This is a genomic window from Streptomyces cavernicola (assembly GCF_029968035.1).
Taxonomy (GTDB): Bacteria; Actinomycetota; Actinomycetes; order Streptomycetales; family Streptomycetaceae; genus Streptomyces; species Streptomyces cavernicola.
Window position 1 is genome coordinate 1 of record NZ_JASCIQ010000011.1, and the last position, 203,825, is coordinate 203,825.

Consider the following 203,825-nt stretch of genomic DNA (forward strand, 5'->3'; position numbering starts at 1 on the left):
GAGACCATTCCCGCGCCTTGCGATCGCACGCACCGGACGCCGCGGGGCCCGCCCTTCGGGCGGACGACGGGAGAATGAAGACAGGGCCTAGGCGTCCGGGTCAACGAGCGGTTCGGCTGTCCGCTGACGCCGGTACATCGGCCCGCACGGTCGGTGCTCCGCCAGGCGCGGCCATGGTCAGCACCGGTGCGCCGAGCACCCAGAAGGTGGTGCGACCCGGCCCCGGCCCGCCGTGCCGACCGCGGCCGGCCGGCTCGGCATGGCAGGCAGCCTGGGGGAAGCGCACTGCACCGCATCGTGCCGTGCGACCGGTCACGATCACCTCGATGTCCGTGAGGTTGGCGTGGGCTGTTTCAAGAGCCGCGAACTGCATGCCCGGCAGGGGGAACGTGAACTCCAGCGCCACCTGGGAGGAGCCGCCCGCCACGCGCTCCGACGCCTGCCGTTCGAGAAGTTTCCGCACCTCGTCGGAGCGCCCCAGTACGTACCCGGCTTCGGCCGGCTCGTCGAGGCCGGCTCCTTGGCTTCGACGCACCGTGCACCGGACCACCTCGAACCAGGTGTCGCGCAGGTTCGCGGTCTGCGCCGCGAGCCATCGTTCCTCGTAGCTACGCTGCTGCTTCTCGGCCCAGCCGAGTGCGTACACCCGGGCCAGCAGCCAGAGCATCAGTGCCACACAGGACCAGTCGAGGTAGGGCCGGACAGCGGGCACCATCGCGAACTTTCCTGCCCACAGAGCCAGTAGGACGAGAAAGCCTCGCCGATTCACCCGCTGGGCCTCGGCGAAGCGCGGAGTGCGCAGCCGGACGAGCGTGGACCTGACGAACGATGCGGGCCAGGAGCCCGCCGGATACAGCGGCACGTGCAGATCGGGATGGCCCGCCACGAAGTAGCCTGGCAAGTCGGCTGTTCCGGCTGAAGTGTCCACTTCCCCCGCCCATCCCGGCCCGGTTGCTTCCCTCTGAGAACGTACCCGCAAGGCGAGCGGTGTCACTCCCGCCGACTCGATCCGACCAATGCGCGGTTCGTACATCCGTCTGTTCATGGACTATGCGTGTCGCATCGCGGTAAGCCTTTTCGTCATGGGGGACACCGGGCACGACGCGCTGCGCGCGGCCACCGCCGTCGTGCGTTGTGCTCTGTCGGCCAGCGGCTGGGGTTCCGTCCTGAGATTCGTGCGGACCGAGCATCGACAGGTCGTGCGGGCTTTCGAGGAAGTCGTCCTTCCCCTCGTCGAACAAGCGGTGCCGGAGAGCGATGTGCAGCGCACGGTCCACACCTCGCTTCTGGCCACCAGCATGAAGGTGGGACTCGCGATGTGGGGGTACGCCTCCATGGCCCGTGTGCCTTTCGACGCCGAACTGGCCGTTCTCGGAAGTTCGTTCACACGGCTTTATGACGACCTCATCGACAACTTCGAGCGGGAGAACCTCGGCTCTGACTTGCTGGCTCTCCTCACCGGTGAACCATTCCGCCCGTGTGGCCAGCTCGAAGAGCTCCTAGCCCTTCTGTACAAGGCCATCGTGGTGCGGCTCCCGCACGAGCCCGGCGACCCGATCTACGGGGTCCTGCGCGAGTTGCACGACTTCCAGCTGACTTCCCGGCTGCAACAGGGCTCCGGGCTGTCTGTGGCAGAGGTGCTCGACATCACCAGAGGGAAGGGCGGGCTGGCCATGATCGCTCTGTTCGCCCTGCTCCGCCCAGTGATGCCTGCGGAAGAGCGGGACATCCTCATGGATCTGGGGGACGTCTTTCAACTGCTCGACGATTTCCATGACCTTGCTCTGGACGAGGCTGCACACGTCACCACCAGTGTGACACTCGGCGTGACCTCCGTCGTCGAACTCGTTGGCCGCATCAGCCGTCTGCGGTCGCGCTTCATCGGCTATTACGGAACAGCCGGGCCACTGTCCGCGCAGGTTGCCCTGACCTTGATCGGTGTGCCCTTCGCGGGCCGCCGCGGACGGCGTGCAGGACGCGGCTTGGGCCCCGATGCCGCAGCTGTGCGTCTGCTCTTCTCTCGGGCAGAGAACATCCGACCTTGATATGCACCGATGCCTACGTCCATGCCCGTGCCCGAGCCGGAAAGCGGCAACCGGAACAGGCACAGATCTCGTCCTGCGGTGCGAATGCAGGTGAACGGATGGGAACGCAGGGTGGCGCACGCGGAAGACGATGGGACGGCGGAGAGAGTACGGCCGCAGTGGGGCAGACGGCAGGGGCAGATATGCGCCGCCTGCGCTGCGGTAGTGGGTGTGTTGCTGGTGTGCCACGGTGCGGTGCCCAACTCCGGTATGCGGTTGGGCAGTCTGATCGAGTCGTTCCTGCCGTGGCTCGGTGTGGTGGTCGTGGTGCTGCTCGGCTTGGCGCTGCTGCGGCGGTCCGGCGTGGCGCTGGTGGCCGTGGCGGCGCCGGTGGTGGCGTGGGTGTGCCTCTTCGGCGGGCTGCTGCTGCCCGAGGCTCAGGCGGGGCCGCGCGAGCTGGTCGTCGTGCAGCACAACGTCAGCGACGAGAACAGGGACCCGGCGGGCACGGCCCGTGCGCTGGCTCGTCCCGAGGCCGGGCGTCGGCCTGATCTGATCGCGCTGCAGGAGCTGGTGCCCTCGGCCTTGCCCGCGTACGAGAAGACGCTCGCCGCGCACTACCCGCACCATGCGGTCCGGGGAACGGTCGGGCTCTGGTCGAGGTACCCGCTGTCCGGGGCGCGCGCGGTGGACGTCAAACCCCGTGGGATCACGGAGAGTTGGCGTCGCGCGCTGCGGGCCGTGGTGCGGACGCCGCACGGTGACGTCGCCGCGTACGTCGCGCACCTGCCGTCCGTCCGTGTCCGGGCGAGCGGTCTCGCGTCCGCGTGGCGTGACGAGAGCGCCGGGCTCCTCGGCGAGGCGGTCGGCGCGGAGCGGCTGCGGAGGGCAGTGCTCCTCGGCGACCTCAACGGCACCGTCGACGACCGTGGCCTGGCCCCGCTGACCTCGCGGCTGAACGTGCCGGAACGGGGCTTCGCCTTCAGCTTTCCCGCCGCGTTCCCGGTGGCCCGGATCGACCAGGTCATGGCCCGCTCGGCGACCGTCGCCCACGTCCGCACCCTGCCCGCGACCGGCAGCGACCATCTGCCCCTCGCCGCGCGGATCGCCCTGCACTGAGGGGGAGTTGGGCCTGCGCCCACGGTTCTCCGCCGCGCGGGGGAGACGGCTGCGACCTGAGGACGATGTCCGGGACATCGAGGCCCCCGAGGATCGAGGCGTACGACAACGCCGCGGGCACCGTGCAGGCCGCACGGGCCGCCTCGAGATCGGAGCTCTCCATGTTGCTGCAGCCGAGTTTGAAGTCGAAGTCGAAGTCGCTGTTGCGGGCCGTCGCGGTCCTCGCCGTCGTGGCCGCGCTCGCGGTCCCCGTCGCCGTCCCCGCGCTCGACGGCACGCCCGTGGCCCGTACCGCCGTGGTCGTGGGTCCGGGCAACGGCGTTGTCAGTGGCGCCGATTAGGCTCCGACGGCATGGCTACCCGGAATCTCTGTGCTGTCGCACCAGCTCCGCGCACTCCCGCCGAGGACGTCGACGGGCTGCCCGAGGGCGGTGCCGCCGCCGCGCGTGCGGCCGTCGAGCGGCTCTTCCCCGGGCGGTACGCGCCCGTGGACGGCCCGCACGGAGACGTGTGCGTATGGGTGGGGACATACGGGGAGACGGTGCTGGTCGTCGGGGATGCCGTGGGGGCGGGTGAGGCGCGCGTGCCGGAGGGCTGGGGGGTGTACCGGTACGGGTTCCAGACGGTGGCGCTCGCGGCGTCCTTCGAGGTCGAGGTTGCCGGGCGGCGGCGTCTGGTGGCGCTGTCGCCCGAGTCCGTCGACCACGAGGAGGGGGCGTCGTTGCCGTTCGAGGCGGCGTTCCGGGGCGCGGTGGGGGTGGTCGACGCGGACGGGCTGTGCGTGGCGGCGCAGCAGTGGATGTTCGGTGCGCGGGCCGACGCACCGGACCCGGCGGCCTGGGCCGGCCCCGTGGCCCCGCACGCCTTCCGTCCCGCCGGGGCGGTGGCCGGGGCGGGCGGGTCCGGGACCGAGGCGGCCGTGCCCGCCCGGAACGGCAACCAGCCCGGCCGGGCCGGTCGGCCCGGCCGTTTCAGCCGATTCAGACGCCGTCTGGGCTACGGGAGTTGAGGCTCAGCGGGGCGTGTTGCGGGAGGCGTCGAGCGTCGCGCGGAGCTTGATCGCGAAAACCTCCGGTTGGCCCGGGTAGCCCGAGCTCTCGTCCGTGAAACCGCCGTGGTGGCTGGGGAAGACCGTCGCCTCCTGGCCGAGCAGTGCGGCCGCCGCGCGGGTCGTACGGCCGGTGAGGGTGTCGCCGGACTCCTCGGCCACGCCGAGCACGATCCGGGTCGGAGCGGCGGTGAGCGCCGCCACGTCCGGGCGGAGGTCGGTGACCGGCCAGGAGCGGTCGGTGAGCAGCGGGTCCTCGCGCTTGCCGTCGTCCTCGGCGGGCAGGCCGAACGCCGCCGGGTCGGGTGCGGGCTGAGCGAAGTACGCGTCGGTGAACTCGCCCTCCCAGGACGTCCATGCGACGAACGCGGCGAGGCCCGCGCCCCAGCCGCTCTTCTCGTACAGCTCGGTGACGCCCGCGCGGGCGCGGACCGCGGCGTCGGCGTCCGGGAGCAGCGTGAGCAGCGGCGGCTCGTGCGCGACGAGCGTCCTCACGTCGTCCGGGTGGGCGGCCACCAGGGCGAGTGCGGTGATCGCGCCGCCGCTGCTGCCGAACAGCTCCACCGGGCCGGCGCCGAGCGCCCCGATCAGCGCGTGCAGATCGTCGGCCTGCACGGCCGGATCGTGGTCGACGCGGCCGTCCGCACGTCTGCTGCGCCCGATCCCGCGCGGGTCGTACGTGACCACGGTCCGGTCCGGGAAGTACGAGGCCAGGGCCGCGAAGCCGGAGGCGTCCATGGGCTGGCCGACCATGAGCAGCGGCGGAAGGCCGTCGGCGGGAGGCAGCGGCCCGCGCACGTCGTAGACGAGGCGCGCCCCGGCATGCTGCAGCTCGTGCGTGGTGGCGGTGACGGTGGTGGCGGTGGAGGCGTTGTTGTCGGTCATGTACGTAGAGACTGCGGGCGGCGCGAGAACTCATCGCCGAGAACTCATCGCAGTCCGGGCCCGGACTCAGGTGCCGAGGGGGCGGCGGGGGAGCGGGGAGGAGTAGACGACGCTCGTGGTGACCGAGCCGAGCGCGCCGACGCGGCCCGAGACCTCTTCCAGGTGCCGCATGGATCGGGCCGAGACCTTGAGGACGAAGCAGTCGTCGCCCGTGACGTGGTGTGCCTCCAGGATCTCCGGCGTCGCCTCGACCAGGTCGTGGAACGGCTTGTAGTTGCCGTGCGGGTAGCGCAGCCGTACGAACGCCAGGATCGGCAGGCCGAGCCGCTCGGGGTCGACCACGGCCGCGTACCCCTGGATCACCCCGGCCTCTTCCAGGCGCCGCACGCGTTCGGTGACGGCGCTCGGCGACATGGCCACGGCGCGCGCCAACTCCGCGTAGCTGGCCCGGCCTTCACGCTGCAGGACGTCGAGGATGCGGCGGTCGGTGGCGTCCGGGGAGTACGGGGTGTGCGGGGGATTCGCGGTCATGAGCGAGAACTAGCAGGGGAATCCACGGCAGTTCAAGGGAGTCGCCGGGGATCGTCTCTTCACCGTGATCTTCGGCGACCGTAGATTTCAGGCATGAACACACAGGCCGGCTCGATCGCCTCTCCTTCCGCTCCCGGCAACCCCGTGCTGCGGGTCCCGCCCGCCGCGCCCGCGGCGGCTGTCGCCCACTTCGCGGCCTCGCTCGCCTTCCACACCGACGTGTCGGACGTCGCCGCGGCCCTTGCCGCGGAGGGCGATCCGGGTTTCGTCCTCGTCGATGTCCGCTCCACCGAGTCCTGGGACCAGGGCCATGTGCCGGGGGCCGTGCATCTGCCGACCGACCAGATCGCGGACCGGGCGAGGGAGTTGCTCGACCCGTCGACGCCTGTCGTCACGTACTGCTGGAGCCCCGGCTGTAACGGCGCCACCCGCGCGGCCCTCGCCTTCGCTCAACTCGGCTACCAGGTCAAGGAGATGCTCGGCGGGTTCGAGTACTGGGTGCGGGAGGGCTTCCGCTACGAGACCTGGGAAGGACCGGCGCGGCAAGCCGCCGACCCGCTGACCGTGCCGGTCGAGGCGGCGGACTGCGGCTGCTGAGACCTGGATGGTCCGGAGGGTTCGGAGGTTCCGGACGGCGCGGACGGTCCGGGCGGTCTGGGTGGTCCGGGCGGTCTGGGTGGTCCGGACGGTTTGGGTAGTCCGGGCGGTCCGGTGGGGCCCGAGCCCGGTTGGGGGCCCGGGAATTCCGGTGGCAGCCGGGGTGTACGGCCGTCATCATGTGCTGCCATGCCTCACCTCCCGCACCCCACGCCCGAACAGCTCCGCCGTGACCCGCTGCCGCTGCGTGGCCGTACCGCACTCGTCACGGGCGCCAGCCGGTGCGGCGGCATCGGGCACGCCGTGGCCCGTCGGCTCGTCGCGTACGGCGCGAGCGTCTATCTGCACCATCACGTCCCGCACGACGCCGCGATGCCGTGGGGTGCCGACCGGCCCGAGGACGTCGTGGCGTCCGTCCGGGGCGCGGCCCCCGATCCGCAGCAGGCCCAAGTCCTGCACGGGCCAGGCGACTTGACCGAACCGGAGGGCCCGGCGCGGCTGCTCGCCGAGGCCGCGGATGCGCTCGGCGGCCGGGTCGACGTGCTCGTCGCCAACCATGCCCTCAGCGGCGACGACGGCCCGCTCGACGCGATCGACCAGCAGATGCTCGACCGGCACTGGGCCGTCGACACCCGCTCCGTGATCCTGCTCGTGCAGGCCTACGCCCGGCTGCGGGCTGAGCTGCCGCCCCGCACGCCGGGCGGGCGCGTCGTGATGATGACGTCCGGTCAGGACATGGCGGGCGGCATGCCCGGCGAGGTGGCGTACGCGCTGCAGAAGGGCGCCCTTGCCTCCGCCACTCGCACCCTCGCCACCTCGCTCGCGGACCTCGCGGTGACCGTGAACACCGTCAACCCCGGCCCGGTGGACACGGATTACCTCACCGGTGAGGCGTACGACACGGTCGCCTCGATGTTCCCCGGCGGCCGCTGGGGCATGCCCGACGACCCGGCCCGCCTGATCGCCTGGCTGGCCACCGACGAGGCCGAGTGGATCACCGGCAACGTCATCGACTCGGAGGGCGGCTTCCGGCGGTAGCCGGGTAGGGGGCGGCCCCTTGAACGGCCCGCTCAACGGCCGCCCGCCCCCCAACTCGCCTCACAGCTTGGACAGTTCGTCCACCAGGTCGTCCAGGCCGAGGGAGCCCTGCGACAGCGCCGCCATGTGCCAGGCCTTGGCGTCGAAGGCCTCGCCGTGGGCCTTGCGGGCGTTGTCGCGGCCGAGGAGCCAGGCGCGCTCACCCAGCTTGTACCCGATGGCCTGGCCCGGCATCGAGAGGTAGCGGGTCAGCTCGGACTCCACGAAGTCGGCGGGCCGGCCGCTGTGCATGCCGAAGAACTCCTGCGCGAGCTCGGGCGTCCAGCGCTCGCCGGGGTGGAACGGCGAGTGCTCCGGGATCTCCAGGCCCAGGTGCATGCCGATGTCCACGATGACCCGCGCCGCGCGCATCATCTGCGCGTCCAGGTAGCCGAGCCGCCGCTCCGGGTCGGTGAGGAAGCCCAGCTCGTCCATGAGCCGCTCCGCGTACAGCGCCCAGCCCTCGGCGTTGGCGCTGACCATGCCGACCGAGGCCTGGTAGCGGGAGAGGCTCTCGCGGACGTGCACCCACTGCGCGAGCTGCAGATGGTGGCCGGGCACACCCTCGTGGTACCAGGTCGACACCAGGTCGTACACGGGGAAGCGGGTCTCGCCCATCGTCGGCAGCCACGTACAGCCGGGGCGGGAGAAGTCCTCCGACGGCGGTGTGTAGTACGGGGCGGCCGCGCTGCCGGGCGGGGCGATCCGGGACTCCACCTTCCGCACCGGCGCGGCCAGTTCGAAGTGCGTGCCGTCCAGGGCGTCCATGGCCTCGTCCATCAGGCCCTGCAGCCAGCGCTGCACCTCGTCCACGCCCTCGATGTGCGTACCGTGCTCGTCCAGGTGCTTGAGCGCCTCCCACGGGGTGGCCGCGCCGGGCAGCACCTTCTCGGCCTCGACGCGCATCTCGCCGAGGATGCGGTGGTACTCGGACCAGCCGTACGCGTACGCCTCGTCCAGGTCCAGGTCCGTGCCGTTGAAGTAGCGGGACCAGCGGGCGTACCGCTCGCGGCCCACCGTGTCGTCGGCGTCGGCCTCCGTCAGCGCCGGTTCGTACACCTCACGCATCCAGTCCCGCAGCTCCGCCACCGCGCGGGTCGCGGCCGCCGCCGCCGCGTCGAGCTCCTCGCGCAGCGAGTCGGGGCCGGACGCCGCGAACTGCTCGAACCAGCCCTTGCCGCCCGCCTCCCCGGACCACTCGGCGAGCTGGCCGATGAACGTGCGGGTGGCGCGCGGGCCGCCGTACAGCTTGCGGTCCAGGCCCAGGGCGAGGCACTCGCGGTACCCGGCGAGCGCGGTGGGCACCGCGCGCAGCCGCTCCGCGACCGCCGCCCAGTCCTCCTCGGAGTCGACCGGGGTCACCGTGAACACCTGGCGCACCGAGTGCACCGGCGAGCTCAGGTTGCTGACCGCGCGCAGGTGTTCGTCCGCCTCGTGCACGGCCAGCTCCGCGCTGAGGCGTTCGCGCAGGAGGCGGGCGCAGCGCCGCTCCACGTCGCTGTCGCCGCCCGGCGCGCGCTCGGCCTCCGCGAGCCGGTCCAGGGTGGCGCGGGCGAGGTCCGCGAGCGCCTGCGCGCCCGCGGGGGTGAGGTCGGGCAGCGCGTTCGAGCTCTCCCGCACCCCAAGGAAGGTGCCGGTGATCGGGTCGAGGGCGATGAGGTCATCGACGTACGCGTCGGCGACCTGGCGGGGCAGTGGGGTGCGCGTCGTGTCTGGCATGCGGCCATCCTCGTACGGCGGACCGCTTCGCGTCATTCGATTCTGCTGTGCGCATGCCCTGTCTGCTCTCGGCTATTTTTCCGTGACTTCGCCGGGATCGTCGGGTAGGGCGCCGGTTTTCGCTCCCGCCGCTGCCGGGGTTCCGGGCGCTCCCAGTGCCCCTGGCGCCCCTGGTGTCCCGGGTGGCAGGACCGGGCCGCAGTCCCAGCGCTGGAAGATCAGCCGGGTCTCGACCCTGGCCACCTCGCGCCGGGACGTGAACTCGTCGAGCACGAGCCGCTGCAGATCGGCGGTGTCGGCGACGGCGACATGTACCAAGTAGTCGTCGGGACCGGCCAGATGGAACACCGCGAGGGACTCGGGCAGCGCCCTGACCCGCTCCACGAACGGGCCGACTATCTCCCTGCGGTGCGGCCGCAGCTGCACCGAGAGCAGCGCCTGCAGACCCCGACCGAGGCGTGCCGGGTCGAGCCGCAGCTGATGGCCGAGGATCACGCCCGCGCGCCGCAGCCGGGCCACCCGGTCGAGGCAGGTGGAAGCGGCCACTCCGACCTGCGCGGCCAGATCGCGGTACGTGGTCCGTGCGTCGTTCTGCAGCAGCCGCAGAATGTGCAGGTCCACCGGGTCCAGTACGACGGAATCGCCCATCGGCCGAACGTAGCACGGGAGTTCACCACCTGACCCCGGTCGGTGTTCAGGCTCTGCGCATGGACTCCACCAGGGACACAGACGCCTTCGGCCACCGCGACACCCCCGCGGGCCACCGCCCCGGCACGACCTTCCGGGCCCTGACCACGGAGGCCGTGCACGCCGGCCGCGAGGACCTCGCCGGGCTCGGCCTGCACGCCCCGCCGCTCGACCTGTCCACCACCTACCCCTCGTACGACAGCCGCGCGGAGGCCGAGCGCATCGACGCGTTCGCCGCGACCGGGGTGCTCGACGAGGGCCCGCCCGTGTACGCGCGGCTCGGCAACCCGACCGTCGGCCGGTTCGAGACGGGGCTCGCGCGGCTGGAAGGGGCCGAGAGCGCCGTCGCGTTCGCCAGCGGCATGGCCGCCCTGACGGCGGTGCTGATGGTGCGGATCGCGGCGGGCCTGCGGCACGTGGTCGCCGTACGACCGCTGTACGGCTGCAGCGACCACCTGCTGACGGCAGGGCTGCTCGGCTCCGAGGTGACCTGGGTCGATCATGGGGGTACCCCCTGCTCGAACGGAGTTGAGAGCTTGGGGGAGGGTATAGCCGAGGCCATCCGCCCCGACACCGGTCTCGTCATGGTCGAGTCGCCCGCCAACCCGACGCTCGCGGAGCTGGACCTGCGGGCCGTGGCGCACGCCTGCGGGACGGTGCCGCTCCTGGTCGACAACACCTTCGCCACGCCCGTGCTGCAGCGGCCGTTGGAGCACGGCGCGCGGATCGTGCTGCACAGCGCGACCAAGTACCTCGGCGGCCACGGCGACGTCCTCGGCGGGGTCGTGGCCTGCGACGAGGAGTTCGCGCGCTCGCTGCGGCAGGTGCGGTTCGCGACCGGCGGTGTACTGCACCCGCTCGCCGGCTATCTGCTGCACCGGGGCCTCGCGACGCTGCCCGTACGGATGCGGGCCGCCGCCGCGACCGCCGCCGAGCTGGCTCGACGCCTTGCCGCACACCCGGGGGTGAGCCGGGTGCACTATCCGCGGATCGGCGGGGCGATGGTGTCGTTCGAGGTGGTGGGCGAGGCGCACGAAGTGATCGCCGGGGTACGGCTGATCACTCCTGCGGTCAGCCTCGGCAGCGTCGACACCCTGATCCAGCATCCGGCGTCGATCAGTCACCGGGTGGTGGCGGAGGGGGACCGGCGGGCTGCGGGGGTGGGGGAGAAGTTGCTGCGGATGTCGGTGGGGTTGGAGGACGTGGAGGATCTCTGGGGGGATCTGGAGGCTGCGCTCGGCGGGGGAGCGGGGCGGGTGGGCTCGGCCCGTACGGCGGCTGCGGGCTGAGTTCTTCTCCTACCCCCGAGCCCCGAAAGGGGCGCGGGGAACGGCGCGACCAGCCACGACGGCGCAGCAGCCGAAAGACAGCGCCGCAGGCTTTCGGGAAGGGGCGGGGTGGGGGAAGAAAGCCTCGGCTACGACGAAGCCGCACCCTGGCCCGCCCCCCACCGGCGAGGTGCTCCGCTCCGGACCCTGTGTCGCGCTGAGGCGCTCGCCCTCGATCGCCGGACGGGCTGAATGATGCGGGCGAGGCCGCAAAATCCAACCCGTCCGGCGTGTGGGATGGGGGAGCGGGGGTCCGGGGGCGGAGCGGGGTTGCCTACGACGACGCCGTACCTCGGTCTGCGCTCACCGGGGCCGACTGGAGGCGGGCCGTCACGACCAGGGTGCCCTCCTCGATCTGATAGTCCAGCGGCAGCCCCAACCCCCGCATCGCCGCGACCATCGCGGTGTTGGACGACTGCGTGACCGCGTAGACGGACTCGCAGCCCGCCTCGACCGCCAACCCGACCAGCCTGCCGAGGAGTTCGGAGCCGATGCCGCGGCGCTGCCAGTCGTCCTCGACGAGCAGCGCCACCTCGGTCTCGTCGCCGTCCCACAGCAGGTGGCCGAGCGCGACCAGGCGGCCGGAGGGCGTCTGGACGGTGAGGGTGCGGCCGAAGCGCGGGCTGAGCAGGTGGTTGAGGTAGCGGTCCGAGTCGCCGACGGGGCCGTGGTAGCGCATGCTCAGGGTCCGCTTGGAGCAGCGCGCGTGCATGGCCTTGGCGGCCTCCAGGTCGTCGATGTCCGCGCGTCGCACCGTGATGTCCGGGCCCTCGGGCAGCGTGAGAACGTCCTGCCCGCGAGGGACGCGCGGCCCGAGCCGGGAGTCCAGCTCGACGAGGGCGCGGGCCCGCGCGAACTCGGTGGGCGTGAACGGCAGATACGCCCGCTCGGCGGTGATCAGTCCGCCGGACTGGTCGCGCAGCCGCATCAGCGTGCCGTCGAGGACGCCCTCCACGGGTACGTCCGTCGCCTGACCGGACTGCGCGGCGGACTCGGCCGGGATGGAGCGGATGGTGCAGCGGCCGAGCAACTGGCGCAGGGCGAGCGGGAGTTCGGCCGCGTCGAGGGCGGTGCGGGTGGCGAGGTTCAGCATCCGGGTCGGCGCGTCCACCAGGTCGTGGGCGTCGGCGCGCTCGATCCAGGTGCCGGAGCCGCCCGCCGCCGCGACGGCCCGGGTCAGCTCGGCGGCGGTGCGCTCGTCGGGGGCGCGCAGCAGGAACTCGTCGACGGTGCCGGTGGCGAGCGGGTGGGTCTGCAGGCTGAGGATGTCGACCCGCTGCTCGGCGAGCGCAGTGCACAGCGCGGCGAGCGAGCCCGGCTCGTCCCGCACGGTGGTGCGCATCCGCCACAGCGCGGTCGGGCTGCCGGCCTCGGTGGTCCCCGCCGCGTCGTCGGACCCGGCGGCGTCATCGGTCCCCGCCGCGAGCGGGGTGCCGGTATCGCCTCCGGAATCCGTCCTCGGGGGAGCGTGTACCTGGCGCCGCGACCACCATGTGTGCAGACCGGCGGTGACGAGGAGCGCCACCGCCGAGAAGATCAGGGCGATGGGCCCCTCGGGGCCGTGCACGACGGTCTTGGCGATGGTGTCGGCGACGGCCACCGCCGTGAACAGGGCGGCGAGTTCGACGACGTCCCGCCGCCAGTGGTGCTGGGTGCGGCGGGCGCGCTTCGCGGAATTCGGATCAGTCATGTCTGCACTCTGGACCACCGGTGTTGCGTGATCACAAACGCCTTGTGACTGATCGGTTAAGAGGGCTTCTGTCCGGTTTGCCGTCGTTCTGGCGGTCCGCCCTCCGTACGGAGCCGGCTACTGCCCGACAAGGCCCGGCTGCAGCACCTTCGTGAACAGCACCTCGCCGCCCTCCTGTCGCAGCCGCACCGTCAACTCCCCGCTGTCGCCGTCGATTTCGACCTCCCCGTAGTACGGCGGCACCTCCGCGGGGGAGACGTTCGCGCGGGTCGGCGCCTTGATGAACTCCTGCCGCGGCCCGAACGTCCCGTCGAGCTTCAGCGCCGGGAAGCCGCCCGCGGCGAGCGGCCCCGAGACGAACTCCCAGAACGGCGCGAAGTCCTTGAACGCCGCCCGCTCCGGGTCGTAACTCTGCGCCGAGGTGTAGTGCACGTCCGTCGTCAGCCATACGGTGCCGGTGATCCGCCGCTGCTTGATGTGCCGCAGGAGCTCCGCGAGCTGCAGTTCACGGCCGAGCGGCGCGCCCGGGTCGCCCTGCGCGACGGCCTCGAAGTTCGTCTTGCCGTCCGGTACGACGAGCCCGAGCGGCATGTCCGACGCGATCACCTTCCACACCGCCCGCGAGCGCTCCAACTCCCGCTTGAGCCAGTCGAGTTGCTCGGCCCCGAGGATGCCGACCGGGTCCTCGACCTGCCGGCCGGGCGAGTTGGCGTTGCGGTACGTGCGCATGTCGAGCACGAACACGTCGAGCAGCGGGCCGTGCCGTACGACGCGGTGCACCCGGCCCTCCCGGTCCCCGGTCTGCAGCGTCGACACCGGGAAGTACTCGCCGAAGGCCCGCAGGGAGCGTGCGGCGAGCACGTCGACGTCCTTCTCGGTGTACCGCTCGTCGTCCAGGATCTGGCCCGGGTACCAGTTGTTGCGCACCTCGTGGTCGTCCCACTGCACGATCGACGGCACCTGCGCGTTGAAGCGGCGCAGGTTCTCGTCGAGCAGGTTGTAGCGGAAGTTGCCGCGGAACTCGGCCAGGGTCTCGGCGACCTTGGACTTCTCCTCCGTCGTGACGTTCCGCCACACGCGGCCGTCGGGGAGCGTGACGCTCGACTGGATCGGCCCGTCGGCGTAGACGGTGTCGCCGCTGCACAGGAAGAAGTCCGGGTTCAGGCGGCGCATCTCCTCGAAGACGCGGTAGCCGCCGCGCTCCGGGTTGATGCCCCAGCCCTGCCCAGCGATGTCCCCGGACCACAGGAACCGCACCCCGTCGGACCGCCGTGCGGGCGCGGTGCGGAACGTGCCGGTCACGGGCTCGCTGCTGCGCCGCGGGTCGTCCGGGTCGGCGAGCGTCACCCGGTAGTGCACCTGCTCGCCGGGCGGCAGTCCGCGCAGCCGCGTCGTACCGGTGAAGTCGCTGCCCGGCCCGAGCAGCGGGCCCTGCCGGCGGACGGGGTCGCGGAACGACTCGGTGGCCGAGGTCTCCACGAGCATCCGCGCGGGCCGGTCGGAGCGCACCCAGACGAGCCCCGAGTCCGCGCTCACGTCACCGGCCTGCACGCCCCACTCGGCGCGCGGCCGCCCGGACAGCGAGAGCGCGGGCGCGGCCCCGCCGAGCGCGGGCAGCGAGAGCGCGGCCGAGGCGGCGATCGAACCACGGAGTACGGCACGACGGCCGGGGGAGTTGCTCGGCAGACCTTGCGACATCGATGCGCCTCCTGTGACGGCTACGACGATCCAGGCAAGGGGCGGCCGACGCCGGCCGGGCGCCCCCAGGTGCCCGCACGGTACTAGCTGGAGGGCCGCAGGTCTGCGGTCATGGATGACGAGAGGTTGAACCGAGGGTCACAAGATCGTGCCGCGCTGTGCCCGCGCACGGGCGCCGGAGCGCCGCGAAGGGCGTTGCGCGCGGTCGGCGGCGGCGCGTGCGTTCCGGCGTGTGAAGCAGTGCGCGAGGATCGCCGCGACCAGGACGCCGGTGCCCGCGGATGCCCAGGCGACCAGGGCGATCCGGGCCGTCGCGGGCTCGGCGGAGCTGTCCACGCGGATCACGGCGACGAGCCCGAGCGCGCCGAGAAGCCCGAGCACGGACGGCTGCGCGAGCCGCGGCCGGACCCGGCGTGGCGGGCCGAACACGGAGCGGAGCGGGGAGGGGGTACGGAGAGCGCGCATGAGGTGCGCCCGCCTCAGGCGGCGCGGCGCTGCTCGCCGCGCACGGCGGCAGCCCACTCGACGACGAGCCGGTCATAGGCCACCCGCTCATCGGCGGACAGCCGTCCGCGGGCGCGCGCCCACAGCGCACGGATGTCCGCGTTCACCGACGCGGCCGAGCGCGGCGTTCTGCGGTACTTGGGGAAACTGGCCATGTCCGCCAGAGTACGGAACACCCGTGTCAGGCCGACGTAAGCCGGAAGCCCCGGGGTGAAGGCCTCAACTCGGGCACGGCGCCATGGAGTTGGAGCCGTGAACGGCCCATCGGGGCCTGCCCCCACGGCCCTCGGGTGAGCCGACTCACAACTCCCGCCGCCCCGTGCCCGTCCGCCCCGTGCCCGCCGCCGCGACGCCGCTCGCCGCGTCAGTACGGGCCTGTCGGCGGGGTCGGCGGCCGGCCCGGCCGTCAGCGGCTCGTGTCGAGGATCACTCGGGCCACCAGGGCCGGGTCGTCGTTCATCGGCACGTGCCCGCAGCCGGGCAGCCGGACAAGGCGCGCATCCGGCATCGCGTACTTCGCGCGCACGCCCTGGCGGCGAAGGAGCAGCCGGTCCTTGGTGCCCCACGCCACCGTGACCGGCAGGCCCTGCACGTCGTCGCGGAACACCACGTCGCGGCCGGCGGTCAGGGTCTGCTCGAAGCCCGTCGCGTCCCGCAGCGCGAGCGTCTCCGCGACGACCGCCTCCGGCGAACGGCGCCACGGGCGCGCGTAGATGGTGCTCGTCAGGGCCAGGCGCCCCGCCGCCGTACGGGAGAGCCGTTCGATCGCGGGCAGTGGAAGCAGCCGCGCGCCCTGCCGCATGCCGAGCAGCACACCGAAGGCGTACCGCCGCTCCGCCTCGCTCCAGAACCCGCCGGGGGAGAGCGCCGTCACCGAGCGCGCCAGCTTCTCGCGGCCCAACTCCAGGGCCAGCAGGCCGCCCAGTGAGTTCCCGGCGACGTGCGGCACGCCCACGCCGAGCTCGGCGCAGAGCCCGCGCAGCGCGGCGACCACCGTCGGCAGGTCGTACGGCGCCCCGTCGGGCAGCGCGGGGGAGGCGCCGAAGCCCGGCAGGTCCACGGCGATCACGTCGCGCTCGGCGGCCAGGATCTCGAACACCGGGTCCCAGGCCTGCAGATGGTGCCCGATGCCGTGCAGCAGAAGCAGCGGCTCGCCCGCACCCGCCCGCTTGTACGCGACGGTCACGGGGCGCGGTCCGTGCGGGGTGTCGATGCCGAAGGAGGCCGAGGAGACGGTGGACACGGAGTGCGCGGAGGACGCGGTGGCGGTCATGCTGCTCCCAGTTTCGTAGACAGCTTGTCAGCAACAATTACCGCCGGGTAGCCCGGAGTTCAAGCCCCCGCCCGCCGTCCGCGGTGCGACCTGCGACACCCCTGGCGGAACCGCCTGGACAGCGTACCTGAGACGGCCTTGGATGGGGCACGTGGCCACCGACACCGCGACCGTCGTCTTCGAAGAACACCGCCCGGTCCTCACCGGCGTCGCCTACCGCATGCTCGGCCGCGTCGCCGACGCCGAGGACGTGGTCCAGGACGCCTGGCTGCGCTGGTCCACCGCCCGGCACGACGAGATCCGCGAACCCCGCGCCTACCTGGTGCGGATCACCACCCGCCTCGCCATCGACCGGCTGCGCCACGTTCAGTCCCGGCGCGAGGCGTACGTCGGCCCCTGGCTGCCCGAGCCGCTCGCCACCGACTTCGGCGCCACCGTGCCGGACACCGCCGAGCGGGCCGTGCTCGCCGAGTCGGTCTCCCTCGCGGTCCTCGTGGTCCTGGAGTCGCTCTCGCCGCTCGAACGTGCGGTGTTCGTGCTCCGCGAGGCCTTCGGCTTCCCCTTCGCGCAGATCGCCGCGACCCTGGAGCGCTCCGAGGCCGCCGTACGCCAACTCGCGGGCCGCGCCCGGAAACACGTCGAGGAGCGCAGGCCCCGCTTCGACGTCGACCCCGCCGAGCGCCGCGACCTCACCGAGCGCTTCCTCACCGCCGCGACCGACGGCGACCTGGACGGCCTGATGCGGCTGCTCGCGCCCGACGCCCGCCTCGTCGGCGACAGCGGCGGCAAGTCCAAGGCGCCGCTGCGGGTCCTGGAGAGCGCCGAGAAGGTCGGCCGGTTCATGGCGAGCGTCGCTCCGCAGGGCGTGCCGAACCCCGAGGTCCGCGTGCTCGAACTCAACGGCGGCCCGGCCCTGTTGGTCCTCTCCGACGGCAAGCCCGACAGCGTCCTCCAGGTCGACGTGGTCGACGGCCGCATCCAGTGCGTCTACATCATGCGCAACCCGGACAAACTGGCCTCGCTCGCGGACTGATCTCTCGTACGGGCCCTGCTGGAGCGCCTCGGAGCCCTCGCCTCTTCAGGCGGGGGCTCCGTTCCGTTGTTCGCTTCCCTTCGCCCGGATTGCGTGCGCGTGTACCGCCGCGAACAGCGTATGAACACTCAGCGGAAGCGGGCGAGTTCGCTCTGTAACAGCTTGAGGATTGGTCTTGACCAAGGGTGGGGCCAGGCCTATGGTCGCGGAGATAGTGCAGGAACCTTTAATAAACAAAGGCGCGTAATGAGCCGCCGGGGCACGGCGATTGCGGAGGACAGGGTGGGGACCACGCAGCTGGAGACGGCGCCGGAGCCGAAGTACTGGCACCTGAAGACCGTGCTCGCCGAAGCGCTCGACTCCGAGTTCGCCGTCGGCGAGATCCTGCCGAACGAACGTGAGCTGGCGGCCCGCTTCGGCGTCGCCCGCGCGACCCTGCGCCAGGCTCTGGAACAGCTCGAACTCGAAGGCCGGCTGCAGCGCCGCCGCGGCGTCGGCACCACCGTCGCACCGCCCCGCATGGGCGTCTCCGTCGGCTCCGCGCAGCAGGGCTGGCCCGGCGCGAGCGGGGACGACTGGGAGGCGGCCGACAGCACCCCGGCCGTGCCGCCCGCCGCCGTCGCCCGCCTCCTCGGCACCGAGGCCGACGAGAGCGTGCACATCGTCCGCCGCTCCCGCGTGACCGGCGGCCAGCCCGTCGCCGCCGAGCTGCTCTACGTACCCACCGCGTCCGTGCCCGGACTCTCCGCCGTCGACCTGCCCGCGGGCCCCGCACGCGCGCGTGCCGTCCTGCGCGAGCTGCAGAGCCTCGGCCTCGACGGCGAGGAGCAGGCCGTCGAGCTGGGCTCGGCCCGCGCCGACGACGCGAAGCAGCTGGACCGGCTGCCCGGCGCCCCCGTCCTCGTCGTCACCACCCGCTACTTCGCGCAGGGCCGCACGGCCGCGGTCGCCGTGGCCACCTACCGCGCGGACACCTGCCGCCTGACCTTCGGCGACTCCGGCGACATGGAGATCCGGCACCAGGAGCGCCGCGCTTCCTGAAGCCGCCGACTCCCTTGCCGTACGGGCCCGTTGCCTCTTCGAGGCGGCGGGCCGTCCTGCGTGCGGGTACCGGTCGGGGTCGGAGAGCAGTTCGAGGAGTATCGCCTCTCCCCCGGCCACGGATGGCCGCGCTGTGCGATGCGTGTACGCGTACCCGCGCGTGTGCTGGTCCGGTGGTACGGCGGCGCCTCAACGGCGGGCGGTGACCGTGCCCTCGATCGCGAACAGTTCCTCCTCGACGTGGTCGAGGGCCAGGCGCAGGGCGCCCGTGGCGATGGCGGCCTCGCCGAGGGCGGAGAGCGTCACGCGCGGCGGGCGCAGACAGTAGCGGGCCAACTCGTGGCGCAGCGGCTCCAGTACGCCGTCCAGTCCGGCCGCCCAGCCGCCGATCACGACCACCTCCGGGTCGAGGGCGAGGACCAGCGCCGCCACGTCGTGCACCAGACGCCGGATGAAGCGCTCCACAGCCGCCGCGGCCTGCTCGTCGCCCCGCCTGGCGTGCGCGAACACCTCCGTCACGGCCTGCTCGTCGAGCGGGTGCAGCGGCTCGCCCGTCGTGGAGAGCAGCGACTCGGGCGTGACCTCGCGGCCCAGGAGGTGCAGCGCGCCGATCTCGCCCGCCGCGCCGCCGAAGCCGCGGTGCAGCCGCCCGCCGATCAGGGAACCCGCGCCCGGACTCAGGCCCGCGAGCACGAAGACCAGGTCGTCGGAGTCGGTGGCCGCGCCCTTCCAATGCTCGCCCACCGCCGCCGTGTTGGCGTCGTTCTCCACCAGTACCGGGCACTTGAAGGAGCGCCGCAACCGGTCCCCGAGCGGGAGCCCGGTCCAGCCGGGCAGAGCCGTGCCGAGCCGCACCGTCCCGTCGGCCTCCACGATGCCGGGAGTGGCCGCGCCCACGGCACGCAGCGAGTCACGGGCGATCCCGGCCCGGCTCAACAGATCGGCGACGGTCAGACGCAGCCGCTCCAGACGTTCGTCGGCGCACGCCGTCTCGTCGACCTCGCGCTCCGTGGCGCCGAGGACCTGTCCGTCCAGGTCCGCGAGTACGGCGGCGACCCGGTGCGGGCCGATCTCCAGGCCCAGGAGGTGGCCGGCCTCGGCGCGGAAGCGGAAGCGGCGGGCGGGTCTGCCCTGGCGCCTGGCCACGCCCTCCTCGGCGGCGACCTCCACGACCAGGCCCGCGGCCATCAAGCCCTCCACGACGCCTTCCACGGTGGGCCGGGAGAGGCCGGTGACCCGGGTGACCTCGGTGAGGGTCGCGAACTCCACGCCGCGCAGGGCGTGCAGGACCACTGCGGAGTTGATCCGCCGCAACAGCGAGGGATCCCCGCCGGTCAGCCGCCCCACGGTCGTCCTCCCAGGTCGCGAGCGCGTTCGCCGGATCGTACTCGTTGCGGTTGCAGCGGGCGAGAGGCGGTCGGGGGCGGGGCGCGCCTGGGCAGCCCCGGGCAAGGGGGCGGTAGCCCCCGAGGTGGAGGTCCGGGGGTGGCGCCCCCGGAGCCGTCGGCTGAGGACTTCGGGAAGGGGCGGGGAGGGGAAAACTCAGCCGGGCGCAACGAACCCCGACTCATAAGCCGCAATAACCGCCTGAGTCCGATCCCGAGCCCCCAACTTCCCCAGAACCGCACTCACATGACTCTTCACCGTCTCCGTACCGACCACCAACTCAGCAGCGATCTCCGCGTTGGACAGCCCCCGTGTCATCAACCGCAGCACCGCCCCCTCCCGCTCGGTGAGCGCCGCCCGGTCGAGCGCTTCGCGGGCCTCCGGGTTGCCGTACTGCGCGGCGAGCGAGCGTACCGCCGCCGGGAACAGCAGCGACGAGCCCTCGGCGACGAGCCGGACCGCGTGCACGATCTCCGCAGGCCGGGACCGCTTGAGCAGGAACCCGTCGGCCCCGGCGCGCAGCGCCTCGTACACGTACTCGTCGTTCTCGAAGGTCGTGATCACGACGATCTTCGGCGGGTCCTGCACGGTCCGCAGCACCGCCCGTGTGGCCTCGATCCCGTCGAGCAGCGGCATCCGTACGTCCATCGCGACGACGTCCGGGCGCAGCTGCCGCACCAGCGGGATGACGGCGGCGCCGTCGGCGGCCTCGCCCACGACCGTGATGTCGGGCTGTGTCTCCAGGACGGCGCGCAGGCCCGCCCGTACGAGGGGTTCGTCGTCTACGAGAAGAACGGTGAGCGGCACTTCGTCAGCCTAGTGGAGCGGGTCTCGGAGGCTTTCCGGAGCTGAGGTGCGAGTCCATGCGCGTACGAGCCAATGCGCCTACGAGCAGGCCCAGTTGGGCCGTCAGCGCAGTGGCAGGTCCACGTGTACGCGCCATTCCTCGGACTCCGGGCCCGTCCGCGCCGTGCCGCCGAGGAGGGCGACGCGCTCGCGGATGCCGCGCAGGCCGCTGCCCGAGCCCGAGGGACGGGCGGCGGAGGCTGCCCAGGCTGCCCGGTCGAAGGGATTGCGCACGTCCAGGGTGAGGCGGCGGTCCGTGGCGGCGATCCGGACCCGTACCGTCGCGGTCGACGGGGCCCCCGCGTGGCGCAGCACGTTCGTCAGGCACTCCTGCAGGATGCGGTAGCCCTCGCGGGAGACGGGGCCGGGCAGCCGGTCGAGGGGGCCGGTCACCTCGGCATCGATCTGTGCGCCCGAGGCGCGGGCCGAGTCCAGGAGGCGGTCCGCCTCGGTGAGCGCCGGGCTGCTGCCGGCCGGGCGCTCCGGCTCGCGCAGCACCTTCAGGACCCGGTCCAGGTCCTCCAGCGCCGCCCGCCCGGTCTCCTCGATCGCGTCCAGGGCACGGTCGGTGAACTCCGGGCTGCCCGCCGCCCGTGCCGCCCCCGCCTGCACCACGGCGACAGTCAGCGCGTGCCCGATGGAGTCGTGCAGTTCGCGGGCGATCCGGGTGCGTTCGAGGAGCTGTTCCGTACGCGCTTCGAGGGCCGCGAGACGCTCCGCGGCCGAGGGTCCGAGCAGCCGCACCGCGAGCTCCGTCATCAGCCGCCCGAACAGCACGACCGAGCCGAGCAGCACGAGCAGCGGCAGCGGTGCGAGGAGTGCGTACCACCAGTGGTGACCCGGCAGCGGCAGCGGCGAGCCGGTCGCCGTGCCGCCCGCCGCGGCCCGCACCAGGTCGACGGCGAGCACCAGGCACTCCATCGCGAACAGCGAGGAGACGAGGCCGAGCGTCAGGCGAAGCAGCATCCACAGCGAGGTCCGGCCGCGGTCCGCCCACGTCACGGAGGGACCGGTCGCGATCGGCGCCGACCCGTCGGGCGTGAGCAGCAGCCGCGCCTGCACGCCCTCCGCGACCCGCACCCACGGCACGAGCCCCGCGAGCGCCACGCACAGGAACGGCACCCAGTTCGTGTGCGTGGACACGAACTGCCAGATCCCGAAGGCCACACCGCCGACGAAGAGATGCACCCAGCGCGTGTATGTCACGGGGTGGGCGAGCGCTCGCAGCGCACGCTTCGTACGGGGCACGCCGGTCAAGCCGGTCACGCCAGTCTCGCTGGTCACGCCGGTCGGGCTCGGGGTGCGGGGCATGCCGCCATCGTGCCAGCGCCGCGCCCGCGCGGGCTCCCCCGCGCGGGGGAGGCGCCCGCCACCCGCGGGGGAGGCGCGGGCCCGGCCCGCCCCGTGAGGCTCGAACCATGACAAGGATCGACGTGCACGAACTCACCAAGGAATACGGCGCCACGCGCGCGGTGGACCGGCTCACCTTCGCCGTGGAGCCCGGCCGGGTCACCGGGTTCCTCGGCCCGAACGGCGCCGGCAAGTCCACGACCATGCGCCTCGTCCTCGGCCTCGACCGGCCCACCTCCGGCACGGCCACGGTCGGCGGCCGCGCCTACACCGCCCTCGACGCACCGCTGCGGCAGGTCGGCGCGCTGCTCGACCCGCAGGCCGCGCACGGCTCCAGGACCGCCCGCGCCCACCTCCTCGCGCTCGCCGCGAGCAACCGCATCCCGGCCCGCCGGGTCGACGAGGTGCTCGACGAGGCCGGCCTGAGCGCGGTGGCGGGGCGCCGCGTGAAGTCGTACTCGCTCGGCATGCGCCAGAGGCTCGGCGTCGCGGCCGCGCTGCTCGGCGACCCGGCGGTCCTGATGCTCGACGAGCCGTCCAACGGGCTCGACCCCGAAAGCATCATCTGGGTCCGGGAGTTGATGCGGCGCCTGGCCCGCGAGGGCCGTACCGTCCTCGTCTCCAGCCACCTCATGAACGAGACCGCCTCGTTCGCCGACCACCTTGTGGTGCTCGGCCGGGGGCGGCTGCTCGCGGACCTGCCGCTGCAGGAGTTCATCGACACGCAGGTGCAGCCGCGGGTGCGCGTCCGCAGTTCCGACGACAGCGCCCTCGCGGCCCTCCTGGAAGGGCACGGCTACCGGCCCGTCCGCGAACCCGACTCGGGGCCCTTGACCGTCGCCGACGCGCGCGTGGCGGACATCGGCCGGATCGCCGCACGCGCGGGTGTGCCGATTCTCGAACTCGCCGCCCAGGAAGGCACATTGGAGGAGGCGTACCTCGCCCTGACCGCGGACGCCGTCGAGTACACGTCCGCGCGTACGGCGGACAGCGCGTCGGCCGTCCGAGAGAGCCAGGAGGCCCGTCGATGAGCTTCACCGCCGTGCTCCACTCCGAGTGGATCAAGATCAAGTCCCTGCGCGGACCGGCCGGTTCACTGCTCGCCGTCCTCCTCGTCACCCTCGGCGTCACCGCCCTCGCCTTCGCCACGATCGGCCAGGCGGAGGCCGACAACCCGGGCGCGGAACCGCTCTACGACGCCTTCTACGCCCTCAACTTCGGCCAGGTCGCCGCCCTCGCCTTCGGCGCGACCGCCATCTCCTCCGAGTATCTGAACGGCGCGCTGCGCGTCTCGCTCGCCGCCGTACCGCGCCGCACCCATTTCTACGCCGCGAAGATCGCGGTGATCGGCGGACTCGCCCTGGCCACGGGCCTCGTCACGGCCTTCGCCGCGTTCCTGCTCGGCCAGTCCTTCATGGGCTCGTACGCGATCGGGCTCGACCATCCAGGCGCGGTGCGCGCCTGCGTCGGCGCGGGCGTCTACCTGGCGCTGCTGGCGCTGCTCGCGGCAGGCCTGGCGACCGTGCTGCGCAGCGGCGTCGCCGTGCTCAGCATCCTCATTCCGTTCGTGCTCATCGTGCCGTTCGTGATCGGCGACGTGGCCGGAAGCGTCGCGGAGTTCCTGCCAGACCGGGCCGGGCAGCAGGTCCTGCACGCCGCCCCGGCGGGGCACCTCGGCCCCTGGAGCGGCCTCGCGGTCTGCGCGGCCTGGTCGGCGGCGGCCGTGCTCGCCGGCCTGTGGACCCTGCGCCGCCGGGACGCCTGACACCTCCCGGCGGGCGAACACCCCAGCTCAGGGCGGCCGTTGACCCACGGCCGCCTCCGTTGTCAGTGGTCGCCGCTTTACTTGAGGCATGAGTTCGGCCCGGCATCTGCACGCCATAGACCAGCTGCGCGCCCGCACCCTGCGCGGCGGCCACAGCCACCTCACGGAACTGCGGCGCACGGACTTCGACGAGACGGACCCGGGGGAGTACGAGGAGAGACGCGAGCAGTACGAGGCGGAGCTTGCGGCCCTGCAAGCGCCGTTGGGGGAGAAGTGGGCGGCGTACGGCCCGTTCGGGCTGCAGGGCGTGCTGCTGCGCGGAGGAGAGGGGGAGGAGATACCCGAGCCGTGGTGCGGGTTGAGCTGGGCGGCGAGCAGCGTCGAGCTGTGGCACACCGGGGACCGCTGGCTGGCCCTGGCTGTCACCGACCGCGAGCGGCCCCGGCTGCTGCGGTTACTCGCGGTGTCCACGGACGTCGACCCGCCGTGACCTCGTCCGACGGCATGGCAGCGGCGAACAACCGTGCCACCATGGCCTCTTGAGGATCATGCACGTCGGGACCACGCGTGTCGGGACACGCACGTCGTGACCGTGGACGGCAGAAGGAGAGCGGAGCGGATGACGGAGCACAGCGGGCAGGTCGCGCACAACGCCCGGGTCTGGAACTACTGGCTCGGCGGCAAGGACCACTACACGGTGGACAAGGAGGTCGGCGACCAGGTCACCGGGATGTACCCGAGCATCGGCCAAGTCGCCCGCGCCGACCGGGAGTTCCTCGGCCGCGCCGTGCAGTACCTCGCGGGCGAGGCGGGCGTCCGCCAGTTCCTCGACATCGGCACGGGCCTGCCCACCGCGGAGAACACCCACGAGGTCGCCCAGCGCATCGCCCCCGACTCCCGCATCGTCTACGTCGACAACGACCCCACCGTCCTCGCCCACGCCCGTGCCCTGCTGACCAGCACCCCGGAGGGCGCCACGAGCTACGTCGACGCGGACGCGCACGACCCGGACGCCATCCTGCGGGCCGCCGCCGACACCCTCGACCTGGACCGCCCGGTCGCGGTGATACTGCTCGGCCTCCTCAACTTCATCCTCGACACCGAGAAGGCCACGGACATCGTGCGGCGCCTCGTGGCCGCGGTGCCCTCCGGCAGCTACCTGGTGATCACCCACCCGACCCTGGAGCTGGGCGGCGCGGGCAACGCGGAGGCGATGGCCTTCTGGAACGAGAACGCCAAGCCCCCGATCACCGCCCGCACCGGACAGGAGGTCGCCGCGTTCTTCGACGGCCTCGAACTGCTCCCGCCCGGCCTCGTCTCCTGCTCCCGCTGGCGCGCGGAGCCGGACACGGAGCAGGTCGCGCAGTACGGGGCGGTGGCCCGTAAGCCGTGACCGTGCAGGTCGAGACCTGACCGTACGGATCAAGACCTGACCGTACGCGTCACGTGGCGGCTTCGCAGCCGCGCGTACTCCTCCGCCATCGCCTCCACCGTCCAACGCGCGTTCAGCCCGCTGGGGTTGGGCAGCACCCACACCGGGCTGCCGCCGACCGTCCGCTCCTGCGGGCCGATCCGCGCCTTGCGTTCGCCGAAGGCCGCGCGGTAGGCGGTGATCCCGACGACCGCGAGGCACCCGGGCCGCAGCCGCGCCACCTTCTCCTCCAGGAGCCGCCCGCCCTCGACGTACTCCTCCGGGGAGAGCTCGTCGGCGCGGGCGGTCGCGCGGGCCACCACATTGGTGATGCCGAGCCCGTACGAGAGCAACTCCCGCTGCTCACAAGGGTGCAGCAGACGCGGAGTGAAACCGGAGCGGTGCAGGACCGGCCAGAAGCGGTTGCCGGGGCGGGCGAAGTGGTGGCCCGTCACCGCCGTCATCAGCGACGGATTGATCCCGCAGAACAGCACATCAAGACCGCCCGCCCGTCTCCCACCGCCGCCCTCAACCGAGGCGCTGCGCGCCACCCCCGCCTCTGCGACCACATCGGGAACGATGCGGTTGCGGGCGGCTTCGAGTTCGTCCCGGCCGGGGAGTGTCAGAGGATCGCTCCCGGCGTGTACCCGGCGGCCTCCGGGTGCTGCTTGACGATCTCCTCGACGCGGGCCACGACCTGCGCGACCTGACCGGCGGCAGCGCCCGTGAAGGACAGCTTGTCCGCCATCAGCTCGTCGAGCTGCGCACGGTCGAGCGGGATACGGGAGTCGGCGGCCAGCTTGTCGAGCAGCTCGTTGCGCTCCGCGCCCTGCTCGCGCATCGCCAGGGCGGACGCCACGGCGTTCTCCTTGATCGCCTCGTGCGCCTCCTCGCGGCCCACGCCCGCACGCACCGACGCCATCAGCACCTTGGTGGTGGCGAGGAACGGCAGGTAGCGGTCCAGCTCACGGGCGACGACGGCCGGGAACGCGCCGAACTCGTCGAGCACCGTCAGAAACGTCTCCAGGAGACCGTCGAGCGCGAAGAACGCGTCCGGGAGCGCGACGCGGCGCACCACGGAGCAGGACACGTCGCCCTCGTTCCACTGGTCGCCGGCCAGCTCGCCGGTCATCGACGCGTATCCGCGCAGGATCACCATCAGGCCGTTGACGCGCTCGCAGGAGCGGGTGTTCATCTTGTGCGGCATCGCAGACGAGCCGACCTGGCCCGGCTTGAAGCCCTCGGTGACCAGCTCGTGCCCGGCCATCAGGCGGATCGTCTTCGCGAGGGAGGAGGGCGCGGCGGCCAGCTGGACGAGCGAGGTCACGACCTCGTAGTCGAGCGAGCGCGGGTAGACCTGGCCGACCGAGGTGAAGGCCTGCGCGAAGCCCAGGTGCCCGGCGATGCGCTGCTCCAGGTCGGCCAGCTTGTCGGCGTCGCCGCCGAGCAGGTCCAGCATGTCCTGCGCCGTGCCGACCGGGCCCTTGATGCCGCGCAGCGGATAGCGGTTCAGGAGCTCCTCGATCCGGCCGTACGCGACGAGCAGCTCGTCCGTGGCCGTCGCGAAGCGCTTGCCGAGGGTGGTGGCCTGGGCGGCGACGTTGTGCGAGCGGCCGGCCATGACCAGCTCGCCGTACTCGCCGGACAGCTTGCCGAGGCGGGCCAGGACGGCGACCGTGCGGTCCCGCACCAGCTCCAGGGAGAGCCGGACCTGCAGCTGCTCGACGTTCTCCGTCAGGTCGCGGGACGTCATGCCCTTGTGGACCTGCTCGTGCCCGGCGAGGGCGTTGAACTCCTCGATACGGGCCTTCACGTCATGCCGCGTGATCTTCTCGCGCTCGGCGATCGAGGCCAGGTCGACCTGGTCGAGGACCCGCTCGTAGTCGTCGAGGGCGGTCTGCGGCACCTCGATCCCGAGGTCCTTCTGGGCACGCAGCACGGCCAGCCACAGCTGGCGCTCAAGCTTCACCTTCTGCTCGGGGGACCACAGCGCGGCGAGCTCGACGGAGGCGTAGCGGCCGGCCAGGACGTTGGGGATGCGGGGCTTTGCAGTCACAGTCGGCCAGTTTACTGACACTTTCGGACAGGCCGACGCCCCGGTCCCGTTTGTCGGAAGCTACGAGAGAAGCCACGAGAGATCCGGGGCGGCCACGAGCGGCGACCGGCGGGGCCGTCGCGCCTCACTCACGCCGGATCGGCGGCTCCACGTACGGGAACGACGCCAGCCACTGTTCGTCCGGCGCAGGGTGGTCCGGTTCGAGGCGGAGGCGGCGGACCCGCTCGACGGGCAGGATCCCGGCCAGCCGCGCCGGGTCGAGCTGGCTCTTCACGTGCAGATGGGCGCGGCCGCCCAGATCGGCGAGGGCGCGGGCCTCGTCCAGGTCGGAGACGGGGAAGTAGAGCCCGCCGTGCTCGTCGAGGTGGGCGATGATCTCCCGCGCGTACCGGGCGGTGTCGTACCGCGGCCAGGCGTTCGCCAGCTGTACGCGGATGTCCATGCGCTCGCGCTCGCGCAGGCCCGCGAGGTAGTCGATGGCCATGTCGTCGGCGACGGAGGACGCGGTGATCGCCAGGATGTACGCCCGGTCGTCGGAGACCGTGCGCGGGTCGGGCAGCATCTCCAGGACGATCGGGCCGATCCAGCCCAGCGCGCGGGCCCCCGCCGGATGCGCCGGGTTCACCATCTGCTGCGTGGCCCGCTGCACCAACTGCCGTACCTCCGGGTCGATTTCACTCACGTGCTCCAGACAGGCCGCGGCGAGCAGCTTGCTGTGCCGGGCGTGCGCGGTACGCAGCCCGGGGCGGCGGGAGACCATGCCGCGCAGCAGCTCCCCGACCTCGTTCGGCCGGGACAGGGAGACCGCCATGCGCACCACGTCCTCCCACTCCGTGAGGTGGGAGTGGTCGAGCAGCAGCCCGAAGTCGTGCTGCTGCACCATCGAGTCGGCGGCGAGATAGTCCTGGAACGTGCGGTGGATGAAGTCCACCGAGCCCGCGGTGGGTTCGCGGAGCAGGCCGGTCCGGTTGAGCAGGTGGCGGTAGATCGTCTCGGCGTCGCCCTGCTTCGCCGCGGCGGGCACCGCGGGCAGATGGCGCCGCAGGATGTCGACGGCGATGTCCCGGTCCATCTCGGACTTGCCGTTGATCAGCATCCAGTGCGCCAGCTTCTGCAGGAGCTGGATCTTCGGCTGCCGGCTGAGCGCGATCCCGTCGTCCGGCACGACCCGCTGGCGGTCCCGCAGTTCGAGCAGCATCGACATGGCCGCGTCGTACAACTCCTTGCGGCCGCTGGGGAGATAGCCGCGCAGATGCCGGTGCAGGGCGCAGAGCAGACCGCACATCAGCGGGTTGGTGGCGAGCCGGCCCAGGTCGCGGGTGAGGCGCAGGGCGTCCATCAGCGTCTGCTCGTACCGGGCGAGGACCGCGGGGTCGGCGCCGGGTTCCTGGCGGGCCGCCGCGTGCCAGCGCTCGATGAACGCGCCCACCTCGTCCCGGCTCATCGGGGCCAGCTGCACCTCGTCGAAATCCTCGGCGGCCAGCCAGTCATCGGGTACGGCGGAGGGGCGGGTGGTGACCATCCAGACGTTGCCCGGGTAGAGCGCCGTCCAGTCGCGCAGCGTGTGGCGCAGCCGTTCGCGGGCCGGCTCCGGGGCCTCGTCCACGCCGTCGATGAGCAGCAGCCCGCGGCCCTGTCTGAGCACCCGGTCCGCCCAGCCGGGCGGCTGCGCGTCAGCGCCCGGGTAGCCGTTCACGGCAAGGAACTCGCCCGGCACGGGCGGCGCTTCGCGGCTGAAACGGCGCACCGGAAGCACGAACGGCACCCGGTCCCGCAACCCCGCCAGCTGCGCCGGCAGCTCGCCCTTGGCGGTGGCGACGGCGAGCCACTGCAACAGCGTCGTCTTCCCGGACCCGGCCACTCCGCGTACGAGCAAGCGGCTGCGCCCGGCGAGCGCGCGGGACACCGGCACCGGCGTCGCCGAGCCCATCGGACCGCCGCCGGGTTCGCAGCGCAGACCCAGATACGTGGAGTCGAGCGGCCAGGTGTCGGGGGCGCTGGCGAGGTCTATGCCGAAGATCGTCAGACGGTTGTGCAGGACCGCCGTGTCCCGCGCGAAGCGCTCCTCGAAGGCCGTGTCGGCGGCGCCCTGCGAGGGCACGCGCGCCTCCAACCGCTCGTACCGCTTGCAGAGTTCGGCGAGGAAGCCGCTGTGCTCGACGAGGGTGTGGGGTACGACATCGGACCGGCTGGTGAAGAACTCCAGGATGTGCCGGGCGGTCACCTCCAGGAGCAGGGCGTGCAACAGCGCGCCCTCCTCGGACAGCTCGCGGGTGGCGTCGGGGACGAGCGAGCCGAGGTGCTGCGCGAATCCTTCGGCCTGCAGCGCCACGGCCTGCGCGTCGCTCATCTCGACCTGGCCCAGCGCGCCCAGGGTGCGGGCGAGCGCGTCCGCGACGGCCCGGTCCTCGTCGGGCCGCACCGGCCGCTCGCCGGGTCCGCCGACCGCCTGCCGCACGAGCTTCGCGCCGAGTGCGTGCAGGTCGAGCTTTTCGCTGCGCGGGCTGGTGAGGAGGGGCTGCACGAGTGCGGTGAGGAAGGGATGGGTGAGACGGCTGAGGACGAGTGCGGGATCCACCTGCGTACCCCCGACAACTGGTGTTCCGGTGAAGGCTGTTGGGTGGCAGACGGTAGAGCGCGACGGAAAGTTCCCGCCACCCCTGCATCGGCACGAATCCTTCGCAGGGCGGGGAGGGGATCAAATCGGCGCAGCCGACTGTGTCCTACAGCCGGTGCCAACCCGTCACCGGGCCCGGGGATGTGCCCTCCTCGGGGGTGATCCAGAAGGCCGTGCCGGTGGACGGGTCGAACTGGGCCCCGGCGAGGCCGTCGCCCGAGGAGCGCCCGGTCAGGCGGCGACCTATCCACGGCACCAGGTGCTCCCGCGCGAACTGGGCGTCGGCGACGCGGCGCTGCGCCCAGCGCGGGCGGACGGGGGCGGGCAGCGGGGCGCGCCAGTCCTCCTCCGCCGCGTACCCGAGGGTCTGCCACACGGCCTCGGCGACGCGGTGATGGCCCTCGGCGGTGAGGTGCAGCCGGTCCACGTCCCACAGCCGCTGGTCGCCGAGGACGGGGGCGCCGTACAGGTCGACGACGAGGGCGCCGTGGCGTTCGGCGAGGCCGTCGATGTGCTCGAACAGCTCCTCCATGCGCGGCCGGAACCGTTCGAGGACCGGGCCCTGCCGGCCGGGGCTGCGCATCAGCACGAGCTGCTTGCAGGCGGGCGCCAGCTTCTCCACGGCCTCGTCGAGCAGCGCCCGCACCCGGCCCATGTCGCACTTGGGGCGCAGGGTGTCGTTGAGACCGCCCACCAGGGTCACCACGTCCGGCTTCAGCGCGGCGGCGGCGTCGGCCTGCTCGGCGGCGATCTGACCGATGAGCTTGCCGCGTACGGCGAGGTTCGCGTACCGGAATCCGGGCTGTACGGAGGCCATCCGCGCCGCGAGAAGGTCGGCCCAGCCGCGGTACGAGCCGTCGGGGAGGCGGTCCGACATGCCCTCGGTGAAGGAGTCGCCTACCGCGACGAGACTGGTGTACGTGGCATTCATCTGCATGGCGACAGCGATGCTAACGCCGCAACGGCGGCTGCCGCCCCCGACCCTCGCCTTCGGGGCTCCGCCCCGACCCCGCTCCTCAAGCGCCGGAGGGGCTGGTTTTTAAGGGGCTGGTTTTTAAGGGGCGCGGGGAACTGCGCGACCAGCCACGACGGCGCGTCAGCCGAACGACGGCCTCGTCAGGCCCCGGAGGGGCAGCCGTCCGCTGAGGACTTCAGGAAGGGGCCGGGTGGGGTCCCGCCTCCGCCCCCGCCTCGGGGGCCAGCCCCCGGAACCCCCGCTCCTCAAACGCCGGAGGGGCTGAATTTTGCGGGCTGGGGCTGGATTCACGTGCCCCGTCAGGGGCGCGAGGAACTGCGCGACCAGCCACGACGGCGCAGCACTCGAACGACGGCCTCGTCAGGCCCCGGAGGGGCAGCCGTCCGCTGAGGACTTCGGGAAGGGGCGGGGTGGGGAAGAGAACGCCTGCCTCAGCCGAGGTCCCACTCCCCCCGAACCCTCCCACCCACCACCTCCACCCGATGCCCCACGAACGCCCCCCGCAGGCGGCGGTCGTGGGAGACGACCACGAGCGTGCCGGCGTACGACGCGAGCGCCTCGTCGAGGTCTTCCGCGAGGGCGGGGGAGAGGTGGTTGGTGGGCTCGTCGAGGAGCAGCAGGTCGGCGGGGCGGGTGACCAGGCGGGCCAGGGCGAGCCGACGCCGCTGGCCGACCGAGAGATCACGTACCGGAACAGAGAGGTCCGCCTCGCGGAACAGGCCGAGGGCGAGGAGCCGGTCCGCGTACTCCTCGGGCGGACCGTCGAGCCCCGCGGCGAACGCGGCGAGCAGCGACCGCCCCGCACCCACCCCGTCCCCGTACGGAACGGCCGCCTCGCCCGCCCCCTCCCCGCACGAACCTTCTCCGTACGAACTCTCCTCGCGCCGCACCCCCACGTACGGCACCTCCTGCCCCAAGTGGCCCACCCGGACCGGTCGTTGGACCTCGCCGTGGTCCGGTATGACCGTGCCCGCGAGGACGCCGAGGAGGGTCGACTTGCCCGCGCCGTTCGGGCCGGTGACAAGGAGGCGGGTGCCGGGGGCGAGGCGGAGGCGGTCCACCGTCAGGCGCTGTCCCACCGCGATGTCGGTCAGCTCGACCGGCAGCAGGAACGGATGGTCCCCGCCCTCCGGCTCGGCCGTGAACCGCAGCGGTTCCGGCGGCCGCGGCACCGGCTCGGCCCGCAGCCGGCGCAGCCGCTCCCGCGCGGCCCGGACCACGCCCGACACCTGGCCCTCCACCGACCGCTGATGCTTGGAGAACTTCGCGAAGGTGCTGCTGTCCCGCAGCCGCCGGCCCGCGGAGAGCCGGTCGGCGGCGCCCTCGGCGATCTTCTCCTGGCGTTCCAGCTCGTCGCGCCATGCGCGGTAGCGCTGCTCCCAGCCGAGGCGGGCCGCGGTGCGCTGGGCGAGATAGCCGGGCCAGCCGCCGCCGTACCGCTCGACGCTCCGCCGGTCGCCGTCGACCTCGACGATCGCGTCCGCGACCCGGTCGAGGAAGACCCGGTCGTGGGTGACGGCGATGACCGTGCCGCGATGGGCGCGCAGCCGCTCCTCCAGCCAGTCGAGGGCGGAGGCGTCCAGGTGGTTGGTGGGCTCGTCGAGGAGCAGCAGCTCGGGTGCGGCCGCCAGTACGCAGGCGAGCGCGAGCCGGGCCGCCTCCCCGCCGGACAGCGAGCCGAGCGTCCGCGCGCGCCCGAGGTGCGGGACGCCGAGCCCGTGCTGGGCCGCTTCGAGGCGGGCGTCGGCCCGGTAGCCGTCGCGGGCCTCGAAGGCGGCCACCAGGTCGCCGTAGGCGGCGAGCTCGGCCGGGCCCGCCGAGCCGAGGGACTCCTCGGCGAGCCGGATGCGTCGCTCCAGGTCCCGCAGCTCGGCGAGCGCCTCGTCCACGGCGTCCTGGACCGTGGCGTGCGGGGGCAGTTCGGGGGTCTGTGCGAGGTAGCCCGTGCCGCCCTCGGCCACCACCCGCACCTCGCCGTCGGCGGCCGCGCTACGCCCCGCGATCAGGCGCAGCAGCGTCGACTTGCCGGAGCCGTTCTCGCCGATGACGCAGACGTGCTCGCCGGGCCGCACCGACACTGAGACCCGCTCCAGGACCGGCCGGTCCGGGTAGCCGAACGACACGTCCCGCAGGACCAGTTGACTCACCTGGACCCCTTCCCGTAGGTGTACGGCAGCGGTACGTCCGCCCGGCTCGGGTTTCCGTACGCCCGTCGGCACGCCCGTCGGCACGCCCGTCGGCTCAGGCGGGCTGGCCGAACAGCTCCTGCAGCACGTCCTCCATGGTGACGAGGCCCGCGAGCCGTCCGTCCTCGCCGAGCACCGCCGCCACGTGGGTGCGGCTGCGGCGCATCGCGGTGAGGACGTCGTCGAGCGGGGTGTTCTCCCGTACGCGAGCGATCGGGCGCATGTCCCGGACCTGGAACGGGAGGTCGCGCGGGGACGCGTCCAGGGCGTCCTTGACGTGCAGGTAGCCCACGATGCGGCGGCTCTGGTCGACCACAGGGAAGCGGGAGAACCCGGAGCTCGCCGACAGCTGCTCCAGCTGCTCGGGGGTGACGCCGATCTCCGCGTACACCACCTGCTCCAGCGGGAGCACCACGTCACGGACCGGGCGGCGGCCCAGTTCGAGTGCGTCGTGCAGGCGCTCCTGCGCGCGGTCGTCGATCAGGCCCGCGTCCCCGGAGTCCTTGACGAGCCGGGCCAGCTGGTCGTCCGAGAACGTGGCCTCCACCTCGTCCTTGGGCTCGACCCTGAGCAGCTTCAGCAGGGCGTTCGCGAAGGCGTTGATCGCGAAGATCACCGGGCGCAGGGCCCGTGTGAGCGCCACAAGCGGCGGGCCGAGCAGCAGCGCGCTGCGCACCGGCTCGGCGAGCGCGATGTTCTTCGGGATCATCTCGCCGGTCAGCATGTGCAGATAGGTGGCCACGGCCAGCGCGATCACGAACGACACCGGGTGGATCAGGCCGTGCGGCACGCCGGCCGCGTCGAAGACCGGCTCCAGGAGGTGCGCGATGGCGGGCTCGGCGACGATGCCGAGGACCAGGGTGCACAGCGTGATGCCGAGCTGGGCGGCGGCCATCAGGTGCGAGACGTGCTGCAGGCCCCACATGACGCTGCGGGCCCGCCGGTCGCCCTCGTCGGCGTGCGGTTCGATCTGGCTGCGGCGCACCGAGATCAGCGCGAACTCGGCGCCCACGAAGAAGGCGTTGACCACGAGGGTGGCCAGGCCGATGAGTAGCTGGATCGCGGTCATCGCGCACCCTCCCCGTTCACGGGCGTGCCCTTCGCGTCGCTCGAGTCACTCTTGTCGTTACGGCCGATTGGACTGCCTGCGCCACCCGGACCCGTGGGGCCCGTCGGCACCCCGGGCGCACCGCCGCGACCCGGCAGGTCCAGCGGTGCGTGCAGCAGAAGTCGCGCGGCGCGGTGGCCGCTGGCGTCGAGGACGTCGAGCCGCCAGCCGTCGACCTCGACCACGTCACCCGCGGCCGGGATGCGGCCGAGCTCGGTGGCGACCAGGCCGGCGAGCGTCTCGAACGGGCCGTCCGGCGCGCGCAGGCCGATCTTCGCGAGCTGGTCGGTGCGGGCCGCGCCGTCGGCGGAGTACAGCCTGCGGCCGTGCTCGTCGGCGCCGGCCGGGGCCAGGTCGGACGTCTCGTGCGGGTCGTGCTCGTCGCGGACCTCGCCGACGACCTCCTCGACGATGTCCTCCAGGGTGGCGACACCCGCGGTGCCGCCGTACTCGTCGATGACGACGGCCATGGTGCGCTTGCCGGAGATCCGGTCGAGCAGGCGGTCCACGGTCAGCGTCTCGGGGACGAACAGCGGCTCGCGCAGCACCTCGGCGACGGGGAAGCGGGGCCTGCGCTCGGCGGGTATGGCGAGCACGTCCTTGATGTGCGCGACGCCGACGACGGAGTCGAGGTTGCCGCGGTAGACGGGGAAGCGGGACAGGCCGGTGGCGCGGGTCGCGGTGGCCACGTCCTCGGCGGTGGCCTGGATGTCCAGGGCCATCACCTGCACGCGCGGCGTCATCACGTTCTCCGCGGTGAGGTCCGCGAGGTTCAGCGTACGGACGAACAGCTCGGCCGTGTCCGCCTCCAGGGCGCCCTCCTTCGCCGAGTGGCGGGCGAGGGCGACCAGCTCCTGCGGGCCGCGCGCGGACGCCAGCTCCTCGGCGGGCTCCAGGCCCATGCGGCGCACGGAGCGGTTCGCGGTGTTGTTGAGGTGCGTGATCAGCGGCTTGAAGGCGGCGCTGAACCAGCGCTGCGCGGTGGCCACGCGCTTGGCGACGCCGAGCGGATTGGAGATCGCCCAGTTCTTCGGGACGAGCTCGCCGACGACCATCAGGACGATCGTGGAGAGCACCGTGCCGAGGGTCAGGGCGACGCCGTCGGCGGTGGCCTTCGTCAGGCCGATGGCGTCGAGCGGCCCGGCGAGCAGCGTGCCGATCGACGGCTTGGCGAGCATGCCGATGACGAGGCCGGTCACGGTGATGCCGAGCTGCGCGCCGGACAGCTGGAAGGTGAGGCTGCGGACGGCCTTGAGGGCGCTGTCCGCACCGCGCTCACCGTCGGCGACGGCGCGCTCCAGGCTGCTGCGCTCGACGGTGGTGAGGGAGAACTCGGCGGCGACGAACACACCGCAGGCCAGTGTGAGCAGCAGGGCCACGCCGAGCAGGAGCAGTTCGGTCATCGGGTCACCTCCGTCCCATGATCGGGCAGGGGAGGGACGGCCGCGCGGTGTCGGCGGAATGTGCTACTGGGAGGCTCGCCCATCGGCGGACGCTCACACCTTTCCTTCGGGTACGGGCGCTCCGCTCGTACTGGATCTCGTACTGAGTCCCCTGTCTGGAACTGACGAGTGCTGAGCGGAGTGCGGAGTATCCAGAGTAAAGGATCAGCAAAAGAACCGGCCGGGGCGGCCGTCAGGGGCGCTCCGTGAGCGGCTTCACCCAGCGCCGCCAGTGGTCCTCGCGGTGGTAGCCGGCGGCGGCCCACGCCTGCTGCGCGCGCTCGTTGGCCTCCAGGACCATGGCGTCCCCGCGCCGCCCGCCGAGCGCCGTGAACCGTTCCTCGGCGGCCGCGAGCAGCGCCGTCGCGATGCCCCGCCTGCGGTGCGAGGGCAGCACGGCGAGGCGGTAGAGGCTGCAGCGCCACCCGTCGTATCCCGCGATCACGGAGCCGACGAGCTGCCCGTCGGCCTCCGCGAGAAGCAGGGCGCCGGGGTCGCGCGCGACGAGCCCGGTGACCCCGGCCTCGTCGTCGCTGACGCTGGTTCCCTCGGCGGCCTCCTTCCAGAAGGCGAGCACGGCGGCGGCGTCGGCGGCTTCGGCGGTACGGATCTTCGGATCGCCGGTGATCGGATCGCCGGGGTTCGGATCGCTCAGGGTCTGGTGGCTCATGATCGGCAGCGAAGCACGGCACGGACCGCGGCCGCGGGGAATTTCACGGACCGAGACGACCGCCCCCGCAGAGTGCGCCGAGGACGCTGAACCCGCCCGCCGTACCGGCCCGTACGCCGGTTCGTATCATGTCCACTCCAACGAACGGGGAGGCGTACGCGGATGGAACAGCTGGCTCCTGACGAGCCCAGGGAGATCGCCGGTTACCGCCTCCAAGGGCGCCTCGGCCAGGGCGGCATGGGCGTGGTCTACCTGTCGCACACGCGCGGCGGCCAGCCCGTCGCGCTGAAGGTGGTGCGCCGCGAGTACGCCCAGGACCCCTTGTTCAAGGAGCGGTTCAGCCAGGAGGTCGCGGCCGCCCGGCGCGTGCAGGGCCCGTACACCGCGCCCGTTCTGGACAGTCGCACCGAGGACGGCGAACTCTGGCTCGCCACCGCGTACGTCCCCGGGCCGCCGCTCTCCGAGGCCGTGAGCCGGCACGGGGCCCTTCCGCTGCGCACCGTCCTGCAGTTGGCGGGCGGGGTGGCCGAGGCGCTGCAGACCATCCACGGCGCGGGCATCGTGCACCGCGACCTGAAGCCGTCCAACGTGCTGCTCGGCGCGGACGGGCCGCGCGTCATCGACTTCGGCATCGCGCGCGCCGCCGACACCGCCGCCCTCACCGGTACGAACGTCGCGCTCGGCACGCCCGCCTACATGGCGCCCGAGCAGGCCACCGGCGGTGACATCACCCCGGCCCTCGACGTGTTCGCGCTCGGCCTCGTCCTGCACTACGCGGTCACCGGCACGCACGCCTACGGCGAAGGCCCCTCGCAGGCGATCCTGCACCGCATCGTCGCGAACGAGCCCCAACTCGACGGCTGCCCGCAGGAGTTGCGCGGCCTCGTGGAGAGCTGCCTGAGCCGGGACCCGGCGGCCCGGCCGACTCCGGCGGAGATCGTCGAGCACTGTCACGCCGCAGCGGGCGCCGCCGGACTCGACCGGTCCGAGGGCTGGTGGCTGCCGCCGGGCCTGGCGCAGGCCGTCGAGCAGCAGGAGCACACGATGCGGATCGCCGCGTCGACTCCACAGCCCCCGCAGCACGCCCCGCAGCCGGGCCCGGTCGCGGACTTGCCGACGCAGCCGCCCAACTCACCGCCGCAGCAGCCGAGTTACCCGCAGGCACCGAGCACGCCCCCGCCCCCGCCGTCCGCACCCCAGCAGTACGCGACCCCCGTGCCGCAGCAGCAGACCGCCGCCGACACGGCGCCGCGCCGCCGCCGGACCGGGCTGATCGTGGCGGGCGCGGTCGTCGCCGTGGTGGCCGTCGGCGCGGGCTCGGTCCTCGGCTACAAGATGCTGGCCGAGGACGACACGCTGCCCTCGACGGAGGCCGGCGGACAGACCACGGGCGGACCGGACCAGAACGCCGGCGGTTCGCAGCAGCCGACCGGCGACGGGAGCGCAGCCGACTCCGGCGGCGGGGAAGGGAGTTCGGGCGGCGAGCAGCAGCCCGCCCCCGGCGGCGCGAAGACCGAGGCGGGCTGGCGCCTGACCGTGCAGGACAAGACGGTCACGATCGCCGGGCCCAAGCCGGAGAAGGCCACCAACGTGTCCAAGTGCGACACCGTGCACGTCGACGTCGACAACGACTTCCGGGTGACCCGCCCCGGCAACATCGACGCCGCCGACTACCTCGGCGCCCTCGCGTACCACGCTTGCGCCGAACCCGAGGAGGAGGAAGGCCTGCAGGCGACCGACGGCAGCATCATGAACACCGTCACCGCCGAGTTCCCCACCCCCAGCGCCTGCCTCAAGGCCGCCCGCGACAGCTCCCTGCCCAACCCGATCCCGCTCGACGAGCTGCGTGACGACTCGTTCCTGAAGAAGGGCGTCGGGATCTGCGTGGAGACCGCCGACAAGGCGGTGGCCCACCTCTGGATCCGCAAGGTCAACCGGGACACCCCGGACAGCCTGCCGACGTATCTGACGACGGCCACCCTCTGGGAGCCGGAGAAGTAACTCCCGTAAGCGTGAAGGGGGTTGGAGCCGCGCCCGGCGTCCGTGCGGGCGCGGCTCACTCATACGGATCGCGGATGCTCACTCGTGCGCGATCGCCGCAAGCACGTTCATCCGCGACGCCCTGAGCGCCGGTACGAGCGCCGCCGCCAGGCCCACCACCACCGAGCCGAGCACCACCGCGACGACCGTGCCCCACGGGATCGCCAGCTCCGTCAGGCCCTCCAGGGCGAGCACCTGCTGCATCGCGAGCCCCCACACCAGGCCGAGGCCGAGCCCGAGTACCGCGCCGAACACGGCGATCACCACCGATTCCAGGCGGATCATCCGCCGCAACTGCCGCCGCGAGAGGCCGATCGCGCGCAGCAGCCCGATCTCCCGCGTGCGCTCCACGACCGACAGGGCGAGGGTATTGACCACGCCGAGCACCGCGATCACGATCGCCAGGCCGAGCAGCGCGTACACCAGATACAGGAGTACGGCCAGCTGCTCGCGCACCAGCTCCTTGTAGTCGGCCTGGTCCCGGACCTGCACCTGCGGATACGGGTCGAGCGCCGTGTCCAGGGCGGTGCGCAGCGCGGCCGGGTCCGTGCCGTCGGCCGCGTTCACGAACAGCACCGCGTCCTGCCCGCCCGGCACGTACCGGTCCGCCGTGCCCATGCCGACGAAGAGGTTGCCCTCGGCGACGGGCGAGCCGGGACCGCCCAGGTCGGTGAGCGCCCCGACGGTCAGCTCGGCCCTCCGGTCGCCGGGGAACTCCACGCGCACCTTGTCGCCGACCCGCACCCGGTGCTCGTCGGCGAACTCCTGGTCCATGCCGATGTGTTGCGGCGCGAGCGCGTCCGCGGGGCCGCCCGCCGTGTACGGCACGCGGACCACCCGGTCGAACCCCGGGCCGTACGCGGCGGCCGCCGTCTCGACGCGTCTCCCGTCCGGCAGCGACAGCGCGAGCGGCACGAACCGCTGCCGTACGACGAGCCCCGCGCCCGCCACGCCCTCGACGCGCGCGGTGATCTCGTGCGGGAACGGCCGGAAGTTGCGCGCCTGCACCAGGAAGTCGGCGCCGAGCGTCCGGTCGATCTCCTTGTCGAACGACGCCGTCATCGACGCGCTCGCCACCGAGAGCCCGCCGACCAGCGCGAGCCCCACCATCAGGGCCGCCGCGGTGGCCCCGGTGCGGCGCGGGTTGCGCAGCGCGTTGCGCTGGCTCATCCGGCCCACCGAGCCGAACAGCGCGGGGAACGCCCCGCCCAGGACCCGGATCACCGGGCGCACCAGGAGCGGGCCCGCGATCACCGTCGCGACCAGGGTGAGCACCACGCCGAGGCCGAGCAGCCAGGCCGACGTCGAGGTGTCGGCGCTCACCGCGCAGCCGACGAGCGCCCCGGCCCCGGCCGCCCCCGCCACCGCGCCGACCACGGCACGCACCGTCAACGGCCGCCCCACACCGGCGACTTCGGCGTCCACCAGCGCCGCCATCGGCGAGACCCGCGCCGCCCGCCCGGCCGGCAGATACGCGGCGACGAACGTGACGCCGACGCCCACCGCGTACGCCGCGATCGGGGTGGCCGGGCCGATCACCATCTCCGTGGCCGTCAGGTTCATGCCGAAGAGCCCCATCAGCTCGATCAGCCCGGAGGCGAGCCCGATGCCGACGGCGAGTCCGAGCGTCGAACCGACCAGGCCGAGCAGCAGCGCCTCCACGAGCACCGAGCGCCGCACCTGCGCCCGGTCCGCCCCGAGGGCGCGCAGGAGGCCCAGCTCGCGGGTGCGTTGGGCGATCAGCATCGAGAAGGTGTTGACGATCAGGAACACCCCGACGAGCACGGCAACCCCGGCGAAGCCGAGCATCACGTACTTGATCACGTCCAGGAATCCGCCCAGTTCGGCCGCGGCGGACTTCGCCTGCTCGTCCGCGGTGCGCAGCTCGTACCCGCCGCCGAGCTCCGCCCCGACCCGCCGCTTCAGGGTGTCGTCGGCCACGCCGGGCGCGGCCGTCACCGACAGCGAGGTGGCCGCGCCGGGGTCCCCGAGGAGCTTCCGCTGCGCGGTCGGGGTGTCGAGGAAGACGAGCGCGGCGCCCGGGTTGGTGGTGGTGAACGTGGCGATGCCGACGACCCGTACGGGGAACGAGCCGGGCGGTGCGAGCACGGTCAGGGCGTCGCCGATCCCGAGGCGCCTCCGCTCGGCGGTGTCCGCGTCGAGCAGCGCCTGACCGGGTTCGCGCGGCGCGTGCCCGGAGGTCAGCTCCACCGGACTGCGGTCGGAGACATGCCAGTTGGTGACGATGGTGGGCGGTCCGGTCGTCGGTCCTACGGGCTTTCTGCGGGCGTCGACGACGGTGACGTTCTCCACGGCCGCGTCGACCTGGACGTGCGCGACCCCGTCCACCGCCCGTACGCGCTCGGCCAGTTGGGCCGGGACGGTCGGCACGGTCCCCGACGGGCCTGGCCCGACGCGCTCCCTCGGCGCGACCGTCACGTCCGCCGCCGTGGACGCGAAGAGCCGGTCGAACGTACGGGTCACGGTGTCGGAGAAGATCAGGCTGCCCGCGACGAACGCCACGGAGAGGACGACGGCGAGCGCGGAGAGGACCAGCCGGCCCTTGTGGGCGAAGAAGCTGCGCAGCGTCGCCTTCAGCACGGCCGCCTCACCCCTTGAGACGTTCGAGCACGGCCTCGGCGCTCGGCTTCGCCATCGTGTCCACGATCCGCCCGTCGCCGAGGAAGAGCACCAGATCGGCGTGGGCGGCGGCGCCCGGGTCGTGGGTCACCATGACGACGGTCTGGTTGAGCCGGTCCACGGCCTCGCGCAGGAAGCCGAGCACTTCGAGCCCCGCGCGCGAGTCCAGGTTGCCGGTCGGCTCGTCCGCGAAGATCAGCTCGGGCCGGGAGACGAGGGCCCGCGCGCACGCCACCCGCTGCTGCTGGCCGCCGGAGAGCTGCGCCGGCCGGTGGCCGAGCCGGTCCCGCAGCCGGAGCGTGTCCACGACCCGCTCCACCCACGCCGGGTCCGGCCGGCGGCCCGCGATGTCCAGGGGCAGCGTGATGTTCTCGGCGGCGGTCAGCGTCGGCAGCAGGTTGAAGGACTGGAACATGAACCCGACCCGGTCCCGCCGCAGCCGCGTCAGCTCCCGGTCCTTGAGCCCCGTGATCTCCGTCCCGCCCAGCCAGACGCGGCCCGCCGTCACCGAGTCGAGCCCGGCCAGGCAGTGCATCAACGTGGACTTCCCGGAGCCCGAAGGACCCATCACCGCCGTGAACCGGCCGCGCGCGATGTCCACGTCGACCGCGTCGAGCGCACGGACGGCTGTCTCCCCGGTGCCGTACGCCTTGGTGAGACCGCGGGCGCGGGCCGCGACCGGATCGGACTCCGCATCCGCCGCGGCGTCCACTGCGGCAGTTCTGGCCAAGGCAGCCTCCTCCGGGCCGACCACGTGAGCCGAGTCACCGAACAAGACCACGGTAATCCGCCGTACGGGAGGCCGGGACTCGCCTTGTCGTTGCTAGCGTTTCGGCGCTAGCGTGAAGGGGTGGCCAAGACACAGCTGAACGTACGCGTGGACGAGAACACCGCTCGGGCCGCCCGCGAGCGCGCCCTGGCCCGCGGCATGAGCGTGAACCGCTACATCGAGGAGCTGGTCCGCCAGGACGTCGGCGAGGTCGGCCAGACCTTCGTGGACGCCGCGGCCGACTTCATGAAGCAGTACGAGTCGGTGTTCGCCCAGGAGTTCGCGGTCGCCGACGCCCCCGCCCCGAAGCGGTCCGAGGGCAGCCGTTGAGCCTGCGGATCGACCTCGCCTGGCTGTTGATGATCGCCGAGGAAAAGACCCCCTCCGACCCGCAGGTCGCCGACTGGGGCTCCCTGGTCGCCGCCGTCGCCCGGCACGAGGCGGAGATCTTCGGCGTGCCCGTCTACGACGACCCGCACACCCGGGCCGCCGCCCTGCTGCAGCAGCTTCTGCACATCCCCGCCCTGGAGCGGGCCAACGCGATGTTCGCCTCGGCCGTCGCGTACGCCTATCTCGTCGCCGACGGCCAGAAGGTCGTCACCTCGCCCGAGCAGGTCCGCGACCTGGCCCGCCTCGTCAAGGACGGCACGGCCGACGTGCACGCGATCGCCGACGAGCTACGGCAGTGGAGCGACTGAGCCGGCCCGCTCACGCGTCCCCGACCGGCCGCCGCGCGGTCCCGAGCACACAGAACGAGGTGGGCAGCTTCGGCCCCCGCGCGGGCACGAGCAGACGGCGGTACGAGCTGACCTCGAAGCCGGCCGTACGGATCGAGTCGAGCGGAGCGCGCCCCACATGGCAGCCGCCGAACAGCCGCGGCCACACCGTACGGTCGAGCCCCTTCTGCACGGCCCGCATCGCCCGGCCGTCCGGGTCCTGCCCGTGCTCGAAGAACCGCAGCTCACCGCCGGGCCGCAGCACCCGGCGCAGCTCGCCGAGCGCCCGCGGCACGTCCCGCACGCTGCACAGCACGAGCGACAGGACGGCCGCGTCGAAGGCCTCGCTCTTCACCGGCAGCGCCTCGGCCGCGCCCGGCACCACGTCCACGGGCACCTCCGCCCGCAGCGCCGCCTCCACGGCGAGCCGGCGCAGCACGCTCTCCGGTTCGATCGCCACTACCTCGGAGACAGTGCTCGGATAGTGCGCGAAGTTCAGCCCGTTGCCCGCGCCGATCTCGATCACCCGCCCGGACAGCCCGGCGAGCAACTCCTCCCGGTGCGGCCCGACGACGGACTCGGCGGCTTTGCTCTGCCAGGCGTAGAACCGGGCGAAGAGCGGGTGGTGAACGGTGTCTTTCGCGGTACGCGTGGGCCGCAACGGCATGAGAGACCTCCCGGGTCGGGTCACACTCCGCATTCTCCCCTCCCCACCCCTTCCCGAAAGCCTGCGGCGCTTCGGGGGCCAGCCCCCGGCCCCCGCTCCTCAAACGCCGGAGGGGCTGAATTTGCCGGGCCCCGTCAGGGGCGCGGGGAACTGCGCGACCGGCCACGACGGCGCGGGAGTCGAATGACGGCCGGGGCGCGGGGGCTGGGGCGGAGCCCCGGGGCTGTCCGCAGGCCACGCGGCGGCAGCTGCAAATCCGGCTCAGCAGGGAAGGGGCGGGGAGGGGGAGAACCAGCCCGGCGCCGCCGCACGGAACTCCGCCGGCGAAAGAGCCCCCGCCCCCTCCGGGATCAACCCCAACAACGGCGCCCCCGCCGCAACGGGCAGATCCGACACATTGCACTGCTCCGCAAGCCCCGGCGCAGCCGGCCAGGAACCGACCACCACCCCCGCCTGCACAAGCCCTCGCCCCCGCAACGCCTCCCCCGTCAACGCCACCGCGTTCAACGTCCCGAGCCCCGCCGCCGCGACGACCACCACCGGCGCCCCGAGCAGCAGCGCCACGTCCGCAAGCGTGCCGCCCTCGGCGTCGAACCGTACGAGCAGACCGCCCGCGCCCTCGACGAGGACCAGGTCGTGCGAGGCGGCCAACTTCCGCGCCGCCTCGGCGACCTCGTCCGGCCGCACCGGATCCATCCCCGCCCGGCGCGCGGCCGTGTCGGGGGCCAACGGCTCGGGGTAGCGGGCGAGTTCGAGCGCCGTCACGGGGCCCGCGAGCCGCGCCACCTCGTCCACGTCGCCCGGCTCGCCCGGCGCGACCCCGGTCTGTGCGGGCTTGAGGACGGCCACCGAGAGGCCCTCGGCGAGCGCGGCGGCGGCGAGCGCCGCTGTCGTCACGGTCTTGCCGACCTCGGTCCCGGTCCCGCTGACCACCAGAATCGTCACCTCACGCACCCATCCAAGTTCACGCACCCATCCCGGCTCACGCAGCCCTCGCCGCCGCGCCGACCGCTCGGCAGATGCGGGCCACGTCCGCGTCACCGGTGACGAAGGGCGGCATCGTGTAGATCAGGTCGCGGAACGGCCGCAGCCACACACCTTCCGCGACCGCGGCCCGGGTCGCCGCGGCCATGTCGACCTCGTGGTCGAGCTGGACCACGCCGATCGCGCCGAGCACCCGTACGTCCCGCACACCGGCCGTACCCCTCAACGCGCCGAGCCCGTCCGCGAGTCCGGTCTCGATCCGTTTGACCTCGGCCCGCCAGTCCTGCGCGAGCAGCAGCTCGATGGAGGCGCAGGCCACAGCGGCGGCCAGCGGGTTGCCCATGAACGTCGGCCCGTGCGCGAGCACCGGTACCTCGCCGCGCGAGATCCCGTCCGCGACGCGCGCCGTGCACAGCGTCGCCGCGAGCGTCAGGTAACCGCCCGTCAGGGCCTTGCCCACGCACATCACATCGGGCGTGACGGCCGCGTGGTCGGCGGCGAACAGTGTGCCCGTACGGCCGAAGCCGGTGGCGATCTCGTCGAAGACGAGCAGTACGCCGTGCTCGTCGCACGCCTCCCGCAGCACCCGCAGATACGCGGGGGAGTGGAAGCGCATCCCGCCCGCGCCCTGCACCAGGGGCTCCACGATCACCGCGGCCACCTCGTGCGCGTGCGCGGCGATCGCGTCCCGCAACTGCTGCGCGTACGACTCCTCGTACGCGGCGGGCGGCGGGTCGGCGAAGATCTGCCGGGGGAGCGCGCCCGACCACAGCTCGTGCATGCCGCCCTCGGGGTCGCACACCGACATCGGCTGCCAGGTGTCCCCGTGGTAACCCCCGCGCCAGGTCAGGAGCTTGTGCTTCTCGGGGCGGCCGAGCGAGCGCCAGTACTGCAGGCACATCTTCACGGCCACCTCGACCGACACGGAGCCCGAGTCGGCGAGGAAGACGTGCTCCAGGCCCTCGGGCGACATGTCGACGAGGTGCTTCGCCAGCCGTACGGCGGGCTCGTGCGTGAGCCCGCCGAACATCACATGGCTCATCCGGTCCAGCTGACCGCGCGCCGCGTCGTTGAGCACCGGGTGGTTGTAGCCGTGGATCGCCGACCACCAGGAGGACATGCCGTCCACCAACTCGCCGCCGCCGTCCGCGAGTCGGAGCCGCACCCCGGACGCGGACTCGACGACCAGCGGCTCCCGGCGGCCGGGCATCGGACCGTACGGGTGCCAGACGTGGCGGCGGTCGAGGTCGAGCAGTTCGTGCGTGGAGAGGCCAGGCTCAGGCATTGGGCGCCAGGTCCGTGCCCGCACCGCGGCGGCGCACCGCCACCAGGTCCGTACGCGCCTCGTCCGCGGGCGCAGCCTCGGCAGGCTGCTCCTCGGCGGCGGAACCGCAGGGTCCGCAACCCCCGCCCTCAGCATGCGAACCGCACCCCGACTCCGCGTGCGACCCGCACCCCGAGCCCGACTCCGCGTGCGAACCGCAGCCCGAAGCGCCCGCCGCGCGCCGGTGCTCGGGCAGCGTCACCTTGTCCGCGCCCTCCACCTCGAACCCGGCGTCCGCGATCATGTCCAGGTCGGCCTTGCCGGCCTGGCCCTCACTGGTCAGGTAGTCGCCGAGGAAGATCGAGTTGGCCAGGTGCAGCGCGAGCGGCTGCAGCGAGCGCAGATGCACCTCGCGCCCGCCCGCGAGCCGTACCTCCACGTCCGGGCAGACGAACCGCACCATCGCGAGGATGCGCAGCGCCCGCTGCGGCGTCAGGTTCCACTCCTTGGCGAGCGGCGTGCCCTCGAACGGGATCAGGAAGTTCACCGGCACCGAGTCCGGGTCCAGCTCGCGCAGCGAGTACACGACGTCGACCAGGTCCTCGTCGCTCTCGCCCATGCCCGCGATCAGGCCCGAGCACGCGGAGAGCCCGGCGGCCTGCGCCTGCTGCACGGTGTCCACCCGGTCCTGGTACGTGTGCGTGGTGGTGATCTCGCCGTACGTCGACTCGGAGGTGTTGAGGTTGTGGTTGTACGCGTCGGCGCCCGCGGCCCGCAGCCGGTCGGCCTGGCCTTCGGAGAGCAGGCCGAGGCAGGCGCAGACCTCGACGTCCTCGTTCTGTTCCTTGATCGCCTCGATGGTCTTCGAGACCCGGTCCACGTCCTTGTCGGTCGGACCGCGGCCGCTCGCCACCAGGCAGACCCGCTTCGCGCCGCCCGCGACACCGGCGGCCGCCGCCTCGGAGGCCTGGTCGGGCTTCAGCCAGGTGTACTTGAGGATGTCCGCCTTCGAGCCGAGCCGCTGTGAACAGTACGAGCAGTCCTCGGGGCACAGGCCGGACTTGAGGTTGACCAGATAGTTGAGTTTCACCCGCCGCCCGAACCACCGGCGGCGCACCTTGCCCGCCGCGGCCACCACGTCCAGGAGTTCGTCGTCGGTCGTCGCCAGGACGGCGAGAGCCTCTTCACGGGTCGGCAGTTCGCGCCTGAGTCCCTTGTCCACCAGCGTGTTCAGCAGGTCCATGAGGTGTGATCCTCGCTTACGGCAGGGTCCGCGGCCAAGTAGGAACCTCACAATAGGTCGGCCACGGGGTGTGGGTATTGCCACACCCTGACCGGGCCTTTCGGCAACTAGTGTCTGTTGACTGCAGACAAAGCGACCGGGACGATCAAGGCGCGCGGAACCGGGCGGTCCACGCCCTCCCGTACGCCGTGCGAGGGATGGCCGATGCACCGCAAGGAGACCCACAGCCGACGCGCCGGCGACCCCTTCGGCTGGCTGGACGAGCAGTCCGAACGCCGCCGCGCCGCCGGTCTCGTACGCACCCTCAGGCCCCGCTCGGCCGACAGCGAGCTCCTCGATCTGGCGAGCAACGACTACCTCGGTCTCGCCCTGCACCCGGAGGTCACCGAGGGCGCGGCGGCCGCGGCGCGGCGCTGGGGCGGCGGCGCCACCGGCTCCCGCCTCGTCACCGGCACCACGGCCCTGCACACCGAACTGGAGCGTGAGCTGGCCGAGTTCTGCGGCTTCGAGGCCGCGCTCGTGCTGTCCTCCGGGTACGCCGCGAACCTCGCAGCCGTGACCGCGCTCGCCCCGCACAGCGGCCTGATCGTCTCCGACGCCGGCAACCACGCCTCGCTCATCGACGGCTGCCGCCTCGCCCGCGCCACCACCTCGGTCGTCGCACACGCCGACCAGGACGCGGCCCGCAAGGCCCTCGACGGCCACCAGGGCCCGGCGGTCGCGGTCACCGACGCGGTGTTCTCGGTCGACGGCGACGCCGCCCCGTTGCCCCAACTGGCCGAGGTCTGCGGGGAGTTCGGCGCCGCACTGCTCCTCGACGACGCACACGGGCTCGGCGTGCTCGGCGACGGCGGCCGGGGCTCGGCGCACGCCGCGGGACTCGCGGGCGCGCCGGACGTGGTCGCCACGCTCACCCTGTCCAAGTCGCTCGGCAGTCAGGGCGGTGCGGTCCTCGGCCCGGCCAAGGTGATCGAGCACCTGGTCAACACGGCCCGTACGTTCATCTTCGACACCGGCCTCGCCCCGGCCGCCACCGGCGCCGCGCTCGCCGCGCTGCGCCTGCTCCGCCGCGAACCCGAACGCGCGGCCCGCGCCCGCGAGGTGGCGAGCGCCCTGCACACGCAGTTGACGGCGGCAGGGCTGACGACGGTCCGCCCGGACGCCGCGGTGGTCTCGGTGCACGCACCCACCCCGGACGAGGCGGTCGCCTGGGCGGCGGACTGCCGCACGGCCGGTCTGGTCGTGGGCTGCTTCCGCCCGCCGTCCGTCCCCGACGGCATCTCACGCCTTCGCCTCACGGCTCGCGCCGACCTGACGGACGCTCAAGTGACGGACGCGGTACGCACGATCGTGCGCACCGCGCCCGCAGGAGCCCTCAAGGGCTGATCCTTCAGAGCCCGCTCCCGGACGCCTCACCTCGGACGGCGGCGAGGAAGGAGTCCCAGGCGGCGGCGGTGAACAACAGGGCCGGGCCGCGGGTGCGCTTCGAGTCGCGCACGGCGAGCCGCTCGGCCAGCGGGCCCCGCCTGATCGGCGCGGTCTCCACACAGTTGTTCATCCCGGTGCTGCGGCTGCTGCGCCGCCAACGGGCGTCGTGCGGTGCGCTGTTCAACGTGGTGCTGGTGGGTACGTACCGAGGCAGAGCTGACATGGTGCCTCCTTACGTGCCATCACCGATCCCGGCGATGAATTCCAGGCTGTCATCGGGCGGAAGCGCGTGTTCTCCCAGCGAGTCGAAGGCCTCGCTGTAGGCCTGGAGGTCTTCTTTCCGTTCGAGATAGAGGCTACTCACCAAGTGGTCGAGGACAACCACGTCCAGATCGGCGATGTTCGGAAACGAGAACATGACGAAAGGACCCGTAAGCCCGACGTGCGCCCCGGCCGCGAACGGCAGCACCTGAAGCCGTACGTGCGGCAGCTCCCTGCCCACCTCCACGAGATGTCTCAACTGCCGTGCCATCACGCCGTATCCGCCGATGGGGCGGCGCAGGACCGCCTCGTCGAGCACCGCGCTCAGCTCCAAAGGCGGGTCCCCGCGCAGCACGTCCTGCCGGGCGAGCCGGATCTCGACGAGCGTGTCCACCTGGTCCTCGGGCAGCCCGTCGAGGGAGGCGCGGGTGACCGCGCGTGCGTAGTCCGGCGTCTGCAGCAGACCGGGCACCACCGAGGTCTCCAACGTACGAAGGTGGCAGGCCTGCGACTCCAGGCTGATGAAGTCGCGGTACGCGGGCGGCAGTAGGCCCTTGTAGGCGTGCCACCACTGCTGCCGCGCACCCCGCTCGCCCTCCGCGCCGCCCGCCAACGCCTCCAGGAGAGCGCGGAGTTGGGCGTCCCGCACCTCGTACGCGTCGAGCAGCAGCGTGACGTCCGCGGCCTTGGCGCTGCTGCGGCCGGTCTCGATGCGGCTGACCTTGGACTGGTGCCAGCCGACCCGCAGCGCGGCCTGGCCGCTCGTGAGCCCCGCACGGTCCCGCAGCGCTCGCAGCTCCGCGCCCAGCTTGCGGCGCCGCACGGCAGGTCCGTACTGCATGGCCGACTCCTCTCCGGCGACTCCGGGCGACCGCGGTGGCGTCACGGCGCAGCCGACCGGAATGCCGACGCACCTCGATGGGCCAGTCTGCCGCCCAAATACGTTCTGCCGTAGCCAAGTTCACCGCTTCGAGCGACAGATATATGCATATCTCGGGGGATCGGCACGTCGCGCGGCTCCGGGGTGGCAGTCTGGCGCGGAGCACCAGTCCGGGTCCGTCGGTCATCCGGTGATTCACAGGTCATCGACCGCGTGCCGGATACCGGCCCCGGTGGGAAAGGGACAGCGTCGACATGGCAGATCACAAGGAAGCGTCCGTCACTCTGCCGAGCGATCCCGCCTCGGTCTCCAGGGCACGGAAATACGTGACGGAAGTGCTCGCCGACTGGGGCCTGCCGGACGACGCGGAGATCGGGGACACGGTCCGCCTGATCGTCTCCGAGCTGGCGACCAACGCGGTGCAGCACACCCTCGGGCAGTCGCCCACCTTCACCGTCGACCTGGACCTCGAACGCGACGAGCGGCTGCGCATCGGCGTCACCGACAGCCACCCGCGCCTGCCCAAACGCCTCCCGGCGGCGGTGCAGCAGGACAACGGCCGCGGCATGGTGATCATCCGCTGGCTCGCGGCGGAGTGCGGCGGACGCCTCTCCGTGAAGCCCACCCCGGAGGGCGGCAAGACGGTGTGGATCGCCCTGCCGTGGACGGCCCCGGTGCAGCGCTGAGCGCTCCTTCCGGGGCGCCGCTCACCGGTCGTTCGGCGCGTCCGGGCCCGATTCCTTCGGGCTCGCGGGCCGGTCCGCCGCGTCGCGTCCGCTCACGCCCGCGGTCTTGATCAGCCGCGGCAGTACGCCCCAGAGCCCGACGCACATCAGGAACGTCCCCACGCCCGAGGCCACCCCGGCGGCACGGCCCGCCGCGACGTCCACGACGAGCAGCACCGACCCGGTCAGGGCCAGTACGAGCACGCCCATGCCGATCGCCGCGAGCCGCGAGGACACCTGCACGATCTGCGGCTTGGCGTGCCGCTGGAACAGCACGCGATGCACGGCCGCAGGCGCCGTGAACAGCGCCGCGGCCGCGACGGCGAGCAGCAGGGTGGCGACGTACGTGCCGCGCTGCACGGAGTCCAGGGACGGGAAGCGCGGCGTGAACGCCAGGGTCAGCAGGAACGCGAAGAGGATCTGCACGCCGGTCTGCGTGACCCGCAACTCCTGCAGAAGCTCACCGAAGTTCCGGTCGGCGCGCTCGAACGGCGTCTCGCGGCGGGCGTGGTACCGGGGAGTGTCGTCCCTGGATACGTCGTCCCTGGTTGCGTCGTCCCTGGATTCATCGGCCATGGCCGACGAGTATCCCGGCCGAACGCCCGCAAGCCGCGGAGGCGGGGCCCTTCCGGAACCGAACCGAACCGGCCCGAGCCGCCGAAACAGAGCCGGTCGGGCGGCGGTTACCGCACCCGCCCGTACGACACGCTGCTGCTCCAGATCTTCTGCAGCCGCACTACGTCACCGGTCTTGGGGGCGTGCCAGATGCGTCCCTCACCGGCGTAGATGCCGACGTGGTAGACGTTCCGGCCGGAGTGGAAGAAGACCAGGTCGCCGCGCTTGCGCCGGTCCGCGGCGACGCGACGGGTGCCGTTGTACTGCTGCGCCGCGGTGCGCGGCAGCCTCTTGCCGGCCTTCTTGTACGAGTACAGGGTCAGGCCCGAGCAGTCGAAGCGGCGTGGGCCCGTGGCGCCCCAGCGGTAGGGCGAGCCCTGCTTGGCGGCCGCGACGTGCAGGGCCCGCGCCGAGGCGGAGGCGGCCTCGGCCTCGGTCGCGGCGCCGGGGGCCAGGGTGGTGCCGCCCACTGCGGCGAGGGTGAGGGCCGATGCGGCGCCGGCCCGGGAGAGCAGGGAGGGGATCCGAATTCGCGCGGTCATGCGCAACCCTTCGTCAGCCGCCTGTGAAGGATGACCTGTCGGATTCGGGCCAACGAAGAACGCCCGGCCGCGACTTGCGCCGCGGCTTCACCCCAAGGGGGCCCGGCCGGAGAGTTAGGCCTGACGCCCCGTCGTGCTCGGGTCCTCCACTCCTGCCGATCCACTGTCGTCGACCTGGCATCCGGACGGCGGCAGGACTCGGCGTCCGCCCGGACCGCCCCGCCGCTGCGGCGGGGGCTTGTCGTCGCAGGGATCCTCACGCACAGAACGTGTCAAATCCGTGCATACCCGGCCGGGTGTGATGCTCGTCACATTTGCACTGTTCGGGTTGGTGCGGGGTGTTCGCCGAGGGCGCGAAAAGGCACCTCTGAGGCTCGTACCAGCGACGGAGGAGATCATCGCGCCGCGGCCGCCCCGCGAAGATCGCAACTGCGCGGGTACGACGGCGAGATCGGCCCGTAGGCCATCCGTGCGAGCCCAACTGATAGCGGTATGAGGCCGAACGAAGGACCCGCGGGCCGACGCCCCGTCAACTCGTGGACGTGGGCGGCACCGTGACCCGCCCCGCGCGCCGCTCCCCGTCCAGTACGCGCAGGGCGCGCGCGAGGGTCGCCGCGTGCACCTCGCTCTCGCCCCGCTGGTGCATCACGCTCAGCGCGTCCCGCAGTGCCGTCGCCTTGATGACCAGGGCCTGCGCGGCACGCAGTCCGCCGTACGTGTGTTGGGCGCGCGCCGGGTTGATCCGGCCGAGCAGGTCGACGACTTCGAGGTAGCGGTCGATCAACTCGCCCTCGGCGCGCGTCAGGGCGGGCAGCTCCGGCAACTCCGGTGGCAGCATCGCGGTCCCCTCTCAGTCGTCGCCGGGCGCGAGCAGGGTGGACCTGCGGCTGTCGATGATCCGGTCCACCAGGCCGTACTCCCGTGCCTGTACGGCGTCGAGGATCGTGTCGCGCTCGATGTCGGCGGAGATCCGCTCCCGGCTCTGCCCCGTGTGCCGCGCGAGCATCTCCTCCAAGAGGTCCCTGGTGCGCTGCAGTTCGGCCGCCTGGATCGCCAGGTCGCTGGTCTGGCCGTGCACCGGCTCGCTGAACTCCGGCTGGTGGATGAGGACTCGGGCCCCCGGCAGCATCGAACGCTTCCCCGGCGTCCCCGCCGCGAGCAGCACGGCCGCCGCCGACGCGGCCTGCCCCATGCAGACGGTCTCCACGTCGCAACTCACGTACCGGACGGTGTCGTAGACGGCCGTCATCGCGCTGAACGAGCCGCCGGGCGAATTGATGTAGAGCGAGATGTCCTGGTCGGGCGCGCTGTGCTCCAGATGCATGAACTGCGCCATCACGTCGTTGGCCGACGTGTCGTCGATGGGCGTCCCGAGGAAGACGATCCGCTCCTCGAGCAGCTTCGAGTACGGATCCCGGGTGCGCGTCCCCGAACTCGTGCGCTCGGTGAACTCCGGCAGGACATGGCGTGCGTACGGACGGATCATGGCGGGCTCCTCCGGGCGGCGACTGCACTTCTGTAAAAAATGTACAGGACGTACGTCACGTTATGATGGGCACATGGCCTACGAGATTCCGGTGACGCAAGCACGCGCAGAGCTCGCCGACCTGATCAACCGCGTGGTGTACGGCGGCGAGCGCGTGGTCGTCACCCGGCACGGCAAGCCGCTCGTGGCCCTGGTCTCGGCGGAGGATCTGCGCCGCCTGGAGGAGCTGTCCTCGGACGCCGGCGGCGGCGAGGCCCCGGAGGAGCAGGTCATCAGCTCCGTCTCGACGATCGCCCCGAACCCGGGCTCGGCCGAACCTCAACGCTTCGGCATCGCCGCGGAGCATCGGGGGGCTACGGGGGTGTAGGGCACCGCCCTTCGACCCGCACCGTCGACTCGGGTGCCCCGGCCGGTTCTGCGTCTGCTGCGCCGCCGTGGCTGATCGCGCAGTTCCCCGCGCCCCTAAAGATCAGCCCCTCCCCGCCCCTTCCCGAAAGTCCTGCCGGACAGGCCTCCTCAATCGCCGGAGGGGCTCATTTTGAGCCCCTCCGGCGATTGAGGAGATTCGGGAAGGGGCGGGGAGGGGAAGATTCAGGCGGCTGCCTACGCCCGCCCTCCGGACTGCCGACCCCGCAGCACCCCGCCCAGCAGCACCAGCAGCAACCCCGCCCCCGCCCAAGCGGCCAGCGTCAGCGCGGGGCCGGACGCCGCCGCGGCGTCGAAGAACGAGACCGAGCGCAGCAGCGTCCCGCCCGCGCCCGGCGGCAGCCACTGGCCGATCGCGCCCGCAGGCTCCGGAAGCAGCTGAGGCGCCGAGGCGACACCGGAGAACGGGTTGCCGATCAGGACCACCGTCAGCGCGCCCAGCCCGAGCCCGGCGCGGCCGAGGATCGCCGCAAGCCCGGCCACGGCCGCGCTCGCCGCGAGCGTCGACAGGGCGAGGACGCCGGCTTCCGTCCACCAGTCACCGGTCAGCGCCCCGAGCCAGCTGTGCGTCACGGCCGCTGCCACGATGCCCACCAGCGCGGCCGCGCCCACGAGGGCGACGGCGGCCCGCAGCCCGCGCAGCCCGAGCAGCGTCACCACCGCGCCCGCCGCGACCCCGGCGAGCGCCATCGGCAGCACGCTCGCGCTGAGCGCCGCCCCGCGCGGGTCGCCGGGTGGTGCCGCCACCACGTCCTCGACCTGGACCGGAGCGCCCTTCGGGGCCTGAGCCGTGACCGCCTGCTGCAGCAGCTGCGCGACGACGGGGCTCGCGGCGGAGGCGGTGAGCAGCCGGGGCCCGTGCTCGGTGGCGACGATCGCCCCGTACACGTCCCGGTCCTCGATCGCGGTGCGCGCGGCGGCCTCGTCCTCGTACCGATGCACGTCGAACGCGCCCTCCTCGCGCTGGAGTTGACGCTCGACGCCGGCCGCCGCCGCGGGCGCGCCGGCGACCGCGATCGGCAGGTCGCGGGGCGCCGTGCGGGCGGCGGGCCAGGCGAAGGCCCACAGGGCGAGGGCGACGAGCGTCGGGACGAGCACGAGCACGGCGATCACATGCCGGGACCCCGCGGGCGGCGGGGCCGGTGCGGCCGTGGATGTCGTGCCGGGCGTGGTGGTGGCGGAAGACATGGTGGGCTCCGCTTCTATAGAGAATGATCGTTCGTTTTCCTTCGTGTCGCCACTGTCTCGCCGGGGCCGCGTCTTGTCAAGAATGAATGTTCGTTTTAACTTGGGGGCATGGCTCGCGTATCCCAGGAACACCTAGACGCCCGGCGCCGGCAGATCATCGACGGCGCCATCCGCTGCTTCACGCGCAACGGATTCCACGCCACGTCGATGCAGGACGTGCTGCGCGAGGTCGGGCTCTCCGCGGGGGCCGTCTACCGGTACTTCAGCGGCAAGGAGGAGCTGATCGGCGCGATCGTCGGTGAGGCCTTCGGCACCATAAGGGGCGCCTTCGAGGACGCCGCGAAACAGGACCCGCCGCCGCTGCCGGACAAGCTCCTCGCCCACGTGCTCGACACGGTCCTGAACGGCCGGGTCGGCGGCGGCAGCATCGAGTTCCCGCGCCTCGTCCTCCAGGTGTGGGCGGAGACGCTGCGCAACGAGGGCCTCGCGACGCCCCTTCGGGAGGGCTTCGCGGACATGCGGGTCGCATGGGGCAAGCTGGTCGACGCCTATCGCGAGGCCGGGCTGATGCCGGACGACGTGGACGCCGACGCCGTCGCCCGCACGATGATGGCCCTCGCCCAGGGCTTCATCGCCCAGCAGGCCCTCTTCGGGGACGCGAAGGTCGAGCAGCTGGAGGCCGGCCTCCGGGCGCTGATGCGTATGGAAGTGCCCAAGGTCAGTTAACGCGCAGGAAAAACTTCGGCATTAGCGTGCAATGTCTTCCGGCGGGACGACCAAGCCCAGGTCAACAAGATGTTGAAAGCAACTAGTCTCCGCCTGCGTCCTGGCGGAGGCATGCGCCCCAGCAGCCTCCTCGGCCCGGACGATGCCGGTCCCGCCTGCCCGCACCCAGGCGGACCATGACGGACTGTGAGGTGGCACGCGTGCAACTGACCCCGCACGAGCAGGAGCGACTGCTCATCCATGTGGCCGCGGACGTGGCGGAGAAGCGAAGGGCACGCGGGCTGCGCCTCAACCACCCCGAGGCGGTCGCCCTGATCACCTCGCACGTGCTCGAAGGCGCGCGCGACGGCCGCACCGTCACCGAACTCATGTCCTCCGGGCGGAAGTTGCTCAGCCGCGACGACGTCATGGACGGCATCCCGGAGCTGCTCCACGACGTCCAGGTCGAGGCGAGCTTCCCCGACGGGACGAAGCTCGTCACCGTCCACGAGCCGATCGCCTGACGGGGGAGTCCTGCCGATGCCTCTCGCGCCACCCGCCGAACACGCGTCCTCCGCCGTCTCTCTCCGCCCCCTGGTCCCCGGCGAGATCCTGTACGCCGACGACCCGGTGGTCCTCAACGAGGGCCTGCCCGTCACCCGGCTCACCGTCCTCAACACCGCCGACCGGCCCGTCCAGGTCGGCTCGCACTACCACTTCGCCGAGGCCAACCCGGGCCTGGACTTCGACCGTTCCGCCGCGCGCGGACTGCGTCTGAACATCGCCGCGGGCACCGCCGTCCGCTTCGAACCCGGCATCCCCGTCGACGTCGAACTCGTACCCCTCGCCGGGCTGCGCCGCGTACCCGGGCTGCGCGGGGAGACCGGAGGCACCCTCGATGGCTGAGCTGACCCGCGCCGCGTACGCCGATCTGTTCGGCCCCACGACCGGTGACCGGATCCGGCTCGCCGACACCGATCTGCTGATCGAGATCGAGGAGGACCGCAGCGGCGGGCCCGGACGCTCCGGCGACGAGGCCGTGTTCGGCGGCGGCAAGGTGATCCGCGAGTCCATGGGGCAGTCGTGCGTCACCCGTGCCGAGGGCGCCCCCGACACCGTGATCACCGGGGCCGTCGTCGTCGACCACTGGGGGATCGTCAAGGCCGACATCGGCATCCGGGACGGGCGGATCACCGGCATCGGCAAGGCCGGCAACCCCGACACGATGGACGGGGTGCACCCGGACCTGGTGATCGGGCCGGAGACCGAGGTCATCGCGGGCAACGGCCGGATCGTCACCGCGGGCGCGATCGACGCTCACGTCCACTTCATCTCGCCGACGATCGTCGACACCGCGCTCGCCGGCGGCATCACCACCCTCGTCGGCGGCGGCACCGGACCCGCCGAGGGCAGCAAGGCCACCACCATCACGCCGGGCTCCTGGCATCTGGCCCGGATGTTCGCCGCGCTCGACTCGACGCCGCTCAACATCGGCCTGCTCGGCAAGGGCAACACGATGTCCGGCGACGCCATGCACGCCCAACTCCGCGGCGGCGCACTCGGGTTCAAGATCCACGAGGACTGGGGTGCGACTCCGGCCGTGATCGACGCCTGCCTGAACGTGTGCGAGGCGTCCGGGGCCCAACTCGCCATCCACACGGACACGTTGAACGAGGCCGGGTTCGTCGCCGACACCCTCGCCGCGATCGCCGGGCGCTCCATCCACGCGTACCACACCGAGGGCGCGGGCGGCGGGCACGCGCCGGACATCATCACCGTGGTGTCCGAGCCCAACGTGCTGCCCAGCTCCACCAATCCGACCCGGCCGCACACCGTCAACACCGTCGAGGAGCACCTCGACATGCTGATGGTCTGCCACCACCTCAACCCGGCCGTCCCCGAGGACCTGGCCTTCGCCGAGTCCCGCATCCGGCCGTCCACCATCGCCGCCGAGGACGTCCTGCACGACCTGGGCGCGATCTCCATCATCTCCTCGGACTCGCAGGCCATGGGCCGCATCGGCGAGGTCGTCCTGCGCACCTGGCAGACCGCGCACGTGATGAAGAAGCGCCGCGGCCACCTGCCGGGCGACATCCGCGCGGACAACCGTCGCGTACGCCGTTACGTCGCCAAGTACACGATCAACCCGGCCGTCGCCCAGGGCCTCGACCACGAGATCGGCTCGGTGGAGTCCGGCAAGCTCGCCGACCTCGTCCTCTGGGACCCGGCGTTCTTCGGCGTCAAGCCGCTGCTCGTGCTGAAGGGCGGGCAGATCGCGTACGCGCAGATGGGCGACGCCAACGCGTCCATCCCCACGCCCCAACCGGTCCTGCCGCGGCGGATGTTCGGCGCCCTCGGCTCCGCCCCGGCCGGGAACTCCCTGAACTTCGTCACGCGGTCCGCCCTCGACGACGGGCTGCCCGATCGCCTCGACAGCCTCGGCGTCGGCAAGGGGTTCGCGCCCATCAACAGCACACGCGGGGTGACCAAGGCCGACATGCGGGAGAACGACGCGATGCCGCGGGTGCACGTCGACCCGGACAGCTTCGCCGTCACCGTCGACGGCGAGCTGATCGAGTCCGCGCCCGCCGTGGAACTGCCCATGGCCCAGCGGTACTTCCTCTTCTGAGCGCCGTCGCCATGAGCAGAGCCACACTCCTGGTCCTGGCCGACGGCCGCTTTCCCGCCGGCGGGCACGCGCACTCCGGCGGGGCCGAGGCCGCCGTCGCCGCAGGCCGGATCAAGGACGCCGCCGACCTCGCGGAGTTCTGCCGTGGCCGGCTGCACACCAGCGGCCTGGTCGCGGCCGCCCTCGCCGCGGCGGCCGCGCTCGGCGTCGACCCGCTGCTGCTCGACGAGGCCGCGGACGCCCGCACCCCGTCGGCCGCGCTGCGCACCGCCGCGCGGAAGCTGGGCCGCCAGATGATGCGGGCGGCCCGCGCCACCTGGCCCTCCGCGGAGCTCGACGCGCTGGCCGCCGTACGGCCGAAGGGCGCGCACCAGCCCGTCGTGCTCGGGCTCGCCGCGCGCTCGGCCGGGCTCGGGCCCGAGGACGCGGCGTACGTCGCGGCGTACGAGGCGGTCAGCGGCCCCGCCTCGGCCGTCGTACGGCTCCTGAGCCTCGACCCCTTCGACGCGACCGGCGTCCTGGCGCGGCTCGCCCCCGAGCTCGACCGGGTCGCGGCGGACGCGGGTGCGGCCGCGCGGCGGGTGCCGGACGAGGGGGTCGACGCCCTGCCCGCGTCCTCCGCGCCGCTCCTGGACATCGGCGCGGAGGCCCACGCGGCTTGGGCGGTACGGCTGTTCGCGTCGTAGCGGTTCGATGTTCTCTCCCCACCCCGCCCCTTCCCGAAAACCTGCGGCGCCCCGGGGGCTCCGCCCCCGAACCCCCGCTCCTCAATCGCCGGAGGGGCTGAAAATTCAGCCCCTCCGGCGATTGAGGAGGCCCGTCCGGCAGGACTTTCGGGAAAGGGCGGGGAGGGGAAAGACCACCGTCTGAGCCCAACGCCCGCCGCCCCCTGAACCCCACAACCCTGGAGAACCCCATGCACCTCGACCACTCCGACCCCCACTCCCACTCCCACGACGGCCCCGCCGCAGTAAGCGCTGACGCCGTACGGCCCGACGGGCGACGCCGTGCGCTGCGGATCGGCCTCGGCGGACCCGTCGGCTCCGGGAAGACCGCGACCGTGGCCGCGCTCTGCCGGGCGCTGCGCGACGAGCTGTCCCTCGCCGTCGTCACCAACGACATCTACACGCGCGAGGACGCCGCGTTCCTGCTGCGCGAGGCCGTGCTGCCGCCCGAGCGGATCACCGCCGTCGAGACCGGGGCCTGCCCGCACACCGCCATCCGCGACGACATCTCCGCCAACCTGGAGGCCGTCGAGGACCTGGAGGACGAAGTGGGGCCGCTCGACCTGGTGCTCGTCGAGTCGGGCGGCGACAACCTCACGGCCACGTTCTCCCGCGGCCTGGTCGACGCCCAGCTGTTCGTCATCGACGTGGCGGGCGGTGACGACATCCCCCGCAAGGGCGGCCCGGGGGTGACCACGGCCGACCTGCTCGTCGTCAACAAGACCGACCTCGCCCCGTACGTGGGCTCCGATCTGCAGCGGATGGCACGGGACGCGAAGGAGCAGCGGGCCGAACTCCCCGTCGTCTTCCAGTCGTTGCGGTCCGAGGAGGGCGTGTCCGAGGTCGCCGCCTGGGTGCGGCAGCGGCTCGCCGACTGGACCGCCGCGTGACGGTCGGGGGCGCCCTGGCGGGCGGCGGACTTCGGGCGGCCGCCCGCATCCGGGCCGAGGCGGACGCCCGGGGGATCAGCCGGCTCCCGGTCCTCGACGGTGAGGGGCCGCTCGCCGTACGCCGGATCCGCAGCGCGGGACCGGAGGCGCGCGTCGCCCTCGTCGGCGCGATGAGCGCCCCGTTGGGCGGCGACCGGCTGACCGTGGCGGCCGAGGCGGGCCCGGGTGCGCGGCTCGACGTGACCTCGACGGCCGCCACCATCGCCCTGCCGGGCCAGACGAAGGAGCCCGCCCACTACGACGTACGCCTGAGCGTCGAGGAGGACGCCGAACTGCGCTGGCTGCCGGAACAGCTGATCTCGGCCCACGGCAGCGCCCTGCAGGTGACGACCCGGGCCGAAGTGGCCCCCGGTGCCCGCCTGTTGCTGCGCGAGGAGCAGGTCCTGGGGCGTACGGGCGAGCCCCCGGGCAACCTCACGAGCCGCCTCACGGTCCGCTGCGCGGGCCGACTCCTCCTCGACCAGGAACTGGCCTGCGGCCCCGCCGCGCCGTCCGGCTGGGACGGCCCGGCGGCCCTCGCCGGACACCGCGCGCTCGGCCAACTCGTCGTCGTACGCCCAGAGTTGGCGGAGGCCCCGGCGCGGCCGCAGCTGCTCGGGGAGCTCGCCGCCCTGACCCCACTGGCCGGCCCGGGGCTGCTGGTGACGGCGGTGGCACCGGACGCGCTGCGGCTGCGCCGGGCGCTGGACGAGGCGGTGCGGGTGGTGGGGTAGGCAGTGAGGGTGCCGGGGGGCGTGAGCGGGGCGTGAACTCTCCTGCCGTGGGCGACCGGTGAGCGGAGCAGGGGCCACCGGTTATCGGATCGGTAAAGAACATGTGTCCGACCTGTTGTCAGGTACCCCACAGGCGCAAAGATCCCCCGAAGAACGCGTGACGACCTGAGAACGCGTGACGACGATCTGATCGAAACGATCTGGGGGAGGTATCACTTGAGACGCACCGCAGTGCTCGGCTCGGCCGGCACTCTGATCGCGGGGACTCTCATAGCCGGTGCGATGGCGGCTCCAGCGGCCAGCGCCGACAGCGGCCCGCGCACCGCGTCCGAGGCGCGGGGCGTGGCCATCGCGGCCGCGCGCGCGGCGAAGACGGGGGTCGACTGGAAGGACTGCCCGGCGGACTGGGGGCTCGCGAAGCCCGTCCAGTGCGGCTGGGTCAGCGTCCCGCTCGACTACTCCAAGCCGAACGGCAAGCAGATCAAGCTCGCCGTGGACCGGGCCAAGAGCACCGGCACCGCGGACGAGCGGCAGGGCTCCCTGGTCTACAACCCGGGCGGGCCCGGCGGCTCCGGGATGCGCTTCCCGCTGCGCATCACCAACAAGGCCCCGCTGTGGGAGAAGACCGCCAAGGCGTACGACTTCGTGGGCTTCGACCCGCGCGGCGTCGGCCACTCGGCGCCCATCTCCTGCGTCGACCCGCAGGAGTTCGTGAAGGCCCCGAAGCTCGACCCGGTGCCGGACTCCGAGGCCGACAAGCTCGCGCAGCGCAAGCTCGCCGCCGAGTACGCGGACGGCTGCAAGGAGCGCAGCGGCGAGATGCTGCCGCACATGACCACCCCGAACACCGCGCGCGACCTGGACGTGATCCGCGCCGCGCTCGGCGACCGGAAGCTCAACTTCCTCGGGGTGTCCTACGGCACGTACCTCGGCGCCGTGTACGCCACGCTCTTCCCGGACCACGTGCGGCGCATGCTCGTCGACAGCGTCGTGAACCCCTCGCGGGAGAAGATCTGGTACCAGGCCAACCTGGACCAGGACGTCGCCTTCCAGACCCGCTGGGACGACTGGAAGGAGTGGGTCGCGAAGAACGACGCCACCTTCCACATCGGCGACACCCCCGAGAAGGTCGAGGAGCAGTGGCTGAAGCTGCGCGCCGAGGCCAAGAAGGAGCCCATCGGCGGCGTCGTCGGCCCGGCCGAGCTCATCGGGTTCTTCCAGGGCGCGCCGTACTACGACTCCGCGTGGGTGCCGACCGCCGAGGTGTGGAGCAAGTACCTCGCCGGTGACGAGAAGGCGCTCGTCGAGGCCGCCGGACCGGACCTGTCCGACACCGCGGGCAACATCGCGGCGGAGAACGGCAACGCCGTCTACACCGCCGTGGAGTGCACCGACGCCAAGTGGCCCACGGACTGGGCGACTTGGGACCGCGACAACACGGAGCTCCACAAGGACCACCCGTTCATGACGTGGGCCAACGCGTGGATGAACCTGCCGTGCGCCACCTGGGGCGTGGAGCAGCAGACCCCGGTCGACGTGAAGTCCGGCAAGGGCCTGCCGCCGGTCCTCATCGTGCAGGCCGAGCGGGACGCGGCGACGCCGTACGAGGGCGGGGTCGAGCTGCACAAGCGGCTTGAGGGCTCCCGTCTGATCACCGAGAAGAACGCCGGCTCGCACGGCGTGACCAACCTGGTCAACCCCTGCATCAACGAGCGGGTCGACACCTACCTGCTCTCCGGGAAGACCGACAGCCGCGACGTGACGTGCGAACCGCACGCCACGCCCAAGCCGTAGGCCGGGAAACGCGGTCGAGGGGCGGCCGGAGTCGACTGACTCCGGCCGCCCCTCGGCGTGCCGGCCCCGCTGGGGGCACCTCCGCAACTCCGCTGCTACGACCCGGACTTGTCGTCCTTGGCCGCCGCCCGCCGCTCCTTCTCGGCCGCCTTCTCCGCCTGCTTGGCGGCCTGCTTCTCCGCCTGCTTCTCCGCCTGTTCCTCGGCCTTCACGACGGCCGCGTAGCGGTCCACGTACTCCTGGTCCGAGAGCCCCAGGATCGCGTACATGATCTCGTCCGTGACCGCCCGCAGGACCGCCTTCTCGCCGTCCATGCCCTCGTAGCGGGAGAAGTCGAGGGGCGCTCCGAAACGGATCGTCACCTGCCGGAACCGCGGCAGCTTCTGGCCGGGCGGCTGCGCCTCGAACGTGCCGATCATCGCGCACGGGATCACCGGGACCTGCGCCTTGAGCGCCATCGCGGCGACGCCGACCTTGCCCTTGTAGAGCCGCCCGTCGTGCGAGCGCGTGCCCTCCGGGTAGATGCCGAGCAACTCGCCCTTGCCGAGCACCCCGAGACCCTCGCGGATCGCCGCCTGGCCGGCCTCCTTGCCCGAGCGGTCCACCGGGATCTGGCCCGCGCTGTGGAAGAACGCGGCGGTCAGCCGGCCCTTCACACCGGGGCCCGTGAAGTACTCGGCCTTCGCCAGGAACGTGATCCGCCGCTTGATGATGGCCGGCATCAGGAAGTGGTCGGCGAACGACAGGTGGTTGCCCGCGACGATCGCGGCGCCGTCTTCGGGAATGTGCTCCAGGCCCTCGATCTTCGGTCGGAAGATCAGCCGGAGCAAGGGCCCCAACAGCACATACTTGAGCACGTAATAGAACACGGGGTCCCCTCGTTTTCCCGGGGCCGCTCAGCGGCGGTGTTACTGCAGGTCATCTGTGGTGTGAGGGTGAGAAGTGTATGTGCGGACGCCGCCGGGTGTAACCACTTCCGGCTCTACTGGCGGGTAGGGCGCGGGCGTTGCAGCACTGCGGCCGCGCGGGCGGGTGCCCGGCGCGGCCGCAGCGTGGTGGCACCGTCGTCAGCAGGTGCTGCACTGCTCGGGGAGGGTGTCCCAGAAAGAGGTGTCGGCCCGGTCGACGGAGCCGTCGGCGATCGACCGGATGGTGGCCTCCATGGTGAGGACCGACTGCCGGATCAGGTAGCCGTTGGACTTCTGCCCGAGGACGTACGGCTCGTACTCGTGGTCGCTCATGCCGCGCATCTCGAAGAGGAGCGTGGCGATGCCGTACTCGGCCGCGATGCCGTTGCGGCCGATGGTGTTGGCCGTGCCGCCCGCGTAGCGGCCGATGTGGCCCCAGCCGGTGCTGTCGACGTTCTCGTACACGACGGAGCCGAGCCGCTTGGACCGCTCGACCAGCTCGGGCGAGACGTCCGGCGTCGTCGGGTGCAGGATCGAGCCGGACACCAGGTCCCCGTTCACGCGGGACTGGGTGCCCTGGTGGTGCAGGTCGATCGCGTAGTCGATGTCGTAGGCGCGCAGCACGTTCTGGTGCAGGGCCTTGGTCTCGGGCTGCTCCTTGGCCACGTGATCGCGGTTGAGGTCGACCTCGTTGGCGTTGTAGCGGGTCAGATGGCGTTCGCCCTTGGCGAGGTAGCCGTCGAGCGGGAAGTTCACGTCGCCCATCGCGCCGTCGGCGTTGAACATCGGGATGAACAGGACGTTCACGTCGTCGAGCAGCGCGGCGTTGTGCTTCGAGGCGAGGGACTTGATGGTGTGCAGCATGGCCTCGGTGGTCAGCTGCTCGTTGCCGTGCTGCTGCGCCAGGTACAGGATCGTCGGGTTGTCCGGATCGCTCATGTACTTGGCCAGGTGGATGTCGCGGCCCTTGACGGTCTGCCCGATGACCTCGAGCTCCATGGCGTCCTGCTTGGCGTCCTGGTCCTTCAGGAAGCCGGCCACGTCGTCGTACGTGGACAGGATCGAGGTGTTGACCGTCTCGTTGCCCTGGTAGTCGGGGCCTTCCCCGACCGCGGCGGCGTTGCCCGCGAACAGCGTCCCGGTCAGCAGCAGCGCGCCGGTGAGGGCCGCGGTGGTCCTGCGGGCGGAGCGAGGAAAGCCACTGGATCTGCGCATGTGTGTTCGTCCCTGGTGTCTCGGGCGGGGGGCGGCCAGTGGGGGGCAGCGGAGCGGCGAGCTTAATGATCAACATGAAAGCCCGTCAATGCCCTTGTATGTCGACGAAGTTGCCGCAGAGGGCGGCGAGTTGCAGGAAAAATCCCGAAAGTACGTGGTCGCTGCAGGTAGAACGGCTGCCGCGGCCCGGACCGGGGGCGCGACAGGAGCAAGACCCCGTTCACAGATGACGGGCGGCTGCTTAGAGTGGCGCTCGCCACCCCTCGGACGTGCATGACGACACCTGAGGAGCAGTCAATTGTCCGCTCGAAGATGGATTGCCACGCTGGCGAGCACGGCCCTGATCGCGGGTCTCTCCACCGCGGCCGCCCACGCCGGCGACGGCGCGATCCCGCCCTGGGCCCACTGCGGCACCGAGGCCTCCGGATCCGGCAGCGAAGGCTTCGTCGACCATGCCCAACTCACCTCCGCCCTCAAGCAGTTGGAGGCAAGCACCGGCGGCCTCGTGGACGTGGAGGTGGCCGGCTACTCGCAGCAGGGGCGCGCCATCCACACCGCGCGCGTCGGCGAGGGTGACAAGGTCGTCTACGTGCAGACGCAGATCCACGGCAACGAGATGCACGGCACCGAGGCGGCCCTGGAGCTGCTCAAGCGGTGGGGCTCCGACAGCCCGGCCGCCCAGGAGCTGCGGAAGAACGTCACCGTGGTGGTCGTCCCCCGCCTCAACGCCGACGGGGGCGAACTCGACCGGCGGCAGAACGACATGAGCTGGGGCGAGGTCGTCGCCGACTTCCCGCAGCTCGCGGACGCGTCCCCGGCGTGGAACTACAACGCCCGCGTCGGCGGCTTCGACGTCAACCGCGACTTCAACCCCAACCTGGACTACGTGCCGGCCGCCGCGGACTTCCCGGGCAGCAGCGCCGACACCGGCTGGTACATCACGCCCGAGGCGCAGACCTCACGCGACGTCTACCGGTCCCTGGAGCGGGAGTTCGGCACCGTCGACTTCTTCGTCGACCTGCACAACCAGTGGTCCTGCTACGCGACCGACGACATGGAGAGCATGTCCCCGCTGTCGATCTCCGCGAAGTTCATCGACGACCCGGCCGCGTTCGGCGACTGGCCCAAGTTCGACATGGTGGCCTCCAAGCGCGCCAACGTCGCCGTCTACCAGGCGCTCCAGGAGCAGGGTGACTCCTCCTTCGGCGACCTGACCCTCTACCCGCAGTCCACCAACCTGCCGGGCACCGCGCTCGGTTCGTACCAGTTGCGGGGTTCTGCAGCGATTCTCTTCGAGACGTCCTCGCAGACCCAGTACGACGGCATGAAGCGCAACGGCATGCTCACGCAGATGGTCGAGACCGGCCTCGGCGGCCTGGTCGACGCGGTCGCGGACGGCTCGGTGGACTCCCTCGACGCGGGTGTCTACGACTCCATCCCGGAGCGGGTCACGCTGCCTTCCGACGGGCCGGGGGTCTGACAGACCCGGCACCGGACCAAAGGCGGACCTGGCACCGGACCTCAGGGGTACCTCCGAGGTAGCACTGGCTCGACGCCGGTCTCGGGGTACCCCTGAGGCAACCCTGAATGTCCCTCATCCTTCCCTGACAACTGCCAGAAATCTTTGACCTGTTCACCGGGCGACTGCACCGTGGTGTGAGGCGGGCCGCCGAGCGGCAACTCGACGGCCCGTGCACGACCGAGCCGACTCGCGCGGTCATCAGCCACGACCCGCGCGGGCCTTTCCCCCTGCGTAGAAAGCGGGTTCGTCATGCCCAGTCCTGCACCGTCCACTGTAGTCGCGGCCTCCAGCAGCTACGCCGTCGCGATCGCCGACACCGACGATCAGATCCGCGCCGCCCAGCGCCTGCGCCACCAGGTCTTCGCGCGCGAGATGGGCGCCCGCCTGCACACCCCGCTGCCGGGGCACGACGTGGACGACTTCGACGCCGTGGCGGACCACCTCGTCGTCACCGACACCGGCACCGGCGACGTCGTCGGGACGTACCGCCTGATCCCGCCCGGCCGTACCCGACGCCTGTACTCCGACGGCGAGTTCGACCTCACCGACCTGGCCGGCATCCGCTCCCAGCTGGTCGAGACGGGTCGCTCCTGCGTCCACCCCGACCACCGCAACGGCGCGGTCATCAACCTTCTCTGGGCGGCCCTCGCCCGCTATCTGCTGCTCTCCGGGCATCAGTACCTCGGCGGCTGCGCCTCCGTCCCCCTCGCCGACGGCGGGCGGGCCGCGAGCAGTGCCTGGCTCCTCGGCAACGGCAAGCACGCCTCACCGCCCGAGCTCCGCGTCCACCCGCACCGCCCCTGGCACCCCTCGGGCCCGATCGACGGTCCGGCACGCCCCGCCGACCTGCCGCCGCTGCTCCGCGGCTATCTGCGGCTCGGCGCGTGGATGTGCGGCGCGCCCGCCCACGACCCGGAGTTCGACGTCGCGGACTTCTACGTCCTGCTGCCGATGGACCGCATCAACGACCGCTATCGCCGGTACTTCCTGGGGGAGGAGCAGTGAACGGACCGGTCGCAGCGACCGCCTCCACCCCCGTCACCCCGCCCGGCGCCTCCCTTGCCCGGCCCGGCGCCTCCCTCGCGCCGCCCCTGCCGCAGAGCCCCTGGTTCCCGGTCTCGCCCTGCACGCCCCGCTGCGCCCGCCCGGCCGCCCCGCCCGTGTCCCCGCTGCACACGGCCCGGCGGTACGCGGCGTTCGGGCAGGTCGTCGCGGGCGCCCTCGCCTCGCCGTCCGCGACCCGCGACGGCCTGGCGGTACGCGAGCGGGCCCGCGCCCTCCTCGCCGCACTCGGCGTGCGCCTGGACGTGGGCGACACCCCGCTCGCCGTCCCCGGCACCGGCGCCCTCGTGGTGGCCGACCACATCTCCTGGCTCGACATCGTGGCCCTCCTCGCCTGCGAGCCGGTCACGCTCGTCGCCAAGCGCGAGGTGGGCCGCTGGCCGGTGGTCGGCCCGCTCGCCCGCCGCGTCGACACCTGCTTCATCGACCGCGGCTCCCTGCGCGCCCTGCCCCGAGCGGTCGATCGCGTACGGGAGTCCCTCGCCGCGGGCCGCACCGTCGCGGTCTTCCCACAGGGCACCACGTGGTGCTCGGCCGCGGGCGGGGGCTTCCGGAGGGCCATGTTCCAGGCCGCGATCGACGCGCGCGTGCCCGTCCGCCCGGCCACCCTGAGCTATCTGCAGCACGGCAGGCCGAGCACGGTCGCCGGGTTCCTCGGCGACGAGGGCTTCGTGCCGTCCCTGCACCGGGTGGCGCAGGCGGACGGGCTCGCCGTGCGCGTCCGCGCCCACCCGCCCCTGCCCGCAGGGCCCGGCACCGGCGCGGGCGAAGACCGGCGGACGCTCGCCGCGGCCGCGCAGGAGTCGGTGTTCCGGGACCAGCCGAGGCGCCATGGCTGACTGGCTCGACCCCTATGTGGCGTTTCTGCAGGGCCTGTTGGACTCGCCCTGGCTCTGGCTCGTCATCTTCGGCACAGCGGCTCTGGACGCCCTCCTGCCGTTCATGCCCAGCGAGACCACCGTCGTCGCCGCCGCCGTCCTGATCGGCGCGGACCCGGGCCGCCTCGCCCTGCTCACGCTCCTCGCCACGGCGGGCGCGGTCGCGGGCGACCTCGGCGGGTACGGGGTGGGGCGCAGGGCGGGCCGCCGCCTGACCCGTCTGCTGCTGCGCGGCGAGAAGGGCGAGCGCCGCCTCGCCGCCGCGCACTCCCTGGTCGCGCGGCACGGCGCGCTCCTGATCGTGGCCGGACGGTACGCCCCCGGCGGGCGGGTGGTCACCGGCCTCAGCACGGGAGGCGCCCGCTATCCCGTGCACCGCTTCCTCCTGTTCGACGCGCTCGGCGCGAGCCTCTGGGCCGTCCTCAGCGTGGCCGTCGGCGCCCTCGGCGGCACGGCCTTCGCCGACCGTCCCGTGTACGGGCTGCTGCTGTCCTTCGGCACGGTCGCCGTGCTGACGCTCGTGGGGGAGTGCGTCCGCAGGCGGGGCCGCCGGAGACGGGCATTGCGCAACCCGACTGATGAGTCAGTCATCATCACAACACCACCGGATCGCCCTCTGAAAGCCCAGTAAGAGCCTGCCAAGTAGTGGAGCCGCGGCGAAGAAGTCTGGTCGAACTTGTTGCGGTTATCTCAACACACGGGTACGGTCGTCGACCATGCAGAAGGAAGCGGGAATCCACAGGGGCGACAGCGCGGCGGAGCGCGTCGGCGACACGGGCGGAGAAGTCGCCGACCGGGTCCGCCAGGTCATCGCGGCCGTCGGCGTCAGCCAGCGCGAGTTCGCACGCCGCATCGTCATGGACCCGTCCAAGCTGTCCCGCTCCCTGAGCGGAGCCCGCCGCTTCACCGTCGCCGAGCTGGCCCGCGTCGCGGACACCGGCGATGTCGACGCGGCGTGGCTGCTCGGCTCCGGCGCCCAGGCCGACCCGGTCCCCACGGGCCGGCCCGCGACGCGGACGCGCCGTACGGCCGGGGCGGCGCCCGCGGACGGCGGGCGGCCGCTGCAGATCGTGCGCGAGACGGTCCGGCTCATCGCCGAGCGTGGCTTCCACGCGGTCCGCGTCGCCGACATCGCCGAGGCCTGCGCCACCAGCACCGCCGGCATCCACTACCACTTCCCGGGCCGGGACGACCTGCTCGAAGCGGCCGTCCGCTGGTGCATGGACGAGGACACCGCCCGCCGCGCCGCACACATCGCGGAAGCGGCCGATGTGGCGGGCGAGCTGCGGCAGTTGATCGAGCTGCAGACCCCGTACACCCGCCAGCAGCGCCGCCAGTGGAGCGTCTGGCTCGACCTGTGGGCGGAGGCCGCCCGCTCCACCGTGGTCGGCCGGCTGCACGTCGAGTACTACCGGCAGTGGCGCGAGACCGTCGCCGACGTCATCCGGCGCGGCGTCGCCCAGGGCGCCTTCCGCCCCGTGGATCCCGAGATCGCCGCGCTCACCCTGACCGCCCTGATCGACGGCCTCGCCTCCCAGGTCCTCGCCACCACCCCGGGCGAACCCGGCACCAGCGCGGACGACATGCAGCGCGCCCTGCTCGCCCACGTGGACACGGCACTGATCGCCCGCTGATCGCCGACTCGCCGACCGAGCGGCGCCGCCCTCCGCGTACCGCCTCCGGCGCGCGGCCGAAGCAGCCGCACGCACAAGCCTCGTAACACACCGTCATATCCCCTGTAAGGAAAAGGAGTTCGGCATGCCCATGAACCAGGACGTCATCATCACCGCGGCCCTCACCGGCGCCGGCGACACCGTCCGCAAGAGCCCGCACGTGCCCGTCACGCCCGAGCAGATCGCCAAGTCCGCCGTCGAGGCCGCCGAGGCCGGCGCCGCCGCCGTGCACATCCACGTACGCGACCCCGAGACCGGCGCCCCCTCGCGCGACCCGAAGCTGTACCGCGAGACGGTCGAGCGGATCAAGGAGACCGGCACCGACGTCATCATCAACCTCACCGCCGGCATGGGCGGCGACCTCGTCGTCGATCCCGTCCAGCCCCTCGACAAGCTCGGCGAGCTGCCCGGCACCGACCTCGTCGGCGGCCTCGACCGGCTCCCGCACGTCGACGAGCTGCTCCCCGACATCTGCACCCTCGACTGCGGCTCCCTGAACTTCGGCGACAACCTCTACGTCTCCACCCCGGAGATGCTCCGCCAGGGCGCCAAGCGCATCCAGGAGCTCGGCGTACGGCCCGAGTTGGAGATCTTCGACACCGGTCACCTGTGGTTCGCCAAGCAGCTCCGCGAAGAGGGCCTGCTCGACGACCCGACCGTCTTCCAGCTGTGCATGGGCATCCCGTGGGGCGCGCCCGCCGACCCGGGCGTCCTGCAGTCCATGGTCAACATGCTGCCGGAGAACGCCCAGTGGGCCAGCTTCGCCATCGGCCGCATGCAGATGCCGTGGGTCGCCCAGTCCATCCTGCTCGGCGGGCACGTCCGCGTCGGCCTGGAGGACAACCTCTACCTGGGCAAGGGCAACAAGGCCACCAACGCCCAACTCGTCGAGCGCGCCGTGCAGATCACCGAGTCCATCGGCGCCCGCGTCGTCTCCCCGGACGAGGCCCGCGTCAAGCTCGGCCTCAAGCCCCGCGCCTGACCGGCCTGACCCCCGTACCGCCGAAAAGCCCGCACACCCCCGCTGAGGACCCCTCATGACTGCTGTCACCACCCCCGCCGCCCCCTGCGCCCCCGAGGACGTCACCCGCGTCGCCTGCATCGGCGCCGGCGTGATCGGCGGCGGCTGGGTCGCCCACTTCCTGGCCCGCGGCTACGACGTCACCGCCTGGGACCCGGCCCCCGACGCCGAGCTCAAGCTGCGCCGCCTCGTCGACGCCGCCTGGCCCGCGCTCACCCAGCTCGGCCTCGCCGACGGCGCGTCCCGTGACCGGCTCACCGTCGCCGCCACCCTCGAAGAGGCCGTCGCCGACGCCCAGTTCGTGCAGGAGAGCGCCCCCGAGAAGCTGGAGCTCAAGCGCGACCTGCTCGCCCAGCTCGACGCCGCCGCCCCCGCCGGCACCGTCATCGCCTCGTCGACCTCCGGCTACCCGATGACCGACATGCAGACCACCGCCGCCGACCCGGGCCGCCTGGTCGTCGGCCACCCGTTCAACCCGCCGTACCTCATCCCGCTCGTCGAGGTCGTCGGCGGCGAGCAGACCGCCGAGCACGTCGTGACCTGGGCCTCCCGCTTCTACGACGTGGCCGGCAAGTCCGTGATCACCATGAAGAGCGAGGTGCCCGGCTTCATCGCCAACCGCCTCCAGGAGGCCCTCTGGCGCGAGGCCCTGCACATGGTCGCCAACGGCGAGGCCACCGTGCAGGAGATCGACGACTCCATCACCGAGGGCCCCGGCCTGCGTTGGGCGTTCATGGGCCCGATGCTGACCTTCGCGCTCGCGGGCGGCGAGGGTGGAATGGCTCACATGCTGGACCACTTCGGACCCTCCCTGAAGTCCCCGTGGACCCGACTTGAGGCCCCTGAGCTGGACAAGAAGCTGTACGACGCCGTCGTCGAGGGTTGCGACGAGGAGGCCGCAGGACGCACCATCGCGGACCTGGTGGCCGAACGCGACCAGGGCGTCATCGACGTCCTGCGCGCGACCGGCCGCCTGCCGCAGCAGCGCGCCCAGAGCGCCGATCAGCACCAGGAGATCGCATGACCACTACGACCGAGCAGACCCTGCCCCTGCTGCACCGCACGGTCAGGCCGGAGTGGATCGACTACAACGGCCACATGAGCGAGGCGTTCTACGTCCTCGTCTTCGGCCACGCCACCGACGCGATGATGATCGAGGCAGGCCTGCACTCCGCGTACCGCGAGTCCAGCGGCTGTTCCCTCTACACGGTCGAGTCGCACATCCGGTACCTCAACGACGTCCCGGAGGGGGCCCACCTCGCGGTGCGCACCCGGATCCTCGGCGCCGCGGCGAAGAAGGCGCACTTCGTGCACGAGCTCTTCGTCGTGGCCGAGGCCGAGGGCGCCGTCCCGGACGACGCCGAGCCGGTGGCCACCACCGAGCTGCTCGCCCTGCACGTCGACCAGGCGGCCGGCCGCACCACGCCGTTCCCTGACGACATCCAGGGCCGGCTCACCTCCCTCGTCGTGGAGGCCCCGGACTGGGCGGGACGGGCGATTCGCCCCGTCGCCTAGGCCGTCTCCTTCGGATCTTGCCGGGGGCGCGGGGTCTGGCACGCACATCTGCGGCGTTGTCGTCGGTTGCCAACTCCCCCAAGCTCTCGGCTTCGCTCGAGCAGGGGGGACCCCCATCGCGTTGACGCCCTCCTCCGCCTTGCAGCTGCACGCGCCCCCAAGCTCTCGGCTTCGCTCGAGCAGGGAGGTACCCCCATGACCCCGCTCAACTCGACCGATTCGAGCCGCCGACCAGATCCGGCCTGATCCGAAGGAAACGGCCTAGCGGACGGCAGGCAGCGAGGCCCGTACGGGCGTACGGCGGCAAGGCACTGGAGTGGTGCCTTGCCGCCGTACTGCGTGGTGGGTGCACTGGGCCGCGGTCCGCTCACCCACAAGGCCCGGAGGCCCGATGCGTCCCACCGTCCCCGATGTCCGCACCGCTGCCCCCATCGCTCTCGCCGCCGCGGCAGCCCTGCTCGTCGCCCTCGCGCCGAGCGCACTCGCCGCCCCACGGGGTCCGTCCGAGCCCCGCCCGGGGGGACTCTTCCTCAGCGTCTCGGGTGCCGAGAACACCTGGATCCGAGGCGTGAAGCTGCACTGCCGGCCGAAGCCCGAGGGCACACACCCCCAGGCGAAGGCGGCCTGCGCCGCCCTCGACCAAGCCCACGGCGAATTCGACGAACTGGCCGGGGCGCCAAGGGCCTGCAGCGCCGAGCACGACCCGGTGACCGTCAGCGCCACGGGCACGCACCGGGGCCGGATCACCGCGTGGCACAAGACATTCGCCAACAGCTGCGAGATGCACGCCGCGACCGACCCCGTCTTCGACTTCTGAGCACAGCTTCCGAGCCCGGCTTCCGAGCACAGTTTCCGAGCCCGGCTACCGAGCGCAGCGCACCCCTCAGGGCTCTGGCTTGGACAGCGCCACCGCCGCCGTGATCAGCCCGAGCACGATCCAGCCGAACCACAACCAGCCGTTGCTGCCGAGGGCAACCGTGTAGCCCGTCACCGCGACGAGCGCGGCGACCGTGGCCACCCCCAGCGTCTTCGTCGCATTGGGCTTCGTGGAACCGGGCATCGCAACACCCTCCTCACGGCGGGCGGACACCCGACCGGTGCCGGCCCGCGACCAACCTCCATGGTCCCCCGCAGAGGTGGGGTTCCGCCAGCGTCCGTGACAGAAGGCCCCCGGAACAGCGCGTTCCGGGGGCCTTCCGCATGACGCAGGGAGAGGTGGCAGGGGGCGGGCTACTGGCCGCGTGCGTGCAGCGAGGCCAGATACGCGTTGTACGCCTCCAGCTCCTTGTCGCCGTCCCGGTCCGCCGCGCGGTCCTTGCGCCGGGCCTCGCGCTCCTCCGACTTGCGCCACTGGAAGAGCAGCGCCACCAGGACCACCACGGACGGGATCTCACTGAACGCCCAGGCGATGCCGCCGGCCGCCTCCTGGTCGGCCAGGGCGTCGATGCCGAGCGAGGCGGGCGGGTTCATGTACGTGCCGATCATCGGCTGCGTCGCCATCATCAGGGCGATGCCGAAGAACGCGTGGAACGGCATGCCCGCGAACAGCTCCAGCATCCGCATCACATAGCCGGGCCGGTGCGGCCCCGGGTCGACGCCCATGATCGGCCAGAAGAACACCAGGCCCACCGCGAGGAAGTGCACCATCATCGCGATGTGCCCCGGCGTGGACCCCATCAGGAAGTCGAAGAGCGGCGTGAAGTACAGCGCGTACAGGCTCGCGATGAACAGCGGGATGGTGAACGCCGGGTGCGTGATCACCTTCATGTACCGGCTGTGCAGCAGCATCAGGAGCAGCTCGCGCGGCCCCTTCCGCCCCCGTCCCGCGACCGGGAGCGCCCGCAGCGCGAGCGTGATCGGCGCACCCAGGAGCAGCAGGATCGGCGACAGCATGCTGATCACCATGTGCTGCACCATGTGCACGCTGAACATGACCATGCCGTACTCGTTCAGCTTGGTGCACATCACCAGGGCGACCGTCAGCACACCGATCGCGAACGAGATCGCGCGGCCCACCGGCCAGGAGTCGCCGCGGCGCCGCAGCCGCACCATCGCCCACCCGTACAGGCCGAGCGCCAGCAGGCACCCCACCAGGAAGAACGGGTCGGAAGAGAACTGAAGGGCTCGGCCCAGCGTGAACGGCGGCAGATCCATCGTCATGCCGTGCCCGCTGTGATCCATCCGCTGCTCCTGATTCGTGCCGGTTGTCCGAACCAGAGTAGAACCGCCCCCGGCCGGGGGATCGGCCGGGGGCGGTCTCAGCAGGAGGGACCAGCAGGCGGGATCAGAGGACGGTCTCGGCCTCCGCGTACCGATCCGCGGGCACGGTCTTCAGCGTCTCCACGGCCTCGGCGAGCGGGGCCATGATGATCTCGGTGCCCTGCAGCGCGGTCATCATCCCGAACTCCCCGCGGTGCGCGGCCTCCACGGCGTGCCAGCCGAACCGGGTCGCGAGGACGCGGTCGTACGCGGTGGGGGTGCCGCCGCGCTGGACGTGGCCGAGGATCACCGGGCGGGCCTCCTTGCCGAGGCGCTGCTCCAGCTCGACGGAGAGCTGCCGGGCGATGCCGGCGAACCGCTCGTGGCCGTAGATGTCCTTGCCGCCCTCGTCGAACTCCATCGAGCCGGCGCGCGGCTTGGCGCCCTCGGCGGCGACGACGATGGCGAACTTCTTCCCGGCCTCGAAGCGGGCGCCGACCTTCGCGGTCAACTCGTCGATGTCGAAGGGCCGCTCGGGCACGACGATCGCGTGCGCGCCCGCCGCCATACCGGAGTTGAGGGCGATCCAGCCGGTGTGCCGGCCCATGACCTCGACGATCAGGACGCGCTGGTGCGACTCGGCGGTGGTCTTCAGGCGGTCGAGCGCCTCGGTGGCCACGCCGACCGCGGTGTCGAAGCCGAACGTGACGTCGGTGACCGCGATGTCGTTGTCGATGGTCTTCGGCACGCCGACGATGGGGAGCCCCGCGTCGGAGAGCAGCCGGGCCGCCTTCAGCGTGCCCTCGCCGCCGATCGGGATGATCGCGTCGAGACCCAGCTCCGCGACATGGCCCTTGGCCCGCTCGACGCCGTCACGCAGATGCGCGGGCTGGACGCGGGACGAGCCGAGGATGGTCCCGCCGCGGGCGAGGATGCCGCCGACCGCGTCGAGGTCGAGCTTGCGGTAGTCGCACTCGAGCAGGCCCTTCCAGCCGTCATGGAAGCCGATGACCTCGTCGCCGTGGTCGGCGACGGCTCGGTGCACGACCGAGCGAATGACCGCGTTGAGGCCGGGGCAGTCGCCGCCGGAGGTGAGGACACCAATACGCATGACCCAAGAACCCTTGCAACGTGGGCGGAGGACCGGACCACGTCGTCCGGTTGATTCAGCGTCACCCTACTAGTGCGGAGCGACCGCGCCGAATCCGTTCCACGGGCCGGTCTTCGGCCAGGACTGCAAAAACGCCTCAGGGGCCGTGAAGGCCCCTGAGGCGTCCGCTCAAGCGTGCTGAGGCCCGCTCAGGCGGGCCCGCCGACCCCGCTCATGCGGGTGGTGTCCCGCTCAGGCGGGCTGGGTGGCGGCGGCGATCCGCTCGTTGCGCAGCGCCTCGTACCAGCGGTCGTCGACCTGCGGCAGCGCGTTCACGTCGAGCGCGAGCCGCAGCAGCATGTCGGCGATCTGCGGGTTCCGGGCGAGCACCGGTCCGTGCATGTAGGTGCCGAACACCGTGTCGTTGTACGCGCCTTCGGTGCCGTCCCCGGTGCCGTTGCCCTTGCCGAGGCGGACCCGGGCGAACGGGCGGGCCGTCGGGCCGAGGTGCGTGACGCCCTGGTGGTTCTCGAAGCCGGTCAGCTGCGGCAGGCCGAGCGGCTCGTCGATGTCGGCCAGTACGTCACCGACGCACCGCTCGCCCTCGCCGCGGGTGGATGTCACATCGAGCAGGCCGAGGCCGGGCTCGCGCTGTCCGAGGTCGTTGATGAACTCGTGGCCGAGGATCTGGTAGCCCGCGCACACCGAGAACACGATCGCGCCGTTGGCCACCGCGCGGCTCAAGTTGCCGTCGCGGCGCAGCCGTTCGGCGGCGAGCCGCTGCGGGCGGTCCTCACCGCCGCCGATCAGGTAGATGTCGCCGGAGGTCGGCACCGGCTGGTCGCTGCGCACGTCGTGGCGCTCCACGGGCACGCCGCGCTGGTTGGCGCGGCGCTCCACGACGAGGGCGTTGCCCTGGTCGCCGTAGGTGCTGAGGAGGTCCGGGTAGACCCACACCAGGCGAAGACTGTTGTCGCTCATGCTTTCTGGTCCTTAAAGCCTTGAAGAGCCTTGAGATGCGGGTCAGTTGCCGACGCGGCGGCGCAGGTCCTGGAAGGCGGTGTAGTTGGCGATCGCCTCGATCCGTCCGGGCGGCGCCAGCCGCACGGCCTCGTCGACGCTGTCGCAGACCCGGAACTCCAGACTGGCCACTTCGAGGCGTACGGCCAGGTCCAGCTTGCGGTCGCCGATCACGAAGATCGGGTGCCCGGCGAGGCGGGTGTAGTCGACGTCCCACAGCCAGGAGGTGTCGGTGCCGTCGGCGCCGCGTGCGTTCACCGAGAGGATCACCGGGGTGGGCGGCGGGTCGATCAGGGAGAACGTTTCCAGCCAGCCGGCCGGGTTCTTCGCGAGCAGCAGGCGCAGGTCGCGGTTCATGAACTGCACGACGTCGTACCGTCCGGCCACGGCCTGCACCTGGTACATCCGCTCCAGGGCGACCTGCGGCGGCACCCCGAAGGCGGCGGCGACGGCGGCGGAGCTGGTGGCGTTGGCCTTGTTGGCGCGGCCGGGCAGCTGGAGCTGGATCGGCCAGGCGGAGCCGTGCGGGTCGAGGACGTGGTCGCCGCTCAGCGCCCAGCTCGGCGCGGGGCGGCGGAAACCGCACTCGCCGCAGAACCAGTCGTCGCCGGGGCGCTGCATCACGCCGCCGCAGGAGGGGCACGACCAGGCGTCGTCCTTCCACTCCTGGCCGGCCGCGACCCACACCACGTTCGGCGAGGAGGAGGCGGCCCACACCACGAGCGGGTCGTCGGCGTTGGCGATGATCGTGGCCTTGGAGCCGGCCAGGCCCTCGCGCCACTTCTCGGCGAGCATGCGGGTCTCGGCGGCCCGGTCGAGCTGGTCGCGGGAGAGGTTGAGCAGGGCGATGGCCTTCGGGGCCACGTCGCGCGCGACGCCGGCGAGGTACTTCTCGTCGACCTCGATCACACCGAACTTGGCGTCCGAACCGCCGGCGAGCGCCGAGGTGATGCCCGCGGGCATGTTGGCGCCGAGCGCGTTGGAGACCACGGGGCCCGCGGCGCCGAGTGCCTCCGCGATCAGCCGTGTGGTGGTGGTCTTGCCGTTGGTCGCCGAGACGAGCACCACATCGAGGTGCTGCGCGAGCCGTCCGAGCAGATCCGGGTCGAGCTTGAGGGCCACGCGGCCGCCGATCACCGATCCGCTGCCGCGGCCCGCGGCCCGCGACGCCGCCGCGACCGCCTTGCCGGCCGTCACAGCCAGCTTGGCCCGCGGCGTCATCGGGTCTGCACCACCCGGGTTTGCTGCCATCGTCCTAGTTCCTCCTTGCTTCCGGCGCCGCGCCTGCCCCCGGCACTGGTGGCCTCAGCCTATCGAGATCCCTGCCGGTGCCCGAACTGCGGCACCGTGACGCCCGCCGCAGTACACCGGAACGTACCCTTGACCGCTATGCGACACGGATCGATCCCCGGCAGCACCGGGCGCGTACGGCCCATGACTCTGCTCGGCGACCCCGTGCTGCACGGGCCCTGCGAGGACGTCACCGACTTCGGCCCCGAACTCTCCCGTCTCGTCGAGGACATGTTCGCGACCATGTACGCCGCCGAGGGCGTGGGCCTCGCCGCCAACCAGGTCGGCGTCCCGCAGCGGGTGTTCGTCTACGACTGCCCGGACGACGAGGACCGCCGCCACCTCGGGCACGTGGTCAACCCCCGTCTGGTGGCCGCCGACGGCGACACCGTGCGCGGACCCGAGGGCTGCCTCTCGCTGCCGGGCCTCGAAGCGCCGACCGGGCGGTTCGACCGTGCCCTGGTCGAGGGCGTGGACCGACACGGCGAGCCCGTCCGCATCGAGGGCACGGGCTGGTTCGCCCGCTGCCTCCAGCACGAGTGCGACCACCTGGAGGGCACGGTCTACCCGGACCGGCTCGGGGGTTGGCGCCGGGCGCGCGTCCTGCGTGCGGCCCGCCGCGCACCGTGGGGCTCGCGCTAGGGCTCCTTCCCCTCCCCGCCCCTTCCCGAAAGTCCTGCGGACAGCCCCGGGGCTCCGCCCCGGACCCCGGTCGTTCTTCGTCTGCTGCGCAGCCGTGGCTGGTCGCGCAGTTCCCCGCGCCCCTTAAAAACCAGCCCACCCCGGCAAAGCCAGCCCACCCCGGCAATTCCAGCCCCTCCGGCGTTTGAGGAGCCCCGTCCGGCGAGGACTTTCGGGAAGGGGCGGGGAGGGGAAGAATCAGAAGCCGGGGCCGCCCTCACGGTCACCCGCCGCGGCCAACCGCCCCCACAGCAGCTCCGCCAGATCCCGCACCAACTCGTCCCGCCCGCAAGGCCGTTCGCCGAGCCACCAGTCGCCGGCCGCATGCATCATGCCGACGATCCCGTGCCCCCACACCCGCGCGAGCCGCGCCGTGTCCGCCCCGAGGTCGACCCGCTCCGCGATCACCTCGGCCAACTCCTCGCCCAGCCTGCGCAGCAGCGGCGCGGAGTGCCGGCCCACGTCGAAGCCCTGCTCGCCCGGCGAGGCGGAGTCCGCCGGGTGCATCAGGAAGCGGTAGACCTGCGGCGCACCCTCGATGGCCGCGAGGTACGTGTCGAGGGTGGACTCGACGCGCGTACGACGGTCGGCCGGGGCGTCCAGGGCGGCGCGCAGGGAGGCGAGGAGCGCGTCGGTGTGGCGCTTGGCGAGGGCCGCGTACAGGCCGCCCTTGTCGCCGAAGTGCCGGTACAGGATGGGCTTGGTGATGCCCGCCTCGGCGGCTATGGCGTTCATCGACGCACCGGGGCCGTCGCGCAGCACGACCCGTTCCGCGGCCTCGAGCAGCTCCCGTCTGCGGCGTTCCGCCGCCTGGGCCTGCTCGGTCCGTTCTGTCGTGTCCATGGTGTTTCTCCCCGCCCATGCGATTCCGTGACGCAACGCGCAACGTAACACCCCGCTGGTCCGAGCCTCGAACGGATCGAACGGCGCCTCGGAGTTGACAGCTGCTACTGGCGGGTAACACACTCTGGTTACCGCAAGTAACGTGTTGGAGGGGACGGGCATGGCCGAGTTCACCATGGACCTGAACGACGAGCAGAAGGAGGTCAGGGACTGGCTGCACGGCTTCGCCGCCGATGTGATCCGCCCGGCCGCCGCCGAGTGGGACGAGCGCGAGGAGACCCCCTGGCCCGTCATCCAGGAGGCCGCCAAGCTCGGCATCTACTCCCTGGACTTCTACGCCCAGCAGTTCTTCGACCCGACCGGCCTCGGCATCCCCATGGCGATGGAGGAGCTGTTCTGGGGTGACGCGGGCATCGCCCTGTCCATCGTCGGCACCGGCCTCGCCGCCGTCGGCGTCCTTGCCAACGGCACTGAGGAGCAGATCGGCACCTGGGTCCCGCAGATGTACGGCGACGCCAACGACGTGAAGGTCGCCGCCTTCTGCTCCTCCGAGCCGGACGCGGGCTCCGACGTCGCGTCGATGCGTACCCGCGCCGTGTACGACGAGGCCAAGGACGAGTGGGTCCTCAACGGCACGAAGACCTGGGCGACCAACGGCGGCATCGCCAACGTCCACGTCGTCGTCGCCTCCGTCGACCCCGAGCTCGGCTCCAAGGGGCACGCCTCGTTCATCGTGCCGCCGAACACCGAGGGCCTCTCGCAGGGCCAGAAGTTCCAGAAGCACGGCATCCGCGCCTCGCACACCGCCGAGGTCGTCCTGGAGAACGTCCGCGTCCCCGGCCACTGCCTGCTCGGCGGCAGGGAGAAGCTGGACGAGCGCCTCGCCCGCGCCCGCGAGAAGGCCAAGAAGGGCGGCGAGCGCGTGAAGAACGCCGCGATGGCCACCTTCGAGGCGTCCCGCCCGGCCGTCGGCGCGATGGCGGTCGGCACCGCGCGCGCCGCGTACGAGGAGGCCCTGGAGTACGCGAAGACGCGTGAGCAGTTCGGCCGCCCGATCATCGACAACCAGGGCGTGGCCTTCCAGCTCGCCGACATGGCCACCCAGATCGACGCCTCGCGGCTCCTGGTCTGGCGCGCCTCCTGGATGGCGACCACGGGCAAGAAGTTCGAGAACGCCGAGGGCTCGATGTCCAAGCTGTACGCGAGCGAGACCGCCAAGAAGGTCACCGCCCAGGCGATCCAGATCCTCGGCGGCAACGGCTACACCCGCGAGTACCCGGTGGAGCGCATGCACCGCGACGCCGCGATCTACACGATCTTCGAGGGCACCAGCGAGATCCAGCGCCTGGTCATCGCCCGCACGCTCTCGGGCCTGCCGATCCGCTAGCTCCCGTACGAGAACGTGCAGCGGCCCCCGTCCCGCCCAGGGCCCACCCAGGGACGGGGGCCGCTGCACGTGGCTCAGGTGTTGGGGCGCTTGCCGTGATTGGCGCCCTTCTTCTTGCGGGCCCGGCGCTTGTTTCCTCGCTTGGACATGGAGGCGGCTCCTTGCCGTACATGCCGACATTCCGGTCGATATCGGCGTGCTGGTCAGTGTAGGGACGGGTGGTCCGGGGCCGCATGTCGATGAGTTCCCGAGGCCGCGGGAGTCGGTACAGATACAGGCGTCCCTCCTCGCGAAAGGTCGCGCTCATGTCCTTCACCCATGTCCTCGCCGTCGCCCCGGTACGTGACATCGACGCCTCGGTCGCCTGGTACGAGCGGCTGCTCGGCCGGCCCGCCGACGCCCGCCCGATGCCGGGGCTCGCCGACTGGCACATCGCGCCGTACGCCTGGCTGCAGGTCTTCCAGTCGCCTGAGCAGGCGGGGCGCACGCTGGTGAACCTCGTCGTCGACGACCTCGACAAGACCCTCGCCGGGCTCGCCGCCCGCGAGATCACCCCGGGACCGGTCCAACCCGGCGCGCAGCGCGTCCGGTTCGCCGCCGTCGAGGACCCGGACGGCAACCGCGTCACGCTGATCGAGAACCCGGTGACCTGAGGGCGGGGGGCGTTGTCAGTGGGGCCGCGTAGCCTCGGAACCGGTCGCTGAACCAGGCGGCCGCACTACGGGGGAGGTCTCATGCTGCACAAGCCTGTCGACGGCGAAGTCCACGTCCACTACGGCCAGATCTATGTGGTGAGCGACGACGAACAGCCTGAGTTGGAGGAGGCGTTCGCAGGCCAGACGTCCGGGTTGTGCGGTGCCGCGGTGCCCGGGGCGCTGTGGCTGGTGACCGGCCTGCACACCGGGAGCGTGGGCTTCACCGTCGAAGTCCATGCTCAGGAGCCCGAGTTGGGCCCCGAGTGGGAGGACGTCGTGGAGGTGTCCTTCCGGCCCGCCTCTGCGGACACGGGCCTGCTGGAGTGGGGCGGCGCGGCGTGGTACGCGCTGGGGGTCGCGGAGACCGACCACCGGGTGCGCTACTGCGCGCGCGGCATGGACGCGGGGAGAGAGCTGGACACCCGCCTGGACGAGGAGCAGGTGGACCGCTACCTCCTGCAGTTCTGGCCCGCACCGCCCGCGCCCGACCGGGTCCTGCGGCAGACCTCGAAGTGCGCGGCGTACTGGCACGAGACCACCCGGGAGGCGTCCGCCCGCGCCGAAGCCCGGTGAGCGCCGCGTGGCGTGGCAGGGGCCGCTTCAGTCGGCGCGGCCCAGGGGATACGCCGTGCGGTCCCGCCAGGTCGTGCCGTCCCAGACGATCAGGTCGACGGCCGTCACGCGTGCGGTCAGCGGGAGTTGAGGGGCCAGTTCCGCCTCGAGGGCGTCGTACGCGGAGCGCCAGGTGTCCGGGCCCGCGTCGTTGGCAAGGGTCAGATGCGGGTCCAGGGCGGTCTCGCCGAAGATCCCGCGGTACGGCACCGCCTCCGGCCAGCGCGCCGTGAGCTGTTTGGTGAGGGCGGTGACCGGGTCGCGCGGCCACGGGTCCAGGTACAGCACGCCGGGGTAGCGGCCGAACTCCGCGAAGGTCAGCTCGAACGCAGGGTGCCCCGCGAGGAGCGCGCCGAGCTGCGCCTCCACGTCCGCGTCCAGGCGGCTCTCGTGCAGGAAGGGGTAGAGCACCGTGACATGCGCGGGAAACGGCGCCCGTACGAGAGGGTCGGCCGCGGGCACCTTGATCGTGAGGGCGGTGTCACCGGGGCGGTCCGGCCAGCCCTGCGCGGCCTCGTCCGTTCGGCTGCCGCTCATGCCGGGACGCGGTCCGCGAGGCGGTCCAACACGGCGTCGGCCAGGCGCTGTCGGGGCAGGAGGCCGTCCAGGAGGACCGTCCGCGCGGGCAGCGTGGCGACGGCGGCCGTGCACGGTTCGATCCGCGCCCGGCACCAGCGCTTGGCGGCCGCGTCGCGCTCCGGGTCGCCCGGCGCGACCGTGCGCTGCTCGATCCGGCGCTCCAACTCCGCGGGCGGCACCCGCAGGAAGAAGTGGTGCAGCGCGACCCCGGCCCGGTCGAACGCGCCGAAGATCTCCGCCGTGTACCCGGGGTCGACCAGAGTCATCGGCACGAGCAGCGGACGCTCGTACTCCGCGACCAGGCCGAGGGCGAGCTCCGCGACCTGGCGGCGCCACAGCGGCAGGTCCTGGAAGTCGCCCGTCGGCACGTCGACGATGCGGCTCAGCACCTGGCCGACGTCCTCCGGGTCGAAGACCAGCGCGCCCGGAAGCCGCCGGCGCAGGTGGCCCACCAGGGTCGTCTTGCCGCTGCCGAACGCGCCGTTGATCCAGACGATCATCCCGGGACGGTAACACCGGCCCCGAACGCACAGGCGGGCAGCCTCAGTCGACCGGAGACCCGGCCAGGCAGCGGTGGGCGGGCTCAGTCGACCAGGGTGAGGACCGGTTCGAGGCCCGCCGGGCGCTGCTCCACCGGCAGGGGGTCCACGAAGTGCACCGCGCAGCCGAGGCTCGCCGCGCCCCGGTCCGCGCGCCGGTCGTCGCCCACCATCAGCGTGTCCTCGGGCGCCACCCCGAGCACCTGGCAGGCGGCCGCGAACAGCCGCGGATCGGGCTTCTGCACCCCGTGCTCGTACGACAGGACGTACGCGTCCACGTACCGGTCGAGGCCGTGGGCGCGGAAGACCGGGCGCAGGTCCCAGCCGATGTTGCTGACCACCGCGACGAGCAGCCCGCGGTCCTTGAGCGCGGCGAGGACGTCGGCGGTGTCCGGGTACGGGCGCCAGGCGGCCGGGGTCATATGGCGGGCGTACAGCGCCTCGTGCAGTCCGGGCGCGGGGAGCGCCACCTCGCGGGACAGGCCGGTGTACGCGGCGCGGTGCCGCTCGGCGCTCACGTCGCGGGTGGCGTACAGCTCCTCCAGATGCGCGGGGACCGTGCCGGGTGGAGGGCCGCCGGGCAGCGCGCCGGCCGCTTCGAGTTCGGCGACGTAGTGCCTGAACTCCTCGTCGGGAACGGTGAGTTCGGAGGCGTCCAGGGTGGCGCGGAGCCAGGACTCGGTGGACTCGATGCGCAGCAGGGTTCCGGAGGAGTCGAACAGCACGCCCTTGATCGCCATGGCTCGATGCTCGGCGCGCGGCGGCGACCGGTCAAGAGCGCCCCACCGGCCACCGGCCACCGCCCACCGGTCACCGCCCACGGCTCGCCGCTCACTGCCCACCGGCCCCGCGCAGCGCGCCTCACGAACCCGTCGGACGCCCCGCCCGCGCCGTGCGCCCGTACAACACGCCGGTGAGCAGGACCAGGAACGCGCCGAGCAGCCAGCCGCCGAGGACGTCCGTCGGCCAGTGCACGCCGAGCCAGACCCGCGTCCAGCCCACGCCGGCCACCGAGACCGGGGTCACGGCGAGGGCCGTCCACCACAGGGCGCGGCCCGCGCGGCGCAGCGCGAGGGCCCACAGGACGAGCCCGCCGACGAACGCCGCCGTCATCGCGTGACCCGACGGGAACGCCGCGAAGTTCGCGCTGTCCACCGGGTCCGGCCACGTCGGCCGCTCCCGCCCGACGGCCGCCTTCAGGACCTGCTGAAGCAGCGTCGCGAACAGGCAGCTCGCGCCCGCCCACACGGCGAGCCGCCGGTCGCCGAGCCACCACAGCCAGACGACCAGGACCGCGCACAGGGCGCGCATGGTCCACGGGTCCCAGATCCAGTCGGTGAGGATCCGGTTGGCGTGCGTCAGGGTCGGATCGGAGACGGCCCAGCGGTGCGTGGTGCGGGCGATCGACGCGTCGACGTCGAGCAACGGCGCCCAGCCGGCGGCCACCGCGGCGAGCAGCAGCGCGGTGAGCACCCCGAGCACGGCGGCGGAGGTCCGGCCCGCCCGACCGGCGAGAGCCGCCGAAGGGCCGTTCGGCGCGGGCGAGTTCTGGGGTGCGTCGGAGCGCGGTGCGGAGTGCATACCAGGATCCTCGCCGACGTGCGGCGGTACGGGCCAACCCCGCGCGCCGCCGACGCCGGGAGGCGAGCGGCGGCGCGGGTCAGCGCAGGGCGCTCAGGCCCGGAACGAAGGTGACGAGCAGCGGCACGATCGGCACGAGCGCGGCGGCCGCGGTCAGGCGGAGCCTGCGGCCCGCGGTGAGCCGGGGCAGCGGCGCGAGCAACCGGTGCACGCGCTGCGGCACTTCGGCCATGGTGGTCGGGCAGGGCCCGAACACGCCCCGGTGTTCGTTGAGTTCGACCAGGGCGAGCGCGATCGTCAGGCGGCCGAAGCGGCGTGAGGCCACGTCGTCGGCGGCCAACTCCACGAGCCGGTGCATCTCGTCGCGGAACGCGGCGAAGACCCGCACCTGCGGAAAGCCGTTGGCGAGCGCGCCCGAGCAGTGCAGCAGCCAGTCGTGCCGGGCCTGCGCGTGGCCCTGCTCGTGGGCGAGCACCGCATCGAGCTGACGGCCCTTCAGGCGGCGCAACGCGGCGGTGGTGATGGCGAGTTGGGGCGCCGCTCCGGGCAGCCACCAGGCGTCGGGGCGCTCCCCTTCGAGGACGACGAGCCGGTCCGTGCCGGGCTCCTCGCCGGGAAGGAGCGGTGCGCGCACGAGCAGTTCGGCCCGGCGGGCGCGGTGCCGGGCGCGGGCCCGGAACACCTCGCGGCTCAGCATGGCCCCGGTCCACACCCCGCCGAGGGCGAGCGTGACGGCAGTGGCGGCGGCCCAAGGGCCCGTCGCCGACAGGGCGTACGCCTCGACGACGCCCTGCGGAGCGGGGGCGAAGAGCTGTCCTCGTACCGCCTGCCAGGCGGCGGCGGCGCTCAGCGCCATGGACAGGGCGCAGCAGAGGAGCACAGCGGCGATCACGCACTGCCACACCCACAGCGCAACCACGGGTTCTCGCTCCGGCCACTCGGCGCGTGCGAGAAGTCTGGGGCCCACGGCGGCGGTCAGCGCGCCGAGCAGGAGCAGGGCGACGGGGACCAACATGACCCCAGCCTATGAGCGAGGGCTACCCGAGGGTATGGCCTGAGCCGTCAAGTGACGTACGCCACGGATTTCGTAGGTGTCAAAGCCGAAGGAGCGCGCGGGGGCGGCCGTGCGCCGGCCGATGCGGGCTGCGGAAACAGCCGAAACAGCGGAAACAGTCGTACGGGGCGGTCGTACGAGGCCCGTGCGGAAACAGTCGTGTCGAGCGCTCACATCGTGAGGAGCATCGCGAACATCCCGATGCCCATGGACAGGCGGCAGGCGAGCGCGAGTTCGGCCCGGTCGCCCCAGGCCACCGCAGGACCCGAACCGGAGCGCGGCACGGTCGCGGTCGCCGGGGCGGGCGCCAGCCGCAGCCCCGCCCTGAGCACGTACCCGGCGAAGTACAGCAACAGCGCACCGGTCACGAGCGGGACACCGGTCGGACCCGCATGCGCCGCGTGCCCCGCGCCGCCCTGCGGGGCCGAGGCCATCGCCACGGACATGTAGACCATCGCGAGGGAGCCGACGAGATGGTGCAGGTGATGGGCGTGACCGGAGGCGCGCCCCGGGGACCTCGGGGCGCGCGCACGGCCGTGCCCGCGTACGCTCCACAACCCGCGCACGTTCCACAGCGCGCGCACCGCGGCCGCCCCGAACACCACCCCGTACGCCCACCACGCCCAGCGGGGCGGGCCGAACGCCGCGGCGGGGATCGCCATCACCGCCATCCCGAACCCCATCAGGGCCTCACCGCCCGCCGCGCTGCGCTGCTCGGCGACCGGACTGCGCATCCGCAGCAGGCAGTACGCCCCGGTCGCCGCGCACAACGCGACGAGCAGCCACCCGGCCAGTGCCGGTCCGTGCACGGCACACCTCCCCCTCCGCCACCGTCGACGAGTCGGCACACAGCCGTGTCGACAGGTCGATTCCCGGCGGGGTCCTGCCCCACGCGAGCGCACGGGTGTACACGGGGAGCACGCACCCGCACCGGCAGGCGCGCGGAGAGGGGCGCGGGGGAGCGTCAGCGCAGGCGCACCGGCAGGGACTCGACGCCGTAGACGATGGACAGCTTGCGGAAGGCGAGTTCGTAGGGCGCTACGGCCAGCTTCATCTCGGGGAAGCGGCGAAGGAGCGCGGGGTAGGCGGCGCGCAGTTCCATCCGGGCCAGCTCGGCGCCGATGCAGCGGTGGATGCCGTACCCGAAGGCGAGGTGGCCGGAGGCCTTGCGGTCCGGGTCGAACGCGGCGCGTTCGACGCCGGTGAAGCGCGGGTCGCGGTTGGCGCCGCTGAGGGAGCACAACATGAAGTCGCCCTTGGGGATGTGCACCCCGGCTATCTCGATGTCCTCGCGCGCGAACCGCGGGAACGCCAGCTGCACCACGGTCAGATGGCGCAGCGCCTCCTCGACGAACGGCGCCGCCGCCGCGTCCTCGTCCCGGACCCGGGCGAACGCGCGCGGATCCTGCAGGAGTACCAGGGAGCCGAGCGCCAGCATGCTCGCGGTGGTCTCGAAACCGCCGGTCAGGACGCCGTCGGCGAGGCCGGCGAGCTCCTCGTCGTCGACGCTGTCGCCGTGCTCGCGGACGATCTGGCCGAGCAGTCCGTCACCGGGGTTCTCGCGCTGCTTCTTGACGACGTCCCGGAAGTAGTCGAGCGAGGCGGAGGTGTGGCCGAAGGGCGCTATCGCGCCGTCGGACAGGTCGAAGCGGGCCATGCTCAACTGCTGGAAGTCGTGCCGGTCCTCGTAGGGGACGCCGAGCAGTTCGCAGATGGTCAGGGACGGGATCGGCAGGGCGAAGGACTGCACGAGGTCGACCGGGTCCGGGCTGCGCTCCATCGAGTCCAGGCAGTCGTTCACGATCTCGTCGATCCGCGGAGTCAGCCTGCGCAGACGGCGCATGGTGAACTCCGGGGTGAGTATCTTGCGCAGCCGCGTGTGCACCGGCGGGTCCGCGAAGCCGAGCCCGCCGGGGTTCTGCTCCTCCTGGACGCCCGCGTTGCCCGCGAGGTTGGTGAAGTCCGTGCTGAACCCGTCGGTCGCGCCGAGGACCGCCTTCACCTCCTCGTGCCCCGTGACCACCCAGGCGTCCATGCCGAACGGCAGCGGCACCTTGGAGATCGGCGACTGCTCCTGGGTCCGGGTCAACTGCGGCACCGGGTCGAGCCCCTCGCGCCGCAGCGGCAGCAGCAGTTGCTCGGGCAGGAGCGAGATCGTGGACGATCCGATGCCGTGCTTCTTGATCCTGGCCAGGTACTTGCGCCCCAGCCGAGCGGCGATGCGGGATCGGAGATTCGCCCTCAATGTGAGCTCCATGGTCGACGTACAGCCCAGACTCTCGATGCGGTCTCGGTACTAACGGGAGCGGTCAGCATAAGTGTCCGACCGTGCCTCGTGGTGACCGAGGGGCGTCTCCAGGCTGGGAATCAGGGTCGAATCAGGGACGCTTCACCACCGTCTCGGGGTTGCACGGATCGGGGTGTGCGCTGTGGCACAGGGGGCGCGTGCGGGCGTCTCGGGGGAGTGGGGGAGCGGGTTACGCGCGGTATGCGACGAGTGTGCGTCAGGGCCGGTAGCGCAGCGGATGGTCGGCGGGCACCTCGACGAGGACGATGTCGTTGCCGTCCGGGTCCGTGATCCACATCTCGATCAGACCCCAGGGTTCCTGTCGCGGCTCGCGCACCACCTCGACGCCGCGTGCTCGCAGTTCGTCGTACGCGGCGGCGACGTCGGCGACCTGCAACCACAGCCGGATCCCCGGCGAAGGCGCCCGCTCCGCCCGCCCGGACACCTCGAGGAAGCCGCCGCCGAGGAAGTACACGGTGCCGCGCTCGGGCCCGGTGCCGAACTCGCGGTAGACGTCGAGCCCGAGGGTCTCGCCGTAGAAGGTGCGGCTGCGCTCGGGGTCGACGGGGCGCAGGAGGGTGCGGCTGCTGAGTACGTGAACCATGAAGACGCACTGTAACGGCGCGTTAGGCTCGGGGAATCCGCCGTTGAGACCCGCCGCGAGACACGAAGGGCCGCCGCATCCATGGACACCGCTGAGACCGCCTCCCGCACCGCAACAGGCGCACCGACCTTCCGCGACGCCACCGACGCCGACGTCGACGCGCTCGTCGCGCTGATCGAGTCGGCGTACCGGGGAGACAGCAGCCGCACCGGCTGGACCACGGAGGCGGACATCCTGCACGGCCAGCGGACGGACCCCGAGGGGGTGCGCGCGGTCATCGCGGGGCCGGACAGCAGGCTGCTCGTGGTGGAGCGGGACGGCGAGCCGGTCGCCTGCTGCCAGCTGGAACACCGGGGCGAATCGGCCTACTTCGGGATGTTCGCGGTCAGCCCGGCCCTGCAGGGCGCGGGCCTCGGCAAGGTGATCATCGCGGAGGCGGAGCGCACGGCCCGCGCACAGTGGGGCGCACGGCAGATGCAGATGACGGTGATCTCGGTCCGCGAGGACCTGATCGCCTGGTACGAGCGCCGCGGCTATCGCCGTACGGGCGAGATGACCCCGTTCCCGTACGGCGACGAGCGCTTCGGCATTCCGCAGCGGGACGACCTGCAGTTCGAGCTGCTCGTGAAGCCGCTCGGCGACTGAACGGGCCGTTTTCCGCGCGCAGTTGGTGTGGCTGCGGCTCAGGCGGTGAAGCGGCCGGTGCGTTTGATCTCCGGGTAGTCGGTGGTCGCGCCGTCCAGGCCGAGGGCGCGGACCAGGCGCAGGTGGTCCTGGGTGTTCACGACCCAGCCGATGATCCGCAGGTCCGCCTTGCGCGCCGCCTCGACCGTCTCCAGGGTCAGGCGGCGGATGTTGAGTACGAGCGTGGTCGCGCCGACGGCCACGGCCCGCTCGACGACGTCCTTGCCGTAGCGGCTCGCGACGAGCGCGGTGCGTACGCCGGGGACGAGACGGGCGATCTCCGCGACCGCGTCGTCGTGGAAGGAGAGCACCTCGACCCGGCCCACCAGGTCGCGCCGGTGCATCACCTCGGCGAGGGCGCGGGCGGCCGCCACGTCCTTGATCTCCGCCTGCAGCGGCGCCTTCACCGCGTCGAGGACCTCCTCGAACACCGGGATGCGCTCGCCCCGGCCGGCGTCGAGGGCGCGCAGCTCTTCGAGGGTCTTGTCGGCGATCGGACCCTTGCCGTCGGTGGTGCGGTCGACCAGCGCGTCGTGCATGACGACGAGGGCGCCGTCCTTGCTGAGGTGGAGGTCGAGCTCGATGACGTCGAGGCCGGCCTGCTCGGCTGCGACGAAGGACCGGAGGGTGTTCTCGGGCTCGATGCCCATGACTCCACGATGACCGATGGTGAGGAAGTTCAAGGTTCACTCGCTTCCGTCGACGTGCCTGACGCTGTGCGCTGCGCTGCGCTGTGCTCTGCCGTGCAGTGTTGTGTTGTACGGCGGGTGGTGGCGCGCGGCGCGGCTCGCGGCTCCGCCGGGGCTGCCGTGAGTCCCGTTCACGGGCAGGTCGGCGGCCATTCCCGCGGTCGCGGTACGAGCCACTGCGCAAGCTTGGCGAGGGTTCCTGCGGAGCGCAAGACGATGCTCGTGAACTTGTGCCCGCGGGTCAATCGGACGCGGCGCGCTGTCACCCCTACCCGGGGTTTGGCCAAGTCCGCGCGTACGAGGCTGACTTCTTCCCCACCCCGCCCCTTCCCGAAAGTCCTGGCGGACGGCTCGGGGTGTCGTCTGGCCCAACTTCTGGTGGCTGTTGCCACTGGGGCGCTGCTTGGGGCTGTCCCTTCTGGGCCCGGTGTCGGGGGCGCTGGCCGTGGACCCTGCTCGGGGGTGCCGCCCCTGGGCCCTGCTCGGGGCTGTCGCCGGTGGATCGCGCTTGGGGTTGCCAGGCCATATCGCGCTTCGGGGCGCGGCCCCCGTCTCCTGGTTTAGGGGTTGTCCCCCCTGGCTTCGCTGTCGGGGGTGCCGCCCCTGGGCCCTGCTCGGGGCTGTCGCCGGTGGATCTTGCTCGGGGTCGCCGGCCCATGTCGGGCATGGGGGTGCCGCCCCCCAGTTGTCGGGGCTGCCGCTCCAGATCGTGCTTCGAGGTCGCGGCCCCTGGTCTCCTGGTTGGGGGTTGGTGTCCCTGGCTTTGCTGTCGGGGGTGCCGCCCCTGCACCTTGCTCGGGGTTGCTGGCCGTGGACCCCGCTTGGGCTGTGGTCCGTGGGCCTCGCTCGGGTTGCCGGGCGATATCGCGCTTCGGGTAGCGGCCCCGGTCTCTTGGATTGGGGGCTGGTGCCCCTGGCCTCGTTGTCGGGGGTGCCGCCCCGGGCCCTGCTCGGGGTTGTCGCCGGTGGATCTTGCTCGGGGTTGCTGGCCCATGTCTTGCTTCGGGGGTCGCGGCCCCTAGTTGTCGGGGCTGCCGCCCCATATCGCGCTCTGGGGGAGCGGCCCCCGGTTTCTTGGTTGATTGGGGCCGTTGCCCCTGGCCGCGCTGTCGCCCCTGTGCCTCAGCCGGGGCTGCTACCCCTGGACCCGTTCTCGGGGCTTGCCCCGGATCCCGGTCGTTGTTCGGCTGACCGCTTCGTCGTGGCTGGTCGTGCAGTTCCCCGCGCCCCTGTCGGGGCGCCCGTCGCAGCGCCGGTCCGCAAAATCCCGCCCTGCCGGCATCTGAGGGGTGGGGGCAATCCAGCCTCTCCGGCGTTTGAGGAGCGGGGGTCCGGGGGTGGAGCCCCCGTAGCCGACGGCGGTCTTTCGGGAAGGGGCGGGGTGGGGATCAAAAGCCAGCCCGTCCGGCGTTCGAGGACGAGGCCGGAGGGCGATCGACGGTGACCGAGTCGACGGTGCGGGGCGACTGCCCCGATTGACTCCCCCTCGCCCCCGCAATCCCCAGAACGAGCCCAGTGAGGACGGCGGCGACGAGAACGGCTCGGGTACTCACGGCGTAACGCTCCGGGGTGTGCGGGGAGGACCGACCCCGCCCGTCCTACCCCCGCACCCCACCCCGCGCGAGCGAACTCACCCGCATGTGCGGCGAGACGGCGGGGGGTTGACGCCTGACCGGCAAGAGGCGACGACGGCACCTGCAGCCCCTCCAGCCCCTCCAGCCCCTCCAGCCCCTCCAGCCCCTCCAGCCCCTACAACCCCTACAACCCCTACAACCCCTCCAAGTCCCCCAGCATCGCCTCCGCCAACTCCACCTCCGCCACCAGCCGCCGCTCACTCCACCGCAGGGCGATCTGCGGGTGCCCCCACGCCTCCACGCCGTCGGCCCGCGCGAGCGCCTCGCGTACCTCCTTCAACTCGCCCTGCGTACGCGCCACATGCTCGTGCACGAGGGACCGCAGCTGCTCCGGCTCCGTGAGGTGGCCGAGCCAGACGCGCAGCAGCAGCGGGTGCTTGAGGACCGGGGCGCCCATGTCCTGGCCGGCGCTCGCCCAGCGGGCCAGGGCGGCACGGCCCGCGTCCGTGATCGCGTACGCCCGCTTGGTGCGCGGTTCCTCCGGGCCCGAGCGGCGGGACGTGGCGTACCCACGGGACTCCAGGCGGCGCAGCTCGGCGTAGATCTGGCTGATCGCGGGCGACCAGTAGAAGAACCGGAGGGAGGAGTCGGCCCACTTCTTGAGCTCGTAGCCGGTGCGTTCGCCCGGGAACGAGAGCAGCCCGAGCACCGCCCAGGCCGTCGGGGGCAGGCCCTGCGTGGGGTCGTCCGGGTGCTCGGTCGGCTGCTGATCGCCCTTGGTCATGGCCGCATTGAAGGCGGCGGCGCGCCCGAGTGCAATCCCGCAACCCGGTCCGCCCGGTCCCCTTGTCACTTCGAGGCGCTCCCGCTAGACCTGACTATTAGTCATATGGCTGATTGAAGCGAACGAAGTGCAAAGGACCACTCAACTCCCAGGAGGCGGCGTGAAGTTCTCCATGATCTTCGAGGCGCAGCTGGCGGATCCGACCGTCGAGCGCGAGCACCAAGTGATCCGCGACAGCGTCGAACAGGCGGTGCTCGCCGAGGAGATGGGCTTCGACCGGATCTGGGCGGTCGAGCACCACTCCCTGAAGTGGTACGCGCACATGAGCGCCCCGGAGATCTTCCTCACCTGGGTCGCGGCGCGGACGAGCAGGATCCGGATCGGGCACGGCGTGGTCTGCATGCCGTTTGCCTTCAACCACCCGGCACGGGTGGCCGAGCGCGCCGCCATGCTCGACCTGCTCTCCGGCGGCCGCCTCGACCTCGGCGCGGGCCGCGGCGGCACGCTGCAGGAGACCTCGCTGTGCGGAGTGGACCGGGACCGTACGACGCAGGAGGTCGAGGAGGCGCTCAGGATCATCGGAAAGGCGTGGGAGAAGGACGAGTTGGAGCACCACGGCGAGCTGCTCGACATCGACCCGCACCCGATCCTGCCCCGCCCGAAGCAGACCCCGCACCCGCCGCTCTTCCTCGCCTGCAGCCGTACGGAGACCCTGCAGCAGGCGGCCGAACTCGGCATCGGGGCCCTGGTGATGGGCTTCGCGGGGCCCGGTTCGATCAAGGACATGCGGACCGCGTACGACACAGCGCGGGCGGAGCGCGGCAGTGAGCGGTTCGTCTCCTCTGTCGTCAACGACCACTTCTCCGTACTCTGTCCGACGATCGTGCTCGACGACCGCGAGACGGCGCGGAACATCGGCATCCGCGGGCAGCGCTTCTTCGCCCAGTCGATCGGCCACTGGTACGGCGGGGCGGGCCTTCCCGACGAGGCCGTGGTCGAGGGCGCCGACGAGGCCGAGGAGATGCGCAAGGCCGCCGAGCAGGTCGTGGCGCGACTGAACGAGCAGAGCATTCCGGTACGCCCCAACGCCACGGCCACCTTCAACGCCGACCACGCCTACGGCACGGCGGAGGACGCGATCGCCTACGTCGAGCAGCTCCGCGACGCGGGCGCCGACGAGATCATGTGCCTGATCCAGATGGGCACGGTGCCGCAGGAGGCCTGCATGGAGACCATCCGGCAGTGGGGCGAGAAGGTGATCCCGCACTTCCGCGACCAGTCCGCCGCCAGCCGGCCCGTACCCCACCAGGAGGCCACCCGATGACGACCCAGGACGCGACCGAGGGCGCGACCGAGGGCGTGACCCAGCACGCGACCGAGGGCGCGCCCCAGGGCGAGGCAGAGGATCGACTCCCGCCAGAAGCAAGGCAGTTGGTCGATCTGATCACCTCCGTCTTCCCTGACCTCGGCGGCACGGTGACCGACGCCGCCGAGGCCCGCCGCATCCTGTCGGCCCAGCCGCGCCCGCCCTGGGCGCCGCCCGAGGTCGGCTCGGTGGAGGACCGTACGATCCCCGGGCCGGACGGCGAACCCGAGATTCCGGTACGGGTGTACCTGCCGGACCCGGCGGCCGCCCCCGGGTCCCGGCCGACCGTGCTGTTCCTGCACGGCGGCGGCTTCGTCATCGGCGACCTGGAGAGCCACGACAACACCGCCCGCGGGCTCTGCCGGGAGGCGGGCGCCGCGGTCGTGGCCGTGGACTACCGGCTCGCGCCCGAGCACCCGTTCCCGGCCGGGGTGCGGGACGCGTACGCCGCACTGCGCTGGACCGCCGCGCACGCCGCGGAGCTCGGCGGCGACCCGGCCGCCCTGGTCGTGGCCGGGGACAGCGCCGGCGGCAACCTCTGCGCGGTGATCGCCCAGCAGGCCAGGGACGAGGGCGGCCCGGCCGTCGCGCTGCAGGTGCTGATCTACCCGGCGACCGACATCAGCCGGCCGTGGCCGTCCCTGACGCGGAACGCCAGCGGCTACTTCCTCTCCCGCGCGCACATGAAGTGGTTCGGGCAGCAGTACCTCGCCGCCGGCGGCGACCCGGCCGACCCGAAGATCTCCCCGCTGCTCGGCGAGCTCGCCGGACTGCCGCCCGCGCACATCGTCACCGCGGGCTGCGACCCGCTCTGCGACGAGGGCCTGGCGTACGCGGAACGCCTGCGGGAGGCGGGAGTTCAGGTCACCGAGGCGCACTTCCCGCGAATGTTCCACGGCTTCTTCGGCTTCCCGCAGGCGCTCACCGACGCCCGCGAGGCGCTGGAGGGCGCGGCGGCCGCGATCGCGGCGACAACCGCTCGTACGACTCCCGAAGCGGGGGACGGCAGGAAAAACTTCGGTGACCAAGGGGGTCTCGCAGGATAATTTCCACCGGCTCCTCTTGCTGGGGAGAACCTCGTATGCATACGGTGTCTTTACGCGAGGTTCTCCCGTGGAGGAAGTGACATGACGGAAATTCTTGTGCAGCCCGCAACCGAAGGACGGATTCCTTCTGCATCCAGGGTGATCGAGCACCCTGCCTGGCCGGTGCTCAAGGATGCCGTGGAAGAAATCAGGCCCTGGCAGTCCGCGGACGGCTCGATCGACTTCGACGCCGAGGGCGCCCCGTCCCGCGCGCTGGCCGAGCTCACCGTGGGCCGCGTCATAACCGCGGTCGAGCAGCTCGCCCCGCTGCTCCCGCACGACGCCGCCTACCTGAAGGCGCTCGGCGTGGATCTGCGGCGCTGGGTCGAGGGCGGCTTCCAGGTCCCCGACTTCCTGGACTCGCTGCTCGCCTTCCAGCCTGCGGCGCACCGCGAGGACGGACTGCAGCACCTCGTGGTCTTCCCGATGTACACGCAGAACGGCAACCCCGACCGCAACCTCGAAGCGGTCGTCCTGAAGATGGTCTGGCCCGACTGGCTGGCGGAGCTCGAGGCCACGCGCTACGACAACCCGCTGTTCTGCGGCATCACCTTCGAGGACTTCACCTCCGGGTACGACACCAACTCCGCGGTGCTCTTCCCCGAGACGATCGCCGTGCGCGAGGCCCCGGAGCGGTTCTCCTGGGGCGGCATCTTCTGCGACCGCGAGGCGGCCCGCTTCCGCCGCGTCACCGAGGCCGCCGTCGACATCCTCGGCCTCCAACTGCCGGACGGCATCCGCGAGATGGTCGGCGACCAGGAGCGCTGCAAGGAGGCCTTCGTCCTGTGGGACATGGTCCACGACCGCACCCACAGCCACGGCGACCTGCCCTTCGACCCGTTCATGATCAAGCAGCGCCAGCCGTTCTGGATGTACGGCCTGGAGGAGCTGCGCTGCGACCTCACCGCCTTCAAGGAGGCCGTGAAGCTGGAGGCCGAGGGCAACCGCCACGGCCGCGACGTCCAGTACGCCGTGCTCTTCGACCGGATGTTCCGCTTCCCGGTCAGCGGCGACCGCGTCAAGAACTACGACGGCCTCGGCGGCCAGCTGCTCTTCGCGTACCTGCACAAGCACGACGTGGTGCGCTGGACCGACAACACCCTGCGCATCGACTGGGACCGGGCCCCGCAGATCACCAACCAGCTCTGCGCCGAGATCGAGGAGCTGTACCGCGCGGGCATCGACCGCCCCAAGCTGGTGCACTGGTTCGCCGCGTACGACCTGGTCTCCACCTATCTCGCCCCGCACCCGGGCTCCGTGTGGGCCAAGGGTCCCGAGGCCCTGGACACCTCCCTGCCGCCCCGGAAACTCGTCGACGAGGTGCTTGCGGACGAGTTTCCGCTGAGCATGTTCTATGAGGCGCTCTCCAAGAAGCTCAAGGGTGTGATCGCCTCGACCAGGGGGATCACGGCCGCGGACGTCGAGCGGGTCGCCGCGTGAGCCGCCCCGCCGACGCGGAGGTGAGGACCATGACGAACGGAAACGGGAACGGTGTGCTGAACGGTGCTGTGATCGCGGTCGCTGGAGCGGCCGGACCCGCGGGGCGGGCCACCCTGCTGCGCCTGGCCGAGGCGGGTGCCACGGTCGTCGCCTCGGACGCGGACGCGACCCGCCTGGCGGAGGCCGTGGACGCGGCGAGGTATGCGCACGGCGGCGCCACCGTCACCGGGGACACGGTCGACCTGCTCGACCTGGACGCCACCCGTGACTGGGTCGCCCGTACGGAGAAGGAGTTCGGGCGGATCGACGGCCTGGTGCACCTGGTCGGCGGCTGGCGCGGCAGCGCCACCTTCGCCGAGACCGACCTGGCGGACTGGGACGTCCTGGAGAACCTTCTGATCCGGACCGTCCAGCACACCTCGCTCGCCTTCGAGGAGGGCCTGAACCGCAGCGACCGCGGGCGGTACGTCCTGATCAGCGCCGCCGGCGCGAGCAAGCCCACCGCCGGCAACGCCGCGTACGCCGCGTCCAAGGCGGCCGCCGAGGCCTGGACGCTCGCCCTCGGCGACGCCTTCCGCAAGGCGGCCAAGACGGACGGTACCGAGCTGACCTCCGCAGCGGTCATCCTGGTGGTGAAGGCGCTGGTGCACGAGGCCATGCGAGCCGAGCGCCCCAACGCGAAGTTCGCGGGCTTCACCGACGTGACGGAGCTGGCCGAGGCCATCGCCAACGTGTGGGAGCGGCCCGCCGAGGAAGTGAACGGAACCCGCCAGTGGCTGACCGAGAAGCCGTGACCCCTCCAAACCCGCCGAGGACCGACGCACGACGCCATCACGACCCGGAGACACGAGGCTTCGCCAGCGACAACTACGCCGGGGCGCACCCGGAGATACTCGCGGCCCTCGCCCTCGCCAACGGCGGTCACCAGATCGCCTACGGGGAGGACGACTACACCGCGCATCTCCAGCAGGTGATCCGCGGCCACTTCGGCGCGACGGCGGAGGCGTTCCCGGTGTTCAACGGCACGGGCGCCAACGTCACGGCACTTCAGGCGCTCACCGACCGTTGGGGCGCGGTGATCTGCGCCGACACCGCGCACATCAACGTCGACGAGTGCGGCGCCCCCGAGCGCGTCGGCGGCCTCAAGCTCCTGACCGTGCCCACGCCGGACGGCAAGCTCACGCCTGAGCTGATCGACCGGGAGGCGTACGGCTGGGACGACGAGCACCGCGCGATGCCGCAGGTCGTCTCGATCACGCAGAACACCGAACTGGGCACCGTCTACACGCCCGAGGAGATCCGCGCGATCTGCGAGCACGCCCACGGGCTCGGCATGAAGGTGCACCTGGACGGCTCCCGCATCGCCAACGCGGCGGCCTCGCTCGACGTGCCGATGCGGACCTTCACCAACCGCGTCGGGGTCGACGTGCTCTCGCTCGGCGGCACCAAGAACGGCGCGCTGTTCGGCGAGGCGGTCGTCGTCCTGAACCCGGACGCGGTCCGCCACATGAAGCATCTGCGGAAGCTGTCCATGCAGCTGGCGTCCAAGATGCGCTTCGTGTCGGTGCAGTTGGAGGCGCTGCTCGCCAAGGACCTGTGGCTGCGCAACGCCCGGCACGCCAACGAGATGGCCCAGCGCCTGGCCGAGGGCGTCCGCGCCGTCGACGGGGTGGAGATTCTGCACCCCGTGCAGGCCAACGCCGTCTTCGCGCGGCTCCCGCACGACGTGAGCGAGCGGCTGCAGCAGCGCTACCGCTTCTACTTCTGGGACGAGGCCGCGGGCGACGTGCGCTGGATGTGCTCCTTCGACACGAGCGCGGACGACGTGGACTCGTTCATTGCGGCGCTCAAGGAGGAGATGGCGGCGCGCTGAATTCCGCATACGTATGCGGCCGACCGTAAAAGTCATTGACTTGCGGTCGGCCGCTTCCGTACGTTCTGCGGCCATGGAACTCATCCAGCAGAACCCTCAACTCTCCGCGTATCTGGCCGATACCGAGGCCGTGAACCACAGTCACCCGTCGATCCGGCACGAGGCGGAGTGCCTTCAGGCGCAGACTGCGGACGCATATACATACGCCGAAGCGGCGTACGCCTTCGTGCGGGACGCCGTCCCGCACTCGCAGGACTCCGGTGACCTGCGGGTCACCTGGCGCGCCTCGGACGTACTCGAACTCGGCACCGGCATCTGCCACGCCAAGGCCCACCTCGCCGCCGCCCTGCTGCGCGCCGCCGGCATCCCGGCCGCCCTCTGCTACCAGCGCCTGACCCTGGGGGAGGGCCTCGAGGACGGGCACGCCCTGCACGGCCTGATCGCAGTGCACCTCGACGGCGCCTGGCACCGGCAGGACGTACGCGGCAACAAGCCGGGTGTGGACGCGCGGTTCTCGCTCTCCGGGGAGCGGCTGGCGTGGGTGCCGCGAGCGGAGTTCAACGAGGTGGACTATCCAGTACTCTATGATGAACCGCACTCGGTGGTCCTGGACGCGCTGAAGGCCGCCCCGGACCGCCCGACACTGTGGAAGTCACTCCCCGACGCACTGTGACCGCCCGACCGCCCGACCGCTTGACTTCGACCCAAGGCTCGGCATGACACTCGAACTGACCGTCGCGGACGAGGTCCGCACCCTCGCCCCCGGCTTCACCCACCTCGCGATCGAGGCCCACGGACTCGTCAACGGCCCCAGCACGGAGGCCAGTTCGGCCCTGCTCGACGAGGCCGGACGCCGCCTCGCGGAACGCCTCGACGGGCGCGCCCCGCACGAGGACCCGCACATGGCCGCCTGGCGCGCCGCGTACAGCGCGTTCGGCGCCAAGCCCTCGCGTACGCGCAACTCCGCCGAGGCCCTCGCCAAGCGCGCCTTCGCGGACGGCGGGCTGCCGCGCATCAACGTCCTGGTCGACGTCTACAACGCGATCAGCGTGGCCCATCTGATCCCCGTCGGCGGCGAGGACCTCGACCGCATCCAGGGCGACATGCGGCTCGTGCGCGCCACGGGCGAGGAGGAGTTCATGACGACGGCCGGGGGCGAGGCGACGGTCGAGCACCCCGATGCGGGGGAGGTCGTCTGGTGCGACGGGGCCGGGGTCACCTGCCGCCGCTGGAACTGGCGGCAGGGGCCGCGCACGCGCCTCACGGAGGAGTCTTCCAGCGCGCTGTTCCTGCTGGAGTCGCTGGCCCCCATGCCCCTCGCGGACCTGGACCGCGCGGGCGCCGAACTGGCCGAACTCATCGAGAAGTTCAGCCCGGGGGCCCGCGTCGACGTGAGGCCGGCGGCATGAGACTTTCCCCTCCCCGCCCCTTCCCGAAAAGTCCTGCCGGACGGGCCTCCTCAATCGCCGGAGGGGCTCATCTTTGAGCCCCTCCGGCGATTGAGGAGCGGGGTCTGGGGCGGAGTCCCAGTTCGGGAAGGGGCGGGGAGGGGAACAAGAAAAGCTGAGCGAACCCCTACTTCACCGGCTCAGGTGCCGTACCGCCGAGATGCGCCGGCACCCACCACGTGTCGTCCGGCCCCTTGGGCCGCACGGGATAGGCGCGCTGGCCCGCTTCGAGCAGCTCCTGCACCCGCCCCCGCAGCCGCCGGGTGATCGCCCCCGCGTACTGCTCGCGCGGCGCCTCCACCGCCTCGCCCACCCGGATCGTCACCGGGATGTGGCTGCGCTTGAAGTTCCGCGGCCGGCCCTTGGTCCACAGCCGCTGCGTGCCCCACAGCGCCACCGGGATCAGCGGAACCCCGGCCTCCTGCGCCATCCGTGCCGCACCCGACTTGAAGCTCTTCAGCGTGAACGAAGGCGAGATCGTCGCCTCCGGGAAGACCCCCACGATCTCCCCGGAGCGCAGCGACTCCAGCGCGTGCGCGTACGCCGCCTCGCCCTGGTTGCGGTCCACCGGGATGTGCTTCATGCCGCGCATCAGCGGACCGGACACCTTGTGGCGGAAGACCGAGTCCTTCGCCATGAACCGCACGAGCCGCTTCTGCGGCCGGGCCGCGAGCCCCGCGAAGATGAAGTCCATGTAGCTGATGTGGTTGCTCACCAGGACCGCGCCACCGGTGCGCGGAATGTTCTCCGCACCCTTCAGGTCGATCTTCAGGTCCAACGCTTTGAACAGCGTGAGCGCGGCACCGATGACCGGACGGTAGACGAGTTCTGCCATGGGGGGCGATCGACCCTTCTGTGCGCCTGGGACGGGTCTCCCCGGCGGGTAACTTACGGGCCCGTAGGTTTAGGGCGTTGCGCAGATCGTGCCCCATCGGCGGCCGAGTAGCCACCCCTCACGGCGGTGAGCAGGGAGATTCTCGTCACGTACGGGCACTCACGAGCGGTTCGTACGGGCTCGGATCCGGCCGCCCGTACCCCTCTTGAGGAGCAGAAACAGCTCGCAGCCGAGGCAGTACGCGAACGCCGCGTCGAGAACGCCGCAGTCGGCGAGGACCGTGTACACCGACGCCGTCGTTGATGCCGTCGTCGAGGTCCACGGTCGACAGGATCCCGTGCGAACCCGCCTCCGGGGAACGGGAATGTTTGCGGCTCGATCAACGCTGCAAGCGAAGATGGCCGGACTCATGGTGTGTGCGGCGGTGCTCCTCGCGGCGAGCGCCTTCGGCCTGCCGCACCGAAGCGGAGCGGGAGGCTCAAGGTGCGTGACGGCGAACGGGTGCTCGGGGAGCGGGAGTTGGGCGCCGCCCTCGGCGAGCGCGCCACGCTGGTGCAGTTCTCCAGCGCCTTCTGCCAGCCCTGCCGGGCCACGCGCCGCACGCTCATCGAGGTGGCCCGGCTCGTCCCCGGCGTCGCCCACATCGAGATCGACGCCGAGCAGCACCTCCCACTCGTGCGCGAGCTCGACATCCTGCGCACGCCCACCGTCCTCGTCCTCGACGCCCGCGGCCGCCTGGTCCGCCGCGCCGCCGGCCAGCCCCGCAAGGCCGACGTCCTGGCGGCGCTCGGCGAGGCGGTCTGAGCCCCGCCGTGCCCCGTGAGCCTGCTCCCATATCGCGGTACGCACTTGACTGCACGCCACACGCATCGTCAGCCTGACTCCATGCCGCAGGAAATCCTTCTTTACGAGCGGGTCCACCTGGACCTCGGCCGCCATGCGAGCGCGCGCTGTCCGGGGAACTGAGCAGCCACGGCCCTCGTTCACCACAGCAGAAGGACAACTCCATGACGGCCTCGCCCGACCTCCGTACGCCCCAGCTCGCCTCGCCCGACCTCCTGCGCTCGGCCTTCCGACAGCACGCGGCCGGCGTAGCGGTGATCACCGCCGGCGGCCCCGCGGGACCGGTGGGCTTCACCGCCACCTCGCTCAGCTCGGCCGCCGCCGAGCCGCCCCTCGTCTCGTTCGGCATCGGCACCGGCTCCTCCAGCTGGCCCGTGATCGCCGAGACCGAGTACGTCGGCGTCCACATACTCGGCGAGCATCAGCAGGATCTGGCCGCGACGTTCGCGCGCAGCGGAGCCGACCGGTTCGGCCCGGCCACGCGCTGGCACGAGGGCCCCGAGGGCGTCCCGGTCCTGGACGACGTACTGGCCTGGCTGGTCTGCCGGGTCGTGGCCCGGGTGCCCGCGGGCGACCACCGCCTCGTGCTCGGCCAGGTCGTCCTCGGCGACCCGGCCGGAGTCGGCCGCCCGCTCCTGTACCACCAGGGCCGTTTCACCGCGCTGCGGGACTGACCGTGCGGTCGGCCGGCGTTGGCAACGTCACAGTGCTGAGCGCTTGCTTAATGTGCAGGCTGTGGATGTACTAGCTAGTAACATTTCGTTCGGAGCGCGGGTCGCCCCGACCGGGATCCGCCTCTTCAGGCGCCTATGCTGCCTGCAACAAGGCAGCAGCCCAGAAATGACGATGCAGTAGGAGAGCCGGCGTGAGCTTGAGGATCGTTGTCTGTGTGAAGTACGTGCCCGACGCCACCGGCGACCGGCACTTCACCGATGACCTGACCGTCGACCGCGACGATGTCGACGGTCTGCTGTCGGAGCTCGACGAGTACGCGGTCGAGCAGGCCCTGCAGATTGCCGACGAGGCCGACGACGCGGAGATCACCGTCCTGACGGTCGGTCCCGAGGACGCCAAGGACGCGCTGCGCAAGGCGCTGTCCATGGGCGCCGACAAGGCCGTGCACGTCGAGGACGACGACCTGCACGGCACCGACGTCATGGGTACGTCCCTGGTGCTCGCCAAGGCCATCGAGAAGACCGGTTACGACCTGGTCATCGCCGGTATGGCGTCCACCGACGGCACCATGGGCGTGCTGCCGGCGATCCTCGCGGAGCGCCTCGGTGTCCCGCAGGTCACGCTGCTCTCCGAGGTCTCCGTCGAGGACGGCACCGTCAAGGGCCGCCGTGACGGCGACACCGCCTCCGAGCAGCTGGAGGCTTCGCTTCCGGCCGTCGTGTCCGTGACGGACCAGTCGGGCGAGGCCCGCTACCCGTCCTTCAAGGGCATCATGGCCGCCAAGAAGAAGCCGGTGGAGTCCCTGGACCTGGACGACCTGGACATCGAGGCCGAGGAAGTCGGTCTCGAGGGCGCCTGGACCAAGGTCGACGAGGCCGCCGAGCGTCCGGCCCGCACCGCGGGCACGATCGTCAAGGACGAGGGCGAGGGCGGCAAGCAGCTGGCCGCCTTCCTCGCGGAGCGCAAATTCGTGTGATGCAGCCTCGCGGGCCAGAAGTTCATCTGAGTCCGCTGAGTCCGTAAGCCCTCCCGTTTTCCTCGTACTTGCAGGAGAGAAGAAGTCCCATGGCTGAAGTTCTGGTCTACGTCGACCACGTGGACGGCGCCGTCCGCAAGCCCACCCTCGAACTCCTCACCCTGGCCCGTCGCCTGGGCGAGCCCGTCGCCGTCGCCCTGGGCAACGGCGCCGCCGACACCGCCGCCGCGCTCGCCGAGCACGGTGCGGTGAAGGTCCTCACCAACGACGCCGCCGAGTTCGCCGACTACCTCGTCGTGCCGAAGGTGGATGCCCTCCAGGCCGCGTACGAGGCTGTGCAGCCCGCCGCCGTCCTGGTGCCCTCGTCCGCCGAGGGCAAGGAGATCGCGGCCCGCCTCGCGGTCCGCATCAAGTCCGGCATCATCACCGACGCCGTCGACCTGGAGGCCGGTGCCGAGGGCCCGGTCGCGACGCAGTCCGCGTTCGCCGCGTCGTACACGACCAAGTCCCGCATCACGCAGGGCACTCCGGTCATCACGGTCAAGCCGAACTCGGCCGCCGTCGAGGCCGCCCCGGCCGCCGGCGCGGTCGAGGCCCTCGCCGTGTCCTTCTCGGACGCCGCCACCGGTACGAAGGTCACCGCGCGCACCCCGCGCGAGTCGACCGGCCGCCCGGAGCTGACCGAGGCCGCGATCGTGGTCTCCGGTGGCCGTGGCGTCAACGGTGCCGAGAACTTCGCGATCATCGAGGCCCTCGCCGACTCGCTCGGTGCGGCCGTCGGCGCCTCGCGTGCCGCGGTGGACGCGGGCTGGTACCCGCACTCGAACCAGGTCGGGCAGACCGGTAAGAGCGTGTCCCCGCAGCTGTACATCGCGTCCGGCATCTCCGGTGCGATCCAGCACCGCGCAGGTATGCAGACCTCGAAGACGATCGTGGCGATCAACAAGGACGCCGAGGCCCCGATCTTCGACCTGGTCGACTACGGCGTGGTCGGCGACCTCTTCGAGGTCGTCCCGCAGCTCACCGAAGAGGTCAACACCCGCAAGGGCTGAGCCTGTTCGCAACCGAAGGCCCCCGGGACCGCCCGGGGGCCTTCGGGCGTTTCCCGTACCCGTCGTCGGCGCCGATCGCCTGTCAGTGGCGGAGCGTAGATTGAACGAGACGGTGCGGCCGGGGGCCTGGGGGCGTCTCCCTGGAGAGCCGCTGTGCGCGAGACAGAAGCGAACGGATGGGACCGGAGTGACGAACGATGCAGGTCCAGGGAGAAAGGGGGTGTTGACCAGGTGGAAGGTACACAGATAACTTCGCTATACGGATTGTTGATTCCGTGAAGCGGAAAAACGTGACGTGGAGGGTGTAAGGATGGGTCAGCAAGAGCAGGTGGCGACGAGCCTCGCGGGTGCGGTCAGCGAGGGCATCAGCGCCTCCCTCGCCCCGGTGGACGCCGAGTTGGAGCGCCGTTACCCCGGAGACCCAGGCACCCGCCAGCCGGTCCACACCGTGTACGTGCCGGGTGAGGTTTTCGACGCGGACACCGTCCGCAGCTGGGGCGACCGGGCGCTCGCCGCGCTCGACGAGCACGCCCCGGACGCCACGACCTTCGCCAAGGCCGTCGGCCTGAGCGACGAACTGGCCGAGCCGGTCTACACGCGCGTGCGCGCCAAGCTGGAGCGCGAGCCGATCGAAGACCTCCGCGTGGACTTCGAGGACGGCTACAAGGGCAAGGACGAGGACCACGACGCCGCCCGCGCCGCCCGCATCATCGCCGAGGCCTACGAGAACGGCACCGCCGCTCCGTACATGGGCATCCGCATGAAGTGCATGGAGTCCCCGGTCCGCGACCGCGGCATCCGCACGCTCGACGTCTTCCTCACCGGCCTGATGGAGGCGGGCGGCCTGCCCGAGGGACTCGTCCTGACCCTGCCGAAGGTGACGTACACCGAGCAGGTCACCGCCATGGTCCGGCTCGTCGAGGAGTTCGAGAAGGCCCGCGGCCTGGAGGCCGGCCGGATCGGCTTCGAGATCCAGATCGAGACCAGCCAGTCCATCCTCGCCGCCGACGGCACCGCCAACGTCGCCCGCATGATCGACGCCGCCGAGGGCCGCGCCACCGGCCTGCACTACGGCACGTTCGACTACAGCGCCTGCCTCGGCGTCTCCGCCGCGTACCAGGCCAGCGACCACCCGGCCGCCGACCACGCCAAGGCGATCATGCAGGTCGCCGCCGCCGGCACCGGCGTCCGCGTCTCCGACGGCTCCACCAACGTCCTGCCGGTCGGCTCCACGGCCCACGTCCACGAGGCCTGGAAGCTGCACTACGGCCTGACCCGGCGCGCCCTGGCCCGTGCGTACTACCAGGGCTGGGACATGCACCCGGCGCACATCCCCACCCGGTACGCCGCCGTGTTCGCCTTCTACCGCGAGGGCTTCGAGGCCGCCGCCAAGCGCCTCGCCGCCTACGCGAACCAGGTCGACGGCGACGTGATGGACGAGCCCGCCACCGCCAAGGCGCTCAGCGGCTACCTGCTGCGCGGCCTCGACTGCGGCGCCCTCGACATCGCCGAGGTCGCCCGCCTCACCGGCCTCACCCGAGCCGACCTCGAGGGCTTCTCCTCGCCGCGCCGCGCGGCCCTCACGGCCTCGGCCCAGTAACGACGGCACCTGGCGCCACCGCCGCCCCTTAGTCTGTACGCGTCTGGCTTGAGGCATACGGAGGAACGGGGCAGCGGTGGCTTCGGGGGAGAACCAACAGGGTGACGGCGTCGGCCGCCTGCTCGCGGGGCGGTACCGCGTCCAGGAACAGCTCGGCCGCGGCGGCATGGGCGTCGTCTGGCGCGCCGTCGACGAGGTCCTCGGCCGCCCCGTCGCCGTCAAGGAGCTGCGCACCTTCACCGACGCGGCCGCCGCCGAGCTGTCCGCGCTGCGCACCCGGATGCAGCGCGAGGCCAGAGCCGCCGCCCGGGTCCGGCACACCGGCGTCATCGCCGTGCACGACGTCGCGGAGATCGACGGCCGCCCGCTGATCGTCATGGAGCTGGTCGACGGCCCGTCCCTCGACGACGTCCTGCGCGAGCGCGGCACGCTCCCGCCGCGCGAGGCCGCCGCGATCGGCGCCAAGGTCATGGAGGCCCTCGCCGCCGCCCACCAGGCCGGAGTCCTGCACCGCGACGTCAAGCCCGGCAACATCCTCCTCGAGGGATGGGGGTCCCGCCCAGGTAGTCCAGGCTCTGGGGGAGGCCGCGTCGTCCTCACCGACTTCGGCATCGCCATGGTCGACGACCCGGGTGACGGCAACTCCACCAACCTCACCCGCAGCGGCGAACTCGTCGGCTCCCTGGACTACTTGGCGCCCGAGCGCGCCCAGGGCCACGAGCCGGGCCCCGCATCCGACATCTGGGCCCTCGGCGCGACGCTCTACGGCACGGTCGAGGGCAACGCCCCCTTCCGTCGTACGTCGACGTGGTCGACGCTCACCGCCATCGTCAGTGAACCGCTGCCCGCCCCCGTCCAGGCCGGCCCTCTCGCGCCGGTCCTGCAGCAGCTCATGGCGAAGGACCCGCAGGCCCGCCCCGACGCCGAGACGGCCCGCCGACTCCTCCTCGCCGTCGCCGAGTCGGAGCGGGACGACGACACGACGGTGCTGCGGCCGGGCGCGCGCCCCGCGTCCACGCCCACGCCGGGTGCGGTCCCGCCCGTGCACGGTGCTCCCACGGTCGGCTCGGGCGGCTTCCCGGCCACGCCCCCGCCCGGCGGCCCGTACGCCGGGGGCGGCCTGGACACCCCGAACGGCTCGGACACCCCGCTGGTCACTCCGGTCCCCGGCGCCCCGGGGCCGCGCAAGCGCCGCCGGACGCTGATCGTCGCCGCGGCCGTCCTCGCGGTGCTCGCGGCGGGCGGCGGTGGGTACGCGTGGCTGGCCGGCGGTGACGGGCGGCGCGTCGAGGCGGGCGGCACCGCTTCGCCGAGCGCACCCGAGTCCCCCTCGCAGGAGGCGAGCCCGACCGGCTCGGGCAAGCCGAAGCCGACCGAGCAGGGCGACAAGTCGCCGTCCCCGTCCGAGAGTTCACCCGACGGCTCGGCAGGCGAGCCGGGCGAGGACGCCACGAAGCCCGCGGGTGACGGCGGGGTCACGGGCGGCGGTTCGACCGACGGCGGTACGACGGGCGGCGGTTCGGGCGGCACGTCCGGCGGGGACGGCGGCGACTCGGGCGGTTCCGGCACGTCCGGCTCCGGCACGTCCGGCTCCTCGGGCGGCGGCGCGGAACCGGACCCGGTCTGCCACCCCGCGGGCGGCGGCAAGTACGACTGCACGGTCTGGCGCACGGCCGATTCGTACACGGCGTCCGGCGCCAAGGTCGGCGTCCTCAACGCCGGCACCAACTATTTCTACTGCCAGCAGAACCTGGGCCGCCGCGAGACGTACCAGGGCTGGACCAACGTCTGGTGGGCCAAGACCGACGACGACAGCGGCAACACCAACGTGTTCATCAGCGACGTCTACATCAAGGGCGGCGAGGACGACAAGCCGCTGCCGGGCTTGCCGATCTGCTGAGGCGGTCCCCGCCGACCAGCGGATCGGCGATCAGCTGATCACCAACCAGCTGATCGCCGAGCGCCGTCCGCCGGTACAGCACTTGCCGGCCGTGCCGGGCGCGGGTGACCAGGCCCGTCGCGAACAGCACCCGCAGATGCTGCGACACCGCGCTCGGCGTGACCCGGAAACGCCGCGCGACCTCCACCGTGGCCAGCGGCTCCTCGAGGAGTACGAGCAGCCGCGCCCGTGTCGCCCCGAGCAGATCGGTCAGCGCTCCCGGAGGCGGACCCGGCGGCGCGTCCGCCCACAGCGTCCCCACCCCACGGCTGGGATACGCGAGCACCGGCGCGACCTCCGACGTGACCGGCGGCGCCGGCTTGTGTGCGAACACCGACGGCACGAGCAGCAGCCCCCGCCCCGCCCCTCGCGTGCGGAAGCCGTCGCCGACCAGCTGGTGGATCTCAAGGACGCCGTCCCGCCACCGCAGATCCGGATGCATGTCGGCGAACATCAACCGCATTCCGCCGGTGGCCAGTTGACGCGCCCGGTACGTCATGTCGGCCTCAAGGACAAGCCGGATCTGCGGCCACCAGGGCGCGATCGCCACCTCCCAGTAGCCCTCCAGAGCGCGACAGACCGCATCCGTGAGCGCGCGGACCGCCGCGTCGTCGCCGCCCCCGGCCGCCTCCGCCGACGCCGCCCGCAGCGGCTCCGGCAGCGGTTGGGGGGCGTGCGCGTCGCGCAGACCGCGGCGTACGGCATCGGGCGGAGTGTCCCGTACGGCGGCCAGTTCCTCGGGGAACGAAGCGAAGTGGGTGACCGGGCGCGGGGTCAGGAAATCCGGCAGCGTGCGCTGCCTGGCGACCAGCGAAAGCAGCAACTCCACGTCCAGGGCCGCCAGTTGCCCGACCACCGCCCTGCGCCACGGCAGATGCAGCGCCGACAGACCGGGATCCCGCAGCACCCGCAGGCTGAGCACGGTCTCGGACAACGGCGACAGCGCGAACCGGGTGTCCGCCACATCCCCGGCCCCCAGCACAAAGCTGCTGATCATTGAGCCATACGCTACATCCATTCCCGCGAGCGCCGAAGAGCCGTGAGATACGGGGCATGACAGCGAAGCCGCGGACGCGCACTCGTACTCGTACCCGCACTCGTGCCCCCGCTCTGGATCGCAGGCTGCTCCTCCTGCTCGCCCTCACCTGCGCCGTGGCCGTGGGAAACCTCTACTTCGCGCAGGCCCTGACCCCGCTGGCCGCCGCCGGTCTCGGCGTCACGCCCGACGCCGCGGCCCTCGCGGTCACCGCCACCCAAGTCGGGTACGCGGCCGGGAACTTCCTCCTCGTACCGCTGGGCGACCGGCTTCCGCACCGGCGGCTCCTCGCGACCCTGCTCGGCCTGACCGGCCTCGGGCTGCTCGCGGCCGGGCTCGCTCCGACGCTGCCGGTGCTCGCTGCCGCGTCCGGTGCCGCAGGTCTGACCAGCGTCGCCGCGCCCGTGATCGGCCCGCTCGCCGCGGGCCTGGTCGCCCCGGACCGGCGCGGAGAGGTGTCCGGGATGCTGGCCGGCGGCGCCATCGGCGGAATGCTCCTGTCCCGCGCCTTCGGCGGCGCGCTCGCCGAAGGGCTCGGCTGGCGCGCCCCCTACCTGGTCGCCGCCGTCGTGATCCTGTTCCTCGCCTGGGTGCTCACGCGCACACTGCCCGCCACCCCACCCCCCACGGCGCCGGCCGGCTCCTACCTCGCCCTGCTCGCCGGCACGCTGCAACTCCTGTGCACCGAAGCGGAGTTGCGGCGCTCCGGGTTCTACCAGGCCACCGTGTTCGCCGGTTTCTCCGCGGTCTGGACGGGCCTCGCCCTGCTGCTCACCGGCCCGGCGTACGGGCTTGGCCCCTCCGCCGTCGGCCTGTTCGCCCTCGTCGGGGCGGCGACCATGGTCTGCACCCCGCTCGCGGGTCGCCTCACCGACCGGCACGGCCCGGACCCGGTCAACCTGATCTGCCTGCTCGGCACGCTCGCCTCCGCCCCGGTCCTCGCGGCCGGCACGTGCGGCGGCACCGTCGGCCTGGTCGCACTCGTGCTCGGCACGCTCCTCCTGGACGTGGCCATGCAGTGCGGCATGGTCGCCAACACCACCCGCGTCCTCGGCCTCCGCGACGACGCCCGCAGCCGCCTCACCACCGCGTACATGACCTGCGCCTACCTCGGCGGCAGCGCCGGCTCCTGGCTCGGCGCCCACGCCTGGGACGTGGCGGGCTGGCCGGGCGTGTGCGGCCTCCTCGCCGTCTGTGCGACGGCGGCCCTGTTGCGGCACGCGGCGGTGCTGACCGGCCGCCGGCAGGCAGCGCGCTGAGGCTTCCGGCAGATGGCCGGTCCGTACGGCCGTACTGCTGGACCGCCGTACCTCCGTATCGCCATACCGCCGTACGCGACCGGCTACGCGCGGTTGCCGCGCGGGCGCTTCAGGAGCAAGTCGGCCGCGTCCGCGAGGACTTGCTCGCGGGTGCGGTCGCCGTGCAACTTGCCCTGGCCCGGCGCGGGCCCGATGTGTCGTTCGGGTCGCCGGGGCCCTGGTTCCACGTTTCCGTGGGCTGCCGCTCCGGGTTGGCGCTCAGGTCCCCGCCCGGGGTTGCTGCCTCAGGTCCCGTGTTGGGCTCCGCCTCGGGTGCCGTTGCGGGGCTGGACCTGCGGGTTGGGCTGGGATCGGCTGGCGGTGGCCCAAGTCCGGTACCTCCGCCGCCCGTTGAGCCGGCAGGAGTTCAGAATCAGCCCGTCCGGCGTTTGAGGACGAGCCTTGAGGGCGATCGGAGCGACCTCAGCCCTCGCGCCGTCCGCAGGACTTCGCAGGGACCTCAGTTCGCCGGAGGCAGTTCCCCCGAGCCGCGGGGGATCAGGCGGGTGTTCAGTTCGATGCGGCGGGCCGTGTCGGGGGCGCCGTCGAGTCGGTGGAAGAGGCGTTCCGCGGCCGTGCGGCCCAGTTGTGCGGCGTCCTGGGCGATCACCGTGACCGCCGGGCGCAGCAGGTCGGCCAGCTCGAAGTCGTCGAAGCCGACGAGGGCCACCGGCCGTTCGAGGTCGGCGAGGATCCGTACGACCGTGACCGTGACGCGGTTGTTGCCGGCGAAGATCGCGGTGACCGGCTCCGGGCCGGAGAGGATCGCCTCGGCCGCCGTGCGGACCCGCTCCGGCGCGGTGGAGCCGAGCGACACCCAGGAGTCGTGCACCGGAAGGCCCGCCTCCGACATCGCCGCGTGATAGCCGCGCAGGCGCTCGACGGCCGTGTGGATTCGGGGCTGGTCGCCGATGAAGCCGATCCTGCGGTGGCCGTGCGCGATCAGGTGGGCGACGCCGTCGCGCGCCCCGCCGAAGTTGTCGGAGAGCACCACGTCCGCGTCGATCCGCCCGGCGGGGCGGTCCACGAAGACCGTGGCGACGCCCGCCTTGAGCTCCGGCTCCAGATAGCGGTGGTCGTCACCGGCCGGAATCACCACGAGCCCGTCGACCCGGCGCGCGCACAGGGCGAGCACCAACTCCTGTTCGCGGTCCGGGTCTTCGGCGCTGGAACCGTTGATGAGCAGGGCGCCGTGCGCGCGGGCGACCTCCTCGACGGCGCGGCTGAGCGGCCCGTAGAACGGGTCGGCGAGGTCCTCCAGTACGAGACCGATGCTGGCTGTGCGACCCTTGCGCAGGACGCGCGCGCTGTCGTTGCGGCGGAAGCCGAGCGCCTCGATGGCCTCCTGGACGCGGCGCTCGGTGTCGGGCGTGACGCCCGGTTCGCCGTTGACGACGCGGGAGACCGTCTTCAGGCCGACGCCCGCGCGGGCGGCGACGTCCTTCATCGTGGGACGGTTGCCGTAGCGGTGCTCGGTGCGGGCGGTCTCGGCCACGTGTGCTGTCCTGTTCTGGTGCGACGGTGCCCCGTGGGGCTCGGTGCCCCGCGGGCTCGGCGTTCGCCGGGGGCGTTCCGGGGCGTCCGGGTCCGGAACGCGGTTCCGGGCGGTCCGGGGCGGCCCGACGGGTTGGTGCCGTCGAGCATAGAGCCTAGACAACGTTGTCAGTCTCGGTGGAGACTGTTCCCCGGTCGGTCCGCCACCCCGCTCACCAGGAGATCCGACCCGCATGTCCCACCCGGGGCGCCTCGCCATGCGGCCCCCGGCGATCCTTCACCTGGAGATCCGACTCTGATGCAGAACGACCTCGTCGCCGCACTCGACATCGGCGGCACCAAGATCGCCGGTGCGCTCGTGGACCTGCACGGGCGGATCCTGGTGCGCGCCCAGCGTCCGACCCCGGCGCAGGAGGAGGGCGAGACGGTGATGCGGGCCGTCGAGGCCGTCGTCGCCGAGCTTTCGACGTCCTCGTACTGGCCGCGGGCCCGTGCGCTCGGCATCGGCAGCGCGGGGCCCGTCGACGCCTCGAAGGGCACGGTCAGCCCCGTCAATGTGCCGGGCTGGCGGGACTTTCCGCTGGTCGAGCGGGTGGTGGCGGCCAGTGGCGGGCTGCCGGTGGAGCTGATCGGCGACGGTGTGGCGATCACGGCGGCCGAGCACTGGCAGGGCGCCGCGCAGGGGTACGACAACGCGCTGTGCATGGTCGTCTCGACGGGCGTCGGCGGCGGGCTCGTGCTCGGCGGCCGACTCCACCCCGGCCCGACGGGCAACGCCGGGCACATCGGGCACATCAGCGTGGACCTGGACGGTGACCCGTGCCCGTGCGGGGCGCGCGGTTGCGTGGAGCGGATCGCGAGCGGCCCGAACATCGCGCGCCGCGCGGTGCGCGACGGCTGGTGCCCGGGGCCGGACGGGGACAGCTCGGCGGCGGCGGTCGCGGCGGCGGCGCGTGCGGGCGACCCGGTGGCGCGCGCGTCCTTCGAGCGTGCCGCCCAGGCCTTGGCCGCCGGGATCGCCGCGACGGCGACGCTCGTGGAGATCGACATCGCGGTGATCGGCGGGGGAGTGGCCAAGTCGGGCGAGGTCCTGTTCACGCCGCTGCGCCGCGCGCTGCGCGACTACGCCACGCTGTCGTTCGTCCGCGCCCTGACCGTCACCCCGGCCCTGACGGGCACGGACGCGGGCCTGATCGGCGCGGCCGCCGCGGCGCTCGGGGCGGGGGAGCGGAAGCGTGACGTGCTGCTCGGTGGCGGCGGCTCGTGACCCTGTAGGGGTGCCTGGTGCCCTTGCCAAGTGCCTCGAACCGTATGTGAGTTGGCGCGAATCGTCGATCTCCGGAGGCACCGGAATCTCCCGCAGTGCGGCCTCCGCGTCCGGCGCCTGCGTCCGGCCCTGCGCCCAGCCCCTGCGTCCGGCCCCTCCGTCCAGGCCGTCGAAACGCCTTGCGGGCGTCGGCGCGGCCTCGGTATCGTCCCCGCCCGTGACCTCGCCCGTGCCTCTGTCTGTGACCTCGCCTGTGACCCCAACGGCCGATCCGCCAGGAGGAGTTGAGCCGCCCGCGCCCGGCACCTCTGGCCTGCGTCCCCCGAGCCTGCGCACGTCCCGTCTGCGCCTCGACCCGTACGTCCCCGAGGACGAGGCGGATTTCGTCGCGCTCTTCCAGGAGCCCCGGGTGTTCCGGTGGATGGGCGACGGCACGGCTGACGAGGACGCGAACCGGGCCCTGTTCGGGCGGATCTTCAGCAAGGTGTACGCGCGACGCCTCTTCGACGTCTGGGCCGTGCGCCACGAGGGGCGCCTGGTCGGGCACGCCGAGATCAAGCCGACCGAGCGGGCCGGCGGCCACGAGCTGGTCTACGCCCTGCACCCCGACGTCTGGGGCCGCGGCCTCGGGAGTGAGCTCGCGGGCGTGATCGTCGCCCACGGCTTCGGCGCGCTCGGCCTCACCGAGGTGCACGCCACCGTCGCCGCGCCGAACGAGGCCTCGCTCGCGGTCCTCCGCCGGCTCGGCTTCGTCCACGTACGCGACTTCGCGGAGGACGACGGCAGTACGACCCGGCTCCTCACCGTCCGCGCCGCACCGGGACCGCGTACGCACGACGCCTGACCGTTGTGCGGCGGGCGCGGCTCGCGACACGCCCGACATGCAGGGGGCGCGCGGGCCGTTTACGGTCGGGGGACGTGCTCGGCGCGCCGTGACGCGCGAGCGTTCCGCGCCATCAGCGTGAGGCAGGGCAGATGACCGAACTGGCCGGGAGGATAGCCGCGTTGATGCCGCGCGCCCGGCAGGATCTCGCGGAGCTCGTCGCCATCCCCTCGGTCGCGGACCCCCGCCAGTACCCGCCGCAGGAGTGCCGAAGGGCCGCCCAGTGGGTCGCCGACGCGTTCGCCGAGGTGGGGCTCCGGGACGTGCACCTAGCCGAGACCCCCGACGGCAGCCACGCCGTCCTCGGCCACTGTCCGGCCCCGCGCGGCGCGCCCACGGTGCTCCTCTACTGCCACTACGACGTGCAGCCTCCGCTCGACGACAGCGCCTGGACCTCGCCGCCGTTCACGCTGACCGAGCGCGACGGGCGCTGGTACGGGCGGGGCGCGGCGGACTGCAAGGGCAACATCGTGATGCACCTGACCGCGCTGCGGGCGCTCGGCGATGAACTCCCCGTAGGCCTGAAGTTCGTCGCGGAGGGCTCCGAGGAGCAGGGCACGGGCGGCCTGGAGCGCTATGTGGCGGAGCATCCGGAGCAGTTCCTCGCCGACGCGCTGCTCGTCTGCGACACCGGCAACGTCGAGGTCGGCACCGGCACCGCGACCATCACACTGCGCGGCCTGGCCGCCCTGACCGTCACCGTCGAGACGCTCCGCGGCGATGTGCACTCGGGCATGTTCGGCGGACCCGCACCGGACGCGCTCGCCGCGCTCATCCAGATGCTGGCCGCGCTCCGCGACCCGGAGACCGGCGCGACCCGCATCAACGGCCTTGACTGCGAGGGCAGTTGGGAGGGTGTGGACTACGAAGAGGCGCAGTTCCGGGCCGACGCCGGAGTCCTGGACGGCGTGCGCCTCACCGGGACCGGAACGGTCGCCGACCGGCTGTGGGCCCGTCCCGCCGTCACCGTCCTCGGCCTCGACTGCCCACCCGTCGTCGGCTCCGCGTCCGCCGTCCCCGCGCGTGCCCGCGCCCGCGTCAGCCTCCGCGTCCCGCCGGGGACCGAACCTGCCGCCGCCCTTGCCGCGCTCACCGAGCACCTCGCCGAGGCCGCGCCGTGGGGTGCGCGGGTCACGGTCGAGCCGGAGGGCGTCGGCGCGCCGTTCCGCGCCGCCACCGACGGGCCCGCGTACGCGGCGCTCGGCTCCGCCATGGGCCAGGTGTACGGGCGGCCGCCGGCGTTCCTCGGCCAGGGCGGCTCCATCCCGCTGTGCAACGTGCTCGCCGCGGCGTACCCGCGCGCCGAGATCGTCCTCATGGGCGTGGAGGAGCCGCGCTGCCTGATCCATGCGCCGGACGAGAGCGTCGACCCCACGGAGATCGAGCACATGGCGCAGGTGGAGGCTCTGTTCTTACGCGAGTACGCGACCGCCCGCCGCCGTTGACCCGACGGGTGCGGGCCCCGCAGACCGGTCCCCGGCCACCATGGGCCGGCGGGCCGCAGAGCGGGCGGGGAAGTCCGATGAGGCCCGGACTTCCCCGCCCCTCCAGCTCCCCGCCCCCAACTTCCGGCTCCCGGCTCCTCCAACTCCCCGCCCGGATAAGGGGTCAGTGCTGGTCGGCGAGGCGTCGGCCGCCCTCCAGGAGGGTCTTGAGGGCCGAGAGGATCATGACCCAGCCGCCGCTGACGCTCTCCAGCATCTTGCTGTCCGCGCTGTCGAAGCCGTCGTGCGTGATCGTCAGCTTCACCCCGGCCTCGGCCTCCTCGGCGGGCTCGATGTCGAACGTGACGCGGGAGCGCTCCTTCACGGCTTGTTCCCACTCCTCGTCCGAGGTGATGCCGATCATCTCGCGGTGCATGGGCTGCAGCGTGTGCCAGGTGTACGAGAGCCGCCGGCCGGGGACGGCCTCCAGCACGCGCTGGCCGAGCTCCTCCGCCTCGCCGTCGGGGCCCATCTTCCACTTGACGGTGGAGCCGATCTCCCAGCTGGACTGCGGACCCCAGCCGCCCATGTACTCCTTGATGAACTCCCAGTCGGTGAGCGCCTCGTAGAGCTTCTCCGGGGTGGTCTGGATGTACGTCACGTAGACGAACTCGGGCTTGCTCATGGTGGTTCCTGCGCTTTCTTCGAGGTTCCGCTTGAGGCGGGAGAGGCTCGCCAGGCGGCCCCGTTCGTACTGGCCGATCCAGCGGTCGGCGATCTCCTGGATCGGGACCGGGTTGAGGTGGTGCAGCTTTTCGCGGCCCTGCCGGACGGTCGATATCAGCCGCGCCGACTCCAGGACCGTCAGGTGCTTGCTGACCGCCTGCCGGCTCATGCCGAGCCCCTCGCCCAGCTCGCGCAGGCTCTGCCCGTTGCGGTCGTTCAGCCGGTCGAGCAGGGCCCGGCGACTCGGATCGGCGAGCGCGCGGAACACGTCGTCCATCGTCACGCCCACCACTATAGGCAACCATTTGGTTGCCCATCAAGCGTGGCTGAGGGTGAGGGCTGTCCGCTCAAGCGTGGCCGAGAGTGAGCGCTGTCCGTGCGGCTTGTTCAGGCCGTCCAGTGGCCGGGGCGCGTGACCGTGTCCGGCAGCCGGGTGCCCTCGTCGCCCCGCGCCGCGTTCACCTGCGCCTGGGTCAGGAACAGTGCGCCGCGCAGATCCGCCCCCGACAGGTCGGCGTCGCGGAGGTCGGCGCCGATGACGTCGGCCGTGCGCAGATCGGCGCCCGTGAGGTCGGCGGCGATCAGGAGGGCGCCGCGGAGGTTGGCGCCGCCCAGGTCGGCTCGGCGGAGGCGGGCGCCGATGAGGTCGGCCCCGCGGTGGTTCTTGCTCTTGCGGGGCTTTGTGCGCTTCTGGTCGGGCTGCTGCTTCTCCGGTACGGCGGCGCGGGCCAGTTCGCTCGCCCGCAGCAGCAGGGTGTTGAGCTCGCCGCGCAGGGCCGGCACGTCGACCGCGAGGACCGTCTCGGCGTCCGCGCGGGTCAGCTCCCGCACGTCGTCCCGGGCGCGCCGGAGCTCCGCCCGCACGGGCCCGGAGGTCGGCAGGGCCAGGGCCTCGTTCACGTACCAGAGCAGTTCGTGCAGGTGGCGCATGACCGGGAACGTCGCGAACATCTGCTGCGCCTTGTCCGGCTCGGCCCGCCAGTCGCGGCCGCCGAACGTCACCTGCGAGACCTGCTGGCCCGCGCCGAAGCAGTCGTAGACCGTGCAGCCCGGGTAGCCGCTCTCGCGCAGCCGGGCGTGGATGCCGCAGCTGAAGTCGGTGCGCAGATTGCCGCAGGGCGTGCCCGCGGCCTTGTTCGCGGCGAAGTCCGACGAGGCGGCGAACGGCAGGGCCACGCAGCAGAGCCCGAAGCAGGAGGAGCAGTCCGCCATCAGCTCGCTCCGGGCGGCCTCGGTGGCCTCTGCCTCCGCTCGCGCGCGGTGGTCAGGGTCGGCGGCTGCGGGCTGCTGCGACAAGGCGGCGGGTCTCCAGGTGCTGCGAAGTGTGCGGGACGCCCATTGTCCCCGACCGGCGGACCGGCCCGGCCGTCCTTGAGAGCTCGTGCTCAGCCCTCGCGTGCGGTGCGCCGGCGCGCGAGCACCTCGTCCACGTCGTACGGCTTGATGCCGAGCGGTGGGCCGGGCGGCGGGCGGAGCAGGGTGGCGGAGATCTTCTTGTTGATCTCCGTGAGGATGCTGCGCGCGGTCGCCTCCGTCGGCGCCGCCTCCGCCGCGGCGAGCGCCTCCTCGGCCTCCTTGCGGAGCGCGAGCGCGGGCGGGAGCACGGAGACGTTCTCGCGGCGCATCTTCTCTTTCAGCCACCACATCTCGTCGTACGGCCGGTCGAGGTCGGGGAGCGGGCGGCCGATGCCGGGCAGGTCGGCGAAGTCGCCGCGCTCCTCCGCCTCCCGGATCTGCTTGTCGACCCAGGACTCGAAGCTGACACCAGGGGGTTTCCGCTCGGTCACCTTGCGCTCCTCTCGGAGGACTGCCTGACTACGCCTTCCTCAACCGTACGACGGCCCGCGCCCGCGCGTCGGTGCGTGGTGTGCGTACGACAGTGTCCGTGCTGGTAGTGCGTGATTCGCGGGGGGTTCGGCCGGGAAATGGCGCGATGTCGCCCCAACACCCCGGATGTGGACGTAGGTTGGCGGTGCGGGGGAGTGTGACGGCGCAATGGGGGCGCAGTGGACCAGAGCGGCGCCGTGGCCTGCCCCGGAGCGCACGAGAACGCGCGCTCGACCGGCAGCCGGACGGAGGAGCGATGACCACGCAGAGCCACCGCCTGACCATCACCGAGCTCTCCGCCCGTGCAGACTCCGCCGTCCTGCGGGTCAGCGGCGAACTCGACCACAACGTCGAGCAGTTCTTCCTCAGCACCCTCGGCGCGAGCGTCGCCGCCGGCCGGGTGCACCTCGTCCTGGACGTCACGGCCCTCGCGTTCTGCGACTCGCGCGGCCTCAACTGCCTGCTCGCCATCCGCTGGCTGCTCGCCCGGCGCGGCGGCCTGCTGATCCTCGCCGGGGTCGGCCGCCGCCTCGCCGAACTCCTCGCGCAGACCGGCAGCACGGAACTGCTGCCCGTTCGCCGCACCGTCGCCCAGGCGCTCGCCGACCTCCCCGAGGCGCACCGCCCCGACTGGCCGCCGCACCGCGACGACACCGGCGCGCAGGACCAGCGCGAGCCGGTCGGCGAAGGCTGACCCGCGCCTCTCCGTACCTGCGGGCGGGCCGCCGCGACCCCGTGTACGTACCGTCCCGGTCCCGTGTACGTACCGTTCCGGCCCCGATCCGCCGATCGCTGGCCGACACGCCGCGCTTCACCTGCCGAGGCTGCAACTCCGGCCATGTATACGGCGGTTGCAGGGATGAACCCGTCGGGTCTGGATAGCGATGTACCTCGGGCGCCCCGGGTCCGCCCGCGGCGCCGACGTATGCACTGAGTGTCCGCAAACGCTCGGCAACCGACAATCGAAGGGTTCTCCACCATCGTGCGACCGGCCCAGGAGTTCGGCGACAACCCTGTCGCAGTCAGGCAAACCGGCCACTACACGGAGGAATACGTCCCCAGCTTCGTCGAGAAGTGGGACTCGCTCATCGACTGGCAGAAACGAGAGGAGAGCGAAGGCAACTTCTTCGTCGACCTGCTGCGCAAACGAGGCGTGAAGAGCGTCCTCGACGTGGCGACCGGCACCGGATTCCACTCCGTGCGGCTGCTCGCCTCCGGCTTCGAGACCGTCAGCGCCGACGGCAGCGCGGAGATGCTCTCCAAAGCCTTCGCCAACGGCATGAAGGACGGCCACATCATGCGCGTGGTGCAGGCCGACTGGCGCTGGCTCAACCGCGACGTGCACGGCGAGTACGACGCCATCGTGTGCCTCGGCAACTCCTTCACCCACCTCTTCGCGGAACGCGACCGCCGCAAGGCCCTCGCCGAGTTCTACGCGATGCTGAAACACGACGGCATCCTCGTCCTCGACCAGCGCAACTACGACGCGATCCTCGACGACGGCTACACCAGCAAGCACAAGTACTACTACTGCGGCGAGGACGTCGAGGTGGAGCCCGAGTACGTGGACGACGGGCTGTGCCGCATGCGGTACCGGTTCCCGGACGAGTCCGTGTACCACCTCAACATGTTCCCGCTGCGCAAGGACTACACCCGCAAGCTCATGACCGACGTGGGCTTCCAACGCGTCGACACCTACGGCGACTTCCAGCACACCTACCGCGGCGAACAGCCCGACTTCTTCGTCCACGTCGCGGAGAAGGAGTACCGCGCCGACGACGCCGCGGACGCCCGCTACTCCGGCGCCGTCAACACCGCCCGCACCTACTACAACTCGCCCGACGCCGACACCTTCTACGCCAAGGTGTGGGGCGGCGAGGACATCCACATCGGCCTCTACGAGCAACCCGGCGAACCCATCGCCGACGCGAGCCGCCGCACGGTCGAGCGGATGGCGGGCAAACTCCCGCTGACGAAGGACTCCGTGGTCCTCGACCTCGGCTCCGGCTACGGTGGCTCCGCGCGGCTCCTCGCCGAGCGGTACGGCTGCAAGGTACTCGCGCTCAACCTCAGCGAGGTCGAGAACCAGCGCCACCGCCAGCTCAACGCGGCCCGCGGCCTCACCGACCGCATCGAGGTCGTCGACGGCTCCTTCGAGAACATCCCGTACGGAGACGCCGAGGTCGACGTCGTCTGGTCCCAGGACGCCTTCCTGCACAGCGGCAACCGCGCCGGGGTGCTGCAGGAGATAGCCCGCGTCCTCAAGCCGGGCGGACGGCTGATCTTCACCGACCCGATGGCCACGGACGACTGCCCGCCCGGAGTGCTCCAGCCGATCCTGGACCGCATCCACCTCGACGACATGGGCTCACCCGCCTTCTACCGGCGAGAACTGGCCGCCCTCGGCTTCACCCCCGGCGACCCGGCCGACGTCGAGGGCTTCGAGGAACACCGCGAGCAACTCTCCACGCACTACGCGCGCGTGCTCGCCGAAACCACCCGGCAGGAGCGGGAGGGCCTCGCCCGCGAAGTGAGCCACGACTACCTCGCCCAGATGAAGAAGGGCCTCGGCCACTGGGTCGACGGCGGCCGGAGCGGCCATCTGACGTGGGGGATCTTCCACTTCGTCCGCGGCTGACCCGGAGACCGACCGTGGCGCCCATGCACCGCGAGCCGTGCGTGGGCGCCCGCCGCGCCGCCTCCCCTTGCCTCTGGCTGAAATGCGCCGCACAGCAAGGGAGTTGGCTTGCACCGGCTGTGACCGACGCCATGTGACGGCAATTCAGAAAGCCGCTTGCACCCCCCGGGGCGCGCCGCGATATTGATCCTCTGCGAAGCCGCCACACCGTCGTGGCGGCCGTGCGCGAGAGGGCGGAGCATGGCGCAGCAATGGCCGGGCAGGTCCACGCGGGACCGGGCCGTGCACACGTACCTGAAAGCCCGGGTGCTGCCGCAGGGGCAGGCCGCCGCCCCCGCCGCACCCTGCACGCTCCTCCTCGGCCCGCGCGGCAGCGGCAAGACCACCCTCCTTGAAGCGCTCGCCGGCAGCAGCGCACTCCTTCCCATGGCCCACCTCGACCTGGCACGGTTCGCACAGAGCGACAAACAGCCCGTCGACGTGCTGCACGAAGTGGCGTTCACCCTCCAGGCGCGCCGCGCCGACCCGCCCCAACTCACCTTCCACGGCTGCGAGTTGACCCGCAAGGCGCTCACCGTGCCCGTCGACCACATGGGCCGCGAGGACGCCCGCCGCGCCATGGCCGAGGCCCTCGCCATCCCGCTCGGCAAACGCCTCGCCACCGCCATCGAGGTCGGCCAGATCGCCGGCCCGCTCGTCGGCCTGCCGCCGCTCGCCACCGCCGTGCTGCAACTGATCCCGCTGGCCGAACGGACCAGGGCCTGGGGCCGCATGCAGACCGCGCTCGGCACCCGCACCAGCCTCACCTCCACGGTCTCGGCCCTGGACAAACTCGTCGCCGTCAGCAGCGACTACCACGTCACCGAGCGCGGCGCGCAAGGCCGGGCCGAGCGCGAGATCTTCGACACCTTCCTCACCGACCTGGTGCGCGCCTACGAAGGGAAGGAGTGGGCCGCCCGCTGCCTGCTCCTCCTCGACAATGTCGACAACCCACTCGGCCGGCGCTTCCTCGCACTCCTCGACGCCGCCCGCACACCCCACCCCGGCGACCCGCTCGTCGTCATCGCCGCCACCGGCAGCTACCCGGGCGCCGCACCCCAACCCGGCCCCGCCGCCCTCGGGTTGTGGCCGCCCGGCGAGCCCTTCGCCCCCGAACCGCTGGAGAGCGGCCACGTCCTCGGGCGGCTGCGCAACCTCACCCGCGCCGAGGTCCAGGAACAGGCCGCCGAGGTCGTCGGCGCCGTGCCCGCACCCACCGGGCCGCCCGCGCTCGGTGCCGTCGGCGTGAGCTGGCTCGGCTGGATCGTGCACGAACTCACCCACGGCCACCCCGCCGCCACCAGCCACGTCCTCGCCGAACTCCTCGACGGCAGCCCCACCACCCCCTGGGACGAACGGCTGCGCCGCGTACTCGAACCCGGCCCGCACAGCGGCCAGTTACTCGACCGGCTCCTTCCGCTCGGCCTCTCGCACGAACTGCGGCGCATCCTCAAACAGGCCTCCGCCTGCCCCGACCTCGCCGAGTCCCTCGTCTCCGACGGCATGCCCGAAGGCGCCGCAGGACCGCCCGCCGGGCTCTTCGAGTTCTGCTCCGACCCGCTGCGCACCCTGCACATCGACACCGGCGAGGAACGGCGCGACGGCGGCCCCGGCGTCCCCCACCCCGTCCTGCGCCGACTCCTTCTCGGCGGCCTCGCAGACCCGGCCGCCGAACACACCCGACGGCGCGCCGCCGCCTGCGCCCGCGGCGACCGCCTCGCCGAGGCCTACCACGCCCTCGCCCTCGGCGAACTACCCTTCGCCGCCGCCCACTTGGACGACACCTTCGGCTCCGGCGACGTCCGCGACTGGTGCGCCGCCCTGTGCCGACTGCGGCGCGCCCCGCTGCCCGCCCCGCGCGAGGCGGACGAGCACCGGCCGTGGCTGCGGTACGAGTCCCTCGTACGGCACCTCGACGACGACTCGGTCGGCCCGCGTCTGCGCACCATCACCCGGCTCCTCGCGGCTAGTTGGATCAGCCCCGAACCGCCCGAGGACCCGGCCACCGACCTGGTCCGCGACCCGTACGGAGACCCGCTCGCCGACCCGTACGCCGAGCTGTACCCCGAGATCAACGCCCGCTTCAACACCCTGGCCGCGGCGCACACCGGGGACGTCGTCTGGGTGGCGACGCTCCTGCAGAAGGCGCTGCAGTACAGCAAGGAGCCGTGGACGTGACCCCTCCGACCCCGCCGACCACCCCTCCGACCAGCCCTTCAGGCAACGCCCCCGTCATACGCCCGCCGAGCGCGCCCCGCAGACGAGGACTGCGCGCCCTGGCTGTGGCGTTCGCCGTGCTGGTCGCGGCCGTCGCCGGCTACTTCCTGCTGATCCGGCAGCCCGAGTGCGCCGACGGCATCGCCGAGACGTCCGACGGCCAGTGCATCGGCCTCAGCGACGGCGAGCACCCCTTCCCCGGGCTCGCCGACATCAGCGAGAAGATCCACCGGGAGAACCAGCGCGTCGCGGACGAGAAGCCCGTCACCGTCGTCCACATGGAGTCCATGTCCGGCGGCTCCGCCGACCGCGGCAAGGAAACCACCCTGGAGGCCGTCACCGGCGCCCACCTCGCCCAGCGCACCGTCAACCAGGAACGCGGCACCTTGCCCCGCATCCGGCTGCTGCTCGCCAACACCGGCAACGGCGACGCCCACGCCGACGACGTCGTCACCGACATCCTGGAGCTCCGGAAGACCGAGCGCCTCGCCGCCGTCGTCGGCGTCGGCCAGTCCAACTCCCGCACCCTGAAAGCCGTTCGACGGCTGCGCGACGCCGGGATCCCGACGGTCGGCGCGACCGTCGCCGCCGACCAGTTCGTCTCGGCGAGGGCCGGTTTCTTCCGCGTCTCGTTCCCGGCGAGCGACCAGGCCCAGGCGGCCGCCGCGTACCTGAAGAAGGAGCAGGACGCCGCCGAGTCCGCCGCCCGGAAGAGGGGCGAGAAGGCCGACTACGACGTGCAGGTGGTATGGGACCGCAAGGAGGACGACGGCTACAACAAGGCGCTGAAGGAGACCTTCGAGAAAGCGGCGAAGAAGCGCGGCGTGCACGTCCGCCCCGGCTTCATCCCCGTCTGGTCCGACGCGGGTGGCGGCGCGGGCAACGCCCTGCACGGCGCCGCCGACAAGATCTGCCGCGAGGGCGAACAGCGGCCCGACGCCGTGTACTTCGCGGGCCGCGGCCGGGAGATCCGCAGCCTGATCGAGGCGGCGGGGGAGGGCGGCCGCAGCTGCCCGGTGACCCTCGTCTCCGGCTCCAGCGCGGTCGGCGTCTACTTCGACACGACCGGCGCGAGCCACAGCGAGGAGCTCCGCACCCTCGACGAACGCTGGGCCGCCTCCGGCATGAAGGTCCTCTACACCGCGTTCACCCACCCCCGCGTCGCCGCGAAGACGTACGGCGACGGCGCCAACTCCCCGTACCCGAGGTTCGAACGCGACTACTTCGCCGTACGCGGCGGCACCCCCGCCTCCCTCGCCGACGGGCAGGCCATGCTCGGGCACGACGCGGTGCTCGCCGTGGGCCGCGCCGCGCGAGCCGCGTACGCGCACTATCCGGGCAGCAAGGACGTCGCCGCCGATGTGCGCGCGGAGCTCGGTCAGCTCAACAACGGCAACGTCGTCCGCGGCGTCACCGGCGAGATCGCCTTCCACGAGCAGACCGGCGAGCCCGTCGATCGCCCGATGGCCCTGGTCCGCCTCCACCGGCCGGGCGGGAAGGACGGACGCTTCGCGTACGAGGAGGCGCTGTACCCGTAGTTGTCCGGGGCAGCGGTGGCGGTGCTGTCGGGGGCGCGACGGGTGCTGTCGGGGGCCGCGACGGTGGTCGACGTGGGCCCCTTCTCCACCGACGGCGCGCTCGTCCTGGCGGCCGCCCCGGACGTCGAGGCGGACGCGGCTCTTCCGCCAACTCATGCTGTGCGGAGGGCTCGTGGGCGCCGTCGTATCGGCCGCGGTGTGGCTCGTCCTTGTGATACCAGGGTGGGCATGACCTCTCACCAGAACCAGAACCAGAACCAGAACCAGAACCAGAACCAGGGTCGTGACCAGGACCCGCGCGTCGCCCCGCCGAAGCTCGGTGGCGAACGCGAGACGCTGCGTGCCTTCCTCGACTACCAGCGGGCGACCCTCGCCATGAAGTGCGCGGGCCTGACCGACGACGAACTGCGTCGGCAGTCCATGTCACCGTCCACGCTCTCCCTGCTCGGCCTCGTGCGCCACCTGGCCGAGGTCGAACGCGCCTGGTTCCGCCGGTCGTTCGAGGACCCGGACGTGCCCCTGGTGTGGTCCGACGAGATCGACTTCCAGGCCGCGTACGACGCGAGCGAAGCCACCCGCGCCGAGGCCTTCGCCGCCTGGGAGGCCGAGGTCGAGACCTCCCGCCGGATCGAGCGCGCCGCCGACTCCCTCGATGTGGCCGGATATCAGCCACGGTGGGGCGAGAAGGTCTCCCTGCGGATGGTGATGGTCCACGTCCTGCTCGAGTACGGCCGCCACAACGGCCACGCCGACTTCCTGCGGGAAGGCGTCGACGGAACAGTCGGCGCCTGAACTTCAGCCGGGATACGAGAGGTCGGCCAACGGCCCGCAATTACCGAGCCGTTGGCCGGCGGCCCGAACAACCGGCGCCGCCGTCGCTATGCCATTCACACGTCCAATGCAAGCCGCTCATAGGCGAGTTGGGCCGACCACCGCACCACAAGTCGTTCGTACTCCGCGCGCTGTTCCCCGGACAAACTCGCCGAGCCCTGCGGCCACAACGCGCGAATCTCCGCATTGAGCTCGGCGGCGGAGCGCGTGCGATCAAGAGGGTCGTAAAGGGGGGACATACGGCCGACCCTAGGCCGCTGGTCCGACACTCCGTAGTCATCCGGACACACGGCATATGCCGACCGTTCCGTGCCGTCGGTGAATTCCCCGGGACTTCCGCGACCGCTGCTGGTCCTCACCGAAAATGCCCAACAAGACTGTGCTGTCCGGGAGTTGTGAACACTTCCCATTCCCCGGGCTATTCCGGCGGGCGTCGTGCCCGCCCCCGCGCGAATCCCTCACCAGGAACGAGCTCTAAGGTGTGCCCTGATCTGACGGTGCCCGGGGCTCCTGCCGGACGGTCACCGTGAATTTTTTTCCGCACCCGCGTGAACGCGGGACGAGAGGCGTCGTGGTTTTCCCGGCACGGTGGAACGGGCAAGCCACAGTGGGCCAAGAGAAGAGGGGGAACCGTGATCATCTGGATCAACGGTGCGTTCGGTGCGGGCAAGTCCGCTGCCGCACACGACCTTGTCGAACTGATCCCGAACAGCACGCTCTTCGACCCCGAGGTCATCGGCCGCGGGCTGCGCCATCTGTTGCCCCAGAAGCATCTGGACGAAGTGAGCGACTTTCAGGACCTGGCGATCTGGCGGCGACTCGTCGTCGACACCGCCGCTGCCCTGCTCCACGAGGTCGGCGGTGTCCTCGTCGTCCCCATGACCCTGCTCCGCCAGGAGTACCGCGACGAGATCTTCGGCGGCCTCGCCGCCCGCCGCATCGCCGTACGCCACGTACTGCTCACCCCGGCCGAAACGATCCTGCGCGCACGCATAGCCGACCGCCCCGCCCCCGACCCCGAGTCCGTACCGGATGCCGGGGACGTGGAGGAGCGGGTCCGCCAGTGGGCGTACGACCACATCGAGCCGTACCGGGCGGCGCTGGCCGATTGGCTCACGGGCGACGCCCATCCCGTCGACACGAGTGCCCTCTCCCCGTACGAGACGGCCGAGCGGATCGCCGAGGCTGTGCGCAGCGGGGACGGGGGGCTGTGCGACATCGTGCAGACCCCGGAGCCCACCGCCGAGACTCTCGCCTCGGGCGTGCTGCTCTTCGACGAGCAGGAGCGGGTGCTGCTCGTCGACCCCACGTACAAGGCCGGCTGGGAGTTCCCGGGCGGCGTCGTCGAGTCCGGTGAGGCGCCCGCGGCGGCGGGGGTGCGCGAGGTCGCCGAGGAGACCGGCATCCGACTCGACCGGGTGCCGAGCCTGTTGCTGATCGACTGGGAGGCCCCGCAGCCTCCGGGGTACGGCGGGATGCGGCTGCTCTTCGACGGCGGACGCCTCGACAGCGCCGCCGCGGAACGCGTTCTGCTGCCCGGCCCGGAGCTCCGCGACTGTCGCTTCGTCACCGAACAGGAGGCGGCGAGCCTCCTGCCCCCGGTGCGTTACGAGCGTCTGCGCTGGGCGCTGCGCGCCAAACGGCAGGGCCGACCGCTGTACCTGGAGGCGGGGATGCCGGTGGGCTGAGTCGAGCGGTGCGAGCCGGGGGTACGAGGGGAGCGGCGCGAGCGGGGGTACGAGGCCAGCGGTCTGAGCGGGAGTGTCAGGGCTCGGGCTTGTGGCCGGGCTCAGTCCTCGTACCTCCTCGCCGCGGCGCGCAGCACCGCCCCCGCGCCCGTGAGCACCGGCTCGCCGTGCCCGAAACAGGCCAACTCCGAGTCGAGCGCGGCCAGTTCGCGGAAGGAGGTCACGGCTCGGGCCCGGTCGACGTTGAAGACACCGAGCATCACCTGCCCGTCCACCGGCGACACGGCGATCGCGCGTCCCCGGTGAACAGCACGCTGTGGCGCGGGAGATGAACGCCGACGCTGCCGTCCGTGTGCCCGGGGGCGCCCACGATCCGCGCGCCGCCGCCGAAGTCCAGTACGTCCCCGTGCTGGACCTCGTCGACGACGCCGGGCCGCCCCACGTCGACTCTCGTACCCTCACCTGCGTTCACGTCCGCCGGGCGGGTGCGCAGCTCGTTCTCGGTCATGCCACGAGCGTAGGAAGCCGCGAGCCGAAAGCACAGGGTCCTCTGCTGTCAGCAGAGGACCCTGTGCTTTCGGCCCGATCGGTGCTTTCGTGGGGCGGGACGACGGTCAGCTCGTCGCGTACTTCTGCAGGAACAGCGCCTCCGTCACCGACAGGCGCTCCAACTCCTCAGGCGAGACGCTCTCGTTGACCGCGTGGATCTGCGCCTGAGGCTCGCTCAGGCCGATCAGCAGGATCTCCGCATCCGGGTAGAGGGAGCTCAGCGTGTTGCACAGCGGGATCGAGCCGCCCTGCCCGGCGTACTGCATCTCCTCACCCGGGTACGCGATCCGCATGGCCTCGGCCATCGCCGCGTACGCCGGGCTCTTGGTGTCCGCGCGGAACGGCTGGCCCTGCCCGATCTGCTCGGTGCGGACCCGGGCGCCCCACGGCGTGCGCGCCTCCAGGTGCGTGCGAAGCAGCTTCGTCGCCTCGGCGGCGTCCACGCCCGGCGGCACCCGCAGGCTGATCAGCGCCCGCGCGCCCGCCTGCACCGAAGGCGTCGCGCCGACCACCGGCGGGCAGTCGATGCCGAGCACGGTGACCGCGGGGCGCGCCCAGATCCGGTCGGCGACGGTGCCGCCGCCGATCAGCTCCACCCCGTCGAGGACCTTCGCGTCCTTGCGGAAGTCGCCCTCCCCGTACTGCAGTCCGTCCCACACCTGCTCGCCGTCCAGGCCGTCCACGGTCGTCGAACCGTCCTCGCCCCGCAGCGAGTCCAACACCCGCACCAGCGCCGCCAACGCGTCCGGTGCGGCCCCGCCGAACTGGCCGGAGTGCAGATTGCCCTCCAGGGTGTCCACCTCGACGCGCACGAGCGTCATGCCGCGCAGCGTCGACGTCACGGTGGGCAGCCCCACACGGAAGTTGCCGCTGTCCCCGATCACGATCGAGTCGGCCTTCAGGAGCTCCGGGTGAGCCTCCGCGTACCGCTCAAGACCGCCCGTGCCCTGCTCCTCGGAGCCCTCCGCGATGAACTTGACGTTCACCGGCACCCCGCCGTCCGCCTTCAGGGCGCGCAGCGCGAGCAGATGCATGACGACGCCGCCCTTGCAGTCCGCCGCGCCCCGCCCGTACCAGCGCCCGTCCCGCTCGACCAGCTCGAACGGCGGCGTCGCCCAGGCCGCCTCGTCCAGGGGAGGCTGCACGTCGTAGTGCGCGTACAGCAGCACCGTCGGCGCGCCCTCGGGGCCGGGCAGGAAGCCGTACACCGACTGCGTGCCGTCAGGGGTGTCGAGCAGCGCCACGTCCTGGAAGCCCTCCGAGCGCAGCGCGTCCGCGACCCAGTTCGCGGCGGCCTCGCTCTCGGCCTTCGGGAACTGCGCGAAATCCGCCACCGACTTGAACGCCACGAGCTCGGCCAGCTCCTGCTGCGCGCGCGGCATGAGAGAGGCGACGGTTTCGGCGATCTGCTGCGACGGCATGGGCACGCTCCTTGTGGGTGCGACGTTGTGTACGTAGACGTTGTGTACGTATGGGTGCGTGTGCGCACTTCGAATACCGGGCCGATCTTCCCACAGGCCGGTGTGATCGACGCCCGCCGTAGGATGCCGTGGACAGCGGCGGAAGACAGCTGGATCGGAGCAGCAGCCCATCGTGAGCAGCGAGAACTCGAGCGAGAAGCCGGCCGACGAGCGGCGGGACCAGCCGGGCACGGAACCGGACGGCACGACCCCCGAGGAGGTGCGATCGCCCGAGGCGGACCGGGCCGCGGAGTCGGCGCACGACGTGTGGGACGTGATCGTCGTCGGCGCGGGCCCCGCCGGAGCGTCCGCCGCATACGCGGCAGCCGTCGCCGGGCGCCGTGTGCTCCTCCTGGAGAAGGCCGAACTGCCCCGGTACAAGACCTGCGGCGGCGGCATCATCGGCCCCTCGCGCGACTCCCTGCCGCCCGGCTTCGAACTGCCCCTGCGCGACCGGGTGCACGCCGTCACGTTCACCCTCGACGGCAAGTACGCGCGCACCCGCCGCGCGAAGCAGATGCTCTTCGGCCTCATCAACCGGCCCGAGTTCGACAAGCAGCTCGTCGAGGCCGCCCAGAAGGCCGGCGCCGAACTCCGCACCGGCGCCACCGTCTCCCGCGTGGAGCAGCACGGCCCCGCGGTGCCCGACCGGCGCACCGCTGCGGTCGTCCTCTCCGGCGGCGAGACCCTCCTCGCGCACGCCGTGGTCGGCGCCGACGGCAGCGCGAGCCGGATAGGCGCCCACGTCGGCGTGAAGCTCGACCAGGTCGACCTCGGCCTGGAGGCGGAGATCCCCGTTCCGGAAACCGTTGCCGAGGACTGGAAGGGCCGCGTACTCATCGACTGGGGCCCCATGCCCGGCAGTTACGGCTGGGTCTTCCCCAAGGGCGACACCCTCACCGTCGGCGTGATCTCCGCGCGCGGCGAAGGCGCCGCCACCAAGCGGTACTTGGAGGACTTCATCGCCCGCCTCGGCCTCGCCGGTTTCGAGCCGAGCATCTCCTCCGGCCATCTCACGCGCTGCCGCAGCGAGGACTCGCCGCTCTCCCGCGGCCGCGTCCTGGTGTGCGGCGACGCGGCGGGCCTCCTGGAGCCGTGGACCCGCGAGGGCATCTCGTACGCGCTGCGCTCCGGCCGGCTCGCGGGGGAGTGGGCGGTCCGGGTCGCCGAATCGCACGACGCGGTCGACGCCCGCAGGCAGGCCCTCAACTACGCGTTCGCCGTACGGGCGGGCCTCGGCATGGAGATGAGCCTCGGCCGTCGCCTGCTGAACGTCTTCGAACGCCGCCCGGGACTTCTGCACGCCGCCCTCACCGGCTTCCGCCCCGCGTGGAACGCCTTCGCGAAGATCACCCGCGGCTCGACCTCCCTCCCCGAGATCGTCCGCAGCCACCCGGTGGCCCGGCGTGCGCTCTCCGCCCTCGACCGCGAGGAGAAGCAGGGGGAGCGGGAGGCTTCGCCTGAGCCACAGTCGGAGTCGGCGCAGGCGTAAGCGCAAGTGGGGCGGCCCCTCCTCCCACCGCCCCTCGCGCTGCGGCGTTGCCGGTGCTGTGCCTCTCCCGCCGTCGAGGCCGCCACTGCGCCTGTCTGGGGCGACGCGCAGGGCACCGCGTCGACCCCGGCTCCGGCCACCCGCCTCTCGCTGCCGGTGCTGCGGCCGGCTCGCGTGCGGCCGACGGCACCGCGTCCGGAAGGGGGAGCCGCGTTGCAGCGGAGGAAGGCAGCGAGGCGGCAGGAAGGGGGGCGCCCGCAGTGCCCTGGTGTCAACTGCCGCCCGTCCGCAGCCCGTTGAGCCGTGCCGAATTCCGCCGGACTTCGTCGGACCCCGCTCAGCCCGGCCAAGCTCGTCCGAGCCCGTCGAGGCCCCTCAGTCCTGGACGCTGATCCGGAACACCGGGTGGTCCGCCGCAGCGGCGAGCAGCTCCGCGTCGTCGGACTTCGCCGTGACGCCCTGGAAGTAGCCGTTGACCTCCCAGCCCCAGCGCTCCAGGTAACCGCGCAGAATCTCGACCTTCGCCCCGTCGTCGGCGAGTTCGGCAGCCGTGAAGCGACGCACCCTGCGGCCCACGCGCAGCTCGCCCCCGCCCGCAGCGCGCATATTGCGCACCCACTGCGAATGCCCCCGCGCCGAGACCAGGTACTGCTCACCGCCGTGGCGGTACGGGTTCACCGGCAGGCGCAGTAGCTTCCCGCTCTTACGGCCCACGACGGACAGCTCGGCCGAACCCGCAACGCTGACCCCGTGCCGGGCGAGCCAGCCGATCAGGCGATTCAGCCGCGTGGCGACGGCGCCGGCGCGCAGGTAGTAGGGACGCGCGGGGTGAGCCGGAGTTGAGGAAGTCATCGCAGGATCCGTTCTCGTCTCGAAACACAGCGAAAGTGTGAGCACTGCTCTCTCTTGTGAGCAGTGTTCCACGGCCGCGCCCCGCAAAGCAAGAGCAGTGCTCTCTTTTCAGAGCGCTGATCTCTAACCGGAGCATCGCTCTCCATTCGGAGCGCTGCTCTGACACACTGCCCCCATGACGAGCAGCGAGACGAGCAAGAAGAGCGGCGACAGCGCGACCAAGACCCGCACCGGCGAAGCCAAACCGCTGGGTGCGCGGGCGCGGGCCCGAGCCGAGGTCACCGCCGCGATCAAGGACGAGGCCCGGCGGCAGCTAGCGGACGAGGGCGCGGCCAAGCTGTCCCTGCGTGCCGTGGCCCGCGAGCTCGGCATGGTCTCCTCGGCGCTCTACCGCTACTTCCCGAGCCGGGACGACCTGCTCACGGCACTGATCGTCGACGCGTACGACTCCCTCGGCGCCGCCGCCGAGACCGCGCACGCCCGTGCCGTACGCGCGGAGGCGAAGCCGCGGGAGCGGTGGGTGGCGGTGTGCCGGGCGGTGCGAGAGTGGGCGTTGGCGCATCCGCACGAGTACGCGCTGATCTACGGTTCGCCGGTGCCCGGCTATACCGCGCCGCAGACCACCGTCGGCCCGGCGTCGCGGGTCGGGCTGCTGCTCATCACGATCGTCAGGGAGGCCGTGCAAGGGCCCGGTGTGCATGTGCCGCGCATGGACGAGGCGCTGCGGGACGAGGCCGAGCGGCTGGCGGCCGATCTGGCGCCGGACCTGCCGCCCGCCGTGGTCGCGGCGCTGGTGGCCGCGTGGTCGCAGCTGTTCGGCCTGGTGTCGTTCGAGGTGTTCGGCCAGTTCAACCGGATCGTGGAGGACCGCCCGGTGTTCTTCGAGCACGCGGTGTCCCAACTGGCCCTGGGCGTAGGCCTGATGGACGACTGACACCCACAGCCCGCCGGACGCGCCCCAACCCCCGCCGTAGCCACCCCCGTACTCCCCAGGAAGTACGCCAGGTCACCGCGCACGGCGGACGTCGGGCCGCGGGGCTGCGGTCTAGCGTGGCCGGTATGGATGAGCAGCACAGCGCAGGGGTGGGGCGGCCGGGGCCGTGGCGGCATGCGGGACCGCCCGGACCGCGGCGCTGGGACGACGGCGACGGCGGCGACGGCGAAGGCGAAGGCGGCGAGGAGGCGGACCGGAACCGGCTGCCGTGGGTCTCGACCCTGTTCGTCACCGTGTTCCTGCAGGTCGGATCGGGTTTCGCCGAGCAAGGACAGCTCGCGGACCGGGTGCAGCTCGACGGCTTCGGGCGGGTCGTGCTGTTCTTCGCGGGCGCGATCCTGCTGCTGCGGTACCGCTTCCCGGCGGCCGTGGCCTTCGCCGCGTCGACGCTCACGCTGCTGTATCTCGGGGCGGGGTACCCGTACGGACCGGTCTTCCTGAGCGCCGCGCTCGCCTGCTTCGCGGCGGTCGTCGCAGGGCACAGGCGCGCGGCCTGGGGCGCGCTCGGAATGCTCTGGGCCGGGCATCTGCTGATCTCGCACTGGCTGTACGCATGGCTGCCCCCGGACGGTGACCGAGCCGCGCCCTGGGGGCAGGAACTCCTGGCCGTGGCCTGGGTGGTGGCGATCCTCGCCCTGTCGGAGCTGGTGCGCGCCCGCCGCGAACAGTGGGCCAAGGAGCGCGCCGAACGGCAGCAGGCCGCCAAGCGCCGTGCCGACGAGGAGCGGCTGCGGATCGCCCGGGAGCTGCACGACGTGCTCGCGCACTCCATCTCCGTGATCAACGTCCAGGCGGGCGTGGGACTCGCGCTCCTCGACTCCGACCCGGAACAGGCGCGTACGGCGCTGACCACCATCAAGTCGGCCAGCAAGGAGGCGCTCGGCGAGGTGCGGCAGGTGCTCGACACCCTGCGTACGCCCGGGGACGCGCCCCGCGCGCCGGCGCCCGGCCTGGACCGGCTGCCCGAGCTGGTCGAGCAGGCGGCAAGCGCCGGCCTCACCGTCGAAGTCGCCCGCGAGGAACGGCAGACGAAGCTGGCGCCCGGTGCGGATCTGGCGGCGTTCCGGATCGTGCAGGAGGCGCTCACCAACGTCGTACGCCACTCCGGCTCGCGCCGTGCGACCGTACGGGTGCGCTCCACCGAAGCGGCCGTGGAGCTCACCGTCGACGACGAAGGGCCCGCGACCCGCACCGACGCGGGCGGCAGCGGCAACGGCCTCGCCGGAATGCGGGAGCGGGCCGCGGCCCTGGGTGGCACGATCGAGGCGGGCCCGCGCCCGGACGGCGGTTTCCGGGTACGGGCCGTACTGCCGCAGCGTCCTGAGGGGAAGACGACGTGATCCGCGTACTGCTCGCCGACGACCAGGTGCTCGTACGAGCCGGGTTCAAAGCGCTGCTCGACGCCCAGTCGGACATCGAGGTCGCGGGGGAGGCGGCCGACGGCGCGGAAGCGGTGCGCCTGGTGCGCGAACTGCGCCCGGACGTCGTCCTGATGGACATCCGCATGCCGCAGCTCGACGGCCTCGCCGCGACCCGCGCCGTCACCGAGGACCCGGACCTGGAGAAGGTCAAGGTGGTCATGCTCACCACCTTCGAGCTGGACGAGTACGTCTTCGAGGCGATCCGCTCCGGCGCCTCCGGCTTCCTCGTGAAGGACACCGAACCGGCCGAACTGCTGCGCGCGGTACGGGCGGTGGTGCACGGCGACGCGCTGCTCTCGCCGGGGGTGACCAGACGCCTCATCGGCGAGTTCGCGGCCCGCTCCAAGGAACCGGCCGCCGCGGACGCGCTCGCCGAACTCACGGAGCGGGAGCGGGAGGTGATGGCCCTCGTCGGCATCGGCCTGTCCAACGAGGAGATCGCCCGCCGCCTGGTCGTCAGCCCGCTCACCGCGAAGACGCACGTCAGCCGCACGATGGTGAAGCTCGGTGCCCGCGACCGCGCCCAACTCGTCGTCCTCGCCTACGAGTCGGGCCTGGTGCGGCCGGGCTGGCTGGGCTGAGGAACAGGGCACGACGCCGCTCCCGACGGACCGGGCAGGTCCACCGGGAGCGGCGAGCGGTGAGCGGCGATACGCGGCCTCAGTCCCGCACCGCCACCCGCTCCCGCTCCGCCTCGGCGGCAGCCGTGACAGGACCAGGGGCAGGCGTAGAGGCAGAGGCAGGGCCGGACTGTGCGACCACCACGGACTTCCCCGTACGGGAACCGCCACGCGACGCCCGCAGCCCCGGCAAGGTGATCAGGAACCCGGCGAAGGCGATCACCGCGACCAGCACGAGGCCCGGCCGGAAGCTGTCCAACACCTCCTGCGGGGACGCGTTCGCCGTGTCCGAAGCGGTCACCACGGCGGTGATCACCGCGAGGAAGATCGCACCGCCCACCTGGACCGAGGTGTTGAGAAGGCCCGACACCATGCCCTGCTCGTCGTCGTGAACGCCGTTGGTGGCCTGGATGTTGAGCGACGGGAAGACCAGGGCGCAGGCCGCGCCGATGAGGATCATCGAGGGCAGGATCACCGTCGCGTACTGCGGATCGAGGCTCACCCGCAGGAACAGTACGTACGCGAGGACGAGCAGCGCGAAGCCGACGGCGATGACGCGCGGGGTGCCGAAGCGGTCCACAAGCGAGCCGATCTTCGTCGAGGAGAGCGCGACCAGGGCCCCGGCGGGCAGGAAGGCGAGCGCCGTCTGCAGGGCCGACCAGTCCAGCAGCGTCTGGAAGTACAGCGTCACCATGAACTGGAACGACACATAGCTGCCGAAGAACGTCATCGCGCCGAGGTTGGCCCGGATCTGGCTGCCCGAGCGCAGCACGCCGAGCCGGATCAGCGGGCTCGCACTGCGCCGCTCGATCGCCACGAAGGCGGTGAGGAGCACGGCGACCGCGAGGAACGAGAGCAGCGTGCGGGCCGAGGTCCAGCCGACCTCGGGGGCCTGTACGACGGTGAAGACGAGCAGCAGCATCGAGGCCGTGCCGGTGACGGCGCCCGGGATGTCGTAGCCGCCGCGGTCGTTCTCGCGGGCGCTGTGCGGGATCAGCTTCAGGCCGAAGGCGAGGGCGATCAGGGCGATCGGCGCGGGCAGCAGCATGGTCCAGCGCCAACTGGCCTCCGTGAGCAGGCCGGAGAGGACCAGGCCCATGGAGAATCCGGTCGCGGCGCAGGTGGTGTAGATGGACAGGGCACGGTTGCGTACGGGCCCTTCGGCGAAGGTCGTCGTGATGATGGAGAGCCCGGCGGGCGCGGTGAACGCGGCGCTCAGGCCCTTGATGAAGCGGCTGGCGATGAGCAGCGGACCGGAGTCGACGAGGCCGCCGAGCAGCGAGGCCAGGGCGAAGACGGCCAGGGCGATCAGGAACACGCGCCGCCTGCCGAGCAGGTCGGCGGCCCGGCCGCCGAGGAGCAGCAGCCCGCCGTAGCCCAGGATGTAGCCGCTGACGATCCACTGCAGGGTCGAGGTGGAGAGCGCGAGGTCGGTGGCGATGGACGGCAGGGCGACGCCGACCATCGATACGTCGAGGGCGTCCAGGAACATCGCGGCGCAGAGCACGAACAGCGTGCCCCACAGGCGCGGCGTCCAACGCCCTTCCGACGCAGGGGTGTTGAGCGGAGAGGTCATGCGGAGGACAGTACATGCACATGCATTGAATGCAAGCGCATTTAATGCATGTGCAACAAACCTTTGGTTCTCTGCTAACGTGCGGACATGGCTGTGGAGAAGGCGAACTGCGAACGCGTGGAACAGTGGCGCGAACTTCTGGCCACGCACGCCCGCACCACCTGCGAACTCGACCGTGAACTGCACCAACACGGCCTGGGCGCAAGCGACTTCGAGGTGCTCGACATGCTCGCGGACGCGGACAGTTCGCAGCGCGTGCAGGAGCTGGCCGGGCGGATCCATCTCAGCCAGAGCGCGCTGTCCCGGCTCGTCGCCCGCCTGGAGAAGGACGGCCTCGTGGTGCGCGGCATGTGCTCGTCGGACCGGCGCGGCGTGCAGGTGGCCCTCACCGACAAGGGACGCGAACTGCACGCGCGCGTACGGCCGTTGCAGCGGGCGGTCCTGGAGCGGATGCTCGGCGGGGCCTCGGGCTGAATCGACGGTCGCCCGCCCCAGCTCACCCCCGGGCCGTGCTCAGCCCCAGGTGACCCCCGAGGTCTCCCGCCACAGCCGGGCCAGACCCGGGTCGCCGGTGAGACGCGGGGCGGGCAGCCGGTTCCACAGCGACAGATAGACGCGCGCCGCCGGACCGCTCAACTCGCAGTCCGCCTCACCCCCTTCGTCGCGCGTGGTGACCGGGGCGTCGGGCGAGAGCCGCATGGTCCACACGTCCCCGGTGTCCGTGCCCCGCACCCGCAGCACCGCGGGCTTCTCCGTACGGACCTTGCTGCGTTGACGGGCGTGGAAGCCGCGCAGGAGTTCGTCGACGCCGTCCACGGCGAAGGCGGGCGAGATCGCCACATGGCTGCTGCTCGAACGCGCCGACTCGGCGTCCACCCGGTGCACGGTCGTCTCGTGCGCCTGCCGCCGCGCCCAGAACGCCAGCGGGGACGGCGCGGGCAGGAACGTCCAGCAATCCAGGTCCGCCGGGGCCGAGGCGAGCGCGTCGACGAGGGTCGCGTGCCCGGTGCGGAACCAGTCGAGCAGCGCCGTCCCGTCGAGGTCGGGGAGGCCGCCGTCGGGATGCGGCGAGGTGTGGCCCTCGACCACGTACGCGGTGGCCCAGCGGTGCACCATGCCGGTGTGCCGCAGCAGGTCACGGACCTGCCAGCCGGGGCAGGTGGCCACGGCCGCGCCGGGCCCCGCCTCCTCGGCCGCGTGCGCCAGCAACCGGCCTTCCCGGTCCAGGACTTGGACGTGCTCGACAGTCTTCATGGCCAGATCATGCCCCCGGTTCGGCGGGCTAGACGGTGCGGTCCCGCGTTCCGGACAGCTTCACTCCCGTACGCCTGTGCCTGTGCCTGTGCCTGTGCCTGTGCCTGTGCCTGTGCCTGTGCCTGTGCCAGCGCCAGTGTCTGTGCCTGTGCTCGCGCTCGCGTTCCGTACCGCGTATCCGATCGCCGCCGAGAGCGCGGCCAGGGCTGCCACGCTCGTCAGGGCCGCCGGCAGGGAGAGCCAGTCCGCCATGAAGCCGATCGCGGGCGGGCCGAGGAGCATGCCGCCGTAGCCGAGCGTGGACGCGGCGGCGACGCCGGAGGGGCCGGCCAGTGCGCCGGCGCGCTCGATCGCGACCGGGAAGATGTTGGCCAGGCCGAGCCCCGTGACCGTGAAGCCGACGAGCACCGCCCACGCCGAAGGGGCGAGCGCGCCGAGGAGCATGCCGACCGCGGCCGTGGCGCCGCCGGCCACCAACGTCCGCGTCTGGCCGAGGCGTTCGAGGAGCGCCGTGCCGGTGAGCCGGCCGACGGTCATGGCGAGCGCGAACACCGAGTACCCGGCGGCCGCGACACCCGGATGCGCCCCCAGATCCTGCTGCAGATGCAGCGCGCCCCAGTCCGCGAGCGCGCCCTCGCCGTACGCCGTGCACAGTGCGATCAGGCCGAAGACGGCGACGATCCAGCGGGTACGGCGGCCGGGGCGCGAGGGGTCGGCGACGGCAGGGCGCTCGGCGGGTGCCGGGACCTCGTGGCGCAGCAGCGTCGGCGCGGCGGCCGCGGTGATCAGCAGGCCGACGACGGTCAGTCCGAGCAGGTGCCCGGCGGGGGAGAGGTGGCCCGCGACCAGGCCGCCGAGCCCGGCGCCGAGCATGCCGCCGAGGCTGAACGCCGCGTGGAAGCTGGGCATCACGGGCCGGCGCAGGGCGCGGACGAGGTCGACGGCGGCGCTGTTCATCGCCACGTTGATGCCGCCGTAGGCCGCGCCGAAGACCAGGAGCACCGCGCCGAGCGCGAGTGGGGAGCGGGCCAGCGGGGGCAGCGCGACGCTCAGCGGCATCAGGACGCCGCAGGCCACGGTCACGGCATGGCTGCCGTAGCGGCGACAGAGGCGGCCGGTCAGCGTCATCGTGACGACCGCGCCCGCCGAGACGCCGAGCAGAGCGAGGCCCAGATCGCCCGCGGAGGCCCCGGTCTGCTCCTTGATCGCGGGGATGCGCACGACCCAGCCGGCGAAGACGAATCCGTCGAGGGCGAAGAAGGCAGTGAGGGCGAGCCGGAGGCGCTTGAGCGTCGAGGTGCGCGGGTCGTCGGACGCCGTCGTCCTGAGTTTGTTTAGTGTCGGCACAAAATCAGGGTAGGGGTGGCGGACATGGGGCGGCAACACACTTGAGCCCGGCCTGAGGTGTTGCCGCGGAACCGGCCCGGACGGGCAGGCGTCGCTCCAGGGAGTCCGCGAGATGTCCGCGAGATCGACTCCCCTGGAGGGCTCACACATGACCGGCACGGCCGCCCGCTACCTGTACGTCACCCGGCACGGCGAGGCCACGCCGGATGAGAGCGAGTTGACGGCGGCGGGCCGCCGCCAGGCCGTCCTGCTCGGCGAGCGGCTGCGCGGGGTCCCGCTGACGGCCGTTCACCACGGTCCGCTCGCTCGTGCGGCACAGACGGCGCGGCTGATCGGCGAACAGCTCGATGGCGTCCCGCTGCGGCTCGCCGCTCCGGCCGGCGACTACATCCCTTACGTTCCGGCCCGCGAGGAACTGCCCTCGGAGTCGGCCGACGCCTTCCTGGGATTTCTGAACCGGTTCCCGGCCGAGGTTCGCGAGCAAGGGCCCGGTCTTGCGGAGGCGGCGCTCGCGGAGTTCACCGGACCCGTCGCCGGCGACGAGCCGCGTCACGAACTCGTCGTCACCCACAACTTCCTCGTCGGCTGGCTCGTGCGGGCCGCCCTCGACGCTCCGAGGTGGCGCTGGCTCGGCATCAACCATGCCAACGCGGCGCTGACCGTCATCCGCTATGCGCCCGGCCGTCCCCCGGCGGTTCTCCTCTTCAACGACACCGGGCACCTCCCCGCCGAACTCCGCTGGACCGGCTTCCCGCGGGAACTCCACGTCTGAGGGCTCGCCTCCCGCTTCCGGGCCGCCGGCTCGACCTGAGCCCGCTCCGGAGCGGACCTCAGCCTCGGAGCTCAGCCCTGGGCCTCCCGCTCCCGCACGCTCTCGTCGTACCGCTCGCGGCTGCGCAGGATCTCGTCGTGGTGGTTGCCCGCCCAGTCGATCAGCGCGGTCACCGCGTCGATGAGGGTGGCGCCGAGCTCCGTCAGCGCGTACTCGACCCGTGGCGGCACCTCGGGGTACGCGGTCCGCGTCACCAGGCCGTCGCGCTGCAGCTGGCGCAGGGTGTGCGTCAGCATGCGCTGCGAGATGCCCTGCACGGAGCGCTGCAGGTCGGTGTAGCGCAGCGGTCCGCCGTGCAGGCTGCCGATCACGAGCACGGTCCACTTGTCGCCGGCCCGGTCGACGATCTGCCGGATCGTCTCGCCCTGCTCGGCCGGCCATCGCGAGCACGGTCCCGCAGGTCCGGGCGTCCAGGTGCTCTGTTCGTCCGCCGTCATGGCGCACCCCGCTTCCCTGTTCCGCACACGCGTGTGCCTTTTGTACGGACCTCCATGCTGACGCACCATGGGGTAGCGCACCAAACGTAAGAAGCCACGTCAGGGCCATAACAGGGCCAGGTCAGGGCCAAGTCGGAGCCGCGCCACATGTGCGCGTCACCCACGGAGGAGCCGCGCCGTACGTGCGTGGCACCCATGTGGGGAGTCCCTGCGGGGAGTCCCTGCGGGAAAAACACGCCTCATGTGCGCGCCACACGTGTGCGTCACCCACATCACCGTCCCGTCAGAGCGAGGAACCCATGAGCATGCGCGCCGTCACCGTCTCCCGCTTCGGCGGCCCCGAGGCCGTCGAGATCGCCCGGCTCCCCGTGCCCGAGGCCGGCCCCGGCCAGGTGCGGATCAAGGTGGCCGCGGCCGCCCTGAACCCAGTCGACGCGGCCATGCGCGCCGGCGTCTTCGGCGGCGACGAGCGGGTCGGCCTCGGCTGGGACGTCTCCGGCACCGTCGACGCCGTGGGCGAGGGCGCGCCCTGGACCGTGGGGGACAGCGTCATCGGCCTGGCCACCGGCCACCGCACCCCGCTCGGCACGCACGCCGAGTACGCGGTGCTCGACGCGGCCGCCGTCGCCCCCGCGCCCCGCACGCTCGACGCCCCGCACGCCGCGTCCCTGCCCCTCAACACGCTCTCCGCCGACCAGGCCCTCGACCTGCTCGACCTGCGGGCCGGGCAGAGCATCCTCGTCACCGGCGCGGCCGGCGGCGTTGGCGGGCACGCTGTGGAACTCGCGCACCTGCGCGGCCTCGAGGTCACCGCGCTCGCCGCCGACGAGGACGCCGAGTTCCTCGCGTCCCGGGGCGCCGCCCACTTCCTGCCCCGCACCCAGGCGCCCGAGGCGGGCCGCTTCGACGGTGCGCTCGACGCCGCGGGCCTCGGCGCTCCGGCCCTCGCCGCGGTGCGTGACGGCGGTGCGTACGTCGGCCTGTGGCCGGGCCAGGAGCCCGAGGCCGATCGCGGCATCCGCATCACGGCCCTGGACGTGCGGGCCGACGGCACGCGGCTCGCGGCCCTCGCCCGCCTGGCCGACGAGGGCCGGCTGCTCGCCCGCGTCGCGCACACCTACCCGCTCGACGCCGCCGCGCAGGCCCACATCCGCCTCGCGGAGGGCGGCCTGCGGGGACGGATCGTCCTGCTTCCCTGAGCGGAGCGAGGGGCCCCAACTCCCGTACGAGCAGGGCTTGTCAGGGATACGAGCACGGCGGCGGGCGGCAAGCGGCATGCGGCATGCGGCGGACGGCGGGTGGCGGGCGGTGACGGCAAGCGCCGAAGCCGGGCGGCGACACGGGACGGCACGGGCGGCGCGGGACAATGAACGCATGGACCGCGACGACGCCCACGAGCTGTTCCGCCTGCCGCGCGAGCGGGCCGAGGTCGCACCCGGCGCCGTGCACGTCCCGGACTGGCTGAGCCCGGACCGGCAGCGGGAGTTGGTCGCCGCCTGCCGCGAGTGGTCGAGGCCGCCCGCCGGACTGCGCACCGTGCGCACGCCCGGCGGCGGCGTGATGACCGCACGGCAGGTGTGCCTCGGCTGGCACTGGTACCCGTACGGCTACGCCCGCACCGTCGTCGACGGCGACGGCGCCCGGGTCAAACCGTTCCCCGCGCTGCTCGGCACGCTCGCGCGGGAGGCCGTGCACGCGGCGTACGGACCGGACCGCACGCCCGGCGCGTACGACATCGCGCTCGTCAACTACTACGGCGAGCAGGCGCACATGGGCATGCACCGTGACAGCGACGAGCGCGCCGACGAGCCGGTCGTCTCGCTCAGCCTCGGCGACACCTGCCTGTTCCGCTTCGGCAACTCCGAGTCGCGCGGCCGCCCTTACACCGACGTGGAGTTGCGCAGCGGCGACCTGTTCGTCTTCGGCGGGCCCTCCCGGTTCGCGTACCACGGGGTGCCCAAGGTGTGGCCGGGCAGCGGGAGCGGCGCCGTCGGCATGGAGCGAGGTCGGCTGAACATCACACTGCGAGTCTCAGGGCTCCAGGGCTGAGCCGTCTCGGATCATGGGAGACTCGCCTGCATGAACGGCAAGGCGGCGCCTACTGGGGCGGGTCAGGTGTCCACGCGGAATCGACTGGAGAGAGGACGCGGCGCACTCGGCCCCGCACTCGAACTCGTGCACACCGGACGCGCCCCCACCCGCGCCGTCCTCACCGCCGAACTGGGCGTCACCCGCGCCACGGCCGGCGCCGTCGCCGCCGAGCTGGAGGCGCTCGGCCTGATCCGCGTCGAGCCCGGCGCCGCCGCCGGCGCACAGGGCCGGCCCTCGCACCGCCTAGTCGTCGCCGACGACGGCCCCGTCGTACTCGCCGCGCAGGTGCACGCCGACGGCTACCGCGCCGCGCTCGTCGGCCTCGGCGGCACCATCGCCGCGACCGCGCCCGGCTGCGAGACCATCGACGCCGACCCGGCGCAGATCCTCGGCTCGATCGTCGCCGCGGGCGTGGAGCTCCTTGAGCAGACCGGGCGGCGCTGCGTCGGCGCAGGCCTCGCCGTGCCGTCGGCGGTCGCCGAGCCCGAGGGCCAGGCCCTCAACCCGCTGCACCTGGCCTGGCCGGTGGGCGCGCCGGTCCGCGAGATCTTCGCCGAGCGGGTACGGGCCGCGGGCCTCACCGGCCCCGCGTTCACCGGCAACGACGTCAACCTCGCCGCCCTCGCCGAGCACCGGCACGGCGCGGGCCGCGGCGCCGCCGACCTGCTCTGCGTCGCGACGGGACACCGCGGCGTGGGCGGCGCCCTGGTCCTCGACGGCCGCCTGCACACCGGGAGTTCGGGCCTCGCCCTGGAGGTCGGCCACCTCACCGTCAACCCCGAGGGCCGCCCCTGCTACTGCGGCAGCCGCGGCTGCCTGGACGTCGAGGCCGACCCGCTGGCGTTCCTCACCGCCGCCGGGCGCGCCCCGGGCCCCGAGGTGTCGCTGCTGCAGCGCTCCCGCGACCTGCTCACCCACGAGTACGACGACCCGGCCGTGCGCGCCGCGGCCGCCGAGCTCATCGACCGCCTGGGCCTCGGCCTCGCCGGTCTGGTCAACATCCTCAACCCGGACCGCATCATCCTCGGCGGCCTGCACCGCGAACTCCTCGCCGCCGACCCGGAGCGGCTGCGCGCCGTCGTCGCCGACCGCAGCCTGTGGGGGCGCAGCGGAGGCGTCCCGATCCTGCCGTGCACGCTCGACCACAACAGCCTGGTGGGGGCGGCGGAGTTGGCCTGGCAGCCGGTCCTCGACGATCCGTTGACGGCTCTCGTCGCGTAGGGGGCGGCCCCCAGCCCCCGCGTCGCCCTGCGGGCTTTGCTGTGCCCCTCCCCGCCCCTTCCCGAAAGCCTGCGGCGCCGTCCACCGCGCTCCGCGCTCGTCCTCAATCGCCGGACGGGCTCGTTCTTGTGCCGTAAGCCTGCGGACTCCGGGGCTCCGCCCCAGTCCCCGGTTGTTGTTCGGCTGCTGCGCCGCTGTGGCTGGCCGCGCAGTTCCCCGCGCCCCTATCGGGGCTCGACCCAGCCCCCGCCCCGCAAGATCCAGCCCCTCCGGCGTTTGAGGAGCGGGGGTCCGGGGGCTGGCCCCCGAAGCGGTCCGCAGGACTTTCGGGAAGGGGCGGGGAGGGGAAAAACACCACCCCCAGCCCCCACCTACTCCCCAGGGCGTACCCGCAGAGCCGCTGCCCGTACGACGACCCGCACCCCCTCCGCGCGCGAATCTCGATGCATCACCGCTCACACCGAGGAGATGAATCGAGATGGAGACTCTGCAGACTCTGGAGACGCTCGCGCACTGGGAGGGCGGCGGGCCCGGCCCGTGGGTCCTGTTCTTCCCGCTGATCTGGGCCGCCGTGATCGTCGGCGTCGTGACCCTGCTGCGCCGCACCGGCCGGCTCGGCCGGGGCCGCGGCCCGCACGCTTCCCGCGAGTCCGGCCCCGACGCACAGTCGCCGATCACGGTGCTCGGCCACCGCTTCGCCTCAGGCGAGATCGACGAGGAGGAGTACTGGCGGCGCCTCAGCGTCCTGGACGAGCAGTTCGGACGCGCGTACGGCACCGGCGGGCGCGGCACGAAGGGCGGTGCGGCGTGAACACCACCGATGCGGGTGGGGCCGCGGCCCGGGTCGTCGACGCCGTGAAGGTGTACGGCAGCGGCGACACCGAAGTGAGGGCCCTGGACGGGGTGACCGTCGACTTCCCGGCCGGCCGGTTCACCGCGATCATGGGGCCCTCGGGCTCCGGCAAATCCACGCTCATGCACTGCGCCGCCGGACTCGACACGCTCACCTCCGGCAGCGCCGCCATCGGCGGCACCGAGCTCGGCACGCTCGACGACCGCCGCCTCACCGTGCTCCGCCGCGACCGCGTCGGCTTCGTCTTCCAGGCGTTCAACCTGCTGCCCACGCTGACCGTCGCCGAGAACATCACCCTGCCCCTCGACCTCGCGGGCGTCCGCGGCGACGCCGAGTGGATCGACGCGCTCGTCGACGTAATCGGCCTGCGCGACCGGCTGCACCACCGGCCCTCCGAACTCTCCGGCGGGCAGCAGCAACGCGTCGCCGTGGCAAGGGCGTTCGCGGGCCGGCCCGACGTCGTTTTCGCCGACGAGCCCACCGGCAACCTCGACTCCCGCTCCGGCGCCGAGGTCCTCGGCCTCCTCGGCCGCGCCGTACGGCAGACGGCCCGCACCGTCGTCATGGTCACCCACGACCCGGTCGCCGCCGCCCACGCCGACGAGGTCGTCTTCCTCGCCGACGGCCGCCTCGTCGACCGGATGCAGGACCCCACCGCGGAGCGCGTGCTCGACCGCATGAAGGCCCTGGACGGAGCCCTGGACGGAGCCCTGGACAGTGCCCCGGACGGCGCGCCGGACAGTGCCCTGGACGGCCCTCGCGACGCGTCGGAGATCCCCGACCACCACGCTCAAGGAGCCCCGTCATGAGCTCCGCGTCCGCCACCGCGCGGATCAGCCTCTCCTCGCTCCGCGCCCACAAACGCCGCTTCGCCGGTACGTTCTCGGCCGTGCTGCTAGGCGTCTCCTTCCTGACCGGCACCCTGGTCATGGGCGACACCCTGCGTGCCTCCTTCGACTCGATGTTCGCCGGGGCCACCAGCGGCACCGACGCCGTCGTCCGCAGCGCCGACACCATCACCACGCCCGGCGAGGCCCAGGGCGTACGCGGCCCCGTCGACGCCGGCCTCGCCACCCGCATCGCGCAGGCGCCCGGCGTCGCCGCGGCCGCCGCGAACATCCAGGGCTCCGGCCAACTCGTGGGCGCCGACGGCGAACCCATCGGCGGCCAGGGCCCGCCCACGCTCGCCGGCAACTGGATCGAGGACACCCGCCTCAACCCGTACCGCCTCGCCGAGGGCCGCGCACCGGAGCGCAGCGGGGAGGTCGTCGTGAACCGGGGCGCCGCCGCCACCGGTGACCTGAAGATCGGGGACAGCACCGTCCTGCGCACCCCCGACCCGGTGCGCGTCACCGTCGTCGGACTCGCGACCTTCGGCGGCGCCGACGGCATGTCGCAGTCCACGTTCACCGGCATGACCAGGGCCGACGCCGAGAAGTACCTGACGCCCACGCCCGGCGAGGCCGCCTCGATCCTGGTCCGCGCCGAGCCCGGCACCGAACAGCGGGACCTCGTCGACGCCCTGACTCCCGTACTGCCCAAGGGAGTTGAGGCCATCACCGGCGAGGCGGCCGCCGCCGAGAACACCGAGATGATCTCCGGCCAGTTCCTCGACCTGTTCACCACGTTCCTGCTCGTCTTCTCCGGCGTCGCCCTGCTCGTCGCGACGTTCTCGATCCACAACACCTTCGCCATCGTCGTCGCCCAACGCACCCGCGAGAACGCCCTGTTGCGGGCCCTCGGGGCGGCCCGCCGGCAGGTCGTGGGCGCGGCGCTCGCCGAGGCCGCGGCGGTCGCCGTCGTCGCGTCGACGGCCGGGCTGCTCGGCGGCATCGGGGTCGCGGCCGGACTCCAGGCGCTCTTCCCGGCCCTCGGATTCCCGTTCCCCGAGGGCGAGTTGGTGATCAGCGGGCTCTCGCTCGGCCTGCCGCTGCTCGTCGGGACCGTCGTCTGCCTCGGCTCGGCCCTGCTCCCCGCCGTACGCGCGGGACGCACCGCGCCGCTCGCCGCGCTCCGCGAGACCGCCGTCGACCAGTCCGGCGCCTCCCGCAGCCGTACGGTCACCGGGCTGGCCCTCGCCGTGACCGCGGTCGCCACGACCCTGGCCGGGGTCCTTCTCACCCCGTCGATCTGGCTCGCCGCCACGGGAGCGGTCCTCGCGCTCGCCGCGTTCGTGGTGCTCGGCCCCGTCGCCTCGACCGCCGTGCTCCGCGTCCTCGCCCGCCCCCTCGGCCGGCTGCGCGGCGTCACCGGCGCCCTGGCCGGCCGCAACGCCCTGCGCAGCCCCAAGCGCACCGCGGCCACCGCGAGCGCCCTGATGATCGGGGTCGCCGTGGTCGCCCTGTTCACCGTCTTCGGCGCCTCCCTCAAGGCCACCATGGACCAGACCGTCGACCGCTCCTTCGCGGGCGACGTGGCGATCAGCGCGCCCTCGTTCGGCGCGGGCGGCAGCGGCCTCAGCCCCGCGCTGGCCGGCCGGGTCGCCGAGCTGCCCGAGGTCGAGAGCGCGGTCGGGCTCGGCCGCGGCGTCGCCGAAGTCGACGGCACAGGGCGGCAGTTGACCGTCACCGACCCCGTGGCCCTCGCGAAGGGCCTCGACCTGGGCGACGTACGCGGAGACCTGGCCGCCCTCGGCGCCGACGGCCTCGCCCTCTCCACCGCGGAGGCGGAGGCCCGCGGCCTCGCACTCGGCGACCGCACCGAACTCGCCTTCACCGACGGCTCCCAGGCGACCTTCACGGTGCGCGCGCTCTACGAACAGCCCGAACTCGCCGGGAACTACGTCCTCACTCGCGAGGCCTGGGCCCCGCACCGCGGCCAGGACTCCGACACCGTCGTCGCGGTCACCTTCAAGGACGGCGTGGCCGTCGACTCCGGCAAGGCCGCCGTCGAGAAGACGGCCGCCGCGTACGGCAACCCGGAGGTCCAGACCCGCGACGCGTACGCGCAGTCCTCCGCGGGCGGCATCGACATGATGCTGACCCTGGTGTACGCGCTGCTCGCCCTCGCGGTCCTGATCGCCCTGCTCGGCATCGCCAACACCCTGACCCTCGCCGTCCACGAGCGGACCCGCGAACTCGGCCTGCTGCGCGCCGTCGGCCAGACCCGCGCCCAGCTGCGGGCGATGGTGCGCTGGGAGTCGGTCCTGGTCGCGGCCTTCGGCACGGCGGGCGGCCTCGCCCTCGGCGGATTCCTCGGCTGGGTCCTCGTACAGGCCTCGCAGGGCTCCGGCGACACCGACTTCGCGTTCGCCGTACCGCCCGTGCAGCTCGCCGTCGTGGCCCTGGTCGGGCTCGCCGCGGGAGCGTTCGCCGGCTGGCGTCCGGCCCGCCGCGCGGCCCGCCTGGACGTACTGCGCGCGATCGCCACGGAGTGATGGCCGGCGGACGTCCGCGGACGGGACCTCGACCGCCCGGTCAGCCGAGAACGGCCGACCGGGCGGGAGTCTGTGGTGCGTAGCCGGTACGCGCCGCCGCCTCGGACGCAACCGCGGGCAGCGTGAACCAGACGACCTTGCCGCGGTCCCCTTCGGGCCGTGCGCCCCAGGTCTCGCTGACCGCCGCGATCAGGGCGAGACCCCGCCCGCACGTGTCGAAGGCGGCGGCCGCGCGGAGTTCGGGCATCCGGGGATCGCGGTCGTGCACGGAGACCGTGAGCCGGTCGAGCAGCAACTCGATCTCCACGGTGCACTTCTTGTCCGGGCCGGCGTGCCGGTGGACGTTGGTGAGAAGCTCGGTGACTCCGAGTTCGGCAAGGTCGATCAACGGATCGAGGTGCCAGTGACGCAGTTGGGCAGAGATGATTCTGCGGACTTTTCCGATGCGCGACGGCAGGGCTTGGAGCTCCACCGTGCAGTGCCTGCTCGGCTCGCTGATCACGGCTGCGACTCCCCGAATGGTGAGGTCCGGAAGAAGACGACATACAGATCCGCAGGACGCAACCTGGCGCCCCTGGATCCCACAGTGCTGTGCTGCCTGCTGCTGAAGGCGGTGGACGCCGGTTCACAGCGTGACCGCCGATAAACCCTGAGTGATGTGTGACCAGCGTGACTCAGGGGGCGCAGCTCCGCAACTCGGCGTCGTCTCACGCCTCTTGCCGCTCTTGCCGCTGTACTGCCCGTCTGCCGCTCGCGCTGCTGCTCGCTCTGCCGCTGCCGCCGTCGCTGCCGATTCCGTACGGGCTGCTCAGGCCCCGGAGAGGCGGCCGCCCGCGCGGTGCACCGCGTCGATGAACCTCCGCACCGACGGCGGGCCCGACTCACCGGGGCCCGGGTCGTCCTCACCGAGCGTCAGCGAGTACCGCGTGCCGTTGACCGTGGCCTGCGCCTTGCCGTCCGGGCCGAACCAGGGCCGGCCCGCCGAGACCGCGGCGAGCGGGGCGCTGTCGATCTCGCTGCCGTAGCTGGTCAGCAACTCCAGGCGGCCGCCGCTGATCCGCACCTGCCCGGCCCGTGTCAGCGAGCGCAGCCGCCGCCCGATCCGCACGCCCTTGGCCGTGAACTCCGGCTCCGCCATCCCGCCCGCCCCCTCGATCCGATCGGTGCTCCGTCGATCTGCAGTGTGCCCGTCCGGGAGGGCGAGCACCAGTGCTGCTTCCAACGACGGTACGCGGCCGCTTGTTCCCCTCGCGGACCGGGTTCGCACGGGGGTTCCCACGGGGTTCCTTTGAGCTCCCCAAAGGAGTGTTTATGCAGGTGAGAAGCGTGCGGAAGGTGTTTATCATCGAGCTGTCCGACCGGGTCCCGCAGCGGATCCCCCCGGTCCGGGCGCGAGCTTAAGGAGCGGCGCGTGAGCACTGCACAGCAGCCCGGGGCCCCGACGGCCGTGAGCACCCTCGACGTGGACCGCAGCGACGCGGCCTACCGCGACTGGCTGAAGGAAGCCGTACGCAAAGTGCAGGCGGACGCCAACCGCTCCGCCGACACCCACCTGTTGCGCTTCCCGCTCCCCGACGAGTGGGGCATCGACCTGTACCTGAAGGACGAGTCGACCCACCCCACCGGCAGCCTCAAGCACCGCCTCGCCCGCTCCCTGTTCCTGTACGGCCTGTGCAACGGCTGGATCCGCCCGGACCGCCCGGTCATCGAGGCGTCCAGCGGCTCGACGGCCGTCTCCGAGGCGTACTTCGCGAAGCTCGTCGGCGTGCCCTTCATCGCCGTGATGCCGCGCACCACGAGCCGCGAGAAGGTCCGGCTCATCGAATTCCACGGCGCCCGCTGCCACTTCGTCGACGACCCGCGGAAGATGTACGAGGAGGCCGCCGACCTCGCCGTCCGTACGGGCGGCCACTACATGGACCAGTTCACGTACGCGGAGCGGGCCACGGACTGGCGCGGCAACAACAACATCGCCGAATCGATCTACCAGCAGCTGCGGTTGGAGCGATACCCCGAGCCCGCCTGGATCGTCGCCACGGCCGGCACCGGCGGCACGTCGGCCACCATCGCGCGCTACGTCCACTACATGCAGCACGACACCCGCATCTGCGTGCCCGACCCGGAGAACTCCTGCTTCTTCGACGGCTGGGTCAACGACGACCCGGACTGCACCAGCGACTGCGGCTCCCGTATCGAGGGCATCGGACGCCCGCGCATGGAGCCGAGCTTCGTGCCCGGCGCCATCGACCGCATGATGAAGGTGCCGGACGCGGCCAGCGTCGCCGCTGTACGCGCCCTGGAGCAGGCCATCGGCCGCAAGGCAGGCGGCTCTACGGGGACGGGCCTGTGGAGCGCCCTGAAGATCGTCGCCGAGATGGTCGCCGAGGGCCGCACGGGAAGCGTCGTCACCCTCCTCTGCGACCCGGGCGACCGCTACCTCGACAAGTACTACTCGGACGACTGGCTGGCCCAACAGGGCCTGGACATCCGGCCGTACACCGCCGCCATCGAGAGCCTGCTCGCGACCGGGGTGTGGCCGGACTAGGACCTGTCGTTCGGTTCAGGCCGGAGCCGGGCGGGTCTCTCAGTGCCGGACCAGGCAGAACGGGTGCCCCGCCGGGTCGGCGTAGACCCGCCAGCTCCCGGCCCCGGAGTCGGCGTCCAGGAGCGTCGCCGCCAGGGCGAGGACCTGCTCGTGGGCCCGGTCCAGGTCGGCGACGGCGAAGTCCAGGTGGAACTGCTGCGGCCGGGACGGGTCGGGCCACCGGGGCGGGTGGTACTCCGCCACCTGCTGGAAGGCGAGGACGAGGCCGCCCGGTGTGTGCAGCGTCGACCAGTCGTCGCCGGTCTCCCAGCGCCCGTCCTCCTGATCGACGGTCCCGCCGAGCAACGCCTGGTAGAACGCGGCGAGTCGGGCCGGTTCAGGACAGTCGAGCACCACGCACTGAAGGTCAGCGATCATGCGCGGATTCTAGGCAGCCCGCACGGGCCCAGGGGAGTAGTCAGCTCTGCGCAGAGTTCGCCGAGAGCCGCTCGTCGAGTTTGCCGGTGGCGGCCTTGAACGCCTGCCCCATGCCCGGCCGCGCCGCCTTCATGGCGATCCGGATCGGCGCGCTCGCGTCCGCGGCGAACGTCCACTGCACCCGCGTCCCGGTACCGGACGGGGTCAGCAGCCACTCCTCGACGAGGGCGCGCAGCCCGGGTGCGTTGACCGTGTCCACGCGGTACGCGTACCGCTCGTCCGGCTCGGCGGCCAGGATCGTCTCCTGGAAGCGCGTCCCGCCGATCAGCTTGACCTCGCGGCCCGCGCCGTCGGCGGTCGGCCGGCACAGCGTCACGGCCTTGAACCACGCGGGCCAGCCCGTCACGTCCTCGGCGAGTGCCCGGTACACGGCGGCGGGCGGCGCGGTCAGCTCGCGCGCGAACACCAGGCGCACCGGAGCGCTGTCGACGAAGTCGAGCCCCACGGGGCTCAGTTGGCGGGCCATGTGCTCAGCACTCCCAGGGAGAACGGGGGTCGGTCGGGCTCGGACACCATAACTGGCGGTGTGTCAGATGTCTCTAGCGCGCTCAGCCCGCGGCGGAAGCGGCCTCGCCCGCGCTCTCATCGCGCTCTGCACTCGCCTCGCCCCCGTCGCGTTCCGCGTGCTCGTCGTGCTCCTCGTGCGCCAACTCCTCGCCGTCCCCTGCCGCTTCGCCCGCGACGACCAGCCGGTGGACTCGCTCGGCGGTCTCCGTACGCGCCTCCGCCGGGAGCCCCGCATCCGTCACCCACGTGTCGACCTGGTCGAGGGAGGCGAACGAACTCAGGCCCACCTTGCCCCACTTGGTGTGGTCCGCGACCACGACGACGCGGCGCGCGGACTGCACGAGATTCCGGTTCGTCTCCGCCTCGGCGAGGTTCGGCGTCGACAGGCCGCCCTCCACCGAGATGCCGTGCACCCCGAGGAAGAGCAGGTCGAAGTGGAGCGTCCGGATCGCCTGGTCCGCGACCGGGCCCACCAGCGAGTCCGACGGCGTGCGCACACCGCCCGTCAGCACCACCGTTGCCCCGACGTGGCCCTTGCCCGCGAGCCGCTGCGCCGTGTGGAACACGTCCGCCACACGCACGGAGTTGGTCACGACCGTCAGATCCGGCACGTCGACCAGCCGGTGGGCCAGCGAGTACGTCGTCGTGCCGCCCGACAGGGCGATGGCGCTGCCGGGGGCCACAAGCGCCGCCGCCGCGCGCGCGATGTCCTCCTTCGCGCTCAGTTCAAGGCCGGACTTGGCCTCGAAACCCGGCTCGTGGGTGCTGGCCTCGACGATCGGGACGGCGCCGCCGTGCACCTTCTCCAGGACGCCCTGCCGCGCGAGCGCGTCCAGGTCGCGCCGCACCGTCATGTCGGAGACGCCCAGCTTGCGCGTGAGCTCGTTGACCCGCACTCCGCCCCGGCGTCTGACCTCGTCGAGGATCAGGGCGCGGCGCTGCTCCGCGAGCAGGTTCTGGTTCTCGCTCACGCCCGATCCCGGTCCTTCCGTCGCGTACGGCCTCGGTCTTCGGCCGGCGTGCGCCACCTCGGCACAGCGGTCCGGCAGGAGGTTTCCTCATCCTCGCACGCGGCACTGACAGCCGGTCCATCGCCCGTACGTGCGGCGGGACCGCACACCTTTGGGAGATTCCGTGACGAGGGGTGCCCAGCGGGGCCGCGACCGAGGATCCTGGTCACGCACCATGACAGGCAGCAACACGGGGGGCCGGGGGAGCAGTGGGGCGCGCGAAGGTGAAGAACACCGTCGAACAACGGGGGCAGGACCAGGCCCCTGAACAGCAGAAGCAGGGGCAGCCACCAGTCGCGCCCGGCACCGCCGCAGCGCAGCCCGCGCCCGAAGAGGGCGGCGAGCGGATCGCCCTGGAACTCCTCGTCCACGGAGTCGGCGGCACCACCCCGCAGGAGATGCTCAACGACCCGAGCACCGTGCGGATCACCGGCGACGAGACGGCGGCGGTCCACCGCCGCGTGGACGACGTGGACGCCGAGCAGCGCCCCCAGGACTACGCGGACGAGCCGGTCGCGGAGGCGTACGTCTGGTCCAACCTCACCTCCGGCAACGGCGCCCGCGCGCTGTGGCTGCTGCTGCTTCCGTTCATGGTGGTCAACCTCGCCCACTGGATGCGCCCGACCGCCAAGGGCATGCGCCGCGCGGTGAGCGTGTACGGAACGCTCGTGCGGCTCGTCGCCCTCACCCTCACCGTGCTGCTCGTCGCCGCCGCCTGCGAGGTCGCCCTCGACCTCACGGCCTGGCAGTGCGCCGGCACGCGCGCGTGCGCCGAGGACCGGTCCTGGCTGACGTTCCTCGCGCCCAGCGAGAGCGGCGACGGCTGGTGGACCCAGCCGGGCCGCCGCCTCGCCCTCGCCGCCCTGCTCCCCGCGGCCCTCACCGCCCTGCTCTGGTACCTGTCGCAGCGCACCTGGAGCGCGTACGAGTCCCAGCAGCCCGTGCCGCACCAGGACGAGCCCGAGGAGGACGGCTCGCGCAGCGCCCTGAGCCGCCCCGGCTTCTGGTACGGACGCCGCCTGGTCGCCCGCCTCCGCGCCGCGCACACCGCCGCCGGCCTGCTCACCGTGGCCGCCGCCGTGAGCACCTCGGCCGCCCGCCACGACCGCGGCGCGGACGACGGCGCCCTGCACGCCTTCGGCGTCGTACTCGAAGCGGTCCTGGCCCTCGGCGCCGTGATCGTCGTGGTCGTCGTCTGCCGCCGCGGCCGCAGCGAGTCCACCCTCGACGAACACCTCGACCGCGTCGTGCGGACCCTGCCCGTCACCGCCGTCGTCGTCCTCGGCCTCGCCGTCGTCTACGCCGCGTGGGACCGGCCCGACTGGCGCTCCTCGGGCCGCCTGCCGGGCGACGAGACCTTCGGCGTCATCGCCCTCGTACAGGGCCTGCTCGTCCTCGCCCTCGCCGCGGTCGCCTGGCTGCTGCACCGCCGAAGTGCCATACCGGGCACGGTCCTTGGAGGTGTCGGCGGACCGGCCGTCGCGATGCTGGCCTGCGCCCTCGGCGGCGTCATGTCCGGCGGTGTCGCCCAGCGCGTCGGCGACTGGCTGGACGACGGCGGCACACCGGGCGTGGACGGCACCGCCTTCCCGGGCCCTCCCGTCGTCCTGTCCTGGCAGGCCGCCGTCATCCCCGTCCTGCTCGTCGTCGTCCTGCTTCTCGCGGTCATCCTCGTCCTGCGCACCCGCCAGCGCAGCCGCCTGGAGATCGACCGCGTGCAGAGCGACTACGCGGGCGAGCGCCCCGACCCCGAACGCACCCGCCGCATCGCGGGCACGCGCGCGCGTGCCGCCCTCACCGACCATGCCCCCGTCATCGTCGGCATCGTCTCCGCCCTCACCCTGCTGCTCGGCGCGACCGCGCTCGTCGGCGCCTGGGGGACCAGGAAGGTGCCCGGCGAGGCCGCCGAAGGCACGCCCGCGTTCATCGAGGGCGTCGCCGACACCACCCAGGCCCTCGGCTCCTGGCTGATCGGCTTCGGCTTCATACTCTTCGTCACCTGGGGCCGGCGCGCCTACCGCGACCCCTCGGCCCGCCGCACCATCGGCATCCTCTGGGACGTCGGCACGTTCTGGCCGCGCGCCGCCCACCCCTTCGCCCCGCCCTGCTACGCCGAGCGCGCGGTGCCCGACCTGACCTGGCGCGTGGCCACCTGGACCCGGCAGACCGGCGGCCGCCTGGTCATCTCCGGGCACTCCCAGGGCAGCGTCCTCGCCGCCTCCGCGCTCTGGCAGCTGAGCCCGTCGGTACGCCGCCGCGTCGCCCTGCTCACCTACGGCTCACCGCTGCAGCGCCTCTACGGCCGCTGGTTCCCGGCGCACTTCGGACCCGCCGCCCTGATGTCCCTGCACCGCGAGGTCGACTGCTGGCGCAACCTGCACCGCCCCACCGACCCCATCGGCGGCCCCATCGGCCTCCCGGGACCCTGCGGCCCGGACGTCGACCACGCCGCCCTCAAGGACCCCCTCGCCTACGGCCGTACGGAGAGCCAGCCGCTGCCCGCCCCGATCCTCGGACACGGCGACTACCAGGCCGACCCCGTCTTCGCCGAGGTCCGCGCCGGCCTCCTGGCCCGCCTGCGCCCCGGAGCCGGAAGCGAGCAGCGCCACCACTGCCCCGAAGAGGCCGCTCCCGCACCGGAGTTGTCGTCCCGGGCGGGGCTGCCCGCACCGCGCGGCGACGCGGCGGCGGACGCGTCCGGCACGGTGGACCCCCGTCAGGGCAGCTCCGGCAGGTCCTCCGGGTAGAGCAGCGTCAGGTCGTCCGTGCTGGCGTCGGCGAACTGGGCGACCCGGCCCGCGTGCCGCTCCACCATCGCCTCGAAGGTCTGGCGCGCGGTCCGCCCGTTGCCGAACGCCGCGCCCTTCGGCAGCACCGTGAAGTACTTCAGCAGCGACTCGGACGTACCGTCCCCGAGGCGGTACTCGTGCTCGTCCGCCTGCTGCTCCACGATGCGCAGCAGCTCTTCCGGCGCGTAGTCACCGAAGGTGATGGTGCGTGAGAAACGGGACGCCACACCGGGGTTGACCGACAGGAAGCGCTGCATCTCCGCCGTGTACCCGGCGACGATCACCACGACCGCGTCCCGGTGGTCCTCCATCAGCTTCACCAGGGTGTCGATCGCCTCGCGACCGAAGTCACGGCCGGAGTCCTCGGGGGACAGCGCGTACGCCTCGTCGATGAACAGCACGCCGCCACGCGCGCGTTCGAAGGCCTCCTGCGTCCTGATCGCCGTGGAACCGATGTGCTCGCCCACCAGGTCGACCCGGGACACCTCGACCAGATGCCCCTTCTCCAGGACGCCGAGCGAGGCCAGGATCTCGCCGTAGAGCCGCGCCACCGTCGTCTTACCGGTGCCCGGCGAGCCCGTGAAGACCAGGTGGCGGCGGACCGACGCGGCCTTCAGACCGGCCAGTTGACGTTTGCGGCCGACCTCGATCATGTCGGTGAGGGCGCGCACCTCGCGCTTCACGCTGTCCAGGCCGACGAGCGCGTCCAGCTCACCGAGCACGTCCTGCGAGCTGCGCACCTCCTCCGGCGCAGGCTCGGCCACCGGCTCGGTGGGCCGCTGCTCGGGCACGCCGCCGAGCAGACCCACCGACTGCGTGGCCCGCTGCACCGTCGGCTCGCTCTGGGCCGAGGGGGCGCGCACGCCGCCGCTCTCGTCGCTCGTGCAGTCCTCCACCTGAGGCCCTCCCGTACCGCCCGAGGCCTGGGCGCCGCCGTCCCCGAACTCGTAACCACCGCGCGCGCAGCGCTCCGTACGGCAGCGGCGCAGGGTGGCCCGGCAGCCGTCGAGGACATGGAAGCCGTAGCCACCGCTGCCCGTCACCCGGCAGTTGACGAAACTGCCCCGCCCTTCCGCCGACACATAGAAACCGGCCTCCGAAGGGGAGGTGACCTCGCACCGCTCCACCGTCGGATCGGCGCCCTTGGTGACGATGACGCCGGTCTGCGCGCCGTCGATCGTGCACCCCGCGAGCGTGCCGCCGCTGCCGTGGTCGCGGAACCAGGCGCCGGTCGCGACCTCGCGGATGCGGCAGTCGTCGAGCTGCGCGATCGCGCCGTCGCTCACCGACACCGCGGTGTTCCGGACCTGCGAGAGGTCGCTGTCGACGACGTCCACGCGCGAGCCGCGGTCGAGCACGAACAGCGCGTCCGGGACGTCCCGTACCCGGCAGGCGTCGAGCACCGCCGTCGCCCCGTCACTGACCCACACCGCCGGGTAGTCGCCCGTGCTGTCGTGGATCTGCGACTGGTTGGCGTCCACGCGCGTGCCCGGGTCCCACACGGACAGGCCGTTGCGCCCGAAGCGGCTGATCGTGGAGCGGGTCAGCGTGAGCACGGAACGGGAGCGCAGGTCGATCGCGTTCTCCGGGATGTCGTGCAGCCGGCAGTCGGCGAGCGTGAGGACCGCGTCCGTGTCGAGCGTGATCCCGTCGGCGCTCGTACGGTGCACCTCGCAGTCCGTGAGGTGCGCGACGGCCCGCCCGGTGATCTGCACGCCGGTGCCCTTGACCTCGTACACCTCACAACCGAGGCCCTCCAGGCCGGAGTTCTCGCCGGTGACCGAGACTCCCGTGCCCGCAGCATGGTGCACGCGGCAGCGCTCGAAGCGGGGGTGCGCGCCCCCGCGCACGGTCACGCCGCTCTGCCCGGCCGCGACGACCTCGCACTCCTCGAAGACTCCGCCCGCGCCGTCCAGTACGGCGATGCCGATGCCCGCGGGGTTGTCGACGGTGCAGCGGCGCGCGGTGGGCCGCGCCCCGGAGCGCACTTCGAGTCCGGCCGCGGACCGCGTGACGATCCGCAGGTCGACCAGCTCGGGCGCCCCGTCCTCGACGAGCAGCGCGGGCGCCGCCGCGTCCTGCCCCTCGAACTGCAGGTCCTGCAGGACGGCGGAGGCGCGCACGGTGAGCGGCACCCCGTCGGCAGGCGCTATCCGCACGGAACCGGGGGAGCCCTCGGGGCCACGCAGCGTCACCGCCCGCTCCACCACGAGGTTCTCTCGATACGTGCCGGGAGCGACGGTCAGCACGTCACCGTCGCCGGCCGCCTCTAGGGCCGCGGTGAGCGATCCGTACTCGCCCGTGCGGCGCCGCCACCGCGAAGTGCCGGTGTGCGTCACCTGGACCGTGCCCTGTGCCATGGCGTTGTTGTGCCCCCACCTCGTGCGATCCCGTCGGACAGACGTCCACCGTAGCGTGCGCGGGGGACGGGAGTTGACCGCTCTCCCCGGTCTGTGGACAACCCGTCAGAACCGGTGCGGGGAGGTGTTGTGACGCTGCGGTGTCGGCTCCATGAGCGGGGCGTACGAGCCAGGTCACGGACCGGGACGGACCGGGCGGTTCAGCGCGCGGGCGGGCGGTGGACGCGGGGTGCCTGCGCACGCCGCGGGCTGCTCTCCGGGCTCAACTCCCGGTTCCGGTACGGCCCCAGTCGGGTCCTGAGGCCGCCCACTCGCGGTCCCAGTCGGCGTACCGACGGCACACCATGCGCCACAGGACGAGCCGGCGGACGCCCTCGATGGTCGCTGCTGCTGCGGCGGCGACGCCGAGTCCGGCGAGCACCGCGTGCACCGTGGCGGTGCCGGAGTCCATCGGCCGTGCCGCCGGCCGGCCCGTCTCGTCGGTCCACAGCGGGATGCGGTCGCCGGGGGAGGCGATCGCGCCGGCCGTCACGGTGCCGGAGCGCTGACTGCCGTCGGGGGCCGTCCAGTTGGCGACGACACGGCGATGGCCGTCACGCGCGGTGGCGGTTTCCGGGTCGGGGTCGACGGGCGGCTGCGTCACGGTTCTGACCACCGTCGCCGTCACCTTGTGACGGTTCTCGTGCTGGGCCTGCACCGCCTGGTGCAGGGCGTCCTGGGTGAGCCCGCCCGCGACAGAGCCGACGAACGGCGCGGCCACCGCGATGAGCAGCGCGGCCGCCAGGGCCACCAAGGCCTCTACGAGATCGGTTGTACGACGCAGCGGGTTGTGCCGCCAGCGCCAGAGTCCCGCGATCGCCCGCACGATCCTGCACCTCCCCCATCCGCGTCCGTCATTACCGCCAACGGCACGGTCCAAGCGCGAGTGGCGCCGGGAGAGAGCGAAATCACCCTTCCCGGCGGCCGTCCGCGCACACGTCCGGCTCCGAGCCGTTCCGCGTCGCGACGAACGGCTCGGCGCCCGGTGGCCGCATCTTCGCGGACCGAGTTCCGTACCGCCTCCTGCCCAGTGTGCGCCTGGACGCTTTCGGCCACATCCCGGGGGTGGGGAGTCGTCTGCAGGGAGCCGGGTTCCCCTCGGGGGCCGCCCTATTCCAGGATCTTCAGCGGGTCGCCGACGCGGATCGTGCCGGTGTTCTCCGGGATCAGGTTCTGGCCGAAGACCAGCTGGTCACCGAAGCGGCGGTGGCGGGCGAGCGTGCGCAGCGGTTCCTTGCCGCGCTCGGCGGTGCGCTGGTCGGTGGTCGTCACGACGCAGCGGCCGCAGGGCTTGGCCACACGGAACGTGACCTCGCCTATCGCGATGCGTGACCACTCGTCCTCGGCCCAGGGCGCGGTGCCGTCCACGACGACGTTGGGCCGGAAGCGGTTCATGGGAAGCGGGCCCTCGTCGGCATGATCACCCTGCTCGATCAGGGAGTTGAGAGCGTCGAGCGACGACAGCGCGGCGAGCAGCAGCGGGAAGCCGTCGGCGAAGCTCACCGTCTCGCCCGGCTGCGCGTATCCGGGGTCGATGGGGCGGAGCCGGGCTGGGTCGTCCATGTGCACCAGGCGTATCGCCGTGTCGAGCCACTCGCTCAGCCAGGCGCTCGCGGGCTCCTCGGCGGGGACCGCCCCCACCTTGTCCCGCCACACCTCTACGGGGAGCGTGCGGGAGGCGGCGGGCACCGGCACGGTGAGCGGCTCGCGCCCCGGTGCGGTCAGCCGCAGGCCGCCTCCGGGCAGTGGTTCGGCGGTCACCAGTGCGAGCCGCGGCTGCTGGCGCTGCGTGACGCACCGGCCGTCCGGCTCGACCACCATCCACCGGCGGTCACCGGTGAGCCCCCAGGGCTCCACGACGGCTTCCGCCGTGGCATGCCCCTGCACCGATTTGAGCGGGTGGATGTGGATCGAGCGCAGCGTCGGGTTCGGCATGGGGCCATCCTGCCAGCAGGCACTGACAGCCCCGGATCCGGTCGAGCCGTCAGTACCCGCGGCCGGGGTGCGGGCGGTAGTACGGGTCGTCGTGCGGGTTGGACGGCGCGGGGCGCGGAGTGGCCGGACGCATCGCCTCGTAGCCGGTGCCGCCGCCGAACTGCCGCTGCTGCTGCGGCTGTCCGCCGGGGTAACCGCGCGGGCCGGTGGCCTGCTGCGGGATGTGCGCGGCGGGCGCGGGCTGCATCGCGGCCTGCTGCTGCGACGGGTAGCCGTACGACGAGGTCTGCGGCGAGGGTGCGGCCGGCAGGGCGGGCAGCGCTGACGGGAGGGCCGGCAGGTTGCTTCCGGTGTCGTACTCGGCGGGGACCCGGATCGGGGCGATTTGCGGAGTGCCGCGCTCGGCCACGAGCGAGTCATAGATCGGAGTGTCCGGGAAGGACGGCGCGGAGTAGTAACCGCCGCCATAGGTGGAGCGGGGGGAGGTCATGGCACATAAGTTAAGCCCAAGATGTGCTGGTTGGGGAGACCGATAAGAGGGTTGCTTTACGTGTCGGTAGTGACCGGGGATCCCCAATCCGAGCGAACTCGGCTAAAAACGGTCGCTCTTGAGGGTGTTGATCGTGTAAAGCGCGCGTTACCAGCGGTTGACCAGTGATCTTCGCGTCCCCTGGTTGGGTCGCTCGGAGCCTCGGGGAATAGGTTGGCCGTAACTAATCGGTCGCTCCTGCGCGGCCGTTCATGGACCCTTCCCGACCCGACCACTCGCAATGGGGGCGGACATGTCAATGCCCAAAGGATCGAATGTTCCCGTGGCCGCACCGGCGGTGCGCGTCGAAATCGGCTGGCGGTCGGGCCCCGGCGTACCAGACGCGGACGCCTCCGCGTTGCTCCTCGTGGCCGGAAAGGTGCGCTCCGACAGCGACTTCGTCTTCTACAACCAGGCCGAGCACGCCTCCGGAGCGGTACGGCACGAGGGCAAGCGGCCCGCCGGTGACCAGGTGACCGATGCGCTCGTCGTCGACCTCGCGCGCGTGGAGCCCGAGATCGAGACCGTGGTCCTCGCCGCCTCCGCCGACGGCGGAACTTTCGGGCAGATCCCCGGCCTGCACGTCCGGTTGCTGGACGCGGCCGGCGGCTCCGAACTCGCCCGCTACGACAGCGGGGACGCCTCCGTCGAGACGGCCTTCGTACTCGGCGAGCTCTACCGCCGCCAGGGCGCCTGGAAGTTCCGCGCCGTCGGCCAGGGCTACGACAGCGGACTCGCGGGCCTCGCCACGGACTTCGGGATCGCCGTGGACGAGCCGCAGGACGCACCGCCTCAGCCCGCGTCGGAGGTCCCCGCGCCGCCCGCGCCGGCACCCGTGGCTCCTCCGCCGCCGCCCGCCGCTCCCGCGGCGCCGATCAGCCTCAGCAAGGTGACGCTCACGAAGGAGTCGCCTGCCGTCTCCCTGACCAAGCAGGGCGGCACTTCCGGCGCGATGCGGGTCAACCTCAACTGGCAGGTCCGCAGACAGCAGGCGAAGGGCTTGATGGCCAAGCTCAACCAGGCCGTCGCCGCCGCCCAGTCGAGCGGGCTCGACCTCGACCTGGGCGCGCTGTACGAACTCGCCGACGGCCGCAAGGGAGTCGTCCAGGCCGTCGGCAACACCTTCGGCGCCCTGCACGAGCCGCCGTACATCCATCTCGACGCGGACGACCGCACCGGGGCGCGCACCAGTGGCGAGAACCTGACCATCAACCTGGACCACGCGCACGCTTTCAAGCGCATTCTCATCTTCGTCACCATCTACGAGGGCGCCCGGAGCTTCGCCGATCTCAACGCGACCGTCACCCTCTCCCCGCAGCACGGCGCACCCGTCGACTTCCACCTGGACGAGTGCACGGTGCCGTCAACCGTGTGCGCCCTCGCCCTGCTCACCCAGGAGGGCGGCGAACTCGTCGTACGGCGCGAGGCCCGCTATCTGGTGCCGGAGCGCGGCATCAGCATGCAGCGCACCCTCGACCACGCCTACGGCTGGGGCATGAACTGGAGCCCCGGACGCAAATAGCGGCACAAGAGCGGGCCGCGCAGGGGGAGTTCGCAGTGGCGGTTTTCGCCGTCACTGGTCAGGAGCCGCCTCGGCGCGGTCCGGCCTCTTATAGGTGCGCCCTTTCCACGCGGCGCCCTTCCCTCTGTAGTGCTGGATCGCGGAGTCCACGGTCATGAACAGATAGAGCAGCGCCGTCACCGGCAACAGCGGCGCCAGCCACAGCGTCCGGCTGTAGTAGCGGAGCATCGGCAGATACGTCGCCGTCATGATCAGCCACGCCGCACCGCCCGCGGCCGCCGCTACCGGATCGCCAAGCAGCAGCCCCGCCGCCAACGCGACCGGCGGCGCCAGATACACCACCGCAATCCCGAGCACGGTGCCCAGCAACAGGGCCGGACTGTGCCGCAGTTGGGCGTACGCGCTGCGCGAGACCATCTGCCACAGGTCGGCCAGGTGCGGATAGGGACGGATGCTGTCCACCCGCTCCGCGAGGCCGAGCCAGATGCGGCCGCCACTGCGCTTCACCGCGCCCGCGAGCGCCACGTCGTCGATCACCGCGTGCCGGATCGCCTCCGGCACCCCCGCCCGCTCGGCGGCGTCCGTGCGCAGCAGCACACAGCCCCCGGCGGCCGCCGCCGTCCGGCCCCCGTCCTCGGCCACCCAGCGGAACGGATACAGCTGGGCGAAGAAGTACACGAAGGCCGGGACGACCAGCTGCTCCCAGGCGCTCACCACCCGGAGCCGGGCCATCTGCGAGACGAGGTCGTACCCGCCGGAACGCGCCGCGGCCACCAACTCCCGCAGGTTGTCCGGCTCATGGGCGATGTCCGCGTCCGTGAGGAGCAGATACTCCGGGGTCTGCGCGGTCGCGTCGTGGTGGTACTCGCGGGCCGTCGCACGCGCGCGTGGACCCGGTTTCCGGTCGCCCGCCGCACGCGCGCAGGCGATTCCGTGCCGTACCGCCCACAGCTTCCCGGTCCAGCCCGCCGGCGGCTCTCCCGGCGATGTCACGGTGAGCGGCAGCCCCCGATGCCGGTCGGCGAGCGCACGCGCCAGGCGGCCGGTGCCGTCGGAACTCCCGTCGTCGACGAAGACGATCTCGGCGCGGCCCGGATAGTCCTGTGCGAGCAGCGACGGCAGGCTCTCCCGCAGCACCGCGGCCTCGTCCCGCGCGGGCACGACGATGCACACGTACGGCCAGTCCTCGGGGTCGCGGCGCGGGGGCAGACGCAGGTCCGTACGCCAGAACAGACCCTGGCCGAGCAGCAGCCAGAGCCAGGCGGCCAGGGATACGAGGGCGATCCACGCAAGGGCGCTCATCCCCGGGAGTCTGCCCCACAGGGCAGGGGCCGCAAGGCCGATCGACTATGGTGACCGGGTGAAGATCGCGCTTGTCGACTCCGGAATCGGACTCCTCCCGGCCGCCGCGGCGGTGCGCCGCCTGCGGCCCGACGCCGACCTCCTCATCTCCTCGGACCCCGACGGAATGCCCTGGGGACCGCGGACGCCCGAGGACCTCACGCAGCGCGCTCTCCTCGCCGCCGAGGCCGCCGCGGCGCACGGGCCGGACGCGCTGATCGTCGCCTGCAACACCGCTTCCGTGCACGCCCTGCCGACGCTCCGCGCACGCCTTGAACCGCAGCTTCCGGTGATCGGCACGGTTCCGGCGATCAAGCCCGCTGCCGCCGGCGGCGGACGCGTTGCGATCTGGGCCACGCCCGCCACCACCGGCAGCCCCTACCAGCGCGGCCTCATCCGCGAGTTCGCGAACGGCGTCGACGTCACCGAAGTCCCCTGCCCCGGCCTCGCCGACGCGGTGGAGCAGGCCGACGAGAGCGCGATCGACCGCGCCGTCGCAACGGCCGCCGCCCTCACCCCGGCCGACGTGAAGGTCGTCGTCCTCGGATGCACCCACTACGAACTCGTCGCGGAGCGTATTCGAGCCGCCCTTCAGCAGCCCGGCCAGGAGGCGCTGGTGTTCCACGGCAGCGCAGGCGCGGTCGCCGCCCAGGCGCTGCGGCGCATCGACGCGTCCGCGCGGCCGGAGGCCGAGCCGACCGGGTCGCTCACCGTGCTCCTCAGCGGGCGCGAGGCCACCCTGCCGGAGGCTGCGCTCACCTACGCCGAGGGCCGACTGCTCGGGCAGCTCAGCACCGCTCGCTGACCGGCCCACCAGGGGCGGCGATCACGCTCGGTGATCCCCTGCCTGCGGAGCGGGACACGAGTAGCCTTTGGGTATGAGGCACCACCCGCACACCGCGCGGGGCGCCGATGAGGCCCTGCCGGAAGTCTGGACCGGACACGCGACCAACCGCATGCAGTGGCTGCTCGCCCTCGCGGGCGCCGCTTGCCTGGCGCTCGGGATCAAGCTCGCCGTCGACTCCAACTGGACCTCGGGTCTCGGCCCGCTGGTCATGGCTGTCGTCGGCTGCGTCGCCGCAGGGCTCCTCATGCTGTTCGGGACCCTCGCGTTCGTTCACGTCGCCGTGCGCGTCGACCGGGACTCGCTGGAGGTGCGCTGCGGGCACCTTGGCCTGCCTCGCCGCCGTATCCCGCTGTCGCAGATCGTCGCCGCCGACTTCGCGGCCGAGGTGTGCCCGCGCCAGTGGGGCGGCTGGGGCTACCGCTGGCGGCCGCAGAAGGGCACAGCGGTGATCGTCCGCCGTGGCGAGGCCGTGGTCCTCGAACTCGGCGACGGACACAGGTTCACGGTCACCGTGGACGACGCGGAGTCGGCGGTACGCGTCATCAGGGACCGGCTGCGGACGCGCTCCACGGGGACTGTGGCGGGCCTCTGAGCTTCCGCCTTCTGTACTCCTGAGGTTTTGAGCTTCCGGCTTTTGAAAACGCGCACCTACTTTGTGGTGTCTGTTTTTCTACGCGGCCGTACCGGAGGGTGGCTCGTCCGGCAGGTCGTCGCGCAGGGCACGGGCCGTGGCGAGACCCGCGAGGACGCCCACGCTCACGGTGACCGCGGAGAAGCTCAAGGTGTTTCCGACCGCGGCGATGCCCGCGACGGCCGTGAGCGTGACCGCCGCAGTCAGGACGAGCGGAGTCGACCGCGTCGACCGCCACAGGGTGTGGAGCAGCCAGCCGTACGCGATCGCCGGCAGGGCCACCCCGACAACGCCCTGTTCGGCGGCGAGCTGCAGGGGAGCGGAGTGCGGCCTGGCGTCGGTGTGCAGCGCCTGCTGGGCCGCCGTACTGAACTCGGCGTACCGGCCGGGCCCGACCCCGAGCGCCGGGTCACGCTCTGCGAGCTGCAGGGCGTCCTGCCACAGCGCCGCGCGGTGACCGGGTCAGCGGGCCGGTGAGGGCGTCGGCGAGACCGCTCGGGAGTGCGGAGGCGGCGACCGCCCCCACGGCGGCGACGAGCAGCGCGGCCGCGAGCCCCAGGCCGACGAGCACCGCACCGCGGCGGGCCGCACGCGCGGCGGTGAGCGAGCACAGCAGCACCGCGACGCAGCCGAGGAGACCGGCCGCCGAGCCGAGCACCGCCGCCGCGACCGCGGTGCCGAGGGCGAACAGCCGCAGGGCGAGCCGAAGTCCCGCCCGGCCCGTCGCCCAGGCCCCGCAACAGGCCGTACCGCAGGAAAGCACAAGCAGCGCCGCCACCGGGCTCGTGTGCCCGAGCGAGGAGACGCCGACGCCGGACAGCGCGGCACGGGCCGGATCGGCGGTCGAGGCGACGGGGGAGGCGGTGACGGCGAGGCCCAACCCGCCGAGCGCGGCCACGGCGCACGTCCCGACGGGCAGGACCGCACCCCCGATCCGGCCGCACGCGTACCCCGCCGACAGGGCGAGCACCGCGAGCAGCACACCTTCGGGCCGGCCGCCTCGCGCGGTCGCCGTGATCAACGTCCATAACGCGCAGCAGGCCAGAATCGTCAGGCCCGCGACATCGCCCGCACCGCGTCGTGCGGACGGGCCGTCGCCCACGCCGACCGTCGCAGAAGTCATCGGCTGTCCCCCCGGTTGCCCCCGACCGCCTCCGAACCGACCGGCGCGAAGAACACATGTCGACGCGCGTGCGGCCGGTCAGCGGCACGGGCTCACGGTAATGGCCGGTCTGCGGATTCGTGCCCGTGTTGCAGGGGCCCCGTACCTGGGACGCATCGCGCAACGGGGTCGCACGCGCGCGTGCCGGGTGTCCGCCTTTGGGTCCTGCCGTCGCGCTGGACCACCATGTCGGCATGTCAGCATCGCGCCGTAGACTCCGCGAGGTGACAGCCACCACCACCTCCACCGACGTGCGGGGACCGCAGGAACCTCAGGCCGAGCGCGCCATGCGCGACAAGCTGCTGCGGCAGTTCGTCTCGCCGGTCGCCGCCGTGCTCTCCGGGCTCCTCATGTACGCGGCCTTCCCGCCCCGCGAACTGTGGTGGCTCACGCCGATCGCCTTCGCGCTCTTCGGCCTCGCCGTGCACGGGCGCCGCGCGCGTGCCGGTTTCGGTCTCGGTCTGCTCATGGGGCTCGGTTTCCTGGTGCCGCTGCTCTCCTGGACGGGCGTCGACGTGGGTCCGCTGCCGTGGCTGGCGCTGGCCGTCACAGAGGCGGTTTTCGTGGCTCTGGGGGCGGCGGGCGTCGCCTTCGTGACCCGGCTGCCCGCCTGGCCGCTCTGGGCGGCGGCCGTGTGGATCGTCGACGAGGCGCTGCGCGCCCGCTTCCCGTTCGGCGGATTCCCGTGGGGCAAGGCCGCGTTCGGTCAGCCGAGCGGTGTGTTCCTGCCGTTGGCGTCGATCGGCGGCACTCCGCTGCTGGGCTTCGCGGTCGTGCTGTGCGGGTTCTCGCTCGCCGCGCTCGTGCTCCGCGTCGTCGCCGTACGGGGGGTGCGGGACCGGGGCGTGATCGTCGCGGCGGCTCTGACGACGGCGCCGGTGATCGCCGGGGCCGCGGTGCTGCCGACGATGTCGAACGAGGCGGAGAACGGCACCGCGCGTGTGGCCGTCATCCAGGGCAACGTGCCGCGCATGGGGCTCGATTTCAACGCACAGCGACGGGCCGTGCTCGACTACCACGTGCGCGAGACCATGAAGCTCGCCGACGCCGAGGTGAAGCCGGACCTTGTGGTGTGGCCGGAGAACTCCTCGGACATCGACCCGTACGTGAACCCGGACGCGTACGCCGAGATCGACAAGGCCGCCAAGGCCGTCGGAGCGCCCATCTCCGTGGGCGCTGTCGTCACGGCGAAGGACGGCACCGCGCGGAACCGGCAGATCCTCTGGGACCCGAAGAGCGGCCCCGGAACGGTCTACGACAAGCGGCAGCTGCAGCCCTTCGGCGAGTACATGCCCTACCGCGGCTTCTTCCGGATCTTCAGCTCGGACGTGGACCGCGCGGGCAGCTTCGTCCCCGGCGACAAGCCCGTGGTGTTCGACATGGCGGGCACCGGTATCGGGCCTGTGACCTGTTACGAGGCCGCCTTCGACGGTGTGGTGCGGGACCAGGTCGAGGCCGGCGCGGAAGTCCTCTCCGTGCCGAGCAACAACGCGACCTTCGGGCGCAGCCAGATGACGTACCAGCAACTCGCCATGGACCGTGTGCGTGCCGTCGAGCACGGACGCGCGGTGCTGGTTCCGGTCACGAGCGGGGTCAGCGCGGTGATCCGGCCCGACGGGTCGATCGCCCAGGACACCGGCATGTTCGTGCCGGACACACTTGTCGCCGAGGTGCCCAAGCGGACGTCGCTGACCGTGGCCACGCGCGTGGGCGCCTGGCCGGAGGCGCTGCTCGTCGCGGTCGGCGTGGGCGGTCTCGGCTGGGCCCTGACGCGTTCCGTGAAGGCGCGGCGCGCGCAGGTCTGAGGCCCTGGCCGGACCCCCGCCGCTCGGGTGGTGGGGGTGTCAGACCAGCCGGTTAGGGTCGACGTATGGCGACTCCTGACTTCATCCGTGAGATCCGAGCATCGGCCGGCCACCAGCTGCTGTTTCTGCCCGGCGTCACCGCGATCGTCTTCGACGACGCGGGCAGAGTCCTGCTCGGGCGCCGTTCGGACACCGGTGGTTGGGCGGTCATCGGCGGCATCCCCGAGCCCGGCGAGCAGCCCGCGGACTGCGCGGTGCGCGAGGTGTACGAGGAGACCGCCGTGCGCTGCGAGGCCGAGCGGATCGTGCTCGTCCAGGCGCGGGAGCCGATCCAGTATCCGAACGGCGACATCTGCCAGTTCATGGACATCACGCTGCGCTGTCGCGCGCTGACTACGGACTGCTACGTGAACGACGACGAGTCGCTGGAGGTGGCCTGGTTCGAACCGGACGCTCTGCCGCCCCTGGAGGAGTTCGGTACTCATCGGATCAAGCTGGCCATGGGAGATGGGCCGACTTGGTTCGAAGGTTTGCAGGAGGGGTGAAGTCGTCTCCGGGCGGCACCGGGTGCGGGGCGAGCCGGGGGACTTGACGACTACGGATCGGCGTCGAGTCTCATGCCGCGGCATTTGGCAGTCGACCGGCGGCGCGGGCCGACCTGCCCCCTGTGTGTGGCGATCAAGTGGTAGGGGCGTATCCGTCAACCGGGCCCGCCCTGCGGTCCGTTGAAGTGGCTCGGCAGGGTGGGCGGCACCGCGGTCGAGGTCAAACCGGTGTCCCTACGGGGCGGAAGCGGATGGGGGCGCCCGGGGGGATCTGGCCCGCGAGGGGCAGGTCGTCCTCGTGGACCACGCCGATCACCGGGTAGCCGCCGGTGACGGGATGGTCGACGAGGAAGAGGACCGGCTGCCCGTTCGGCGGGACCTGGAGGGCGCCGCGGACCATGCCTTCGGCGGGGAGTTCGCCCGTACGGGAGCGCTGCAGCGCCGGGCCCGAGAGGCGGATGCCGACCCTGTTGCTCTTGCTGGTCGCCTCCCAGCGAGCTCCGAAGAAGTCCCGCAGCGACGCCTCCTCGAACCAGTCGTCGCGTGGCCCGAGCCAGACGCGCAGCACGAACTCGGCGGGCGGGGCGCTGCGCGGCGCGTGGTCCACGCCGGGCATCGGGCCCGCGGGCTCGCCGACCGGAAGGGTGGCTCCGGCGTGCAGCGGGGCGGGCCCGGTGCCGGAGAGCAGGTCGGTGGCGCGGGAGCCGAGGGAGGGCGGGGGAGTGAGGCCGCCGCGGACGGCCAGGTAGGTCCGCAGCCCCGAGGTCGGCATGCCGAGGGCCAGTTCGTCCCCGTCGCTCACGGGTACCGGTGCGTCCAGGGCGGCCGGGCGGCCGTTCACCGTGGCCGGGCAGGGCGCGCCGGTCAGGGCGAGGTAGCCGGTCGCGGGGGTGCCGTCGGGGCGGCGCAGCCGTAGCCGGGCCCGCAGCCCGCCGAAGGTGACTTCCAGGCCGGCCGCGTCCTCGGGGTTGCCGACCAGGCGGTTGGCGAGGGTGAGGGACGCGGCGTCGGCGGCGCCGGAGCGGGAGACGCCCAGGTGGGACCAGCCGGGCCGGCCGAGATCCTGCACGGTGGCCAGCGGCCCGGGAGCGATGACCTCCAACTCGCGTACCGCCAGGAGGTTTTGATGCGTCACGTCGTCTCCTCGAAGCGTACGGTCCGGCCGGGGAGGAGCAGCGCGGGCGGCGTGCGGTCCTCCTGCCAGAGCGGCGCGTCCGTGCTGCCGAGGAGTTGCCACCCGCCGGGCGATGACCGTGGGTACACGCCGGTGAAGCCGCCCGCCACGGCCACTGACCCGGAGGGGACGGCGGTGCGCGGCTCGCTGCGGCGGGGGAGGCGCAGGACGGGGTCGGTACCGGTGAGATAGCCGAAGCCGGGTGCGAAACCCGCGAAGGCGACGGTGTAGAGGGGTGTGGTGTGCCGCTCGATCACCTCGCGGACGGTGAGCCCGGTGAGTTCGGCGACGTCCGCCAGGTCGGGCCCGTCGTAGCGGACCGGCACGACGAGTGTGTCGTAGTCCGTGGACGGGGTGACAGCACCACCCTGTGCGGGCAGCGCGTCGGCCCGCTCCGCGAGCGTCCGGCTCAGCCCGTCGTGCCCGGTGACCGCCGGATCGTAGGTGACGAGCAGCGTTCGGGCGGCGGCGATGAGCTCCCGTACGCCGACGGGCCGGTCCCGCTCCAGCGCGGCGCGCAGGGCCAGGACGTCATCGAGGTCGGCCAGTTCGGCGAGCAGTGCCGTACTGCCGGCCCTGCGGACGCCGCGCAGCGGGGTCGTCATCGGGCTCAGCGCTCCCCGGCACCGGCGGGGACCGCGGCGGCGGGCGTGGCGAACGGCGTCGGGGACAGGCCCGCCGCGTCGAACTCCTTGCGCAGCCGACGGGCGATCTCCACCGCGCCCTGGGTGTCGCCGTGCACGCACAGCGAACGGACCGTCAGCGGCACCTCCGTACCGTCGATCGCCTCGACCACGCCCTCGGTGACCATCCGCAGGCAGCGGGCCACGATCACGTCCGGGTCGTGCAGGACGGCGCCGGGCTCGCGGCGCGAGACGAGTGTGCCCTCGGGGGTGTACGCGCGGTCGGCGAACGCCTCGTGGACCGGGGTGAGTCCGGCCTCGGCGGCCTTGCGCAGCCAGGCGCTGCCGGGCAGGCCGAGTACGGGGAGGCTCGCGTCGTAGCGGCTGACCGCGTCGGCGACGGCCTCGGCCTGCGCCTCGTGGTGGACGATCGCGTTGTAGAGCGCGCCGTGCGGCTTCACGTACGCGACCTTCGTACCGGCCAGTTTGGCGAAGCCGTCGAGGGCGGCGATCTGGTACACGACGTCGTTGACGAGCTCGCGCGGGTCGACGTCCATGAAGCGGCGGCCGAAGCCGGGCAGGTCGCGGTAGCCGACCTGGGCGCCGATGGCGACGCCGCGCTCGGCCGCCAGTTCGCACACGCGGCGCATCACGGTCGGGTCGCCGGCGTGGTAGCCGCAGGCGATGTTGGCGCTCGTGACGATGGACAGGAGGGCGTCGTCGTCGCCCAGCGTCCACTGTCCGAAGCCCTCGCCGAGGTCACTGTTGAGGTCGATGACGGGCGTGGTCATGGAGGGGCCTCTCTCGCGTACGGGGTGCGGGGTATGGGATTTCGGGGTGCGGGTCAGCTTTGCCAGGTCGGCAGGTTGATGCCGTGGAGGTTGCTGTAGGCGGCGCGCTCCGGCTGCTGCCAGCCTGCGAGGAGCTCCGGGTCGACCTTGTAGACCTCGACGCCGATGGGGTGGCAGACCTCGATCGGGTCGTGTGCGTCCGGGCCCCACATCGGGACGGAGAGGTCGCCGCCGGGGCAGGTGGAGAGCGCGCAGAGCAGGTCGAGTTCGGCGAAGAACTCGAAGTGGTCGCCGGGGCGGGCCGGGCAGTCCTTCATGAAGTACTGGTCGTCGTCGTTGAGTCCGGTGCACTGGAAGACGTTGAGGACGTCGTGCACGTCGAACTCGGTGAGACCGTAGGGGAGGACAGCGCGCGTCAGGTTGCTGTGGCAGTGGAAGTCGAAGGCCTCGCCGGTCAGCATCTGGTTGACGTACGGGTCGCAGCGGGTGCCGAGCAGGTCGTGCACCCGGCCGCCCTCGGCGTCCTTGCCGTAGTCGGCGAGGGTGTCGTCGGTGATGGTCAACAAGGGCCGCAGGAAAGGCAGGTTGGACCACAGCCGGTCGTAGGTGCTGACGTGCGCGCGCTGCAGCTGCCGGGTGCGGGACGCCCACAGGCGCTCGCGCGGGTCGTGCCGGTTCCACACGTTGAAGTCGCCGACCTGCGGGCCCTCGACGGTCACCAGGCGGCACAGGTGCCCGGCCGGGACCTCCCAGGCCTGGCCGGAGCGGATCGGGATCTCGAACTTGTCGACCAGCTCGCGGCCCTCGGGAGTGCCGGACACCCGGTCGTAGAAGGCCTTGTCGACGTCGAGCGGGCCGCCCTTGGTGGCCTGATAGGCGGCAGCGGTGGTGGCCATGGGGATCCTCCAGGGGTACGGGCCCGGGGGCGGGGCCCGGGGCGGTCGAGGTGGGGTTCAGTTCTGCCGGGCCGCTGCGGCGGCCCGGACCATGTCGACGACCTGGCGCTCGGAGTCGTCCAGGTACTGCCGCAGCGCCGTCGCGGCCTCGGCACGTCCGCCGGAGCGCAGCAGATCGCAGACCACCCGGTCGCGCGGCACGTACTGCGCCTGGAAGTCCTGCTCCTGCGGGAACTCCGCGAAGGCCAGGCGCAGTTGGGCGGCGGTGGTGTCGAAGAAGCGGTCGAGGCGGGCGCTGCCGAGCAGATGCACCACCGCACGGTGGAAACCGAGGGAGAAGGTGCCCGCCTCGTTCCAGCGCTCCGCCGCGGCGGCCCGCTCGGCCTCGGTGACTCTCCGGTCGAGGTTCTCCAGCGCCTCCGTCGGGGAGTACACGCTCTCCTCCACGGCACGCAGTTCTACGCAGCGCCGGGCGGCGTAGATGTCGTGCACGTCCGCCACGTCGAGGCGCTTGACCGCCGCGCCCTTGTAGAGCTGGTGGACGGCCAGGCCCTCGTGCACCAGGAGCCGGACCGCCTCGCGCAAGGTGTTCCGCGAGACGCCCAGCTCGCCGGCGAGCGCGGCGTCACGCAGCGGCGTGCCGGGCGGCAGCTCGCCGCGGCTGATGCGCTCACGCAGCCGGTCCGCCACGGCGTCGGCGGCCACATCGCCCTGGGGGGCCTCGACGGCCTCGGCATGGATCTCGTCAGGCATGACAGGAACGCTAGCAGGATTGTTCATCAAAATTGAGCCCGTCTTACGGAGCGGACTCCTGGAAGTGTCCGTAGATCCTTGCTACCAGGGATGTATAAGCATCCCTTTGAGGTGGTGATCGTCAATCCATTGACAGGATCGTTCAATCATCTCTACGTTGTCCGCCATTCCACGGACCGTCACGCCGCAGTGGCGCACCGTCCCCCTGTATCCCCGCACCTGGAGGTGGCCCATGCCGCCGACCACCGCTACGCAGCCCGCCGCCGGCAGCGGCCGTGACCTCCTGGAGGACAGCAAACTCAGCTCGTTCCACCGCCGGCTGACCGTCTACTCGGCCGGCGGACCCTTCCTCGACGGGCTGATCCTCGGCGTCATCGGCGTCGCCCTCACTCAACTCGGCCCGCAGTGGAACCTCGGCGGCGCCTGGGAAGGACTCCTCGCCGCGGCCGCACTCCTCGGCCTGCTCGTCGGCGGCACCGTCTTCGGGTACGTCACCGACCGTTTCGGCCGGCACATCATGTACACCATCGACCTGGCCGCCATCGTGGTCTTCTCGGTGGCCCAGGCCTTCGTCACAGGCCCGGAGCAGCTGCTCGTCCTGCGCTTCCTGATCGGTGTCGCCGTCGGCGCCGACTACCCCATCGCGACCTCGCTGCTCGCCGAGTTCTCCCCGCGCAAACACCGCGGCGCGATGCTCGGCCTGCTCACCGTCATGTGGTCGCTCGGCAGCGCCGCCGCCTACTTCATCGGCGACGTGCTGACCCAGCTCGGCCCGGACGGCTGGCGCTGGCTCCTTGCCTGCCCCGCGATCCCCGCCGCCGTCCTCGTCCTCATGCGCATGGGCACCCCCGAGTCGCCGCGCTGGCTCCTCTCCCAGGGGCGCACCGAAGAGGCACAGGCCGTGATGCGCAAGGTCTTCGGCCCCCACGCCACCATCGACGACCTGGAAGTCCCCGCCGAACCCGCCCGCCTCACCGCGGTCTTCCGCGGCGTGTACGGCCGCCGCACCGTCTTCGTCTCCGCCTTCTGGGCCTGCTCCGTCATGCCCATCTACGCGATCTACGCCTTCGGTCCGCAGCTGCTGACCGCGATGGGCCTGGCCGGCGAGGACGACTCCAACCTCGGCTCCGGCGTGATCAACCTGGTCTTCCTGCTCGGCTGCCTGGTCTTCCTGCCGCTGCTCGGCCGGATCGGGCGACGCCCGCTGCTGATCTTCTCCTTCGCCGCGGCGACCCTCCCGCTGCTCGTCCTCGGCGTCTTCCCGGACCTGCCCGCCGTCCCGGCCGGCATCCTCTTCGCGGGCTACGCCATCGCCATCGGCGGTCCGACCCTGCTGCAGTGGATCTACCCGAACGAGCTGTTCCCCACGGAGTTCCGTGCCACCGCCGTGGGCATCGGCACCGGATTCAGCCGTGTCGCCGCAGCCGCCGGCACCTTCCTCACTCCGATCGCCCTGGAGTCCTGGGGCGTGGGAGCGACCCTGCTCATCGCGGGCATCGTCTCCCTCGCCGGCACGCTGATCTCGGTGGCGCTCGCCCCGGAAACCCTGGGCGCCTCCCTGGAGAGCTCCAGCCGCGGCTGACCCGAGGGCCCGGACGCGAGCGAACGCGCAGACGAGAACAGGGCGTCGACACCACACCGGTGCCGGCGCCCTGCTGCTCGCCGCCCCCAGGATCGGCGGCCCCTGCTCCTTGGTTGCCTCAGCGGCCCGGAGGTTTGCCGACGGGCGGGCCGGACTGGTGCGCACTGCTGACCGGCCGGCCGAACCGCGTGCCTACGTGCGGCCCATGGTGGAGAACTCGTCGTTCGGTGTGAGCGCGCACAGGTGCGCCAGGCGGTTCGACATCGCGAAGAACGCCGTGATGGCGCCGACATCCCAGATCTCGTCCCGGGTGAGCCCCGCGGCACGCGCGGCGGTGACGTCCGCTTCGGCGAACAGCTCGGGCTCGCGGGTGAGAGCGAGCGCCAGGTCGACGATGGCGCGCTGGCGGTCGGAGAGCTCCGCGCGCCAGGGGTTGACCGCGACGCGATCGGCGAGCCCGGCGTCCTTGGTGCGCACCCGCAGAATCGCGCCGTGGGCGACGACGCAGTACGCGCAGTGGTTCGCCCCCGACGTGGCGACGACGACCAGTTCCCGCTCGGCCTTGGTCAGTCCGTCGGAGCGGTCCATCAGGGCGTCGTGCTGGTCGAGGAACGCGCGCAGCTCCGCGGGCCGGTGCCCGAGTGCGCGGAAGACGTTCGGCACGAAACCGGACTTCTCCGCGATCGCTCCGATCCGTTCGCGAAGGTCCTCCGGCAGCGCGTCGAGCTCGGTCACGCCGAACCTGCTCACCTGCATGCGTGAACTCCCTTTCGGTGCGGGCTTCCTGGGCCTGCTCAGTAGTTGCCGATGATGTCGTGTCGTTTACGCTCCCCGGCGAACCTTTCTGACGGCGGCATCCGCGACGACCGCGTCCTGCCACGCCATCCCCGAGCCCTTGAACAACACTGGCCGTGCGGCGTCGAGTTCGAGATCGCCGCGTACCACGGCGGCCATGGGCAGCAGTTGGGCGGTGGACAGGACGCCCTCCGCCACCGGCAGCACGATGTCGCCGCACTCCCGCAGGGCCGTGGCGGGGTCCTCCACGACCACCTGGGCGCGAGCCGCGAACGCCGAGTCGACCTCGCGGGCGTCCGGCGCATGCGAGCCCACGGCCAACACCACGGCCGTATCCAGGAGTTGGGACGAGTCGAACAGCGGCTCGGCGGCGGGCGTCGCGCACACGACGAGGTCGGCGCGGCGCAGCAACGCCTCGCTGTCCCCGGACCCGGCCGCGACCACCCGGTCGTCTCCGAGCAGGTCCCGGTCCACCCGCGCCGGATCGCGTACGACGTACGTCACGTCCGCCAGGTCGACGCCGGAGTCCCGCAGCGTTCGTACGTGTCCTGTGCCCTGCGGGCCCGCGCCGAAGACCACGGTGTTCCAGCGGCGTCCCGGCCGGGTCAGGAACGGCAGCACCGCGGCGACCGACACCGCGGGTGTGCGGAGCGTGGTGAGCGCGGCGCCGTCGACGACCGCGACGGGGGTGTACGACGGGGGCCGGAAGACCAGGTGGACGCCCTGGATGCGGGGCAGCCCGCGGCCGGTGTTGCCGGGCACGGCGGTGATGGCCTTCACCCCCACGCCGTACTCCGAGGCGGCCGGCATGGACAGCAACTGCCCCTGGCCGCCGGGCAGTTCGAGGATCGAGCGCGCGGGATCCGCCGCCGGGTCGAGCCCACCGGCCAGTGCCGCCCGGATCGCGGCGACCGCCTCCCGCGGCGGCAGCAGCTTCGGCAGATCCTCGGCGCCGATGTAGTCGATGGTCATGGCCGCCTGAGCCAACGTGCGCTCCCTGTTCGTGTGCTGAGGCCCCACAACGGGGCGGGGCTACGGAGCCGCCAGCATCGTCGATGCCGACAGCGGACGCACCCCCGAGAGGGCGCGGCGCGCCCCCTCAGGACCAGGGCAGGACGAGCGTGCCCCAGGCCACCACCGGCCCCGCCGCGACGATGCCGCAGGTGTAGCCGAGGACCTGGCGGTAGAAGCCGCGCCGCTCCACGCCCCGTGCGTTGCTCAGCACCAGCGCACCGTTGGTGGAGAACGGCGAGACGTCGACGATCGTGGTGGACACGGCGAGCGCGGCGATCAGACCGGTCGAGCTGACGTGGCTGGACAGCAGCAACGGAACGGCGATCGGGATGATCGCGGTGAGGATCGCCGTCGAGGAAGCGAAGGCGGAGGTGACGGCGACCGTGAAGCAGAGGAGGAGAGCGACCACGAGCGGGGTCCCGAAACCGGCCGCGTGCTCGGAGATCTTCTCGATGACACCGGCGTGCTCCAGCATCGCGATGTACGTCATCATGCCGCCGACGAGCAGCAGCGTGTGCCAACTGATGCCGTCCACCGCCTTCTCCTGGCGCTTCATGTCCAGGAGGGCGAGCAGCGCACCCGCGGCCAGCGCGAGTACACCGATCTGCATCTGGAATCCGAGCGCACACACCACCAGCGCGGCGAGGGTGGCGAGGGTGGCCCACTGGTGCCAGCCGGCCCGCTCCGTGCCCGCGTCGTCGGCCGTCGCCTGCTGATCGGTCTGGGCGGACGGGTCCGTCGGCGTCGTACGGCGTCGCAGAGCGGCGAAGGTGAGCAGGGACAGCAGGACGTTGACGGCGAAGCTGGCGAAGAACAGGGTCGCCGGCGCCACGGACAGATCGCTGTCGTCGACCATGCCCAGGACCAGCGCGCCCGAGACGGCCATGGGGGAGAAGGCCCCGGCGTGGGCGCCGCTGATCACCATCATCCCGGTCATGAGCGGGTTGATGCGGTAGCGGAAGGCGAAGTTCATCGCGATGGGGACGAGGATCGCCACGGCGGCGGGCGTGAAGGTGCCCAGCGAGGTCAGCAGCCCGGCCAGCAGGAAGACCACCCAGGGGATCAGGGAGGTCCGTCCCCTGACCAGGCGGACTCCGGCGGTGACCAGGAGATCGACCGTGCCGTTGCGGCGGGCCACCGAGAACAGATAGGTGACGCCGACGATGGTGAGGAAGAGCTCCACGGGGAAGCCCTCGAATATCTGGTCCTCGGTCATGTTCAGGGCGGTCGTCCCGACCGCGAACGACGCGACGAAGGCCAGGATGCCGATGTTGATCGGCAGGATCGTGCCGACGACGAACATCACCAGAAGCGCGCCGACGGATACCAGCTCAGGAGACATCATTGTCCTCTTTCACCTGCGGAGGGGGAGAGGGGCAGGGGTGGCCGGATCGGCCGAGGGCGTGCCAGAGAGGAAAGCACGCAGGGTGCGGCAGCGTTCAGGCGGCGGCCGGGACAGCCGGTTCGCGTACGAGGATGCGGGCCCGGCACAGGATGCGGGCGGCGCGGGCGACGGCGACCCGGTCGGGCCCGGCGCCCGAGGACTCGACCGTCAGGACGCCCGCCGGGGTGCCGATGCGCAGGACACGGCCGCCGGGCGCGGTGGAGGCGTTCGCCACCACGGTGCCCTCGACGTTGTTCGCGGCGGCCACGGCGACCGCGGAGGTCAGACCGATGGCCGGGTGGGGGGAGTTCATGGACAGCATGCGTACGGACACGTCGTACGCGTCCGCCGCCACCTGCTCGCCGAGGGTCGTCGTGTAGGCGACGGGAGGGCCGACGAGCCCAGCCTTGGGGACCGCGTCCCCGGGCTCGGCGCCCGCCTCGGCAAGGCCCATGAGGACGGCGGCGGCGTGGCGCGTCGCCCGCAACCAGGGCACTTCGGTACGCATCTGGTCCAGCGTCTCCGCCCCGGTCCGGCCGGCCCGCAGAGCGTCCACCAGGACGACCGGGGCTCCGGCGTCCACCATCGTCACGCTCGGCGGCGTCGCGGAGCTGGGGCTGTGCGCACCGCCTGCCGGCTCACCTGGCTGCAACTTCTGGGCGGGCAAACCCGTGGGCAGCAGGTGGCCGGTGGTCGCCCCCGCCGGGGCGCGGAAGGTGAGCCCGACCGGAACGCCGCCGGCCAGGGTGCCGGGGACCGTACGATCCCCGAATTCCTGGACCCGGCCGCCCGGTGTGTCCACCTCTGCCTCCATGACGGCGCCCGTGTTGGTGTTGTGCATGACCACCGTGGTGCGGTCGCCCTTGAGCGGCACCAGGCCCTCGGCCACGGCGTAAAGGGCAATGGCCGTCGCGCAGTTGCCGCAGTTGCTGCCCCATTCGACGGTGCCGGTGCCGATGCCGACCTGGGCGAAGAGGTAGTCGACGTCGACTCCGTCGTGAGCGCTCACGCCGACCACCGCCGCTTTGGACGTGGTGGGGGTCGCGCCTCCGACGCCGTCGAGTTGAACGGGGTCCGCCGCGCCGTAGGCGTCGACGAGAACGCGTTCGATGCGGTCGCGTTCGGCCGGCATGTGCACCTGGGGGAAGAGCCAGCACTTGCTGGTCCCACCTCGTACCAGAGTTGCAGGAACGTGCATGTCAGAGTGTCTTTCTCTCAGCGCGACGGGTGCGGGGCCGCTGCGTTGCCGAGACTCTCGCAGAGCCTTTGGCTTGAGCACAATGTCTCTTTTCTTGAGTGGGGTTTAGCTGAACTAAACTCACTGCATGCTCAATGTCCGCCGCCTGCTCCTGCTCGCCGAGGTCGCCGAGCGCGGCTCGCTGACCGCCGCCGCCGCGGCGCTTTCCATGACGACCTCGGCTGCCTCCCAACAGATGTCCCAGCTTGAGCGCGAAGCCGGGCAGCCGCTGATCGAGCGGCTGCCCCGTGGTGTGCGCACGACCGCCGCCGGCGCGGCGCTGGCCGAGCGGGGCCGTGCCGTCCGCCGCGAACTCCAGGCCGCGGAGGCCGACTTGGAGGCCTTCGGGCACCTGGACCGCGGGGTCGTGACGCTCGGGTCCTTCCCGACGGCCAGCGCCTCACTGCTCCCGCTGGCGCTGACCCGCTTCCGCCGGGCACACCCACAGGTGCGCACGGTCGTACGGGCGGGAGTCCTCGCCCAGCTGCGCGAGATGCTGCACACCGGCGAGGTGGAGCTGTCGCTGCTGTGGGACTACGACTGGAACCGCGTCGACGACGACCAGTTGACCCTCACTCCGCTGCTCGAGGACCCGACGGTGCTGGTCGTACCCACCAGTTCCCCGCTGGTCGACTCCGACCGCGTGCGACTCTCCGACCTGGCGGACCAGGAGTGGATCATTCGCGCCGAGAACCATCCGGTCGCCGACGTGCTGCGCCGCGCCTGCCGCCGGGCGGGCTTCGAGCCGCGCATCGCCTATGCCTCCCACGACTACCAGGAGGCCCAGGCCATGGTCGCCGCCGGCCTCGGCCTGGCCCTCGCTCCCCGCCTCGCCTTGACCAACCGGCGCAGCGACGTACGTCTGCTTCCGCTGTCTCCCGAACCCGCGGCGCAGTCCGCACGGGAGCAGCCGGTCGGTGAGGCCGCCCCGATCCGTCGCATTCTGCTGGCCGGCTCGGCCCAGCGTGCCGCCACGCCCGCGGCGCAGGCCATGGCCCGTGTGCTGCACACCGTGGCGCGGGGCTTCACCGACCCCGGCTTGGACCGCTCTCAGCTGGGCGCGGTTCGGGCGCGCTGACGTATCGCGAGCGTTGCTTGATCGGCAGGGGAGGGGCGCCGCCTCCAAGGGGTGGTGCGCGGGGATCGATGTGTCCTACGGTGGAGCTGTTATATATATCGTCCCCTCGTCATCGATGTGCTCGACGTGCTCGATGCCCTCGATGTGATCCGGCAGCGCGCGGAAGGTGCGGACATGGAACGCCAAGACGGCTGGCTGCTGACCGACCTGTTCCAGGCGCTCGGGCGGCGGTGCGGCGCGGACCCGGCGGCCGGTGCGCCGCAGGACTCCCCGCTGAACCAGCTGCTCGCCGCCTGCGAGGTCCTGATGAGCGACGTGGGCGAGGCCTCCAGGCGCGCCGTCGCCGGGCGGGCCCTGGCCGCGTACGCCGCACTCGACGACCGCGACAAGCTGACGTTCTTCACTCACGTCACCCACGTCTACGACGTCGACGCCGACCAGGTCCGCGCCGCCTTCCGGCGCTGGGAGGACGCCCGGAGCAGCGGGTCCCAGGGTGAACAGGAGCTGGTCCGGCTCTTCGACGTGGTCGAGCCGGCCCGCCAGCAGCTGCTCCGCCGGATGAACCACGCGCCCGACGCCACGCTCGCCCTCGTCGAGATGCGCGCCGACCTGCGCCGGATCATGCCCCAGCACCCCGAACTGCGGCCCCTCGACCACGACTTCCACCACCTGCTCACCTCCTGGTTCAACCGCGGCTTCCTGCGCATGGCGGAGGTCGCCCCGGACGCGCCGCAGGAGCTGCAACGGCATCTGATGCGGGGCGAGCGGGTGCACCCGATGGCGAGCGCCGCCGAGCTCCGGCGCCGTCTGGAGCCCGAGGACCGCGCCGTCTACGCGTTCTTCCACCCGGCCACCGGCGACGTACCGCTGATCTTCGTGGAGGTCGCCCTGGTGCGCGGACTGCCGGACCGGATCGCCCCGCTCCTCGACCCCGGGCCCGCGCTCAGCCGGCAGGAGGCGGACACGGCGGCCCTTTACTCGATCAACAACGCGCTCGACGGCCTGGCCGGGGTCTCCTTCGGCAGCTTCCTCATCAAGCAGGTCATCGAGCAGGTGGGCGAGCGACTGCCCCACCTGACGCAGTTCGCCACGCTCTCGCCCATCCCCGGATTCCGCCGCTGGCTTGCCGAGCAAGTCGAGCAGGACGAGCAAGCTGCGCGGGAGCCTGAACTGCGGGTGCTCGTCGAGGAGTTGGATTCCGTGGGCGGCCCGGAGGGCCTGGGGCGTCTCCGTGAGGGCGAGATCGAGCGGATACGGGCCCGGCTCCTGCCCGCCCTGGCCCGGTACATCGCGGTGGAGCGGCGCGAGGACGGGCGGCCGCTCGACCCCGTCGCCCGCTTCCACCTGGGCAACGGGGCGGCCGCCTGGCAGCTGAACTGGCCCGCGAACGACTCCGCCGAGGCCTGGGACCAGTCGTACGGCGCAATGATCAACTACCGCTACGAACCGGGGCAGTTGGAGCGCCGGCACGAGGAGTTCATCCGCCGCGGCACCGTGGCGATCGGCGGACCGCTGCGCGCTGCCTTCCCCGACGCCGTCCCCGGCCCGGGGGAGCACCCCGCCCCAAACCCCGCCCCAAACCCTGCCCCCAAACCCTGAGGCACACCCCGCAGAGCACCCCGAAGCACAGCCCCCAGCACAGCTCGCAGCGCACGATGTGAGAGGAACACTCCCGATGGCACCACCCTTCAGGACCATCCACCGGTCCTTCGCCGCGCAGGCGGAACAGCAGCCGGACAAGGCGCTCTTCGAGCTGCCCGATGGGCGGGAGATCACCTACCGGGAGACGGCGCGGACCGTGCGGCGGATCGCCGCCCGGCTCGTCGCCGACGGCGTCACCCCCGGCGACCGGGTCGCCGCGCAGGTCGACAAGTCCCCTGAGGCCATCGCCCTGTATCTGGCGACCCTGCAGATCGGCGGAGTCTTCCTGCCGCTCAACACCGCGTACACCGGGGCGGAGATGGAGTACTTCATCGGCGACGCCGGGCCGCGGGTCCTCGTCTGCTCCCCGGGCCGGCAGGCCGACCACGCGCACCGCGCGGGCGCGGACCTCGTCGTCGAGACCCTCGGCACCAAGGGCGACGGCACCCTCCTGGACGGCGACGGCCAGTACGACCAGGTCGTCGACTCCGCCGCCGACGACCCGGCCGCGATCCTCTACACCTCCGGCACCACCGGCCGCTCCAAGGGTGCGGTGCTCACCCACGGCAACCTCGCCTCCAACTGCCAGGCCCTCCTTGACTCCTGGCAGTTCACCGCCGAGGACCGGCTCGTCCACGCCCTGCCGATCTTCCACGTCCACGGGCTCTTCGTCGCCGCGAACATGACCTTGGCCGCCGGCGCCTCCATGTACTTCCTGCCGAAGTTCGACGTCGACACGGTCGTGGACCTGCTGCCCCGGGCCACGGTCCTCATGGGCGTGCCCACCTTCTACACCCGGCTGCTGCAGCACGACCGGCTCACCCCGCAGAGCTGCGCCGCGACGCGGCTCTTCGTCTCCGGCTCGGCCCCGCTGCTCGCGAGCGACCACCAGGCCTTCGAGGCCCGCACCGGCCACGCCATCCTCGAGCGCTACGGCATGACCGAGACCGGCATGAACACCACCAACCCGTACGAGGGCGGCCCCCGCAAACCCGGCACCGTGGGCAAGCCCCTGCCCGGCACCGAGATCCGGGTCGTCGACGAGAAGACCGGAGCGGCACTGCCGGACGGCGAGGTCGGCAGCATCGAGGTCCGCGGCCCCAACGTCTTCGCCGGCTACTGGCAGATGCCCGAGAAGACCGCCGCCGAGTTCCGCGAGGACGGCTTCTTCATCACCGGCGACCTGGGCCGTATCGACGAGGACGGCTACCTCTGCATCGTCGGCCGCGGCAAGGACCTGGTGATCTCCGGCGGCTACAACGTCTACCCCAAGGAGATCGAGGAGCTCCTCGACGCCCACCCGGCGGTCCTGGAGTCCGCCGTGATCGGCGTGCCGCACCCGGACTTCGGCGAGACGGTCGTCGCCGTCGTCGTACCCGCGCCGGGCCAGGAGCCCCGGGAGGCCGAGCTGCTCGACTTCATCGCCGGCGACCTCGCCCGCTTCAAGCACCCCCGTGCCGTACGCGTCGTGGAAGCACTGCCGCGCAACGTCATGGGCAAGGTCCAGAAGGCCGAACTCCGCAAGCAGTACGCCGAGTTGTTCGTGAACTCGGACGCCTGACCCCCGCGAGGGCGGGTCCGGAGCGACGGGGCGGGGCCGGTCGCCAGGGCGGTGGGGGCGCCGGGCTCGTTAGGGTCGTTCCTGTGACGCACCCCGTACCGGCCTCCCGGACCGCATCCGCCGCCCCGTCCGCGCGCCCCTCCACGCACCCGAGCGTGCCCGACCGTGTGCCCGCCGGGCCGTTGGAGGGGCTCGACCGGCGGATCGTCGCCGCGTTGCAGATCGACGGGCGGGCCTCGTGGCGGCGGATCGCGGCGGCCCTCGGCGAGCCCGAGCGGAAGGTGGCGCGACGCGGCCTTCGCCTCCTCGAAAGCGGGGACGTCGCCGTGCGCGGCCTCGTCATGCGGGGCGAGACGGTGATCCTGCGGATGACCTGCCGGCCGGGCACGGTGCGGGACGCGGCCGTGGCGGCGGCCCGGCGCGCGGACTGCATCTTCTCGTACGCCCTTGCCGGTCCCGTCGACTGCGTGGCCGAACTGCAGTGTCCGCCGGGCCGGTTGGCGCCGCTGATGCTGGACGAGGTGCCGGCGCTTCCGGGCCTCGTCTCGCAGAGCGTGTCCCCGGTGCTGCGGTACTTCCGCACCGTGCACGAGTGGGCGCCGGGGATCCTCGACGCCGCCGAGGTCGAGGCGCTCGGCGGGCCGTCCGGGACCGTGGGCGAACCCGCTCCGCCGGACGTCGAGGTCGGCCCGGAGGAGCTGGCGATCCTGGGGGCGCTCGCCGAGGACGGGCGGCGCACGTACGAGGACCTGGCGGCCGTGGCCGGGGTCTCGGTGGCGACGGCGCGGCGCCGGGTGGAGACGCTGACGCGGGAGGGCGTCGTGAGCATCCGGGCCGCGGTCGAGCCCGCTCTGCTCGGCCTGCCGGTCGAGGCGCTGCTGTGGCTCAAGGTCAGGCCCGAGGAGGTCGAGCGGGTGGGCCGGCTGCTCGTCGAGTCGCCGCTCGTGCGGTACGCGGCGGTCGTGATGGGGGAGCACCAGCTCCTGGTCGACGTGACGCAGCCGTCGAAGGCCGCACTGCACGCGTTCCTCACGGCCTCGCCGTGGGTGCGGCACGTGGAGGCCGTGCAGTCCCATCTGGTCGTCGAGTCCTTCAAGCGCAGCGGGGTCGAGTTCCCCGGCGGCAGCCGCGAGGATCGCGGCGACTGAAAAATTCATCGTTGCCAATCTGACGTCTTAAAACTTCATCGATCCCTGACCATTGACTGAAACGGTCAACGGCTTCAGTGTGGTGGCTCACACGCGTCGTGCTTCCGGCTTCGACCGGCTCACTGTGGCGACGACGCCCTTCGTGCCTGCTGCCCAAGGAATGCCATGCCGAATGCCATGCCCGTTTCCCCCGGCCCCGTCGTCACCGGCCCTGTCGAATCCGCGGCATCCGAATCCGCTGTGTCCGGCCAGGGCGAGATCTGCGCGCTCGACGCCGTCGACCTCGCGGCCCGGATCCGCCGCGGCGGACTCTCGGCCCGCGAGGTCGTCCAGGCCCACCTCGACCGCATCGAGCGCCACAACCCGGCCGTGAACGCGATCGTCACCCTGGACCCGGAGGGTGCGCTCGCCGCGGCGGCCGAGGCCGACGAACGGCAGGCGCGCGGCGCGGAGTTGGGCCCGCTGCACGGCCTGCCCATCGCCTTCAAGGACACCCACGCCACCCGCGGCATGCGCACCACCCACGGCTCGCCGCTCTTCGCCGAGCACGTCCCGTACGAGGACGAACTCCTCGTCCAGCGCATCCAGGGCGCGGGCGCGATCCGCATCGGCAAGACCAACGTCCCCGAGTTCGCGGCCGGTTCGCACACCTTCAACCCCGTCTTCGGCGCGACCCGCAACCCGTACGACCTGACGCGCTCCGCGGGCGGCAGCAGTGGCGGGGCGGCGGCCGCGCTCGCCGCCGGGTTCCAGCCGCTCGCCGACGGCAGCGACATGGGCGGCTCGCTGCGCAACCCGGCGTCGTTCTGCAACGTCGTCGGGTTGCGACCCACCCCCGGCCGCGTTCCCTCGCACCCCGGCGGCAACCTCTGGGACACCATGGGCGTCGCCGGTCCCATGGGCCGCACGGTCGCGGACGCCGCGCTGCTGCTCTCCGTCATGGCCGGGCCCGACCCGCGCGTGCCGATCTCCCTCGACGAGCCGGGCGCCGGCTTCCGCGCCCCGCTCGCCCGCGACCTCACCGGCCTTCGCGTCGCGTACGCCCCCGACCTCGGCGGCCGGGTCCCTGTCGACCGCGACGTCCGCGAGGTCGTCGAGCGCCAGGTGCGGGTCTTCGAGGACCTCGGCTGCCATGTCACCGAGGACTGCCCCGACCTGGACGGCGCCGAGGAGGTGTTCCGTACGCTGCGCGCCCAGGAGTTCCACCACGGTCTCGGCGCGCTGCTCGACAGCCACCGCGACTCCCTCAAGCCCAGCCTCGTCTGGAACATCGAGGAGGGGCGCCGCCTCACCGGCGCCGACCTCGTCCGCGCCCGCAACGGGCACGCCCGCATCCACCTCGCCGCCACCGCCTTCTTCCAGCGGTACGACGTGCTGATCGCCCCCGTCAGCCAGGTCACCCCGTTCGCCGTCGAGTCGGAGTACCCCACCGGCATCGACGGGGAGCCGCAGCACACCTACCTCGACTGGATGCGCTCCGCGTACTTCGTCACCGTCCTGGGCGCACCCGCCCTCTCCGTCCCTGCCGGCTTCACTCAAGCCGGGCTTCCCGTCGGCCTGCAGATCGTGGGCCCGCCCCGCGCCGAGAGGACCGTGCTCGCCACCGGCGCCGCCTACGAGGCCGCCACCGGGCACGGACGCCGTCGCCCCTCCCTTCCGTAGCCGTCAGCAGCAGCTGTTAGCCGTTGGAGCCCCGATGAGATCACCGCATGTGCTCTGGGCCGTCGTGCCCGTAGTGGCTTTCCTCAGCACCCCCTTCCTGCCCTTCGTCAACGGCCCGCACCTGTGGCTCGGCATCCCCTCCGTCCTCGCCTGGTGCCTGTTCTGGACGGCGGGCACGACCGTGTCCCTCGCGCTCGTCGAGCACTTCGTCCACCACGCGGACGAGGCCGAGGACGGGGACGACGACCGTGCGGCGCGTGACGCGTACGAGGAGGTCGCCGCGTGAACACCACCATGGCCATCACCCTCGTCGGCATCGTCACCATCGCCGTCGTCGGCATGACCGGACGCCGGCCGAGCCGCGGGGAGTTCGGTGAATGGACCGTGGGGAAGCGCAAGTTCTCCACCTTCACCACCTGGTTCCTGCAGGCCGGCGAGGCCTTCACGACCTTCAGCTTCCTCGGTCTCGCGGGCATCGCCTTCGGTGGCGGAGTCGCCGCGGCCTTCGCCCTCTGCTACCTCTCGATCAACTTCACCCTCCAGTACTTCACCACGCCCCGGATGCGTGAACTGGGCCGCATGGGCGGCTACTTGACCCAGGCCGACTACTTCACGGACCGCTTCCGCAGCCCACTGCTCGGCAAGGTCGTCGCCGTCGTCGGCGCCGTGTTCCTGCTGCCGTACCTGCAGCTGCAGATCACCGGGCTCGGCCTGATCGTGCAGCTCGCCACCGGCAGCCGCACCGGCGGCAACCTCAGCATGGTGCTCGCCACCGTCCTGACCGTCGGCTTCGTCCTGTGGTCCGGGATCCGCGGCATCGCCCGCGTCGCCTACCTCAAGGACGCCCTGATGATCGTCGGGCTCGTGGTCCTGATCGTCGGCGTGGCGCTGTCCGTGAACGGCGGCATCGGCGGCCTCTTCGAGACCGTACGGGACAGCAACCCCAGTCTCCTGACGCTCCATCAAGAAGGCTACGACGCCACCTTCTTCGTCACCGCCGTCATCATCTCCGGCCTCGGCGGCGGCCTCGGCACCCTGCCCCACCTGTGGCCGCCGGTCCTTGCCGCAGGCAGCGGACGCGCACTGCGCAAGAACGCGGTCTGGCTGCCGCTCTACCAGATCGCCCTCGGCATCCCCGTGATCGTCGGATTCGCCGGGGTCCTCCTCGTCGACAAGGGCTCCGCCCCGAACGCCGTCGCCCTGACCCTCGCGGGCCAGACCCTGCCCGGCTGGCTCGTCGGCGTCGTCGCGGTCGCCGCCGCCTCGGCCGCGATGGTGCCGTCCGCCGCCATCGTCGTGGGCATCTCCAGCCTGCTGTCCCGCAACCTGCTCAGCGCCGGCAACGAACGCACGCAGCTGCGCACCAACCACCTCTGCGTGATCGGCGCCGCGTCCCTCGCCCTCGTCCTCGGCCTGACCCGGCCCGGACTCCTCTCCGACCTGCTCCTGCTCACGTACGGAGGCCTGACCCAGCTCGCCCCGGCGATCGTCATGGGCCTGGCCAGGAAGGTCCGCGTGGACGCGGTGCCCGTACTGCTGGGCATCCTGACCGGAGTCGGCGTCCTGATCTGGCTCACCTTCGGCAGCGTGGACGTCGGCACCTTCGACACCGGCCTCATCGCCCTCATCCTGAACGTGGCGGTCACGGCCGTCGCCCAGCTCCTTACACGGTCCGGCTCCACCGCTCCGGTACCGGCCGAGGCGAACTGAACTACCGCCGGGCGGCCGTCGGTGGCTGTTCCCCTCCCCGCCCCTTCCCGAAAGTCCTGCCGGACGGGCCTCCTCAATCGCCGGAGGGGCTCAAATTGAGCCCCTCCGGCGTCGCCCCGCACTGACACCGGTCGGGAGGCGAACCGGCCCGAAAGGGTGCACCGTGTTTTGTGGCCGGGGACAGTGGGAACCCGGCCGAAGGCTCCAGAGCCGTCCCCTGTGCGTCAAGGAACGGTACGAACATGAACAGCCACAGCGCAGTGAGCAGCGAGGCTCCGGTCAGCCGTTCGGTGTTCGGGGCGCCCTGCTGGGTCAGCCTGGCCACCGGCGACCTGTCGGCCGCGGAGAAGTTCTACTCCGCCGTACTCGGGTGGGAATGGCGCACCGGAAAACTGGGCGAGCAGTACCGGTTCGCGAGCGTGGGCGGTGTGCCGGTGGCGGGCGTGGCCGCCGTGGAGTTCATGCAGCCGAAGGCCTTCGCATGGACGCCGTACTTCGCGACGGCCGACGCCGACCAGACCGTCGCCCGCAGCCAGGAGCGCGGCGGGACCACCGCCGTCGGCCCCCTCTCCTTCCCGCCGGGCCGGGCGGCTCTCCTCGCCGACCGCGACGGAGCGGTCTTCGGCATCTGGGAGGGCGAGCTGGTGGCCGACTGGGAGGAGTGGCGCCGCGCGGCCCCCGTCTTCGTCGAACTCCACACGCGGGACGCCTTCGACGCGGCCATCTTCTACGCGGAGGTGCTCGGCTGGGCCTCCGAGATCAAGGGCTGCTGCGAGGTCCACTACGAGAACGAGAAGGTCGTGCTGCGCAGCCGGGGCGACACCGTGGCCCACATCCACTCCGGTGCGGTCGACTCCGCGCGCGACCCGGCGATGCGGCCGCGCTGGCAGATCCACTTCGCCGTCGACGACGTCCAGGCCTGCGTGGAGGCCGCCCTTGCCCACGGCGGCAGCCTCGTACGCCTCGAACCCGACCTCGACCAGGCGATCCTGAGCGACCCCGACGGGGCGCGCTTCCTCGTGAACGGGCGTGCGCACTTCGTCGACCAGCGCTGAACGGCTCAGGAGGGAGTCGGGGCCGCCGGCAGGGTGAGGACCATGGTGAGGCCGCCGCCCGGGGTGTCCTCGGCGGTGAGGGTGCCGCCCATCGCGTCGGTGAAGCCGCGGGCGACCGCCAGGCCGAGGCCGACGCCCGCACCGCGCGGTGCGTCGCCGTGGCGCTGGAAGGGCTCGAAGATGCGGTCCTTCGCCTCGTCGGGCACGCCGGGCCCGCGGTCCACGACCCGGAGCTCCACCCGCTCGGCCACGGCACTCGCGGCCACCAGGACGCGTACGCCTTCGGGGCTGTACTTGACCGCGTTCTCGACGACGTTGGCGACGACCCGTTCGAGCAGGCCCTTGTCGGCCGAGATCATCGGCAGGGTCTCCGGGACGTCCAGCGCGACGGAGTCCTCGGGCACGCCGCCGAGGGCCATCGGGACCACCTCGTCGAGGTCGGTGTCGCGGATCAGCGGCGTGACCGTGCCGGTCTGCAGCCGGGACATGTCGAGCAGGTTACCGACGAGGTGGTCGAGCCGGTCGGCACCCTCCTCGATCCCTTCGAGCAGCTCGGCCCGGTCCTCCTCGGACCAGTCGACGTCGTCGGAGCGCAGCGAGCTCACCGAGGCCTTGATGCCCGCGAGGGGCGTACGCAGGTCATGGCTGACGGCCGCGAGCAGGGCGGTGCGGATGCGGTTGCCCTCGGCCAGGGCGCGGGCCTGGTCCGCCGCCGCCTTCAGGCGCTGCCGGTCGAGCACGACGGCGGCCTGCGCGGCGAAGGCGGCGAGGACGCGGTGGTCCTCGGCGGGCAGGACGCGGCCGGACAGCGCGAGGCTCATGCGGTCGCCGACCGGCATGTCCACGTCGGCGTCCTCGGGCCGCGCCGGCGGCACGTCGGCCGGGCCGGTGCGGCCCGCGCAGCTCCACGGGGCGGTGTCGTCGGCACGCTCGAAGAGGGCCACCGAGTCCATGGAGAAGGTCTCGCGGACGCGTTCGAGGAGCGCGTCGAGGGTGGTCTCGCCGCGCAGCACGCTCCCGGCGAGGAAGGACAGGATCTCCGACTCGCCCCGCAGCCGCGCCGCCTGCTGCGTACGCCGGGCGGCGAGGTCGACGACCGAGGCGACCGAGGCGGCGACCGCGAAGAACACGACGATCCCGAGGACGTTCTTCGGGTCCGCGACGGTCAGCGTGTGCAGCGGCTCCGTGAAGAACCAGTTGAGCAGCAGCGAGCCGACCGCCGCCGACGTGAGGGCCGGCCACAGCCCGCCGAGCAGCGCCGCCGCCACCGTCAGCGTCAGGAACAGCAGCATGTCGTTGGCGAGGCCGACGTCCGGGGCCGCCCCGCTCAGCAGCAGCGTGAGCAGCACGGGACCGGCCACCCCGATCGCCCAGCCCCAGAGGCTCCGCGACCGGCCGAGGCGCGTGCCGCGCGCCGCGGGCAGTCCGCGGCCCTTGCCCATCGCGTCATGGGTGACCAGGTGCACGTCCAGGTCGGGCCCCGAGCCACGGGCCACCGTCGCGCTGACCCCGGGACCGAACACGTACTGCCAGGGCCTGCGCCGGGAGACGCCGAGGACGATCTGGGTGGCGTTGACGCCGCGCGCGAACTGCAGGAGCGCCGTCGGCACGTCGTCGCCGATCACATGGTGGAACGTGCCGCCCAGGTCCTCGATCAGGGTGCGTTGCACCGCCAGCTCCTTGGGCGAGGCGGAGGTCAGCCCGTCGCTGCGCGCGATGTACACCGCGAGGACCTCGCCGCCCGCGCCCTTCTCCGCGAGGCGGGCCGCGCGGCGGATGAGCGTACGGCCCTCCGGACCCCCGGTGAGGCCGACGACGATGCGTTCCCGGGAGCCCCAGATGCGGGAGATGTTGTGCTCGGCGCGGTACTCCTGCAGGTACTCGTCGACCCGGTCCGCGGTCCAGAGCAGCGCCAACTCCCGCAGCGCGGTGAGGTTTCCGGGCCGGAAGTAGTTGGCGAGGGCCGCGTCGACCTTCTCCGGGCGGTAGATGTTGCCGTGCGCCATGCGCCGCCGCAGCGCCTGCGGGGCCATGTCGATCAGCTCGATCTGGTCGGCGCGGCGCACCACCTCGTCGGGCACGGTCTCCCGCTGCCGCACCCCCGTGATCGACTCGACGACGTCGCCGAGCGACTCCAGGTGCTGCACGTTGACGTTCGACACCACGTCGATGCCCGCGGCGAGAAGCTCCTCGACGTCCTGCCAGCGCTTGGCGTTGCGCGAGCCGGGGACGTTGGTGTGGGCCAGCTCGTCGACCAGGGCCACCCTGGGGCGGCGCGCCAGGACCGCGGCCACGTCCATCTCCGTGAAGACCGAGCCCCGGTACTCGACCTCCTTGCGGCCGACCTGCTCCAGGCCGTGCAGCATCACCTCGGTGCGCGGCCGCCCGTGGTGCTCCACGAAGGCGACCACGCAGTCCGTGCCGCGCTCCACCCTGCGGTGCCCCTCCGAGAGCATCGCGTAGGTCTTGCCCACGCCCGGCGCCGCGCCGAGGTAGATCCGGAGCTTTCCGCGTGCCATGTCGTCGTACCGCCCGCTTCTCGATCCGTTCCTGTGATCAGTGCTTCTCCTGTGGTCAGTGCTTCGCGGCCATGTCCTTGAGCGCGATGTTCAGTTCGAGGACGTTGACGCGGGGCTCGCCCATGAAGCCGAGTACCCGGCCGTCGGTGTGTGCGTCGACCAGCTTCTCCACCGCGGTGACGTCGAGGTGGTTCCGCGCCGCGACCCGGTGCGCCTGGAGCTTCGCGTACTGCGGGGAGATGTGCGGGTCCAGGCCGGACCCGGAGGAGGTCACGGCCTCCGCCGGTACGTCGGACGGTTTGACCTTGTGGTCGGCCGTGGAGTTGTCCTTCACCACGGCGGCCTTGGCGTCCTTGACCCACCGGATCAACTCTGCGTTGTCGCCGGCGCGGTTGGTGGCGCCGGACAGGAGCAGCTCGTACTGCCGGTTCACGGTGTTGGTGCCCAGGCCGTTGGCGGGCCGGGGCTGGAACCACCGCAGGTCGGGCGACGGGGTGTCCTGGCCCTTCTTCAGGGGCAAGTCGTAGCGCTGGCCGATGAGTTCGGAGCCCACGACCCGGCCCGTCGAGTCCTTGACCTCGGAGCCGTTCGCCTGGTCGCCGAAGACGGCCTGGGCGACGCCGGTCACGAGGAGGGGGTAGAGGACGCCGGTCACCAGGGTCAGTACGAGGAGGGCGCGCAGGCCCGCCCCGATCAACCGGGCGGTGTTTCCTGGGGAGTTGTTCATGGCGGTCAGCCACATGCCTTTCGGTTAACGCAGCCCGGGGACGAGGGAGAGGAGCAGGTCGATGAGTTTGATGCCGATGAACGGGGCGATCAGCCCGCCCAGACCGTAGATCCCGAGGTTGCGGCGGAGCATCCGGTCGCCGCTCATCGGCCGGTACGGCACGCCCTTCAGCGCCAGCGGCACGAGCGCGACGATGACCAGCGCGTTGAAGATCACCGCGGCGAGGATCGCCGACTCGGGCGAGGCCAGGCCCATGATGTTGAGCTTGTCGAGCGACGGGTACGCCACCGCGAACATGGCCGGGATGATCGCGAAGTACTTCGCGACGTCGTTGGCGATGGAGAACGTCGTCAACGCGCCCCAGGTGATGAGGAGTTGCTTGCCGATCTCGACGATCTCGATCAGCTTCGTCGGGTCCGAGTCGAGGTCGACCATGTTGCCGGCCTCCTTCGCGGCCGACGTGCCGGTGTTCATGGCGACGCCCACATCCGCCTGCGCGAGCGCGGGCGCGTCGTTGGTGCCGTCGCCGGTCATCGCGACGAGCTTGCCGCCCGCCTGCTCCCGCTTGATCAGGGCCATCTTGTCCTCGGGGGTGGCCTCGGCGAGGAAGTCGTCGACGCCCGCCTCCTCCGCGATGGCCTTCGCCGTGAGCGGGTTGTCGCCGGTGATCATCACGGTCTTGATGCCCATACGGCGCAGCTCGTCGAACCGCTCGCGCATCCCGTCCTTGACGACGTCCTTGAGATGGATCACGCCCAACACCCGTGCCCCGTCGGCGTCCTGGACGGCCACGAGGAGAGGGGTGCCGCCGGCCTGCGAGATGCGGTCGTTGAGCGCCCGCGCGTCCTCGGCGACCTCGCCCCCGTGCTCCTCGACCCAGGCGAGGACCGAACCGGTCGCGCCCTTGCGGACCTTGCGGCCGTCGACGTCCACGCCGGACATCCGGGTCTGCGCCGTGAACGGGATCCACTCCGCCTCGGCCGGCTCGCCCTGGTGCCGCTCGCGAAGGCCGTACTTCTCCTTCGCGAGTACGACGACGGAGCGGCCCTCGGGCGTCTCGTCGGCCAGGGAGGACAACTGGGCGGCGTCGGCGAGTTCGGCCTCCGTTGCGCCCTTGACCGGCACGAACTCGGCGGCCTGACGGTTGCCGAGGGTGATGGTGCCGGTCTTGTCGAGCAGCAGCGTCGACACGTCACCCGCTGCCTCAACTGCCCTGCCGGACATGGCCAGTACGTTGCGCTGGACGAGGCGGTCCATGCCCGCGATGCCGATCGCGGAGAGCAGCGCGCCGATCGTCGTCGGGATCAGGCAGACGAGCAGCGCGGTGAGCACGATCAGGGACGTCTGCCCGTCGGCCCCCGCGTAGATCGCGAACGGCTTCAGCGTGACGACGGCGAGCAGGAAGACGACGGTCAGGGACGCCAGGAGGATGTTCAGGGCGATCTCGTTGGGCGTCTTCTGCCGTGCCGCGCCCTCGACCAGGTTGATCATGCGGTCGATGAACGTCTCGCCGGGCTTCGTCGTGATCTTGACGACGATGCGGTCCGAGAGCACCTTCGTACCGCCCGTGACGGCCGAGCGGTCGCCGCCCGACTCCCGGATGACCGGGGCCGATTCGCCGGTGATGGCGGACTCGTCGACCGACGCCACCCCCTCCACCACGTCGCCGTCGCCGGGGATGACATCGCCCGCCTCGCACACCACCAGATCGCCGATACGCAGGTCGGCGCCGGGAACCTGCTCCTCGCCGCCGCCACCGGCCTCGGTCAGGCGCCGGGCGACGCTGTCGGTCTTGGCCTTGCGGAGCGTGTCGGCCTGCGCCTTGCCGCGGCCTTCGGCGACGGCCTCCGCGAGGTTCGCGAAGAGCACGGTGAGCCACAGCCAGGCCGTGATGACCCAGCCGAACCAGTCCCCGGGATGCGCCACAGCGAGGGCGGTGGTGAGCACCGAGCCGATCAACACCACGAACATCACAGGGGACTTGACCATGACACGCGGGCTGAGCTTCCGGAACGCGTCGGGCAGCGACCGGAGCAGCTGGCGGGGGTCGAAGAGCCCTGCGCCCGGCCGGCGTCGCTTCTGCTCCTCGTGCTGCTGCTCGTGGTGCTCTACATGGTGCTCTTCGTGGTGCTCGGCCAGTGGCCCGGCGTCGCCGGACGGGGGCCGGGGCGGGGGCATGGTGGACGTGGCGTCCGGCATCTGTGCTGCTGCTTTCTCGTGCGGCTGGGGGCCTTCGCCGGTGCCTTCGCCGGTGTGGTCGTCGGCGGTCCGGGTGATCCCGGCGGTCCCGGCGGTCCCGGCGGTTCCGGTGGTCCGGGTCGTGTCGGTGGTCATGCCGCGAGTCCTTCCGCGAGCGGGCCGAGGGCCAGGGCCGGGAAGTAGGTGAGCCCCGCGACGATCGCGATGGTGCCCACCAACAGGCCGGTGAACAGCGGCTTTTCGGTACGCAAGGTGCCCGAGGTGGCCGGGATCGGCCGCTGCTCGGCCAGCGAACCGGCAAGCGCGAGGACGAACACCATCGGCAGGAACCGGCCGAGCAGCATCGCGACGCCGATCGTGCTGTTGAACCACTGGGTGTCGGCGTTGAGCCCGGCGAACGCGGAACCGTTGTTGTTGGCGCCCGACGTGTACGCGTACAGGATCTCGGAGAAGCCGTGTGCCCCCGAGTTGGTCATCGAGTTCGCCGGGGTGGGCAGGGCGAGGGCGAGGGCGGTGAAGCCGAGGACGAGGGCCGGGGTGACCAGGATGTAGCAGGCGGCGAGCTTGATCTCACGGGTGCCGATCTTCTTGCCCAGGTACTCCGGCGTACGGCCCACCATCAGACCGGCGATGAACACCGCGATGATCGCCATGATCAGCATGCCGTAGAGGCCGGAGCCGACGCCGCCGGGCGCGATCTCGCCGAGCTGCATGCCGAGCAGGTTGAGCCCGCCGCCGAAGCCGGTGTTGGAGGAGTGGAAGGAGTTGACCGCGCCGGTCGAGGTCAGCGTCGTGGCGACCGAGAAGATCGCCGATCCCGCGATGCCGAAACGCGTCTCCTTGCCCTCCATCGCACCGCCCGCGATCTCGAACGCCGCGCCCCTGCCCGCGAATTCGGTCCACATCATCAGGGCGGTGAAGCCGATCCAGATCACGGCCATCGTGCCGAGGATCGCGTACCCCTGCTTCAGCGAGCCGACCATACGGCCGAAGGTGCGCGTCAGCGCGAACGGGATCAGCAGGATCAGGAAGACCTCGAAGAGGTTGGAGAAGGGGTTCGGGTTCTCGAAGGGGTGCGCGGAGTTGGCGTTGGCGAGGCCGCCGCCGTTGGTGCCCAGCTCCTTGATGACCTCCTGCGAGGCATAGGCGCCGCCCTGCCACTGCTGCGTACCGCCCCCGAACTGGCCGACCTCGTGAATCCCGGCGAAGTTCTGGATCGCCCCGCAGGCGACCAGTACCAGCGCCCCGGCAACGGCGATCGGCAGCAGAACACGTACGACTCCACGCACCAAGTCGGCCCAGAAATTGCCCAGTTCACCGGTACGCGACCTGGCGAAGCCGCGTACGAGCGCGACCGCGACGGCCATGCCGACGGCGGCCGAGACGAAGTTCTGCACTGCGAGACCGCCGGTCTGCACGACGTGGCCCATGGCCTGCTCGCCGTAGTACGACTGCCAGTTGGTGTTCGCGACGAAGGACGCGGCGGTGTTGAACGCCTGGTCAGGGTCGATCGACGCGAAGCCGAGCGAGCCGGGCAGGACACCCTGCAGCCGTTGCAGCAGGTAGAGGAAGAGGACGCTCACCGCCGAGAAGGCGAGCACTCCGCGCAGGTACGCGGGCCAGCGCATCTCGGCGGAGGGGTCGGCGCCGACGGCCCGGTAGATCCACTTCTCGACCCGCAGATGCCGGTCGGACGAGTAGACCCTGGCCATGTGGTCGCCGAGGGGACGGTAGGCGAGCGCCAGCGCGGCTATGAGAGCGAGCAGCTGGAGCACGCCGGAAAGTACGGGACTCATGTCCGGCTTCAGAACCTCTCCGGATCGATGAGGGCGAGAACGAGATAGCCGAGGAGGGACAGGGCCACGATCAGGCCGACGATGTTCTCGACAGTCACAGCTTTGCCACCCCCTTGGCGATGAAGGCCACCAGCGCGAACACCGCGACCATGGCGACGACGAAGGCCACGTCGGCCATCGCAAGCTCCTCGATGAGGCTCGGAACGAGTAGGACGTTGAACGACCAGGACGTTGAACGGGCGGAGCCGTTGAACGGGCAGGGACGTTGAACGGGAAGAACGGTTAGAGGAAAGCGCCTTTTCAGCCGCCCACAGCCGCCGTTGACGGCTCCCATACGGAGCCGGTCCCCTCCTTGACGTCACCCATACGAGGACGGCCTGCGCGTTTACGGGGCCCTAGCGATGCCTTGACGGGGCCTTGGCGGGGCCTCGGCGAGGGCGCGGCACGGCGTCGCCGGTTCCGTCCCGCCGAGGCGAATCACGTGGTCGGAACCCAGCTTTCAGCCCCGAAGTATGGGTGCTGACCACATGTGGGCGGCCCGATGCGCTGCCTAGGGTGCCTGCATGACCGCCACACCCATCACCCGCACCACACCCTCCGACGAACCCGCAGGCCGCACGGTCTCCGCCGACCTGACCGGCCGCACCGCGCTCGTCACCGGAGCGGCCTCGGGCATCGGCCGCGCCTGCGCACTGCGCCTGGCCGCGGCCGGGGCACGGGTCAGGGCGGTGGACCGGGACGCGGACGGCCTGGACGCGCTCGTCGAGGCGTACGAGCACGAGTACGAGTACGAGCGGGGGCGCGAGTGCACGGCCGACGCCGGTGCCGGCGGCATCGACGCGTACCCGCTCGACCTCACCGACCTCGACGCCGCCGAGAGCGCCGCCGCGGGCAGCGACATCCTGGTCAACAACGCCGGGCTCCAACTGGTCCGCCCCATCGAGGAGTTCCCGCCCGAGGTCTTCCACACCGTCCTCACGGTGATGCTCGAAGCCCCCTTCCGCCTGTTGCGGGGCGCGCTGCCGCACATGTACGCACAGGGCTGGGGCCGCGTCGTCAACGTCTCGTCCGTGCACGGGCTGCGCGCCTCGCCGTACAAATCCGCGTACGTCGCCGCCAAGCACGGGCTCGAAGGGCTGTCGAAGACGGCGGCGCTCGAAGGCGCCCCGTACGGCGTGACGTCGAACTGCGTGAACCCCGGGTACGTCCGTACGCCCCTGGTGGAGAAGCAGCTCGCCGACCAGGCGGCCGCGCACGGCATTCCCGAGGAGCAGGTGCTCAGGGAGGTGATGCTGCGCGACAGCGCGGTGAAGCGGCTGATCGAGCCGGCCGAGGTCGCCGAGGCGGTGGCGTACCTGTGCGCGCCCCAGTCCTCGTTCATCACCGGCACGTCGCTGGTCGTCGACGGTGGGTGGACGGCGCACTGACGCCCCGGCATCGCTGGCCCCCCGGCACCCCCGGCACGCACTCGGAAAGGAGTTATCCACAGGCCTGGCGGCGCTGTCGGCCGTTTCGGTCATGCTGTCCTCATGTCCATCGATCACCTGCCGACCGCTGTGAGTGCGGAGGCCCCCTTCCTCGAGCTGCTCGCGCGGGACGCCGACGCCGAGGCGTACGAGCAGCCGCTGCAGCTGGCTCGCGCCGAGGGCGTGTCCGAAGACCGGCTCGCCGGCCTTGAGCGCGCCAAGCTGCTCGCGCTGCGGGTGCGGGCGGAGCTCGAAGGCCGCAGACGGCGGGAGGCGGAGCTGTCGGCGCTGTTCGAGACCGCGCACGACCTGGCGGGCCTGCGGGACCTGGACGAGGTGCTGCAGGCGATCGTCCACCGGGCGCGTTCCCTGCTGGGCACGGACATCGCGTACCTGTCGCTGAACGACCCGACCGCCGGAGACACGTACATGAGGGTCACGGAAGGCTCGGTGTCGGCCCGCTTCCAGCAGGTGCGGCTCGGCATGGGGGAGGGGCTCGGCGGCCTCGTCGCCCAGACGGCCCGGCCCTATGTGACCGAGGACTACTTCCGGGACGAGCGCTTCCGCCACACCCGGTCCATCGACACGGCGGTGGAGGACGAGGGCCTGGTCGCGATCCTCGGAGTGCCGCTGCTCCTCGGCACGGAAGTGATCGGCGTGCTGTTCGCCGCCGACCGCCGGGCGCGCGTCTTCGAGCGGGAGCAGATCGCCCTGGTCCGCTCCTTCGCCGCCCTCGCGGCCGCGGCCATCGACTCGGCGAACCTCCTGGCCGAGACCCGCACGGCCCTGGCGGATCTGGAGCACGCCAGCGACATCATCCGGGACCGCAGCGGAGTCATCGAGCGCGCCTCCGACGTGCACGACCGCCTGGCCCAACTCGTGCTGCGCGGCGGCGGAGTGCAGGACGTCGCGGCGGCGGTGTCCGAAGTCCTCGACGGGACGGTCGAGTTCAGGGAGAGCGCCGACGCCCCGGCGGCGGCCCTCGAATGGTCCCGCGCGGACGGCCACGCCGTGCCGCACGGGGACGACTGGATCGCGGCGGTCGCCGCAGGCGGCGAACTCCTCGGCGCCCTCGTCATGCGCGGCCACCCCGCCCTCGACCCGGTCGACCAACGCACGTTGGAGCGTGCCGCGATGGTCACCTCGCTGCTTCTGCTCGCCCGCCGCTCAGCGGGCGAGGCCGAGCGGCGGGTGCGCGGCGAACTCCTCGACGACCTCCTCGACGGCCGGGACCACGACCCCCGGCTGCTGCGCGAACGGGCCGCGCGCCTGGACGCCGACCTGGACTCCCCGCACGTGGTGCTCGCCGCACACCCGGGCTCCGGCACGACGGCCGGCGACCGCGAGGGCGAGTCCCGCGGCCGACTCTGGGCCGCGGCCTCCCACCTCGCCGCCACCCGCCACGGCCTGGCCGCCGAACGCAACGGCGGCACGGTCCTGCTGCTCCCCGTCGAAGAGGCCGGCACCGCCGCCGAGCTGGCCCAGGAGGCGGCCAAGTGCCTCAGCGCATCGGCCCGCGAGCCGGTCACCGTCGGCGCCTCCGGCCCCGTGCAGGCCCCCGCGGCCGACCCCGAGGCGGTCTCCGCGGGGTACGCGGAGGCCAGGCGCTGCGTGGACGCGCTCCGACTCCTCGGACGCGCGGGGCAGGGCGCGGCCGCGGAGGACTTCGGGTTCCTCGGGCTGCTGCTCTCGGACGGCCGGGACATATCAGGCTTCGTGCGCCGCACGATCGGCGACCTTGTCGCGTACGACGAACGCCGCGGCACCGACCTGGTCCGCACCCTCGACGCCTACTTCGCCTCCGGCATGAGCCCGGCCCGGACGAAGGACTGCCTCCACGTCCACGTGAACACGGTCGCCCAACGCCTGGAACGGATCGCCCACCTCCTCGGCGAGGACTGGCAGACCCCGTCCCGAACCCTGGAGATCCAACTGGCCTTGCGGCTGCACCGGTTGGGGAGCGCGGCCGAAAGGTAGGGCGGTCTGCGGTACGGCGGCAGTGGGGCGGGGCGGTGCAGTGAGGTGGGATGGTGCAGTGAGGTGGGGTGGTGCAATGGGGGGCGCGGCTCGCCGCGCCCCGTGGGTCAGTCGAGGACCTCGGCCGCCTTGCTCAACGGCCCGCCCGCATCACCGGTGTTGAGGGTTCCCGCCGGTTCGAGCAACAGGATCGCGGTCTCCTCGTCCGCCACGGGGCAGTGCTCGACTCCGCGGGGAACCACGAACAACTCGCCGGGCTCGAGCACCACATCGCCATCCCGGAGCTGGATGGTGAGCCGCCCGCTGATGACGAGGAAGAGTTCGTCGGTGTCCTCGTGGGTGTGCCAGACGAACTCCCCCTTCACCTTGGCGAGTTTGACCTCGTAGTCGTTGAGCGCGGCCACCTTCTTCTGCGACCACAGCTCACTGAACTGCGACAGCTTCTCGGCGAGATTGACAGGAACAGCGGGGGCGGCGGACTCGGACATGCGGTATCCCTTCTCAGGGCCGGGACGACAGCGAGCGTCTGCTCGGGCCTTCCGGCCGACGTGACGAGCCTGCCGTTCCCGGACTCCGCCCGTCTTGTACGTTCCTGGCATGGCAACAGGAGACCAGCCCCGCACGTCGATCAACGCCTGGAGGCCGTCCGTCCCAGGGATCGCCGAGGTCTTCCACGCCCACTTCACGGACCACGCGTACCCGTCCCACACCCACGACACCTGGGACCTGATGATCCTCGACGACGGGGCGGTCGACTTCGCGCTCGACCGCCACCGCCACGGGGCGACCGGCGCCGCCAGCGTGCTCCTGCTGCCGCCGGGCGTTCCCCATGACGGTCGGACCGTCACGGCGTCAGGCTTCCGCAAGCGCAACCTCTACCTGGACGACTCCGTACTCCCGCACCGTCTGGCCGGCCGCGCGGTGGACGTGCCGGTCTTCAGCGACGGGCTGCTGCGCCACCGGATCGACCAGTTGCACACCGCTCTCGCCCACGCCGGGGACGAACTCGAAGCCGAGTCCCGCCTTTCGCTCATCCGCGAGCGGCTCCACTTCCACCTCGACGCGCTCCGGCCCCGAACGCCGGGGCGTGCGGCGAACCGGCTCGCCGCCCAGCTGCGGGAACTACTGGACTCACGGATCCACAGCGGCATGACCCTGCACGAGGCCGCCGCGGTCCTGCACGCCCACCCCACCCATCTGATCCGCTGCTTCAAGCAGACCTACGGCCTGCCGCCGCACACCTACCTCACCGGCAGACGCGTCGAACGAGCACGTCGGCTCCTCCTCGACGGCCGTCGGCCCGCCGAAGTCGCCACAGCCGTGGGATTTCACGACCAGGCTCACCTGAACCGGCACTTCACCCGCCACGTGGGCACCACCCCCGCGCGCTACCAGCGCACGCCCACCGGCCCCGTCCGGTTCGGCGGTCGGCGGTGACCGGTCGAGCCTGACGGGGCGCGGCGACAGAGGGCGCCTGGGCGGCTCAGGCCGTGCGGGCGTTCGCCGTTTCCGGGGAGTCCTCCGGGGCGGCCGGCGTGTGCGGGTCGACCTCGGCGAGGTCGCGGTGGCGGGTCTCCCGGGCCACGCCGACGGCGAGGAGGGTGAGAAGAGCCGCCGCGATCACGTACAGGGCGATGGGGGTGGAGCTGCCGTAGTCGGCGAGCAGCGCGGTCGCGATCAGCGGGGCCGGGGCGCCCGCGGCGACGGAGGAGAACTGGGCGCCGATGGAGGCGCCGGAGTACCGCATCCGGGTCGCGAACATCTCGGAGAAGAAGGCCGCTTGGGGCGCGTACATCGCGCCGTGCAGAATCAGTCCGACGGTGACGGCGAGGAGAAGGCTGCCGAACGTGCCGGAGTCGATGAGGGCGAAGAACGGGAACATCCAGGCGCCGACACCGGCCGCGCCGAAGAGGTAGACGGGCCTGCGGCCGATCCGGTCCGAGAGCGCGCCCCAGCCCGGGATGACCGCGAAGTGCACGGCAGAGGCGATGAGTACGGCGTTGAGGGCGGTCTGCTTGGAGACTCCGGCGGCCGTGGTGGCGTAGACAAGGATGAAGGCCGTGACGACGTAGTAGCTGATGTTCTCCGCCATGCGGGCGCCCATGGCGATCAGGACGTCCCGCCAGTGGTGGCGCATGACGGCGACCAGCGGCATTTTCTCCACCTGCTGCTCGTCCCGGGCGGCGGCCTTCTTCGCCTCGGCGCGGGCCAGGGCCTCCTTGAAGACCGGGGATTCGTCCACGGACAGCCGGATCCAGAGGCCGACGACGACCAGGACGCCGGAGAGCAGGAACGGGATGCGCCAGCCCCAGGCGACGAACGCCGCATCGGAGAGGAGCGCGGTCAGCGCGGAGAGCACGCCGGTGGCGAGCAACTGGCCCGCGGGCGCGCCCGTTTGGGGCCACGAGGCCCAGAAGCCGCGGCGGCGGGCATCGCCGTGCTCGGAGACGAGGAGTACGGCGCCGCCCCACTCGCCGCCGAGCGCGAAGCCCTGCACCAGGCGCAGCACGGTCAGGAGAATCGGCGCGGCGGTGCCCACAGTCGCGTGGGTGGGCAGCAGGCCGATCGCGAAGGTCGCACCGCCCATCATCAGGAGGCTGAGGACAAGCAGCTTCTTGCGGCCGAGCCGGTCGCCGTAGTGGCCGAAGACCAGCGCGCCGAGCGGGCGGGCGGCGAAGCCGACGGCGTACGTGAGGAACGAGAGGAGGGTGCCGACCAGCGGGTCGGACTCGGGGAAGAACAGCTGGTTGAAGACCAGCGCGGCGGCCGAGCCGTACAGGAAGAAGTCGTACCACTCGATCGTCGTGCCGATCAGGCTCGCCGCGACAATGCGCTTGAGGTTGGCGGGTGTTGGTGGATCGGTTGCTGCGGAGGCCATGTGCACCACTTCCAGGCGGTGAGCGGGACGAGTGTCTGCCGTACGTGTCTGCCGTACATGTCTGCAGGTACGTGCTGGCACAAGGTAGGAACACGCAGATCAGTGGCACATGTGGTGGGACACCATAGTTCGGTGGGTAGTTATGGCGGGTGGCCATAGCGCTCGCCACCGGCCCCTCAGGAGAGCTCCGCGCGCAGCACGTGCTTGGTGACCTTCCCCGAGGGCGTGCGCGGCAGTTCGGGGCGGAGGACCAGTTCGCGCGGGATCTTGTAGCGGGCCAGCCGGGTCTCCAGCCAGGCCCGCAGCCCCGCCAGGTCCAACTCGGCGCCCGCGCGCGGCACGACCACGGCGACGACCGTCTCGCCCCACTGCAGATGTGGCCGGCCCACAACGGCGACGTCGAGGATGTCGGGGTGGTTGCGCAGCACGCCCTCGACCTCCTGGGATGCCACGTTCTCGCCGCCGGTGATGATCACGTCCTTCATCCGGTCGACCACGGTGACGAACCCGTCGGCGTCGATCCGCCCCAGGTCGCCGCTGCGGTACCAGTCCCCGGCGAACACCTCGGCCGTGGCCGCCTCGTCGTCGAGATAGCCGACCATGCGGGTGTCCGAACGCAGCCAGATCTCGCCGGTCTGCCCGGCCTCCGCGTCGGCCCCGTCGGGCCGCACCACCCGCAGCGCGACCCCGGGCATACCGCCGCGGCCGATCGAGCCGGCCTTTTCGACCTGCTCGGCGGGGGAGAGGCACGAGCCGACGGGCCCCATCTCGCTCATCCCGTACACCTGGTGGAAGTCGTCCGAGCCGTAGGCCTTCATCAGGCGGCGCGCGGTGTCCGCGTCCAGCGGGCCCGCTCCGTAGATCCATGCGCGTACGGAGGACACGTCGAAGTCGGCGAAGTCCGGGACGGTCTGCACCGGGGCGATCAGCGCGATCGGCGCGCCGAACAGGGCGGTGATCCGCTCGCGTTGGATGGTCTCCAGCATCTCGCGCGGCTCGTACTCGCGCTGCAGCACGACCGTCGCGCCGAGCAGCAGGTTGCTGAGCGTCCAGTTGTTGAGCGGCGACGCGTGCCAGATCGGCATGCAGATCAGGAAGCGCTCGTCGCGGCGGAGCGGGACGGTCGCCGCTGTGTAGGTGGCGGCCATGGCGATGCCTCGATGTGTGTGCACGCAGCCCTTGGGGCGGCCCGAGGTGCCGGAGGTGTAGAGGATCTGCGCGATGTCGCTGTCCGGGCCGGTCTCGCCCCGCCACGGCTCGGCGGCCGCCACGAGGGACTCGAAGGAGTCGTCGGGGCGGGCGTCCGCGCCGGCGTCCGGGTGGCTGACCAGCCAGCGCACCGGAGCGTCCGCGGCGGTCGCCCGCTCCCCGATCTCCGCGTCCACAAGCGCCAACCCGGCCCCGCAGTGCCGCAGTTGGCGCTCCACCTCGGCCGTCTGCAGCTTGTGGTTGACGGGCACAAGGGTGGCCCCCACATACCAGGCGCCGAAGGCCGCGAACAGAAACGCCGGGGTGTTGTACGTCATCACCGCGAGCCGGTCGCCCGAGCGCAGCCCCGCGTCCCGCAGCACGGTCGCGGCGCGCCGGGCCGCGTCCGCGAACTCCCGGTAGGTCCAGCGCTGTTCGCGGTGGACGACGGCCTCCTTGTCGCCCGCCGAGAGGACGGCGTTGTCCAGCAGGGTGCTGAGGTGCATGGCGTTCTCCTGACGAGCGGGGCCGGTGTCGAGGCCGGAGGCCGGGGTGTGCGGAGTCCGGGCCGGAGCCGGGGCGGGGCTGTGCGGGAAGCTATGAATGATGGTTCACTTCTTTCATGGCCTACCGCAAGACCCCTGCCGAGATCCGTCGCCTCGAAGCCGCCCGCGAGCGGCTCGTCGCCTGTGCCACCGAAGTCGTCGCCGAGGTGGGCTGGGCGCAGGCCTCCGTCTCGGCGGTCGCCGACGCCGCCGGGATCGCCGCCGGCTCCGTCTACCAGCACTTCCCGTCCAAAGCCGCGCTCGCCGTCGAGGTGTTCCGGCTCGCGGCGGGCCGTGAGGTGGAGGTGCTCGGCGAGGTCCTGCACGCGCCGGGCGAGCCCGTCGAGCGCCTCAGCCGCGCCGTCGAGGTCTTCGCCCGCCGCGCCCTGGAGAACCGCGGCCTCGCGTACGCCCTGCTCGCCGCCCCCGCCGAACCCGCGGTCGGCGCCGAACGCCTGGAGTTCCGGCGCCGCTATCGCTCGCTCTTCGCCGAGGCGGTGCAGGAGGGCATGGCATCGGGCCGACTGCCCCGGCAGAACGGCGAGATCACCGCGGCCGCGCTCAGCGGCGCGATCGGCGAGGTGCTCGTCGACCCGCTGGGCGCTCCCGAGTCGAGCGCCGTCGAGGAACTCGTCGCCGAACTGACCGCCATGACCCTGCGCTGTGTGGGCGCACCACATAACTGACCGCCCGCGCCCCGCGCCCGACCCCCCGCGCCCGACCCCCTGCGCCCGCCTCTCGCGCCCGACCCGCGAACCCCTATGGAGGAGCCCCACATGACGACGGCCGCGCCGACCAGCCGCCCCACCGCCGCGACGCACGAAGTCACCAACCAGGCACCGCCGTTGACGGGCCACGACGCCGCCGACGACCCGGTCCTGACGGAGGGCGTCCGCCGCGAGGGCGCCGACTGGCACCTCGACGACCTGCACCGCTTCGGCCGCTACGCCGGCAGCGAGGAGGCCCGCACCTGGGCCGACCAGGCCAACCGGTATGAGCCCGAACTGCGCACCCACGACCGCTACGGCCACCGCGTCGACGAGGTCGACTTCCACCCCGCATACCACTCCCTGATGACCGCCACCGTCGGCGCCGGCGCGGCCGGCTCCGCCTGGGCGGACGAACGGCCCGGCGCACATGTGGCCCGCGCCGCCACGTTCATGGTCGCCACCATGCTGGAGCAGGGCCACATGTGCCCGGTCTCCATGACGTACGCCGTCGTCCCCGCCCTGCGCAACGCACCCGAACTCGCCAAGACGTACGAACCGCTGCTCACCAGCACGGTCTACGACCCGGGCCTGCGCACCCCCACCGGCAAGCGCGGGCTGCTCGCCGGGATGGGCATGACGGAGAAGCAGGGCGGCACCGACGTCCGCGCCAACACCACCACCGCGACCGAACAGGCCGACGGGACCTGGCGGTTGCGCGGCCACAAGTGGTTCACCAGCGCCCCGATGAACGACCTGTTCCTCGTGCTCGCCCAGGCGCCCGGCGGCCTCTCCTGCTTCCTCGTGCCGCGCGTCCTGCCCGACGGCAGCCGCAACACGTTCCGCATCCAGCGCCTCAAGGACAAGCTCGGCAACCGCTCCAACGCGTCCAGCGAGCCGGAGTTCGACGACACGGTGGCCTGGCTCGTCGGGGCCGAGGGCAAGGGGGTGCGCACCATCATCGAGATGGTCACGATGACCCGCCTCGACTGCGTCCTCGGCTCCGCCGGACACATCCGCGAGGCCCTCGCCCAGGCCGCCCACCACACCCGGCACCGCTCGGTCTTCGGCGCGAAGCTCATCGACCAGCCGCTGATGCGGAACGTCCTCGCCGACCTCGGCCTGGAGTCCGAGGCCGCCACCACCCTCGGCCTGCGGCTCGCCGGCGCCGCCGACCGGGCGCAGCGGGGCGACTCCCAGGAGCGCGCCTTCCTGCGCCTGGCCACGGCCGTCTCCAAGTACTGGGTGTGCAAGCGGCAGCCCGCGCTCGTCGCCGAGACCCTGGAGTGCCTCGGCGGCAACGGCTACGACGAGGCCTCCGGCATGCCGCGCCTCTACCGCGAGGCCCCCCTCAACGGCATCTGGGAGGGCTCCGGCAACGTCAACGCCCTCGACATGCTGCGCGCGCTGACCCGCGAGCCGGAGTCCCTCGAGGCGTTCCGTGCGGAGATCGAGTCCGCGAGCGGCGCCGACGCCCGACTCGACGCCGCCTGGCGGGAGTTGAAGAACCACCTTTCCCTCACCGAGGACGCCCCGCTGCGCGCCCGCCGCGTCATCGAACGCGCGGCGCTCGTCCTGCAGGGCTCCCTCCTCGTACGGCACGCGCCCGCCGCCGTCGCCGACGCGTTCTGCGCGTCCCGCCTGGCCGGCGACCAGGGCCTCGCCTTCGGCACGCTGTCCCCGGGCACGGACTTCGCGGGAATCCTGCAGCGACTGCCCGCCTGAGCGGCACGGCGGGCGGGGCCGCCTGGGCCCCGCCCGCCACGTGTGCGCCCGCCACGTGTGCGCCCGCCACGTGTGCGCCCGCCACGTGTGCGCC

General features: G+C 72.3%; 194 protein-coding genes and 3 pseudogenes. 97 read left to right on the forward strand and 100 right to left on the reverse strand.

All coding sequences use genetic code 11. From position 1 onward, the window contains the following. Positions 1 to 100 precede the first annotated feature (100 nt). On the reverse strand, positions 101 to 928 hold the full coding sequence (locus tag QIS96_RS12270; protein ID WP_282542540.1) for a hypothetical protein: 828 nt from the start codon (positions 926 to 928) through the stop codon (positions 101 to 103). An 88-nt stretch (positions 929 to 1,016) separates the two neighbouring features. Here QIS96_RS12270 and QIS96_RS12275 point away from each other — a divergent pair, with 88 nt between their 5' ends. The 4 genes from QIS96_RS12275 (at position 1,017) to QIS96_RS12290 (ending at position 4,152) form a co-directional block, all read left to right on the forward strand. Continuing rightward, positions 1,017 to 2,045, forward strand: coding sequence for an isoprenoid biosynthesis enzyme family protein (locus tag QIS96_RS12275; protein WP_282542541.1), 1,029 nt, complete (start codon positions 1,017 to 1,019; stop codon positions 2,043 to 2,045). 84 nt (positions 2,046 to 2,129) lie between these two features. Then, positions 2,130 to 3,143: an endonuclease/exonuclease/phosphatase family protein gene (locus QIS96_RS12280; RefSeq protein WP_408907168.1), complete on the forward strand. Its 1,014-nt coding sequence runs from the start codon at positions 2,130 to 2,132 to the stop codon at positions 3,141 to 3,143. Positions 3,144 to 3,208: 65 nt separating this feature from the next. Further along, positions 3,209 to 3,484 carry a hypothetical protein gene (locus QIS96_RS12285; RefSeq protein WP_282542542.1) on the forward strand — a complete coding sequence of 92 codons (276 nt, stop codon included), beginning with the start codon at positions 3,209 to 3,211 and terminating at the stop codon, positions 3,482 to 3,484. A gap of 11 nt (positions 3,485 to 3,495) precedes the next feature. Further along, on the forward strand, positions 3,496 to 4,152 hold the full coding sequence (locus QIS96_RS12290) for a hypothetical protein (protein ID WP_282542543.1): 657 nt from the start codon (positions 3,496 to 3,498) through the stop codon (positions 4,150 to 4,152). Positions 4,153 to 4,155: 3 nt separating this feature from the next. Here the strand turns inward: QIS96_RS12290 and QIS96_RS12295 are convergent, their stop codons facing one another. Continuing rightward, entirely contained in the window at positions 4,156 to 5,076 is a 921-nt protein-coding gene (locus QIS96_RS12295) for an alpha/beta fold hydrolase (RefSeq protein ID WP_282542544.1), read from the reverse strand. Between the two features lie 66 nt (positions 5,077 to 5,142). Continuing rightward, on the reverse strand, positions 5,143 to 5,607 hold the full coding sequence (locus QIS96_RS12300) for an Lrp/AsnC family transcriptional regulator (RefSeq protein WP_282542545.1): 465 nt from the start codon (positions 5,605 to 5,607) through the stop codon (positions 5,143 to 5,145). Between the two features lie 93 nt (positions 5,608 to 5,700). On the opposite strand from QIS96_RS12300, the gene QIS96_RS12305 reads away from it, so the two are divergent. Next, on the forward strand, positions 5,701 to 6,204 hold the full coding sequence (locus QIS96_RS12305) for a rhodanese-like domain-containing protein (RefSeq protein WP_282542546.1): 504 nt from the start codon (positions 5,701 to 5,703) through the stop codon (positions 6,202 to 6,204). 189 nt (positions 6,205 to 6,393) lie between these two features. Next, positions 6,394 to 7,242, forward strand: a complete 849-nt coding sequence (locus tag QIS96_RS12310; RefSeq protein ID WP_282542547.1) for an SDR family oxidoreductase — start codon at positions 6,394 to 6,396, stop codon at positions 7,240 to 7,242. A gap of 60 nt (positions 7,243 to 7,302) precedes the next feature. On the opposite strand, the gene QIS96_RS12315 is transcribed toward QIS96_RS12310, so the two are convergent. Both QIS96_RS12315 and QIS96_RS12320 read right to left on the reverse strand, forming a co-directional pair. Further along, entirely contained in the window at positions 7,303 to 9,000 is a 1,698-nt protein-coding gene (locus QIS96_RS12315; RefSeq protein WP_282542548.1) for a DUF885 domain-containing protein, read from the reverse strand. 72 nt (positions 9,001 to 9,072) lie between these two features. Next, positions 9,073 to 9,648 carry an Lrp/AsnC family transcriptional regulator gene (locus tag QIS96_RS12320; RefSeq protein ID WP_282542549.1) on the reverse strand — a complete coding sequence of 192 codons (576 nt, stop codon included), beginning with the start codon at positions 9,646 to 9,648 and terminating at the stop codon, positions 9,073 to 9,075. Between the two features lie 59 nt (positions 9,649 to 9,707). Here QIS96_RS12320 and QIS96_RS12325 point away from each other — a divergent pair, with 59 nt between their 5' ends. Then, the gene (locus QIS96_RS12325; RefSeq protein WP_282542550.1) at positions 9,708 to 10,976 is read left to right on the forward strand and encodes a trans-sulfuration enzyme family protein; all 1,269 of its coding nucleotides are present in this window, start codon (positions 9,708 to 9,710) and stop codon (positions 10,974 to 10,976) included. A 313-nt stretch (positions 10,977 to 11,289) separates the two neighbouring features. On the opposite strand, the gene QIS96_RS12330 is transcribed toward QIS96_RS12325, so the two are convergent. The 5 genes from QIS96_RS12330 to QIS96_RS12350 all read right to left on the reverse strand — a co-directional run bounded on the left by QIS96_RS12330 (position 11,290) and on the right by QIS96_RS12350 (position 16,180). Further along, complete coding sequence (locus QIS96_RS12330) at positions 11,290 to 12,705, reverse strand: GNAT family N-acetyltransferase (RefSeq protein WP_282542551.1); 1,416 nt, start codon at positions 12,703 to 12,705, stop codon at positions 11,290 to 11,292. Positions 12,706 to 12,822: 117 nt separating this feature from the next. Next, positions 12,823 to 14,403: an alkaline phosphatase D family protein gene (locus QIS96_RS12335; protein WP_282542552.1), complete on the reverse strand. Its 1,581-nt coding sequence runs from the start codon at positions 14,401 to 14,403 to the stop codon at positions 12,823 to 12,825. Positions 14,404 to 14,541: 138 nt separating this feature from the next. Further along, positions 14,542 to 14,868, reverse strand: coding sequence for a hypothetical protein (locus tag QIS96_RS12340; RefSeq protein WP_282542553.1), 327 nt, complete (start codon positions 14,866 to 14,868; stop codon positions 14,542 to 14,544). Between the two features lie 14 nt (positions 14,869 to 14,882). Beyond that, complete coding sequence (locus tag QIS96_RS12345) at positions 14,883 to 15,062, reverse strand: hypothetical protein (RefSeq protein ID WP_282542554.1); 180 nt, start codon at positions 15,060 to 15,062, stop codon at positions 14,883 to 14,885. 251 nt (positions 15,063 to 15,313) lie between these two features. Then, positions 15,314 to 16,180, reverse strand: a complete 867-nt coding sequence (locus QIS96_RS12350; RefSeq protein ID WP_282542555.1) for an alpha/beta fold hydrolase — start codon at positions 16,178 to 16,180, stop codon at positions 15,314 to 15,316. Between the two features lie 151 nt (positions 16,181 to 16,331). Between QIS96_RS12350 and QIS96_RS12355 the strand changes: the two genes are divergently transcribed. Next, entirely contained in the window at positions 16,332 to 17,213 is an 882-nt protein-coding gene (locus QIS96_RS12355) for an RNA polymerase sigma-70 factor (RefSeq protein ID WP_282542556.1), read from the forward strand. Positions 17,214 to 17,495: 282 nt separating this feature from the next. Continuing rightward, positions 17,496 to 18,254 (forward strand): GntR family transcriptional regulator, encoded by a 759-nt coding sequence (locus QIS96_RS12360; RefSeq protein ID WP_282542557.1) that lies wholly within the window; start codon positions 17,496 to 17,498, stop codon positions 18,252 to 18,254. A gap of 189 nt (positions 18,255 to 18,443) precedes the next feature. Here QIS96_RS12360 and QIS96_RS12365 read toward each other — a convergent pair whose 3' ends face one another. The 3 genes from QIS96_RS12365 to QIS96_RS12375 all read right to left on the reverse strand — a co-directional run bounded on the left by QIS96_RS12365 (position 18,444) and on the right by QIS96_RS12375 (position 21,797). Beyond that, positions 18,444 to 19,601 (reverse strand): ROK family transcriptional regulator, encoded by a 1,158-nt coding sequence (locus QIS96_RS12365; RefSeq protein ID WP_282542558.1) that lies wholly within the window; start codon positions 19,599 to 19,601, stop codon positions 18,444 to 18,446. Positions 19,602 to 19,796: 195 nt separating this feature from the next. After that, positions 19,797 to 20,447, reverse strand: coding sequence for a response regulator transcription factor (locus QIS96_RS12370; protein WP_282542559.1), 651 nt, complete (start codon positions 20,445 to 20,447; stop codon positions 19,797 to 19,799). A gap of 102 nt (positions 20,448 to 20,549) precedes the next feature. Beyond that, on the reverse strand, positions 20,550 to 21,797 hold the full coding sequence (locus tag QIS96_RS12375; protein WP_282542560.1) for a sensor histidine kinase: 1,248 nt from the start codon (positions 21,795 to 21,797) through the stop codon (positions 20,550 to 20,552). Between the two features lie 107 nt (positions 21,798 to 21,904). On the opposite strand from QIS96_RS12375, the gene QIS96_RS12380 reads away from it, so the two are divergent. From QIS96_RS12380 to QIS96_RS12395, 4 genes are all read left to right on the forward strand, one after another. After that, complete coding sequence (locus QIS96_RS12380) at positions 21,905 to 22,867, forward strand: ATP-binding cassette domain-containing protein (RefSeq protein ID WP_282542561.1); 963 nt, start codon at positions 21,905 to 21,907, stop codon at positions 22,865 to 22,867. Next, a complete protein-coding gene (locus QIS96_RS12385; protein ID WP_282542562.1) occupies positions 22,864 to 23,601 on the forward strand; it encodes an ABC transporter permease in 738 nt (245 codons plus the stop codon). Before QIS96_RS12380 ends, QIS96_RS12385 begins: the two co-directional genes overlap by 4 nt. An 88-nt stretch (positions 23,602 to 23,689) precedes the next feature. Further along, entirely contained in the window at positions 23,690 to 24,091 is a 402-nt protein-coding gene (locus QIS96_RS12390) for a hypothetical protein (RefSeq protein WP_282542563.1), read from the forward strand. Positions 24,092 to 24,220: 129 nt separating this feature from the next. Beyond that, on the forward strand, positions 24,221 to 24,994 hold the full coding sequence (locus tag QIS96_RS12395; protein WP_282542564.1) for an SAM-dependent methyltransferase: 774 nt from the start codon (positions 24,221 to 24,223) through the stop codon (positions 24,992 to 24,994). Positions 24,995 to 25,023: 29 nt separating this feature from the next. Here the strand turns inward: QIS96_RS12395 and mug are convergent, their stop codons facing one another. From mug to QIS96_RS12435, 8 genes are all read right to left on the reverse strand, one after another. Beyond that, positions 25,024 to 25,581: a G/U mismatch-specific DNA glycosylase gene (gene mug / locus QIS96_RS12400; protein ID WP_408907169.1), complete on the reverse strand. Its 558-nt coding sequence runs from the start codon at positions 25,579 to 25,581 to the stop codon at positions 25,024 to 25,026. Between the two features lie 53 nt (positions 25,582 to 25,634). Further along, entirely contained in the window at positions 25,635 to 27,068 is a 1,434-nt protein-coding gene (gene purB / locus QIS96_RS12405) for an adenylosuccinate lyase (RefSeq protein WP_282542565.1), read from the reverse strand. A 124-nt stretch (positions 27,069 to 27,192) separates the two neighbouring features. Then, entirely contained in the window at positions 27,193 to 29,646 is a 2,454-nt protein-coding gene (locus tag QIS96_RS12410; protein ID WP_282542566.1) for an NACHT domain-containing protein, read from the reverse strand. 145 nt (positions 29,647 to 29,791) lie between these two features. Further along, the gene (locus tag QIS96_RS12415) at positions 29,792 to 30,622 is read right to left on the reverse strand and encodes an SGNH/GDSL hydrolase family protein (protein WP_282542567.1); all 831 of its coding nucleotides are present in this window, start codon (positions 30,620 to 30,622) and stop codon (positions 29,792 to 29,794) included. 470 nt (positions 30,623 to 31,092) lie between these two features. Continuing rightward, positions 31,093 to 32,808: an ABC-F family ATP-binding cassette domain-containing protein gene (locus QIS96_RS12420; protein WP_282542568.1), complete on the reverse strand. Its 1,716-nt coding sequence runs from the start codon at positions 32,806 to 32,808 to the stop codon at positions 31,093 to 31,095. A gap of 94 nt (positions 32,809 to 32,902) precedes the next feature. Then, on the reverse strand, positions 32,903 to 33,916 hold the full coding sequence (locus QIS96_RS12425) for a hemolysin family protein (RefSeq protein WP_282542569.1): 1,014 nt from the start codon (positions 33,914 to 33,916) through the stop codon (positions 32,903 to 32,905). Then, entirely contained in the window at positions 33,913 to 35,358 is a 1,446-nt protein-coding gene (locus tag QIS96_RS12430) for a hemolysin family protein (RefSeq protein ID WP_282542570.1), read from the reverse strand. The genes QIS96_RS12425 and QIS96_RS12430 overlap by 4 nt, the downstream gene beginning before the upstream one ends. Positions 35,359 to 35,590: 232 nt before the next feature. Beyond that, complete coding sequence (locus QIS96_RS12435; RefSeq protein WP_282542571.1) at positions 35,591 to 36,067, reverse strand: GNAT family N-acetyltransferase; 477 nt, start codon at positions 36,065 to 36,067, stop codon at positions 35,591 to 35,593. 162 nt (positions 36,068 to 36,229) lie between these two features. On the opposite strand from QIS96_RS12435, the gene QIS96_RS12440 reads away from it, so the two are divergent. Next, the gene (locus tag QIS96_RS12440) at positions 36,230 to 38,068 is read left to right on the forward strand and encodes a serine/threonine-protein kinase (protein WP_282542572.1); all 1,839 of its coding nucleotides are present in this window, start codon (positions 36,230 to 36,232) and stop codon (positions 38,066 to 38,068) included. Between the two features lie 78 nt (positions 38,069 to 38,146). On the opposite strand, the gene QIS96_RS12445 is transcribed toward QIS96_RS12440, so the two are convergent. Together QIS96_RS12445 and QIS96_RS12450 are read right to left on the reverse strand one after the other, a co-directional pair. Beyond that, complete coding sequence (locus QIS96_RS12445; protein ID WP_282542573.1) at positions 38,147 to 40,708, reverse strand: ABC transporter permease; 2,562 nt, start codon at positions 40,706 to 40,708, stop codon at positions 38,147 to 38,149. A 7-nt stretch (positions 40,709 to 40,715) separates the two neighbouring features. Further along, positions 40,716 to 41,477: an ABC transporter ATP-binding protein gene (locus QIS96_RS12450; protein ID WP_282542574.1), complete on the reverse strand. Its 762-nt coding sequence runs from the start codon at positions 41,475 to 41,477 to the stop codon at positions 40,716 to 40,718. Between the two features lie 120 nt (positions 41,478 to 41,597). Here QIS96_RS12450 and QIS96_RS12455 point away from each other — a divergent pair, with 120 nt between their 5' ends. Together QIS96_RS12455 and QIS96_RS12460 are read left to right on the forward strand one after the other, a co-directional pair. Then, positions 41,598 to 41,846, forward strand: a complete 249-nt coding sequence (locus QIS96_RS12455) for a toxin-antitoxin system HicB family antitoxin (protein ID WP_282542575.1) — start codon at positions 41,598 to 41,600, stop codon at positions 41,844 to 41,846. Continuing rightward, positions 41,843 to 42,214: a fic family toxin-antitoxin system, toxin component gene (locus QIS96_RS12460; RefSeq protein ID WP_282542576.1), complete on the forward strand. Its 372-nt coding sequence runs from the start codon at positions 41,843 to 41,845 to the stop codon at positions 42,212 to 42,214. The genes QIS96_RS12455 and QIS96_RS12460 overlap by 4 nt, the downstream gene beginning before the upstream one ends. 10 nt (positions 42,215 to 42,224) lie before the next feature. Here the strand turns inward: QIS96_RS12460 and QIS96_RS12465 are convergent, their stop codons facing one another. From QIS96_RS12465 to bioB, 4 genes are all read right to left on the reverse strand, one after another. Continuing rightward, positions 42,225 to 42,899: a class I SAM-dependent methyltransferase gene (locus QIS96_RS12465; RefSeq protein WP_282542577.1), complete on the reverse strand. Its 675-nt coding sequence runs from the start codon at positions 42,897 to 42,899 to the stop codon at positions 42,225 to 42,227. A 261-nt stretch (positions 42,900 to 43,160) separates the two neighbouring features. Then, positions 43,161 to 43,844 carry a dethiobiotin synthase gene (gene bioD / locus QIS96_RS12470; RefSeq protein ID WP_282542713.1) on the reverse strand — a complete coding sequence of 228 codons (684 nt, stop codon included), beginning with the start codon at positions 43,842 to 43,844 and terminating at the stop codon, positions 43,161 to 43,163. Positions 43,845 to 43,881: 37 nt separating this feature from the next. Continuing rightward, positions 43,882 to 45,168, reverse strand: coding sequence for an adenosylmethionine--8-amino-7-oxononanoate transaminase (locus QIS96_RS12475; protein WP_282542578.1), 1,287 nt, complete (start codon positions 45,166 to 45,168; stop codon positions 43,882 to 43,884). Then, positions 45,161 to 46,390 carry a biotin synthase BioB gene (bioB, locus tag QIS96_RS12480; protein WP_282542579.1) on the reverse strand — a complete coding sequence of 410 codons (1,230 nt, stop codon included), beginning with the start codon at positions 46,388 to 46,390 and terminating at the stop codon, positions 45,161 to 45,163. Before bioB ends, QIS96_RS12475 begins: the two co-directional genes overlap by 8 nt. A 204-nt stretch (positions 46,391 to 46,594) precedes the next feature. Between bioB and QIS96_RS12485 the strand changes: the two genes are divergently transcribed. Then, positions 46,595 to 47,776, forward strand: a complete 1,182-nt coding sequence (locus tag QIS96_RS12485; protein ID WP_282542580.1) for an 8-amino-7-oxononanoate synthase — start codon at positions 46,595 to 46,597, stop codon at positions 47,774 to 47,776. A gap of 4 nt (positions 47,777 to 47,780) precedes the next feature. Here QIS96_RS12485 and QIS96_RS12490 read toward each other — a convergent pair whose 3' ends face one another. Then, positions 47,781 to 48,041: a DUF397 domain-containing protein gene (locus QIS96_RS12490; RefSeq protein ID WP_282542581.1), complete on the reverse strand. Its 261-nt coding sequence runs from the start codon at positions 48,039 to 48,041 to the stop codon at positions 47,781 to 47,783. A 9-nt stretch (positions 48,042 to 48,050) separates the two neighbouring features. Further along, on the reverse strand, positions 48,051 to 48,920 hold the full coding sequence (locus QIS96_RS12495; protein WP_282542582.1) for a helix-turn-helix domain-containing protein: 870 nt from the start codon (positions 48,918 to 48,920) through the stop codon (positions 48,051 to 48,053). A 293-nt stretch (positions 48,921 to 49,213) separates the two neighbouring features. On the opposite strand from QIS96_RS12495, the gene QIS96_RS12500 reads away from it, so the two are divergent. Next, a complete protein-coding gene (locus QIS96_RS12500) occupies positions 49,214 to 49,645 on the forward strand; it encodes an ATP-binding protein (protein WP_282542583.1) in 432 nt (143 codons plus the stop codon). Positions 49,646 to 49,666: 21 nt separating this feature from the next. Here the strand turns inward: QIS96_RS12500 and QIS96_RS12505 are convergent, their stop codons facing one another. The 4 genes from QIS96_RS12505 to QIS96_RS12520 all read right to left on the reverse strand — a co-directional run bounded on the left by QIS96_RS12505 (position 49,667) and on the right by QIS96_RS12520 (position 52,327). After that, positions 49,667 to 50,260 (reverse strand): DUF6328 family protein, encoded by a 594-nt coding sequence (locus QIS96_RS12505; protein ID WP_282542584.1) that lies wholly within the window; start codon positions 50,258 to 50,260, stop codon positions 49,667 to 49,669. Between the two features lie 107 nt (positions 50,261 to 50,367). Further along, entirely contained in the window at positions 50,368 to 50,841 is a 474-nt protein-coding gene (locus tag QIS96_RS12510; protein WP_282542585.1) for a C40 family peptidase, read from the reverse strand. Positions 50,842 to 51,370: 529 nt separating this feature from the next. Beyond that, positions 51,371 to 51,679, reverse strand: coding sequence for a hypothetical protein (locus tag QIS96_RS12515; RefSeq protein WP_282542586.1), 309 nt, complete (start codon positions 51,677 to 51,679; stop codon positions 51,371 to 51,373). Positions 51,680 to 51,691: 12 nt separating this feature from the next. Continuing rightward, positions 51,692 to 52,327: an ATP-dependent Clp protease proteolytic subunit gene (locus QIS96_RS12520; protein WP_282542587.1), complete on the reverse strand. Its 636-nt coding sequence runs from the start codon at positions 52,325 to 52,327 to the stop codon at positions 51,692 to 51,694. 73 nt (positions 52,328 to 52,400) lie between these two features. Between QIS96_RS12520 and QIS96_RS12525 the strand changes: the two genes are divergently transcribed. Continuing rightward, positions 52,401 to 52,694 (forward strand): type II toxin-antitoxin system Phd/YefM family antitoxin, encoded by a 294-nt coding sequence (locus QIS96_RS12525; RefSeq protein ID WP_282542588.1) that lies wholly within the window; start codon positions 52,401 to 52,403, stop codon positions 52,692 to 52,694. A gap of 236 nt (positions 52,695 to 52,930) precedes the next feature. Here the strand turns inward: QIS96_RS12525 and QIS96_RS12530 are convergent, their stop codons facing one another. Next, positions 52,931 to 53,941, reverse strand: coding sequence for an ABC transporter permease (locus QIS96_RS12530; RefSeq protein ID WP_282542589.1), 1,011 nt, complete (start codon positions 53,939 to 53,941; stop codon positions 52,931 to 52,933). A gap of 108 nt (positions 53,942 to 54,049) precedes the next feature. On the opposite strand from QIS96_RS12530, the gene QIS96_RS12535 reads away from it, so the two are divergent. The 8 genes from QIS96_RS12535 to QIS96_RS12570 all read left to right on the forward strand — a co-directional run bounded on the left by QIS96_RS12535 (position 54,050) and on the right by QIS96_RS12570 (position 61,457). Further along, positions 54,050 to 54,667, forward strand: a complete 618-nt coding sequence (locus QIS96_RS12535) for a TetR/AcrR family transcriptional regulator (protein WP_282542590.1) — start codon at positions 54,050 to 54,052, stop codon at positions 54,665 to 54,667. A 200-nt stretch (positions 54,668 to 54,867) separates the two neighbouring features. Beyond that, positions 54,868 to 55,170: an urease subunit gamma gene (locus QIS96_RS12540; protein ID WP_282542591.1), complete on the forward strand. Its 303-nt coding sequence runs from the start codon at positions 54,868 to 54,870 to the stop codon at positions 55,168 to 55,170. Positions 55,171 to 55,240: 70 nt separating this feature from the next. After that, positions 55,241 to 55,552, forward strand: coding sequence for an urease subunit beta (locus QIS96_RS12545; RefSeq protein WP_282542714.1), 312 nt, complete (start codon positions 55,241 to 55,243; stop codon positions 55,550 to 55,552). Beyond that, positions 55,545 to 57,275, forward strand: coding sequence for an urease subunit alpha (locus QIS96_RS12550; protein ID WP_282542592.1), 1,731 nt, complete (start codon positions 55,545 to 55,547; stop codon positions 57,273 to 57,275). Before QIS96_RS12545 ends, QIS96_RS12550 begins: the two co-directional genes overlap by 8 nt. Before the next feature lie 11 nt (positions 57,276 to 57,286). Next, a complete protein-coding gene (locus QIS96_RS12555) occupies positions 57,287 to 57,961 on the forward strand; it encodes an urease accessory protein UreF (RefSeq protein WP_282542593.1) in 675 nt (224 codons plus the stop codon). 230 nt (positions 57,962 to 58,191) lie between these two features. Further along, positions 58,192 to 58,890 (forward strand): urease accessory protein UreG, encoded by a 699-nt coding sequence (gene ureG / locus QIS96_RS12560; RefSeq protein WP_282542594.1) that lies wholly within the window; start codon positions 58,192 to 58,194, stop codon positions 58,888 to 58,890. Continuing rightward, entirely contained in the window at positions 58,887 to 59,663 is a 777-nt protein-coding gene (locus QIS96_RS12565; protein ID WP_408907170.1) for an urease accessory protein UreD, read from the forward strand. The genes ureG and QIS96_RS12565 overlap by 4 nt, the downstream gene beginning before the upstream one ends. A gap of 216 nt (positions 59,664 to 59,879) precedes the next feature. Next, on the forward strand, positions 59,880 to 61,457 hold the full coding sequence (locus QIS96_RS12570) for an alpha/beta hydrolase (protein WP_282542595.1): 1,578 nt from the start codon (positions 59,880 to 59,882) through the stop codon (positions 61,455 to 61,457). 95 nt (positions 61,458 to 61,552) lie between these two features. On the opposite strand, the gene QIS96_RS12575 is transcribed toward QIS96_RS12570, so the two are convergent. Both QIS96_RS12575 and QIS96_RS12580 read right to left on the reverse strand, forming a co-directional pair. Beyond that, entirely contained in the window at positions 61,553 to 62,326 is a 774-nt protein-coding gene (locus QIS96_RS12575; protein ID WP_282542596.1) for a lysophospholipid acyltransferase family protein, read from the reverse strand. 198 nt (positions 62,327 to 62,524) lie between these two features. Further along, positions 62,525 to 63,580 (reverse strand): M14 family zinc carboxypeptidase, encoded by a 1,056-nt coding sequence (locus tag QIS96_RS12580; RefSeq protein ID WP_282542597.1) that lies wholly within the window; start codon positions 63,578 to 63,580, stop codon positions 62,525 to 62,527. A 298-nt stretch (positions 63,581 to 63,878) separates the two neighbouring features. Between QIS96_RS12580 and QIS96_RS12585 the strand changes: the two genes are divergently transcribed. The 9 genes from QIS96_RS12585 (at position 63,879) to QIS96_RS12625 (ending at position 72,068) form a co-directional block, all read left to right on the forward strand. Continuing rightward, the gene (locus QIS96_RS12585) at positions 63,879 to 65,060 is read left to right on the forward strand and encodes a M14 family zinc carboxypeptidase (RefSeq protein WP_282542598.1); all 1,182 of its coding nucleotides are present in this window, start codon (positions 63,879 to 63,881) and stop codon (positions 65,058 to 65,060) included. 291 nt (positions 65,061 to 65,351) lie between these two features. After that, on the forward strand, positions 65,352 to 66,107 hold the full coding sequence (locus QIS96_RS12590) for a GNAT family N-acetyltransferase (protein ID WP_282542599.1): 756 nt from the start codon (positions 65,352 to 65,354) through the stop codon (positions 66,105 to 66,107). Then, positions 66,104 to 67,003 (forward strand): lysophospholipid acyltransferase family protein, encoded by a 900-nt coding sequence (locus QIS96_RS12595; RefSeq protein ID WP_282542600.1) that lies wholly within the window; start codon positions 66,104 to 66,106, stop codon positions 67,001 to 67,003. Before QIS96_RS12590 ends, QIS96_RS12595 begins: the two co-directional genes overlap by 4 nt. Further along, positions 66,996 to 67,673: a DedA family protein gene (locus tag QIS96_RS12600; protein WP_282542601.1), complete on the forward strand. Its 678-nt coding sequence runs from the start codon at positions 66,996 to 66,998 to the stop codon at positions 67,671 to 67,673. The genes QIS96_RS12595 and QIS96_RS12600 overlap by 8 nt, the downstream gene beginning before the upstream one ends. An 85-nt stretch (positions 67,674 to 67,758) precedes the next feature. Beyond that, entirely contained in the window at positions 67,759 to 68,676 is a 918-nt protein-coding gene (locus tag QIS96_RS12605) for a TetR/AcrR family transcriptional regulator (RefSeq protein WP_282542602.1), read from the forward strand. 124 nt (positions 68,677 to 68,800) lie between these two features. Next, positions 68,801 to 69,697 (forward strand): BKACE family enzyme, encoded by an 897-nt coding sequence (locus tag QIS96_RS12610; RefSeq protein ID WP_282542603.1) that lies wholly within the window; start codon positions 68,801 to 68,803, stop codon positions 69,695 to 69,697. Between the two features lie 55 nt (positions 69,698 to 69,752). Next, a complete protein-coding gene (locus QIS96_RS12615; RefSeq protein ID WP_282542604.1) occupies positions 69,753 to 70,760 on the forward strand; it encodes a 3-hydroxyacyl-CoA dehydrogenase NAD-binding domain-containing protein in 1,008 nt (335 codons plus the stop codon). Then, complete coding sequence (locus tag QIS96_RS12620) at positions 70,757 to 71,251, forward strand: thioesterase family protein (RefSeq protein WP_282542605.1); 495 nt, start codon at positions 70,757 to 70,759, stop codon at positions 71,249 to 71,251. Before QIS96_RS12615 ends, QIS96_RS12620 begins: the two co-directional genes overlap by 4 nt. Before the next feature lie 391 nt (positions 71,252 to 71,642). After that, a complete protein-coding gene (locus QIS96_RS12625) occupies positions 71,643 to 72,068 on the forward strand; it encodes an SSI family serine proteinase inhibitor (protein ID WP_282542606.1) in 426 nt (141 codons plus the stop codon). Between the two features lie 66 nt (positions 72,069 to 72,134). Here the strand turns inward: QIS96_RS12625 and QIS96_RS12630 are convergent, their stop codons facing one another. The 5 genes from QIS96_RS12630 to QIS96_RS12650 form a co-directional block, all read right to left on the reverse strand. Beyond that, positions 72,135 to 72,311, reverse strand: coding sequence for a hypothetical protein (locus QIS96_RS12630; protein ID WP_282542607.1), 177 nt, complete (start codon positions 72,309 to 72,311; stop codon positions 72,135 to 72,137). A 170-nt stretch (positions 72,312 to 72,481) separates the two neighbouring features. Further along, positions 72,482 to 73,432, reverse strand: coding sequence for a cytochrome c oxidase assembly protein (locus QIS96_RS12635; protein WP_282542608.1), 951 nt, complete (start codon positions 73,430 to 73,432; stop codon positions 72,482 to 72,484). A gap of 103 nt (positions 73,433 to 73,535) precedes the next feature. After that, positions 73,536 to 74,561, reverse strand: coding sequence for a 6-phosphofructokinase (locus tag QIS96_RS12640; RefSeq protein WP_282542609.1), 1,026 nt, complete (start codon positions 74,559 to 74,561; stop codon positions 73,536 to 73,538). Positions 74,562 to 74,792: 231 nt separating this feature from the next. Further along, entirely contained in the window at positions 74,793 to 75,521 is a 729-nt protein-coding gene (locus QIS96_RS12645) for a type 1 glutamine amidotransferase (RefSeq protein WP_282542610.1), read from the reverse strand. A gap of 42 nt (positions 75,522 to 75,563) precedes the next feature. Further along, complete coding sequence (locus tag QIS96_RS12650; protein ID WP_282542611.1) at positions 75,564 to 76,811, reverse strand: Mur ligase family protein; 1,248 nt, start codon at positions 76,809 to 76,811, stop codon at positions 75,564 to 75,566. 138 nt (positions 76,812 to 76,949) lie between these two features. Between QIS96_RS12650 and def the strand changes: the two genes are divergently transcribed. Next, the gene (gene def, locus QIS96_RS12655) at positions 76,950 to 77,492 is read left to right on the forward strand and encodes a peptide deformylase (RefSeq protein WP_282542612.1); all 543 of its coding nucleotides are present in this window, start codon (positions 76,950 to 76,952) and stop codon (positions 77,490 to 77,492) included. A gap of 237 nt (positions 77,493 to 77,729) precedes the next feature. On the opposite strand, the gene QIS96_RS12660 is transcribed toward def, so the two are convergent. After that, entirely contained in the window at positions 77,730 to 78,374 is a 645-nt protein-coding gene (locus QIS96_RS12660; protein WP_282542613.1) for a TetR family transcriptional regulator, read from the reverse strand. Between the two features lie 160 nt (positions 78,375 to 78,534). Here QIS96_RS12660 and QIS96_RS12665 point away from each other — a divergent pair, with 160 nt between their 5' ends. Next, positions 78,535 to 79,761 (forward strand): acyl-CoA dehydrogenase family protein, encoded by a 1,227-nt coding sequence (locus QIS96_RS12665; RefSeq protein WP_282542614.1) that lies wholly within the window; start codon positions 78,535 to 78,537, stop codon positions 79,759 to 79,761. A gap of 74 nt (positions 79,762 to 79,835) precedes the next feature. On the opposite strand, the gene QIS96_RS37835 is transcribed toward QIS96_RS12665, so the two are convergent. Next, a complete protein-coding gene (locus QIS96_RS37835) occupies positions 79,836 to 79,910 on the reverse strand; it encodes a 50S ribosomal protein bL37 (protein WP_372460710.1) in 75 nt (24 codons plus the stop codon). Between the two features lie 156 nt (positions 79,911 to 80,066). Here QIS96_RS37835 and QIS96_RS12670 point away from each other — a divergent pair, with 156 nt between their 5' ends. Further along, positions 80,067 to 80,414 (forward strand): VOC family protein, encoded by a 348-nt coding sequence (locus tag QIS96_RS12670; RefSeq protein WP_282542615.1) that lies wholly within the window; start codon positions 80,067 to 80,069, stop codon positions 80,412 to 80,414. A gap of 81 nt (positions 80,415 to 80,495) precedes the next feature. Further along, positions 80,496 to 81,029, forward strand: coding sequence for a hypothetical protein (locus tag QIS96_RS12675; protein WP_282542616.1), 534 nt, complete (start codon positions 80,496 to 80,498; stop codon positions 81,027 to 81,029). 27 nt (positions 81,030 to 81,056) lie between these two features. Here the strand turns inward: QIS96_RS12675 and QIS96_RS12680 are convergent, their stop codons facing one another. The 8 genes from QIS96_RS12680 to QIS96_RS12715 form a co-directional block, all read right to left on the reverse strand. Continuing rightward, a complete protein-coding gene (locus QIS96_RS12680) occupies positions 81,057 to 81,605 on the reverse strand; it encodes a 2'-5' RNA ligase family protein (RefSeq protein ID WP_282542617.1) in 549 nt (182 codons plus the stop codon). After that, entirely contained in the window at positions 81,602 to 82,147 is a 546-nt protein-coding gene (locus QIS96_RS12685) for an AAA family ATPase (protein WP_282542618.1), read from the reverse strand. The genes QIS96_RS12680 and QIS96_RS12685 overlap by 4 nt, the downstream gene beginning before the upstream one ends. 83 nt (positions 82,148 to 82,230) lie before the next feature. After that, positions 82,231 to 82,926, reverse strand: a complete 696-nt coding sequence (locus QIS96_RS12690; protein WP_282542619.1) for an HAD family hydrolase — start codon at positions 82,924 to 82,926, stop codon at positions 82,231 to 82,233. Between the two features lie 121 nt (positions 82,927 to 83,047). Further along, positions 83,048 to 83,767, reverse strand: a complete 720-nt coding sequence (locus QIS96_RS12695) for a phosphatase PAP2 family protein (protein WP_282542620.1) — start codon at positions 83,765 to 83,767, stop codon at positions 83,048 to 83,050. Between the two features lie 79 nt (positions 83,768 to 83,846). Further along, positions 83,847 to 84,782, reverse strand: a complete 936-nt coding sequence (locus QIS96_RS12700) for a M56 family metallopeptidase (RefSeq protein WP_282542621.1) — start codon at positions 84,780 to 84,782, stop codon at positions 83,847 to 83,849. 209 nt (positions 84,783 to 84,991) lie between these two features. Next, entirely contained in the window at positions 84,992 to 85,630 is a 639-nt protein-coding gene (locus QIS96_RS12705) for a DUF5134 domain-containing protein (RefSeq protein ID WP_282542622.1), read from the reverse strand. Between the two features lie 155 nt (positions 85,631 to 85,785). Next, a complete protein-coding gene (locus QIS96_RS12710) occupies positions 85,786 to 87,078 on the reverse strand; it encodes a cytochrome P450 (protein ID WP_282542623.1) in 1,293 nt (430 codons plus the stop codon). A 247-nt stretch (positions 87,079 to 87,325) separates the two neighbouring features. Then, entirely contained in the window at positions 87,326 to 87,712 is a 387-nt protein-coding gene (locus QIS96_RS12715) for a VOC family protein (protein WP_282542624.1), read from the reverse strand. Between the two features lie 81 nt (positions 87,713 to 87,793). On the opposite strand from QIS96_RS12715, the gene QIS96_RS12720 reads away from it, so the two are divergent. Further along, positions 87,794 to 88,357, forward strand: a complete 564-nt coding sequence (locus QIS96_RS12720) for a GNAT family N-acetyltransferase (RefSeq protein ID WP_408907171.1) — start codon at positions 87,794 to 87,796, stop codon at positions 88,355 to 88,357. 38 nt (positions 88,358 to 88,395) lie between these two features. Here the strand turns inward: QIS96_RS12720 and QIS96_RS12725 are convergent, their stop codons facing one another. Then, the gene (locus QIS96_RS12725; protein ID WP_282542625.1) at positions 88,396 to 89,079 is read right to left on the reverse strand and encodes a glycerophosphodiester phosphodiesterase; all 684 of its coding nucleotides are present in this window, start codon (positions 89,077 to 89,079) and stop codon (positions 88,396 to 88,398) included. A 1,773-nt stretch (positions 89,080 to 90,852) separates the two neighbouring features. Then, complete coding sequence (locus QIS96_RS12730; protein WP_282542626.1) at positions 90,853 to 91,443, reverse strand: PadR family transcriptional regulator; 591 nt, start codon at positions 91,441 to 91,443, stop codon at positions 90,853 to 90,855. A 160-nt stretch (positions 91,444 to 91,603) separates the two neighbouring features. Here QIS96_RS12730 and QIS96_RS12735 point away from each other — a divergent pair, with 160 nt between their 5' ends. From QIS96_RS12735 to QIS96_RS12765, 7 genes are all read left to right on the forward strand, one after another. After that, a complete protein-coding gene (locus QIS96_RS12735) occupies positions 91,604 to 92,767 on the forward strand; it encodes an LLM class flavin-dependent oxidoreductase (protein ID WP_282542627.1) in 1,164 nt (387 codons plus the stop codon). Next, positions 92,764 to 93,855, forward strand: a complete 1,092-nt coding sequence (locus QIS96_RS12740; RefSeq protein WP_282542628.1) for an alpha/beta hydrolase — start codon at positions 92,764 to 92,766, stop codon at positions 93,853 to 93,855. Before QIS96_RS12735 ends, QIS96_RS12740 begins: the two co-directional genes overlap by 4 nt. An 81-nt stretch (positions 93,856 to 93,936) precedes the next feature. Continuing rightward, positions 93,937 to 95,334 carry a DUF6421 family protein gene (locus QIS96_RS12745; protein ID WP_282542629.1) on the forward strand — a complete coding sequence of 466 codons (1,398 nt, stop codon included), beginning with the start codon at positions 93,937 to 93,939 and terminating at the stop codon, positions 95,332 to 95,334. 29 nt (positions 95,335 to 95,363) lie between these two features. Continuing rightward, the gene (locus QIS96_RS12750; RefSeq protein ID WP_282542630.1) at positions 95,364 to 96,128 is read left to right on the forward strand and encodes an SDR family NAD(P)-dependent oxidoreductase; all 765 of its coding nucleotides are present in this window, start codon (positions 95,364 to 95,366) and stop codon (positions 96,126 to 96,128) included. Continuing rightward, positions 96,125 to 97,207, forward strand: a complete 1,083-nt coding sequence (locus tag QIS96_RS12755) for a threonine aldolase family protein (RefSeq protein WP_282542631.1) — start codon at positions 96,125 to 96,127, stop codon at positions 97,205 to 97,207. Before QIS96_RS12750 ends, QIS96_RS12755 begins: the two co-directional genes overlap by 4 nt. A gap of 73 nt (positions 97,208 to 97,280) precedes the next feature. Beyond that, a complete protein-coding gene (locus QIS96_RS12760; protein ID WP_282542632.1) occupies positions 97,281 to 97,880 on the forward strand; it encodes a transglutaminase domain-containing protein in 600 nt (199 codons plus the stop codon). A gap of 43 nt (positions 97,881 to 97,923) precedes the next feature. Continuing rightward, entirely contained in the window at positions 97,924 to 98,616 is a 693-nt protein-coding gene (locus QIS96_RS12765; protein ID WP_282542633.1) for a B3/B4 domain-containing protein, read from the forward strand. 166 nt (positions 98,617 to 98,782) lie between these two features. Here QIS96_RS12765 and QIS96_RS12770 read toward each other — a convergent pair whose 3' ends face one another. After that, positions 98,783 to 99,490 (reverse strand): lysophospholipid acyltransferase family protein, encoded by a 708-nt coding sequence (locus QIS96_RS12770; RefSeq protein WP_282542634.1) that lies wholly within the window; start codon positions 99,488 to 99,490, stop codon positions 98,783 to 98,785. 159 nt (positions 99,491 to 99,649) lie between these two features. Beyond that, a complete protein-coding gene (locus QIS96_RS12775; RefSeq protein ID WP_282542635.1) occupies positions 99,650 to 99,778 on the reverse strand; it encodes a hypothetical protein in 129 nt (42 codons plus the stop codon). 109 nt (positions 99,779 to 99,887) lie between these two features. On the opposite strand from QIS96_RS12775, the pseudogene QIS96_RS12780 reads away from it, so the two are divergent. The 6 genes and pseudogenes from QIS96_RS12780 (at position 99,888) to QIS96_RS12805 (ending at position 106,536) form a co-directional block, all read left to right on the forward strand. After that, positions 99,888 to 100,294 (forward strand): annotated as a pseudogene (locus tag QIS96_RS12780) (TlpA family protein disulfide reductase). 203 nt (positions 100,295 to 100,497) lie between these two features. After that, entirely contained in the window at positions 100,498 to 101,007 is a 510-nt protein-coding gene (locus QIS96_RS12785) for a flavin reductase family protein (protein ID WP_282542636.1), read from the forward strand. Between the two features lie 191 nt (positions 101,008 to 101,198). Then, positions 101,199 to 101,984, forward strand: coding sequence for an electron transfer flavoprotein subunit beta/FixA family protein (locus QIS96_RS12790; RefSeq protein WP_282542637.1), 786 nt, complete (start codon positions 101,199 to 101,201; stop codon positions 101,982 to 101,984). An 89-nt stretch (positions 101,985 to 102,073) separates the two neighbouring features. Then, the gene (locus tag QIS96_RS12795) at positions 102,074 to 103,036 is read left to right on the forward strand and encodes an electron transfer flavoprotein subunit alpha/FixB family protein (protein WP_282542638.1); all 963 of its coding nucleotides are present in this window, start codon (positions 102,074 to 102,076) and stop codon (positions 103,034 to 103,036) included. Between the two features lie 310 nt (positions 103,037 to 103,346). Next, positions 103,347 to 104,636 carry a DUF6986 family protein gene (locus QIS96_RS12800; RefSeq protein ID WP_282542639.1) on the forward strand — a complete coding sequence of 430 codons (1,290 nt, stop codon included), beginning with the start codon at positions 103,347 to 103,349 and terminating at the stop codon, positions 104,634 to 104,636. A gap of 76 nt (positions 104,637 to 104,712) precedes the next feature. Next, positions 104,713 to 106,536: a serine/threonine-protein kinase gene (locus QIS96_RS12805; protein WP_282542640.1), complete on the forward strand. Its 1,824-nt coding sequence runs from the start codon at positions 104,713 to 104,715 to the stop codon at positions 106,534 to 106,536. Here the strand turns inward: QIS96_RS12805 and QIS96_RS12810 are convergent. Next, complete coding sequence (locus QIS96_RS12810; RefSeq protein ID WP_282542716.1) at positions 106,487 to 107,569, reverse strand: ArsR/SmtB family transcription factor; 1,083 nt, start codon at positions 107,567 to 107,569, stop codon at positions 106,487 to 106,489. The genes QIS96_RS12805 and QIS96_RS12810 overlap by 50 nt on opposite strands. 59 nt (positions 107,570 to 107,628) lie before the next feature. On the opposite strand from QIS96_RS12810, the gene QIS96_RS12815 reads away from it, so the two are divergent. Next, positions 107,629 to 108,870, forward strand: coding sequence for an MFS transporter (locus QIS96_RS12815; RefSeq protein ID WP_282542641.1), 1,242 nt, complete (start codon positions 107,629 to 107,631; stop codon positions 108,868 to 108,870). An 83-nt stretch (positions 108,871 to 108,953) separates the two neighbouring features. Here the strand turns inward: QIS96_RS12815 and QIS96_RS12820 are convergent, their stop codons facing one another. Both QIS96_RS12820 and QIS96_RS12825 read right to left on the reverse strand, forming a co-directional pair. After that, entirely contained in the window at positions 108,954 to 109,097 is a 144-nt protein-coding gene (locus tag QIS96_RS12820) for a hypothetical protein (protein ID WP_282542642.1), read from the reverse strand. 272 nt (positions 109,098 to 109,369) lie between these two features. Beyond that, positions 109,370 to 110,404, reverse strand: coding sequence for a LacI family DNA-binding transcriptional regulator (locus QIS96_RS12825; RefSeq protein WP_408907172.1), 1,035 nt, complete (start codon positions 110,402 to 110,404; stop codon positions 109,370 to 109,372). Between the two features lie 297 nt (positions 110,405 to 110,701). Here QIS96_RS12825 and QIS96_RS12830 point away from each other — a divergent pair, with 297 nt between their 5' ends. From QIS96_RS12830 to QIS96_RS12840, 3 genes are all read left to right on the forward strand, one after another. After that, positions 110,702 to 111,670 carry an ROK family protein gene (locus QIS96_RS12830; protein WP_282542643.1) on the forward strand — a complete coding sequence of 323 codons (969 nt, stop codon included), beginning with the start codon at positions 110,702 to 110,704 and terminating at the stop codon, positions 111,668 to 111,670. A gap of 313 nt (positions 111,671 to 111,983) precedes the next feature. Continuing rightward, complete coding sequence (locus QIS96_RS12835; RefSeq protein WP_282542718.1) at positions 111,984 to 112,514, forward strand: GNAT family N-acetyltransferase; 531 nt, start codon at positions 111,984 to 111,986, stop codon at positions 112,512 to 112,514. A 131-nt stretch (positions 112,515 to 112,645) separates the two neighbouring features. Next, positions 112,646 to 113,998 carry a dipeptidase gene (locus QIS96_RS12840; RefSeq protein WP_282542644.1) on the forward strand — a complete coding sequence of 451 codons (1,353 nt, stop codon included), beginning with the start codon at positions 112,646 to 112,648 and terminating at the stop codon, positions 113,996 to 113,998. Between the two features lie 163 nt (positions 113,999 to 114,161). Here the strand turns inward: QIS96_RS12840 and QIS96_RS12845 are convergent, their stop codons facing one another. The 3 genes from QIS96_RS12845 to QIS96_RS12855 all read right to left on the reverse strand — a co-directional run bounded on the left by QIS96_RS12845 (position 114,162) and on the right by QIS96_RS12855 (position 116,490). After that, the gene (locus QIS96_RS12845) at positions 114,162 to 114,980 is read right to left on the reverse strand and encodes an ArsR/SmtB family transcription factor (protein WP_282542719.1); all 819 of its coding nucleotides are present in this window, start codon (positions 114,978 to 114,980) and stop codon (positions 114,162 to 114,164) included. Positions 114,981 to 115,090: 110 nt separating this feature from the next. Next, complete coding sequence (locus QIS96_RS12850) at positions 115,091 to 115,915, reverse strand: pentapeptide repeat-containing protein (protein WP_282542720.1); 825 nt, start codon at positions 115,913 to 115,915, stop codon at positions 115,091 to 115,093. 173 nt (positions 115,916 to 116,088) lie between these two features. Next, a complete protein-coding gene (locus tag QIS96_RS12855) occupies positions 116,089 to 116,490 on the reverse strand; it encodes a DnaJ family domain-containing protein (protein WP_282542645.1) in 402 nt (133 codons plus the stop codon). 296 nt (positions 116,491 to 116,786) lie between these two features. On the opposite strand from QIS96_RS12855, the gene QIS96_RS12860 reads away from it, so the two are divergent. The 5 genes from QIS96_RS12860 to QIS96_RS12880 all read left to right on the forward strand — a co-directional run bounded on the left by QIS96_RS12860 (position 116,787) and on the right by QIS96_RS12880 (position 123,754). Beyond that, a complete protein-coding gene (locus QIS96_RS12860) occupies positions 116,787 to 117,224 on the forward strand; it encodes an STAS domain-containing protein (protein ID WP_282542646.1) in 438 nt (145 codons plus the stop codon). 288 nt (positions 117,225 to 117,512) lie between these two features. Further along, positions 117,513 to 119,168, forward strand: coding sequence for a glycine/sarcosine N-methyltransferase (locus QIS96_RS12865; RefSeq protein ID WP_282542647.1), 1,656 nt, complete (start codon positions 117,513 to 117,515; stop codon positions 119,166 to 119,168). A 240-nt stretch (positions 119,169 to 119,408) separates the two neighbouring features. Next, positions 119,409 to 121,385 (forward strand): ATP-binding protein, encoded by a 1,977-nt coding sequence (locus tag QIS96_RS12870; RefSeq protein ID WP_282542648.1) that lies wholly within the window; start codon positions 119,409 to 119,411, stop codon positions 121,383 to 121,385. Then, positions 121,382 to 122,962 carry an ABC transporter substrate-binding protein gene (locus QIS96_RS12875; protein WP_282542649.1) on the forward strand — a complete coding sequence of 527 codons (1,581 nt, stop codon included), beginning with the start codon at positions 121,382 to 121,384 and terminating at the stop codon, positions 122,960 to 122,962. The genes QIS96_RS12870 and QIS96_RS12875 overlap by 4 nt, the downstream gene beginning before the upstream one ends. 228 nt (positions 122,963 to 123,190) lie before the next feature. Next, positions 123,191 to 123,754, forward strand: coding sequence for a DinB family protein (locus tag QIS96_RS12880; RefSeq protein WP_282542650.1), 564 nt, complete (start codon positions 123,191 to 123,193; stop codon positions 123,752 to 123,754). Positions 123,755 to 123,849: 95 nt separating this feature from the next. On the opposite strand, the gene QIS96_RS12885 is transcribed toward QIS96_RS12880, so the two are convergent. Continuing rightward, entirely contained in the window at positions 123,850 to 124,032 is a 183-nt protein-coding gene (locus QIS96_RS12885; protein ID WP_282542651.1) for a hypothetical protein, read from the reverse strand. A 393-nt stretch (positions 124,033 to 124,425) separates the two neighbouring features. Here QIS96_RS12885 and QIS96_RS12890 point away from each other — a divergent pair, with 393 nt between their 5' ends. After that, a complete protein-coding gene (locus tag QIS96_RS12890) occupies positions 124,426 to 125,481 on the forward strand; it encodes an NUDIX hydrolase (RefSeq protein ID WP_282542652.1) in 1,056 nt (351 codons plus the stop codon). A gap of 101 nt (positions 125,482 to 125,582) precedes the next feature. Here the strand turns inward: QIS96_RS12890 and QIS96_RS12895 are convergent. Together QIS96_RS12895 and QIS96_RS12900 are read right to left on the reverse strand one after the other, a co-directional pair. Continuing rightward, positions 125,583 to 125,917: pseudogene (locus QIS96_RS12895) on the reverse strand (MBL fold metallo-hydrolase); the annotation flags it as partial. 178 nt (positions 125,918 to 126,095) lie between these two features. Continuing rightward, positions 126,096 to 127,451: a dipeptidase gene (locus QIS96_RS12900; protein WP_282542653.1), complete on the reverse strand. Its 1,356-nt coding sequence runs from the start codon at positions 127,449 to 127,451 to the stop codon at positions 126,096 to 126,098. A gap of 259 nt (positions 127,452 to 127,710) precedes the next feature. Between QIS96_RS12900 and QIS96_RS12905 the strand changes: the two genes are divergently transcribed. Beyond that, entirely contained in the window at positions 127,711 to 128,982 is a 1,272-nt protein-coding gene (locus QIS96_RS12905; protein ID WP_282542721.1) for a geranylgeranyl reductase family protein, read from the forward strand. 375 nt (positions 128,983 to 129,357) lie between these two features. Here QIS96_RS12905 and QIS96_RS12910 read toward each other — a convergent pair whose 3' ends face one another. Further along, positions 129,358 to 129,834: a nitroreductase family deazaflavin-dependent oxidoreductase gene (locus tag QIS96_RS12910; protein ID WP_282542654.1), complete on the reverse strand. Its 477-nt coding sequence runs from the start codon at positions 129,832 to 129,834 to the stop codon at positions 129,358 to 129,360. 175 nt (positions 129,835 to 130,009) lie between these two features. On the opposite strand from QIS96_RS12910, the gene QIS96_RS12915 reads away from it, so the two are divergent. From QIS96_RS12915 to QIS96_RS12925, 3 genes are all read left to right on the forward strand, one after another. After that, positions 130,010 to 130,768 carry a TetR/AcrR family transcriptional regulator gene (locus QIS96_RS12915; RefSeq protein ID WP_282542655.1) on the forward strand — a complete coding sequence of 253 codons (759 nt, stop codon included), beginning with the start codon at positions 130,010 to 130,012 and terminating at the stop codon, positions 130,766 to 130,768. A gap of 125 nt (positions 130,769 to 130,893) precedes the next feature. Then, positions 130,894 to 132,168: a sensor histidine kinase gene (locus QIS96_RS12920; protein WP_282542656.1), complete on the forward strand. Its 1,275-nt coding sequence runs from the start codon at positions 130,894 to 130,896 to the stop codon at positions 132,166 to 132,168. Continuing rightward, a complete protein-coding gene (locus tag QIS96_RS12925) occupies positions 132,165 to 132,830 on the forward strand; it encodes a response regulator transcription factor (RefSeq protein WP_282542657.1) in 666 nt (221 codons plus the stop codon). The genes QIS96_RS12920 and QIS96_RS12925 overlap by 4 nt, the downstream gene beginning before the upstream one ends. 79 nt (positions 132,831 to 132,909) lie before the next feature. Here the strand turns inward: QIS96_RS12925 and QIS96_RS12930 are convergent, their stop codons facing one another. Then, positions 132,910 to 134,445 carry an MFS transporter gene (locus QIS96_RS12930; RefSeq protein WP_282542658.1) on the reverse strand — a complete coding sequence of 512 codons (1,536 nt, stop codon included), beginning with the start codon at positions 134,443 to 134,445 and terminating at the stop codon, positions 132,910 to 132,912. An 87-nt stretch (positions 134,446 to 134,532) separates the two neighbouring features. On the opposite strand from QIS96_RS12930, the gene QIS96_RS12935 reads away from it, so the two are divergent. Then, positions 134,533 to 134,919 carry a MarR family winged helix-turn-helix transcriptional regulator gene (locus tag QIS96_RS12935; protein WP_282542659.1) on the forward strand — a complete coding sequence of 129 codons (387 nt, stop codon included), beginning with the start codon at positions 134,533 to 134,535 and terminating at the stop codon, positions 134,917 to 134,919. A gap of 39 nt (positions 134,920 to 134,958) precedes the next feature. Here QIS96_RS12935 and QIS96_RS12940 read toward each other — a convergent pair whose 3' ends face one another. Further along, positions 134,959 to 135,699 carry a maleylpyruvate isomerase family mycothiol-dependent enzyme gene (locus QIS96_RS12940; protein WP_282542660.1) on the reverse strand — a complete coding sequence of 247 codons (741 nt, stop codon included), beginning with the start codon at positions 135,697 to 135,699 and terminating at the stop codon, positions 134,959 to 134,961. A 60-nt stretch (positions 135,700 to 135,759) separates the two neighbouring features. Beyond that, positions 135,760 to 137,046, reverse strand: coding sequence for an MFS transporter (locus QIS96_RS12945; protein ID WP_282542661.1), 1,287 nt, complete (start codon positions 137,044 to 137,046; stop codon positions 135,760 to 135,762). 148 nt (positions 137,047 to 137,194) lie between these two features. Here QIS96_RS12945 and QIS96_RS12950 point away from each other — a divergent pair, with 148 nt between their 5' ends. Then, positions 137,195 to 137,818 (forward strand): histidine phosphatase family protein, encoded by a 624-nt coding sequence (locus tag QIS96_RS12950; protein WP_282542722.1) that lies wholly within the window; start codon positions 137,195 to 137,197, stop codon positions 137,816 to 137,818. Between the two features lie 71 nt (positions 137,819 to 137,889). Here QIS96_RS12950 and QIS96_RS12955 read toward each other — a convergent pair whose 3' ends face one another. Then, positions 137,890 to 138,315: a winged helix-turn-helix transcriptional regulator gene (locus QIS96_RS12955; protein ID WP_282542662.1), complete on the reverse strand. Its 426-nt coding sequence runs from the start codon at positions 138,313 to 138,315 to the stop codon at positions 137,890 to 137,892. A 305-nt stretch (positions 138,316 to 138,620) separates the two neighbouring features. Here QIS96_RS12955 and QIS96_RS12960 point away from each other — a divergent pair, with 305 nt between their 5' ends. From QIS96_RS12960 to QIS96_RS12985, 6 genes are all read left to right on the forward strand, one after another. Next, the gene (locus QIS96_RS12960) at positions 138,621 to 139,514 is read left to right on the forward strand and encodes an NADP-dependent oxidoreductase (protein ID WP_282542723.1); all 894 of its coding nucleotides are present in this window, start codon (positions 138,621 to 138,623) and stop codon (positions 139,512 to 139,514) included. 175 nt (positions 139,515 to 139,689) lie between these two features. After that, the gene (locus tag QIS96_RS12965; protein WP_282542663.1) at positions 139,690 to 140,364 is read left to right on the forward strand and encodes an alpha-ketoglutarate-dependent dioxygenase AlkB family protein; all 675 of its coding nucleotides are present in this window, start codon (positions 139,690 to 139,692) and stop codon (positions 140,362 to 140,364) included. Between the two features lie 30 nt (positions 140,365 to 140,394). Continuing rightward, entirely contained in the window at positions 140,395 to 141,627 is a 1,233-nt protein-coding gene (locus QIS96_RS12970) for an ROK family protein (RefSeq protein ID WP_282542664.1), read from the forward strand. 496 nt (positions 141,628 to 142,123) lie between these two features. Further along, positions 142,124 to 142,438, forward strand: a complete 315-nt coding sequence (locus QIS96_RS12975) for an SHOCT domain-containing protein (RefSeq protein ID WP_282542724.1) — start codon at positions 142,124 to 142,126, stop codon at positions 142,436 to 142,438. Further along, positions 142,435 to 143,289: an ABC transporter ATP-binding protein gene (locus QIS96_RS12980; RefSeq protein WP_282542665.1), complete on the forward strand. Its 855-nt coding sequence runs from the start codon at positions 142,435 to 142,437 to the stop codon at positions 143,287 to 143,289. The genes QIS96_RS12975 and QIS96_RS12980 overlap by 4 nt, the downstream gene beginning before the upstream one ends. Then, positions 143,286 to 145,856: an ABC transporter permease gene (locus QIS96_RS12985; protein ID WP_282542666.1), complete on the forward strand. Its 2,571-nt coding sequence runs from the start codon at positions 143,286 to 143,288 to the stop codon at positions 145,854 to 145,856. Before QIS96_RS12980 ends, QIS96_RS12985 begins: the two co-directional genes overlap by 4 nt. Positions 145,857 to 145,896: 40 nt before the next feature. Here the strand turns inward: QIS96_RS12985 and QIS96_RS12990 are convergent, their stop codons facing one another. Both QIS96_RS12990 and QIS96_RS12995 read right to left on the reverse strand, forming a co-directional pair. Next, positions 145,897 to 146,358, reverse strand: a complete 462-nt coding sequence (locus QIS96_RS12990) for an ATP-binding protein (protein WP_282542667.1) — start codon at positions 146,356 to 146,358, stop codon at positions 145,897 to 145,899. 306 nt (positions 146,359 to 146,664) lie between these two features. Further along, positions 146,665 to 146,994 (reverse strand): hypothetical protein, encoded by a 330-nt coding sequence (locus QIS96_RS12995; protein WP_282542668.1) that lies wholly within the window; start codon positions 146,992 to 146,994, stop codon positions 146,665 to 146,667. A 273-nt stretch (positions 146,995 to 147,267) separates the two neighbouring features. Between QIS96_RS12995 and cds1 the strand changes: the two genes are divergently transcribed. Beyond that, complete coding sequence (cds1, locus tag QIS96_RS13000; RefSeq protein WP_282542669.1) at positions 147,268 to 148,401, forward strand: L-cysteine desulfhydrase Cds1; 1,134 nt, start codon at positions 147,268 to 147,270, stop codon at positions 148,399 to 148,401. Positions 148,402 to 148,440: 39 nt separating this feature from the next. Here the strand turns inward: cds1 and QIS96_RS13005 are convergent, their stop codons facing one another. The 3 genes from QIS96_RS13005 to QIS96_RS13015 all read right to left on the reverse strand — a co-directional run bounded on the left by QIS96_RS13005 (position 148,441) and on the right by QIS96_RS13015 (position 150,356). Further along, positions 148,441 to 148,818 (reverse strand): VOC family protein, encoded by a 378-nt coding sequence (locus QIS96_RS13005; RefSeq protein WP_282542670.1) that lies wholly within the window; start codon positions 148,816 to 148,818, stop codon positions 148,441 to 148,443. Between the two features lie 40 nt (positions 148,819 to 148,858). Then, a complete protein-coding gene (locus QIS96_RS13010; protein WP_282542671.1) occupies positions 148,859 to 149,344 on the reverse strand; it encodes an SRPBCC family protein in 486 nt (161 codons plus the stop codon). An 82-nt stretch (positions 149,345 to 149,426) separates the two neighbouring features. Further along, a complete protein-coding gene (locus QIS96_RS13015) occupies positions 149,427 to 150,356 on the reverse strand; it encodes a DeoR/GlpR family DNA-binding transcription regulator (protein WP_282542672.1) in 930 nt (309 codons plus the stop codon). A gap of 437 nt (positions 150,357 to 150,793) precedes the next feature. Between QIS96_RS13015 and QIS96_RS13020 the strand changes: the two genes are divergently transcribed. Beyond that, a complete protein-coding gene (locus QIS96_RS13020) occupies positions 150,794 to 153,142 on the forward strand; it encodes a hypothetical protein (protein ID WP_282542725.1) in 2,349 nt (782 codons plus the stop codon). Here QIS96_RS13020 and QIS96_RS13025 read toward each other — a convergent pair. From QIS96_RS13025 to QIS96_RS13040, 4 genes are all read right to left on the reverse strand, one after another. After that, positions 153,112 to 155,544: a right-handed parallel beta-helix repeat-containing protein gene (locus QIS96_RS13025; RefSeq protein WP_282542673.1), complete on the reverse strand. Its 2,433-nt coding sequence runs from the start codon at positions 155,542 to 155,544 to the stop codon at positions 153,112 to 153,114. The two genes, QIS96_RS13020 and QIS96_RS13025, sit on opposite strands and share 31 nt — an antisense overlap. 262 nt (positions 155,545 to 155,806) lie before the next feature. Next, positions 155,807 to 156,409, reverse strand: a complete 603-nt coding sequence (locus QIS96_RS13030) for an Rv1733c family protein (protein WP_282542674.1) — start codon at positions 156,407 to 156,409, stop codon at positions 155,807 to 155,809. A gap of 284 nt (positions 156,410 to 156,693) precedes the next feature. Further along, positions 156,694 to 157,518 carry an MOSC domain-containing protein gene (locus tag QIS96_RS13035; protein WP_282542675.1) on the reverse strand — a complete coding sequence of 275 codons (825 nt, stop codon included), beginning with the start codon at positions 157,516 to 157,518 and terminating at the stop codon, positions 156,694 to 156,696. 49 nt (positions 157,519 to 157,567) lie between these two features. Then, entirely contained in the window at positions 157,568 to 158,008 is a 441-nt protein-coding gene (locus QIS96_RS13040; protein WP_282542676.1) for a DUF6643 family protein, read from the reverse strand. A 292-nt stretch (positions 158,009 to 158,300) separates the two neighbouring features. Between QIS96_RS13040 and QIS96_RS13045 the strand changes: the two genes are divergently transcribed. After that, entirely contained in the window at positions 158,301 to 159,569 is a 1,269-nt protein-coding gene (locus QIS96_RS13045) for a TerD family protein (protein WP_408907173.1), read from the forward strand. Between the two features lie 51 nt (positions 159,570 to 159,620). Here QIS96_RS13045 and QIS96_RS13050 read toward each other — a convergent pair whose 3' ends face one another. Beyond that, positions 159,621 to 160,871, reverse strand: coding sequence for a glycosyltransferase (locus QIS96_RS13050; RefSeq protein ID WP_282542678.1), 1,251 nt, complete (start codon positions 160,869 to 160,871; stop codon positions 159,621 to 159,623). Positions 160,872 to 160,929: 58 nt separating this feature from the next. On the opposite strand from QIS96_RS13050, the gene QIS96_RS13055 reads away from it, so the two are divergent. Next, positions 160,930 to 161,715 (forward strand): glutamate racemase, encoded by a 786-nt coding sequence (locus QIS96_RS13055; RefSeq protein WP_282542679.1) that lies wholly within the window; start codon positions 160,930 to 160,932, stop codon positions 161,713 to 161,715. Positions 161,716 to 161,788: 73 nt separating this feature from the next. Continuing rightward, positions 161,789 to 162,349, forward strand: a complete 561-nt coding sequence (locus QIS96_RS13060; protein ID WP_282542680.1) for a hypothetical protein — start codon at positions 161,789 to 161,791, stop codon at positions 162,347 to 162,349. A 78-nt stretch (positions 162,350 to 162,427) separates the two neighbouring features. Here the strand turns inward: QIS96_RS13060 and QIS96_RS37675 are convergent, their stop codons facing one another. From QIS96_RS37675 to QIS96_RS37685, 3 genes and pseudogenes are all read right to left on the reverse strand, one after another. After that, entirely contained in the window at positions 162,428 to 162,670 is a 243-nt protein-coding gene (locus QIS96_RS37675) for a hypothetical protein (protein WP_349017380.1), read from the reverse strand. Positions 162,671 to 162,721: 51 nt separating this feature from the next. After that, positions 162,722 to 162,832 (reverse strand): annotated as a pseudogene (locus QIS96_RS37680) (O-antigen ligase family protein); the annotation flags it as partial. Next, positions 162,798 to 163,511 carry a hypothetical protein gene (locus QIS96_RS37685; protein ID WP_349017381.1) on the reverse strand — a complete coding sequence of 238 codons (714 nt, stop codon included), beginning with the start codon at positions 163,509 to 163,511 and terminating at the stop codon, positions 162,798 to 162,800. The gene QIS96_RS37685 and the pseudogene QIS96_RS37680, both read right to left, overlap by 35 nt. Before the next feature lie 263 nt (positions 163,512 to 163,774). On the opposite strand from QIS96_RS37685, the gene lnt reads away from it, so the two are divergent. Both lnt and QIS96_RS13075 read left to right on the forward strand, forming a co-directional pair. Next, positions 163,775 to 165,355: an apolipoprotein N-acyltransferase gene (gene lnt, locus QIS96_RS13070; protein ID WP_408907174.1), complete on the forward strand. Its 1,581-nt coding sequence runs from the start codon at positions 163,775 to 163,777 to the stop codon at positions 165,353 to 165,355. Between the two features lie 65 nt (positions 165,356 to 165,420). Next, positions 165,421 to 165,900: an NUDIX hydrolase gene (locus QIS96_RS13075; protein WP_282542681.1), complete on the forward strand. Its 480-nt coding sequence runs from the start codon at positions 165,421 to 165,423 to the stop codon at positions 165,898 to 165,900. A gap of 220 nt (positions 165,901 to 166,120) precedes the next feature. Here the strand turns inward: QIS96_RS13075 and QIS96_RS13080 are convergent, their stop codons facing one another. The 5 genes from QIS96_RS13080 to QIS96_RS13100 are packed head-to-tail and all read right to left on the reverse strand — an operon-like array spanning position 166,121 to position 170,137. After that, positions 166,121 to 167,017 carry a 5-oxoprolinase subunit C family protein gene (locus tag QIS96_RS13080; RefSeq protein WP_282542727.1) on the reverse strand — a complete coding sequence of 299 codons (897 nt, stop codon included), beginning with the start codon at positions 167,015 to 167,017 and terminating at the stop codon, positions 166,121 to 166,123. 14 nt (positions 167,018 to 167,031) lie between these two features. Next, on the reverse strand, positions 167,032 to 167,679 hold the full coding sequence (locus tag QIS96_RS13085) for a 5-oxoprolinase subunit B family protein (RefSeq protein WP_282542682.1): 648 nt from the start codon (positions 167,677 to 167,679) through the stop codon (positions 167,032 to 167,034). 5 nt (positions 167,680 to 167,684) lie between these two features. After that, positions 167,685 to 168,488, reverse strand: coding sequence for a LamB/YcsF family protein (locus tag QIS96_RS13090; RefSeq protein ID WP_282542683.1), 804 nt, complete (start codon positions 168,486 to 168,488; stop codon positions 167,685 to 167,687). 53 nt (positions 168,489 to 168,541) lie between these two features. Next, positions 168,542 to 169,384: an urea carboxylase-associated family protein gene (locus tag QIS96_RS13095; protein WP_282542684.1), complete on the reverse strand. Its 843-nt coding sequence runs from the start codon at positions 169,382 to 169,384 to the stop codon at positions 168,542 to 168,544. Between the two features lie 57 nt (positions 169,385 to 169,441). Next, entirely contained in the window at positions 169,442 to 170,137 is a 696-nt protein-coding gene (locus QIS96_RS13100) for a GntR family transcriptional regulator (protein ID WP_282542685.1), read from the reverse strand. A gap of 232 nt (positions 170,138 to 170,369) precedes the next feature. Between QIS96_RS13100 and QIS96_RS13105 the strand changes: the two genes are divergently transcribed. Further along, positions 170,370 to 171,719 carry an MFS transporter gene (locus QIS96_RS13105; RefSeq protein ID WP_282542686.1) on the forward strand — a complete coding sequence of 450 codons (1,350 nt, stop codon included), beginning with the start codon at positions 170,370 to 170,372 and terminating at the stop codon, positions 171,717 to 171,719. 192 nt (positions 171,720 to 171,911) lie between these two features. Here QIS96_RS13105 and QIS96_RS13110 read toward each other — a convergent pair whose 3' ends face one another. The 4 genes from QIS96_RS13110 to QIS96_RS13125 form a co-directional block, all read right to left on the reverse strand. Then, positions 171,912 to 172,475, reverse strand: a complete 564-nt coding sequence (locus QIS96_RS13110) for a peroxidase-related enzyme (RefSeq protein ID WP_282542687.1) — start codon at positions 172,473 to 172,475, stop codon at positions 171,912 to 171,914. 66 nt (positions 172,476 to 172,541) lie between these two features. After that, on the reverse strand, positions 172,542 to 173,501 hold the full coding sequence (locus QIS96_RS13115) for an ornithine cyclodeaminase family protein (RefSeq protein ID WP_282542688.1): 960 nt from the start codon (positions 173,499 to 173,501) through the stop codon (positions 172,542 to 172,544). 112 nt (positions 173,502 to 173,613) lie between these two features. Next, positions 173,614 to 174,870 carry an SLC13 family permease gene (locus QIS96_RS13120; protein WP_282542689.1) on the reverse strand — a complete coding sequence of 419 codons (1,257 nt, stop codon included), beginning with the start codon at positions 174,868 to 174,870 and terminating at the stop codon, positions 173,614 to 173,616. 97 nt (positions 174,871 to 174,967) lie between these two features. Next, positions 174,968 to 176,110 (reverse strand): PrpF domain-containing protein, encoded by a 1,143-nt coding sequence (locus QIS96_RS13125; protein ID WP_282542690.1) that lies wholly within the window; start codon positions 176,108 to 176,110, stop codon positions 174,968 to 174,970. 127 nt (positions 176,111 to 176,237) lie between these two features. Here QIS96_RS13125 and QIS96_RS13130 point away from each other — a divergent pair, with 127 nt between their 5' ends. From QIS96_RS13130 to QIS96_RS13165, 8 genes are all read left to right on the forward strand, one after another. Continuing rightward, positions 176,238 to 177,227, forward strand: a complete 990-nt coding sequence (locus tag QIS96_RS13130) for a LysR family transcriptional regulator (protein WP_282542691.1) — start codon at positions 176,238 to 176,240, stop codon at positions 177,225 to 177,227. Between the two features lie 174 nt (positions 177,228 to 177,401). Continuing rightward, a complete protein-coding gene (locus QIS96_RS13135; protein ID WP_282542692.1) occupies positions 177,402 to 178,826 on the forward strand; it encodes a malonyl-CoA decarboxylase domain-containing protein in 1,425 nt (474 codons plus the stop codon). Between the two features lie 76 nt (positions 178,827 to 178,902). Further along, on the forward strand, positions 178,903 to 180,429 hold the full coding sequence (locus QIS96_RS13140) for a malonate--CoA ligase (RefSeq protein WP_282542693.1): 1,527 nt from the start codon (positions 178,903 to 178,905) through the stop codon (positions 180,427 to 180,429). Positions 180,430 to 180,512: 83 nt separating this feature from the next. Next, a complete protein-coding gene (locus tag QIS96_RS13145; protein WP_282542694.1) occupies positions 180,513 to 181,577 on the forward strand; it encodes an Lrp/AsnC family transcriptional regulator in 1,065 nt (354 codons plus the stop codon). A 165-nt stretch (positions 181,578 to 181,742) separates the two neighbouring features. Further along, positions 181,743 to 183,239 carry an amidase gene (locus QIS96_RS13150; protein WP_282542695.1) on the forward strand — a complete coding sequence of 499 codons (1,497 nt, stop codon included), beginning with the start codon at positions 181,743 to 181,745 and terminating at the stop codon, positions 183,237 to 183,239. 34 nt (positions 183,240 to 183,273) lie between these two features. Beyond that, positions 183,274 to 183,525, forward strand: coding sequence for a hypothetical protein (locus QIS96_RS13155; protein ID WP_282542696.1), 252 nt, complete (start codon positions 183,274 to 183,276; stop codon positions 183,523 to 183,525). Then, positions 183,522 to 184,949, forward strand: a complete 1,428-nt coding sequence (locus tag QIS96_RS13160) for a sodium:solute symporter family protein (protein WP_282542697.1) — start codon at positions 183,522 to 183,524, stop codon at positions 184,947 to 184,949. The genes QIS96_RS13155 and QIS96_RS13160 overlap by 4 nt, the downstream gene beginning before the upstream one ends. Before the next feature lie 242 nt (positions 184,950 to 185,191). Beyond that, complete coding sequence (locus QIS96_RS13165; RefSeq protein ID WP_282542698.1) at positions 185,192 to 186,004, forward strand: VOC family protein; 813 nt, start codon at positions 185,192 to 185,194, stop codon at positions 186,002 to 186,004. 5 nt (positions 186,005 to 186,009) lie between these two features. Here the strand turns inward: QIS96_RS13165 and QIS96_RS13170 are convergent, their stop codons facing one another. The 6 genes from QIS96_RS13170 to QIS96_RS13195 form a co-directional block, all read right to left on the reverse strand. Further along, the gene (locus QIS96_RS13170; protein ID WP_282542699.1) at positions 186,010 to 188,523 is read right to left on the reverse strand and encodes a sensor histidine kinase; all 2,514 of its coding nucleotides are present in this window, start codon (positions 188,521 to 188,523) and stop codon (positions 186,010 to 186,012) included. Positions 188,524 to 188,578: 55 nt separating this feature from the next. Continuing rightward, a complete protein-coding gene (locus tag QIS96_RS13175; RefSeq protein ID WP_282542728.1) occupies positions 188,579 to 189,250 on the reverse strand; it encodes a potassium-transporting ATPase subunit C in 672 nt (223 codons plus the stop codon). 24 nt (positions 189,251 to 189,274) lie between these two features. Beyond that, on the reverse strand, positions 189,275 to 191,449 hold the full coding sequence (gene kdpB / locus QIS96_RS13180) for a potassium-transporting ATPase subunit KdpB (protein ID WP_282542729.1): 2,175 nt from the start codon (positions 191,447 to 191,449) through the stop codon (positions 189,275 to 189,277). 131 nt (positions 191,450 to 191,580) lie between these two features. Continuing rightward, on the reverse strand, positions 191,581 to 193,245 hold the full coding sequence (gene kdpA / locus QIS96_RS13185) for a potassium-transporting ATPase subunit KdpA (RefSeq protein ID WP_282542700.1): 1,665 nt from the start codon (positions 193,243 to 193,245) through the stop codon (positions 191,581 to 191,583). Between the two features lie 8 nt (positions 193,246 to 193,253). Beyond that, positions 193,254 to 193,343 (reverse strand): K(+)-transporting ATPase subunit F, encoded by a 90-nt coding sequence (gene kdpF / locus QIS96_RS13190; protein ID WP_282542701.1) that lies wholly within the window; start codon positions 193,341 to 193,343, stop codon positions 193,254 to 193,256. Continuing rightward, positions 193,340 to 193,579, reverse strand: a complete 240-nt coding sequence (locus tag QIS96_RS13195; RefSeq protein ID WP_282542702.1) for a hypothetical protein — start codon at positions 193,577 to 193,579, stop codon at positions 193,340 to 193,342. The genes kdpF and QIS96_RS13195 overlap by 4 nt, the downstream gene beginning before the upstream one ends. A 229-nt stretch (positions 193,580 to 193,808) precedes the next feature. Here QIS96_RS13195 and QIS96_RS13200 point away from each other — a divergent pair, with 229 nt between their 5' ends. Together QIS96_RS13200 and QIS96_RS13205 are read left to right on the forward strand one after the other, a co-directional pair. After that, positions 193,809 to 194,672 carry a 3-hydroxybutyrate dehydrogenase gene (locus QIS96_RS13200; protein WP_282542703.1) on the forward strand — a complete coding sequence of 288 codons (864 nt, stop codon included), beginning with the start codon at positions 193,809 to 193,811 and terminating at the stop codon, positions 194,670 to 194,672. 102 nt (positions 194,673 to 194,774) lie between these two features. After that, positions 194,775 to 196,688: a helix-turn-helix domain-containing protein gene (locus QIS96_RS13205; protein ID WP_282542704.1), complete on the forward strand. Its 1,914-nt coding sequence runs from the start codon at positions 194,775 to 194,777 to the stop codon at positions 196,686 to 196,688. Positions 196,689 to 196,795: 107 nt separating this feature from the next. Here QIS96_RS13205 and QIS96_RS13210 read toward each other — a convergent pair whose 3' ends face one another. Continuing rightward, positions 196,796 to 197,176, reverse strand: a complete 381-nt coding sequence (locus tag QIS96_RS13210; RefSeq protein ID WP_282542705.1) for a cupin domain-containing protein — start codon at positions 197,174 to 197,176, stop codon at positions 196,796 to 196,798. Between the two features lie 109 nt (positions 197,177 to 197,285). Here QIS96_RS13210 and QIS96_RS13215 point away from each other — a divergent pair, with 109 nt between their 5' ends. Beyond that, on the forward strand, positions 197,286 to 198,125 hold the full coding sequence (locus tag QIS96_RS13215; RefSeq protein WP_282542706.1) for a helix-turn-helix domain-containing protein: 840 nt from the start codon (positions 197,286 to 197,288) through the stop codon (positions 198,123 to 198,125). A 46-nt stretch (positions 198,126 to 198,171) separates the two neighbouring features. Here the strand turns inward: QIS96_RS13215 and QIS96_RS13220 are convergent, their stop codons facing one another. Continuing rightward, positions 198,172 to 199,566, reverse strand: a complete 1,395-nt coding sequence (locus QIS96_RS13220; RefSeq protein ID WP_282542707.1) for an MFS transporter — start codon at positions 199,564 to 199,566, stop codon at positions 198,172 to 198,174. Between the two features lie 176 nt (positions 199,567 to 199,742). Further along, complete coding sequence (locus QIS96_RS13225) at positions 199,743 to 201,260, reverse strand: class I adenylate-forming enzyme family protein (protein ID WP_282542708.1); 1,518 nt, start codon at positions 201,258 to 201,260, stop codon at positions 199,743 to 199,745. A gap of 116 nt (positions 201,261 to 201,376) precedes the next feature. Here QIS96_RS13225 and QIS96_RS13230 point away from each other — a divergent pair, with 116 nt between their 5' ends. Continuing rightward, positions 201,377 to 201,985 (forward strand): TetR/AcrR family transcriptional regulator, encoded by a 609-nt coding sequence (locus tag QIS96_RS13230; RefSeq protein ID WP_282542709.1) that lies wholly within the window; start codon positions 201,377 to 201,379, stop codon positions 201,983 to 201,985. A gap of 90 nt (positions 201,986 to 202,075) precedes the next feature. Then, positions 202,076 to 203,731 carry an acyl-CoA dehydrogenase family protein gene (locus QIS96_RS13235; RefSeq protein ID WP_282542710.1) on the forward strand — a complete coding sequence of 552 codons (1,656 nt, stop codon included), beginning with the start codon at positions 202,076 to 202,078 and terminating at the stop codon, positions 203,729 to 203,731. Positions 203,732 to 203,825 lie beyond the last annotated feature (94 nt).

Coding starts and splice junctions, on each gene's coding strand:
- QIS96_RS12275 (WP_282542541.1), top strand. CDS start 1,017: ATGCGCGGTTCGTACATCCGTCTGTTCATGGACTATGCGTGTCGCATC.
- QIS96_RS12280 (WP_408907168.1), top strand. CDS start 2,130: ATGCAGGTGAACGGATGGGAACGCAGGGTGGCGCACGCGGAAGACGAT.
- QIS96_RS12285 (WP_282542542.1), top strand. CDS start 3,209: ATGTCCGGGACATCGAGGCCCCCGAGGATCGAGGCGTACGACAACGCC.
- QIS96_RS12290 (WP_282542543.1), top strand. CDS start 3,496: ATGGCTACCCGGAATCTCTGTGCTGTCGCACCAGCTCCGCGCACTCCC.
- QIS96_RS12295 (WP_282542544.1), bottom strand. CDS start 5,076: ATGACCGACAACAACGCCTCCACCGCCACCACCGTCACCGCCACCACG.
- QIS96_RS12300 (WP_282542545.1), bottom strand. CDS start 5,607: ATGACCGCGAATCCCCCGCACACCCCGTACTCCCCGGACGCCACCGAC.
- QIS96_RS12305 (WP_282542546.1), top strand. CDS start 5,701: ATGAACACACAGGCCGGCTCGATCGCCTCTCCTTCCGCTCCCGGCAAC.
- QIS96_RS12310 (WP_282542547.1), top strand. CDS start 6,394: ATGCCTCACCTCCCGCACCCCACGCCCGAACAGCTCCGCCGTGACCCG.
- QIS96_RS12315 (WP_282542548.1), bottom strand. CDS start 9,000: ATGCCAGACACGACGCGCACCCCACTGCCCCGCCAGGTCGCCGACGCG.
- QIS96_RS12320 (WP_282542549.1), bottom strand. CDS start 9,648: ATGGGCGATTCCGTCGTACTGGACCCGGTGGACCTGCACATTCTGCGG.
- QIS96_RS12325 (WP_282542550.1), top strand. CDS start 9,708: ATGGACTCCACCAGGGACACAGACGCCTTCGGCCACCGCGACACCCCC.
- QIS96_RS12330 (WP_282542551.1), bottom strand. CDS start 12,705: ATGACTGATCCGAATTCCGCGAAGCGCGCCCGCCGCACCCAGCACCAC.
- QIS96_RS12335 (WP_282542552.1), bottom strand. CDS start 14,403: ATGTCGCAAGGTCTGCCGAGCAACTCCCCCGGCCGTCGTGCCGTACTC.
- QIS96_RS12340 (WP_282542553.1), bottom strand. CDS start 14,868: ATGCGCGCTCTCCGTACCCCCTCCCCGCTCCGCTCCGTGTTCGGCCCG.
- QIS96_RS12345 (WP_282542554.1), bottom strand. CDS start 15,062: ATGGCCAGTTTCCCCAAGTACCGCAGAACGCCGCGCTCGGCCGCGTCG.
- QIS96_RS12350 (WP_282542555.1), bottom strand. CDS start 16,180: ATGACCGCCACCGCGTCCTCCGCGCACTCCGTGTCCACCGTCTCCTCG.
- QIS96_RS12375 (WP_282542560.1), bottom strand. CDS start 21,797: ATGCCCCGCACCCCGAGCCCGACCGGCGTGACCAGCGAGACTGGCGTG.
- QIS96_RS12380 (WP_282542561.1), top strand. CDS start 21,905: ATGACAAGGATCGACGTGCACGAACTCACCAAGGAATACGGCGCCACG.
- QIS96_RS12385 (WP_282542562.1), top strand. CDS start 22,864: ATGAGCTTCACCGCCGTGCTCCACTCCGAGTGGATCAAGATCAAGTCC.
- QIS96_RS12390 (WP_282542563.1), top strand. CDS start 23,690: ATGAGTTCGGCCCGGCATCTGCACGCCATAGACCAGCTGCGCGCCCGC.
- QIS96_RS12395 (WP_282542564.1), top strand. CDS start 24,221: ATGACGGAGCACAGCGGGCAGGTCGCGCACAACGCCCGGGTCTGGAAC.
- QIS96_RS12415 (WP_282542567.1), bottom strand. CDS start 30,622: ATGCAGATGAATGCCACGTACACCAGTCTCGTCGCGGTAGGCGACTCC.
- QIS96_RS12425 (WP_282542569.1), bottom strand. CDS start 33,916: ATGACCGCGATCCAGCTACTCATCGGCCTGGCCACCCTCGTGGTCAAC.
- QIS96_RS12430 (WP_282542570.1), bottom strand. CDS start 35,358: ATGACCGAACTGCTCCTGCTCGGCGTGGCCCTGCTGCTCACACTGGCC.
- QIS96_RS12435 (WP_282542571.1), bottom strand. CDS start 36,067: ATGAGCCACCAGACCCTGAGCGATCCGAACCCCGGCGATCCGATCACC.
- QIS96_RS12440 (WP_282542572.1), top strand. CDS start 36,230: ATGGAACAGCTGGCTCCTGACGAGCCCAGGGAGATCGCCGGTTACCGC.
- QIS96_RS12465 (WP_282542577.1), bottom strand. CDS start 42,899: ATGCCGTTGCGGCCCACGCGTACCGCGAAAGACACCGTTCACCACCCG.
- QIS96_RS12475 (WP_282542578.1), bottom strand. CDS start 45,168: ATGCCTGAGCCTGGCCTCTCCACGCACGAACTGCTCGACCTCGACCGC.
- bioB (WP_282542579.1), bottom strand. CDS start 46,390: ATGGACCTGCTGAACACGCTGGTGGACAAGGGACTCAGGCGCGAACTG.
- QIS96_RS12485 (WP_282542580.1), top strand. CDS start 46,595: ATGCACCGCAAGGAGACCCACAGCCGACGCGCCGGCGACCCCTTCGGC.
- QIS96_RS12490 (WP_282542581.1), bottom strand. CDS start 48,041: ATGTCAGCTCTGCCTCGGTACGTACCCACCAGCACCACGTTGAACAGC.
- QIS96_RS12495 (WP_282542582.1), bottom strand. CDS start 48,920: ATGCAGTACGGACCTGCCGTGCGGCGCCGCAAGCTGGGCGCGGAGCTG.
- QIS96_RS12500 (WP_282542583.1), top strand. CDS start 49,214: ATGGCAGATCACAAGGAAGCGTCCGTCACTCTGCCGAGCGATCCCGCC.
- QIS96_RS12505 (WP_282542584.1), bottom strand. CDS start 50,260: ATGGCCGATGAATCCAGGGACGACGCAACCAGGGACGACGTATCCAGG.
- QIS96_RS12510 (WP_282542585.1), bottom strand. CDS start 50,841: ATGACCGCGCGAATTCGGATCCCCTCCCTGCTCTCCCGGGCCGGCGCC.
- QIS96_RS12515 (WP_282542586.1), bottom strand. CDS start 51,679: ATGCTGCCACCGGAGTTGCCGGAGCTGCCCGCCCTGACGCGCGCCGAG.
- QIS96_RS12520 (WP_282542587.1), bottom strand. CDS start 52,327: ATGATCCGTCCGTACGCACGCCATGTCCTGCCGGAGTTCACCGAGCGC.
- QIS96_RS12525 (WP_282542588.1), top strand. CDS start 52,401: ATGGCCTACGAGATTCCGGTGACGCAAGCACGCGCAGAGCTCGCCGAC.
- QIS96_RS12530 (WP_282542589.1), bottom strand. CDS start 53,941: ATGTCTTCCGCCACCACCACGCCCGGCACGACATCCACGGCCGCACCG.
- QIS96_RS12535 (WP_282542590.1), top strand. CDS start 54,050: ATGGCTCGCGTATCCCAGGAACACCTAGACGCCCGGCGCCGGCAGATC.
- QIS96_RS12550 (WP_282542592.1), top strand. CDS start 55,545: ATGGCTGAGCTGACCCGCGCCGCGTACGCCGATCTGTTCGGCCCCACG.
- QIS96_RS12555 (WP_282542593.1), top strand. CDS start 57,287: ATGAGCAGAGCCACACTCCTGGTCCTGGCCGACGGCCGCTTTCCCGCC.
- ureG (WP_282542594.1), top strand. CDS start 58,192: ATGCACCTCGACCACTCCGACCCCCACTCCCACTCCCACGACGGCCCC.
- QIS96_RS12580 (WP_282542597.1), bottom strand. CDS start 63,580: ATGCGCAGATCCAGTGGCTTTCCTCGCTCCGCCCGCAGGACCACCGCG.
- QIS96_RS12590 (WP_282542599.1), top strand. CDS start 65,352: ATGCCCAGTCCTGCACCGTCCACTGTAGTCGCGGCCTCCAGCAGCTAC.
- QIS96_RS12600 (WP_282542601.1), top strand. CDS start 66,996: ATGGCTGACTGGCTCGACCCCTATGTGGCGTTTCTGCAGGGCCTGTTG.
- QIS96_RS12605 (WP_282542602.1), top strand. CDS start 67,759: ATGCAGAAGGAAGCGGGAATCCACAGGGGCGACAGCGCGGCGGAGCGC.
- QIS96_RS12610 (WP_282542603.1), top strand. CDS start 68,801: ATGCCCATGAACCAGGACGTCATCATCACCGCGGCCCTCACCGGCGCC.
- QIS96_RS12615 (WP_282542604.1), top strand. CDS start 69,753: ATGACTGCTGTCACCACCCCCGCCGCCCCCTGCGCCCCCGAGGACGTC.
- QIS96_RS12620 (WP_282542605.1), top strand. CDS start 70,757: ATGACCACTACGACCGAGCAGACCCTGCCCCTGCTGCACCGCACGGTC.
- QIS96_RS12625 (WP_282542606.1), top strand. CDS start 71,643: ATGCGTCCCACCGTCCCCGATGTCCGCACCGCTGCCCCCATCGCTCTC.
- QIS96_RS12630 (WP_282542607.1), bottom strand. CDS start 72,311: ATGCCCGGTTCCACGAAGCCCAATGCGACGAAGACGCTGGGGGTGGCC.
- QIS96_RS12635 (WP_282542608.1), bottom strand. CDS start 73,432: ATGGATCACAGCGGGCACGGCATGACGATGGATCTGCCGCCGTTCACG.
- QIS96_RS12640 (WP_282542609.1), bottom strand. CDS start 74,561: ATGCGTATTGGTGTCCTCACCTCCGGCGGCGACTGCCCCGGCCTCAAC.
- QIS96_RS12645 (WP_282542610.1), bottom strand. CDS start 75,521: ATGAGCGACAACAGTCTTCGCCTGGTGTGGGTCTACCCGGACCTCCTC.
- QIS96_RS12650 (WP_282542611.1), bottom strand. CDS start 76,811: ATGGCAGCAAACCCGGGTGGTGCAGACCCGATGACGCCGCGGGCCAAG.
- def (WP_282542612.1), top strand. CDS start 76,950: ATGCGACACGGATCGATCCCCGGCAGCACCGGGCGCGTACGGCCCATG.
- QIS96_RS12660 (WP_282542613.1), bottom strand. CDS start 78,374: ATGGACACGACAGAACGGACCGAGCAGGCCCAGGCGGCGGAACGCCGC.
- QIS96_RS12665 (WP_282542614.1), top strand. CDS start 78,535: ATGGCCGAGTTCACCATGGACCTGAACGACGAGCAGAAGGAGGTCAGG.
- QIS96_RS12670 (WP_282542615.1), top strand. CDS start 80,067: ATGTCCTTCACCCATGTCCTCGCCGTCGCCCCGGTACGTGACATCGAC.
- QIS96_RS12675 (WP_282542616.1), top strand. CDS start 80,496: ATGCTGCACAAGCCTGTCGACGGCGAAGTCCACGTCCACTACGGCCAG.
- QIS96_RS12680 (WP_282542617.1), bottom strand. CDS start 81,605: ATGAGCGGCAGCCGAACGGACGAGGCCGCGCAGGGCTGGCCGGACCGC.
- QIS96_RS12685 (WP_282542618.1), bottom strand. CDS start 82,147: ATGATCGTCTGGATCAACGGCGCGTTCGGCAGCGGCAAGACGACCCTG.
- QIS96_RS12690 (WP_282542619.1), bottom strand. CDS start 82,926: ATGGCGATCAAGGGCGTGCTGTTCGACTCCTCCGGAACCCTGCTGCGC.
- QIS96_RS12695 (WP_282542620.1), bottom strand. CDS start 83,767: ATGCACTCCGCACCGCGCTCCGACGCACCCCAGAACTCGCCCGCGCCG.
- QIS96_RS12700 (WP_282542621.1), bottom strand. CDS start 84,782: ATGTTGGTCCCCGTCGCCCTGCTCCTGCTCGGCGCGCTGACCGCCGCC.
- QIS96_RS12710 (WP_282542623.1), bottom strand. CDS start 87,078: ATGGAGCTCACATTGAGGGCGAATCTCCGATCCCGCATCGCCGCTCGG.
- QIS96_RS12715 (WP_282542624.1), bottom strand. CDS start 87,712: ATGGTTCACGTACTCAGCAGCCGCACCCTCCTGCGCCCCGTCGACCCC.
- QIS96_RS12720 (WP_408907171.1), top strand. CDS start 87,794: ATGGACACCGCTGAGACCGCCTCCCGCACCGCAACAGGCGCACCGACC.
- QIS96_RS12730 (WP_282542626.1), bottom strand. CDS start 91,443: ATGACCAAGGGCGATCAGCAGCCGACCGAGCACCCGGACGACCCCACG.
- QIS96_RS12740 (WP_282542628.1), top strand. CDS start 92,764: ATGACGACCCAGGACGCGACCGAGGGCGCGACCGAGGGCGTGACCCAG.
- QIS96_RS12745 (WP_282542629.1), top strand. CDS start 93,937: ATGACGGAAATTCTTGTGCAGCCCGCAACCGAAGGACGGATTCCTTCT.
- QIS96_RS12750 (WP_282542630.1), top strand. CDS start 95,364: ATGACGAACGGAAACGGGAACGGTGTGCTGAACGGTGCTGTGATCGCG.
- QIS96_RS12760 (WP_282542632.1), top strand. CDS start 97,281: ATGGAACTCATCCAGCAGAACCCTCAACTCTCCGCGTATCTGGCCGAT.
- QIS96_RS12765 (WP_282542633.1), top strand. CDS start 97,924: ATGACACTCGAACTGACCGTCGCGGACGAGGTCCGCACCCTCGCCCCC.
- QIS96_RS12770 (WP_282542634.1), bottom strand. CDS start 99,490: ATGGCAGAACTCGTCTACCGTCCGGTCATCGGTGCCGCGCTCACGCTG.
- QIS96_RS12785 (WP_282542636.1), top strand. CDS start 100,498: ATGACGGCCTCGCCCGACCTCCGTACGCCCCAGCTCGCCTCGCCCGAC.
- QIS96_RS12795 (WP_282542638.1), top strand. CDS start 102,074: ATGGCTGAAGTTCTGGTCTACGTCGACCACGTGGACGGCGCCGTCCGC.
- QIS96_RS12800 (WP_282542639.1), top strand. CDS start 103,347: ATGGGTCAGCAAGAGCAGGTGGCGACGAGCCTCGCGGGTGCGGTCAGC.
- QIS96_RS12815 (WP_282542641.1), top strand. CDS start 107,629: ATGACAGCGAAGCCGCGGACGCGCACTCGTACTCGTACCCGCACTCGT.
- QIS96_RS12830 (WP_282542643.1), top strand. CDS start 110,702: ATGCAGAACGACCTCGTCGCCGCACTCGACATCGGCGGCACCAAGATC.
- QIS96_RS12840 (WP_282542644.1), top strand. CDS start 112,646: ATGACCGAACTGGCCGGGAGGATAGCCGCGTTGATGCCGCGCGCCCGG.
- QIS96_RS12845 (WP_282542719.1), bottom strand. CDS start 114,980: ATGGACGACGTGTTCCGCGCGCTCGCCGATCCGAGTCGCCGGGCCCTG.
- QIS96_RS12850 (WP_282542720.1), bottom strand. CDS start 115,915: ATGGCGGACTGCTCCTCCTGCTTCGGGCTCTGCTGCGTGGCCCTGCCG.
- QIS96_RS12860 (WP_282542646.1), top strand. CDS start 116,787: ATGACCACGCAGAGCCACCGCCTGACCATCACCGAGCTCTCCGCCCGT.
- QIS96_RS12870 (WP_282542648.1), top strand. CDS start 119,409: ATGGCGCAGCAATGGCCGGGCAGGTCCACGCGGGACCGGGCCGTGCAC.
- QIS96_RS12880 (WP_282542650.1), top strand. CDS start 123,191: ATGACCTCTCACCAGAACCAGAACCAGAACCAGAACCAGAACCAGAAC.
- QIS96_RS12885 (WP_282542651.1), bottom strand. CDS start 124,032: ATGTCCCCCCTTTACGACCCTCTTGATCGCACGCGCTCCGCCGCCGAG.
- QIS96_RS12900 (WP_282542653.1), bottom strand. CDS start 127,451: ATGCCGTCGCAGCAGATCGCCGAAACCGTCGCCTCTCTCATGCCGCGC.
- QIS96_RS12910 (WP_282542654.1), bottom strand. CDS start 129,834: ATGACTTCCTCAACTCCGGCTCACCCCGCGCGTCCCTACTACCTGCGC.
- QIS96_RS12915 (WP_282542655.1), top strand. CDS start 130,010: ATGACGAGCAGCGAGACGAGCAAGAAGAGCGGCGACAGCGCGACCAAG.
- QIS96_RS12920 (WP_282542656.1), top strand. CDS start 130,894: ATGGATGAGCAGCACAGCGCAGGGGTGGGGCGGCCGGGGCCGTGGCGG.
- QIS96_RS12930 (WP_282542658.1), bottom strand. CDS start 134,445: ATGACCTCTCCGCTCAACACCCCTGCGTCGGAAGGGCGTTGGACGCCG.
- QIS96_RS12935 (WP_282542659.1), top strand. CDS start 134,533: ATGGCTGTGGAGAAGGCGAACTGCGAACGCGTGGAACAGTGGCGCGAA.
- QIS96_RS12940 (WP_282542660.1), bottom strand. CDS start 135,699: ATGAAGACTGTCGAGCACGTCCAAGTCCTGGACCGGGAAGGCCGGTTG.
- QIS96_RS12950 (WP_282542722.1), top strand. CDS start 137,195: ATGACCGGCACGGCCGCCCGCTACCTGTACGTCACCCGGCACGGCGAG.
- QIS96_RS12955 (WP_282542662.1), bottom strand. CDS start 138,315: ATGACGGCGGACGAACAGAGCACCTGGACGCCCGGACCTGCGGGACCG.
- QIS96_RS12960 (WP_282542723.1), top strand. CDS start 138,621: ATGCGCGCCGTCACCGTCTCCCGCTTCGGCGGCCCCGAGGCCGTCGAG.
- QIS96_RS12965 (WP_282542663.1), top strand. CDS start 139,690: ATGGACCGCGACGACGCCCACGAGCTGTTCCGCCTGCCGCGCGAGCGG.
- QIS96_RS12970 (WP_282542664.1), top strand. CDS start 140,395: ATGAACGGCAAGGCGGCGCCTACTGGGGCGGGTCAGGTGTCCACGCGG.
- QIS96_RS12985 (WP_282542666.1), top strand. CDS start 143,286: ATGAGCTCCGCGTCCGCCACCGCGCGGATCAGCCTCTCCTCGCTCCGC.
- QIS96_RS12995 (WP_282542668.1), bottom strand. CDS start 146,994: ATGGCGGAGCCGGAGTTCACGGCCAAGGGCGTGCGGATCGGGCGGCGG.
- QIS96_RS13005 (WP_282542670.1), bottom strand. CDS start 148,818: ATGATCGCTGACCTTCAGTGCGTGGTGCTCGACTGTCCTGAACCGGCC.
- QIS96_RS13010 (WP_282542671.1), bottom strand. CDS start 149,344: ATGGCCCGCCAACTGAGCCCCGTGGGGCTCGACTTCGTCGACAGCGCT.
- QIS96_RS13020 (WP_282542725.1), top strand. CDS start 150,794: ATGCTCAACGACCCGAGCACCGTGCGGATCACCGGCGACGAGACGGCG.
- QIS96_RS13025 (WP_282542673.1), bottom strand. CDS start 155,544: ATGGCACAGGGCACGGTCCAGGTGACGCACACCGGCACTTCGCGGTGG.
- QIS96_RS13035 (WP_282542675.1), bottom strand. CDS start 157,518: ATGCCGAACCCGACGCTGCGCTCGATCCACATCCACCCGCTCAAATCG.
- QIS96_RS13040 (WP_282542676.1), bottom strand. CDS start 158,008: ATGACCTCCCCCCGCTCCACCTATGGCGGCGGTTACTACTCCGCGCCG.
- QIS96_RS13045 (WP_408907173.1), top strand. CDS start 158,301: ATGTCAATGCCCAAAGGATCGAATGTTCCCGTGGCCGCACCGGCGGTG.
- QIS96_RS13050 (WP_282542678.1), bottom strand. CDS start 160,871: ATGAGCGCCCTTGCGTGGATCGCCCTCGTATCCCTGGCCGCCTGGCTC.
- QIS96_RS13060 (WP_282542680.1), top strand. CDS start 161,789: ATGAGGCACCACCCGCACACCGCGCGGGGCGCCGATGAGGCCCTGCCG.
- QIS96_RS37685 (WP_349017381.1), bottom strand. CDS start 163,511: ATGACTTCTGCGACGGTCGGCGTGGGCGACGGCCCGTCCGCACGACGC.
- QIS96_RS13075 (WP_282542681.1), top strand. CDS start 165,421: ATGGCGACTCCTGACTTCATCCGTGAGATCCGAGCATCGGCCGGCCAC.
- QIS96_RS13085 (WP_282542682.1), bottom strand. CDS start 167,679: ATGACGACCCCGCTGCGCGGCGTCCGCAGGGCCGGCAGTACGGCACTG.
- QIS96_RS13090 (WP_282542683.1), bottom strand. CDS start 168,488: ATGACCACGCCCGTCATCGACCTCAACAGTGACCTCGGCGAGGGCTTC.
- QIS96_RS13095 (WP_282542684.1), bottom strand. CDS start 169,384: ATGGCCACCACCGCTGCCGCCTATCAGGCCACCAAGGGCGGCCCGCTC.
- QIS96_RS13100 (WP_282542685.1), bottom strand. CDS start 170,137: ATGCCTGACGAGATCCATGCCGAGGCCGTCGAGGCCCCCCAGGGCGAT.
- QIS96_RS13105 (WP_282542686.1), top strand. CDS start 170,370: ATGCCGCCGACCACCGCTACGCAGCCCGCCGCCGGCAGCGGCCGTGAC.
- QIS96_RS13110 (WP_282542687.1), bottom strand. CDS start 172,475: ATGCAGGTGAGCAGGTTCGGCGTGACCGAGCTCGACGCGCTGCCGGAG.
- QIS96_RS13120 (WP_282542689.1), bottom strand. CDS start 174,870: ATGTCTCCTGAGCTGGTATCCGTCGGCGCGCTTCTGGTGATGTTCGTC.
- QIS96_RS13125 (WP_282542690.1), bottom strand. CDS start 176,110: ATGCACGTTCCTGCAACTCTGGTACGAGGTGGGACCAGCAAGTGCTGG.
- QIS96_RS13130 (WP_282542691.1), top strand. CDS start 176,238: ATGCTCAATGTCCGCCGCCTGCTCCTGCTCGCCGAGGTCGCCGAGCGC.
- QIS96_RS13135 (WP_282542692.1), top strand. CDS start 177,402: ATGGAACGCCAAGACGGCTGGCTGCTGACCGACCTGTTCCAGGCGCTC.
- QIS96_RS13140 (WP_282542693.1), top strand. CDS start 178,903: ATGGCACCACCCTTCAGGACCATCCACCGGTCCTTCGCCGCGCAGGCG.
- QIS96_RS13150 (WP_282542695.1), top strand. CDS start 181,743: ATGCCGAATGCCATGCCCGTTTCCCCCGGCCCCGTCGTCACCGGCCCT.
- QIS96_RS13155 (WP_282542696.1), top strand. CDS start 183,274: ATGAGATCACCGCATGTGCTCTGGGCCGTCGTGCCCGTAGTGGCTTTC.
- QIS96_RS13165 (WP_282542698.1), top strand. CDS start 185,192: ATGAACAGCCACAGCGCAGTGAGCAGCGAGGCTCCGGTCAGCCGTTCG.
- QIS96_RS13170 (WP_282542699.1), bottom strand. CDS start 188,523: ATGGCACGCGGAAAGCTCCGGATCTACCTCGGCGCGGCGCCGGGCGTG.
- QIS96_RS13175 (WP_282542728.1), bottom strand. CDS start 189,250: ATGAACAACTCCCCAGGAAACACCGCCCGGTTGATCGGGGCGGGCCTG.
- kdpB (WP_282542729.1), bottom strand. CDS start 191,449: ATGCCGGACGCCACGTCCACCATGCCCCCGCCCCGGCCCCCGTCCGGC.
- kdpA (WP_282542700.1), bottom strand. CDS start 193,245: ATGAGTCCCGTACTTTCCGGCGTGCTCCAGCTGCTCGCTCTCATAGCC.
- QIS96_RS13195 (WP_282542702.1), bottom strand. CDS start 193,579: ATGGGAGCCGTCAACGGCGGCTGTGGGCGGCTGAAAAGGCGCTTTCCT.
- QIS96_RS13200 (WP_282542703.1), top strand. CDS start 193,809: ATGACCGCCACACCCATCACCCGCACCACACCCTCCGACGAACCCGCA.
- QIS96_RS13205 (WP_282542704.1), top strand. CDS start 194,775: ATGTCCATCGATCACCTGCCGACCGCTGTGAGTGCGGAGGCCCCCTTC.
- QIS96_RS13210 (WP_282542705.1), bottom strand. CDS start 197,176: ATGTCCGAGTCCGCCGCCCCCGCTGTTCCTGTCAATCTCGCCGAGAAG.
- QIS96_RS13215 (WP_282542706.1), top strand. CDS start 197,286: ATGGCAACAGGAGACCAGCCCCGCACGTCGATCAACGCCTGGAGGCCG.
- QIS96_RS13220 (WP_282542707.1), bottom strand. CDS start 199,566: ATGGCCTCCGCAGCAACCGATCCACCAACACCCGCCAACCTCAAGCGC.
- QIS96_RS13225 (WP_282542708.1), bottom strand. CDS start 201,260: ATGCACCTCAGCACCCTGCTGGACAACGCCGTCCTCTCGGCGGGCGAC.
- QIS96_RS13230 (WP_282542709.1), top strand. CDS start 201,377: ATGGCCTACCGCAAGACCCCTGCCGAGATCCGTCGCCTCGAAGCCGCC.
- QIS96_RS13235 (WP_282542710.1), top strand. CDS start 202,076: ATGACGACGGCCGCGCCGACCAGCCGCCCCACCGCCGCGACGCACGAA.